The sequence below is a fragment of the Streptomyces sp. CB03234 genome (assembly GCF_001905885.1).
Taxonomy (GTDB): domain Bacteria; phylum Actinomycetota; class Actinomycetes; order Streptomycetales; family Streptomycetaceae; genus Streptomyces.
The window spans coordinates 56,946-279,955 of the sequence record NZ_LIYH01000003.1; the positions used below are offsets into that span (position 1 = coordinate 56,946).

General features: G+C 72.3%; 212 protein-coding genes, 1 tRNA gene and 6 pseudogenes (1 of these 219 only partly in view). 85 read left to right on the forward strand and 134 right to left on the reverse strand.

Features of this window, described 5'->3' with window-relative positions; all coding sequences use genetic code 11:
• Positions 1-12: 12 nt before the first annotated feature.
• The 3 genes from pqqC to pqqA are packed head-to-tail and all read right to left on the reverse strand — an operon-like array spanning position 13 to position 1,738.
• Positions 13-702, reverse strand: coding sequence for a pyrroloquinoline-quinone synthase PqqC (gene pqqC / locus AMK26_RS13415; RefSeq protein WP_073754849.1), 690 nt, complete (start codon positions 700-702; stop codon positions 13-15).
• A complete protein-coding gene (gene pqqB, locus AMK26_RS13420) occupies positions 699-1,595 on the reverse strand; it encodes a pyrroloquinoline quinone biosynthesis protein PqqB (protein WP_073754850.1) in 897 nt (298 codons plus the stop codon). Before pqqB ends, pqqC begins: the two co-directional genes overlap by 4 nt.
• An 11-nt stretch (positions 1,596-1,606) precedes the next feature.
• Entirely contained in the window at positions 1,607-1,738 is a 132-nt protein-coding gene (gene pqqA, locus AMK26_RS13425; protein ID WP_073754851.1) for a pyrroloquinoline quinone precursor peptide PqqA, read from the reverse strand.
• A 206-nt stretch (positions 1,739-1,944) separates the two neighbouring features.
• Here pqqA and AMK26_RS13430 point away from each other — a divergent pair, with 206 nt between their 5' ends.
• Positions 1,945-2,778 (forward strand): aldo/keto reductase, encoded by an 834-nt coding sequence (locus tag AMK26_RS13430; protein WP_073754852.1) that lies wholly within the window; start codon positions 1,945-1,947, stop codon positions 2,776-2,778.
• Positions 2,779-2,874: 96 nt separating this feature from the next.
• Here the strand turns inward: AMK26_RS13430 and AMK26_RS13435 are convergent, their stop codons facing one another.
• Positions 2,875-3,345, reverse strand: coding sequence for a hypothetical protein (locus AMK26_RS13435; RefSeq protein WP_073754853.1), 471 nt, complete (start codon positions 3,343-3,345; stop codon positions 2,875-2,877).
• 30 nt (positions 3,346-3,375) lie between these two features.
• Positions 3,376-3,933, reverse strand: coding sequence for a hypothetical protein (locus AMK26_RS13440; RefSeq protein WP_073754854.1), 558 nt, complete (start codon positions 3,931-3,933; stop codon positions 3,376-3,378).
• Between the two features lie 130 nt (positions 3,934-4,063).
• On the opposite strand from AMK26_RS13440, the gene AMK26_RS13445 reads away from it, so the two are divergent.
• Together AMK26_RS13445 and AMK26_RS13450 are read left to right on the forward strand one after the other, a co-directional pair.
• Positions 4,064-5,050, forward strand: a complete 987-nt coding sequence (locus tag AMK26_RS13445) for a permease (RefSeq protein ID WP_073754855.1) — start codon at positions 4,064-4,066, stop codon at positions 5,048-5,050.
• A complete protein-coding gene (locus AMK26_RS13450) occupies positions 5,047-5,811 on the forward strand; it encodes a TIGR03943 family putative permease subunit (protein ID WP_073754856.1) in 765 nt (254 codons plus the stop codon). Before AMK26_RS13445 ends, AMK26_RS13450 begins: the two co-directional genes overlap by 4 nt.
• A 49-nt stretch (positions 5,812-5,860) precedes the next feature.
• Here the strand turns inward: AMK26_RS13450 and AMK26_RS13455 are convergent, their stop codons facing one another.
• From AMK26_RS13455 to AMK26_RS13465, 3 genes and pseudogenes are all read right to left on the reverse strand, one after another.
• Entirely contained in the window at positions 5,861-6,742 is an 882-nt protein-coding gene (locus AMK26_RS13455; RefSeq protein WP_073754857.1) for a class I SAM-dependent methyltransferase, read from the reverse strand.
• Between the two features lie 26 nt (positions 6,743-6,768).
• Positions 6,769-7,368 (reverse strand): annotated as a pseudogene (locus AMK26_RS13460) (helix-turn-helix domain-containing protein); the annotation flags it as partial.
• 266 nt (positions 7,369-7,634) lie between these two features.
• On the reverse strand, positions 7,635-8,606 hold the full coding sequence (locus tag AMK26_RS13465; RefSeq protein ID WP_073754858.1) for a helix-turn-helix transcriptional regulator: 972 nt from the start codon (positions 8,604-8,606) through the stop codon (positions 7,635-7,637).
• Positions 8,607-8,645: 39 nt separating this feature from the next.
• On the opposite strand from AMK26_RS13465, the gene AMK26_RS13470 reads away from it, so the two are divergent.
• Both AMK26_RS13470 and AMK26_RS13475 read left to right on the forward strand, forming a co-directional pair.
• Positions 8,646-9,128: a hypothetical protein gene (locus AMK26_RS13470; protein ID WP_073754859.1), complete on the forward strand. Its 483-nt coding sequence runs from the start codon at positions 8,646-8,648 to the stop codon at positions 9,126-9,128.
• Positions 9,125-9,586, forward strand: a complete 462-nt coding sequence (locus tag AMK26_RS13475; RefSeq protein WP_241837886.1) for a hypothetical protein — start codon at positions 9,125-9,127, stop codon at positions 9,584-9,586. The genes AMK26_RS13470 and AMK26_RS13475 overlap by 4 nt, the downstream gene beginning before the upstream one ends.
• A 4-nt stretch (positions 9,587-9,590) precedes the next feature.
• Here the strand turns inward: AMK26_RS13475 and AMK26_RS13480 are convergent, their stop codons facing one another.
• Positions 9,591-9,896: a 4a-hydroxytetrahydrobiopterin dehydratase gene (locus tag AMK26_RS13480; protein ID WP_073754860.1), complete on the reverse strand. Its 306-nt coding sequence runs from the start codon at positions 9,894-9,896 to the stop codon at positions 9,591-9,593.
• A gap of 104 nt (positions 9,897-10,000) precedes the next feature.
• On the opposite strand from AMK26_RS13480, the gene AMK26_RS13485 reads away from it, so the two are divergent.
• Entirely contained in the window at positions 10,001-10,798 is a 798-nt protein-coding gene (locus AMK26_RS13485; RefSeq protein WP_073754861.1) for a helix-turn-helix domain-containing protein, read from the forward strand.
• Here the strand turns inward: AMK26_RS13485 and AMK26_RS13490 are convergent.
• Together AMK26_RS13490 and AMK26_RS13495 are read right to left on the reverse strand one after the other, a co-directional pair.
• Positions 10,795-11,214, reverse strand: coding sequence for a hypothetical protein (locus tag AMK26_RS13490; protein ID WP_073754862.1), 420 nt, complete (start codon positions 11,212-11,214; stop codon positions 10,795-10,797). The genes AMK26_RS13485 and AMK26_RS13490 overlap by 4 nt on opposite strands.
• 135 nt (positions 11,215-11,349) lie before the next feature.
• Positions 11,350-11,973, reverse strand: a complete 624-nt coding sequence (locus tag AMK26_RS13495; protein ID WP_073754863.1) for a histone deacetylase — start codon at positions 11,971-11,973, stop codon at positions 11,350-11,352.
• Positions 11,974-12,132: 159 nt separating this feature from the next.
• Here AMK26_RS13495 and tdh point away from each other — a divergent pair, with 159 nt between their 5' ends.
• From tdh to AMK26_RS13510, 3 genes are read left to right on the forward strand one after another with little or no spacing between them, the layout of a single operon-like run.
• Positions 12,133-13,161 (forward strand): L-threonine 3-dehydrogenase, encoded by a 1,029-nt coding sequence (gene tdh, locus AMK26_RS13500; RefSeq protein ID WP_073754864.1) that lies wholly within the window; start codon positions 12,133-12,135, stop codon positions 13,159-13,161.
• Between the two features lie 25 nt (positions 13,162-13,186).
• Entirely contained in the window at positions 13,187-14,368 is a 1,182-nt protein-coding gene (locus tag AMK26_RS13505) for a glycine C-acetyltransferase (protein ID WP_073754865.1), read from the forward strand.
• Positions 14,365-15,282, forward strand: coding sequence for a LysR family transcriptional regulator (locus AMK26_RS13510; protein ID WP_073754866.1), 918 nt, complete (start codon positions 14,365-14,367; stop codon positions 15,280-15,282). The genes AMK26_RS13505 and AMK26_RS13510 overlap by 4 nt, the downstream gene beginning before the upstream one ends.
• Positions 15,283-15,512: 230 nt before the next feature.
• Here the strand turns inward: AMK26_RS13510 and AMK26_RS38335 are convergent, their stop codons facing one another.
• The 7 genes from AMK26_RS38335 to AMK26_RS13540 all read right to left on the reverse strand — a co-directional run bounded on the left by AMK26_RS38335 (position 15,513) and on the right by AMK26_RS13540 (position 23,223).
• Positions 15,513-15,644: a hypothetical protein gene (locus AMK26_RS38335; RefSeq protein WP_274536115.1), complete on the reverse strand. Its 132-nt coding sequence runs from the start codon at positions 15,642-15,644 to the stop codon at positions 15,513-15,515.
• Between the two features lie 57 nt (positions 15,645-15,701).
• Complete coding sequence (locus tag AMK26_RS13515) at positions 15,702-16,031, reverse strand: hypothetical protein (protein ID WP_073754867.1); 330 nt, start codon at positions 16,029-16,031, stop codon at positions 15,702-15,704.
• Between the two features lie 59 nt (positions 16,032-16,090).
• Complete coding sequence (locus AMK26_RS13520; protein WP_073754868.1) at positions 16,091-17,893, reverse strand: vWA domain-containing protein; 1,803 nt, start codon at positions 17,891-17,893, stop codon at positions 16,091-16,093.
• The gene (locus tag AMK26_RS13525) at positions 17,890-18,951 is read right to left on the reverse strand and encodes an ATP-binding protein (RefSeq protein ID WP_073755484.1); all 1,062 of its coding nucleotides are present in this window, start codon (positions 18,949-18,951) and stop codon (positions 17,890-17,892) included. The genes AMK26_RS13520 and AMK26_RS13525 overlap by 4 nt, the downstream gene beginning before the upstream one ends.
• Before the next feature lie 340 nt (positions 18,952-19,291).
• A complete protein-coding gene (locus tag AMK26_RS13530) occupies positions 19,292-20,629 on the reverse strand; it encodes an amino acid permease (protein WP_073754869.1) in 1,338 nt (445 codons plus the stop codon).
• 66 nt (positions 20,630-20,695) lie between these two features.
• A complete protein-coding gene (locus AMK26_RS13535; protein WP_073754870.1) occupies positions 20,696-22,798 on the reverse strand; it encodes a phage holin family protein in 2,103 nt (700 codons plus the stop codon).
• Between the two features lie 20 nt (positions 22,799-22,818).
• Complete coding sequence (locus tag AMK26_RS13540) at positions 22,819-23,223, reverse strand: hypothetical protein (RefSeq protein ID WP_107418091.1); 405 nt, start codon at positions 23,221-23,223, stop codon at positions 22,819-22,821.
• Positions 23,224-23,318: 95 nt separating this feature from the next.
• Here AMK26_RS13540 and AMK26_RS13545 point away from each other — a divergent pair, with 95 nt between their 5' ends.
• On the forward strand, positions 23,319-24,101 hold the full coding sequence (locus AMK26_RS13545) for an MBL fold metallo-hydrolase (protein WP_073754872.1): 783 nt from the start codon (positions 23,319-23,321) through the stop codon (positions 24,099-24,101).
• Positions 24,098-24,706: a DedA family protein gene (locus AMK26_RS13550; RefSeq protein WP_073754873.1), complete on the forward strand. Its 609-nt coding sequence runs from the start codon at positions 24,098-24,100 to the stop codon at positions 24,704-24,706. The genes AMK26_RS13545 and AMK26_RS13550 overlap by 4 nt, the downstream gene beginning before the upstream one ends.
• A 368-nt stretch (positions 24,707-25,074) precedes the next feature.
• Here the strand turns inward: AMK26_RS13550 and AMK26_RS13555 are convergent, their stop codons facing one another.
• The 3 genes from AMK26_RS13555 to AMK26_RS13565 all read right to left on the reverse strand — a co-directional run bounded on the left by AMK26_RS13555 (position 25,075) and on the right by AMK26_RS13565 (position 28,195).
• Positions 25,075-26,109, reverse strand: a complete 1,035-nt coding sequence (locus AMK26_RS13555; RefSeq protein WP_073754874.1) for an MBL fold metallo-hydrolase — start codon at positions 26,107-26,109, stop codon at positions 25,075-25,077.
• Positions 26,110-26,122: 13 nt separating this feature from the next.
• The gene (locus AMK26_RS13560; protein WP_073754875.1) at positions 26,123-27,364 is read right to left on the reverse strand and encodes an aminotransferase class I/II-fold pyridoxal phosphate-dependent enzyme; all 1,242 of its coding nucleotides are present in this window, start codon (positions 27,362-27,364) and stop codon (positions 26,123-26,125) included.
• A 117-nt stretch (positions 27,365-27,481) separates the two neighbouring features.
• Entirely contained in the window at positions 27,482-28,195 is a 714-nt protein-coding gene (locus AMK26_RS13565) for an ANTAR domain-containing response regulator (RefSeq protein WP_073754876.1), read from the reverse strand.
• A 92-nt stretch (positions 28,196-28,287) separates the two neighbouring features.
• Between AMK26_RS13565 and AMK26_RS13570 the strand changes: the two genes are divergently transcribed.
• Positions 28,288-29,439, forward strand: a complete 1,152-nt coding sequence (locus AMK26_RS13570) for a PAS domain-containing protein (RefSeq protein WP_073754877.1) — start codon at positions 28,288-28,290, stop codon at positions 29,437-29,439.
• On the opposite strand, the gene AMK26_RS13575 is transcribed toward AMK26_RS13570, so the two are convergent.
• Complete coding sequence (locus tag AMK26_RS13575) at positions 29,417-30,211, reverse strand: RNA polymerase sigma factor SigF (RefSeq protein ID WP_073754878.1); 795 nt, start codon at positions 30,209-30,211, stop codon at positions 29,417-29,419. The two genes, AMK26_RS13570 and AMK26_RS13575, sit on opposite strands and share 23 nt — an antisense overlap.
• 292 nt (positions 30,212-30,503) lie before the next feature.
• Between AMK26_RS13575 and AMK26_RS13580 the strand changes: the two genes are divergently transcribed.
• The 4 genes from AMK26_RS13580 (at position 30,504) to AMK26_RS13595 (ending at position 34,184) form a co-directional block, all read left to right on the forward strand.
• Complete coding sequence (locus AMK26_RS13580; protein WP_073754879.1) at positions 30,504-32,294, forward strand: thiamine pyrophosphate-requiring protein; 1,791 nt, start codon at positions 30,504-30,506, stop codon at positions 32,292-32,294.
• Between the two features lie 428 nt (positions 32,295-32,722).
• A complete protein-coding gene (locus tag AMK26_RS13585; protein ID WP_073755485.1) occupies positions 32,723-33,097 on the forward strand; it encodes a DUF2795 domain-containing protein in 375 nt (124 codons plus the stop codon).
• Between the two features lie 96 nt (positions 33,098-33,193).
• A complete protein-coding gene (locus tag AMK26_RS13590) occupies positions 33,194-33,622 on the forward strand; it encodes a CBS domain-containing protein (protein WP_073754880.1) in 429 nt (142 codons plus the stop codon).
• A 19-nt stretch (positions 33,623-33,641) separates the two neighbouring features.
• A complete protein-coding gene (locus AMK26_RS13595; RefSeq protein ID WP_073754881.1) occupies positions 33,642-34,184 on the forward strand; it encodes a type 1 glutamine amidotransferase domain-containing protein in 543 nt (180 codons plus the stop codon).
• Between the two features lie 99 nt (positions 34,185-34,283).
• Here the strand turns inward: AMK26_RS13595 and AMK26_RS13600 are convergent, their stop codons facing one another.
• Positions 34,284-34,871: a TIGR03086 family metal-binding protein gene (locus AMK26_RS13600; RefSeq protein WP_073754882.1), complete on the reverse strand. Its 588-nt coding sequence runs from the start codon at positions 34,869-34,871 to the stop codon at positions 34,284-34,286.
• A 144-nt stretch (positions 34,872-35,015) separates the two neighbouring features.
• Between AMK26_RS13600 and AMK26_RS13605 the strand changes: the two genes are divergently transcribed.
• Both AMK26_RS13605 and AMK26_RS13610 read left to right on the forward strand, forming a co-directional pair.
• On the forward strand, positions 35,016-36,185 hold the full coding sequence (locus tag AMK26_RS13605; RefSeq protein WP_073754883.1) for a baeRF2 domain-containing protein: 1,170 nt from the start codon (positions 35,016-35,018) through the stop codon (positions 36,183-36,185).
• Positions 36,186-36,892: 707 nt separating this feature from the next.
• Positions 36,893-38,401 carry a bifunctional phosphatase PAP2/diacylglycerol kinase family protein gene (locus tag AMK26_RS13610; RefSeq protein ID WP_079277632.1) on the forward strand — a complete coding sequence of 503 codons (1,509 nt, stop codon included), beginning with the start codon at positions 36,893-36,895 and terminating at the stop codon, positions 38,399-38,401.
• Between the two features lie 10 nt (positions 38,402-38,411).
• Here AMK26_RS13610 and AMK26_RS13615 read toward each other — a convergent pair whose 3' ends face one another.
• The 10 genes from AMK26_RS13615 to ligD all read right to left on the reverse strand — a co-directional run bounded on the left by AMK26_RS13615 (position 38,412) and on the right by ligD (position 43,783).
• Positions 38,412-39,188, reverse strand: a complete 777-nt coding sequence (locus tag AMK26_RS13615; RefSeq protein WP_073754884.1) for a hypothetical protein — start codon at positions 39,186-39,188, stop codon at positions 38,412-38,414.
• 216 nt (positions 39,189-39,404) lie between these two features.
• Positions 39,405-39,680, reverse strand: a complete 276-nt coding sequence (locus AMK26_RS13620; protein ID WP_079277578.1) for a gas vesicle protein K — start codon at positions 39,678-39,680, stop codon at positions 39,405-39,407.
• Positions 39,677-39,904, reverse strand: a complete 228-nt coding sequence (locus AMK26_RS13625; RefSeq protein ID WP_073754886.1) for a gas vesicle protein — start codon at positions 39,902-39,904, stop codon at positions 39,677-39,679. Before AMK26_RS13625 ends, AMK26_RS13620 begins: the two co-directional genes overlap by 4 nt.
• A complete protein-coding gene (locus AMK26_RS13630; RefSeq protein ID WP_073754887.1) occupies positions 39,901-40,701 on the reverse strand; it encodes a GvpL/GvpF family gas vesicle protein in 801 nt (266 codons plus the stop codon). The genes AMK26_RS13625 and AMK26_RS13630 overlap by 4 nt, the downstream gene beginning before the upstream one ends.
• Positions 40,698-41,018 (reverse strand): gas vesicle protein, encoded by a 321-nt coding sequence (locus AMK26_RS13635; protein ID WP_073754888.1) that lies wholly within the window; start codon positions 41,016-41,018, stop codon positions 40,698-40,700. The genes AMK26_RS13630 and AMK26_RS13635 overlap by 4 nt, the downstream gene beginning before the upstream one ends.
• Positions 41,015-41,251, reverse strand: a complete 237-nt coding sequence (locus tag AMK26_RS13640; RefSeq protein WP_073754889.1) for a gas vesicle protein GvpG — start codon at positions 41,249-41,251, stop codon at positions 41,015-41,017. The genes AMK26_RS13635 and AMK26_RS13640 overlap by 4 nt, the downstream gene beginning before the upstream one ends.
• An 18-nt stretch (positions 41,252-41,269) precedes the next feature.
• On the reverse strand, positions 41,270-41,986 hold the full coding sequence (locus AMK26_RS13645; protein WP_073754890.1) for a GvpL/GvpF family gas vesicle protein: 717 nt from the start codon (positions 41,984-41,986) through the stop codon (positions 41,270-41,272).
• Complete coding sequence (locus AMK26_RS13650) at positions 41,983-42,399, reverse strand: gas vesicle structural protein GvpA (protein ID WP_073754891.1); 417 nt, start codon at positions 42,397-42,399, stop codon at positions 41,983-41,985. Before AMK26_RS13650 ends, AMK26_RS13645 begins: the two co-directional genes overlap by 4 nt.
• A gap of 18 nt (positions 42,400-42,417) precedes the next feature.
• A complete protein-coding gene (locus AMK26_RS13655; protein WP_073754892.1) occupies positions 42,418-42,804 on the reverse strand; it encodes a gas vesicle protein GvpO in 387 nt (128 codons plus the stop codon).
• A 67-nt stretch (positions 42,805-42,871) separates the two neighbouring features.
• Positions 42,872-43,783 carry a non-homologous end-joining DNA ligase gene (gene ligD / locus AMK26_RS13660; RefSeq protein WP_073754893.1) on the reverse strand — a complete coding sequence of 304 codons (912 nt, stop codon included), beginning with the start codon at positions 43,781-43,783 and terminating at the stop codon, positions 42,872-42,874.
• An 83-nt stretch (positions 43,784-43,866) separates the two neighbouring features.
• On the opposite strand from ligD, the gene AMK26_RS13665 reads away from it, so the two are divergent.
• On the forward strand, positions 43,867-44,409 hold the full coding sequence (locus AMK26_RS13665; protein ID WP_073755487.1) for a GNAT family N-acetyltransferase: 543 nt from the start codon (positions 43,867-43,869) through the stop codon (positions 44,407-44,409).
• Between the two features lie 163 nt (positions 44,410-44,572).
• On the opposite strand, the gene AMK26_RS13670 is transcribed toward AMK26_RS13665, so the two are convergent.
• From AMK26_RS13670 to AMK26_RS13685, 4 genes are all read right to left on the reverse strand, one after another.
• Positions 44,573-46,435, reverse strand: a complete 1,863-nt coding sequence (locus AMK26_RS13670) for a transketolase (protein ID WP_073754894.1) — start codon at positions 46,433-46,435, stop codon at positions 44,573-44,575.
• A gap of 1 nt (position 46,436) precedes the next feature.
• On the reverse strand, positions 46,437-47,741 hold the full coding sequence (locus AMK26_RS13675; RefSeq protein ID WP_079277633.1) for an NAD(P)/FAD-dependent oxidoreductase: 1,305 nt from the start codon (positions 47,739-47,741) through the stop codon (positions 46,437-46,439).
• A gap of 233 nt (positions 47,742-47,974) precedes the next feature.
• Positions 47,975-49,000 carry an SDR family oxidoreductase gene (locus tag AMK26_RS13680; RefSeq protein ID WP_073754895.1) on the reverse strand — a complete coding sequence of 342 codons (1,026 nt, stop codon included), beginning with the start codon at positions 48,998-49,000 and terminating at the stop codon, positions 47,975-47,977.
• A 177-nt stretch (positions 49,001-49,177) separates the two neighbouring features.
• On the reverse strand, positions 49,178-49,465 hold the full coding sequence (locus AMK26_RS13685; protein WP_079277579.1) for a winged helix-turn-helix transcriptional regulator: 288 nt from the start codon (positions 49,463-49,465) through the stop codon (positions 49,178-49,180).
• Positions 49,466-49,623: 158 nt separating this feature from the next.
• Here AMK26_RS13685 and AMK26_RS13690 point away from each other — a divergent pair, with 158 nt between their 5' ends.
• Positions 49,624-50,433, forward strand: a complete 810-nt coding sequence (locus AMK26_RS13690) for a methyltransferase domain-containing protein (RefSeq protein WP_073754897.1) — start codon at positions 49,624-49,626, stop codon at positions 50,431-50,433.
• A 42-nt stretch (positions 50,434-50,475) separates the two neighbouring features.
• The gene (locus tag AMK26_RS13695; protein ID WP_073754898.1) at positions 50,476-50,853 is read left to right on the forward strand and encodes a VOC family protein; all 378 of its coding nucleotides are present in this window, start codon (positions 50,476-50,478) and stop codon (positions 50,851-50,853) included.
• Here the strand turns inward: AMK26_RS13695 and AMK26_RS13700 are convergent.
• Entirely contained in the window at positions 50,826-52,883 is a 2,058-nt protein-coding gene (locus AMK26_RS13700; RefSeq protein WP_107420942.1) for a DUF5107 domain-containing protein, read from the reverse strand. The two genes, AMK26_RS13695 and AMK26_RS13700, sit on opposite strands and share 28 nt — an antisense overlap.
• Here AMK26_RS13700 and AMK26_RS37260 point away from each other — a divergent pair.
• Positions 52,873-53,097, forward strand: coding sequence for a hypothetical protein (locus AMK26_RS37260; protein WP_143608516.1), 225 nt, complete (start codon positions 52,873-52,875; stop codon positions 53,095-53,097). The two genes, AMK26_RS13700 and AMK26_RS37260, sit on opposite strands and share 11 nt — an antisense overlap.
• Here the strand turns inward: AMK26_RS37260 and AMK26_RS13705 are convergent.
• From AMK26_RS13705 to AMK26_RS13715, 3 genes are all read right to left on the reverse strand, one after another.
• Entirely contained in the window at positions 53,063-53,641 is a 579-nt protein-coding gene (locus AMK26_RS13705) for a GNAT family N-acetyltransferase (RefSeq protein WP_073754899.1), read from the reverse strand. The two genes, AMK26_RS37260 and AMK26_RS13705, sit on opposite strands and share 35 nt — an antisense overlap.
• Before the next feature lie 21 nt (positions 53,642-53,662).
• On the reverse strand, positions 53,663-54,016 hold the full coding sequence (locus tag AMK26_RS13710; protein WP_073754900.1) for a hypothetical protein: 354 nt from the start codon (positions 54,014-54,016) through the stop codon (positions 53,663-53,665).
• A gap of 107 nt (positions 54,017-54,123) precedes the next feature.
• The gene (locus tag AMK26_RS13715) at positions 54,124-55,584 is read right to left on the reverse strand and encodes an MFS transporter (protein ID WP_073754901.1); all 1,461 of its coding nucleotides are present in this window, start codon (positions 55,582-55,584) and stop codon (positions 54,124-54,126) included.
• A 235-nt stretch (positions 55,585-55,819) separates the two neighbouring features.
• Here AMK26_RS13715 and AMK26_RS13720 point away from each other — a divergent pair, with 235 nt between their 5' ends.
• Entirely contained in the window at positions 55,820-56,584 is a 765-nt protein-coding gene (locus AMK26_RS13720; protein WP_073755490.1) for a GntR family transcriptional regulator, read from the forward strand.
• Positions 56,585-56,639: 55 nt separating this feature from the next.
• On the forward strand, positions 56,640-57,761 hold the full coding sequence (locus tag AMK26_RS13725) for an adenosine deaminase (protein ID WP_073754902.1): 1,122 nt from the start codon (positions 56,640-56,642) through the stop codon (positions 57,759-57,761).
• Here AMK26_RS13725 and AMK26_RS13730 read toward each other — a convergent pair.
• The 5 genes from AMK26_RS13730 to AMK26_RS13750 all read right to left on the reverse strand — a co-directional run bounded on the left by AMK26_RS13730 (position 57,758) and on the right by AMK26_RS13750 (position 64,779).
• Entirely contained in the window at positions 57,758-59,563 is a 1,806-nt protein-coding gene (locus AMK26_RS13730) for an alpha/beta fold hydrolase (protein WP_073754903.1), read from the reverse strand. The genes AMK26_RS13725 and AMK26_RS13730 overlap by 4 nt on opposite strands.
• 125 nt (positions 59,564-59,688) lie before the next feature.
• Positions 59,689-60,618: a S66 peptidase family protein gene (locus AMK26_RS13735; protein WP_073754904.1), complete on the reverse strand. Its 930-nt coding sequence runs from the start codon at positions 60,616-60,618 to the stop codon at positions 59,689-59,691.
• Positions 60,615-62,597, reverse strand: a complete 1,983-nt coding sequence (locus AMK26_RS13740; protein WP_073754905.1) for a prolyl oligopeptidase family serine peptidase — start codon at positions 62,595-62,597, stop codon at positions 60,615-60,617. Before AMK26_RS13740 ends, AMK26_RS13735 begins: the two co-directional genes overlap by 4 nt.
• Positions 62,598-62,612: 15 nt before the next feature.
• Positions 62,613-63,953: a M20/M25/M40 family metallo-hydrolase gene (locus tag AMK26_RS13745; protein WP_073754906.1), complete on the reverse strand. Its 1,341-nt coding sequence runs from the start codon at positions 63,951-63,953 to the stop codon at positions 62,613-62,615.
• Positions 63,946-64,779: a M55 family metallopeptidase gene (locus AMK26_RS13750; RefSeq protein WP_073754907.1), complete on the reverse strand. Its 834-nt coding sequence runs from the start codon at positions 64,777-64,779 to the stop codon at positions 63,946-63,948. Before AMK26_RS13750 ends, AMK26_RS13745 begins: the two co-directional genes overlap by 8 nt.
• A 128-nt stretch (positions 64,780-64,907) precedes the next feature.
• On the opposite strand from AMK26_RS13750, the gene AMK26_RS13755 reads away from it, so the two are divergent.
• Positions 64,908-65,651 carry a 2OG-Fe dioxygenase family protein gene (locus AMK26_RS13755; protein WP_073754908.1) on the forward strand — a complete coding sequence of 248 codons (744 nt, stop codon included), beginning with the start codon at positions 64,908-64,910 and terminating at the stop codon, positions 65,649-65,651.
• 19 nt (positions 65,652-65,670) lie between these two features.
• On the opposite strand, the gene AMK26_RS13760 is transcribed toward AMK26_RS13755, so the two are convergent.
• Together AMK26_RS13760 and AMK26_RS13765 are read right to left on the reverse strand one after the other, a co-directional pair.
• Entirely contained in the window at positions 65,671-66,792 is a 1,122-nt protein-coding gene (locus AMK26_RS13760; RefSeq protein WP_073754909.1) for a carboxylate-amine ligase, read from the reverse strand.
• A 63-nt stretch (positions 66,793-66,855) separates the two neighbouring features.
• A complete protein-coding gene (locus AMK26_RS13765) occupies positions 66,856-67,392 on the reverse strand; it encodes a hypothetical protein (RefSeq protein WP_073754910.1) in 537 nt (178 codons plus the stop codon).
• A gap of 205 nt (positions 67,393-67,597) precedes the next feature.
• Between AMK26_RS13765 and AMK26_RS13770 the strand changes: the two genes are divergently transcribed.
• Positions 67,598-68,158, forward strand: coding sequence for a hemerythrin domain-containing protein (locus AMK26_RS13770; protein ID WP_073754911.1), 561 nt, complete (start codon positions 67,598-67,600; stop codon positions 68,156-68,158).
• A gap of 88 nt (positions 68,159-68,246) precedes the next feature.
• On the opposite strand, the gene AMK26_RS13775 is transcribed toward AMK26_RS13770, so the two are convergent.
• From AMK26_RS13775 to AMK26_RS13785, 3 genes are all read right to left on the reverse strand, one after another.
• The gene (locus tag AMK26_RS13775) at positions 68,247-69,728 is read right to left on the reverse strand and encodes a PP2C family protein-serine/threonine phosphatase (protein ID WP_079277580.1); all 1,482 of its coding nucleotides are present in this window, start codon (positions 69,726-69,728) and stop codon (positions 68,247-68,249) included.
• A gap of 103 nt (positions 69,729-69,831) precedes the next feature.
• The gene (locus tag AMK26_RS13780; RefSeq protein ID WP_073755491.1) at positions 69,832-72,282 is read right to left on the reverse strand and encodes an MFS transporter; all 2,451 of its coding nucleotides are present in this window, start codon (positions 72,280-72,282) and stop codon (positions 69,832-69,834) included.
• Between the two features lie 463 nt (positions 72,283-72,745).
• Positions 72,746-73,189 carry an SRPBCC family protein gene (locus tag AMK26_RS13785; protein ID WP_073754913.1) on the reverse strand — a complete coding sequence of 148 codons (444 nt, stop codon included), beginning with the start codon at positions 73,187-73,189 and terminating at the stop codon, positions 72,746-72,748.
• Between the two features lie 144 nt (positions 73,190-73,333).
• Between AMK26_RS13785 and AMK26_RS13790 the strand changes: the two genes are divergently transcribed.
• The 4 genes from AMK26_RS13790 to AMK26_RS13805 all read left to right on the forward strand — a co-directional run bounded on the left by AMK26_RS13790 (position 73,334) and on the right by AMK26_RS13805 (position 77,135).
• The gene (locus AMK26_RS13790) at positions 73,334-74,389 is read left to right on the forward strand and encodes an Rv2578c family radical SAM protein (RefSeq protein ID WP_073754914.1); all 1,056 of its coding nucleotides are present in this window, start codon (positions 73,334-73,336) and stop codon (positions 74,387-74,389) included.
• A gap of 109 nt (positions 74,390-74,498) precedes the next feature.
• On the forward strand, positions 74,499-76,094 hold the full coding sequence (locus tag AMK26_RS13795; RefSeq protein WP_073754915.1) for an alpha/beta hydrolase: 1,596 nt from the start codon (positions 74,499-74,501) through the stop codon (positions 76,092-76,094).
• Positions 76,095-76,194: 100 nt separating this feature from the next.
• Positions 76,195-76,608, forward strand: coding sequence for a RidA family protein (locus tag AMK26_RS13800; protein WP_073754916.1), 414 nt, complete (start codon positions 76,195-76,197; stop codon positions 76,606-76,608).
• Positions 76,605-77,135: a GNAT family N-acetyltransferase gene (locus AMK26_RS13805; RefSeq protein ID WP_073754917.1), complete on the forward strand. Its 531-nt coding sequence runs from the start codon at positions 76,605-76,607 to the stop codon at positions 77,133-77,135. The genes AMK26_RS13800 and AMK26_RS13805 overlap by 4 nt, the downstream gene beginning before the upstream one ends.
• Here the strand turns inward: AMK26_RS13805 and AMK26_RS13810 are convergent.
• Entirely contained in the window at positions 77,098-77,709 is a 612-nt protein-coding gene (locus tag AMK26_RS13810) for an adenylosuccinate lyase (protein WP_073755492.1), read from the reverse strand. The genes AMK26_RS13805 and AMK26_RS13810 overlap by 38 nt on opposite strands.
• Before the next feature lie 340 nt (positions 77,710-78,049).
• Here AMK26_RS13810 and AMK26_RS13815 point away from each other — a divergent pair, with 340 nt between their 5' ends.
• The 9 genes from AMK26_RS13815 to pssA all read left to right on the forward strand — a co-directional run bounded on the left by AMK26_RS13815 (position 78,050) and on the right by pssA (position 88,910).
• The gene (locus tag AMK26_RS13815) at positions 78,050-79,834 is read left to right on the forward strand and encodes a 3-hydroxyacyl-CoA dehydrogenase family protein (protein ID WP_073754918.1); all 1,785 of its coding nucleotides are present in this window, start codon (positions 78,050-78,052) and stop codon (positions 79,832-79,834) included.
• A 103-nt stretch (positions 79,835-79,937) separates the two neighbouring features.
• Positions 79,938-80,768 carry a TetR family transcriptional regulator gene (locus tag AMK26_RS13820; protein ID WP_198944062.1) on the forward strand — a complete coding sequence of 277 codons (831 nt, stop codon included), beginning with the start codon at positions 79,938-79,940 and terminating at the stop codon, positions 80,766-80,768.
• A 418-nt stretch (positions 80,769-81,186) separates the two neighbouring features.
• Complete coding sequence (ccrA, locus tag AMK26_RS13825; RefSeq protein WP_073754920.1) at positions 81,187-82,524, forward strand: crotonyl-CoA carboxylase/reductase; 1,338 nt, start codon at positions 81,187-81,189, stop codon at positions 82,522-82,524.
• Positions 82,525-82,538: 14 nt separating this feature from the next.
• On the forward strand, positions 82,539-84,551 hold the full coding sequence (locus AMK26_RS13830) for a protein meaA (RefSeq protein WP_073755493.1): 2,013 nt from the start codon (positions 82,539-82,541) through the stop codon (positions 84,549-84,551).
• The gene (locus tag AMK26_RS13835; RefSeq protein WP_073754921.1) at positions 84,548-85,513 is read left to right on the forward strand and encodes an HpcH/HpaI aldolase/citrate lyase family protein; all 966 of its coding nucleotides are present in this window, start codon (positions 84,548-84,550) and stop codon (positions 85,511-85,513) included. The genes AMK26_RS13830 and AMK26_RS13835 overlap by 4 nt, the downstream gene beginning before the upstream one ends.
• Positions 85,514-85,518: 5 nt before the next feature.
• On the forward strand, positions 85,519-86,031 hold the full coding sequence (locus AMK26_RS13840) for a MaoC family dehydratase (RefSeq protein ID WP_073754922.1): 513 nt from the start codon (positions 85,519-85,521) through the stop codon (positions 86,029-86,031).
• 2 nt (positions 86,032-86,033) lie between these two features.
• Entirely contained in the window at positions 86,034-87,239 is a 1,206-nt protein-coding gene (locus AMK26_RS13845) for an acyl-CoA dehydrogenase family protein (protein ID WP_073754923.1), read from the forward strand.
• A 167-nt stretch (positions 87,240-87,406) separates the two neighbouring features.
• A complete protein-coding gene (locus AMK26_RS13850) occupies positions 87,407-88,054 on the forward strand; it encodes a phosphatidylserine decarboxylase (RefSeq protein WP_073754924.1) in 648 nt (215 codons plus the stop codon).
• Positions 88,047-88,910, forward strand: a complete 864-nt coding sequence (gene pssA, locus AMK26_RS13855) for a CDP-diacylglycerol--serine O-phosphatidyltransferase (protein ID WP_073754925.1) — start codon at positions 88,047-88,049, stop codon at positions 88,908-88,910. Before AMK26_RS13850 ends, pssA begins: the two co-directional genes overlap by 8 nt.
• A 62-nt stretch (positions 88,911-88,972) precedes the next feature.
• Here pssA and AMK26_RS13860 read toward each other — a convergent pair whose 3' ends face one another.
• From AMK26_RS13860 to AMK26_RS13885, 6 genes are all read right to left on the reverse strand, one after another.
• Positions 88,973-89,518 carry a GNAT family N-acetyltransferase gene (locus tag AMK26_RS13860; RefSeq protein ID WP_073754926.1) on the reverse strand — a complete coding sequence of 182 codons (546 nt, stop codon included), beginning with the start codon at positions 89,516-89,518 and terminating at the stop codon, positions 88,973-88,975.
• A 76-nt stretch (positions 89,519-89,594) separates the two neighbouring features.
• Positions 89,595-90,866 (reverse strand): ABC transporter substrate-binding protein, encoded by a 1,272-nt coding sequence (locus tag AMK26_RS13865; protein WP_073754927.1) that lies wholly within the window; start codon positions 90,864-90,866, stop codon positions 89,595-89,597.
• Complete coding sequence (locus tag AMK26_RS13870; protein ID WP_073754928.1) at positions 90,863-91,933, reverse strand: branched-chain amino acid ABC transporter permease; 1,071 nt, start codon at positions 91,931-91,933, stop codon at positions 90,863-90,865. Before AMK26_RS13870 ends, AMK26_RS13865 begins: the two co-directional genes overlap by 4 nt.
• On the reverse strand, positions 91,926-92,816 hold the full coding sequence (locus tag AMK26_RS13875) for a branched-chain amino acid ABC transporter permease (protein WP_073754929.1): 891 nt from the start codon (positions 92,814-92,816) through the stop codon (positions 91,926-91,928). Before AMK26_RS13875 ends, AMK26_RS13870 begins: the two co-directional genes overlap by 8 nt.
• Positions 92,813-93,583 (reverse strand): ABC transporter ATP-binding protein, encoded by a 771-nt coding sequence (locus AMK26_RS13880; protein ID WP_073754930.1) that lies wholly within the window; start codon positions 93,581-93,583, stop codon positions 92,813-92,815. Before AMK26_RS13880 ends, AMK26_RS13875 begins: the two co-directional genes overlap by 4 nt.
• Positions 93,580-94,380 (reverse strand): ABC transporter ATP-binding protein, encoded by an 801-nt coding sequence (locus AMK26_RS13885; RefSeq protein WP_073755494.1) that lies wholly within the window; start codon positions 94,378-94,380, stop codon positions 93,580-93,582. The genes AMK26_RS13880 and AMK26_RS13885 overlap by 4 nt, the downstream gene beginning before the upstream one ends.
• Positions 94,381-94,562: 182 nt before the next feature.
• On the opposite strand from AMK26_RS13885, the gene AMK26_RS36150 reads away from it, so the two are divergent.
• Positions 94,563-95,759 carry a PucR family transcriptional regulator gene (locus AMK26_RS36150; protein WP_073754931.1) on the forward strand — a complete coding sequence of 399 codons (1,197 nt, stop codon included), beginning with the start codon at positions 94,563-94,565 and terminating at the stop codon, positions 95,757-95,759.
• 51 nt (positions 95,760-95,810) lie between these two features.
• On the opposite strand, the pseudogene AMK26_RS38535 reads toward AMK26_RS36150, so the two are convergent.
• Together AMK26_RS38535 and AMK26_RS13900 are read right to left on the reverse strand one after the other, a co-directional pair.
• Positions 95,811-95,954: pseudogene (locus AMK26_RS38535) on the reverse strand (endo-1,4-beta-xylanase); the annotation flags it as partial.
• Positions 95,955-96,112: 158 nt separating this feature from the next.
• Positions 96,113-97,135 (reverse strand): LacI family DNA-binding transcriptional regulator, encoded by a 1,023-nt coding sequence (locus tag AMK26_RS13900; protein ID WP_073754932.1) that lies wholly within the window; start codon positions 97,133-97,135, stop codon positions 96,113-96,115.
• A gap of 141 nt (positions 97,136-97,276) precedes the next feature.
• Here AMK26_RS13900 and AMK26_RS13905 point away from each other — a divergent pair, with 141 nt between their 5' ends.
• The 4 genes from AMK26_RS13905 to AMK26_RS13920 are packed head-to-tail and all read left to right on the forward strand — an operon-like array spanning position 97,277 to position 102,729.
• Positions 97,277-98,593 (forward strand): ABC transporter substrate-binding protein, encoded by a 1,317-nt coding sequence (locus AMK26_RS13905; RefSeq protein ID WP_073754933.1) that lies wholly within the window; start codon positions 97,277-97,279, stop codon positions 98,591-98,593.
• A 1-nt stretch (position 98,594) separates the two neighbouring features.
• The gene (locus AMK26_RS13910) at positions 98,595-99,506 is read left to right on the forward strand and encodes a carbohydrate ABC transporter permease (protein ID WP_073754934.1); all 912 of its coding nucleotides are present in this window, start codon (positions 98,595-98,597) and stop codon (positions 99,504-99,506) included.
• A complete protein-coding gene (locus AMK26_RS13915; RefSeq protein ID WP_073754935.1) occupies positions 99,503-100,354 on the forward strand; it encodes a carbohydrate ABC transporter permease in 852 nt (283 codons plus the stop codon). Before AMK26_RS13910 ends, AMK26_RS13915 begins: the two co-directional genes overlap by 4 nt.
• Positions 100,351-102,729, forward strand: coding sequence for a glycoside hydrolase family 3 N-terminal domain-containing protein (locus AMK26_RS13920; protein ID WP_073754936.1), 2,379 nt, complete (start codon positions 100,351-100,353; stop codon positions 102,727-102,729). The genes AMK26_RS13915 and AMK26_RS13920 overlap by 4 nt, the downstream gene beginning before the upstream one ends.
• Positions 102,730-102,802: 73 nt before the next feature.
• Here the strand turns inward: AMK26_RS13920 and AMK26_RS13925 are convergent, their stop codons facing one another.
• The 3 genes from AMK26_RS13925 to AMK26_RS36955 all read right to left on the reverse strand — a co-directional run bounded on the left by AMK26_RS13925 (position 102,803) and on the right by AMK26_RS36955 (position 105,969).
• Positions 102,803-103,957, reverse strand: a complete 1,155-nt coding sequence (locus AMK26_RS13925; protein WP_073754937.1) for a glycerate kinase — start codon at positions 103,955-103,957, stop codon at positions 102,803-102,805.
• A 100-nt stretch (positions 103,958-104,057) separates the two neighbouring features.
• Complete coding sequence (locus AMK26_RS13930; protein ID WP_073754938.1) at positions 104,058-105,653, reverse strand: TROVE domain-containing protein; 1,596 nt, start codon at positions 105,651-105,653, stop codon at positions 104,058-104,060.
• A 246-nt stretch (positions 105,654-105,899) separates the two neighbouring features.
• Positions 105,900-105,969: transfer RNA gene (locus tag AMK26_RS36955), tRNA-Asn, on the reverse strand.
• Between the two features lie 99 nt (positions 105,970-106,068).
• Here AMK26_RS36955 and AMK26_RS13935 point away from each other — a divergent pair.
• From AMK26_RS13935 to AMK26_RS13950, 4 genes and pseudogenes are all read left to right on the forward strand, one after another.
• The gene (locus AMK26_RS13935) at positions 106,069-106,359 is read left to right on the forward strand and encodes a hypothetical protein (RefSeq protein WP_073755495.1); all 291 of its coding nucleotides are present in this window, start codon (positions 106,069-106,071) and stop codon (positions 106,357-106,359) included.
• 48 nt (positions 106,360-106,407) lie between these two features.
• Positions 106,408-107,058, forward strand: a pseudogene (locus AMK26_RS13940) (ADP-ribosylglycohydrolase family protein); the annotation flags it as partial.
• Positions 107,059-107,062: 4 nt separating this feature from the next.
• The gene (locus AMK26_RS13945; RefSeq protein ID WP_073754939.1) at positions 107,063-107,566 is read left to right on the forward strand and encodes an NUDIX domain-containing protein; all 504 of its coding nucleotides are present in this window, start codon (positions 107,063-107,065) and stop codon (positions 107,564-107,566) included.
• Between the two features lie 43 nt (positions 107,567-107,609).
• On the forward strand, positions 107,610-108,329 hold the full coding sequence (locus AMK26_RS13950) for an SIR2 family NAD-dependent protein deacylase (RefSeq protein ID WP_073754940.1): 720 nt from the start codon (positions 107,610-107,612) through the stop codon (positions 108,327-108,329).
• A gap of 28 nt (positions 108,330-108,357) precedes the next feature.
• Here AMK26_RS13950 and AMK26_RS36960 read toward each other — a convergent pair whose 3' ends face one another.
• From AMK26_RS36960 to AMK26_RS13960, 3 genes are all read right to left on the reverse strand, one after another.
• Positions 108,358-108,525 (reverse strand): hypothetical protein, encoded by a 168-nt coding sequence (locus AMK26_RS36960; protein WP_158071113.1) that lies wholly within the window; start codon positions 108,523-108,525, stop codon positions 108,358-108,360.
• A 72-nt stretch (positions 108,526-108,597) separates the two neighbouring features.
• Positions 108,598-109,080: a methylated-DNA--[protein]-cysteine S-methyltransferase gene (locus tag AMK26_RS13955; RefSeq protein ID WP_073754941.1), complete on the reverse strand. Its 483-nt coding sequence runs from the start codon at positions 109,078-109,080 to the stop codon at positions 108,598-108,600.
• Between the two features lie 12 nt (positions 109,081-109,092).
• Positions 109,093-110,613 carry an AlkA N-terminal domain-containing protein gene (locus AMK26_RS13960; RefSeq protein WP_073754942.1) on the reverse strand — a complete coding sequence of 507 codons (1,521 nt, stop codon included), beginning with the start codon at positions 110,611-110,613 and terminating at the stop codon, positions 109,093-109,095.
• Positions 110,614-110,773: 160 nt separating this feature from the next.
• Here AMK26_RS13960 and AMK26_RS13965 point away from each other — a divergent pair, with 160 nt between their 5' ends.
• Positions 110,774-111,985 carry a cytochrome P450 gene (locus AMK26_RS13965; RefSeq protein WP_073754943.1) on the forward strand — a complete coding sequence of 404 codons (1,212 nt, stop codon included), beginning with the start codon at positions 110,774-110,776 and terminating at the stop codon, positions 111,983-111,985.
• On the opposite strand, the gene AMK26_RS13970 is transcribed toward AMK26_RS13965, so the two are convergent.
• From AMK26_RS13970 to AMK26_RS13985, 4 genes are all read right to left on the reverse strand, one after another.
• Positions 111,976-112,386 (reverse strand): hypothetical protein, encoded by a 411-nt coding sequence (locus AMK26_RS13970; RefSeq protein WP_073754944.1) that lies wholly within the window; start codon positions 112,384-112,386, stop codon positions 111,976-111,978. The genes AMK26_RS13965 and AMK26_RS13970 overlap by 10 nt on opposite strands.
• Positions 112,387-112,411: 25 nt before the next feature.
• Positions 112,412-112,684 carry a DUF4242 domain-containing protein gene (locus AMK26_RS13975; protein WP_073754945.1) on the reverse strand — a complete coding sequence of 91 codons (273 nt, stop codon included), beginning with the start codon at positions 112,682-112,684 and terminating at the stop codon, positions 112,412-112,414.
• A 131-nt stretch (positions 112,685-112,815) separates the two neighbouring features.
• Positions 112,816-115,407 (reverse strand): ATP-binding protein, encoded by a 2,592-nt coding sequence (locus AMK26_RS13980; protein ID WP_073755496.1) that lies wholly within the window; start codon positions 115,405-115,407, stop codon positions 112,816-112,818.
• Between the two features lie 103 nt (positions 115,408-115,510).
• Positions 115,511-117,028 carry a PucR family transcriptional regulator gene (locus tag AMK26_RS13985; RefSeq protein WP_073754946.1) on the reverse strand — a complete coding sequence of 506 codons (1,518 nt, stop codon included), beginning with the start codon at positions 117,026-117,028 and terminating at the stop codon, positions 115,511-115,513.
• A 215-nt stretch (positions 117,029-117,243) separates the two neighbouring features.
• Between AMK26_RS13985 and AMK26_RS13990 the strand changes: the two genes are divergently transcribed.
• Positions 117,244-118,785: a purine-cytosine permease family protein gene (locus tag AMK26_RS13990; RefSeq protein WP_079277583.1), complete on the forward strand. Its 1,542-nt coding sequence runs from the start codon at positions 117,244-117,246 to the stop codon at positions 118,783-118,785.
• 65 nt (positions 118,786-118,850) lie between these two features.
• Positions 118,851-119,666, forward strand: coding sequence for a lysyl oxidase family protein (locus AMK26_RS13995; protein WP_073754947.1), 816 nt, complete (start codon positions 118,851-118,853; stop codon positions 119,664-119,666).
• A gap of 294 nt (positions 119,667-119,960) precedes the next feature.
• On the opposite strand, the pseudogene AMK26_RS14000 reads toward AMK26_RS13995, so the two are convergent.
• The 5 genes and pseudogenes from AMK26_RS14000 to AMK26_RS14020 form a co-directional block, all read right to left on the reverse strand.
• Positions 119,961-120,452, reverse strand: a pseudogene (locus tag AMK26_RS14000) (O-acetyl-ADP-ribose deacetylase); the annotation flags it as partial.
• The gene (locus AMK26_RS14005) at positions 120,449-121,870 is read right to left on the reverse strand and encodes a phytoene desaturase family protein (RefSeq protein ID WP_073754948.1); all 1,422 of its coding nucleotides are present in this window, start codon (positions 121,868-121,870) and stop codon (positions 120,449-120,451) included. The gene AMK26_RS14005 and the pseudogene AMK26_RS14000, both read right to left, overlap by 4 nt.
• 121 nt (positions 121,871-121,991) lie before the next feature.
• On the reverse strand, positions 121,992-122,837 hold the full coding sequence (locus AMK26_RS14010) for an inositol monophosphatase family protein (RefSeq protein ID WP_073754949.1): 846 nt from the start codon (positions 122,835-122,837) through the stop codon (positions 121,992-121,994).
• 41 nt (positions 122,838-122,878) lie between these two features.
• Complete coding sequence (locus tag AMK26_RS14015; RefSeq protein WP_073754950.1) at positions 122,879-124,816, reverse strand: gamma-glutamyltransferase family protein; 1,938 nt, start codon at positions 124,814-124,816, stop codon at positions 122,879-122,881.
• 73 nt (positions 124,817-124,889) lie between these two features.
• On the reverse strand, positions 124,890-125,171 hold the full coding sequence (locus AMK26_RS14020; RefSeq protein ID WP_443333163.1) for a helix-turn-helix domain-containing protein: 282 nt from the start codon (positions 125,169-125,171) through the stop codon (positions 124,890-124,892).
• 790 nt (positions 125,172-125,961) lie between these two features.
• Between AMK26_RS14020 and AMK26_RS14025 the strand changes: the two genes are divergently transcribed.
• From AMK26_RS14025 to AMK26_RS14035, 3 genes are all read left to right on the forward strand, one after another.
• Entirely contained in the window at positions 125,962-126,165 is a 204-nt protein-coding gene (locus AMK26_RS14025; protein ID WP_073754952.1) for a cold-shock protein, read from the forward strand.
• A 244-nt stretch (positions 126,166-126,409) separates the two neighbouring features.
• On the forward strand, positions 126,410-127,912 hold the full coding sequence (locus AMK26_RS14030; RefSeq protein ID WP_073754953.1) for a DEAD/DEAH box helicase: 1,503 nt from the start codon (positions 126,410-126,412) through the stop codon (positions 127,910-127,912).
• Between the two features lie 255 nt (positions 127,913-128,167).
• A complete protein-coding gene (locus AMK26_RS14035; RefSeq protein WP_073754954.1) occupies positions 128,168-128,491 on the forward strand; it encodes an SCO5918 family protein in 324 nt (107 codons plus the stop codon).
• 11 nt (positions 128,492-128,502) lie between these two features.
• Here the strand turns inward: AMK26_RS14035 and AMK26_RS36965 are convergent, their stop codons facing one another.
• Together AMK26_RS36965 and AMK26_RS14045 are read right to left on the reverse strand one after the other, a co-directional pair.
• Positions 128,503-129,378 (reverse strand): SCO2400 family protein, encoded by an 876-nt coding sequence (locus AMK26_RS36965; RefSeq protein ID WP_073754955.1) that lies wholly within the window; start codon positions 129,376-129,378, stop codon positions 128,503-128,505.
• A 178-nt stretch (positions 129,379-129,556) separates the two neighbouring features.
• A complete protein-coding gene (locus AMK26_RS14045) occupies positions 129,557-129,901 on the reverse strand; it encodes a hypothetical protein (protein WP_073754956.1) in 345 nt (114 codons plus the stop codon).
• Between the two features lie 174 nt (positions 129,902-130,075).
• Between AMK26_RS14045 and AMK26_RS14050 the strand changes: the two genes are divergently transcribed.
• The 4 genes from AMK26_RS14050 (at position 130,076) to AMK26_RS14065 (ending at position 136,453) form a co-directional block, all read left to right on the forward strand.
• On the forward strand, positions 130,076-131,131 hold the full coding sequence (locus AMK26_RS14050) for a lipoate--protein ligase family protein (protein WP_073754957.1): 1,056 nt from the start codon (positions 130,076-130,078) through the stop codon (positions 131,129-131,131).
• A gap of 167 nt (positions 131,132-131,298) precedes the next feature.
• A complete protein-coding gene (locus AMK26_RS14055) occupies positions 131,299-133,638 on the forward strand; it encodes a glycoside hydrolase family 9 protein (RefSeq protein WP_241837887.1) in 2,340 nt (779 codons plus the stop codon).
• Positions 133,639-133,667: 29 nt separating this feature from the next.
• Positions 133,668-135,068 (forward strand): endo-1,4-beta-xylanase, encoded by a 1,401-nt coding sequence (locus AMK26_RS14060; protein ID WP_443333160.1) that lies wholly within the window; start codon positions 133,668-133,670, stop codon positions 135,066-135,068.
• 35 nt (positions 135,069-135,103) lie between these two features.
• Entirely contained in the window at positions 135,104-136,453 is a 1,350-nt protein-coding gene (locus AMK26_RS14065; RefSeq protein WP_073754959.1) for a cellulase family glycosylhydrolase, read from the forward strand.
• A gap of 129 nt (positions 136,454-136,582) precedes the next feature.
• On the opposite strand, the gene AMK26_RS14070 is transcribed toward AMK26_RS14065, so the two are convergent.
• The 9 genes from AMK26_RS14070 to AMK26_RS14110 form a co-directional block, all read right to left on the reverse strand.
• On the reverse strand, positions 136,583-137,965 hold the full coding sequence (locus AMK26_RS14070; protein WP_443333164.1) for an amidase: 1,383 nt from the start codon (positions 137,963-137,965) through the stop codon (positions 136,583-136,585).
• A 56-nt stretch (positions 137,966-138,021) separates the two neighbouring features.
• Complete coding sequence (locus tag AMK26_RS14075) at positions 138,022-139,515, reverse strand: NCS1 family nucleobase:cation symporter-1 (protein WP_107420946.1); 1,494 nt, start codon at positions 139,513-139,515, stop codon at positions 138,022-138,024.
• A gap of 37 nt (positions 139,516-139,552) precedes the next feature.
• Positions 139,553-140,554 (reverse strand): TIGR03842 family LLM class F420-dependent oxidoreductase, encoded by a 1,002-nt coding sequence (locus AMK26_RS14080; RefSeq protein ID WP_073754962.1) that lies wholly within the window; start codon positions 140,552-140,554, stop codon positions 139,553-139,555.
• A 12-nt stretch (positions 140,555-140,566) separates the two neighbouring features.
• A complete protein-coding gene (gene hydA / locus AMK26_RS14085) occupies positions 140,567-141,976 on the reverse strand; it encodes a dihydropyrimidinase (protein ID WP_073754963.1) in 1,410 nt (469 codons plus the stop codon).
• 21 nt (positions 141,977-141,997) lie between these two features.
• Positions 141,998-143,281 carry an aspartate aminotransferase family protein gene (locus AMK26_RS14090; protein WP_073754964.1) on the reverse strand — a complete coding sequence of 428 codons (1,284 nt, stop codon included), beginning with the start codon at positions 143,279-143,281 and terminating at the stop codon, positions 141,998-142,000.
• Positions 143,278-144,120: a nitrilase-related carbon-nitrogen hydrolase gene (locus AMK26_RS14095; protein WP_073754965.1), complete on the reverse strand. Its 843-nt coding sequence runs from the start codon at positions 144,118-144,120 to the stop codon at positions 143,278-143,280. Before AMK26_RS14095 ends, AMK26_RS14090 begins: the two co-directional genes overlap by 4 nt.
• Positions 144,121-144,293: 173 nt before the next feature.
• Positions 144,294-145,661, reverse strand: coding sequence for a hypothetical protein (locus AMK26_RS14100; protein WP_073754966.1), 1,368 nt, complete (start codon positions 145,659-145,661; stop codon positions 144,294-144,296).
• 73 nt (positions 145,662-145,734) lie between these two features.
• Positions 145,735-146,127 (reverse strand): PPOX class F420-dependent oxidoreductase, encoded by a 393-nt coding sequence (locus AMK26_RS14105; protein WP_073754967.1) that lies wholly within the window; start codon positions 146,125-146,127, stop codon positions 145,735-145,737.
• A 78-nt stretch (positions 146,128-146,205) separates the two neighbouring features.
• Positions 146,206-146,457 (reverse strand): helix-turn-helix domain-containing protein, encoded by a 252-nt coding sequence (locus AMK26_RS14110; protein WP_073754968.1) that lies wholly within the window; start codon positions 146,455-146,457, stop codon positions 146,206-146,208.
• A gap of 32 nt (positions 146,458-146,489) precedes the next feature.
• Between AMK26_RS14110 and map the strand changes: the two genes are divergently transcribed.
• The gene (gene map / locus AMK26_RS14115; RefSeq protein ID WP_073754969.1) at positions 146,490-147,257 is read left to right on the forward strand and encodes a type I methionyl aminopeptidase; all 768 of its coding nucleotides are present in this window, start codon (positions 146,490-146,492) and stop codon (positions 147,255-147,257) included.
• A gap of 18 nt (positions 147,258-147,275) precedes the next feature.
• Here the strand turns inward: map and AMK26_RS14120 are convergent, their stop codons facing one another.
• The gene (locus tag AMK26_RS14120; RefSeq protein WP_073754970.1) at positions 147,276-148,133 is read right to left on the reverse strand and encodes a GNAT family N-acetyltransferase; all 858 of its coding nucleotides are present in this window, start codon (positions 148,131-148,133) and stop codon (positions 147,276-147,278) included.
• Positions 148,134-148,743: 610 nt separating this feature from the next.
• Here AMK26_RS14120 and AMK26_RS14130 point away from each other — a divergent pair.
• From AMK26_RS14130 to AMK26_RS14140, 3 genes are read left to right on the forward strand one after another with little or no spacing between them, the layout of a single operon-like run.
• Entirely contained in the window at positions 148,744-150,054 is a 1,311-nt protein-coding gene (locus AMK26_RS14130; RefSeq protein WP_073755499.1) for a uracil-xanthine permease family protein, read from the forward strand.
• Positions 150,051-151,436, forward strand: coding sequence for an amidohydrolase family protein (locus AMK26_RS14135; protein WP_073754972.1), 1,386 nt, complete (start codon positions 150,051-150,053; stop codon positions 151,434-151,436). The genes AMK26_RS14130 and AMK26_RS14135 overlap by 4 nt, the downstream gene beginning before the upstream one ends.
• The gene (locus AMK26_RS14140) at positions 151,433-152,143 is read left to right on the forward strand and encodes a sulfite exporter TauE/SafE family protein (protein WP_073755500.1); all 711 of its coding nucleotides are present in this window, start codon (positions 151,433-151,435) and stop codon (positions 152,141-152,143) included. The genes AMK26_RS14135 and AMK26_RS14140 overlap by 4 nt, the downstream gene beginning before the upstream one ends.
• A 227-nt stretch (positions 152,144-152,370) precedes the next feature.
• Here AMK26_RS14140 and AMK26_RS14145 read toward each other — a convergent pair whose 3' ends face one another.
• Both AMK26_RS14145 and ggt read right to left on the reverse strand, forming a co-directional pair.
• Complete coding sequence (locus AMK26_RS14145; protein ID WP_073754973.1) at positions 152,371-153,411, reverse strand: LacI family DNA-binding transcriptional regulator; 1,041 nt, start codon at positions 153,409-153,411, stop codon at positions 152,371-152,373.
• Between the two features lie 100 nt (positions 153,412-153,511).
• On the reverse strand, positions 153,512-155,317 hold the full coding sequence (gene ggt / locus AMK26_RS14150) for a gamma-glutamyltransferase (protein WP_073754974.1): 1,806 nt from the start codon (positions 155,315-155,317) through the stop codon (positions 153,512-153,514).
• A gap of 105 nt (positions 155,318-155,422) precedes the next feature.
• Between ggt and AMK26_RS14155 the strand changes: the two genes are divergently transcribed.
• From AMK26_RS14155 to AMK26_RS14165, 3 genes are all read left to right on the forward strand, one after another.
• A complete protein-coding gene (locus tag AMK26_RS14155; protein WP_073754975.1) occupies positions 155,423-156,148 on the forward strand; it encodes a hypothetical protein in 726 nt (241 codons plus the stop codon).
• Between the two features lie 114 nt (positions 156,149-156,262).
• Positions 156,263-157,447, forward strand: a complete 1,185-nt coding sequence (locus tag AMK26_RS14160; protein ID WP_073754976.1) for a L,D-transpeptidase — start codon at positions 156,263-156,265, stop codon at positions 157,445-157,447.
• 103 nt (positions 157,448-157,550) lie between these two features.
• Positions 157,551-159,155 (forward strand): alpha/beta fold hydrolase, encoded by a 1,605-nt coding sequence (locus AMK26_RS14165; protein WP_198944063.1) that lies wholly within the window; start codon positions 157,551-157,553, stop codon positions 159,153-159,155.
• Between the two features lie 76 nt (positions 159,156-159,231).
• Here AMK26_RS14165 and AMK26_RS14170 read toward each other — a convergent pair whose 3' ends face one another.
• The 14 genes and pseudogenes from AMK26_RS14170 to AMK26_RS14230 form a co-directional block, all read right to left on the reverse strand.
• Complete coding sequence (locus tag AMK26_RS14170; protein WP_073754978.1) at positions 159,232-160,101, reverse strand: amino acid ABC transporter permease; 870 nt, start codon at positions 160,099-160,101, stop codon at positions 159,232-159,234.
• Positions 160,098-160,742, reverse strand: a complete 645-nt coding sequence (locus AMK26_RS14175; protein WP_073754979.1) for an amino acid ABC transporter permease — start codon at positions 160,740-160,742, stop codon at positions 160,098-160,100. Before AMK26_RS14175 ends, AMK26_RS14170 begins: the two co-directional genes overlap by 4 nt.
• A gap of 10 nt (positions 160,743-160,752) precedes the next feature.
• Entirely contained in the window at positions 160,753-161,685 is a 933-nt protein-coding gene (locus AMK26_RS14180; protein WP_073754980.1) for a glutamate ABC transporter substrate-binding protein, read from the reverse strand.
• Between the two features lie 18 nt (positions 161,686-161,703).
• A complete protein-coding gene (locus AMK26_RS14185; RefSeq protein WP_073754981.1) occupies positions 161,704-162,447 on the reverse strand; it encodes an amino acid ABC transporter ATP-binding protein in 744 nt (247 codons plus the stop codon).
• Positions 162,448-162,580: 133 nt separating this feature from the next.
• Positions 162,581-163,012 (reverse strand): DUF6278 family protein, encoded by a 432-nt coding sequence (locus tag AMK26_RS14190; protein ID WP_073754982.1) that lies wholly within the window; start codon positions 163,010-163,012, stop codon positions 162,581-162,583.
• A 56-nt stretch (positions 163,013-163,068) separates the two neighbouring features.
• Positions 163,069-163,848: an exodeoxyribonuclease III gene (locus AMK26_RS14195; protein ID WP_073754983.1), complete on the reverse strand. Its 780-nt coding sequence runs from the start codon at positions 163,846-163,848 to the stop codon at positions 163,069-163,071.
• Between the two features lie 57 nt (positions 163,849-163,905).
• Complete coding sequence (locus AMK26_RS14200; protein ID WP_073754984.1) at positions 163,906-164,538, reverse strand: MBL fold metallo-hydrolase; 633 nt, start codon at positions 164,536-164,538, stop codon at positions 163,906-163,908.
• A gap of 15 nt (positions 164,539-164,553) precedes the next feature.
• Entirely contained in the window at positions 164,554-165,930 is a 1,377-nt protein-coding gene (gene pcaDC, locus AMK26_RS14205; protein WP_073754985.1) for a bifunctional 3-oxoadipate enol-lactonase/4-carboxymuconolactone decarboxylase PcaDC, read from the reverse strand.
• A gap of 278 nt (positions 165,931-166,208) precedes the next feature.
• A complete protein-coding gene (locus AMK26_RS36970; RefSeq protein WP_158071115.1) occupies positions 166,209-166,478 on the reverse strand; it encodes a hypothetical protein in 270 nt (89 codons plus the stop codon).
• The gene (locus AMK26_RS36975) at positions 166,478-166,693 is read right to left on the reverse strand and encodes a hypothetical protein (protein WP_158071116.1); all 216 of its coding nucleotides are present in this window, start codon (positions 166,691-166,693) and stop codon (positions 166,478-166,480) included. Before AMK26_RS36975 ends, AMK26_RS36970 begins: the two co-directional genes overlap by 1 nt.
• A 513-nt stretch (positions 166,694-167,206) precedes the next feature.
• On the reverse strand, positions 167,207-167,611 hold the full coding sequence (locus tag AMK26_RS14220) for a transposase (protein WP_241837889.1): 405 nt from the start codon (positions 167,609-167,611) through the stop codon (positions 167,207-167,209).
• Between the two features lie 27 nt (positions 167,612-167,638).
• Positions 167,639-168,052 (reverse strand): annotated as a pseudogene (locus AMK26_RS38540) (hypothetical protein); the annotation flags it as partial.
• Positions 168,053-168,067: 15 nt separating this feature from the next.
• A complete protein-coding gene (locus AMK26_RS14225; protein ID WP_241837890.1) occupies positions 168,068-168,757 on the reverse strand; it encodes a DUF4142 domain-containing protein in 690 nt (229 codons plus the stop codon).
• A 108-nt stretch (positions 168,758-168,865) separates the two neighbouring features.
• Positions 168,866-169,363: a nitroreductase/quinone reductase family protein gene (locus tag AMK26_RS14230; protein WP_073754988.1), complete on the reverse strand. Its 498-nt coding sequence runs from the start codon at positions 169,361-169,363 to the stop codon at positions 168,866-168,868.
• Positions 169,364-169,528: 165 nt separating this feature from the next.
• Here AMK26_RS14230 and AMK26_RS14235 point away from each other — a divergent pair, with 165 nt between their 5' ends.
• Together AMK26_RS14235 and AMK26_RS14240 are read left to right on the forward strand one after the other, a co-directional pair.
• Positions 169,529-170,587 carry a PP2C family protein-serine/threonine phosphatase gene (locus AMK26_RS14235; protein ID WP_073755502.1) on the forward strand — a complete coding sequence of 353 codons (1,059 nt, stop codon included), beginning with the start codon at positions 169,529-169,531 and terminating at the stop codon, positions 170,585-170,587.
• Between the two features lie 71 nt (positions 170,588-170,658).
• Positions 170,659-171,192 (forward strand): MarR family winged helix-turn-helix transcriptional regulator, encoded by a 534-nt coding sequence (locus tag AMK26_RS14240; RefSeq protein ID WP_073754989.1) that lies wholly within the window; start codon positions 170,659-170,661, stop codon positions 171,190-171,192.
• A gap of 225 nt (positions 171,193-171,417) precedes the next feature.
• On the opposite strand, the gene AMK26_RS36655 is transcribed toward AMK26_RS14240, so the two are convergent.
• From AMK26_RS36655 to AMK26_RS14250, 3 genes and pseudogenes are all read right to left on the reverse strand, one after another.
• Positions 171,418-171,609 carry a hypothetical protein gene (locus tag AMK26_RS36655; RefSeq protein ID WP_143608520.1) on the reverse strand — a complete coding sequence of 64 codons (192 nt, stop codon included), beginning with the start codon at positions 171,607-171,609 and terminating at the stop codon, positions 171,418-171,420.
• 295 nt (positions 171,610-171,904) lie between these two features.
• Complete coding sequence (locus AMK26_RS14245) at positions 171,905-172,126, reverse strand: hypothetical protein (protein WP_143608523.1); 222 nt, start codon at positions 172,124-172,126, stop codon at positions 171,905-171,907.
• Positions 172,127-173,034: 908 nt separating this feature from the next.
• Positions 173,035-176,110, reverse strand: a pseudogene (locus AMK26_RS14250) (RHS repeat domain-containing protein); the annotation flags it as partial.
• Between the two features lie 472 nt (positions 176,111-176,582).
• On the opposite strand from AMK26_RS14250, the gene AMK26_RS14255 reads away from it, so the two are divergent.
• Positions 176,583-177,287 (forward strand): hypothetical protein, encoded by a 705-nt coding sequence (locus AMK26_RS14255; protein ID WP_241837891.1) that lies wholly within the window; start codon positions 176,583-176,585, stop codon positions 177,285-177,287.
• 90 nt (positions 177,288-177,377) lie between these two features.
• Here AMK26_RS14255 and AMK26_RS14260 read toward each other — a convergent pair whose 3' ends face one another.
• On the reverse strand, positions 177,378-177,683 hold the full coding sequence (locus AMK26_RS14260; protein ID WP_073754992.1) for a hypothetical protein: 306 nt from the start codon (positions 177,681-177,683) through the stop codon (positions 177,378-177,380).
• A gap of 193 nt (positions 177,684-177,876) precedes the next feature.
• Here AMK26_RS14260 and AMK26_RS14265 point away from each other — a divergent pair, with 193 nt between their 5' ends.
• The 6 genes from AMK26_RS14265 to AMK26_RS14285 all read left to right on the forward strand — a co-directional run bounded on the left by AMK26_RS14265 (position 177,877) and on the right by AMK26_RS14285 (position 183,040).
• Entirely contained in the window at positions 177,877-178,074 is a 198-nt protein-coding gene (locus AMK26_RS14265) for an XRE family transcriptional regulator (RefSeq protein ID WP_241837892.1), read from the forward strand.
• A gap of 407 nt (positions 178,075-178,481) precedes the next feature.
• On the forward strand, positions 178,482-178,592 hold the full coding sequence (locus AMK26_RS36170) for a keywimysin-related RiPP (protein WP_107420947.1): 111 nt from the start codon (positions 178,482-178,484) through the stop codon (positions 178,590-178,592).
• Positions 178,593-178,618: 26 nt separating this feature from the next.
• Positions 178,619-180,475 (forward strand): lasso peptide isopeptide bond-forming cyclase, encoded by a 1,857-nt coding sequence (locus tag AMK26_RS14270; RefSeq protein WP_073754994.1) that lies wholly within the window; start codon positions 178,619-178,621, stop codon positions 180,473-180,475.
• A gap of 29 nt (positions 180,476-180,504) precedes the next feature.
• Positions 180,505-180,759, forward strand: coding sequence for a lasso peptide biosynthesis PqqD family chaperone (locus AMK26_RS14275; RefSeq protein WP_073754995.1), 255 nt, complete (start codon positions 180,505-180,507; stop codon positions 180,757-180,759).
• The gene (locus AMK26_RS14280) at positions 180,756-181,199 is read left to right on the forward strand and encodes a lasso peptide biosynthesis B2 protein (protein ID WP_073754996.1); all 444 of its coding nucleotides are present in this window, start codon (positions 180,756-180,758) and stop codon (positions 181,197-181,199) included. The genes AMK26_RS14275 and AMK26_RS14280 overlap by 4 nt, the downstream gene beginning before the upstream one ends.
• On the forward strand, positions 181,196-183,040 hold the full coding sequence (locus AMK26_RS14285) for an ABC transporter ATP-binding protein (protein WP_073754997.1): 1,845 nt from the start codon (positions 181,196-181,198) through the stop codon (positions 183,038-183,040). The genes AMK26_RS14280 and AMK26_RS14285 overlap by 4 nt, the downstream gene beginning before the upstream one ends.
• A 34-nt stretch (positions 183,041-183,074) precedes the next feature.
• On the opposite strand, the gene AMK26_RS14290 is transcribed toward AMK26_RS14285, so the two are convergent.
• The 7 genes from AMK26_RS14290 to AMK26_RS14320 form a co-directional block, all read right to left on the reverse strand.
• The gene (locus AMK26_RS14290) at positions 183,075-183,638 is read right to left on the reverse strand and encodes a hypothetical protein (RefSeq protein WP_198944066.1); all 564 of its coding nucleotides are present in this window, start codon (positions 183,636-183,638) and stop codon (positions 183,075-183,077) included.
• A gap of 2 nt (positions 183,639-183,640) precedes the next feature.
• The gene (locus tag AMK26_RS14295; protein WP_073754998.1) at positions 183,641-184,801 is read right to left on the reverse strand and encodes an ROK family glucokinase; all 1,161 of its coding nucleotides are present in this window, start codon (positions 184,799-184,801) and stop codon (positions 183,641-183,643) included.
• A 113-nt stretch (positions 184,802-184,914) separates the two neighbouring features.
• Positions 184,915-185,733: an ATP-binding cassette domain-containing protein gene (locus AMK26_RS14300; protein WP_073754999.1), complete on the reverse strand. Its 819-nt coding sequence runs from the start codon at positions 185,731-185,733 to the stop codon at positions 184,915-184,917.
• Positions 185,730-186,785 (reverse strand): ABC transporter permease, encoded by a 1,056-nt coding sequence (locus AMK26_RS14305; protein ID WP_073755000.1) that lies wholly within the window; start codon positions 186,783-186,785, stop codon positions 185,730-185,732. The genes AMK26_RS14300 and AMK26_RS14305 overlap by 4 nt, the downstream gene beginning before the upstream one ends.
• A complete protein-coding gene (locus AMK26_RS14310; RefSeq protein WP_073755001.1) occupies positions 186,782-187,807 on the reverse strand; it encodes a sugar ABC transporter substrate-binding protein in 1,026 nt (341 codons plus the stop codon). Before AMK26_RS14310 ends, AMK26_RS14305 begins: the two co-directional genes overlap by 4 nt.
• Before the next feature lie 89 nt (positions 187,808-187,896).
• The gene (locus AMK26_RS14315; protein ID WP_073755002.1) at positions 187,897-188,901 is read right to left on the reverse strand and encodes a substrate-binding domain-containing protein; all 1,005 of its coding nucleotides are present in this window, start codon (positions 188,899-188,901) and stop codon (positions 187,897-187,899) included.
• Between the two features lie 121 nt (positions 188,902-189,022).
• Positions 189,023-189,742 carry a GntR family transcriptional regulator gene (locus AMK26_RS14320; protein ID WP_073755505.1) on the reverse strand — a complete coding sequence of 240 codons (720 nt, stop codon included), beginning with the start codon at positions 189,740-189,742 and terminating at the stop codon, positions 189,023-189,025.
• Positions 189,743-189,907: 165 nt separating this feature from the next.
• On the opposite strand from AMK26_RS14320, the gene AMK26_RS14325 reads away from it, so the two are divergent.
• Positions 189,908-190,915: a Gfo/Idh/MocA family protein gene (locus tag AMK26_RS14325; protein ID WP_073755003.1), complete on the forward strand. Its 1,008-nt coding sequence runs from the start codon at positions 189,908-189,910 to the stop codon at positions 190,913-190,915.
• Here AMK26_RS14325 and AMK26_RS14330 read toward each other — a convergent pair.
• The 4 genes from AMK26_RS14330 to AMK26_RS14345 are packed head-to-tail and all read right to left on the reverse strand — an operon-like array spanning position 190,904 to position 194,437.
• Positions 190,904-191,338 carry a PaaI family thioesterase gene (locus AMK26_RS14330; RefSeq protein WP_073755004.1) on the reverse strand — a complete coding sequence of 145 codons (435 nt, stop codon included), beginning with the start codon at positions 191,336-191,338 and terminating at the stop codon, positions 190,904-190,906. The two genes, AMK26_RS14325 and AMK26_RS14330, sit on opposite strands and share 12 nt — an antisense overlap.
• A 4-nt stretch (positions 191,339-191,342) precedes the next feature.
• A complete protein-coding gene (locus tag AMK26_RS14335) occupies positions 191,343-192,521 on the reverse strand; it encodes a cytochrome P450 family protein (protein WP_073755005.1) in 1,179 nt (392 codons plus the stop codon).
• A 9-nt stretch (positions 192,522-192,530) separates the two neighbouring features.
• Complete coding sequence (locus tag AMK26_RS14340; protein WP_073755006.1) at positions 192,531-193,205, reverse strand: response regulator; 675 nt, start codon at positions 193,203-193,205, stop codon at positions 192,531-192,533.
• On the reverse strand, positions 193,202-194,437 hold the full coding sequence (locus AMK26_RS14345) for a sensor histidine kinase (protein WP_073755506.1): 1,236 nt from the start codon (positions 194,435-194,437) through the stop codon (positions 193,202-193,204). The genes AMK26_RS14340 and AMK26_RS14345 overlap by 4 nt, the downstream gene beginning before the upstream one ends.
• Positions 194,438-194,584: 147 nt before the next feature.
• Here AMK26_RS14345 and AMK26_RS14350 point away from each other — a divergent pair, with 147 nt between their 5' ends.
• On the forward strand, positions 194,585-194,803 hold the full coding sequence (locus AMK26_RS14350) for a hypothetical protein (RefSeq protein ID WP_073755007.1): 219 nt from the start codon (positions 194,585-194,587) through the stop codon (positions 194,801-194,803).
• Positions 194,804-194,925: 122 nt separating this feature from the next.
• Positions 194,926-195,582: a lytic polysaccharide monooxygenase auxiliary activity family 9 protein gene (locus tag AMK26_RS14355; RefSeq protein WP_241837893.1), complete on the forward strand. Its 657-nt coding sequence runs from the start codon at positions 194,926-194,928 to the stop codon at positions 195,580-195,582.
• Between the two features lie 964 nt (positions 195,583-196,546).
• Here the strand turns inward: AMK26_RS14355 and AMK26_RS14365 are convergent.
• From AMK26_RS14365 to AMK26_RS14375, 3 genes are all read right to left on the reverse strand, one after another.
• Positions 196,547-197,449, reverse strand: a complete 903-nt coding sequence (locus AMK26_RS14365) for a S41 family peptidase (protein ID WP_073755010.1) — start codon at positions 197,447-197,449, stop codon at positions 196,547-196,549.
• Between the two features lie 165 nt (positions 197,450-197,614).
• Entirely contained in the window at positions 197,615-198,334 is a 720-nt protein-coding gene (locus tag AMK26_RS14370; protein WP_073755011.1) for a B3/B4 domain-containing protein, read from the reverse strand.
• Between the two features lie 35 nt (positions 198,335-198,369).
• On the reverse strand, positions 198,370-198,987 hold the full coding sequence (locus tag AMK26_RS14375; protein ID WP_073755012.1) for a LysE family translocator: 618 nt from the start codon (positions 198,985-198,987) through the stop codon (positions 198,370-198,372).
• A gap of 28 nt (positions 198,988-199,015) precedes the next feature.
• On the opposite strand from AMK26_RS14375, the gene pdxR reads away from it, so the two are divergent.
• Positions 199,016-200,662: a MocR-like pyridoxine biosynthesis transcription factor PdxR gene (gene pdxR, locus AMK26_RS14380; protein ID WP_073755507.1), complete on the forward strand. Its 1,647-nt coding sequence runs from the start codon at positions 199,016-199,018 to the stop codon at positions 200,660-200,662.
• Here pdxR and AMK26_RS14385 read toward each other — a convergent pair.
• The 3 genes from AMK26_RS14385 to allB all read right to left on the reverse strand — a co-directional run bounded on the left by AMK26_RS14385 (position 200,611) and on the right by allB (position 203,883).
• A complete protein-coding gene (locus tag AMK26_RS14385) occupies positions 200,611-201,231 on the reverse strand; it encodes a dihydrofolate reductase family protein (RefSeq protein WP_073755013.1) in 621 nt (206 codons plus the stop codon). The two genes, pdxR and AMK26_RS14385, sit on opposite strands and share 52 nt — an antisense overlap.
• A gap of 175 nt (positions 201,232-201,406) precedes the next feature.
• Positions 201,407-202,519 carry an allantoicase gene (gene alc, locus AMK26_RS14390; RefSeq protein WP_073755014.1) on the reverse strand — a complete coding sequence of 371 codons (1,113 nt, stop codon included), beginning with the start codon at positions 202,517-202,519 and terminating at the stop codon, positions 201,407-201,409.
• 5 nt (positions 202,520-202,524) lie between these two features.
• Positions 202,525-203,883, reverse strand: coding sequence for an allantoinase AllB (gene allB, locus AMK26_RS14395; RefSeq protein ID WP_241837937.1), 1,359 nt, complete (start codon positions 203,881-203,883; stop codon positions 202,525-202,527).
• 334 nt (positions 203,884-204,217) lie between these two features.
• On the opposite strand from allB, the gene AMK26_RS14400 reads away from it, so the two are divergent.
• Entirely contained in the window at positions 204,218-205,027 is an 810-nt protein-coding gene (locus AMK26_RS14400) for an IclR family transcriptional regulator (protein WP_073755015.1), read from the forward strand.
• A gap of 545 nt (positions 205,028-205,572) precedes the next feature.
• Here AMK26_RS14400 and AMK26_RS14405 read toward each other — a convergent pair.
• Both AMK26_RS14405 and AMK26_RS14410 read right to left on the reverse strand, forming a co-directional pair.
• Positions 205,573-206,244 carry an ABC transporter ATP-binding protein gene (locus tag AMK26_RS14405; RefSeq protein WP_073755016.1) on the reverse strand — a complete coding sequence of 224 codons (672 nt, stop codon included), beginning with the start codon at positions 206,242-206,244 and terminating at the stop codon, positions 205,573-205,575.
• Positions 206,241-207,308: an ABC transporter permease gene (locus tag AMK26_RS14410; RefSeq protein WP_073755017.1), complete on the reverse strand. Its 1,068-nt coding sequence runs from the start codon at positions 207,306-207,308 to the stop codon at positions 206,241-206,243. Before AMK26_RS14410 ends, AMK26_RS14405 begins: the two co-directional genes overlap by 4 nt.
• Before the next feature lie 112 nt (positions 207,309-207,420).
• Here AMK26_RS14410 and AMK26_RS14415 point away from each other — a divergent pair, with 112 nt between their 5' ends.
• Positions 207,421-208,587: a sensor histidine kinase gene (locus AMK26_RS14415; RefSeq protein ID WP_073755018.1), complete on the forward strand. Its 1,167-nt coding sequence runs from the start codon at positions 207,421-207,423 to the stop codon at positions 208,585-208,587.
• Complete coding sequence (locus AMK26_RS14420; RefSeq protein ID WP_073755019.1) at positions 208,584-209,204, forward strand: response regulator; 621 nt, start codon at positions 208,584-208,586, stop codon at positions 209,202-209,204. Before AMK26_RS14415 ends, AMK26_RS14420 begins: the two co-directional genes overlap by 4 nt.
• Here AMK26_RS14420 and AMK26_RS14425 read toward each other — a convergent pair.
• Positions 209,201-209,518: a DUF5955 family protein gene (locus tag AMK26_RS14425; RefSeq protein WP_073755020.1), complete on the reverse strand. Its 318-nt coding sequence runs from the start codon at positions 209,516-209,518 to the stop codon at positions 209,201-209,203. The genes AMK26_RS14420 and AMK26_RS14425 overlap by 4 nt on opposite strands.
• Positions 209,519-209,610: 92 nt before the next feature.
• Positions 209,611-211,542: a serine/threonine-protein kinase gene (locus AMK26_RS14430; protein ID WP_073755021.1), complete on the reverse strand. Its 1,932-nt coding sequence runs from the start codon at positions 211,540-211,542 to the stop codon at positions 209,611-209,613.
• Positions 211,543-211,693: 151 nt separating this feature from the next.
• On the opposite strand from AMK26_RS14430, the gene AMK26_RS14435 reads away from it, so the two are divergent.
• Together AMK26_RS14435 and aceB are read left to right on the forward strand one after the other, a co-directional pair.
• Positions 211,694-212,305 (forward strand): nucleotidyltransferase family protein, encoded by a 612-nt coding sequence (locus AMK26_RS14435; RefSeq protein WP_073755022.1) that lies wholly within the window; start codon positions 211,694-211,696, stop codon positions 212,303-212,305.
• A 229-nt stretch (positions 212,306-212,534) separates the two neighbouring features.
• Positions 212,535-214,157, forward strand: a complete 1,623-nt coding sequence (gene aceB, locus AMK26_RS14440) for a malate synthase A (protein WP_073755023.1) — start codon at positions 212,535-212,537, stop codon at positions 214,155-214,157.
• Between the two features lie 44 nt (positions 214,158-214,201).
• Here aceB and AMK26_RS14445 read toward each other — a convergent pair whose 3' ends face one another.
• The 4 genes from AMK26_RS14445 to AMK26_RS38345 form a co-directional block, all read right to left on the reverse strand.
• Entirely contained in the window at positions 214,202-214,711 is a 510-nt protein-coding gene (locus tag AMK26_RS14445; protein WP_107420948.1) for a hypothetical protein, read from the reverse strand.
• An 82-nt stretch (positions 214,712-214,793) separates the two neighbouring features.
• Positions 214,794-215,324, reverse strand: coding sequence for a hypothetical protein (locus AMK26_RS14450; protein ID WP_241837894.1), 531 nt, complete (start codon positions 215,322-215,324; stop codon positions 214,794-214,796).
• A 263-nt stretch (positions 215,325-215,587) separates the two neighbouring features.
• On the reverse strand, positions 215,588-216,559 hold the full coding sequence (locus AMK26_RS14455; RefSeq protein ID WP_073755025.1) for a fibronectin type III domain-containing protein: 972 nt from the start codon (positions 216,557-216,559) through the stop codon (positions 215,588-215,590).
• 82 nt (positions 216,560-216,641) lie between these two features.
• Complete coding sequence (locus tag AMK26_RS38345) at positions 216,642-218,831, reverse strand: hypothetical protein (protein ID WP_274536116.1); 2,190 nt, start codon at positions 218,829-218,831, stop codon at positions 216,642-216,644.
• A gap of 746 nt (positions 218,832-219,577) precedes the next feature.
• On the opposite strand from AMK26_RS38345, the gene AMK26_RS14470 reads away from it, so the two are divergent.
• On the forward strand, positions 219,578-219,757 hold the full coding sequence (locus tag AMK26_RS14470) for a hypothetical protein (RefSeq protein WP_241837895.1): 180 nt from the start codon (positions 219,578-219,580) through the stop codon (positions 219,755-219,757).
• A gap of 66 nt (positions 219,758-219,823) precedes the next feature.
• Positions 219,824-220,402, forward strand: a complete 579-nt coding sequence (locus AMK26_RS14475) for a TIGR03086 family metal-binding protein (protein ID WP_073755511.1) — start codon at positions 219,824-219,826, stop codon at positions 220,400-220,402.
• 240 nt (positions 220,403-220,642) lie between these two features.
• Here AMK26_RS14475 and AMK26_RS14480 read toward each other — a convergent pair whose 3' ends face one another.
• Positions 220,643-222,106 carry a nucleobase:cation symporter-2 family protein gene (locus AMK26_RS14480; RefSeq protein ID WP_073755026.1) on the reverse strand — a complete coding sequence of 488 codons (1,464 nt, stop codon included), beginning with the start codon at positions 222,104-222,106 and terminating at the stop codon, positions 220,643-220,645.
• 277 nt (positions 222,107-222,383) lie between these two features.
• Positions 222,384-223,010, reverse strand: partial view of an 8-oxoguanine deaminase gene (locus tag AMK26_RS14485; protein WP_073755027.1) — the end only. 774 nt of this gene lie beyond the right edge of the window; only the last 627 of its 1,401 coding nucleotides appear in the window; its start codon lies beyond the right edge, outside the window — the gene reads right to left on this strand; it ends in the stop codon at positions 222,384-222,386.

Here is a 223,010-nt window from a genome sequence, read left to right on the forward strand (position 1 = left end):
CGCTGTCGGCGCTCATGACCTGCCTCCGGCCTCGACGGCGTCGAGCAGCGACCACAGCACGTCGCACTTGAAGGCGAGCGCGGCCACGGCCCGCTCCTGCTCCTCGCGGGTGCGCGCCCAGTCCAGGACCAGGGTGAGCGCCTCGGCGCTGTCGCGGCCGCCCTGCCCGATCCGGTCGCGGAAGTAGGCCAGCCCGTCCGCGTCGATCCACGGGTAGTGGGTCTCGAACGCCTCGATGCGGGTGCGCATGAGGGTGGGCGCGGACAGTTCGGTGAGGGAGGCGGCGACGGCTTCGAGGCGGGGGCGCAGCCGGCAGAAGTTGACATAGCCGTCGACGGCGAGCCGTACGCCGGGCAGCACCCCGTCGCCCGACGTGAGGCGGGCGCGGTCGATGCCGGCGGCCTCGCCGAGCCGCAGCCACCGCTCGATGCCTCCCTGGCCGTCCTTCTCGCCGTCGTGGTCCTGGATGCGCCGCAGCCAGGCGCGGCGCAGCGCGGGCGTGTCCAGCTTGGCGAGGACGAGGGCGTCCTTGACGGGGATGTGGCGCTGGTAGTGGAACCGGTTGAGGATCCAGCGGCGCAGTTCGGCGGGGGTGAGGGTGCCGTCGTGCATGCGGACGTTGAAGGGGTGACGGTCGTGGTAGCGGTCGGTGGCGACGGCGCGCAGCCGCGCCGTGAACTCCTCCCGGCTCCAGGTGCTCACAGCTCGATCACCATCCGGTCGGCGGCGACGTGCAGGCCCCGTGCGGCGAGCAGCGCGTGCTGCGGGGCGTGGGGATCGGCGAGGGGGTTGGTGTTGTTGAGGTGGGTGTAGAGGCAGCGGGCGGGCAGGGCGGCGAGCCGGTGGGCGGTGCCGCCCGGTCCGTCGATGGGCAGGTGCCCCATGGCGGTGGCGGACCTGGTGGAGAACCCGCTGCGTACGGGTTCGTCGTCGTCCCAGAACGTGCCGTCGACGATGACGCAGTCGGCGTCCTCGGCGGCGTACTGGAACTCCTCGGTCCAGGCGGCGAGCGCGGGTGCGTAGAGGAGGGTCCCGCCGGTGGTCGTGTCGCGCAGCCGGAGGGCGACGACCCAGGTGGGGTCGTCGGGGCCGTTGTCCGTGGCGTACCGGGGCCGTTTGGCGGAGACGGGCACGGCGTCGATCTCGATCGTCCCGCCCGCGGTGAGCGGCTGCGGCTTGGTGCTGAGCTCTCGCCATTCGATACGGGTGTAGGGGGCGAGGGTGTCTCCGAGGCGGAGGTGGTCGAGGAGCGCGGTGCGTACGGGTGGGGTGGCGAGGATCTCGAAGCCGTCGGCCTCGCGGAGGCGGGCGATGCCGAGCGTGTGGTCGAGTTCCGCGTCGGTGAGGACCACGCCGGCGAGGGGCGTGTCCCGGGGGCCGGGCCCCGGCCACAGCTCGCGGGCGGCCTCGATCTGTTCGCCGAGGTCAGGGGTGGCGTTGACGACGTACCAGCAGCCCTCGTCGGCGCGGAGGGCGAGCGAGGCGTGACGGCGGCGCCGCTCCGGGTGGGCGCGTGCCCCGGCGCAGCCGGGACACGCGCAGTTCCACTGGGGCAGCCCGCCGCCCGCCGCGGTGCCGAGCACCTGCAGCAGCATGGCGGCGGGGTCTACCGGTCGGCGAGGAAGTAGGCGGTGACTTCGAGGGCGGTCTCGACGACCGTGTACTCGGGGGTCTGCCAGAGGACCGACGCGGCGGCCCTCTCCTCGGCGTTCTCGTGGGATGCGAACGATTCCTGCATGGCCGGACCTGCTTTCCTGAGAGGTGGGGGTTCAGGAGTGCCGAACGCGGCTATTCAACCGTTCAGATGGGCGCATCGCGTTCAGCGACGTGCAATAGAGTCGCGCGTTTGATGGGACGCGGTCAATGCCGCGTCCCGGGAACACGTTCCAGGATGTGATCGTTGTCCCTGGGAGTACCAACCGACGACGTTAGGATCGACCGCTCGTGAGCAAGGTCCCTTCCCTCACCCTCCACAACGGCGTCTCGATGCCGCAGCTCGGCTTCGGTGTCTGGCAGGTGCCCGACGACGAGGCGGCGAAGGCGGTGGGCACGGCCCTGGAGGCCGGATACCGCAGCATCGACACCGCAGCGATCTACGAGAACGAGAAGGGCACCGGCGAGGCCATCGCCGCCTCCGGTATCGCCCGTGACGAGCTCTTCGTCACCACCAAGCTCTGGAACAGCGAGCAGGGCCACGACTCGACGCTGCGCGCGTTCGACGCCTCGCTGGCCAAGCTCGGCCTCGACTACGTCGACCTCTACCTGATCCACTGGCCGCTGCCCTCGAAGGACCTGTACGTCGACACGTACAAGGCGCTGGAGAAGATCTACGCGGACGGCCGCGCCAGGGCGATCGGCGTCTCCAACTTCCTGCCCGAGCACCTGGAGCGCCTCCTCGGCGAGACCTCCGTCGTACCCGCGCTCAACCAGATCGAGCTCCACCCGCAGCTCCAGCAGGCCGAGTCCCGGGCGTTCCACGCCCGCCACGGCATCCTGACCGAGGCCTGGTCGCCGCTCGGCCAGGGCAAGGGCCTGCTGGAGGTGCCGACGATCGTCGCGGTGGCCCGGAAGCACGGCCGTACCCCCGCCCAGGTGGTGCTCCGCTGGCACCTCCAGCTCGGCACCGTCGTGATCCCCAAGTCCGTGACCCCCTCCCGGATCCGGGAGAACATCGACGTCTTCGACTTCGAGCTGGACGCCGACGACCTGGCGGCCCTCGCCGCCCTCGACGAAGGCAAGCGCCTGGGCCCGGACCCGGCCACGTTCGACTACAGCTGAGCCTCACGTACGGCTGAGCCCCACGGCTCACGGGAACGGCGCGGGCCGCGTGTGGTGCGGCCGCGCCGTCCGCGCCGTGCGGGGCGTGCGTACGGGTCAGGTGGTCAGCAGGCGGTTGAAGAACGACCGGTACTGGCGGAGCGCCTTGCGGAGGTCCTCGGTGTCCACGTCCTCGCCGCGGTTCCACTGACCCTCCAGGTCCTTCTTGTGGTCGGCGAAGGTCGAGGCCAGTTGCCGCATGACGTCCGCGACGAGGGCGTCGGCCTTGTGCACGGCCTCGCGGGGGTCGTCGACGAACTGGGTCTGGACGTCCTGCCAGCGGGTCCGGAAGTCCTCCTCGTCCTCCTCGGCCAGGAGCCGCGGTGTCTCGTCCTCGTCGTGTTCCGCCGGGACGGCCACCTCCGGGGCCGTGGGCGGGGCCGATCCGGCCGGCTCCGCGGTGCTCTCCATCGGGAAGGCGGGGGCGTCCGGCCGCTCCCCGGTGGCTTCGCCCGCGCCGCCCGGCTGGGCGATGTCCTCGGTGGACAGGCCGCTCTCGCCGGGTCCTGGTATGTCCTCGCGTTGCATGTCTCCTCCTCCGCCGTGGTCGGCGCCGGGTCAGGCCGGGGCGCGGTGGGACTGGCCCCCGTCGGACAGCAGCTCGTCGAAGAGGGCGCGGTAGTGCACCATGGCTCCGCGCAGCTGCTCGGTCGTGGCCTGGTGCTTCATGCTCAGCCTGTTGACCTCGTGCGCGGCACGGTAGTGCTCGATCGTGCGGCCGTGCTCGACCGACAGGTCCTTCAGCCGCTGGTCGAGGTCCTCGGTCGGGTAGCCGCGTTCCCGCATCAGGGAGGTCACCAGGAGGTCCGCGTCCTGCACGGCGTCCTCCGGGCGGTCCACGAATTCTCCCTGCACGTCGGCCCAGTCCCGGGTGTAGCGGTCCCGCGCCTCACCCGGCAGCGGCCTGATGTCCAGCTCGTCGTGGCGTTTCTCGCGTGCGCTCAGATCGCGCTCGGCGGCGAGCCGGCTTCCGGTGTCCTCGACCGTCCTTTCGTACTCCGGTCCGAACCGCTCACGCAGGCGCCGGCTGCGGAAGCCGAGAAAGGCGACCACGGCCAGAGCGGCCAGGATCACCGCGACGGGAATGATGATCGCCAGGAGCGTCCCTGTCGACATGGGACCGACCCCCTCACATCGTGTCCGATATGCCCCATTCAGGGTATCGCTGACCCCTGACCAGGGGAACGGCCGGGGGCGAGTAGGGTGAAATGATTGTCATTCGCCGCTGCGGATAAGGTGTGGCTCCATGAACCCAGCCGCACCCGCGCGGGAGCGCGCGCCCGGCGCGATACCGCCGTCCGTCGCCGTCACCGGAGCCGTATCGCTGCTGCTGATCGCCGCGCTCGCCCTGCCCGTGCTGAACCACCCGGGCTTCCGGGCGTGGCAGACCATATGTGTGGCGCTCACCGTGCAGGCGCTGCCGTTCCTGCTGTTCGGCACCGTTGTCTCCGGGGCCGTCAACGCCTTCGTACCGGCACGGGTGTTCAGCCGGGCGCTGCCCCGCAACCCCGCGCTGGCCGTGCCCGTCGCCGGTGCCGCCGGTGTGGTCCTGCCGGGCTGCGAGTGCGCCTCCGTGCCGGTCGCGGGGAGCCTGATCCGGCGCGGGGTCACCCCGGCCGCCGCGTTCGCGTTCCTGCTGTCCGCGCCGGCGGTCAACCCCGTCGTGCTGGTCTCGACCGCCGTCGCGTTTCCCGGACAGCCCGGGATGGTCGCCGCCCGGCTCGTCGCATCGCTCGCGACGGCGGCCACCATGGGCTGGCTGTGGCTGAAGTGGGGCCGGGCGGAATGGCTGAAGATGCCCGCGCGCCACACCGGCCACCGGGCCGGGCACAGCCGCTGGGAGGAGTTCCGGGTCGGGTTCCAGCACGACTTCCTGCACGCGGGCGGCTTCCTCGTCGTCGGCGCGATGGCGGCGGCCACCTTCAACGTGCTCGTCCCCCGCTCCGTACTGGACGTCTTCGCCGACTCCCCCTGGCTGTCCGTGCTGTTCCTCGCCGCGCTCGCCATCGTGCTCGCCGTCTGCTCGGAGGCCGACGCATTCGTCGCCGCGTCGCTCACCGGCTTCTCCCCCACCGCGCGGCTGACGTTCATGGTGGTGGGGCCGATGGTCGACGTGAAGCTGATCGCCCTTCAGGCCGGGACGTTCGGGCGGGCCTTCGCGGTGCGCTTCTCGGCGGCGACCGCGGTGGTGGCCGTGGCGTGTGCGTGCCTGACCGCCTGGTGGCTGCTGTGAGACGGCACATCCAGGCGGCCCTGCTGCTGCTCACCGGCTCCGCCGTCCTGCACATCTCGCTGCTGAGCCAGGTCTATCTGCGGTACGTGAAGGAGGGCTTGCGGCCCTTCCTGATCGCGTCCGCCGTGCTGCTGCTCGCGCTGGGCCTCATCAGTGCCGTACGGGACGGGCTGCCGTTCGCGCCACGGCGCCCGGACGACGAGCCCCTGGACGACGGACACGGACACGGCCACGGGGACGGCGGGCCGCGCGTCGCCTGGGTCCTCTTCCTGCCCGTGCTCGCCCTGCTGCTGTACGCCCCGCCCGCGCTCGGCTCGTACACCGCGGCGCGCGAGACCGACAACCTGATCGCCCCGGTGTCGGAGTTCCGTCCGCTCCCGGACGCCGACCCGGCCCCGCTCGCCCTGTCCGGGTTCATCGCGCGCGTCCAGCAGGACCGCGACCGGAGCCTGGCCGGGCGTACGGTCCTGATGACCGGGTTCGTCACGCCCGCGAACCCGCGCGCCAAGGACGGCACCTGGTACCTGACCCGGCTCGTGGTCAGCTGCTGCGCGGCCGACTCCCAGTCGCTGCGCATCCGCGTGTACGGCAGGCCCGCGCCCTCCGCCGACACCTGGGTGACCGTGACGGGCACGTGGCACCCCGGCGGCGGCGGTGAGCTCGGGACGGCGACGGCCGCGGTGGCGCTCGACGCCCGGACGGTGGAGCGGGTGCCCGAGCCGGTCAGCCCGTACCAGGACACCCCGCCGCCGCCGCCCTGATGACGGGTCGGCCCGTCCCGGACACCACGCCCCCGCTGCCCTGAGGGGCTCAGCCCCGGCGGGCCGTGTGCACCGTGCGGGCCGTCAGCAGGAACACGTCCGGCCGGTGGTGCAGGCTCTGCGGGTCGGCCGGGTCCAGCAGCCGGTCGAGCGTGGCCACGTCCTCGGGCGCGAGGCGCTCGCCCAGCCCGTCGCGGTAGCGGGCGAAGACGGTCACGATCTGCTGCCGTACGGCGTCGGTGACGGGGGCCGGCATGTCGTGGAGGAAGGTGCGGGTGCCGCTCGGCACGAGGCCCGCGCCGGACAGCAGGGCCCGCCAGTCGTCCACGTCCTCCTTGGCGCCGGGCAGCCCCGCCCGCATCTCGGCGAACCAGTCGGCGTGCACCGCGTCGATGCGGGCCTCCAGGCCCGGCCGGCCGATGCCGAAGTTGTGCGGCAGGCGCCGCGTGGGCAGCCCGCCCTCGACGACCGCCAGCAGGCCACCGGGGCGCAAGCGGCCCGCCAGCTCCGCGACGGCGCCGCGCTGGTCGCCCAGGTGGTGCAGGGAGTCGGCCGCCCAGATCAGGTCGGCGCGGCCCAGCCCGGCGATGCCGCCCGGCAGGTCGGCATGGTGCGTGGTGACCCGGTCGCCGAGGGACGCGGCACGGGCGCGCTCCCGGGTGCGCTCCAGGAGCTCGGGCGTGGCGTCGACGGCGACGACCTCGGCGTACGGGAACGCTTCGGCGAGCAGGCAGGACAGCACGCCCGGCCCGCTGCCGATGTCGAGGATCCGGCGCACTCCGGCCGCCGGTGCCAGCTCGCCGAGCCAGGCCGCGGCCTGCCGGTACAGCGGGCCCTGGAGCTCCGCGCCCTGTTCCAGCAGCGGCAGCATCTCGTTCCAGTCCATGTGGGTGTCATCGTGGTCGTGGTGACCGTGGTGGTGTCGGCTCATGCGGACAGGGTGGCGGCGCGGTGCCGTCATGGCGAGCTTTGTTGCTGCTTCGGCAACAGGTGGCGTCGCCTCGCGCGGTGCTCCCGCGGGCCGACTCCCCGGACCCGCTTGAACGCCGCGCTTAGCGCGAACGAGCCGCTGTAGCCCACCTGCCGGGCCACCGACTCGACCGTGGCGTCCGTGGTGCGCAGCAGGTCGGCGGCGAGGGCGAGCCGCCAGCCCGTCAGGTACGTCATCGGCGGCTCCCCCACCAGGTCGGTGAAGCGGCGCGCCAGCCCGGCCCGCGACACGCCGGCCTCGGCGGCGAGCGAGGCGACCGTCCAGGGACGCGCCGGGTCGTTCTGCATCAACCGCAGCGCGGCGCCGACCACCGGGTCGCCCATGGCCCGGTACCAGCCCGGTGCCGCCGCCTCGGGGCGGGAGAACCAGGCGCGCAGGGCGGCGATCAGCAGCAGGTCCAGGATCCGGTCGAGGACGACGCTCTGGCCCGGCTCGTCCCGGCCGATCTCCTCCTCCCTCACCGGCATGACGGGGCAGTTCCCCTGCTCGGCGGTCAGGTGCAGCAGCGGCGGCAGGGCGTCCAGGAGGCGGCGGCCGACCTCGCTGTCCATCCGGTACGTACCCACACGGCCGGCCGCCGCCCTCCGGGACGGACAGCGGCTCCGTGCGCGGCACCGCGTCGAGGCCGGCCGGCGAGAGCAGCGGGCCGGCTGGGGCGGCCGGAAACCGGCCCGGCACCAGGATCGTCCGCGCTGCCCGGCGCGCTGGGGCGACCTCCTCCGGGCCGGCGCGCGGACCGCTGCGGAGGTGCCCGGCGCACCGTCCCGGAACGCGGCGGCGGCCGAGGCGTTCCGGGCGGACCCGCCGGCAGCCCGCCATGGGAAACGACGTCCTACGCGCCGGCCGCGTACCGTTCCGCCACTGCCCGGGCCGTCTCGGCGAGGCGGGTGCGCAGTTCGTCCGGTGCGAGGACCTCCACGTCCGTGCCGAGCGCCAGGAACTGGTCGTGGGCGTGGTCCGGCGACTCGACGGGGAGCACGGCGCGCGTCCACCCGTCCGGCTCGTCGGTGCCGGTCGTGGCGGCGGCCCGGGCGGCGGCGCCCGTCAGGCGGGCCACACCCCGGGGCGAGAGGCGGACGAGGGCCTCGCCCCGGTGCAGGCGGGCGTGGAAGTCGCGCTGGTGCGCCTGCCAGTACGCGGACAGATCGAAGTCGTCCGGTACGTCGAACTCCTCGCCCGTGACCGTGAGTTCCAGGATCTGGTCCACCCGGTACGTACGCGGCCCGGAGCCGCCTGGCCGTGCCGCCACGACGTACCAGCGGCCCGCCTTGAGCACCAGGCCGTACGGTTCCAGGCGGCGGCCGACGTCGGTCGGCTCCGTCCAGCGGCGGTAGCGGACGGCGAGGACCCTGCCGCGCCAGACCGCCTCCGCGACGGCCGGCAGGAACGGTACGGCGTCGTCCTCCGCGTACCACCCGGGCGCGTCCAGGTGGAACCTGCGGCTCATCCGGTCGGCCTGCGCCCGTAGTCCGGGCGGCAGGGCGGCGCGCAGCTTGAGCCGGGCGCCCGCGAGGGCGGGGCCGAGCCCGAGGTCGGCCGCCGGGCCGGGGAGCGCGGTCAGGAACAGCGCCTCGGCCTCACCGGCGGACAGGCCGGTCAGCCGGGTGCGGAAGCCGGCGAGCAGTTCGTAGCCGCCGCGGTGCCCGGCGTCCCCGTACAGCGGGACGCCCGCGGTGTGCAGTGCCTCGACGTCCCGGTAGACGGTGCGGACGGAGACCTCCAGCTCGGCGGCGAGCTGGGCGGCGGTCATGCGGCCCCGGGTCTGGAGGAGGAGCAGGATCGACAGCAGCCGGCTGGACTTCACTGACACAGGGTGTCAGTGAACCGCTCGTACCGTCCAGCCATGCCTTTCGCAGAGAAGTACCTCTTCGTCCCGCCGCCGGTCGAGGCCGGCGGCCGCCGCGTCAAGCGCTACCACGTCACCGCCGACCCGTCCGGCATCGCACCGGACGTGGAGAAGGCCGCGTACGCGCTGCTGCCCGGCCTGCTCCCGGAGCCGGACGGGACTCCCCCGGCGTCGTTCAGCGTCCTGCACCGCGGCGGGGACGACGGCGCGTACCTCAACACCTACACCTGGGTGTGGGACAACGTCCTGCACTGCGCCATCGCCGTGGCGGGGCAGCCGTCGCTGGGCTGCCCGGACCGGGATCCCACGCATTTCGTACGCCTGGACAAGCCGTGGATCGGCTGCGTCTGGGAGCTTCCGCCGCTCGCGCACGAACGGGACGCGTGGGTACGGCACATGCTCGCGCCGGACCGCCCCGACCTCGACGCGTACATGGCCGACTCGCTCCCCGAGGGCACGACGGGCGGCACGCGCGCGTGAACGGCTTCGACTTCCTCGAAGGCCGCTGGAACGTCCACAACCGCATGCTCGCCGACTTCCTCGACCCAGGCAGCGGGTGGGAGGAGTTCGACGGCCACACCACCGGACATCTCCACTGGAGCGGCGCCGCCCACGTCGACGAGGTCGTCTTCCCCTCGAAGGGGTTTTGCGGCCTGACCGTGCGGCTGTACGAGCCGGAGACCGGTGAGTGGACGCTCAACTGGGCCGACAGCCGCACGGGCCGCCTCGAACCGCCCGTACGAGGCCGCTTCGACGCGGACGGTACGGGGCGGTTCCACGGCGACGACCACTACGCGGGGCGGGCCGTCCGGGTCCGCTTCCTGTGGTCGGGCATCACGGCCACCACGGCGCGGTGGGAGCAGGCCTTCTCGGTGGACGGTGAGGAGACCGAGGAGACCTGGGTGACGAACCGGGTGATGACCTTCACGCGCGCGTAGACCGTCAGTTCGCGCCGTGGACGGGCGCGATCTCCTCGACGCGGGCGGCGAGGGAGAAGTCCTTCTCCGTGATCGCGCCGCCCGCGTCGTGGGTGTTCACGGTGAGGTTGACCGTGTTGTAGCCGAGGGTGAGGTCGGAGTGGTGGTTCAGCTCCTCCTGGATCCGGGCGACGTGGACGACCATCGCGGTGGCGGCGAAGTGCGTGCCCAGGCGGTAGGTGCGGGCGATCCGGTCGCCCTCCTGGGACCAGCCGGGCAGTTCGCGCAGCCGGTCCTCGATCTCCTTCTGCGACAGCGGCTCAGTGGGCATGTCCCGTGCTCCCTCCGGGTCGGTACGGGCGATGACGACGTGACCGTGACGATACGGTCCGACGGCACCGGTCCGTGGTCAACACGTGGGTTACCGTCTGCGGTATGACAACTGTCGTGTCCGGTACCGGAGTAGGGCCGCTGCTGCGCGGCTGGCGTGAGCGCCGGCGGCTGAGCCAGCTGGAGCTGGCGCTGCGCGCCGACTCGTCGGCCCGTCACATCTCGTTCATCGAGACGGGCCGGTCCCGTCCGAGCGAGGATATGGTCCTGCGCCTGGCCGAGCACCTGGACGTGCCGGTGCGGGAGCGCAACGCCCTGCTGCTGGCGGCGGGTTACGCCCCCCGGTACGCCGAGACGTCGCTGGACGACCCGTCTCTGGGCACGCTGCGGGCGGGTATCGAGCAGTTGCTGGCCGGGTACGACCCGTATCCGGCGCTCGTCGTCGACGGCTCGTACACGGTGGTGGCCGCGAACCGGGGCATCTCGTTGCTGCTGGACGGGCTGCCCGAGCACCTGCTGACGCCGCCGCTGAACGCCATGCGCGTCACCCTGCACCCGGAGGGCCTGGCGCCCAGGATCCGCAACCTGCGCGAGTGGCGCGGGCACCTGCTGGCCCAGATGCAGCGGCAGATCGCGCTGGCCCGCTCCGAGCCGCTGCGGCGGCTGTACGAGGAGGTCGCGGCGTATCCGCTGCCGGAGACGGCCGGCGACCGGGACGACCGCGAGGAGCCGGCCCCGTACTTCGCACTGCCGATGCGGATCGAGCACGACGGTCAGGTGCTGTCCTTCGTGTCGTCGATCTCGACGTTCAACACACCGATGGACGTGACGGTCGCCGAGCTGGCCATCGAGACGTTCCTCCCGGCCGACCCGGCGACGGTCACGTACCTCCAGTCGCTCTAGCGGGTCACCGTGGCACGCAGGGCGGACCACTGGAGGGCGGCGAAACCGGCCACCGTCGCCGCCTGCACCGGGATCCACAGGGCGCCCGCGGTGCTGGGCGACAGCCAGGCGACGAGCGCGACGACGCTCAGGGCCGCCCAGGCGACATTGGCGTCGACGACCAGCTTGACGGCCGTGGCGGTCGGCCGCGGCCGGGAGGCGAGGTGGCCGACGCCGGCGGCGAACGCGGTGAGGAACAGGCCGAGTTCCAGCAGGAGCGTCGCGTCGACCCCGAGGAGCCGCCCGAGCGGCGCCGAGGCGAGGACGTACGCCAGCCCGTTGGCCCCGGTCACCACGGCGTCGAGGGCGAGGAAGCGGCGCAGCATGGTCTGCGGCTCGGTGGTGCGGGAGATGCCGGCGAGCAGGGCCTGGGACATGGCGGATCAGCCTCCATCGAGGTCGTACGGGCTGGGTCCCGGATCCCGGTGGGAGTGCGCCCCTCGGGATCCGGTACCGCAACCATGCCGGGCGGGCCGGGGGCGGGTCGATTACCGCCGGGGTAATGCGGCAGGTCAGGGCGCGATCAGGTGCCGGATCCGCCGCTCGGTCCAGTGGCCCGCCGCGCCCGGGCAGGAGGCCAGGTAGGCGGCGACGGTGTCCGCGTCCCACGCGCCCGCCGCGAGGAGGCCGGCGGCGAGGTGGCGGAGGTAGTCGGCGGAGGGGCTGTTCCACGCGACGTCGTGCATGCGCCACGGAGCGGTGAAGGTCAGCATGGGCAGCCCGTCGAGGGTCGCGGGGCGGACGAGGGTCTCGTAGCGGCCGTCGCCCAGGACCGCCCGGCCGTCGCGCAGCACCTCGGTCAGGTCGAGGTCGGTGTCCGGGCCGGGCTCGCGGTACATCTCCTGGGCGGCGATGTCCGAGAACTGCCCGGCCGTGATCCGGTACGCCCGGGCCAGGACGCGGCCCTCGGCGTGCGGGTCGTAGAACGCCCGGCCGCCGGTCCACACCGGGGACTCGGTGGCGAAGTACACGGCGCCTGGCAGCTCCACCGGGACGGACGCGGCCGGCAGGCGCCGGTCGCGGCAGCCGGGGTAGGCGCGGGCCGCGCCCGGGGGCGTACCGCCGACGATGTAGTACGCCAGGCGGTCGGTGTGCGTGTTGGAGCCGTAGGACGTGTACCAGACCTCCGTCGTCATGCGTCGAACGTAGCGGGCGTGGCGCGTGAAGCTGCGCTGTTGACCCGCTTAAGAAAACCTCGATGGACGCGGCGGGCGCGGGTGGGCAGATTGGTGCGCGTTCACGATCTCCACCCGAGCACGATCTCCACCCGAGACTTCCCGCCTGGAGCCGCACCCATGAAGGCACTCGTCAAGCACAAGGCCGAGCCCGGCCTCTGGCTCATGGACGTCCCGGAGCCCGTGACCGGGCCCGGCGACGTGCTGATCCGGGTGCTGCGCACCGGCATCTGCGGTACGGATCTGCACATCCGCTCCTGGGACGGCTGGGCGCGGCAGACGGTGTCGACGCCGCTGGTACTGGGGCACGAGTTCGTCGGCGAGGTGGCGCACGTCGGCGCCGACGTCACGGACATCGCGGTCGGCGACCTGGTCAGCGGCGAGGGCCACCTGGTGTGCGGCAAGTGCCGCAACTGTCTCGCGGGCCGCCGCCATCTGTGCCGGGCCACGGTCGGGCTCGGGGTCGGGCGGGACGGGGCGTTCGCGGAGTACGTGGCGCTGCCCGCGTCCAACGTGTGGGTGCACCGGACGAAGGTGGACCTGGACGTCGCCGCGATCTTCGACCCGTTCGGCAACGCCGTGCACACCGCGCTGTCCTTCCCGCTCGTCGGCGAGGACGTCCTGATCACGGGCGCGGGCCCGATCGGGATCATGGCGGCGGCGGTCGCGCGGCACGCCGGCGCCCGCAATGTGGTGATCACCGATGTGAGCGAGTCCCGGCTGGAGCTGGCCCGCAAGGTCGGCGCGACGCTCGCGGTCAATGTCGCCGAGACCGGCATCGCGGCGGCGCAGCGGCAGCTGGGGCTGCGGGAGGGCTTCGACATCGGCCTGGAGATGTCCGGCCGGCCGGAGGCCATGCGGGACATGGTCGCGAACATGACGCACGGCGGCCGGATCGCGATGCTGGGTCTGCCCGCCGAGGAGTTCGCCGTCGACTGGTCGAAGATCGTCACCTCGATGATCACGGTCAAGGGCATCTACGGCCGGGAGATGTTCGAGACGTGGTACGCGATGACCGTGCTGCTGGAGGGCGGCCTCGACCTCAGCCCGGTGATCACCGGCAGCTACGGCTACCAGGACTTCGACGCCGCGTTCGACGAGGCGGCCACCGCCCGCAGCGGCAAGATCATCCTCGACTGGACCGCCTGATCCCCTCCCCTAGGAGCTTTCGCTTATGTACGCGTCCGTCCGCGACGAGCTGCGCACCACCCTCGACGAGATCCGTGACGCCGGTCTCTACAAGCCGGAGCGGGTCATCGGCACCCCGCAGAGCGCGACCGTGTCCGTCCCCTCCGGCGAGGTGCTGAACTTCTGCGCCAACAACTACCTGGGCCTCGCCGACCACCCCGAGGTCGTCGCCGCCGCCAAGGAGGCGCTGGACCGCTGGGGCTACGGCATGGCGTCCGTACGCTTCATCTGCGGGACGCAGGACGTCCACAAGGAGCTGGAGCGGCGGCTGTCGGCGTTCCTGGGGCAGGAGGACACGATCCTGTACTCCTCCTGCTTCGACGCCAACGGCGGTGTCTTCGAGACGCTCCTCGGCCCCGAGGACGCGGTGATCTCCGACGCCCTCAACCACGCCTCCATCATCGACGGCATCCGGCTGTCCAAGGCGCGCCGCCACCGGTACGCCAACCGGGACATGGCCGACCTGGAGAAGCAGCTCAAGGACACGCAGGACGCCCGGCGCCGCCTGATCGTCACCGACGGCGTGTTCTCGATGGACGGGTACGTGGCGCCGCTGCCCGAGATCTGCGACCTCGCCGACCGGTACGACGCGATGGTGATGGTCGACGACTCCCACGCGGTCGGGTTCGTCGGCCCGGGCGGGCGCGGCACCCCCGAGCTGCACGGTGTGATGGACCGGGTCGACATCATCACCGGCACGCTCGGCAAGGCGCTGGGCGGCGCGTCCGGCGGGTATGTGGCGGCGCGCGCGGAGATCGTCGAGCTGCTGCGCCAGCGTTCGCGCCCGTACCTCTTCTCCAACTCCCTCGCGCCGGTGATCGCCGCCGCGTCGCTGAAGGTCCTGGACCTGCTGGAGACCGCCGGTGAGCTGCGGGAGCGGCTGGACGCCAACACGAAGCTGTTCCGTACGAGGATGACGGAGGCGGGCTTCGAGATCCTGCCCGGCGACCACCCGATCGCCCCGGTGATGATCGGCGACGCGGCCGAGGCCGGCCGGATGGCGGAGCTGCTGCTGGAGCGGGGCGTGTACGTGATCGGCTTCTCGTACCCGGTCGTCCCGATGGGCCAGGCCCGGATCCGGGTGCAGCTGTCGGCGGCGCACTCGACGGCGGACGTGGAGCGGGCGGTGGCGGCGTTCACCGACGCGCGCGCGACAATGGCGGGGTGATCGACCCCCGGCGGCTGCGCATCCTGCGGGCCGCGGCGGACCACCGTACGGTGACCGCCGCGGCCGCGGCCCTGTACCTGACCCCGTCCGCCGTCTCGCAGCAGCTCGCCGCGCTGGAGCAGGAGACGGGGCACGTGCTGCTGACCCGCAGCGGCAAGGGCGTACGGCTCACCGCGGCCGGCGAGATCCTGCTGGAGCACGCCAACGAGGTGCTGGCGCAGCTGGAGCGGGCGGAGGCGGAGCTCGCGGCGTACGCGGGCGGTGCGGCCGGCGAGGTGACGGTCGCCGCGTTCGCGACCGGCATCGCGGAAGTGCTCGCCCCCGCGATCGGACGGCTGGCTTCCGCCCACCCCGGCATCCGGGTGCGGGTGCGGGACGCGGAGGGCGACGAGTCGCTGCCGCTGGTCCTGGACGGCGAGGCGGACGTGGCGGTCGCCGTGGAGTACCGGGGCGCGCCACGGGAGGGCGACCGGCGCCTCGCCCGCGTGCCGCTGTACGCGGAGCCGTTCGACGCGGTGCTGCACGCGGGACATCCGCTGGGGCAGGAACCGGAGGTGGCGCTGGCGTCGCTGGCGGAGGCCGACTGGATCGCCCCGTACCCCGGCAACCCGTGCCACGACATGGTCCTCCTCGCCTGCGAGCTGGCCGGCTTCGACCCGCGGCTGGTGCACTCCTCGGACGACTTCCGCGCGGTGGTCGCCCTGGCGGGCGCGGGCGCGGGCGTCGCGCTGGTGCCGCGCTCCGCCCTGCGGGGCATCGAACTGAAGGACGTGGTGGTCCGCCCGGTGGCGGGGCCGGCGGCGTTCCGGCGCGTGTTCGCGGCGGTGCGGCGGGGTGCGGAGGACCACCCGCTGATCCGGCCGGTGCTGGACGCGCTGGCGGGGGCGGCGCGGGGGGTGTCGAGCGGGGGCTGACGCCCCCACGCCCCGTTGGGCACGGTCCCCGGGCGCCCGGCGCCCCCGGGCCCCGGCCGAGCGCGGCAGCTTCGCGCCGGGCGCTTGCCCGTCCGCCGCGACGAGCGGCTGCCTTATCCCTCGCCCCCGCCGCGACCTGCGGCTGCTGCGTACGGCGGAGGCACGGCCGCGTCGGCGGACGGGCGCCCGGTGTGGCGGGGTCCGTCCCGGGACGGGTTGGCGGGGCGGGGTCAGTGGTCGTCCTCCTCGGGGGTCTGGGGGGTCGGGTCCGGGGTGGTGGGGGGTGCCGGGTCGGGGTCGGCGGAGCGGGTGGCTTCGGCGCGGATCAGGGCGTTCAGGGCCGCGAAGGGGTCGATGGGCATGGTGGGGCTCCCGGTTCGGTGGGTGGTCGGCCTGCGGTGGGCTGTGGGGCGTACCGCTCAGCACCGCAGGACCACGCACCGGAGGGGGCGGACGGGCGGGTGGCCGGCCGGGGGCGGGGTCGCGGGGCGGGAGGACGCCGGCGGGCCGGCCGGGTGGTGGGCCGGGGGGTGGACGGCGCGCCGGTGGCGGCGGTCCGCGCGGTGCGGGGCGGCCGCCTCCGCCTCCGTCAGGTCCGGGTCGGGCGCGGCCGAGGCGGCCGGGCGGGGCTCGGCGCCCATGGCCGGTCCGGTCCCGGCCGCGACGCCCAGCAGGGCGGCCAGCACCAGGAGGGCGACCAGCACGGCCCGGCGTACGGCGGCGACGGCGAACCCGGTCATGCTGGTCATGGGCGTTCCTTTGCCCGTGACCGGACACGGTGTGCCCGTTCAGCGCGAGAACCGCCCGTTCAGCGGAGGCGGAAGACCGGGCCCCGCGCCGTGAAGGGCAGCGATCCGCCCTCCGGGATCACGTAGGCGTGCTCGCGGCGGACGCGGAGCGTGTCGCAGTACCCGTCGGTGATGATCAGCAGCGGTGCCGTGGGCGGGAAGTCCTCGGCGCGCTGGAGGAGGTCGACACCCGGCTGGAGGACCGTGCCGCCACGGCCCCGGACCCGTACCCGCCCGGCGATTTCCGTGGCGGGCAGGTAGCCCACGTCGTGGGGTGCCGCGTCGCAGAAGACGACGCGCGCCGCCGGTACGTCCCGGGCCTCGGCGTACGAGGCGATCGCGCCGAGCGCCTTGCCGAGCAGGCGCCGGTCCATGGAGCCGGACGTGTCGAGGACGACGCCGAACGTGCACCGCGCGACCTCCTCGGGCGGGAAGTACCGCCCGGCGCGCGGGATGTCCGGCGTGGACGCCTGGCGGCGGGCCGGCCGCGCATAGCTGCGCACCGGCTCGGGGCGGGGCACGAACTCGTCGAACCAGCGCGCCAGTCGCGCGTCCCACGGCACCGGCGGGTGCGCCAGCGCCCGGATCTCCTCGACGAGTCCGGCCGGCAGCAGCCCGCGCTCCCCGCTGACGTGCAGGTCGAAACCCTGGACCAGGCCGCGCCGGTAGAACTCGTCCAGGTCGACGTAGTCCTGGGGGCGCCCGCCGAGCGGTTCGCCCAGGATGTCGCCGGTGCCCTTGCCGCGAAGGGTCGCCAGGCGCCGCATCCGGCGGGCGTCGGTGACGATCCGGTCGTACACCTCCTCCGCGGACAGGCCCTTGATGTCAGGGTCGTACAGCAGCCCCTCGGGCATGGTGCCGACGCCCATCTCGACGAGCCAGCCGTTGATGACGTAGTCGGCGGCGACGTTGAAGAGGTACGGGTCCCGGGCGCCGCGCCGGTCGCCGTGGCGCAGTGCGGCGTGGAGCATCTCGTGGGCGAGGACGAACCGCCACTCCTCGTCCTCGTACTGCCGCAGCGGGTTGAGGTAGATCTCGCCGAGCGTGGCGTCGACGGCGGCGATCGCGATGCCGTGGGCGCGGGCGAGTTCGGCGTCGGCGACCAGCTTCATGCCGGAGGCGATGCCGCCGAGCAGCGGGTAGGAGGAGATGAACCAGCTCAGCGCCCGGTCCCAGGGCTGCTTCGGCCGGATCTCACCGGTGAGCGCGTCGCGCCGGCCGCCCGCGACGTCCATCGCGGCGGACACGGTACGGGTCAGGGCGTGCCCGAAGGTGAGCTGCCAGTCCGGGGCGGTGCGCCAGGCGGGCCACGCCACGAGGATCTGGTCCGCCGCGTCGCCCGCCGTGCCGCCGTGTTCGTACGGGGCGGGGACGCCGTCACGCCGCCAGCGGGCGGCGAGCTGCTCCTCGTCGCCGTCGGGGTACGAGGCGGGGAGGTGCTCGGGGGGGTAGCCGACGGGGAACGTGAGCAGGAAGCGGTTGACGACGGCGCAGCGGGCGGCGAGGTCGTAGTGGTCGGGCTGCGGACGGCGTTCGTCCTGGTGGGCGGGGGCGTGGCCGAAGCCCAGGTGGAGCAGGCAGTGGGCCAGGGCCCAGGCCCACTGGGCGGGTTCGGCGCGGCGGTCGGGGTGGACGTGGACCGTGCCGTTGGAGTCGACGACGGCGAGGCCGTGGCGCGGGGCCTTCTCACAGTCGCGGCTGCGGCAGATGTCCGCCTCCAGCGCGGCGAGCGCGGGGTTGCGCTTGACGATGGCGAGCCCGGCGAGGAAGGCCTCGGCGGCCGGGTCGTTGCGCTTCTTCTTGGCGGGCCGCGCAGGGGTCATCGGCGGGCCTCGACGAGGCGCGGCATGTCCCGGGCGGCCTCGACGAGGAACCAGGCGGGCAGCACGGGCTGTCCGTCGGCGTCGTCGGCGATGACGGTCTGGGCGACCTCGACGGAGATCTCGGCGAGCTGGACGAGCAGCGACTTGGCGCGGTGGGCGGCCTGCCGGAGAGCGGGTGAGATCTCGCTCTTCACCGGCGGGAGTTCCTTGATGAGGCGGCCGCGGAAGGCGTCGGCGAGGTAGTAGAGCAGGTCGCGGTCCTCGATGCGGTTCGGCCAGGACGCGTCGCCCTTGATGATGGCGTCGATGCCGTACGCGTGCCGCACGATCTTGGCGTACCCGCAGAAGGAGACGGCGTGCGCGGGCGTGAGGGTGCCGTGCGCGACGATCTTCAGCGTCTCCTCGTCGAGCGTCGGCCCGAAGGAGTGCAGCGCGTCGGAGAGCATGTGCCAGGAGCGGGGCGTGGAGAACGGCTCCTCGGTCTTGGGCGGTTGCGACCAGAGGTGGTCGGGCCGGTCGGTGAGGTAGTCGGTGACCCAGGGGTGGATGCCGTTCTCGCCCGCCCACACCAGCCAGTCGGCGGCGGAGGCTCGCAGGTGGACGTGCGTGAGGCGGTTGACGAGCGCGGAGGCGATGGGGCGGGCCAGCGCGTTGTCGGTGGCGCGGTTGCCGGCGCCGATGACGATGGAGCCGGGGGGCAGTTCGTAGTTCCCGATGCGCCGGTCGAGGATGAGCGAGTAGAACGCCTTCTGTACGTCGGGGGTGGCGGCGTTCAGCTCGTCGAGGAACAGGCAGTACGGCTCGTCACGCGCGATGGCCTCCGGCGGGCAGAACACGGACTTGCCGTCCCGGATCTGCGGGACGCCGATGAGGTCCTCGGGCGCCAGCTGGGTGCCCAGCAGGCTGACGCACTCCAGGCCGAGGGACTCGGCGAAGTTCCGTACGAGGGACGACTTGCCGATGCCGGGCGCGCCCCAGAGGAAGACGGGGCGTACGGTCGCGAGGCCGAGCAGCAGCTCGGGGATCCGGGCGGGCGTGACGGTGACGGCGGCCTGCAGTGTGAACTCCGGGGGATGCGAGGAGGTCCGGTGCGCCCGGACTGTCGATGCCCGAACGGATGTCGGGCTCGCCCAGTCTGAGCGCACATCACCATCCGGCGCAGCCCATTTTCCGCGGAGGCGGTTGTTGTCGGCGCCTGGCGCGGGGGCGGCGCGGAGGCCGGCGAACCCGTTGTGGGCAGTCGTTCCGCGGGACGTTGGGGGTCCCCCTGCTCGACGGGGCGGTGCCTGTTCTCGGTGCCCCCGGGGCGGCGCCCTCTCCCCGGTGCGCCACGGGGCGGCGCCCCGGCGGCGGCCGCCACGGCCCCGCCCCGCTGGTGCTCCGGGTGCGGGCCGTGCGCTACGCGCGCTGCTTGCGCGCCGACATCCAGGCGTAGACCAGTACGCCCGCGAAGAGGAACAGCACGCCCTGGTAGACCGCCGCGTAACCGGAGCCGGCGACCAGCCACATGGAGAAGGCGAAGGCGATCAGGGAGAGGACCGCGTCGCGGACGAGGCGGGGGCGGTGGACGCGCGAGGACCGGCCGGAGGCGAGGAAGTAGATCTGCGCGGCCGTCGACAGCAGGTAGGGCACCGTGGCGGTGAAGGTGGTGACGAGGACGAGGATCTCGAAGACGCCCTCGGAGCCGGCCGTGTAGTTGTAGACGGTCAGCAGGGAGGCGAGGACGACGGTGACGAGGACGCCGTACGTGGGGACGCCGCCCCGCTTGTGGGTGAACATCTGCGGGAAGAGGCCGTCCTTGGCCGCCGCGTACGGGGTCTGGGCACTCAGCAGCGTCCAGCCGTTGAGGGCGCCGACCATGGAGACGAGGGCCATGCAAGCGACGGCGGTGCCGCCCCAGGAGCCCCCGAACATGGTGTTGACGGCGGCGGAGAAGGGCGCGCTGGACTCGACGAGCCGGTCATGGGCGACGAGCCCGAAGACGGAGAGGGTGCCCAGCAGGTAGATGACGGCGGCGCCGAGCGTGCCGAGGATGGTGGCGCGGCCGACGTTGCGCTGCGGGTCGCGCACCTCGCCGGCGCTGACGGCGGCGGACTCCACGCCCAGGTAGCTGAAGAGCAGGATGGCGGCGGACGCGGAGACCGCGCCGACGGCGCCGGAGTCGCTCGCCTGGAAGGGGCCGAGGTTGGCGGAGTCGAAGAAGAACAGGCCGCCGACGGCCACCAGGAGGAGGGGGACGAACTTGAGGACCGTGGCGACGAGTTGGACGGCGCCGACGTAGCGCGTACCGGCGAGGTTCGCGAGGGCGGGCAGCCACTGGAGGGCCAGCGCCGCCGCGATCGTCGCGGCCTTGGACTCGTGGACGGGGACGAGGACGTCGAGGTAGCCGACGGCGGCGACGGCCAGCGCCGCGTTGGAGACCCAGGTGGTGATCCAGTACGACCAGGCGGCGAGGAATCCGGCGAAGTCGCCGAAGGCCTCGCGGGCGTAGACGTAGGGGCCGCCGGTGAGGGGGTGCCGCTGAGCGAGGCGGCCGAAGACGAGCGCGAGGGCGAGGGCGCCTACGGTGAGGACGGCGAAGGCGACGAGGCTGATGGTGCCGTAGGGGGCGACGGAGGCGGGGAGGAGGAAGATCCCGCCGCCGATGATGTTGCCCATGACCAGGGCGGTCGCGATGGGCAGTCCGAAGCTGCGGGCGTGCTTCGAGCGCTCGTCGGGGGTGGGGTCGGTGATCATGGGGGGTGGTGCGCCTTTCGCCGTACAAACCCGAACATGTTCGGGTACGGCGAACGCTGCACCAAATCAGCCGTGTTTGTCCGGCGAGACGCGGTCGGCAACCGGAAATGCTTCTTCCGGTCGGGGACGGGACGGGGATTCCTCAAGGGGCACCTGTGGGCCCTCGGTCTCGCGCAGCCAGCGCCGCAGCACCCGGTGGACCGCCTCCGCGCCGATCAGCCGGCTGCCGTCCGCGACCGGCGCGGACAGGGTGCGCGGGGAGAGCAGGAACGCCTCCGACTGCTCGCCGCCCAGCCCGCCGTGGGAACCGATCTGCTCCTCGAAGGCGTGCACGGTGCCGGTTTCCGGGTCGTACATGGAGTTCACCATGATGTCCGCGACGTGCGGGAAGGAGTCGGTGCGCCGGACGGCGTCGGCGGTGCCCGGGCCGTAGGGGGCGAGCGGGCCGTCGTCGGTGAGGTCGTCGACGGGGACTTCGAGCCCGTCCGGGCCGAGCACCACCGAGCCGTGTTCCTCGCTGCGTACGAGCAGGAAGCCGATGCCCGGGTGGTTCGCGAGGGTGCGCAGCAGGGCGGGGTGGCGGCGTTCGATCTCCTCGCGGGACATGCGGTGGGGCACGTCCGGGAAGGAGATCAGGCCCAGGTTGCCGGAGGCCAGCACGATCGGGCCGGAGGCGCGGCCCGGCCGCTCCTCGCGGCCCTCCTCCACCGGCAGGTGCACCGCGCTGCGCAGCGCGCCGCGTGCCTCGGCGCCGCTCGGGGTGTGGTGCGCGCGGCGCGGTACGGGCAGCCCGCAGCCGGCCCGGACCAGGTCGCGCAGGGTGAGGCCGTACGCGGACTCGAAGGTCTCGCCCGGGCTCTGGCCGTGATCGGAGAGCAGCACGATCCGGTAGGGACGCGGGGCGTGGTCGGCGACCTTGGCGATCAGGGCGATGGACCGGTCGAGCCGTTCCAGGACCTTCGCCGCGTCGCGGCTGCGGGGACCGGAGTGGTGCGCCACTTCGTCGTACGCGACGAGGTCGGCGTACACGGCGGTGCGGCCGGCGAGCATGTCGCCCATGACGGCGGCGACGACCACGTCCCGCTCGACGACGGTCGCGAAGGCCCGGATGAAGGGGTACAGCCCGCCGCGGCCGACCCGTGGGGTCTCCTGCCGGAGGCGGGACCGGGTGGACTGGCCGATCTCCCGGCCGACCTCGGCGACGAACGAGATGGCGGTACGGACGGCGTTGGCGGGGTCCCGGAAGTACGCGACGTACCCGGCCCGGGAGCGGTTGCGGCGGCCCCGGCGCGCGGAGACCGACAGCACGAGGGCGAGCTGGTCGGCGCCGCCGCTGAAGAGGTTGCCGCGGCTCGCGCCGTCCAGGGTGAGCAGCCCGCCGTCGCCGGTGCGCGCGATGGCGCGGCGCTGGAGCTCGACGGCGCTGGCGGGCCGGTTGCTGACCATGAGCCGGCCGGCGTCCTTCTCGTACCAGCGGAAGGCGGGTACGTCGTGGTTGGTGCCGTGCAGGATGGCGAGCTGGCTGGCGCCGGTCTGGCTGGACCAGTCGGTGCGCCAGGGGGTGAGGCGGTGGGTGGAGCCCAGCCAGGCCGCGACGGTCGGCATGATCCCGTCGGCGACGGCGTCGCGCAGCACTTGGTGCCCGACGCCGTCGAGCTGGAGGAACACCGTGCCGGGCGGGCTGCCGGGGCCGGGCGCCGGGGGCCTGGAGTGCCGCCGGCCGGCGAGCCGGTACAGGCGGCGCCGGTAGGCGTTGTCGTCGCGTACGGCCAGGGCGGTGGACGTGGCGGACGCGACGGCCGACATGACGGCGGCGACCACGACGGCGTTCTCCGGGTCGGCCTCGCCGCGCCCGTCGGGGATGAGCCAGAGGGCGACCAGCAGCAGCGAGCCGTTGAGGAAGAAGGCGAGGAGCCCGAGGACGAGGGCGGGCACGAGCAGCAGGGCGCGGACGACCAGCGGCCACACCAGCGCGCTCAGCAGGCCGAACGCCCCCGCGCCCCAGGCGGCGGTGACGGCGGTGCGGGTGATGCTGTCGCCGTCGTCGGACTGGAGCTGGAAGTCGGGCAGGAGGCCCGCGAGCGCCAGCATGGTGACGGTCGACACCGCCCACACCACGACGATCCGCAGCAGGGCACCGCCCGCCGTACGCCATCGCGCTGTGACCACGCCGCTCGCTCCTGCCCGGCTCAGCAGCCGTCGTAGCCCGCCGTCGGCATGGAGAGCCGGCGGTGCACATGGGCCTTCATCGCCGCGTCGTACGCCGGTTCGTCGAGCTCGGCCGTCTCCAGCCGTACGCCCCGGCGCTCGCACTCCGCCGTGAAGTCCCGCGCGGACGTCAGCGCCCGGTCCAGGACCCGTTCGTTGGGCGCGACGAACAGGTCGACCGCGCCCGCCTCGACGTCGGCCCACAGCATCCGGTGGTCGGGCCGCATCCCGTAGAACAGCAGTTGCCGGCTGACGACATAGCCCTTGTCGGCCGCCCACCGCTCGCACATGGCGTGCTGGCTGCGCGTGTCGACCAGGAAGGGGTCGCTGTCGAGCTCCTCGAGCGGCGTCAGACTGGCGATCGCCGCCACGCGTACGTCGTCCATGCCGCCGACCCTACTCCGATCGCCTCCGGGCGAGGAGGCGCGCATTTACGCTCGTAAGAGCTCGGAGGAGCGACGCGGGAGCGAGGAGGGCGGGCGTGCCGGTGGAGGTCACGTGGTGGGGTCATGCCACCTGTACGGTCCAGGACTCGGGAGTGCGGGTGCTCACCGATCCACTGTTCGTGCGCCGGCTGGCCCATCTGCGGCGGCGGCGCGGTGAACTGCCGCCGGCGGCGGCCGCGCGGGCGGAGGCGGTGCTGATCTCGCACCTGCACTCCGACCACCTGCACCTGCCGTCGCTGGCGCGGCTCGCGCCCGGTACACGGCTGATCGTGCCGCGCGGCGCCACGCGCGCGGTGCCTGGGCTGCGGAGGGTGGGCGCGGCGGGCGGACTGCGGATCACCGAGGTGGCGGTCGGCGACGAGGTGAAGGTGGACGAGCTGGTCGTACGGGCGGTGCCGGCGCGCCACGACGGGCGGCGGCTGCCGGTGGGGCCGCACCTCTCCCCCGCGCTCGGGTACGTGATCAGCGGTGCGGCGCGCACGTACTTCGCCGGGGACACCGGGCTGTTCGACGGGATGGCGGCGGCCGTCGGGGAGGTGGACGTGGCGCTGCTGCCGGTCGGCGGATGGGGGCCGTTCCTGGGGCACGGGCACCTGGACGCGTCCCGGGCGGCCGAGGCGCTGGCCGCGCTGGCGCCGCGCGCGGCGGTGCCGGTGCACTACGGCACGTACTGGCCGATCGGGCTGGACGCGGTGCGGCCGCACGAGTTCCACGCGCCGGGTGAGGAGTTCGTACGGCACGCGGCGCGGCTGGCGCCGGGGGTGGCCGTGCACCGGCTGGGGCACGGCGAGAGCGTGCGGCCGGAGGTGTCCGGGTGATCGGGGCGGTGGCCCAGTTGCCGCCCGAGTCGACCCAGCAGGCGGTCGGCTATCCGGCGCTGTTCCTGTTGGTGGCGCTGGGGGCGCTGGTGCCGGTGATCCCCACGGGGGCGATCGTCAGCTCGGCGGCGGTGGTGGCGTTCCATCAGACGTCGCCGGTCGCGCTGCTGGTGGTGTTCGCGCTGGCGGCGGGCGCGGCGTTCACGGGTGACGTGGCGCTGTACTGGCTGGGGCGGCGGGGCGTGCGGTCGAAGAACGGTTCGCGGTGGCTGGAGGCTTTGCGGGGGCGGGCGGCGCCGGACCGGCTGGAGCAGGCGCAGGCCAAGCTGCGGGAGCACCGGGTGTCGGTGCTGGTGCTGTCCCGGCTGGTCCCGGCGGGCCGGATCCCGGTGATGCTGGCGTGCCTGCTGGCCGGGATGCCGCTGCGCCGCTTCGTACGCGGCAACCTCCCGGCGTGCCTGGCGTGGGCGGTGACGTACCAGCTGATCGGCATCCTGGGCGGCTCGCTCTTCGCCCGCCCCTGGGAGGGCGTCCTGGCGGCGGTGGCCCTGACGGTGCTGATCAGCGCGGTGCCATCGGTGTGGCGGCGCGTGCGCCACACCTGAGCGGCGGCCCTCAGGCGGTCACCCCCGGGGCGGTGCGGCGGTCACCGCCGGGGCGGTCAGGCCCTGGGCGGTGCGGCGGTCACCGCATGGGCGGTCAGCCCCGGACGGTGCCGGGGTCACCCCCGGGCGGTGGGGGGTCACCACCGGGGCGGTGGAGGGGCACCCCCGGGCGGTGGGGGCTCAGCCCCGGGGCGGTGTCGGGGTCACCGCCGGGGCGGTGGGGGCTCAGCCGCGGTGCCTGGGGCGAGTGAGGTGAAGGGGCGCGCGGGCGTCGAAAGGGAGAACGCGCGGAGGCCGCGAGGAACGAGCGGCCGAGCACGATCGACCGTCGACGCACGCTTCAGCGCCCCGGAGCCGAACCGAGCCTCCTAAAGAAGGCGCGAGGCGCCGACGGGGAGGTCCCAGAGGTGGTCGCGGGGCAGGCCGGCTTTTTCCCAGGCGGCGCGGACGCGGGTGAGGGGTTCCATGACCGGTTCGGAGGAGAGGACGAAGGTGGCCCAGTGCATGGGGGCCATGATCCGGGCGCCGAGGTCCTGGTGGGCCTGGACGGCCTCTTCCGGGTCGGTGTGGACGTCGCGCAGCCACCAGCGGGGGGCGTAGGCGCCGATGGGCAGGAGGGCGACGTCGATGCCGGGGTGGCGGCGGCCGATCTCCTTGAACCAGTGGCCGTAGCCGGTGTCGCCCGCGAAGTAGACGCGGTGCCCGTGGCGGTCGGCGAGCACCCAGCCGCCCCACAGGGAGCGGCAGGTGTCGGTGAGGGTGCGCTTGGACCAGTGGTGGGAGGGGACGAAGTCGAAGCGGACGCCACGCAGTTCGGCGGTCTCCCACCAGTCGAGTTCGGTGACGTGGGTGAAGCGGCGGCGGCGGAACCAGCGGCCGAGGCCGGCGGGGACGAAGACGGGGGTGTCGCGGGGCAGTCTTCTTACGGTGGGGGCGTCCAGGTGGTCGTAGTGGTTGTGGCTGATGACGACGGCGTCGACGGGCGGCAGGTCCTCCCATCGCACGCCGACGGGGGTGATGCGGGCGGGCGTGCCGAGGATGCGGCGGGACCAGACGGGGTCGGTGAGGACGGTGAGCCCGCCGATGCGGATGATCCAGCTGGCGTGCCCGGCCCAGGTGACGGCGACGGCGCCGGGCTCCACGTCGGGCAGGGGCTCGGGCTGGAACGGCAGGTGCGGGATGTCCCGGAGGCCTTCGGCGGTGGGCCGCACCGCTCCCTCGCGCGCGAGCCTGGCCATGGCCCGTACGCCGGGGAGGGGCGCGGTCAGCCGGTCGGCGAAGGATCTCGGCCAGGTGCGGAGCTGGCCGAGGGGGCGTGGGCCGCCGGCCGGGGTGTGCTCGGGGCGCCCGGTGGGGGCCCGGTCCGCGGAGGGGTGGTCGGTGGGTGCCGTCTGTTCCGTCATCTGCCAGCTCCGTTCACCGTGGTTCCTGAAGTTCGTGAAAAGCAGAACCGAACCTGTCCAACGCCCTGGCCACGTGCGGTGATTCCAGCGGATCCGCCGCTGTGGAGGTCTCCGCCGTGAGGGACTCCGTGCGCTCCTCGGGGGTTGCGCCGAGCAGGGGCCAGGTCGCCAGGCGCACCCGCAGCGCGCCGAGTTCGTCGCCGAACCGGTGGCCGCCGGGGACGAGCACGCCGAGGCGGTCGGTCAGGTATTCCTCCAGTTCCATGGAGTCGGTCACGCCGCGCTCGGCGAGGCGGCCGCGCAGCGGCCCGAGGTCGGCGTACAGGTGCCGTCCCGCCCTGGGTGGCAGGGCGAGCGCCCCGGCGGTCAGCACCGCGTGGTGCGCGGCGGCCGCCACGCGCGCGTGCAGCGCGGCGGTGGCCCGCGCCCGGGTGGTGACCGCCTCGGGTTCGCCGAGCGCGTGGGCGGCGGCCGCGGCGACGGGGGCGGCGACCTGGGCGCCGAGCGCGGTGAGCCGGTCCAGGGTGCGGGCGCGGCGGGCGGGGCCGGGCCCGGTGTGCGGGAAACGGGCGATGGCGGCGGGCCAGGCGGCGGGGGTGAGGGAGCCGGCCAGGTCGCACAGGACGGTGACGTCGTCGGGGCACATCTCGGCGGGGCTGACGAGCACGGTGTCGTGCGGGTCGTGCAGGGTGTCGCGCCATGTCTCGTCGCTGATGATGTGCAGGCCCTCGGCGACGGCCGCCTCGCACGCCTCGCGCACCACCTCGGGCGGGGCGACGGTGGCGGTGGGGTCGTCGGCGACGGAGAGCAGCAGGACCGCCGGGTGGCCGCCTTCGGCGCGGACGCGCCGTACGGTTTCCAGCAGGGCGTACGGGTCGGGTACGCCGCCGCACTCGGCGGGCGTCGGCACGTGGTAGGCGGGCCGGCCCAGGAGCCGGGCCTGGGGGGTCCACCAGGCGGGGCAGGGCCGGGGCATGAGGACGTCGCCGCCGTGGGCGGCCATGAGCGCCGACAGCAGCGGCTGGGCGCCGGGCGCGGCGGCCAGGTCCTCGGGGTGGCAGCGCAGGCCGCGCCGCCACCAGTAGCCGCAGGCCGCGTCGCGCAGCACGGCGCCGCCGCCGGGCGGTTCGGGTTCGGTGCGGTGGGCGGCGGCCGCGAGGACGGCGGCCAGCTCGGGCAGGACGGGCAGGCCGGGTTCCGGCGCGGGGGGCCCGTAGCGGACGGGTCCGCGCCCTCGGGTGTCCGGCTGCCGCATGCCCTCACCTCCGCCGCTGGAGCTCCGCCGCTGGTGGTCCGGGGACATGTGCCCAGCCCCACAGCCCTTTATACGGAGGTTCTTCACAAATCGCCGCTCCGGGATTCCGCCGCACCGTCATCCACGGGGTGCCAGGCGGGCCAGTTCCTTCTCCAGGCCGCGCCCCCGGGTGCGTACGACGCCCGCCGCGACGTCGGCGAGCTTGCGGTTGGTGAGCTGCGAGACGTGCCGCAGCACGCCGTACGCCTCGTCGGCGTCGCAGCCGAGGACGTGCATCACGATGCCGCCGGCCTGGTCGATCACCGGCCGGGAGCGCAGCGCCGTGGCGAGCTGACCGACCTCGGTGAGGGCGGCGCGGTACCGCCGGTCGCGGGCCAGGCCGGCCGTGATCTCCTCGCCGAGGAGCGCGACGCAGCCGTGTGCGGCGTGCTCCAGGGAGCCGGGCCGGAAGCCGTACAGGTTGAGGGTGATGTCCATGCCGGCCCGGTGGTAGGGGAGCGTGACGCTGGCGCGTACGCCGGAGCCGAGGGCCATCGCCCGGTAGTCGGGCCAGCGTTCGTCCGTCAGCAGGTCCTCCGCGTCGACCGGTTCGCCGCTGTCGAGGGCGGCCCTGATGGGGCCGTCGCCGGAGTCGAGCTGGACCGAGACGAGGGCCGCGAGATCGGGGTGCGTGGCGCTGGTGCGGCGTTCGCCGTCACCGTCGGCGTCGCTGAGCGTCGCGACGGCTCCGCAGCAGGCGGGGACGGAGCGTACGCACTGCTCGGTCAGTTGGTGCAGCTTGCGTGCGGTGGATGCCGGTTCCGGGCCTTCGTACTCCTGCTCGGGGAACATGGCGTACCACTCCTCTCTCGCTCCGGCTGCCCCGTGCCCGCAGCTCGAAACGGCCGTTCCCGTCGGCTCCGTGGTCCGGTTACGGTGCTTCCATGACGCAGACGGACGAGTTCGGCGAGGATCTCGCGGATTTTGTACGACGGGTCGCCGAACTGCGCTCCGCACGCGCTCTTCCGCCCGCCGAGCAGCAGGGCGTCCTGGACGCGGCGCTCTTCGAACTCCAGCATGCGGCAGAGTCGCTCTGGCCGCGCTACGAGCGGCTCGCCGCCAGGGCCCCGGACGGCACGTCGGCCGACCGGCAGGAGCGGCAGCTGCTGAAGACGCTGTTCCAGCGGTTGCCGCTGCCGGTCGCGCTGGTCGACCGCGACACGGTGGTACGCCGGATGAACTTCGCCGCGACGGGTCTGACCGGGGTCCGCGCCGGTTACGCCACGGGCCGCCCGCTGGCCGGGCTGCTGGTCTCCGGCGACCGGGCCCCCTTCCGTACGCAGGCGGCAGCCACGGCGCGCGGCGAGGGCGCCCGCAGCGTGACCGTACGGCTCCAGCAGCGGCCGCACGAGCCGGTGCGGGCCTCCCTGGTCGCGCTGCCGCTGCCGGGTGAGCCGCAGCCCACGGTGCTCGTGGTGCTCCAGCCGGGTGTGTCGGGCACGGCGGCGCCGGCGGCCGCCGGGGCGGTGGGGCGCCGGCTGCTGCCGCCCGACCTGGCGGAGGCCACGCAGCGCGCCGGGATGATGGACCTGGTGGACGCGATGGCGGTCGCCCTGCTGACCTCCCCGCCGGGGGACGCGGAGGCGGCGCTGCGGGCGGCCGCGCGGGTGCTGCACGGCCGGTTCGCGGACTGGGTGGTGGCGGACACGTCCGGGGCGGGGCGGCCGCTGCGGCGGGCGGTGGCGCTGGGGCCGCCGGACGAGGCGTACGCGCCGCTGGTGAAGGCGGTCGCGGAGCAGGACCCGGAGGCCTGCCCGCTGGTGGTGGAGGTGGCCCGGGGCGGGTCGGCCTCCTTGCAGGTGCGGCCCGAGGACGTCCTCGCGCTGGGCGAGGACGCCTCGGGCGCGTCGGTGCTGGTGCGGGCCGAGGTCAGCTCGCTGCTGTGCCTGCCGCTGCCTGGGGAGGACGGCGGCGTGCTGGGCGTGCTGACGCTGCTGCGTACGGGCGCGAGACGGGCGTTCTCGATGGCGGAGGGGCAGGCCGCCGATGTGATGTCCCGCCACATCGCGCTCGCTATGCGGCGACGTCCCGCATGATGTCCTCCCGCATCTGCGTGCAGCAGCGGCTGATCAGCCGGGACACGTGCATCTGGGAGATGCCGAGGTCCTCGGCGATCCGGCTCTGCGTCATGTCGCGGAAGAACCGCATGTAGAGGATCTTCTGCTCGCGTTCGGGCAGGTTGCGCAGGCGCGGCTTGACCGATTCGCGGTCGATGACGACGTCGAGGGCCGGGTCGGGGCCGCCGAGCGCGTCGACGAGGGTGTATCCGTCCTCGGTTCCGGGAAGCTCCGCGTCCAGGGAGAGGGCGGTGAAGCTGTCGAGGGCCTCCAGCCCGGCGACGGCTTCCTCCTCGGTCATGCCGGCCTTCTTGGCGATCTCGGACACGGTGGGAGCGCGGCCTCCGACCGAGTGCGAGAGTTCCTGGTATGCGGTGCGGACGCGGCCGCGCAGGTCCTGGACACGGCGCGGGACGTGGAGCGTCCACATGTGGTCACGGAAGTGGCGCTTGATCTCGCCGGTGATGGTGGGTACGGCGAAGCTCTCGAAGGCCGCGCCACGTTCGGGGTCGTACCGGTCCACGGCCTTGACCAGGCCGAGGGCGGCGACCTGCTTGAGGTCCTCCAGGGACTCGCCGCGGTTGCGGAACCGGCCGGCGAGCCGGTCCGCCATGGGCAGCCAGGCGCGGACGATGTCCTGTCGGACGGCTTCCCGTTCCTCGCCCTCGGGCAGGGTGGCCAGGCGCTGGAACGCCTCGGCGGTGTCGGGGGCGTCGTCGTGCGGATGCTTCGTGTGAGCGAGGGTAAGCATGATGCTTTTCAGCTCCCTGAACGGTGCTGACGGTTGGCTGTCACCCCGAGGAGAGCTCCTTTCTCCGGGCAGGGGACACGCCCGGAACGGATCGCCGCTCCTACGGACGTGCCTCCGGTCCGAAGCACGAGATGCGCATGCCCGGGGCCGACCCCGGCAAACTCCTGATTCCATGCTGGCCGCGTTCGGGCGTTTCCGCTCTTCGAGGCCCGGTACCCGGGCCCGTACTGCCGGAACACCAGAAAGTTACCGGCGAGTACGAACCCGACCGGAGAGGCCAGGAGGACCGCTGATGAGCAAGGATGTCGCCGACGTGATTCTCGCGCGGCTGCGCGATTGGGATGTCGAGTGCGTGTTCGGCTATCCGGGTGACGGGATCAACGGCCTGATCGCCGCCTGGGGCCGCGCCGAGAACCAGCCCCGCTTCATCCAGGCCCGGCACGAGGAGATGGCCGCCTTCGAGGCGGTCGGGTACGCCAAGTTCGGGCACCGGCTCGGGGTGTGCGTGGCGACCTCGGGGCCGGGCGCGATCCACCTGCTGAACGGGCTGTACGACGCCAAGCTCGACCACGTGCCGGTGGTGGCGATCGTGGGCCAGACGCACCGCAGCGCGATGGGCGGCTCGTACCAGCAGGAGGTCGACCTCCACTCGCTGTTCAAGGACGTCGCCTCCGACTTCATCGCGACGGTGAACGTCCCCGAGCAGCTGCCGAACGTCCTGGACCGGGCGATCCGCACGGCGTACGCGCGCCGCTGCCCGACCGTGGTGATCGTGCCGGGCGATGTGCAGGAGCTCGAATACAGCCCGCCCACCCACGAGTTCAAGATGGTGCCCTCCAGCCTGGACCGCAGCGCCTGGACGGCGGTGCCCGCCGACGACGCCCTGGAGCGGGCCGCCGAGGTCCTCAACTCCGGCGAGAAACCGGCCATCCTCATCGGCCAGGGCGCGGCCGCCGCCCGCGCGGAGGTGGAGGAGGTCGCCGAGCTGCTGGGCGCGGGCGTCGCCAAGGCGCTGCTCGGCAAGGACGCCCTCTCCGACGAACTGCCCTACGTCACCGGGTCGATCGGACTGCTCGGCACCCGCCCCTCCTGGGAGCTGATGCAGGGCTGCGACACGCTGCTGACGATCGGCTCCAGCTTCCCCTACAGCCAGTTCCTGCCGGAGTTCGGACAGGCGCGGGCGGTGCAGATCGACCTCGACCCGCACATGGCGGGGATGCGCTACCCGTACGAGGTGAACCTCATCGGCGACGCGCGCGCCACACTGCGCCGGCTGATCCCGCTGCTGCGACGGAACAAGAAGCGCGGCTGGCAGGAGAAGGTCGAGAAGTCCGTACGGCGCTGGGACGAGGTCATGGAGCGGCGGGCGAGCGTGTCGGCCGACCCCGTCAACCCCGAGTACGTGGCGCGGGCGCTGTCACCGCTGCTGCCGGAGCGGACGCTGCTGACCTCCGACTCCGGGTCGGTCGCGAACTGGTACGCCCGGCACATCACGATGCGCGGCGACATGCGCGGCTCGCTGTCGGGGACACTCGCCACGATGGGGTGCGGGGTGCCGTACGCGATCGGCGCGAAGTTCGCGCACCCGGACCGGCCGGTGGTGGCGCTGGTGGGCGACGGGGCGATGCAGATGAACGGGCTGGCCGAGCTGATCACCGCCGCCAAGTACCGGCACCAGTGGGACGATCCACGGCTGGTGATCGGCGTATGGAACAACCGGGACCTCAACCAGGTGACCTGGGAGCTGCGCGCCATGGGCAACGCGCCGTCGTTCCTGCCGTCCCAGGAGCTGCCGGACGTGCCCTACGCGCTGTTCGCCGAGTCGATCGGGCTGACCGGCCTGCGGGTCGAGAAGCCCGACGAGGTGGAGAGCGCCTGGCGGATGGCGCTGGCCGCGGACGGCCCGGCGGTCGTCGAGTTCGTCACCGACCCGTCCGTACCGCCGATCCCGCCGCATGCGACCTGGCAGCAGCTCGAGTCGACCGTCGCGGCCCTCGCGAAGGGCGACGCCGAGCGTGGCGCGGTCGTGAAGCAGGGGCTGAAGGCGAAGGTGCAGGAGTTCCTGCCGGGCGGGAAGTCGTGAGGGCGCCGGCCCCCTCCGCGCCGGCCTCCTCCCCCGGTACCGGCAGCTCCCCCGGTTCCGGCAGCATGAGTTCCTCGTAACGCCCCATCGCCACGACGACGCCGAGCATCGCGGGCGGCAGCAGCAGGGGAACCAGTACGGATAGCAGTCCCATAGACCCGGTCCTTCCGTCTGAGGGCCGGGTCTCCCCCGTAACGGAAGACAAACCCCCGGTGACGGAAACGTTCCTGCCCCTGGTCCGGCCGGGTACGGGAAAGCCTCGGGCGCGGACCGCCGTCCGCGCCCGAGGCCTTCTTCTTCCCTGTCACCCATTGGCCGCTCAGCCGCAGCGGCGAGTCCCCCGCTGCCCGGGCCCCCAAACCCGGGTTTGCCCGCGCCGGGCCGGGTACCCGCCGGGCGACCGCACACGGAAGAGCGTGGAGGGCGCCATGCAGCGAGGCAGCGACCGGCTCAGCCGCCGCCAGGACGATGAGATGAAGCACCAGCTCAAGGGGCTGCTCAGGTCCGGGCACCCGACGAGGACCGAGGAGTGGCACGACCCGGAGCCGGTTGCCGAGGACGACCCGGAACTGGCACCGCCCCGGGTCCACACCGACCCGTTCGAGGCGCTGCGCCTGGAACTGGGCAGGCATCTGGCCCGTACGCCGTTCCCGGCGCACCGCGGCGACCTCCTGCGGATCCTGCGGGAGCGGCACGCACCCGATCCGCTCATGGAGCGGGTGGCGGGGCTGCCCGGCGACCGCACGTACCGCAGCGTCCAGGAGGTGGCCGTGGCCCTGGAGCGGCCACCGCACCACGCCTGAACCGGGCATGAAGGATCCCGGCACGGGTACCCCGGGCGGCGTCACGTGAAGGGACGTGAAGGGAAGACGAGGCGGGAATCAGGGAGGCGGACAACCATGGCACAGCTCGTGAGGGACGTCATGACGCCGGGTGTGGCGGCGGTGCGCCCCGACGCGTCGCTCGTCGAGGCGGCGCAGCTGATGCGAGCCCAGGACATCGGCGATGTGCTGGTGGCGGACGGCGACCGGCTCGTGGGCGTGGTCACCGACCGCGACATCGCGCTCCGCGCGGTCGCCGACGGCGCCGACCCCCTCACCGTCGACGCCGTGTCGGTGTGCACGCCCGATCCCGTCTGTGTCTCCCCCGACGACGAGGTCTCGGCCGCCGTCGACCTGATGCGGCGCCACGCCGTCCGCCGGCTGCCCGTCGTGGAGGACGGCCGCCCGCTCGGCATGGTCAGCATCGGGGACCTGGCCGTGTCGCAGGACCCGCACTCCGCGCTCGCCGACATCAGCCGGGCCGAGCCGAACACCGAACCCGGATGACAGCCAGAAAGGAACCACTGTGCAGATCGCGTTTCTCGTGGCGCCCGAAGGCGTCGAACAGGTGGAACTCACCGACCCCTGGCAGGCCGTGAAGGACGCCGGTGACACGCCCGTGCTCGTCTCGACGAAGCCGGGCGAGATCCAGGCGTTCAACCACCTCGACAAGGCGGACACCTTCCCCGTGGACCGGACCGTCGCCGACACCTCCGCCGCGGACTTCGGCGGCCTGGTGCTGCCCGGCGGTGTCGCCAACCCGGACTTCCTGCGGATGGACGACAAGGCCGTCGCGTTCGTCCGGGACTTCTTCGAGGCGGGCAAGCCGGTCGCGGCCATCTGTCATGGGCCGTGGACGCTGGTGGAGGCCGATGTGGTGCGCGGCCGGACGCTCACGTCCTGGCCGAGCCTGAGGACCGACATCCGCAACGCCGGCGGTGAGTGGGTGGACGAGCAGGTGAAGGTGTGCGGGGCGCGGCCCAGCACGCTGATCACCAGCCGCAAGCCGGATGACCTCAAGGCGTTCTGCGAGACGTTCACGGCGGAGTTCGCCAAGGCCTCGGGCTGACGGCCTCGGGGGCCTCAGGCTGACGGCCTACGGCTGACTCGTACGCCAAGGCCGGCTCCTCGTCCCGCGCGGCGGACGAGGAGCCTCGTCATGCGTGCGTCACGCCTCGCGTCCGACCATGGCGAGCAGTTTCGTCTGCTCGTCCGCGTGCGGCGGCGGCTTCAGCCGCGTGGCGAACAGACCGCTGCCGGCGAGGTCGTCCGCGTACGGGGACACCTCCTGCACGGCGAATTCCACCAGGTCCGGCGGCAGCCGCTCGTCCGCGCCGATCGCCCGGGACAGGTCCCAGGCGTGGATGACGAGGTCCGCGATCATCTGCGAGCAGTACGCGGTGGCCTGCGTCGGTCCGGAGGAGAGGTGGACCGTACGGTCCAGCGCGCCCTTCTCCAGGAACGCGTCGCGGGCGTCGGCCGCCGCCCGGTCCCAGACGGCGACCGGGTCGTCGCCCAGGACGTCGCCGTCGAAGGCGTCACCGACCTGCGCGACGGTGCGCCGCTCCCGTACCAGCGGCACCACCCACAGCTGCTCGGCGGTGAGGTGGTTGACGAGGTCGCGTACCGACCATTCGGTGCAGGGCGTCGGGGCGTCCCACTGGTCGGCGCGCACGGCGTGCACCCGCGCGCCGAACAGGTCGAGCGCCTCACCGTGCCGGGTGAGGAGCGTGCCGGGCACATGGGGGTTCGGCATCGGGGGTCACCTCCGTGGATCCACTGATGTCACCCGGTCCACTCTTCCCGGCTCCGGTGGCGGGCGCCAGGCGAGTGACCTGTGTGGCCGATGGTCTGCCGGGTACCCGTTCGGGACGCACATTCCGGCCTCCGGGAGGGAGCCATGCAACTCGCCTTTCTCACCACTCTCTTCGACCGCCCCGGGCCGTGGGCCAGTGTCTACCTGGACACCTCCGGGTTCGACGAGTCCGCCAGGGAGCGACGTGAGCTGCAGGCCAGGGAGGTCTGCCGTGAGCTCCGCGCCCAGGGATGCGACCCGGCGACCGAGCGGGCCGTGCACGACGCGCTGACCGACTGGCCCCGGCCTCCGGGTGAGGCGGGGCGTGCGGTGTTCGCGGCGCACGGCGAGGTCGTCCTCGACCCGCCGCTGACACGGCGCCCCGTCGCCCCCGCCGACGTGACATGGGCGGCGCTGCCCCGGCTGAGCCCGCTGCTGGACCTGGCGGCGCAGGAACCCGTCTGCCTGGTCGCCTACATCGACCGCACCGGCGCCGACCTGGAGCTGCGCAGCCCCTTGGGCGGCCGTCCGGCCGGTCATGTGCAGGGCAGGGACTGGCCCATCCACCGCACCGGCTCGGCGGACTGGTCCGAGCGTCACTTCCAGCTCAGTGTGGACAACACCTGGGAGGAGAACGCGGAGCGCATCGCGGAGGCCCTCGCCGAGTGCGAGGAGGAGACGGGCGCGGATCTGATCGTGCTCACCGGCGACGTCCGTGAACGGCACTCCGTGCACGAGCGGCTGCCCGCCGAGGTCCGCCCACTCGCCGTGGAGAGCGAGCACGGGAGCCGGGCGCCGGGCGCGGACAAGAGCGTGCGGCTGCTGGACGAGGACGTGGAAGCGGCCCGCCAGGAGCACCTGCGGCGGCTGGCCGAGGAGGAGCTGGACCGGTTCCGGTCCGCCCGTTCGACCGGCGGCGCCGCCGGGCAGGCCGCGGCCGAGGGCGTACCCGCGCTGGTCGAGGCGGCCCGCGAGCACCGCATCGCCGAGCTGCTCATCCGGCCCGAGGGGCCCGACGCGCACCGTCAGGTGTGGGTGGGCGCCGAACCCGACCAGATCGCGGTGCGCCGCAGCGACACGCACTACCTGGGCGAACGGGAACCCCTGCCCGCCCGCGCCGACGACGCCCTGCTGCGCTCGGCGATCATGACCGGCGCGGAGGTACTGCGCGTACGCCCCGAGATCGACGACGACGTCCCGGTCGGCGGCCTCGGCGCGCTGCTGCGCTGGCCGTACGCGGAAAAGGAACGCGAACGGGAAGCCGCCCCGGCCTGACGCGCCCGGTCGCCCAGTGCGGCCCGGTCGCCCCCGGCCTGACGCGCCCCGTCGCCCAGTACGGCCCGGTCGCCCCCTCGGCCTGACGCGCCCGCGCACCCAGTACGGCCCGCGGCCCGCCGGCGACGCTGGCCAGGCCGCCGGGCCTGCTCGCCGCCGACCGGCGCGGGGCCGGTGCCCGCACCACGTGCGGCCGGGCCGCCCGGCCACCTGCCGCGCGCGGCCGCACTGCGGCCCGCCCCGAACCCGGCGCACGGCCGGTCGGCCCACGGCCAGCTGGCCCGGACCACAGCGCCCTGGTCGTCGGTAGCCGGTCAAGGGCCGATCGGCCCGTCGGCCCCCGGGCGGCCCCGGACCACAGCGCCCGGCGTCGGTGACTGGCCGACGGCCGATCGGCTCGCCGGCCCACGGGCGGCCCCGGACCACGGCGCCCGGCGTCGCCGGTGGCCGGTCCACGGGCGGTCGGGGCGCCGGGCCCGGCGCCGGCCCGGCGCCGGGGCGCGCGGCGGCGCACTGTGGGTGCGCCGTCGGCGCGCCCGGCGTACGGCGACGCCGTAAGACGCCCCGGCCGCGCGGCGGGCGCGCGAAGCCGTGCCGGTGCGGCCGGGCGGCCGGAGGTACGCGGCCCGCCGCCGTGCAAGAGCGCGGGGGCGGCGGCGCACGGGCGGGTACGCGTGGGCGAGGCGTGGGCCGGGTACGCGCGGGGCATGGTCGATTCCTACGGCGTGCAGCCGGCCGAGACCGTCCGTGGCCGGGTGACCGCCCGCCTCAGCGCCTGGGACCGGGAGGTCTTCCACCGGGTCGCCACCCGGCACTGGCCGGGTGGCGACCGAGTGCTGCCCCGGCTGAGTCACGGGGCGAACCACGGGCTGCTGTGGTTCGGCGCGGCGGCCGGTATGGCCGTCCTCGGGCGGGGCGCCCGGTCGCGGCGGGCGGCCGTGCGCGGTGTGGCGTCGCTGGCGCTGGCGTCCGCGGCCATCAACACGGTCGGCAAGCGGTCCGTACGCCGCGCCCGGCCGGTTCGGGACGCCGTACCGCTGGTGCGGCAGCTGAAGAAGCAGCCGTTCACCACGTCGTTCCCGTCCGGGCACTCCGCGTCCGCCGCGGCCTTCGCGACGGGCGTCCTGCTGGAGTCCAGGGGCTGGGGCGCGGCCGTGGCGCCGGTCGCCGCCGCCGTGGCGCTGTCCCGCGTCTACACGGGCGTGCACTATCCGAGCGACGTGCTCGTCGGCGCCGCGCTGGGCGTCGGCGCCGCCTTCGCCGTACGCGGGATCGTGCCGACCCGGTCGCAACTGCCCGCCCCGGGCCGCCCGCACGCCGACGCGCCCGCGCTGCCCGGCGGGGCCGATCTGGTGGTCGTCGCCAACCGGGCCTCCGGCTCCGGGGACACGGCCGCGCTGGTGCGGGACGCGCTGCCGCGCGCCGAGGTGCTGGAGTGCGACCCGGACGACGTGCCGGACGCGCTGGAGAAGGCCGCCGCGTCCGGGCGGTGCCGGGCGCTGGGCGTCCTGGGCGGCGACGGCACCGTCAACCGGGCCGCCGCGGTGGCCACCCGGTACGGCCTGCCGCTCGCGGTGTTCCCCGGCGGCACCCTCAACCACTTCGCGTACGACCTCGGCATCGAGTCCGTCCACGACACCTGCCGCGCGCTGGCCGCGGGCGACGCGGTCCGGGTGGACCTGGGGCGGTTCGCCCCGGGGCCGGACGGCGCGCCGTACGGGTACTTCCTCAACACCTTCAGTCTGGGCGTCTACCCCGAACTGGTACGGCTCCGGGAGCGCTGGTCGCCCCGGATCGGCGGCTGGCCCGCCGGCGTACTGGCCGCGTGGCACGTGCTGCGCGGCGAGCATCCGCTGGTGGCGCAGGTGCACGGCCGGCGGCGCCCGCTGTGGCTGCTGTTCGCCGGGAACTGCGTCTACCGCCGCATGGGCCCCACGCCGGGCCGCCGCTACGACCTCGCCGACGGCCTGCTGGACGTGCGGGTGGTGCACGCCGGCCGGCTGCCGGGGCTGCGGCTGCTGGCGGCCGCGCTCGCGGGGCCCCTCAGCCGGTCGCCGGTGCACGCGGCCGAGCAGCTGCGGCGGGTGCGGGTGTCGGGCCTGGCGCCGGGGACGCCGCTGGCGTACGACGGTGAAGTCGTCGAGGCGCCGCCGGAGTTGGCGGTGGACAAGGACGCCGAGGCGCTGACGGTCTACCGTCCGCGGATGCTGGCGTGAGCCGCCGTCGTCACCGGCCGAGCGTCCCCGCGTCCCCCATGACGATCACCGGGTTCTTCGCCGGGTCCAGCGCGAGCAGCAACTGCCGCATGTCGTCCCGCTGGAGGGAGATGCAGGCACGGGTGGGCCCGCCGTGGTCGACGTGGATCCAGACGCCACCGCCCTTGCCGAGGCCGAGAGGGCGGACCTTGTTCAGGGGTGAGGTGCCGGGGACGCGGTTGTAGTCGATGGCCACGACGTGGTCGAAGGACCCCTCCAGCGGTTCGCCCAGGAAGCCCGTGCCGGACAGGTTGAACTCCTCGCTCTGGTCGTAGGGCAGCCGCGTGCCCGGGTCGGGCAGGGCGCCTCCGGCGTCGCCCAGGGCGAACACCCCGATGGGCGTCCGCAGGTCTCCGGCGCGGTGGTGGGCCGTCCAGCCGCGCAGCGCGTTGTGCGCGGGCCACGGCTGGCTGACCGCCTTCCAGCCGGTCGCCGCGTCGCGCTCGTACAGGACGGCGGTCGACTGGTCGGAGTGCGGCCCGTCGCCCTTGACGACGAGCGCCTGGCTGCTGGTGGCGGGGATGTGCGAGCGGGTGGCGGGCCCGAGGCCGGGGATCTCGGCGGGTCGCGCCGGCACGGGGGCGCCGGGCGCCGGGGAGGCCGCGGATGGCGCCGTCCTGCCGCCCTCCGCGACGGCGGGGCCGTGGGCCGCCCGGGGGGCGGCGCAGCCCGCCAGGAGGAGTCCGGCGCACACCGCACCGGTGAGCACGCGGCGTCCTGCGCTGGTGACGACGTTGACGACGGGCATGTCGGAGCCTTTCCCTGCATCGCCGGCGGCCGTGCGGCGTGGACTGCGACCACGCGTCCGATGATCTGCTGATCCAGTCGCCCACGCGCGCCGGTGAGGGGGCGACGCGCACGAATTTCCCCCGGTCCACCTAGCGCCGGCCCGCCCGCCCGCGCGTCCGGCCCGGGGCGCTCGGAGAGGGCCGGGTACGGAGGTGCGGCTCAGGGTTCCCGAGAGTCACAGAAGGGGGCCGAGTGGCCCCAGATCGAGGTTGAGGTCCTCCGGCTCGAGTCCGAACCGCGTCCGCAGGAGTTCCATGCGGTCCTCCAGCAGCATCAGCGTCAGCCCGATCCGCTCCTCCTGCTCCTCGGTGAGGTCCCCGCCCTCCACGCGCCGCAGCGCCTGCCGCTCCATGAGCTGGCGCAGCAGCTCCACGACCGTCAGGACGAGCCGTGCGAGGTCGCGTTCCACGGTGTCGGGGTCGAGTTCCACCTTGCGGCGCTGCGTGGTCACGGGCGCACCTCGCGGAGCGGTTCCCAGGGCGAGGGGACGTCCTCGCCGACCGAGCTGATGAGGGCCTTGAGGTCGACGCGTACGAGGTCGACGTCGGCGATGCTGAGGGTGAGGTCGCCCGTGAGCACCACGCCGCCCGCCAGCAGCCGGTCCAGCAGGTCGACCAGCGCGATACGCCGCTCGGCCAGGGGCTCCGGAGCCGCCCGTGTCACGGGGGCGGTCATCGGCCGGCCTCCTGGGTCTCGTGGACGTCCTCCTCCGCGATGCCGGCGAAGGAGTACGGGGCCCACGGCCCGGTGAGCTCCACGCGCACGCCGGGCTCGGAGGCCCCGTCGACCAGCTCGACGAACTGCTGGCTGCGCGCGCGGTCCACCAGGTAGGCGGCGTTGAGGACGTTGACCCCGGGGACGCCGGAGAGCCGGGCGTCCTGGGGGCGGTGGACGGTACCGGCCTCCGCGCAGCGGGACAGCTCGGTGTGCAGCCGGCGGCACAGGGCGTCGGCGCGCTGCCAGTCGCCGTCGCGGCTGCGGCGGGCGTGCAGCCGGCGGCGCAGGTAGTCCCGGCCGCTCGCCTCGCGCGCGTGGGCCGCCGGTTCCTCCTCTTGCTGCTGCGCGGCGCCTGGCTCCGCGTACACCTTGACGCCCCATTCGACCCGGCCGTCCAGCCGTTCCAGGGCCCGTACGAACCGGTCGTGGCCGTCCTCCAGGAGGCGCCGCACGCCGCTGTCGTCCCGGCAGACCGTCGCGAGGCGCAGCGGGAGCGGGCAGGTCACGGTGGACAGGGCGGAGATCACCGCGTCGTGGGCGCGCGCGGCGTCGGCCAGCCAGTCGAGGTCCTCCAGGCGGGCGCGCAGCGGCGCCTCGTCGAAGTCGCCGGCCGGGACGGCGCCGGTGACGGCGACCAGGTCGCCGTGGCGCAGCAGCCGGGGCGGTTCGCCGCCGATGCCGTGGGCGCCCTCCGGCAGGACGCCGTCGAAGGGGCGGGTGACGGCGTAGACGTACTGCAGCCGGTCGGTGCTCATACGGTGCGTCCCTCCAGTTCGGCGATCCGGCGCTGCAGGTCGGCGTTCTCGCGGGCGAGTTCGCTGCCACGGGCGCGGGAGGAGAGGGCCGGGTCGCTCTCCCACCAGTCGATGCCCATCTCCTTGGCGCGGTCGACGGACGCGACGACGAGGCGCAGCTTGATGGTCAGCAGCTCGATGTCCAGCAGGTTGATCTTGATGTCGCCGGCGATGACAACGCCCTTGTCGAGGACGCGTTCCAGGATGTCGGCGAGGTTGGCGCTGCTGCCGTCCGACGCGTACGGGCTGGGCAGGCCGCTGGGGCGTGGGGTGGTCATGACTGTCTCGGACCCTTCTCCAGGCGGTCGAGGAGCTCGTCCTCCCGGCGGTCGAATTCCTCTTCGTCGATCTCGCCCGCCTCCAGCAGCTCGTTGAGGCGGGCGAGTTCGCGCTGTACGGCGGCGGGGTCGTAGTACTGCCGCTCGGCCTCCGCCACCACCTGGCGCAGCACCCAGGCGGTGCCGCGCAGGGGCGCCGCCGGCAGGAGCAGCAGTTCTCCCAGCAGGCCCATGCTCGGGTCCCTTTCCTCTCACTCCACGAAGCTGTAGGGCGGCAGCGGGCCATTCACCTGCAGCACGAGGTGGTGGTTGGCCTGCTGGAGCTTGTCGATCGCGGCGACGAAGCCGTCGGCGCGGTCGCGCTCCACCAGGAACGAGATGTTCGCCAGCCAGGCGCCGCTCTCCGGGCCGGGCCTGACGTCGGTGGCTTCGGCCTGCAGCGCCTCCTGGATGAGGACCGCGTCGCTCGCCTCACGCTGCTGGACGGCGGCCGCGACGCGTTCGCCGAGGGCGAGCTTCTGTTCGTAGGTGCCGCCGCCGGCCGCGCGGTTGGCCTCGCTGAGCCCGCGCAGCTCGGGGTTGTCGGCGAGCACCCGGTGCAGGACGGCTTCCTCGTCGTGGCTGGCCTTGACGTTGTACTCGACCTTGTCGTCGAGGGCCCGCAGCCGTTCCAGGTAGTGCTCCTCGCGCTCGTCGAGGACGGCGAGGACCGCGTCGTCGTCGGGCGAGATGCCGCCGAACCGCATGGGCAGCACCGCGCCGCCCGCGCCCGCCTCGGCGAGCACGTTCTGGTGGGCCATCAGGTCGCGCCGCTTGGGCCTGAGGTCCTCGGGCGCGTCGCTGACGAGCGCGGCGAGCGCCCCCTGGACGAGGATCCGGACGGGCTGTGGCGGGTCGCCGATCCCGCCCATCTTCTCGGGGAGGGACGGGTGCGAGCTGCGGGCGATGCCGTAGACGTACGTGCTCACTCCTGCTCCTCCTTCTTGCGGGACGTCGAGCGGCTCGACGACCCACTGGACGAACCGCTGGACGAGCCCTTCAGGGCGTCGGAAATGGTCTCGGCGGCTCCGGAGAGCGCCCCCTTGGACTTGCCTCGGGCGCCGGACTCGGTCATCTCACCGACCAGGTCGGGCAGTCCGGGGTCCTTGCGGGGGCCCGCCTCCAGGTCGAGGCGGTTGCAGGCCTCGGCGAAGCGGAGGTAGGTGTCGACGCTGGCGACGACGACCCGTACGTCGATCTTCAGGATCTCGATGCCGACCAGGGACACGCGGACGAACGCGTCGATGACGAGTCCGCGGTCCAGGACGAGTTCGAGGACGTCGTACAGGCCGCTGGTGCCGCGGGCGCCGCCGCCGCCTTGCTGTGCCGGGACAACGGTCATGGTGGGGTGCCTCCCTCCCTAGGAACGGTCCGACCGCCCGCGCTCGTAGCGGCGGACGCGCCGGTAGCCGCTGAGTTCGCCGTGTGCGTCGAGCTCGACCTCGTACGAGGCGAGCAGGCTCATCGTGTCGGGGACGCGCGCCAGTTCGAGGACCTCGACGTTCAGGGTCCAGCCGTCCTCGGTGCGTTCGAACGACGACACCGACTCGGCTTCCATGCCGGTCAGTTCGGCGAGCTGGGCGCATGCGCCCCGCAACACCCGCATGGGGCTCGGCGGTTGTTCCTGGGGCTGTTGGTGTGCCCGGGCGCTGGTCGCCCGGGCGCTGGTGTCCTTCTGGCTGTCGTTCTGGCTGTCGTTCTGGCTGTCGTTCTGGGTGTTCTGTGTGTCTTCCGGTGTGTTCGCCATGAATGCCTCGCTCTTCGGGTTGCCGTGACTCGGATCCGCAAACCCTTGGCCCGGGCTCGGTGTGCTGTCAGCGCAGTGCGTCCAGGCGCCGGCGCGCCGGACCGAGGGCGCGGGCGCGGAGCGCGGAGCCGTCCCAGGGGGCGCTGCGAGCCTGTTCGAGTACGGTGGCGACGGTCCAGCGGCGGGCGTGCGTGGCCGGGTCGTCGAGCTGGTCCCAGCGCAGGGGCGTGGCGACGGGGGCGCCCGGCCTGGCGCGTACCGAGTAGGGCGCGACGGCGGTCTGCGCGTAGCCGTTGCGCTGGACGTCCAGGTAGAGACGGTCGCCGCGGGCCTGTTTGCGCGGGGCGGTGGTGAGTTCACCGGGGTGGGCCGCGGCGAGGGTGTCGGCGACGTCCCGGGCGAAGGCGCGTACGTCGTCGAACTCGCTGTGCCCGTCGAGCGGGACGATGACGTGCAGGCCCTTGGAGCCGGTGGTCATGAGCGCGGAGGGCAGCTTGAGCGCGTCGAGCAACTCGCCGAGGAGGTGCGCCGCGCGGCGTACGGCGCCGAAGTCGTCCTCGGAAGGGTCGAGGTCGAACACCATGCGGTCGGGCCGGTGCAGCCGGTCGGCCCTGGACTGCCAGCGGTGCAGGGTGACGCAGGCCTGGTCGGCGAGGTGGACGAGGGTGGCGGTGTCGTCGCACACGGTGTGGGTGACGGTGCCGCCCTCCTTGGGGACCTCGGCGCGGTGGATCCAGTCGGGATAGCTGTCGGGGGTGTCCTTCTGCATGAAGCGGGGGCCGTCGATGCCGTCGGGGTGCCGTTCGAGCATCAGGGGCCTGCCGCGCAGGTGCGGCAGCATGAAGGGCGCGACGGAGCGGTAGTAGCCGGCGAGGTCGGCCTTGGTGATCCCGTCGTCCGGGAAGAGCACCTTGTCGGGGCGGTGGATGTCGACGGTCCGGCGGCCGGCTCGTACGGCGCGGGTGCTGCTCGTACTCATCGTGTGCGCGTACCCGGGCGGCCGTCCGTCACACGCCGGAATCACGTTGCGGGACGGTGGCGCGTGAACGCACGATCCTGCCCATGACGGTCTTCCTGGAAACACCCCGGCTGGTGCTGCGCACGGTCACGGAGCACGATCTGGACGACGTGGTGGCGCTCGACAACGACCCCGCGGTCATGCGGTACATCAACGGCGGCCGGCCCGCGTCCCGCGAAGAGGTGCGGGCCGGGTCGCTGCGGCGGCTGATGAGGCGGGGCTTCTGGGCCGCCGAGGCGCGCGCCACGGGCGAGTGGCTCGGCTGGTTCTCGCTGGAGCCGCTGGACGGCGAAGGGGAAGGGGTGGTGGAGCTCGGCTACCGGCTGCGGCGGGCGGCATGGGGCCGCGGGTACGCGACCGAGGGCTCCCGGGCGCTGATCGACAAGGGCTTCCGGGAACTGGGCGTACGGCGGGTGACCGCCAACACGATGACGGTCAACGCGGGGTCGCGGCGGGTGATGGAGAAGTGCGGACTGACGTATGTCCGGACGTTCTTCGAGGAGTGGCCGGACGTGGTCGAAGGGTCCGAGCAGGGTGATGTGGAGTACGCCGTGACCCGGGAGGAATGGCTCCTCGGCCATGGCTGAGCGGGTGTGCCGTCCACTCGGGTGGGTGACTTCGGTGCGCATCACCGCGCGTCGCGCCGGGCGCCGGTCGGCTGGGCGTCTTCGGCGGCTTCGCCCACCCGGGCCTGAAGGGCTCGGGTGCCTTGGGGCTCCAGGACCTTCTGGCACCGGCTGGCGTGACGGTTCACGGCGCCGCGATGCGTTCCACCGCCAGCTGTACGGCCGCCACGATCGACTCCGCGTCGATGCCCGCCTTGTGCAGCTGCTCCTCCGGGGTCGCGGACGCCGGCATGTTCCGTACCGCGAGGCGCGCCATGCGGGGCGCGGGACGGCCGTCGGAGAAGGCCTCCGCGACCGCGTCACCGAGGCCGCCCTCCGGGTGGTGGTCCTCCACGGTGAGGAGGCACCCGGTGGTGCCCGCCGCGTCGTTGAGCGTGTCCGTGTCCACCGGCTTGACCGAGTACAGGTCGATCACCCGCACCGGGATGCCGTAGTCGTCGAGCAGGTCGGCTGCCTTGAGTGCCTCGTGGACCGTGACCCCGGCGGCGACGATCGTCGCCCGGTCGTCGTCGCCGTGGGTGCGCAGCACCTTGGAGCCGCCCACCGGGAACGTCTCGTCCGGCCCGTACAGCACCGGCATGTCGCCGCGCGAGGTGCGCAGATAGCGGACGCCCTTGAGGTCGGCCATGGTCGCCACCAGCTTCGCGGTCTGGTTGGCGTCGCACGGGTACAGCACGGTGCTGTCGTGCACCGAGCGGAACATGGCCAGGTCCTCCAGGCCCATCTGGGAGGGGCCGTCCTGGCCGATGGCGACGCCCGCGTGGGAGCCGATCAGGTTGATCCCGGCGCGGCTGACGGCGGCCATGCGGACGAAGTCGTACGCGCGCGTGAGGAAGGCCGCGAAGGTCGAGGCGTACGGCACGTAGCCGCGTGTCTGGAGCCCGACGGCGGCGGCGACGAGCTGCTGTTCGGCGATGTAGCACTCGAAGTACCGGTCGGGGTGGGCCTTGGCGAAGAATTCGGTACGGGTGGAGTCGCTGACCTCCGCGTCCAGGGCGACGACGTCGGCGCGTGCCGAGCCGAGCGCCTCCAGGGCGTGCCCGTAGGCGGTGCGGGTGGCGACCGAGTCACCGATGTCGAAGCGCGGCAGCTCGGGCTCGGGCGGCTCGCTCTCGCCGTTGGCGGTGATTTTCCGCCCGGACGTCCTGGGTGGCCGCTGGACGTCGACGTGGAGGGAGCGGGGGCCGCCCAGCTCCTGGATGGCGGCCTCGGCGTCCTTGACGGGCTTGCCGTGGAAGCCCTCCAGGTCCTCGACGGCGGCGACTCCCCGGCCCTTGCGGGTGGCGGCGAGGATCGCGGTCGGTTGCCGGATCGTGGAGCGGGCCTCGGCGAACGCCCGGTCGACGGCCTGCACGTCGTGGCCGTCGACCTCGATGGTGTGCCAGCCGAAGGCGTGCAGCCGCCGCTCGTACGCGGCCAGGTGGTGCTCGTGCCGGGTCGGGCCGCGCTGCCCGAGCCGGTTGACGTCGACGATCAGGGTGAGGTTGTCGAGGTGGTTGTACGCGGCGTGCTCGACGGCCTCCCACACCGAGCCCTCCGCCATCTCGCTGTCGCCGGACAGGACGTAGACGCGGTACGGGATCTCGTCGAGGCGCTTGCCCGCGAGCGCGATCCCGACACCGACGGGCAGGCCCTGCCCGAGGGAGCCGGTGGCGACGTCGACCCACGGCAGCCGGGGCGTGGGGTGCCCTTCGAGGCGGCTGCCCAGCTTGCGGAAGGTGAGCAGCTCGTCGTCACCGACCGCCCCGGCCGCCTTGTACATGGCGTACAGCAGCGGTGAGGCGTGCCCCTTGGAGAGGACGAACCGGTCGTTGCCGGGGTGCTCGGGGTGGTCGAAGTCGAACCGCAGGTGGTGGGCGAGGAGGACGGCCGCGATGTCGGCCGCCGACATGGACGAGGTGGGGTGCCCGGAGCCGGCGGCGTCGGCGGCGCGTACCGCGTCTACGCGCAACTGCTGCCCGAGGGTGGCCAGTTCTTCGTAGTGCATGTCACTCCTTGCCGGGTCGGCCCGGGATGCGGGCCAGTTCGGGGGAGGCGGTGTCGAGTGGGACCTGCCAGGAGCGCAGCAGGCCCAGCTGGACGGCCTGGCGGGGCAGGGCCGCGTCCAGGATCCAGTCGGCGGCGACCCGTACCCGGTTGCCGGGCATGGCGGCCAGGTGGTAGCCGCGGGTCACGGCGCCGGCGACCGGGCCGGACAGCTTGACGCCCATGGGGTTGGCGGCCGCCTTGACGCCGCCGAGGTCCACGGCGAAGCCCAGGTCGTTGTGCTTGTACGCGGCGGCCTCACCGTACCCGAGCGACGCGGCGACGTTGCGGGCGGCGACCTTGCCCTGCCGGGCCGCGTGCTGCGCCGTCATGGGGGTGAACTCGCCGGGCCGGGTCAGGTCCGGTACGGCGGCGGCGTCGCCGCACGCGAAGACGTCCGGCCGGCCGGGGACGCCGAGCTGCGGGGTGACGACGAGACGGCCGCGCTCGACGGGCAGGCCCAGCTCGGAGACGAGCGGGTCGGGGCGTACGCCGACGCACCAGATCAGCGACCTGGTCTCCACGAACTCGCCGTCGTCCAGCAGCACCCCGTCCGACCGGGACTCCTTGACCGACGTCTTCGTCCGCACGTCGACGCCCCGGCTGCGCAGCACCTCGTCGGCGGTGCGGGAGAGCTTCTCGTCGAGGCCGGGCAGGACGCGGTCGGCGACGTCGAGGAGCATCCAGCGGGGCTTGACGCCCGCGGGCCAGGCGGGCTGCTTGCGGACGAGGGCGTCGGTGAACATCTTGCCGTGCGCGGCCAGCTCCGTACCGGTGTAACCGGCGCCGACGACCACGAAGGTGCAGCGGGAGGTGCATTCGGCGGGGTTCCCGGCGGCCGAGGCCAGCTCTATCTGGCGGGTGACGTGGTCGCGCAGGTAGAGCGCCTCGGGCAGGCCGCGGAAGCCGGTGGCGTGCTCGGCGACGCCCGGGATGGGCAGCAGTTTGCTGACGCTGCCGACGGCCAGGACGAGCCGGTCGTAGGTGAGGGTGCCCTCGGTGCCTTCGGGGTCGGTGAAGTGGACCGCGCGCCCGTCGAGGTCGACGTGGTCGGCCTGGCCGAGCACCAGCCGTACGTGGCGGAGAGTGCCGGGCAGGGACACGGTGACCCTGCGCGGTTCCAGGACACCGGCGGCGACCTGCGGCAGCAGCGGCAGGTAGAGGAAGTAGTCGGTCGGGTTGAGCAGCACGATCTCGGCGCGGCCGCGCAGGCTGCGGGAGAGATGGCGGGCGGTCTGGTATCCGGCGAAACCGGCCCCGACGATCACGACGCGCGGCAGGGCGCGGGCGCGGGAGCCGTCTGGGTGGCCGGGCCGGCCGGAGGGGCCGGGAAGCGGGCCGGTGGGGCTGACGGACGGGGTCACAGGGCCTCCAGCGTCGTGTCTGCGTGCACGGCAGTCCGCCCACGGCCGTCTGCGTGCACGGCCGCGTGATACGGACGGACCTTCCCGGTGCCCCGGACCCTGCCTCCCAAACGCGGCATTACGGTCGCGGGACGCCCTCAGCGGCGCCGGCGCAGCACCGTCACGGCGGCCGCGGCGCCCGCCAGCGCCCCGGCGGCCAGGGCGGCCGGGTGGCGCAGCAGGACGGTGTCGGCGTACAGGTCGTGGGACGAGTCGTCGAAGCGGCCGTGGGCGCCGAAGTCGCGGCCGAGGGCGCCGTCGACGGGCGCCCAGAGGTTGCTGGGCGCCGGTTCGTCGGAGGCCTGGGTGCCGGTGTCCTGCTGGGCGGCGTACATGGTGCGGGCGAGGTAGCGGTCGAGCAACCCGGGCGCGAGCGCGTTGGCGATCAGGGTGGCGACCGTGGAGGCGCCCACCCGGTACTCGCGGCGGCCCGGGTGGCGGGCGGCGTGGACGACGGCCCGGGCGGCGACCTCGGGCTGGTAGACGGGGGCGACGGGCCGGGCCCGGCCGGGCATGCGGGAGAGCACCCAGTCGAACTGCGGGGTGTTGACGGCCGGCAGCTGGACCATGGTGGTGCGCACCCTGCTCCCGGCGTGCAGCAACTCGCAGCGGACGGACTCGTTCCAGCCCTGGATGGCGTGTTTGGCGCCGCAGTACGCGGACTGGAGCGGGATGCCCCGGTAGGCCAGGGCGGAGCCGACCTGGACGACGGTTCCCCGGTCGCGGGGGACCATGCGGCGCAGGGCGGCCCGGGTGCCGTTGACGTACCCCAGGTAGGTGACCTCGGTGACGCGGCGGAACTCGTCGGCGCCGATCTCGGTGAACGGCGCGAACACGCCGGTGAAGGCGTTGTTGACCCAGACGTCGATGGGGCCGAGTTCGGTCTCGACGCGCTCGGCGGCGTCTTCCACGGCCTGCGCGTCGGAGACGTCGACCGGCACGGCGAGGGCTTCACCGCCCGCGTCGCGCACCTCGGCGGCCACGCCCGCCAGCCCCTTCTCGCCACGCCCGAGCAGGGCGATGCGGTCGCCGCACGCGGCGAAGGCGCGGGCGGACGCCCTGCCGACGCCTCCTCCGGCTCCGGTGATGACGACGGTGCGCGGTCGCGGCGGGTTGGCGTCCATGGGGCGTCGGGTACCCGGGCGACTGGGGGACATTCCGTGTCCCGGGAGACACCGCCACCGGGGCGTCGGACGCGCCGCCGCGGCCGGCGGCCCTGCTGCTCGTCGAGCGGGAGGCGCCCCCTGCCGGCGGCAACGCGTCCTCCCCCGGCGCTGCGCCGCGTCCGACGGGCCGGGTGGTCAGCCGACGGCGTCCCGGTGCGGGCGCTCGATGACCTCCGCACCGGTCAACTGGGCCAACCGGTCCGACAGAACCTTGTCCGAGAGGGCGGGCAGTGCGGCGGACAGCTCGGAGTAGGTGGCTTGACCACGGCGCAGGAACTCGCGGAGCACCAGCGGCGCCCATCGGCCGCCCAGCACGGCGAGGGTGATGTCGACGGGACATCGCGGCTCGCCGTCCGGCGGTACGAGGGCGCCGTCCGGGCAGCCCACCAGCGGGCTGTCCCGATCACTCGTCCGTGTGTCCAACCGCTCGCCCGTCTCGCCGCCCCCGTAGCGGCTGGGACATCCGCCGACAGGACGGCACCCTCCGCACCTTGACCACTATGCGAGAAGGGGATCTCACGATACGACACGCGGGCGTACCGTGGCCGTACTGCACCCCGGCAACCAGAGGGAGTACGGCCATGGCCGACGCTGTCTACACGCATGGGCACCACGAGTCGGTGCTGCGCTCACACCGTTGGCGGACGGCCGCCAACTCCGCGGCGTATCTGCTCGGCGAGTTGCGACCGGGGCTGGACGTGCTGGACGTGGGCTGCGGCCCCGGCACCATCACGGCGGACCTGGCCGCGCTCGTCGCGCCGGACGGGCACGTGACGGCGGTCGACGCGGCCGGTGACGTACTGGAGCAGGCCCGGGCCACCGTCCGTGAACGCGGCCTGGACAACGCCCGGTTCGCGGTCGCCGACGTCCACGCGCTCGACTTCCCCGACGACTCCTTCGACGTCGTCCACGCCCACCAGGTGCTCCAGCACGTGGGCGAACCGGTGCGGGCGCTGCGCGAGATGCGCCGGGTGTGCCGGCCCGGCGGGGTCGTCGCGGCGCGTGACAGCGACTACGCGGCGTTCACCTGGTTCCCCGAGGTCCCGGCGCTGGACGCGTGGCAGGAGCTGTACCAGCGGGTGGCGCGCGCCAACGGCGGCGAGCCGAACGCGGGCCGCCGACTGCTGTCCTGGGCACGGGCGACCGGGTTCACCGACGTCACCGCCACCGCCGCCACCTGGTGTTACGCCGCACCCGACGAGCGTGCCTGGTGGAGCGGGCTGTGGGCGGACCGTACGACCGCCTCGGTGTACGCGAAGCTCGCGGTGGACGGCGGACACGCGACCGAGGAGGAACTGGCGGCGATCGCCGAGGGCTGGCGGGAGTGGGGACGGCAGGACGACGGCTGGTTCCTGGTGCCGCACGGCGAGGTGCTCTGCCGGGTCCGCTAGGCCCGATGGATCTGCGCGGCGCCGCCAACTACCCTCGCCCGTATGGAGATCCTCGGCACCACGCTGCGCATCTGCGTCGACGACCTGGAGACCTCGGTGGTCTTCTACGAACGGCTCACCGGCAGCCGCGCGCTCCGCTTCGAGCGCGGCGGCGTGTCGGTGGCGGCCGTCGGCTGCTTCCTGCTGATGAGCGGGCCGGAGTCGGAGCTGGAGGTGCTGCGCAAGGTGGCGGCGACGATCGCGGTCGAGGACGTGGACACCGCGCACGCCACGCTCACCGAGGTCGGGGCGAAGGTCGTGGCGGGCCCGGTGCCGACCCCGGTGGGCCGCAACCTGATCGCCGTCCACCCGGACGGGTCGGTCTTCGAGTACGTCGACCGGAAGCCGGCTCGTCAGGCCGACCCCATCCGGAAGTCGTAGCGGTACGGCAGCGGTTCGTCGGTGGCGGCCGACCAGAGGTCGCCCAGCGTCTCCGCGCCCTCCCGCAGGTCCGGCACGTCGAAACCCGCCTCGAACACGGCCCGCGCGCCCGCCCGGTCGCCCTCGGCGAGCAGCACCCGCGCCTCCGCCAACCGGAACGCGCCGCGCTGCCGCACCTCCGGGGGCAGCCGGTCCAGCACGGCGCGGGCGGCGCCGGGGCGGCCGGCCTCCAGCAGGGCGTCCAGCGCCTCGCGGGCGAGCGCGACCAGCACGGGCGCGCCGTCCGCGCACACCGCGCCGTCCGCGCACTCCGCGCCGTCCGCGCACTCCGCGCCGCCCCCGTACTCCGCACCGCCCGCGCCGCCCGCGCCGCCCGAGGCGTCCGCGGCGCCCGAGGCGCACAGGTCGTCGAACGCCTCCGCGTACCGGTCGGCGGCCCGTTCGGGGTGGCCGCCCTCGCGGTCGGCGACGGCCAGGCAGCGCAGCAGCGGCCAGCGGGCCCAGGCGCCGCCCAGGCCGCGTTCCCAGCTGCGTACGGCCTGCGCGCGGTCGCCCGCGTGCCACTGGGCGACGCCCAGGTGGTACTCGGTGTACGGGTCCGCCGGCGCCGTTTCCAGCATGTCCCGCCAGTGCGGCGCGACGAGCGACGGGCCCGGCGGCGCGCCCCGGGGCGGCGCGGGCAGCATCCCCGTACGCAGCAACTCGCGCCACGGTTCCTGCTGTTCACCGAGCGTCGACTCCGCGAACGGCGTACCGGGGAGCGTGAACCGGCCGCGCAGCACCTCCAGCGCGCCCCACCCCGAGCCGGTCGCGAGCGGCGTGCCGGGCTCGGTGTCGGCGCACGGGCGCCACGCCCGGTACGCGGCGTCGACGTCCGCCCGGGGCAGCCGCTCCTCCAGCCGTGCCGCGACCTCCGCGCGCGCCGCGCCCCAGTCCGCGCCGTGCACGGCGCGCGGGTCGGCGCCCAGCGGCCCGTACGCCTCCAGCCAGCTCAGCTCCCCGCCCGCGTCCAGCTTCAGGTGCTCCAGTTGCGTACGGGCGAGTCCGGCCTGGATCTCGGCGTAACCGGGCGTGCCGGACGCGGTCAGCCACTCCTGCCAGCGCCGCCCGCCCCGCCCGTGCCCCCACACGAACAGCTTGCGCCCGCGCAGCAGGTCGGTGGAGGTGTGGACGAACCCGTCCCCGTCCGCGTCGAGCGCGGCGATCCACTTGCGGGAGCCGTCCGGCACCTCGTGGAACCAGTCGCCCGAGTGCGCGCTGACCAGCGGATACGTACGGTCCTCGCCGTCCTGGTACGGCACCGGGACGCGGCGCAGGGTGTGGGCGTGGTCGTGGTGCCAGGCCTCGTCGGCCGGTACCAGGACGCGCCGGTCCTCGGGGACGGCCATGTTGGTCCACCAGTAGACGGGGGCGGGCCGCTCGTGCGGGTTGCGGATCCGTACGCCCGCGTAGAGGAAGTCCGAGTCGTCGGGCAGCCACAGGTCGACCTGGAAGGGCAGGTCGCGCAGCCGTTCCCACTCCCACAGCCGGACCATGTCGCCGCCGTCGGGCGCGGGGACGACGGCGGCGTGCAGCGGGGCGCAGGTGAGGGGGGTGTGGCCGGTGGCGCCGATGTTCCATTCGATGCCGCCGGAGAACCAGGCGCCGTTGAGGGCGAAGGCGGCGGGCTGGACGACGGGGTTGCGGTGGAGGAGTTCACGCCCGGTCGGTTTGTGGTGCAGCGAGTGGACCCGGCCGCCCAGGCCGGGCAGCACGGTGGCGCGCAGCCGGTCGTTCTCGATGACGATCGCGTCGAAGGCGGTCGGGGTGCGGTCGCGCCCGTACCCGTCGAGGATCCGGGTGGGGAGCGGGGTGAGCAGCGGCGCGTAGGTGGTCTGGCGGGCCATGTCGGGTGGCATGGCCCGCCGGGTGGCGGCGTCGACGGTGCGTTTGGGCGGGTCGAGGAGGCGGAGGGCGGGGAGCGGGTTCTCCGGACCCAACGGGGCGGCCGGGAGAGTCAGTACGGCTCGGCGCACGGTCATGACGACCATGGAACACGGTGGACGCCGTACCGGCCAGGGTGTGTCGGTCGCCGGTCATCGCCTCGACCACGAGGTCGGTGAGGTCGTCCCGGCCGCGTCCGGCGGCGATCGCCGGTTCCTCGCCGGCGGCCGCGCCGATCCGGTTCTCGCGCAGGGCGCCGGCCGGCTGCGGTTCGTCCTCGGCGTCTTCAGGGCGGGTCGACCATCACTTTCTCGGACGTGATCGCCCAGCGTTCGTGGTCGCGCCAGGCGCCGTCGACGAGGAGGAACGCCGGGGAGAAGCCCTCCAGCCGGAACCCGGCGCGGCGCACGAGCGCGATCGAGGAGTGGTTGAGCGGCTGGACGTTGGCCTCCAGCCGGTGCAGGCCGAGGGGGCCGAAGGCGTGGCGGAGGACGAGGCCGAGCCCTTCGCTCATCAGGCCCCGGCCGGCGGCGTGGGCGAACGCGCCGTACCCCAGGGTGCCGTTGAGGAACCCGTCGCGGACGATGTTGCTGATGGTGAGGTAGCCCGCGATCGCACCGCCCGCCTCCCGCTCGCAGATCAGCAGGGGTTCGGCGGCCGGGCTATCGATGCGGGCGCGGGCGTAACGGGCGTACGCCTCGGCGGTGTCGGGCGGGAAGAGCCACGGCCGGTGCAGGTCCCGGCTCTCACGGGCCCGCGAGACGAACTCGTCGGCGTCCTCGTACGTGAAGTGCCGGATCCCGACACGCGGGCCCTGGGCCAGGTACGGGGGGTGGTGCGGGGCGCTGGCGCCTTTCGCGGACATCCGGTCAGGGTAGCGAGGGCGTCAGCGGTCGTTCTTCGGACGGTCCGGCACACTCTTGCGTGGGCACTTCTCGCCCTTCTTCATCACATCGAGGGAGAGGGTGCGGCCGCCGAGGTCCGTGCCGGGCGCCGGATGCTGGGAGCAGACCTTCCAGTTGGACGGCCACAGCACCGTACGGTCGTAGCCGCTGGCGTCCCGCACCTCGACCTTGGTGCGGTAGTCCATGGTCGTGAAGACGGTCATGAGCCCCTTGCCGGTGAAGTCCGGCAGCGGCGGGCCGGCGGCGGTCGCCGCGGCCGCCGTCCCGGCCGTCGTCCCGGCCGTCGCCGTCAGCGCGAGGACGAGCCCCGCGGTCACCGTGGCCGCACGCTTCACTGTCGCCTCCTGAGGTGGACGAACGCCTGCCGCCCCGTGCGACCAGGATGTGCAGATCCTGGGCGCGCAGGGGCGGTGGGGCGGGCCGTACGGGTGAGGCTCCCGGGTCAGTGGTGGCTGACGACCAGCTGGGGCTCGTCGGTGCCGGCGGTGTCGGCCGGGTCGGGGCGCTGGATGAGCAGCGCGGTGACGACGCCGATGCCGAGCAGGGCGAGCGCGGCGTACATGGCGTGCTGGTAGCCGGCCTCGGTGACGCCCTGGGCGTCGCTGCCCGCGCTGATCATGGCGGAGGCGAGGGCGATGCCGAGGGAGGCGCCGATGCCGAAGCAGGCACCGTTGAGGCCGGAGAGGGAGCCGGGCTTGTCCTTGGGGGCGGTGGTGACGGCGAGGCCGTTGAGGCCGGTGAGCATGAAGCCGCCGTACGTGACACCGAGCGCGGCGAGCGCGGTGACCAGGATCCACTCGCTGTGCAGGAACAGCGTGGCGAAGACGAAGATCGCGAAGTTGGCGACGGCGCCGGCGACCACGACCGTACGCCAGCCGATCTTCGGGCCGAGGCGGCCGGTCAGGGGGGCGGAGACCACGCCGATCAGCTGGATCGGGGCGAGGAAGAGGATCGCGGCGGTGACGGCGGACAGGCCGAGGCCCACGCGGGCGTCCTGGGAGAAGAGCGGGATGGTCAGCGCGATCGCGCCGAAGGCGCCACCGAGGGTGCAGACGGTGGTGAGCAGCAGCGGCCAGGCGCGGCGGGAGGCGAGGACGTCGAGGTCGATGACCGGGTTGGGGGCGCTCTTCTGCGAGACGACGAAGAAGACGAGGGAGGCGAGGCCGCCGAGGAGGAAGCCGAGGGTGAGCGCGGAGGTCCAGCCCCAGGCGCCGCCCTGGGCGAGGCCGACGAGGATGCCGGTGAGGCCGAGGGCGAGGGCGGAGATGCCGCGGGCGTCGAACCGGGCGTCGGCGTCGGTGGTGGGCGGGACGTCGGGGACGTACCGGCGTACGCCGATGAGGCCCGCGACGGCGATCAGGGTCGAGCAGACGAAGATGCCGCGGAAGCCGATGGTGTCGGCGATCTGGCCGCCCGCGATGGCGTCGACGCCGGCGAGGCCGCCGTTGACGGCGGTGATGATGCCGGCCGCCTTGCCGAAGCCGGCCGGGGTGAGCAGCTGGTTCAGGGTGAGGAAGGCGAGCGTGAACATCGCGGCGGAAATGCCCTGCAGGACGCGGCCGGCGATGAAGATCTCGATGTTCGGCGCGAAGACGCACAGCAGGTTGCCGATGATCAGGACGAACGCGCAGACGATCATCATCGGCTTGCGGCCGCGCTGGTCGCTGAGGCGGGCGAGCGTGACCTGGCCGATGGCGGCCATCAGGAAGAAGAGGGTCTGCGACAGTCCGGCGGCGGCCGTGGTGGTGCCGAGGCGCTCGATGACGTCGGGCAGTGCGGGGCTGAGCATGGTCGCGTTGATCTGGTAGCCGAGGACGGCCAGGACCATCGCCAGCAGCATCGGGCCGCGGCCCGCGAGGTCGGATTCGGCTCCGGAACGCGTCCGGCCGAGCGAGATGGACATGTCGGCCCCTTTGCCTTGGATGTCATGTCGAGAGCGGTGAAACAGCTCGCCTCTTGCCCTTGTCAGACAAGTGCTGCTGAGACAGATTGGGATCTACGCGCGTAAACGTCAATACCTTCGGGCCAACTTTTCGCATTCACCCAGCTCAGCACGGCTGAATCGAGACCGAACCGCCATTGCCGACCCCACCCACCGGGGCATAACTTGCAGACAAGTGAGCCGAGGAGGGGCAGTGGTGGTCAGCAGCGCGGAGCAGCGGAGACCGGTGGTGGTGCTGTACGAGCGGATCGTGGACGCCATCCACGCCGGCACCTACCCGCCCGGCTCCACCCTCCCCTCCGAGCCGAAGCTCGCCGCCGAGCTGGGCGTGAGCCGCCCCGCCCTGCGCGAGGCCCTGCTCCTGCTCCAGGAGGACGGCCTGCTCTCGGTACGCCGCGGGGTCGGCCGGACCGTCGCCGACCGCCCGCCCCGGCGCGGCTTCGAGCACATCCAGCCGCTGGAGGAGCTGATCGGCGCGGGCGCCCCCGTCCGCGTACGGGCGCTGCTGCGGGCCGTCGAGGAGCCCACCGACTTCACCACCCAGCACCTGCTCGCGGCGGCCCGCGCCCGGTTGCGCTTCTGGGAGTCGCTGCTGGTCGGGGACGGTACGGCGGCGGCGCTGAGCCAGGAGTGGGCGGCCGCCGAGGACGTCCTGGCGGGCGCCCACCCGGGTTTCGCGCGGGCGTTGGAGGCCGTCGCGGCCGGGCCGGACGCCGCCGCCGCCCGTACGTCGATGCTCGCGGTACTCGTCTCGTCGTCGCGGGGCGTGCCGCTGAGCGCGCACAGCAGCGTGACGGCGACGCTGGTAGGGCAGCGGCGCGGTGAGCAGCTGGGCCGGCCGGCCGACACCCCGGCCGTCCTGATCACCCAGGTCGTGCGTGCCGGGGACACCCCCGTCCTGGCGGCCAAGCACATGCTGCCGACGGGCGCGGCGGCCCTCCCGGTGCTCCAGTCCAACTGAGCCTGTCGGCTGCGTCACGGCACCGGGCCGGGAGCGTGCCGTACACTCCGGCTCCATGCACTTGTCTGACAACCTCCCCACCGCCGCTCCCGCCACCGCCGAGGCCACCCCCGAGGCCGCCGCCGAGGCCGCCGCCGACTGGATCAGCCGCGCCCCCAAGGCGGTCCTCCACGACCACCTGGACGGCGGCCTGCGCCCCGCCACGATCATCGAGCTGGCCCGCGAGTGCGGCTACACCGGCCTGCCGACCGAGGACCCGGCCGCGCTCGGCGTGTGGTTCCGCGACGCCGCCGACTCCGGTTCGCTGGAGCGCTACCTGGAGACGTTCGCCCACACCTGTGCGGTGATGCAGACCCGCGAGGCGCTCTTCCGCGTCGCGGCCGAGTGCGCCGAGGACCTGGCGGCGGACGGTGTCGTCTACGCCGAGGTGCGCTACGCCCCCGAGCAGCACCTGGCGGGCGGCCTGACCCTGGACGAGGTCGTCGAGGCGGTGAACGACGGCTTCCGCGAGGGCGAGCGCCGCGCGGGCGGCCGGATCACCGTCGGCACGCTGCTGACCGGTATGCGCCACACGGACCGTTCGCTGGAGATAGCCGAGCTGACCGTCGCCCACCGCGAGCGCGGCGTGGCCGGGTTCGACATCGCGGGCGGCGAGATCGGCAACCCGCCCTCCCGCCACCTGCCGGCCTTCCAGCACCTCAAGCGGCACAACTGCCACTTCACCATCCACGCGGGCGAGGCCGTCGGCGCCGAGTCCATCCACGAGGCCGTCCAGGTCTGCGGTGCCGAGCGGATCGGGCACGGCGTACGCATCACCGACGACATCGCCGAAGACGGCACGCTCGGCCACCTGGCCGCGTACGTCCGCGACAACCGCATCGCGCTGGAGGTCTGCCCGACCTCCAACCTCCAGACGGGCGCCGCGAAGGACTACGCGACGCACCCGATCGACCAGCTGCGCCGCCTCGGCTTCCGCATCACGCTGAACACCGACAACCGGCTCGTCTCCGGCACCACCATGAGCCGGGAGTTCCAGCACATGGCGGACGCCTTCGGCTACGGCCCCGAGGTCTTCGAGGAGTTCACGGTCGCCGCCGTCGAGGCCGCGTTCCTGCCGCTGCCGGAGCGCCGCCGCATCATCGACGAGGTGATCCGCCCGGGTTACGCGGCCCTCTAGCGCAACGTCCCGCCGACGACGGGAAGGTGGAGCACCCCGGTGTCCTGCGGGGCGCTGGTGACGGTCACCGGCTTGATGCCGCGGTTGCCCAGGTACGCGGAGTCGCTCGCGGCGATCACGAACTGGAGCCGGTGCCCCGCCTCGTACCGGTGCACGATGCCGGGCAGGTCCACGGTGAACGGCCGGGTCACATCCGGCACGCGCACGGGTGCGACCAGCCGCTCGACCAGCGTCTTCGTGCCGTCCGGGGCGATGTCGTACACCTTGGCGAAGAGCACCAGTTTGTCGGCGGCGTCCCCGGAGTGCTGCACCCGCTCGGTCTTCGGCGAGATGACGCGGAGAGTGGCCCTGGGGGCGCCGACGACGTCGACGGGGCCCTTCAGGGGCCCGCTGGTCCAGCCGAGGTAGGTGCCCTGGGTGTCGTACGGCTTCGGGTCGGCGATCCCGATCAAGCCGGCGAGCGAGGACTCCGAATGGCTGGTCGGGACCAGCCAGTTGCGGTACTCCCGGGCGCCGCGCGCCACCTTGGCGCGGTTGTCGACGAGCTTGCCGTCGCCGGACAGGTAGAGCTTCTGCGACAGCGGCGGCACGGCGGCGGCGGTGCCGTACCCCGGCTGCCAGTCGCGGTAGTAGGCGAACGCGGGCCCGGTGTCCGTACCCGTCCTCTTGTGCAGGTGGCGGTCCAACCAGGCGAGGATGCGCCTGCCGACGTAGCTGGTCTCAAGGTTGCCCTCGCCGAGGTTGAGCTCGCCGCTCGCCGGGTCGGTGAGCCCGCCGCTGTGGCCCCACGACTGCCAGATCATCTTGGTCTCGGTGCCCTGCTCCCTGAGCTGCTCGTAACTGGCCTGTGCCTCATTGAGGTTGAACAGGCTGTCCGCCTGCCCCTGGATGAGGAGCGTCGGCGCCTTGACCTTGCCGAGGTACGAGACCGGGGAGACGCTGCGCGCGAAGTCGAGCATCTCCTGCGTCTTCCCGGCCGGGTAGCGGCCGGAGTTGAGCAGCCGGACGGTCTCACAGGCACGGGTGACGAAGTGCAGGCAGCCGAGGCCGTTGATCCGGGAAGGGTCGAGGGACGGCACGAGCAGCGGCTGCCCCTCCCCCATCAGGTAGAAACCGTTGGACCACTGCCACTTGAACGCACCGGGGACGGTGCGCGAGGCGTTGTTGGGGTCCAGCGAGTACGCCAGGTCGTGCCAGGTGATCATCGGTACGAGGGCGTCGACGCGCTGGTCGACGGCGGCCGTGGCCAGCTGGACGACGCCGCCGTACGAGCCGCCGATCATGCCGACGCGGGGGTCGCCGTGGCCGTCGGTGGTGACGAAGTCGGCCCTGGTTCCGTCGTCGGCGGCGCGCGTGCCGCCGAGGAAGTCGATGAGCCGGGACGCCGCTTGGCCGTCGATGCGCGGATCGTCGAGCGAGATCAGACAGCCGGACTTGCCGAACCCGAGTCCCGAGTAGACGAGGGCGGCATAGCCGCGCTGGGCGAACGCCTTGCCGATGGCGTCGGTGGACCCGTCGGACTTGCTGCCGCCGAACCCGTTGGTGGCCAGCACGGCGGGCACCCGGTGCGCTGCGTCCGCCCCGGCGGGCCGGTAGAGGTCGGCGTCCACGGTGCAGTCGCGCCCGCCTGCGTCGACGGTGAACGTCAGTGCCGTGACGGTGAACTGCCCCGGCGCCTGGGCGGCCGCCGCCGGCGGTACGGTCACGGCGAGCGGCGCGACGAGCGCGGCACCGGCCGCGAGGACGAGGGACGTACGGAGCCGGGGCAGGGGCAGCGGGCGCGACAACACGAAGACCTCCACGACGAGGAGACTTACCGACCGGTAAGTACCGGGTCGCGCTCATCGTGTGACACGTGTCAGATCCACGTCAACGCTCGTACAGTGCTTTCTTGACGCGAATTCAACAAAATTCCGCACGCGCGCTCTCAGCGCAGTGCGGGCTCGTCCAGGGTGAGCGTGCCCGCGTCCGCGTCCAGGACCGCCGGGACACCGAGGGGCACCGTCAGGTTGGTGGGGCTGTGGCCGAAGCCCAGTTGTTCGACGACCGGTACGCCGAGGGGCGCCAGCCGGTCCAGGAGCGTGGCGCGGACCTCGGGGTAGGGCCCGCACTCCTCCCAGGAGCCGAGCGCGATGCCCGCGACGCCGTCCAGCCATCCGGCGCGGAGGAGCTGGGTGAGGATGCGGTCCAGGCGGTACGCCTCCTCGCCGATGTCCTCCAGCAGGAGCAGGCCGCCCCTCGTGGAACGGCGGCCGTGCGGGGTGCCGAGGTCGGCGGCGAGGAGAGCCAGGCAGCCGCCCAGGGTGACGCCCCGGGCCCGGCCGGGAACCATCGGCCCGGCACCTTCCAGGCCCAGGGTACGGACCGTCTCGGGTTCGAACAGCGTGGCCCGCAGCGACTCCTGGGTGGCGGCGTCCTTGAGGAACGTGACCACCCCCGCCATCGGGCCGTGCAGCGTGGCCAGCCCCATCCGTACCGCGAACGCCTCGTGCAGCGCCGTCACATCGCTGTAGCCGACGAACACCTTGGGCCCGGCGGCCCGGATCGCCGTCCAGTCGACCAGGTCGACCATGCGCTGCGCGCCGAACCCGCCGCGCGCGCAGATCACCGCCGAGACGGACGGGTCGCACCACGCCTCCGTCAGGTCACGGGCACGGTCCCCGTCCGCTCCCGCGAGGTACGGCAGCTCGGGGTGGACGTCCAGGACGTGCGGCAGCACCACGGGGTCGAGCCCCCAGCCGCGCAGGATGTCCAGCCCGGCCTGAAGGCGGTCCTCGGGCACGGGGCCGCTGGGCGACACGACCGCGACCCGGTCACCGGGTCGCAGACGTGCGGCGCGTTCCAGCGGCGCCGTCACTTCCGCAGCTCCAGCAGCGGCACGTCGAGCCGGGCGATCCCGAAGACCTGGACGTACAGCGCCAGTTCGGACTCCAGAGCCCGGACCACGGTGTCGGCCCGCCGGAAGCCGTGCCCCTCCCCCTCGAAGGCGATGTACGCGTGCGGTATGCCGCGCCCCGCCATCGCCGCCAGGAACCGTTCGCACTGCGCGGGCGGGCAGATGACGTCGTCGAGCCCCTGGAGCAGCAGGAACGGCGAGGTGATCCGCTCGACCTGGGCCAGTGGCGCCCGCTCCCGGTAGCGGCCGGGGACGTCCTCGGGCGGCCCGATCAGCGACTCCAGGTAGCGGGACTCGAAGTCGTGCGTCTCCTCCGCCCACCCGGTCAGGTCCAGGACCGGGTAGAGCAGCGTGCCGCAGGCGTACACGTCGGTGAGGGCCAGGGACGCGGCGGCGGTCCAGCCGCCCGCGCTGCCGCCCCGGATCGCGAGGCGGGCCGGATCGGCGGTGCCCTCGGCGGCGAGCGCCTCCGCGACGGCGGCGCAGTCCTCGACGTCGACGACGCCCCACTGCTCCCGCAGCCGCTCGCGGTAGGACCTCCCGTACCCGGTGGAGCCGCCGTAGTTGACCTCGGCGACGCCGATGCCACGCGAGGTGAAGTACGCGATGGCCAGGTCCAGGACGAGCGGGGCGTTTCCGGTGGGCCCGCCGTGCGCCCACACCACATAGGGCGGCAGTTCGTCGTCGGGGGCGATCCGGTCGGGGTTGTGCGGCGGGTAGATGTGGGCGTGGATCTCGCGGTTGTCCGGCCCGGTGAAGGTGCGGATCTGCGGTTCGGGGTAGTACGCCGGGTCGACCGGGTCGTCATGGGCGGAGCCGACGACCCGGGTGCGGCCGGTGCTGGTGTCCAGCTCGACGACCTCGTAGCCGCTGCGCGGGCTGGCCGCCACGCCGATGACGCGCGACCCGTGGCCTGTGAGCGTGGGGGCCCATTCGGTCCACGGGCCCGGGGCGTCGACCACCTCGCCGGTCTCCGGGTCGAGTATGCCGAGGCTGGTGGCCCCCCTGCCGTGGATGACGGCGATCGTCCCGTCGTCCAGCGGCTGGAACCACTTCATCCCGATCTTCCACAGCGGGCCGCCGAACTCCTCCGCCCGCCCCGTGCACAGAGCGGCCGCCTCCGCGCCGGGCCTCATCCGCCGCAACTCCCACCAGCCGCCCGCGTCGGAGACGAACAGCAGCGAGCCGTCCGGTGCCCAGTCGACCTGGCAGACCGACTCCTCCGGGCCCCCGGCGACAGCCCGCACCCCGGTGAACGGTCCGCCGTCCGTGACGTCACCGGTCATCACCGTCGTGCCGTCCCACGGCATCCGGGGGTGGTCCCAGGCGAGCCACGCGGCCCGCCGGCCGTCCGGGGAGAGCCGTGGCCCGGTGACGAACCGGTGCCGGTCGCCGGTCAGCTCCCGCACCGCGGCCCGGTCCTCGGCCGCCGACCCGTCGAGCGGGACGGCGGCGACGACGCGCCGCACGTCGCCCGGCCCCTCGCCGGTGAACTCCTCCAGGACGCACCACACTTCGCCCCGGTCCAGGCGGATGACCGGGTCCACCCAGCGCATGCCGCCGCCCACGCCGGACACCGGGGTGAGCGGCGCCGGTTCGCCGTCGCCGTCCGGCTCGTACGCGTACAGCCGCTGGTCGGGGAAGTGGCTGAAGACGACGAGCGGCCCGCCGCCCTCCTCCCCTACCGCCCCGGCCCAGGACTGTCCGCCGTACTCGACGACTCTGCTGCGTACGTTCCAGGGGGCGGGCAGCACCGGTTCCTCGGAGCCGTCCGGCCGCCGGCGCACCAGGGCACGTCTGCCGCCCTCGGCGGGCCTCGGCTCGGTCCACCACACCTCGTCGCCGACGACACCGACGAACTCGGGACGCCCGTCGTGCGCGGCGGCGAGACGCGCGTCGATCGGTGACGGCCAGGTTCCGTAAGCCCCCGTGGGTACCATGTCCGGGCTTCCCCCCTACGCGGTCTGCAGATAGTGGTCGAGGACGCGGATGCCGAAGTGCAGCGCCTCGACCGGGACGCGCTCGTCGACGCCGTGGAAGAGTGCCTGGTAGTCGAAGCCGATGGGCAGCCGCAGCGGCGAGAAGCCGTAGCCGGTGATGCCGAGCCGGGCGAAGTGCTTGGCGTCGGTGCCGCCGGACATGCAGAACGGCACGACGTGCGCGTCCGGCTCGAAGTGCTCCAGCGCGGCGCGCAGCTTGGCGTACGTCGGTGAGTCGACGGGCGCCTGGAGCGGGATCTCCTGGTGCTGGAACTCCCAGTCGACGTCCGGCCCCGTCAGCATGTCCATGGTCTCGGCGAACTCCAGGTCCCCGCCCGGCAGTACGCGTCCGTCGACATGGGCGGTGGCGACGCCCGGGATCACATTGACCTTGTAACCGGCGTGCAGCATGGTCGGGTTGGCGCTGTTGCGGATGGTCGGCTCGACCAGGGCCGCGGCGCGGCCGAGCTTCGACAGCAGGGCGTCGGCGTCGAAGTCCTCCGCGTCCAGGTCGGGCTGGAGGCCGTGGAGCGCGGCCAGTTCGGTGAGGGCGGCGCGCACGGTCGGAGTGAGCCGCACCGGCCACTCGTGCCGGCCGATCCGTGAGATGGCCTCGGCCAAGCGGCTGACCGCGTTCTCCCGGTTGACCTTCGAGCCGTGGCCCGCCCGGCCCTCGGCGGTCAGCTTGAGCCAGGCGGTGCCGCGCTCCCCCGCGCCGATGGGGTAGATCTCCAGGTCGGGTCCGGCGTGGAAGGTGTAGGCGCCGGACTCCCCGATGCCTTCCGTGCACCCCTCGAAGAGGTCCCGGTGGTGGCGTGCCAGATAGGCGGCGCCGTCGGCGGCGCTCGCCTCCTCGTCGGCGGTGTACGCGATGACGATGTCGCGCCGTGGCCGAATGCCGTGGCGGGCCCACTCGCGCACGACCGCCAGGATCATCGCGTCCATGTTCTTCATGTCGACGGCGCCCCGGCCCCACACCAGCCCGTCGCGCACCTCCCCGGAGAAGGGGTGCACGTCCCAGTCGTCCGGGTCGGCCGGGACGACGTCCAGGTGGCCGTGGACGAGCAGCGCGTCGGCGGACGGGTCGGTGCCCTCGATGCGCGCGACGACATTGGTGCGGCCGGGTGTGCGTTCCAGCAGTGCCGGTTCCAGGCCGGCGTCGGCGAGCCGTTCGGCCACGTACTCGGCGGCGGGCCGCTCCCGGCAGTCGCCGCTGCCGTGGTTGGTGGTGTCGATGCGGATGAGCTCGGAGGTGAAGGTCACCACCTCGTCGAGCGCCTGCGAGTCCGTGTCGAACGGTGTCGTCACGTCAGCCATACTGCTCCTCCACTGCGGCCGAGACGATCGTGGTGACCGCCTTGAAGGCGCGAATGGCCTCGTACATCGTCTCGCTGGTGTACGCGACACGCCGCTCCCCGCTGACCGCCACGCCCGGGACGACGGTGGCGGCGGCCGCGAGATGCTCCGCGTCGAACTCCAGCTCCACGGTGAACGGCCCGCCGCGCACCGGTTCGTACCGTACGGCGAGAGCGGTCGCGTCCTTGGCTGCGGCGCGGATGTCGGCGGCCGTCCGGGTGGGGGTGCGGCACACCGCCGCGTACCGAGAGACGTGGTCCTTGACGGCGACCTTGCGGGCCTCCGGGGCGTACGCGAGGGCGTCCTCGCAGGTCAGGTCGTCGCCGGTGACGAGGATGACGGGGACTCCGTACTCGGCGACGACATGGGCGTTGAGCATGCCCTCGCTCGCCCGTACACCATTGAGCCAGACGCCGGTGATGGAGTTGGCGAGGTAGGTGTGGGCGAGTACGCCTTCGCTGCCCGCGCCCGTGTGGTACCCGACGAACGCGATGCCGTCCACGTCGCCGTGCTGGACGCCTTCCACCATGGAGAGGGACTTGTGCCGGCCGGTGAGCATCTCGGCGCGTTCGTCGAGCCGTTCCAGCAGCAGATTGCGCATGGTCCAGTGCGCTTCGTTGATGAGGACCTCGTCGGCGCCGCCGTCGAAGAAGCCCAGCACCGCCGCGTTCACATCGGAGGTGAACATCGACCGGCACCGCTCCCACTGGGGAGTGCCGGGCAGCACGTCGGCAGGCCAGGTCACACCGGTGGCGCCTTCCATGTCGGCGCTGACAAGGATCTTCATGCCTCGAAACCGTACGCGGTCCCGCCGCGCCTGCCCAGGCCTGTGGATAACTGTCGGCCGGGGCCGACGATCGCACGATCCCGGTCGTACGCCGTGCGGACCGCGGGCCGCCGACCGACCATGGACCCATGGATCACGTGGCCAATGACAGGACCGCGGCGCACACCGCCCCGGTCACCACCGCCCACGAGGCTCTGATGTCCAAGGGCGCGTACGTGATGGCACCGGCGGCCGTCTCGGAGTGCCTCGGGACGGACCAGCACGACTGGGCCGCCTTCGCCGCCCACTGGGAGGACCTGGCGCCGGACTCGTACGCGGCCGAACGGGGAACGCGGCGGCTGCGCCGCTACGGGCACTTCTCCCTCTCCCGCACCGGGGAACTGACCCTGCGGCCGCACGGCACCTTCGTACAGCCGGAGAACAGCAATCCGCTCTACGTCGACGTGGACCGGCACTTCGAACCCCTGACCGACGCCTTCGTGGCCGATCCGCTCCTCACGCCGCTGCTGAGGATGCTCGGCGACGTGGCGGCCTGCCTGGACGACGCGGCCGAGTGGAGCGTGAAGGTCCACCCGTTCCGGGTCGTCGCCTCGGCGGACAGCCAGGGCGCGCCCACCCCGGAGGGCCGGCACCGCGACGGGGTCGCGCTGGTGACGTCGCTGCTCATCGGCAGGGACAACGCCGACGGCGGGGAGAGCACGGTGTACGCCACGGACGGCACGGAACTGCTGACCACCACGCTCAGCGAACCCGGGACGCTGCTCCTGGGCGACGACCGCTCCACCTTGCACGGCGTGTCGCCGATCCGCCCCGTCGACCCCACCAGGCCCGCCCACCGGGACGTCCTGGTGACCACGCTCACGGCGCGCTGACGTCACGGCACGCCCGCCCTCACGGCGCCCCGGCGCGGTCGGTGGCGCGCACCAGGGCGTCCACCACCCCCGCCGGGCCCGCCTCACCGCGGGCCCAGGCGCGTTGCCGTTCGGCGCCGGTCCCCCGGGCCGCGAGCCGCCGCAGGAACGCCGACACCTCACCCATGTCCCCGTACGCCTCCAGCACGGGCCGCACATGCCGCACCAGCCGCTCCGCCTGCTCCGGCGCGGGCGCGACCCGCCCGGTCAGGGCGTCCACGCCGCCGCCGGGCCAGCCGTCCCGGGCGGCGCGCCAGTACGCGGCGCGCAGCAGCTCGCTGTTGACGCGCGGGCCCGGGTCGCCGCGTACGACCCGGTCCGCCGCCGTCACCACGAGCGCCCTGATCAGCGCCGTCAGGGCCACCGTGTCGTCGATCTCCGCGAGGACGTCCATGGAGCGGATCTCCAGCGTCGGCAGGCGCGGGTTCGGCCGGATGTCCCAGAACGGCATGCCGGGCTCCAGCATCGCCTCCGACTCGGCCATGGCGGTGGCGAGCCGCTCGTGGTCGTCGAGCGATTCGGCGTACGGCGGCGGTCCCAGGCACGGGAAACGGCCCCTGATGACCGAGCGCCAGCTGGCGTAGCCCGTGTCGTGCCCCTCGTGGAACGGGGAGTTCGCGCTCATCGCCACGAGCAGGGGCAGCCAGGGCCTCAGGTGGTTGCCCACCAGGACGGCGAGCTCCCGGTCGGGCAGGTGCACATGGACGTGGAAGGCGCTGATGGCGAAGTCGTCGAGCATGGCGCGGTACTGGTCGGCCCCGGCCCTATAGCGCGGGTGGTCGCCGATGTCCGCCCTCCGGGACACGCCCAGGACCGGCGTACCGGACGCGCACAGGCGCAGGCCCTCCGCCCGGGCGGCCGCCACGGCTGCCGCCCGTACCCGGTGCAGTTCCTTGCGGAGCTCCTCGGTGCCCGGGCACGGCGGGGTCTTGCCCTCGATCTGGTACGCGGTGAACTCACCGGAGACGAGGTCGCCGACCATCGCGGAGGCCCGGTCCACCACCCGGGCACCGGCGGGTTCCACACCGCGCGTTCCGGGGTGGACGAGGAAGTACTCCTCCTCCACTCCGAGCGTGGGCGCGTCGTTCTCCCAACCGTTCACCGCTTCAGCATCACGCGTCCGGGCGCCCCTGTCGCGGGGAACGCGGGGGAACGTACGGCCGGGTCAGCCGGTCAGGGACGCGGACGCCGGTCCGGTCGCGAGCCGGTCGAGGAGCTGTTCCCGGTGCAGGTCCGCTATGGGCGCGAGGAGGTCCGGGTGGCGCAGGAGCGCGGCGGCCCGGCGGTCGTGCTCGTCCGGGTCGACCAGCCGCCGGAATTCGACCGGCGCGCCGCCCAGGTGCGCGGACCCGGCGAGGGCCTCCATGGCGGCCGCGGCCAGCCCGGGCGTACTGAGCAGGGACGCCGCCCAGCTCGCGACGACCTCGTCGACCCACGTACACCACGCTTCCTCGCCCCGGTTCCCGGCGGAGTCCGCGCCGGTGACCCAGTCGAGCCGCGCCGAGCCGCCCGGCCCCGCGACGGCGACCAGCGCGGCGTCCATCGCGGTCGGGTAGCGCAGCCACGCCGCGACCGTGACGGCCTGCCGCGCCTGCGTCTCGGCCAGGGCTCGGTCCAGTGCGCCGCCGCCCGTCGGATAGGCGCGCGTCAGCCACTGCGCGGTCGCCGCTATGAGCGGGGAGAGCGAGAAATCTGCGGGCACGGCTGATCCATCCGAATTCACGGGGGTGAGGTGGACCGAAACCGTACCGCCGGAATTCCGCGGACGAAATGACGCAGCTCACGCGCGGCAGGTGTGGGGCAGCGGGGCAGGAACGACACGCTGAGCGCACGGCAATACGCGGGGTGGGGCCACGGCGGCGTTTCATTGGGGAAATCCGGAAATACCCACGCGAAGGAGCGACGGCATGGCACACGGCGGAGATGTTGTCACCGAATTGACCAATGACCACGAGGAGGTGGAGGAGCTCTTCAGCACCATCGAGGAACTGCCGTCGGGCGACAGCCGGCGCAAGCAGTACGCCGACCAGGTCACCATGGAACTGGTCCGGCACTCGGTCGCGGAGGAGGCCTACCTCTACCCGGCGGTACGCAAGCACGTGCCGGGCGGGGACGCGCTCGCCGAGAAGGAGCTGGCCGACCACGCGGCCGCCGAGCGCATCATGAAGGAGCTGGAGGGGTGCGACGCGGGCGATCCGCAGTTCGACGTGCTGATGAACCGGCTCATGACGGAGATCCGGTCGCACATCACGGACGAGGAGAACAACCTCTTCCCGCGTCTGCGTGACGCGTGCTCCCCCGAGGCGCTCGACGAGCTCGGCGACAAGGTCCGTCAGGCGAAGCGGACGGCCCCGACCCGCCCCCACCCCTCCGCCCCGGACAAGCCCCCGGCCAACAAGCTCCTCGCCCCCGGTGTCGGCATGGTCGACCGCCTCCGCGACGCGATGACGGGCCGCGGCAAGTCCTGACCTCCGCCCTCCGGTCCTCCCGGTCCTCCTGCTCAGGCGCCCCGGCCCGCCACCGGCCACATCGACGGCGGGCCGGGTTCCGTCACACTCACGGTCGGCGCGCGCGTCCCACCTCGCGCGGCTCCGGGACCGGCTCCCACCGGGCGACGTCCTCGGCGGCGACACCGCCCAGGCGGGCCATCAGCAGGGCGACGTCGTCCCTGCGGCCGCCCCGGGCGCCCAGTGCCCGGATGACGGCGTCGCAGGCGTCGTCCATGGAGGCCGCCGGGTGCGCGGCCGACTCGCACAGCGCGGCAAGGCCCACGCCGATGTCCTCGCCCCGCACCTCGACCAGCCCGTCGGTGCACATCACGAGCCGGTCGCCGGGCGCGACCGGTACCCGTACGGTCTGGAACGGCACTCCTCCGACGCCGATCGGGACGCCCGTCGGCAGGTCGAGCAGGTCGCCGCGCCCGTCCTCGGCCCGGACGATCACCGGCGGCACATGGCCGGCGTTCGCCATCAGCAGCTCACCGGCGACGGGGTCGTAGATCACGTACAGACAGGTCGCCAGGTGGTGCTCGCCGAGCCGCTGAGCCAGGTCGTCGAGGGTACGCAGCAGCTGGGCGGGTGACAGGTCGAGCCGGGCCATGGTCTGTACGGCCGCCCGCAACTGGCCCATGATGGCGGCCGCGTCCAAGCCGTGTCCCATGACGTCGCCGACGACGAGAGCGGTGCGGGAGCCGGGGAGCGCGACGGAGTCGTACCAGTGGCCACGGGCCCGCCCCAGCGGGGTGCCCGGCAGGTAGCGCGTGACGGTGTCGCAGCCCGCCATGCGCGGAGGGAGCCGGGGCAGGAACGAGCTCTGGAGCAGCTCGGCGACGCTTCCCGCCCGGTGGGCCTTTCCGTCTCCACGCGCGCGTGGGGAGCGTTCCGCGCGGCGGGGCACGCCCCAGTCGGGGGTGATCGGTACGCGGTCGTGGTGGCTGAACTCGAGGACGGGATAGCCCAGTTCCAGGACCTGGGAGACGATCCGGGCGGACTGCCGGACGCTCATGGCCGACAGGATCCCGGGGAGTCGCCGGGCCAGCTCGTCCGAGCCGGGGTAGTCGGTGTGCAGGGCGAAGCCGGGCGCGATGCGCTCGAAGCGCTCCGGACCGGCTGCGTCGCCACCGAACCGCGCGGCGTCCGCCGCCAGGACGAGGAGCCGTTCGGGGCCGGGGCCGACCAGCGGATAGGCCCACCACAGGACGTCGGTGCGTTCCTGTCCCGGTTCGGAGAGCCGGGCCCGGCCGGCCGCCGGGTAGGAGGCGAACCCGCCCCGGGAGGCGTCCAGGGAGGTATCCAGGGCATGGCCCGGGCTGTCGTCCGCGTACGGACGGTTCTCCTCCAGCGCGCCGGAGACGGGGAGCAAGTCGGCGGCGGGCCGGCCCAGCGCGGCCTGCTCGGCGTGGCCGAACAGCCTCCGCGCGCCGGTCGACCAGTGGGACACCAGGCCGTCGCCGTCCACGACGACCACGGCAAGCGGAATCCGGCCCGCCGTGCCGGCCGGGCCTGTTGCGGGCCTCGGCTGCGGAACGCCACTGTCCATGGCTGGAAGGCTCCTTCCCGGCGCGCCGCGGACCCGCGGCGGTGCCCCCACGGTACGGCCCGTGCGCCGTTGTGCGCCGGTCATCCAGGGAACTGACCCATCGTCAATCCTCGTGCCCCAGACGGAGATTCCGCTCGGTGCGTCCGCCGCCCGCCACCTGCAGCACGGTGGCCACCGGCGGGTATCCGGCCGCGATCACGGTGTACTCGCCGGATGAGAGGTCCACGAAACGGAATGTGCCGTCGGGGCCCGTGGTGAGCGTGTCGACGACGTTGCCCGCCGCGTCGAGCAGCGTCACGCGCGCGTCCTCCACGGGCCGCCCGCCGGGCGCCCGTACCGTCCCGCGCAGCATCGCCCCGCCGGCCAGTTCGACGTCCTGCCGGGTCTCGCGGGCCGCCTGGACGGTGACCGGCAGGGCGGCGGGCCGGAAGGCGGGGGCGCTCGCGGCCAGGGTGTACTCCCCCGCCACGAGCGCGGTGAGGACGTAGCCCCCGTCACGCCCGGTGCGGGCGCTCGCGACGACCTCGCCGCGTACGTCGGTGAGGGCGACCGCGGCATCGCGTACGGGCGTGCCGTCGGCGGTGTGGACGGTCCCGGCGAGCCGGCCCGCCCCGCCGAGGACCACGTCGATCTCGACGGGCCGGTCGCCGACGGTGACGGGGACGGCCTGGGGCTGGTGACCGCCGGCCGCGGCGATCATCACGTACGAACCGGCGCCCGGCACGCTGAGCGCGTACCGCCCGTCCTCACCGCTCGCGCCGCGTCCGACCTGCTGTCCGCGCACGTCGATGAGGGTGAGGGCGGCGCGCGGCACGCACGTTCCGTCGGGGTGCTGGACGGTGCCGCAGACCGGGACTCCGGAGCGGACGGCTCCCGGCGCGGTGCGGGGCGGGGGCACGGCGGCGGTGGGGGCGTTGTGGGTCACCAGCGGTTTCTCCTTGAGGAAGAAGGCGATGAGCAGGCCGAGGCCGAGGACCGGCACCAGGTGGAGGAAGGTCCTGGGCATCGCCTCGGCGTACGCCTCGGTGTACGCGTCGCGCAGGGCGGGTGGCATGGCCGCGACGAGGCGCGGGGTGACCGACCAGGGCCCGGGCAGCTCCGCGGCGGCGGCGCCGTCGGGCAGGCGCGCGGCGACGGCGCGGTCGAGGCGGTGGGCGAAGAGGGCGCCGAGGCCGGCGGCGCCGACACAGCCGCCGATCCAGCGGACGTGGATGTGGGCGCTCGTGGCGGTGCCGAGGGCGGCCGGTGGCGCGGCGTTCTGGACGGCGAGGACGAGGGCGGGCAGGACGAGTCCGATACCGACGCCGAGCACGGCCTGCCAGACGCTGTGGGTCAGGCGTGGCGTGTCGGGCTCCAGCCGGGACAGCAGCCACATGCCGACGACACAGACGGCGCCGCCGAGCACCGGGTGGACCGTGTAGCGGCCGGTACGGCCCATGAGGTGCCCGGAGAGGAGGCAGGCGACGACGAGGCCGCCCGCCATGGGCAGCATCAGCAGACCGGCTTCGGTGGCGTCGGCACCGCCGGCCAGCTGGAAGAAGGGCGGCAGGCAGGCGGCGACGGCGAAGAGCGCGACGCCGGTGGCGATGCCGACGAGGCCGCCTGCCGCGAAGGTGGGGTCGCGGAACAGCCGGAGCGGGACGATCGGTTCGGGCGCGTAGTTCTCCACGACGACGAACAGCAGGATGGTTCCGGCCGCGCCGCAGGCGAGCCCCAGGACGACGCGGGAGTTCCAGGCGTACTCCGTACCGCCCCAACTGGTCAGCAGTACCAGGAAGGTGGAGGCGGCGGCGAGCAGGAGCGCGCCGAGGACGTCGGGGCGGCCCCGGGCGGCGGGCTTCAGGCGGGTGAGCGCCGCGCCGACGAGGAGCAGGGCGACCAGCCCGAGGGGTACGGCGGCCCAGAAGCACCAGCGCCAGGAGACGTGTTCGGGGAGGAGGCCGCCGAGCAGCGGGCCGGCCAGCGACGCGAGGGCGAGGGCGGCGCCGATGAGGCCGAGGAAACGGCCGCGCCGCCGGTCGGGGACGAGGTCGGCGGTGATGGCCTGGGCGCCGGCCAGCAGGCCTCCGGCGCCGACACCCTGGAGGGCGCGGAAGGCGATGAGCTGGTCCATGGTGCGCGACCAGCCGGCCAGCGCCGAACCGACGACGAACACGACGAGGGTGAACTGGAAGACGCCTTTGCGCCCGTAGAGGTCGCCGAGCTTGCCGTACACGGGCAGGGTGACGACGGCCCCGAGGAGGTAGGCGGTGACCACCCAGGCCGCCCGGCCGGGCCCGGTGTCCGGCCCCTGGAGGGCGCCGCTGATCGCGGGGAGGGCGGTGGCCGCGACCAGCTGCTCCAGCACGGCGAGCAGCGCAGTGAGTACGAGCCCGAAGAACACCACGCGCACCCGGGCGGGACTGAGCGTGGCGGGTTCGCCATCCGTCCCGTCGGCGGCCTCCGGGACGTCCGGCGTGGAGGCTTCGGGCGTGGGGCCGGCCGGACCGGGGGTGCCCGGATCGGGGGCTGCCGGCGCGGCCGCCTGCTGTGCGACGCCTTGGGCGGCCGGCAAGAAGGCCGCCGCGGCACCCCCCTCCCAGGGAACGGTCTCGGGTCCCCGCCCCGGCACGGCTTGCGCTCCCGACCCTGGACCCGCCTGCGATCCCGGCCCCTGGCCGCTCTGCCCGCTCCGGTCGCTCTGGCCGCCGAGGCCCGGCGGCGGGCCGGCCGACGGGCCTTGCCAGGCCGCCGGGCCGGATCGGCCGCGGGCAGGCGGTGTGTGGTCGTCGTTCGCCAGCGTGCTCCCACCCACGAAGCTGCTCCCCTCAGTCGCGCCTACGCGGCGCGCCATTCTTCGCATTGCGTGCCGAGGGGGAGCAAGCGGGCATTACGGGGTCACCAGCACGGCCGGGCGCCCGGCATGCGGCGCACCCCGGCGCTCATCAGGCGGTTTCCGGCGGCCCCCCGCCCCCCTGGCCGGGCACGCGCGGCGGGGAGCCGACGGGAAGACCACCCGAACCGGTGACCGTTCCGTGCTACTTCTCGACCTCGGCGGCGAGCTTGTCGAGCACCTGGTCGTAGATGCGGCCCAGACCCTTGGGGGCGAAGGTCTTCTCGAAGAACCCGCCGATGCCGCCCGCGCCCTTCCACACGGTCGTGACGACGGCCTTCGACCTGCCCTCGCCGGCCGGGGTGACGGTCCAGGTGGTGACCATGGAGGAGTTGCGGTCCTTCTCGACGAGCTGCCCGTCGGTCGGCTCGGTGACCTCCAGCAGGCAGTCCCGGACGCGCTTGCTGGTGGCCTGGAGCTTCCAGTGGACGAGGGTGCCCTCGCCGTCGCCGCCCTCACGCACCTCGTACTCGCTGAAGTGCCCGGGCAGCAGCTTCTGACGGGTCTCCTTGTAGTCGGCCAGCGCGTCGAACACCGTCTCCGCGTCCGCCGCGATGACCCGCTCCGTCGTGGCCTCGACCTGCGCCATGCCATGTCCTCCAGCACTCGTTCCTAAGGGGAGGCACAAGCCAACCACCTGCGCGGTGGCCGCCCAAATCCGGGAAGGCCCGACAGAGGCGATCATGGGAACAAGTGTTCTATTGTGTGGGCCTGTGCTACCGAGGAGGCGTCCATGCGCTGGGACAACCTGAGCGAGAACCCGACCGGGGACACCGTGCTGTTCGGTACGGACGCCGTGACCACGCGTACGTTCGACACCCCGGAGTTCCGGGGCATCACGTTCCACGAGGTGCGGGCCCGTTCGATCGTGAACCGGGTGCCCGGCGCCTCCCGCATGCCGTTCGAGTGGACCGTCAACCCGTACCGGGGCTGCACGCACGCGTGCGTGTACTGCTTCGCCCGCAAGACCCACAGCTACCTGGACCTCGACACGGGCCTGGGCTTCGACTCCCAGATCGTGGTGAAGATCAACGCCCCGGACCTGCTGCGCAGGCAGCTCGCCTCACCGCGCTGGCAGGGCGCGCACATCGCCATGGGCACGAACGTGGACTGCTACCAGCGCGCCGAGGGCCGCTACCAGCTGATGCCCGGCATCATCTCCGCGTTGCGCGACCACGCGAACCCGTTCTCCATCCTCACCAAGGGGACGCTGATCCTCCGCGACCTGGACCTGCTGCTCCAGGCGGCCGAGGTGACCGACGTCGGCATCTCCGTCTCCGTCGGCTTCACCGACCGCGAGCTGTGGCGGACCGTCGAGCCCGGCACCCCGGCCCCGGAGCGCCGCCTCGACGTCGTACGGACGCTGACGGACCACGGCATCGGCTGCGGGGTGCTGATGGCGCCGGTGATCCCCTTCCTCGGCGACCACCCCGACGAGTTGCGGGCCACCGTCCGCGCGATCGCGGCCTCCGGGGCGACGTCGGTGACCCCGCTCGTGCTGCATCTGCGGCCCGGGGCGCGCGAGTGGTTCATGGCGTGGCTGAACCGGCACCATCCGCACCTGGTGCGGCGCTACGAGCGGTTGTACGCGGACGGCGCCTACGCCCCGAAGTGGTACCAGCGCCGGATCACCCGTCAGGTGCACGAGCTGGCGGACGAGTTCGGCATAGGCCCCGCGCGGCGCGGCGCGCCCCGGCGGATCGCCACCCCACCGCCCGTACCGCCGGAGCGGCAGCCGTCGGAGCGGCAGCCGTCGGAGCCGGGTCCCACGCAGCTCACCCTCCTCTGATCGGGTCAAGTCTGATCGCGGCATGCCCGCCCGGGCCGGAATGCGGGGACGATCCGCCGAGGGCCGCAAGTCCCTCACAACCCCTCGTTCCGCTCGCTCGGGAGGCCGTATGCAGAGACGTGCAGGAGTGCTGATCGCCACCGGGGCGCTGATGGCGGGCGCGGTCACCGCCGTACCGTCGGCGGCGGAACCCGCCCTCCGCGAGCCGGCAGGCCCTCTCGTATGGAAGGGGTGCGCCACCAAGCAGTACCCCAGGCTCCAGTGCGCGACGGTACGGGTGCCGCTGGACCACGCCGATCCGGACGGCAAGCACATCACGCTCGCGCTGTCGCGGGTCGCGCACACCGCGAAGACCTTCCAGGGCCCGCTGCTCGTCAATCCGGGCGGCCCGGGCGCCAGTGGGCGTTCGATGGCCGGATTCGTGGCGGCGTCCCTGCCGGCGAAGGTGGCGGCGCAGTACGACGTCATCGGCTTCGACCCGCGGGGCGTGGGCGCGAGCCGGCCGGCGCTCGACTGCAAGCCGGGCTACTTCACGCCCGTACGGCATGACTCCGTGCCGCGCGACCAGCGCGACGAACGGGTGAACCTGGCCCGCGCGGCGTCGTTCGCCAAGGCGTGCGGCGACAAGTACGGCGACCTGCTGAGGCACATGGGCACGGTGGACGCGGCCCGCGACCTCGATGTCGTCCGGCAGGCGCTCGGCGCGGAGAAGATCAACTACTTCGGGTACTCGTACGGGACGTACCTCGGCGCCGTCTACGCCAAGCTGTTCCCGCAGCGGGTGCGGCGGGCGGTCCTGGACTCGGTGGTCGACCCGCACAGGGTCTGGTACCGCCTCAACCTGGCGCAGGACGTGGCGTTCGACGCCCGCCACAAGGCGTTCATGGGGTGGGTGGCCAAGCACCACAGGACCTACCGGCTGGGCACCGATCCGGCGAAGGTCGAGGCGCGCTGGTACGCGATGCGGGAGGCGCTGCGGAAGAAGCCGGCGGGCCGGCAGGTGGGCCCGGCCGAGCTGGAGGACACGTTCCTGCCGGGCGGGTACTTCAACGGATTCTGGCCCACGCTCGCCGAGGCCTTCTCGGCGTACGTGAACGACAACGACCCGGACCCGCTCGTCGCGGCCCACAGGGCCCTGGCGACCTCCGACGCCGACGACGACAACAGCTACTCCGTCTACACGGCCGTGCAGTGCCGTGACGCCCCCTGGCCGAAGGACTGGGGCGTCTGGCACCGGGACAACTGGGACGTGTACGGCAAGGCTCCCTTCAACACCTGGAACAACGCCTGGTACAACGCGCCCTGCGCCTTCTGGCCGGCCCCGTCCATGACGGCGCCGGACCTGGCGAACGCCGCCCTGCCGCCGGTGCTGCTGTTCCAGGCGACGGAGGACGCGGCCACGCCGTACGAGGGCGGTGTCGCCGTCCACGAAGAGCTGCGCGGCTCCAGCCTGGTCGTCGAGCGGGGCGGCGGGAACCACGCGATCACGCTGGCCGGCAACGCCTGCCTGGACCGGCACCTGGTGCGCTACCTGGAGAAGGGCGTGGTGCCGCGGGGCGGCGGCGCGGGGGCGGCGGACGCGGTCTGCGCGGCGGTGCCCGATCCGCAGCCGACGAAGCCGGTACGGGGGACGGGGCCCGCGGGCCGGTCCGGCGGCCCGGCGCTGCACGGGGCGCTGGGTCACGGGCTGCCCGCTGCGAGGTGACGGGCAGGAGGTGACGGGCTGATGGGCCGACGGGCCGACGGGCCGACGGGCCGACGGGCCGACGGGCTGATTGTCAGTGGCGTGCGCGAGGATGAGGCGCATGAGCAACCACCTCACCCACGTGCACGCCCCCGCGGGGGTCGCCCCCGGCTCCGGTTACAGCCATGTCGTCTGGGGCAGCGGCCGGTTCATCGCGATATCCGGCCAGTGCGCCTTCGACGCGGACGGCCGGGTGGTGGGCGAGGGTGACGCGGGCGCCCAGGCCCGCCAGGTCTTCGAGAACCTGCGGCGGTGCCTGGCCGCGGCGGGCGCCGGTTTCGACGACGTGGTGAAGCTGACGTATTTCGTCACGGACGTGGCCCACCTGCCCGCGGTGCGGGCCGCCCGGGACGAGGTGATCGACACGGCGCGTCCGCCGGCGAGCTCGGCGGTCCAGGTGTCGGCGCTGTTCCGGCCCGAACTGCTCGTGGAGATCGAGGCGTTCGCGGTCCTTCCGGAGGGGCCCCGGCCATGACCGGCGGCGCCGTCCGGGTGCGGGACATGGTGGTGGACGACTGCGAGGCCGTCGCCGAGGTCCGGGTGCGCGGCTGGCAGACGGCGTACGAGGGGCTGATACCGACGTGGTACCTGGCGGCGATGACCGTCGAGGCGGACGCCGGAACCCGCCGCACGCACTTCGCCCAGGACAGCACCCGCACCGTCAACCTGGTGGCGGAGCGCGCCGGTTCGGTGGTCGGCTGGGCGTGCTACGGCGCGTCCCGGGACGGTCGGGCCCCGACCGGTGAGGCCGAGCTGTACGCGCTGTACGCACGGCCGGACCAGCTCTCGACGGGCGTGGGGCGCGCCCTCCTGGACGGGGCGACGGCCCGCGCGGCCGGCGAAGGGTACGCGGCGATGCGGTTGTGGGTGCTGAAGGACAACGCCCGCGCACGGCGCTTCTACGAGAAGGCCGGCTTCGCGCCCGACGGGGCGGAGGATCCCTGGCACGTGGCGGGCACGACGGTCACGGAGCTCCGTTACGCCCGCCGCCTGCCGGCCTGAGCCCCAGGCGCCTCAGGGCTGCCGCGGCGGCCGCGGCGAGGCGGGGGTGGGCGCGGGCGGCTTCGAGGACCGGGCGGGCGCGGGCGTCACCGAGGACTCCGAGCCCTTCCGCGCAGGCGACACCCACCCGCCAGTGCGGGTCGCCGACCGGCAGGCGGCGCTCCAGGACGGTGATGAGCGCCGGTACGGACTCCGGGGCGCGCAGCTGGGCGAGCAGCCGGACCGGCAGCAGGGCGTAGGCGACGCGCAGCTCGTTGGTGGCGAGCGCGGCCGCCGCCTTCGGGGTGCGCGGGTCGCCCAGCCGGGCGAGGGCGTACGCGGCGGAGACGCAGCGCTCCGGGTCGCGGTGGTTGAGGAGCAGGACCAGGGCCTCGAAGGCGCGCCGGTCACCGGCGAGGCCCAGCCGGAACGCGGCGATCTCCCGGGCCCACAGCGGCTGCCCCGGCCGGGTGAGGACGGCGGCGAGCTCGTCCGGGTCCCGGACGGTGATCAGCTGTTCGTACGCCGCCGATCCGCCGGCCTCGTCGCGCAGCCGGTGCGCGAGCGACCTGAACTCCTCGTCCGTACCGTCCATGGCCATCAGTATCCCGTCCTGCCGCGATCCAGATCACATGTTCCGGTCACTTCCCAGGACTGGCGCGCTCGTTACTCGCCGGTTAATCTCAAGTGAGCGGGCTACACCCGCACCCTCACGGCGGCCTGGTGACGCAGCCGCCGCGAGTGCCTTGTCGGTTCGGCACCTTGTACGACGTGTACGACGCGGCTCCGGGACAGAGTCCGTCGGTTCTCCTCACCGCGACAGCACGGCTGCGCAGCGCGCCTGCGCACGATCCGCCCGCATCCGCGTACGCCACCTCCCGGTCGTACCCCGCGCGCGCCCCTCATCAGTCGTCACTCATCCCTGGAGTCCCGTGATGGACACCCCTCTCTCCACCATTGCCGTCGTCGGTCTCGGCACCATGGGCGCCGGTATCGCCGAGGTCCTGGCCCGGGCCGGCCGCGAGGTCATCGGCATCGACATCAGCGAGGCCGCCGCCACCCGGGCGACCGCCACCCTGGAGGCCGCCACCGCCCGTTCCGTGGCGCGTGAGCGGATCACCGAGGAGGAGCGGCGCGACATCCTGGCCCGTTTCCGTACCTTCTCCGACCTCCAGGCGGCGGCGAACGCCGACCTCGTCATCGAGGTCGTGCCCGAGTCGTACGAGGCCAAGCAGCAGGTGTTCCGGGCGCTGGACTCCGTCGTGCGCCCCGACGCGATCATCGCCACCGGCACGAACGCCCTGTCCGTGACCCGGCTCGCCGCGGACTCCGCGCACCCCGAGCGCGTGCTCGGCCTGCACTTCTTCAACCCGGCCCCGGCGATGAAGCTGGTCGAGGTGGTCTCCTCGGTGCTCACCGCCCCGCAGGCCGTCGCCGCCGTCACCGACCTCGCCCACCAGCTCGGCAAGGAGCCCGTCGCGGTCGGCGACCGGCCCGGTTTCGTCGCGGACGGCCTGCTCTTCGGCTACCTGAACCAGGCCGCCGCGATGTACGAGGCCAAGTACGCCTCGCGCGAGGACATCGACGCCGCGATGAAGCTGGGCTGCGGCCTGCCGATGGGCCCGCTGGCCCTGCTCGACCTGATCGGCATCGACACCGCCCGTACCGTCCTGGACGCCATGTACGCCGAGTCCCGCGACCGGCTGCACGCCCCCGCGCCGATCCTGAAGCAGCTCAGCGAGGCGGGCCTGACCGGCCGCAAGTCGGGGCGCGGCTTCTACACCTACGAGGCGGCGGGCAGCGGTGTCGTGGTGCGGGACGCGCTGACCCCGCTGGAGACGGCCGGCACGGGCGCGCCGGCCCGCGAGGTCCGCTCCGTCGGCGTGGCCGGCTCCGGCACCATGGCGAGCGGTATCGCGGAGGTCTTCGCGAAGGCGGGGTACGACGTGGTCCTCGCCGCCCGTTCCCCGGAGAAGGCCGAGGCGGCCAAGGCCCGGATCACGAAGTCCCTGGCCCGCTCCGTCGACAAGGGCCGGATGACCGCCGAGGCGCGCGACGAGACGCTGGCGCGCATCACGCCCGCCGGTTCCCTCGACGCCTTCGCCGAGGTGGACCTGGCGGTGGAGGCGGTCGCCGAGGACCTGGAGATCAAGCAGCAGCTGTTCGCGACCCTGGACAAGGTCTGCAAGCCGGGCGCGGTGCTGGCCACCACGACCTCCTCGCTCCCCGTCGTCGCCTGCGCCCGCGCCACCTCGCGCCCGCAGGACGTGATCGGGATGCACTTCTTCAACCCGGCCCCGGCCATGAAGCTCGTCGAGGTGGTCCGTACGGTCCTGACCGGTGACGACGTCCACGCCACCGTCCGCGAGGTCACCGCGAAGATCCGCAAGCACCCGGTGGACTGCGGCGACCGGGCCGGTTTCATCGTGAACGCGCTGCTCTTCCCGTACCTGAACAACGCGATCAAGATGGTCGAGCAGCACTACGCCTCGCTCGACGACATCGACGCCGCGATGAAGCTCGGCGGCGGCTACCCGATGGGCCCCTTCGAGCTGCTCGACGTGGTCGGACTGGACGTCTCGCTCGCCATCGAGCAGGTCCTGCACCGCGAGTTCCGCGACCCGGGCCTGGCCCCGGCGCCCCTCCTGGAGCACCTGGTGGCGGCGGGCTGCCTCGGCCGCAAGACGGGGCGCGGCTTCCGCGAATATGCCCGGCGCTGAGCCGTACGGGGAGTGGGGCGGGCTGCTCGACGGTGCGGGCGGCCCGGCCTCCCGGTCGGCCCCGCAGGCGCGGTCTCCTGCACAAATGCAGTACGTTCAGGTCATGTCCCAGCCCGCTGACTCCGCCCGCCGGCCCTCCCGCGCCACCGCCACGCCCGACGCCCCCGAGAGTGCCGCGGGCAGCCGCGCCGCCGCCCAGCGGCTCAAAATGCGCCGTGAACTGGCGGCCGCGGCCATGGAACTGTTCGCGACCAAGGGGTACGAAGCGACGACGGTCGACGAGATCGCCGCCGCGGCCGGGGTCGCCCGGCGCACTTTCTTCCGCCACTTCCGTTCCAAGGAAGAGGCGATCTTCCCCGACCACGACGACACCCTGGTGCGGGCGGAGGCGGTCCTGAACGCCGCCCCCGCGCACGAGCACCCGCTCGACACGGTCTGCCGTGGCATCAAGGAAGTCATGAAGATGTACGCGGCGTCTCCCGCCGTGTCGGTCGAGCGCTACCGCCTCACCCGTGAGGTGCCCACCCTCCGGGAGCGCGAGATCGCCTCGGTGGCCCGCTACGAGCGGCTGTTCACCCGCTATCTTCTGGGCCATTTCGACGAGCGCGACCACCACGACGGCAACGACGACCCGCTGCTGGCCGAGGTGGCCGCCTCGGCGGTCGTCACGGCGCACAACCACGTACTGCGCCGCTGGCTGCGGGCGGGCGGCCAGGGGGACGTGGAGGCCCAGCTGGACCACGCCTTCGCCATCGTCCGGGACACCTTCGGCACGGGCATAGGCGCGGGGCGCGCCGCCGGCGCGACGACCCCCACCAAGCCCCCTGCCGCGACGGCGAGCACCACCGGCGACGTGCTGGTGACAGTGGCCCGCACGGACGCGCCGCTGGACGAGATCATGCGCACCATCGAGCGGACCCTCAAGGCCCGCTGAGGAACGCCCGCTGAGGCACCACGGCCACGCCCGCCCTGCTTGACGGCTCTCCGTCGGGCTCGGCGGGCGCTTCGCTGTCCGGAGCACAGCAGGTCGATCGATCATCGCTCATCTGTGAACGACAGATTGCATCTGAGAGAAATTGTTGGCACTCAGTGCCTTGCGGCCTGGCACACGGTGTCATACGTTGATGTTGTCCGGGCGGCCGGCGTGCAGAGACATCTCGTACGCCGGCTGTCCCCGCAAGGCCATCGCGCCTCGCGCGCCCGGACGCCTGCGTCACAGGCAACTTCGCGCACCACCCCGCGCCGCCAAGCACCACCCGGCCGAACCGACGGCACACCTCCACAGCAGCAGCACTTCCCCGACGTTCCCCTCAACGTCTTCCCTCAAGACGTTCTTCGCCGGAGGCAACACCGTGAAGGAAATCCTGGACGCGATTCAGTCGTCGGACACCACGTCCGCGGACTTCGCCGCTCTGCCCCTCCCCGAGTCCTACCGCGCGGTGACCGTGCACAAGGACGAGACCGAGATGTTCGCCGGTCTCACCACCCGCGAGAAGGACCCGCGCAAGTCACTGCACATCGACAACGTGCCGCTGCCCGAGCTGGGCCCGGGCGAGGCACTGGTGGCCGTGATGGCCTCCTCGGTCAACTACAACTCCGTGTGGACGTCGATCTTCGAGCCCGTCTCGACCTTCAGCTTCCTGGAGCGGTACGGCAAGCTCTCCGAGCTGACCAAGCGCCACGACCTGCCGTACCACATCATCGGCTCCGACCTGGCGGGCGTCGTCCTGCGCACCGGCCCGGGCGTGAACGCCTGGCGCCCCGGTGACGAGGTCGTCGCGCACTGCCTGTCCGTCGAGCTGGAGTCGTCCGACGGCCACAACGACACCATGCTCGACCCCGAGCAGCGCATCTGGGGCTTCGAGACCAACTTCGGCGGCCTGGCGGAGATCGCGCTCGTCAAGTCCAACCAGCTGATGCCCAAGCCCGACCACCTCAGCTGGGAGGAGGCGGCGGCACCCGGCCTGGTGAACTCCACCGCGTACCGCCAGCTCGTCTCGCGCAACGGCGCCGGCATGAAGCAGGGCGACAACGTGCTCATCTGGGGCGCGAGCGGCGGCCTCGGCTCGTACGCCACCCAGTTCGCCCTCGCCGGCGGCGCCAACCCGATCTGTGTCGTCTCCAGCGAGCAGAAGGCGGACATCTGCCGCGCTATGGGCGCCGAGGCGATCATCGACCGCAACGCCGAGGGCTACAAGTTCTGGAAGGACGAGCGCACCCAGGACCCCAAGGAGTGGAAGCGCTTCGGCAAGCGCATCCGCGAGTTCACCGGCGGCGAGGACATCGACATCGTCTTCGAGCACCCCGGCCGTGAGACCTTCGGCGCGTCCGTGTACGTCACCCGCAAGGGCGGCACCATCACCACCTGCGCCTCGACCTCGGGCTACATGCACGAGTACGACAACCGCTACCTGTGGATGTCGCTGAAGCGGATCATCGGCTCGCACTTCGCGAACTACCGCGAGGCGTGGGAGGCCAACCGCCTGATCGCCAAGGGCAAGATCCACCCGACGCTGTCGAAGACGTACGCGCTGGAGGAGACCGGCCAGGCCGCGTACGACGTGCACCGCAACCTCCACCAGGGCAAGGTCGGCGTCCTGTGCCTGGCCCCCGAGGAGGGCATGGGCGTGAAGAACCAGGAGATGCGGGACAAGCACATCGACGCCATCAACCGCTTCAGGAACGTCTGATGACGGAACGTCGGATGCCGGAACGGAAGAAGGACCGGCCCTGGCTCATGCGGACGTACGCCGGTCACTCGACCGCCGAGGCGTCCAACGAGCTGTACCGGCGCAACCTCGCCAAGGGCCAGACCGGCCTGTCGGTCGCCTTCGACCTGCCCACGCAGACCGGCTACGACCCCGACCACATCCTCGCCCGCGGCGAGGTGGGCCGGGTCGGGGTCCCGGTCTCGCACCTCGGTGACATGCGCCGGCTGTTCCAGGACATCCCCCTGGAGCAGATGAACACCTCCATGACCATCAACGCCACCGCCATGTGGCTGCTGGCGCTGTACCAGGTGGTCGCGGAGGAGCAGGGCGCGGACATCACCAAGCTCCAGGGGACGACGCAGAACGACATCGTCAAGGAGTACCTGTCGCGCGGGACGCACGTCTTCCCGCCCGGTCCGTCGCTGCGGCTGACCACCGACATGATCACCTACACGGTGAACCACATCCCCAAGTGGAACCCGATCAACATCTGCAGCTACCACCTCCAGGAGGCGGGCGCCACGCCCGTCCAGGAGATCTCGTACGCCATGTCGACGGCGATCGCGGTCCTGGACGCGGTGTTCGCCTCCGGCCAGGTGCCGGAGGAGCGCAAGGGTGATGTGGTCGCGCGTATCTCCTTCTTCGTGAACGCGGGCGTCCGCTTCATCGAGGAGATGTGCAAGATGCGCGCCTTCGGCCGCATCTGGGACAAGATCACCCGTGAGCGGTACGGGATCGAGGACCCCAAGCACCGCCGGTTCCGCTACGGCGTGCAGGTCAACTCGCTCGGCCTGACCGAGGCGCAGCCGGAGAACAACGTCCAGCGCATCGTCCTGGAGATGCTCGCCGTGACGCTGTCGAAGGACGCACGCGCGCGTGCCGTCCAGCTCCCGGCGTGGAACGAGGCGCTGGGCCTCCCCCGCCCCTGGGACCAGCAGTGGAGCCTCCGCATCCAGCAGGTGCTGGCGCACGAGAGCGACCTGCTGGAGTACGAGGACATCTTCGCCGGCTCGCACGTCATCGAGGCCAAGGTGGACGCCCTGGTCGAGGAGTGCCTGACCGAGATCGACCGGATCCAGGAGATGGGCGGCGCGATGGCCGCCGTCGAGTCCGGCTACCTCAAGTCGCAGCTGGTGTCCTCGCACGCCGAGCGGCGGGCGCGGATCGAGTCCGGCGAGGAGAAGATCGTCGGCGTCAACATCTACGAGACGACCGAGCCCAACCCGCTCACCGCGGACCTGGACACCGCGATCATGACGGTGGACCCGGCCAACGAGGCGCGGGTGGTGGCGAAGCTCCACGAGTGGCGCGACAACCGTGACGAGGGCCGGGCCCAGGAGGCGCTGGCCCGCCTGAAGGCGACCGCGGCCGGGGACGCGAACCTGTTCGAGGCCACCCTGGAGTGCGCCCGCGCGGGCGTCACCACCGGCGAGTGGTCGTGGGCGCTGCGGGACGTCTTCGGCGAGTTCCGCGCGCCGACGGGTGTCTCATCCGCGCCGGTCGCGGTCGCCGCCGAGGAGGGCACCCCGCTCGCCGCCGTACGCGAGAAGGTGGCGCGGACGGCCGACGAGCTGGGCGCCGGGCGGCTGCGGCTGCTGGTGGGCAAGCCGGGCCTGGACGGGCACTCCAACGGCGCCGAGCAGATCGCGGTACGCGCGCGTGACGCCGGTTTCGAGGTGGTCTACCAGGGCATCCGGCTGACCCCCGAGCAGATCGTGAACGCCGCGCTCGCGGAGGACGTCCACTGCGTGGGGCTGTCGATCCTGTCCGGGTCGCACGCCGAGCTGGTGCCGGACGTGCTGGCCCGGCTGCGCGAGGCGGGTGCCACCGACATTCCGGTCATCGTCGGCGGGATCATCCCGAGCGCCGACGCCGCCGAACTGAAGCGGGCGGGTGTGGCCGCCGTCTTCACACCGAAGGACTTCGGTATCACGGAGATCATCGGCCGTATCGTCGACGAGATCCGTACCGCGAACAAGCTCGACCCTCTGGAGGTCCCCGCATGACCACCCCCGTGAACCGGCTCCGCCCGCGCCGCTCCTGCCTGGCGGTCCCCGGCTCCAACCCGCGCTTCCTGGAGAAGGCCCAGGGCCTCCCCGCCGACCAGGTCTTCCTGGACCTGGAGGACGCGTGCGCGCCGCTGGCCAAGCCGGAGGCGCGGCACACCATCGTCAAGTTCCTCAACGAGGGCGACTGGACGGGCAAGACCAGGGTCGTGCGGGTCAACGACTGGACCACGGAGTGGACGTACCGCGACGTCGTCACCGTCGTCGAGGGCGCGGGCCCGAACCTGGACTGCATCATGCTGCCGAAGGTGCAGAACGCCGAGCAGGTCGTGGCGCTGGACCTCCTGCTGACCCAGATCGAGAAGACGATGGGCTTCGAGGTCGGCCGGATCGGTATCGAGGCCCAGATCGAGAACGCCCAGGGTCTCAACAACGTCAACGCGATCGCCCAGGCCTCGCCGCGCATCGAGACCATCATCTTCGGCCCGGCCGACTTCATGGCGTCCATCAACATGAAGTCGCTGGTCGTCGGCGAGCAGCCGCCCGGCTACCCGGCCGACGCGTACCACTACATCCTGATGAAGATCCTGATGGCGGCCCGCGCCAACGACCTCCAGGCGATCGACGGTCCGTACCTCCAGATCAAGAACGTGGACGGCTTCCGCGCGGTGGCCGGCCGCGCCGCGGCCCTCGGCTTCGACGGCAAGTGGGTGCTGCACCCGGGCCAGGTCGACGCCGCCAACGAGGTGTTCTCGCCCTCCCAGGAGGACTTCGACCACGCCGAGCTGATCCTGGACGCGTACGAGTACTACACGTCCGAGGCGGGCGGCAAGAAGGGCTCGGCGATGCTCGGCGACGAGATGATCGACGAGGCCAGCCGCAAGATGGCGCTCGTCATCTCCGGCAAGGGCCGCGCCGCCGGCATGACCCGTACCTCGAAGTTCGAAGCCCCGGAGGCCTGAGCACCATGCAGTTCGGACGCACCTATGAGGAGTTCGAGGTCGGCGCGGTCTACAAGCACTGGCCCGGGAAGACGGTCACCGAGTACGACGACCACCTCTTCTGCCTGCTCACCATGAACCACCACCCCCTCCACATGGACACCAACTATGCGGAGAAGACGACGGACTTCGGGAAGAACGTCGTCGTGGGCAACTACATCTACTCCCTCCTGCTGGGCATGTCCGTGCCGGACGTCTCCGGCAAGGCGATCGCCAACCTGGAGATCGAGTCGCTGCGGCACGTGGCGCCGACCTTCCACGGCGACACCATCTACGGCGAGACCACCGTCCTCGACAAGACCCCGTCCAGGTCCAAGAGCGACCGCGGAATCGTGTACGTCGAGACCAAGGGCTACAAGCAGGACGGCACGCTCGTGTGTGTGTTCCGCCGCAAGGTGATGGTCCCGACCGAGACGTACATCAAGGAGCGCGGCGGCGAGCAGCCCGGCCGCCCCGAACTGAAGCAGCAGGAGAAGTAGTCATGGCCCGACTCGCGCAGACCCACGGTCTGACGGACGTCCAGCAGGAGATCCTGTCCACGGTCCGGGAATTCGTCGACAAGGAGATCATTCCGGTCGCGACCGAGCTGGAGCACCGCGACGAGTACCCGCAGGACATCGTCGACGGGCTGAAGGAGCTGGGCGTCTTCGGTCTGATGATCCCGGAGGAGTACGGGGGTCTGGGCGAGTCCCTCCTCACGTACGCGCTGTGCGTGGAGGAGATCGCGCGCGGCTGGATGTCCGTGTCGGGCATCATCAACACCCACTTCATCGTCGCGTACATGCTCAAGCAGCACGGCACGCAGGAGCAGAAGGACACCTTCCTGCCCCGGATGGCGGCCGGCGAGGTGCGGGGCGCGTTCTCGATGTCGGAGCCGGCCCTCGGTTCGGATGTGTCCGCGATCACATCCAAGGCGGTCAAGGACGGCGACGAGTACGTCCTGAACGGTCAGAAGATGTGGCTGACGAACGGTGGTACGTCAACACTCGTCGCCGTTCTCGTCCGAAGTGACGAAGGACACCCGGAGGGCACCGCCCCCCACAAGTCGATGACGACCTTCCTGGTGGAGAAGGAGCCCGGCTTCGGAGAGGTCCGGCCCGGCCTGACCATCCCCGGGAAGATCGACAAGATGGGCTACAAGGGCGTCGACACCACCGAACTCATCATGGACGGACTGCGCATTCCGGCCAATCGGGTGCTCGGCGGGGTCACCGGCCGAGGGTTTTACCAAATGATGGACGGCGTCGAGGTCGGCCGCGTGAATGTAGCGGCACGTGGTTGCGGCGTGGCGCAGCGTGCGTTTGAGCTGGGCGTCTCGTATGCCCAGCAACGTCACACTTTCGGTAAGCCGATCGCCCAGCACCAGGCCATCCAGTTCAAACTGGCCGAGATGGCTACCAAGGTGGAGGCCGCCCATGCCATGATGGTCAACGCAGCACGCAAAAAGGACTCCGGGGAGCGAAACGACCTGGAAGCAGGGATGGCGAAGTACCTCGCCTCCGAATACTGCAAGGAGGTCGTCGAGGACGCCTTCCGTATCCATGGCGGCTACGGGTTCTCGAAGGAGTACGAAATCGAGCGTCTCTACCGAGAGGCGCCGATGCTGCTCATCGGCGAAGGTACCGCCGAGATCCAGAAAATGATCATTGGGCGTCGGTTGCTCGAGGAGTACCGATTCCAGGGGTGATTGTCGCTTTTGAGCCGGTTTGGCCGCGAAGAAGATCACACCCTGTCATCGTCTTCCGGCCGCCGACTCGGCTTCTGGCTTGCCCAGTTGCGGCCCGCAACCGATAGCATCGCCGAAAAGCCGCCGTCCCCCGCATCCGCGCGGCATCACCGCTACGAAGGTCATCCATGCCCCACAGCCAAACCTCTGCACCTCGCGGCCGCGTCCGCATCGCACGCGGAGCATCGCCGTGGCTTCTGCCGACCGTCGCCACCGCTGCACTCAGTCTTGCCCGCTCGCGCCGTTCCAAGCGTGCCGCGGCCATCGCTGTGCCCACCACCGCCCTGGCGGCGGGCATGCTGTGGTTCTTCCGCGACCCCGAGCGCGAGATCGCGCAGGGCAGGGTCATCTCGCCCGCAGACGGGGTGGTGCAGAGCATCATGCCGTGGAAGGACGGACGGACCCGGGTCGCCATCTTCATGAGCCCGCTGAACGTCCACGTCAACCGCGCCCCGCTGGCGGGCACGGTGACGTCCGTCGAGCACGTCCCTGGTGGGTTCGTGCCGGCGTTCAACAAGGAGAGCGAGAACAACGAGCGCGTTGTCTGGCACTTCGACACCGAGCTCGGCGACATCGAGATGGTGCAGATCGCGGGTGCGGTCGCCCGTCGCATCGTGCCGTACATCCCCCAGGGGACCAAGGTCGAGCAGGGCGAGCGCATCGGTCTGATCCGCTTCGGATCGCGCGTTGACATCTACCTTCCGGAAGGTGTCGACGTCGCTGTCGAGGTCGGTCAGACCACGACCGCGGGGGTGACTCGAATTGACCGTGATTGATCCTGACACACGGGCCGACTGGGTCGCCGACGCCGAGGCGGACGTCGCCGAGGAAGCCGAGGAGATGCCGCTGTCGCTGCGCCTGTCAATAGCGGACACGCTGACGCTGGGCAACGCCACCTGCGGCTTCATGGCGGTGTACTTCACCACCACCGGCATCCTGATCCCGCACCTCACGGGCAGCGACGAGACCGGCATGGCGCGGCACTCCGCCGCGACCGCCGTGATCCTCATGCTCTGCGCGGCGGTCTTCGACCTCTTCGACGGGCTCGTGGCGCGCAAGCTGCGCAGCTCGCCGATGGGCGCGGAGCTCGACAACCTGTCGGACCTGATCAGCTTCGGTCTGGCCCCGGCGTACTTCGTGCTGGTGTACGGGATGGTCGCGGACGACGCGCACCAGCGGGTCTCCGCGGTGGCGGCCATCGTGGTGCTGCTGGCGGTGGTGCTACGGCTCGCCAGATTCAGCTGCGTGACCATGAAGGACGGCATGTTCCAGGGCATGCCGTCCCCGTTCGGCGCGCTGACGGTCGTCTCGATCGTGCTGCTGGAGCTGCCGTTCATCCCGACGCTGCTGGCGATCATCGGTACGGCGTGGCTGATGGTGAGCCGCGTCGAGTACCCGAAGCCGCGGGGCGTCCTCGCGGTGGCGATGCTCAGCTGGATCGTCGGGGCGATGGGCCTGCTGGCGGCGTGGGCGTTCGACGCCCCGGGCGGCCAGCTGCTGCTCCAGACCGGCTGCGCGCTGCAGGTGGTGCTGGGCGCGGTGATCCCCCTGTTCGCGACGGCCCGGCGGGTGAACACCTTCCGCGACAACCGCCGCGAGAGCCGCGAGGCGCGGGCGGCGCAGTTGCCGTAGCGGTACGTACGGATACGGGTGAGGGCCCGGAGCGGTGAATCCGCTCCGGGCCCTCACCCATGTCAGGGACCGGTCGCTCGGGCGCCGGCCAGCTCCTTGTAGTAGTACGTCGTGGGGTGCGGGCTGCCGGCCGGGGTGAGGGCGTAGCCGGGGACCGAGCCTGCCCGGGTCCAGCCCGCCGAGCGGTAGAGGGACTCGGCCGGGCTGCCGGTCTCGGTGTCCAGGACGAGGAGGGTCAGGCCCTCGTCGAGGGCCGCGCGTTCGGCCGTGGCCAGGAGGCGGCGGCCCAGGCCACGTCCACGGGCGGTGCGGTGGACGAGGAGCTTGGCGATGTCGGCGCGGTGGGGCTGGTTCGGCATGGTGGCCCGGATGAGGGTGATCACGCCGGAGAGGGCGCCGTCGTCGCCGTACGAGGCCCAGACATGCCGTACGCCCCGCTCGGCCTCCTCGGCGACCCCCTGCCACCAGGAGGCCGCCTCGGCGTGGCCGAGCGGGGCGAGAAAGCCCACGGAGGCGCCGCTGTCGACGGCGTCCACCAGCAGGGCGGCGAGCCCGTCGGGCGCGTGGGCTCGGATCTGCGGCGCGGTGAGGCGCTTGATGTCGCTCATGATCAGAGCGTGGCACGGGGGCGCTCCGGCGCGGTGACGGGCCCCCCGTCGCTCCGCCCGTCGGTGTTGCCGTCGGTCAGCCGCCCGGTGTGAAGGCCTTCGCCGCGTCGGAGACCTCAGGCCCGCGCACCACCCGCGCGCCGCCCGTGACGGACTTGTCGGGCTGGTAGATCACGCTCTGCCGCGACGACGGCGCCTTCGGGTCGGAGAAGTCGTGGGTCATACCGAAGCCCCCGTCCAGGGCGTTCAGCGTCCGCAGCGCCTTGCCGACGCCCTCGCGGGTGAGGTCCTTGTCCGCGCACGCCTTTTTCATGGCCTCGCCGAAGACCTCGGCGGCCGACCAGCCGGCGACGACGCCGTTGTCGAGGGCGTCCTTCGGGTAGGCGGCGCGGTAGTCCGCGACGAGCTTCTTCGCGGCCGGGGCGTCGGCGCCGATGGGCAGGCTCGGCGTGGCCACGTAGTACATCTTCTCCAGCGCCGGTCCGGCCTGGGTGGCCAGCAGCTGCGGGGAGTACGCGGAGTTGTTGCCGATGACCGGCACGGTGAGCTTCACCGCGGCCGCCACGCCGACGAGCGAGGCCGCCTGGCGCGGGCCCGCGCTCAGCACGATCGCCTTCACCCCGGCCTGCTTGAGCGCGGCGACCTGCGCCGACATGTCGTTGTCGGTCGGCTTGATCTTCTGCTCGACGACCGTGACACCGGCCTTCTCGGCCGCGTACTTCGAGCCCGTCAGCGCGTTCTCGCCGTAGTCGCCCTCGAAGTAGACGTGGCCGAGCTTGTCGCCCTTCCTCAGGCCCTTCTCCTTCAGCAGGAAGTCGACGGCGTTGATGGTCTCGATGTCGTACGTGGTGCCGATGACCCGGATGTACGGGCTGCCGAGCAGCGACGCCGACCAGGCCTGCGGCATCACCAGGCCCTTGTCCTGGCCGTCGACCCGCTGCTTGACGGCGGCGACGAACGGCGAGCCGATGAACTGGGGGAAGCCCAGCACCTTCGGCTCCAGTTCGGTGTACCCGGCGAGCGCCTTCTGCGGGTCGTAGCCGTGGTCACGGACCGTCAGCTCCACGGTGCGGCCGCAGACGCCGCCTTTCGCGTTGAGCTGCTTGACGTACAGCTGCTGGGCCTGGGTGACGCTCTTGCCGAGGGTGGCGTACACGCCGGTCATGTCGGTCAGGACGCCCAGTCGGATCGCCTTGGCGTCGACGCCCTGGCCGGTCTTCACCCCGTCGGCGCCGGCCGCACCGTCCTGGTCGGTCTTCGCCTTGGAGCTGCAGCCCGCGGCCCCGACCGTCAGCGTGACGAGCGCGGTGAGGGCGGCGGCGAGCCGCCGGTGCCTGGATATGGTCATCGTTCCTCCGCTGAGGTGCGTGCGATACGTCGGGGACGCCGGGCGGCCAGGCGGACCAGGCCTCCGGGCAGGAAGAGCACCACCGCCACGACGGCGGCGCCGTACAGGTAGCGCGACGCCTCGCCCGGGGCGATACCGCCCGTGCCGGGGGCGGAGACGAGGGGCAGCGCGTCGCTGTACCGGTTGAGGATCTGCGGCAGCAGGGAGACGAAGACGCCCCCGACCACCGCGCCCGCCACCGAGCCCAGACCGCCGATGACGATCATGGCGAGGTACTCGAGGGAGAGCAGCATGCCGAAGTACTCCGGCACGGTCCGCTGGAACACCAGCGCGAGCAGCACGCCGGCGAGACCGGCGTACATCGAGGAGAGCACGAAGGCGGCCGCGCGGTAGCGGGCCACCGGGATGCCCAGCACCCCGGCCGCGATCCGGTGGTCCCGGATGGCGTTCAGGGCGCGGCCGGGCCGGCCGCGCAGCACGCCCCGCGCGAAGAGGGCGGAGGCGACGAGCAGGGCGAGGCCCAGGTACCAGAGCTTCTCTGCGGCGCCGAACGGCACGGCTGCGATCAGCAGCTCGCTCTCGTCGAAGGTGACGCCGAGGAGGGAGAGCGGCGGGACGGCGCGGCCGTTGAAGCCGCCGGTGAGGTCGTGGGCGTTGAACAGCACGTGCTGGCCGATGAAGATCAGCGCGAGGGTGGCGATGCCGAGGTACGCGCCGCGCAGCCGCCCCGCGATGGGGCTGAACAGGCCGCCCGCCGCGCCTGCCAGCGCCACCGCGCCGACGGCGGCGAGCCAGCCGGGCAGGCCGAGGCCGGTCAGCCCGTCGCTGCCGTCCCCGGCGAGCGCGCAGTAGCCGTACGCGCCGACGGCGAGGAAGAAGGCGTGGCCCATGGAGAGCTGTCCGGTGGAGCCGGTCAGCAGGTTGATGCCGATGGCGCCGATGGCGGCGGCCATGGCGAACAGCCCGGCCTGGAGCCAGAACCGTTCCAGGTAGAAGGGCAGGGCGAGGAGGAGGACCACGCCGAGCCCGTACGCGTACGTACGGGGGCGGGTGAACGTCTCAGACACGGGCCAGCTCCTTCGTACCGAAGAGCCCCGCGGGCCGGATCAGCAGGACCGCGACCATGACCAGGTAGGGCGCCAGGTCGCCGATGCCCCGGCCGAGGAAGGCGAGGTCGCTCTGGTAGCCGGTGGCGAGGGACTCGGTGATGCCGACGAGGAGTCCGCCGACGAGCGCGCCGGTCGTGGAGTCCAGCCCGCCGAGGATGGCGGCCGGGAAGGCCTTGAGGGCGGCGACGGAGGTGGAGCGTTCCAGTCCGGGCGTCGGGAAGACCGTCAGGAAGAGGGCCGCGACGGCCGCGAGGCCCCCGGCGACGGCCCACGCGCCGAGCGAGACCCGCCCGAGCCGTACCCCCATCAGGGCGGCCGTGGACGGGCTCTCGGCGGCGGCGCGCATGGCGACGCCCCAGGCGGTGAACCGGAAGACGAGCAGGAACACGGTGATGAGGAGCGCGGCGGCGAGGAACGCGGCGATGCGCGTCTGGGCGATGGTGATCGTGCCGATGGTCACCACCGCGTCGCCCCAGGGGTCGCCGAGGGTGAGCACGTCCGTACCGATGCGTCGGGTCAGCTCGGTGATGAGCAAAATGTCCACGCCGATCGTGACGATGGCGAGGACGCTGTGGTCCGAGCCACGGTGACGGCGCATCACCAGGAACTCGACCGCCGCGCCGACGAGCGCGGCGCCCGCGATCCCGGCGGCCAGGGCGGGCCAGAAGCCGATGTCGTCGTGGAGGACGGCGGTGACGTACCCGCCCGCGAGGAGGAGGGAGGCGTGGGCGAAGTTGACGACCTCGGTGGCGCGGAAGATGATCACGAAGCCGAGGGCGATGAGGGCGTAGACGGAGCCAAGGGATATGCCATTGAGGAGGAGTTCGGCGAAGGTGGTCACTCGGCTGCCTCCTCTCCGAGATAGGCGCGGACGACCGCGGGGTCGTTCTGTACGTCGGTGGGGGCGCCGTCCGCGATACGGCGGCCGAAGTCGAGGACGGTGACGGAGTCGGCGAGCCGCATCACCACGCCCATGTCGTGTTCGACGAGGACGATGGAGATGCCGAGGCTGTCGCGGACGCCCGCGATGACGGCGGCGGTGCGGCGGCGCTCGTCGGCGGTCATGCCGGCGACGGGTTCGTCGAGGAGGAGCAGGGTCGGCTCCATGCACAGGGCGCGGGCCAGTTCGGCCAGCTTCTGCTGCCCGTACGGGAGGGAGGCGGCCGGGTGGTCCAGCTTGTCGGCGAGGCCCACGAAGTCGGCGATCTCGCGGACGCGGGCGCGGTGGCGGGCCTCCTCGCGGGTGGCGGACGGCAGGCGCAGCCCGGTGGCGAGGAAGCCGGCGCGGGTGAGGCGGTGGCGGCCGAGCATCAGGGCGTCGGCGAGGGTGGCGTGGGGCGGCAGGGCGAGGTTCTGGAAGATGCGGGCGACGCCGAGGGCGGCGATGCGGTGCGGGGGCAGGCCGGTCAGCTCGTGGTCGCCGAAGCGGACGCTGCCGGAGGTGGCGCGGTAGACGCCGGACAGGACGTTGAAGGTGGTGGACTTGCCGGCGCCGTTGGGGCCGATGACGGCGTGGACGGTGCCGGGGTTCACGGTGAAGCTGACGCCGTCGAGGGCGGTGAGTCCGGCGAAGCGTACGGTCAGGTCGCGCACGTCGAGGGTGGTCATGCCTGTGCCTCCCAGCGGGCCAGCTGCGGGACCTCGGCCGGGGAGGCGTCCTCGGCGGCCTGTTCGTCGACGACGCCCAGGTAGCGGCGGCGTACCTCGTCGGAGGCGGCGAGCTCGGCGGCGGGGCCTTCGATGGTGACCTCGCCGACTTCCAGGACGTACGCGTGCGTGGCGAGGCGCAGCGCGAGGGCGGCGTTCTGCTCGACGAGGAGGACGGAGGTGCCCTGGGCGTGGATCTCGCGGATGGTGTCGGCGATCCGGGCGGCCATCAGCGGGGCGAGGCCCAGGGACGGCTCGTCGAGCAGGAGGAGGCGCGGGGATGCCATCAGGGCGCGGGCGACGGCGAGCATCTGCTGTTCGCCGCCGGAGAGGAGGCCGGCGCGCTGGCGGGCGCGTTCGGCGAGGACGGGGAACAGCTCGTGGACGCGCTTCAGCGCGGCGGCCTTTCCGGTACGGGCGGCGGTGAGGGCGCCCGCACGGAGGTTGTCCTCGACGGTCATGCGGGCGAAGACCTGGCGGCCCTCGGGTACGTGGCAGAGCCCGGCCGCGACGACCCGGTCGGGCGGCAGGGTGTGCAGCGGGCGGCCGGCGAAGGTGACGGTGCCGGCGGTGGCGGCGCCGCCGTGGAAGGAGAGTGTGCGCGACAGGGCGCGCAGCAGGGTGGACTTGCCGGCGCCGTTGCCGCCGAGGACGGCTACGACCGCGCCGTCCGGTACGTCCAGCGATACGTCGCGCAGTGCCCGTACCTTGCCGTACCCGGCTGTCAGACCCCGCACCCGCAGGGCGGCAGCGCTCATGGATTTCCCCTCGTCGGTGTGTTCGATCGCGCTCACCCCAGCACCGGGGCGGGAATCCCGTCCACGCTCGTGGCCGGAATCGCTGCCGTTGCCCAGCGGGCGCGGAGGCCGGTTGTGCACGCGCACAACAGTGCGCGTCAGGGGCATGCCGGATGGGGTGCGGAGGTGGCATCCTCCCGGCCATGGGAGTCCGCAGACCGCGTACAGGCGATGACTGGAAACTGCTCGCGCAGGCGTGTACGGCGCTGCTGGAGCGGCTGCCCGAGCTGGTGGACGAGCACGTGCGGGAACTGCACGAGTACTCCCCCGCGTACGGCCGGGTCATCGGCTACGACCAGCACTGGCAGGAGGCGCGGGAGGCGATGCGGATCGGCATCGAGACGATCACGGCGCCGCCCGCGTCACCGCGCCGCGACCTGGAGCACGCGGAGTGGCTGGGGCGGCGGCGTGCGGAGCAGGGCCTGCCGCTGGAGCTGGTCGTGCGCGCCTACCGGATGGCGGGGCACCTGGTGTGGGACGCGCTGCTGGAGGACGCGGGCGCGGACGCGCGGCGGCTGGCCGCGCTGCTGCAGGCCGCGACGATGGTGTGGTCGGCGGTGGACGCGCAGGCCGACACGGCGTCGGAGGCGTACCGGGTGACGGAGCTGGAGCTGCGGCGTCGTACCGACGAGCAGTTGCAGGCGCTGCTGGACGCGCTGCTGGACGGCGGCCGGTCGCCGGAGGTCTCGGCGCGGGCGGCGGCGGGCCTGGACCTGCCGGAGCGCGGGCGGTACGCGGTGGTGGTGCTGCGCAGCGAGCGGCGGGACGTGGCGCACCGGCGGCTGGCGGGGGCGGGGCTGCGGTTCATCTGGCGGATGCGGACCGACTGCGAGATCGGTGTGGTGTCGCTGGACGAGGGTACGGGGCTCGACGCGCTGGCGGAGCTCATGGAGGGGCGGTGCCGGGGCCCGGGCGGCATCAGCCCCGTGGTGGTGGGCCTGACGGAGCTGGGCGCGGCGCGGCGGCTGGCGGAGCTGGCGCTGCGTACGTGTCCGGCGGACGCCCCGGCGATCGTGCGCCTGGACCGCCGGATGCCGGGCGCGCTGGTGGTCGGCCAGCCGGAGCTGGGCTCGCTGCTGGTCTCGGAGGTTCTGGGCGCCCTGCTGGACCTGGACCCGGCCGACCGGGCGGTGCTCCTGGAGACCCTGGACGTCTGGCTGGACTGCGAGGGCTCGGCGGGGCGGGCGGCGAGCCGCCTGTACTGCCACCGGAACACGGTCTTCAACCGCTTGCGCCGGCTGGAGCAGCTCACCTCCCGCTCGCTGTCCCGGCCACGGGACCTGACGGAGATGACCCTCGCGCTGGACGCCTTCCGCCTGACGGCGGGTCAGGGGGCGTGACCCCTGACCGAAGCTCGTGGAAGCCCCGACGGCCAGGCTGCCGTTGCCGTTGCCGTTCGGCCTCATCGTCCTGACGTTTCCGCTGCTGTCCCAGCCGGGTGTGCCGTTCCAGGTCGCGGAGATCTCCTGCGGAGGCGTCACGGTGACGGTGACGGTCCACGTGCTGATCGGGGCGCTGCCCGCCGTCACGGTCACCGTGCCGTTGAAGCGGTCGCTCCACTCCGCCGACCGTTCTCAACCTTTCGAAACTTTCGGAAACTTCTTCGAGTGCCGGCGAGACCATAGGGTCGACCCCATGGGTGGTCAACCGCTCGCGCGGAGCGCGAGCGGGAGCGGTTCGGGGGTGTGGTCCGTCAGTGGCCCGGCGGGGGCGCGGTGCTCTGGCGTACCACCAGCTTGGTGGCCAGCTCCATGCGCAGCGCGGGCCTGCCCGGGTCCTGGGGGCGCAGCAGCATGCGGGCCGCCTCCTCGGCCATCTGCCGCAGCGGCTGGTGGACGGTCGTCAGCGCCGGGCTCGACCACTGGGCGAGCGGGACGTCGTCGTACCCCACCACGGAAAGGTCACGGGGGACGCTCAGTCCCTTCAGGCGCGCCGCCTCCAGGACGCCGAGGGCCTGCAGGTCGCTGCCGGCGAAGACGGCGGTGGGCCGGTCCGGGCCGTCGAGCAGGTCCATGGCGTGCGAGAAGCCTCCCTGGACGTGGAAGTCGCCGAACCGTACGAACCGGGGGTCGGGGTCCAGGCCCGCCATGGCCATGGCGGAGCGGTAGCCGTCGAGCCGGGCCAGGGAGCACATCATGTCCTCGGGACCGGTGATGATCGCGATGCGCTCGTGCCCGGAGTCGATGAGGTGGCGGGTGGCCGCCATGCCGCCGGCCCAGTTGGCCGAGCCGACGGAGGGCACGTCCGGCTCGGGGTCGCCCGCCGGGTCGATGATGACGAACGGGATGGCGCGGGAGCGGAGTTGCCTCTTCACCCGGTCCGGCAGGGTGGAGAAGACGAGGACGACCCCGAGCGGGCGGCGCCGCAGCACCCCGTCGACCCAGTCGGGGCCGGGGGCGTGACGGGTTCCGCTCTCGGTCAGCACCACACTGGCGTGGTTCTCCTTCGCGACGTTCTCGACGCCGCGGATGAGCTCCATCGCCCAGACGCTCTCCAGCTCGTGGAAGACCAGCTCGATCAGGGGCGCCTGGGGCGTGCCGTGCGCACGGCGTCGGTAGCCGTGGGCCTCCAGCAGCCCCTCGACCTTGGCCCGGGTCGGCCGGGAGACGTCGGAACGGCCGTTGAGGACTTTCGAAACTGTCGAGAGGGAGACACCGGCCTGCGTGGCCACCTCCGCGAGGGTCACCCGGCCGTCCGCCACGTCGTCTTCACGCATGCACGAAGGATAGGTCACGACCCTGGTAACGGTTTGATCGCGCCGCCGCATGCCCGTTGACCCTTCGTCAGCGCTCCCCATACTGTCCGGAGCTGCGGCAATTTCGGCACATAGATCGAAACTTTCGAAGAATGGACGACGATGAAGATACGTGCGCGGTATCCCCGCATGCTCGCCTGCGGCGCGGCCCTCGCCCTGACGCTGGGCCTCGCGGCCTGCGGTGGCGGTGGCGCCGGCGGGAGCGGACGGGCCTCGTCGGGCGAGGACGAGATCCACGTCCTCGTCTACGGAGACGCCACCAACAAGGTCGAGCAGCAGCTCGTCGACACCTTCAACCGGACCTCGAAGGTCAAGGTCGTCCTGGACACCATCCCGGGCGCCGACTACCAGCAGAAGCTCCAGACCGTCATCAACACCCCGCAGGCCCCGGACGTCTTCTTCAACTGGGGCGGCGGCAGCATCCAGCCGTACGTCGAGGCGGGCCTGCTGATGCCGCTGGACGGCTTCATCAAGAAGGACCCGGGCCTGAAGTCCCACTTCCTGCCGTCGGTCTTCAACACCGCCGTCATCGACGGCACGCCCTACGGCGTACCGATGCGCGGCACCCAGCCGGTGCTGCTGTTCCACAACAAGAAGGTGCTGGCCGACGCGGGCGTGACACCGCCGAGGACCTGGGAGGAGCTGCTCGCCGCCGTCGAGGCCCTCAAGGCGGAGGGCGTCACGCCCATCGCGCTCGGCGGTGGCGACAAGTGGCCCACGCTGATGTGGTTCCAGTACCTGTACGACCGCGTCGCCGGCCCCGAGCTGTTCCAGAAGGCGCTCGACGGCGACAAGAGCGCCTGGGAGAGCGCGGACAGCCGCAAGGCCCTGGGCATGATCAAGGAGCTGATCGACGCGGGAGCCTTCGGCACCAACGCCGACTCGGTGAAGTTCACCGACGGCGGCTCGCCCGCGCTCCTGGCCAGCGGCAAGGCCGGCTTCGAGCTGATGGGGTCGTGGGCGTACGCCACCCAGCAGGAGGCCGACGCCGAGTTCGCCGCCAAGGACCTCGGCTACACCGCCTTCCCGACGGTCGCGGGCGGCAAGGGCGACCCCGCCAACCTCGTCGGCAACACCAACAACTTCTACTCGGTGCTGAAGAAGACCCGACACCCCGACACCGTGGCCGAGTTCCTGAAGCTCATGTACTCCGACCGGTTCGTCCAGCAGCAGCTGGCCATCGGGAACCTGCCCACGACCACGAACACCGAGAAGTTCCTGGACACGGCGGCGAACCCGGCGTACTCCCGCTTCCAGTTCGACCTGGTCAAGAAGGCCCCCGCCTTCCAGCTCTCCTGGGACCAGTCCTACCCGCCGGCCGCCATCACGCCCATCCACCAGGCGGTGCAGCGGTTCTTCAACGGACAGACCGATACGGATGGCTTCATCGAGGCCATGCAGGCCCTCCCCACCGCCTGACATGACGACACAGACGACACGGGCCCGTTCCGCCGGCGCGACTCACGTCGGCCGCCCGGGATTCGCCTGGGCGATCCCCGCCACGGTGTTCTTCGCCCTCTTCGCGATCGCCCCGCTGATCATGGTCGCCGTGCTGTCGTTCATGAGCTGGAACGGCCTCGGCTCACCCGCCTTCGTGGGCCTGGACAACTGGACCCGGGTCTTCGACGACCCCGTCATGATCGAGAGCATCTGGCTGAGCCTGCTGCTCACCGTGCTCGGCGTGGCCCTCCAGACACCGCTGAGCATCCTGCTCGGCGTCTGGGCCGCCGGCCGGCAGCGCAACCGCGCGGTGCTCTCCGCCATCTACTTCGTCCCGCTCCTGCTGTCCTCCACCGCGGTGTCCGTGCTGTGGCGGGGACTGCTCGACCCCAACTTCGGGGTGCCCTCCGAGATCACCTGGCTGTTCGGTGACGGCAACCTCTTCGGCGAGCAGGCGACCGCCATCGGGGTGCTGGCCTTCGTCAGCACCTGGCAGTTCACCCCGTTCCACACCCTGCTCTACCAGGGCGCCGCCAGGGCCATCCCCCCGGTGCTCCACCAGGCCGCGGAGATCGACGGCGCCGGGCGGTACCGGCGGTTCTTCCACATCACCCTGCCGCAGCTGCGCAACGCCGTCATCACCTCGACGATCCTGATGGTCGTCGGCGGGCTCACCACCTTCGAGACCGTCCTCATCCTCACCCAGGGCGGGCCTGGGACGGACACCACCATCACCGCGTTCTACATGTACCAAAAGGCCTTCAAGGGCTTCGACTTCGGAGCCGGCGCCGCCATCGCCCTGGTGCTGGTCGCCGCGGCGACGGTCGTCTCGCTGATCGTGGTGCGCGTCTCCGGCTACGACAAGATGCGCAGCGCCATGGAGGGGCTGTGAGGAGACGACCGTCCGGGGCGAGGTCCGCGACCGGGCGCCGCCCCCACTACCTCGCCGGCGCCGGCTCGCTCGTCTGGCTGTTCCTGGTCGGCCTGCCGCTGTACGTGATGCTCGCCGCGAGCGTCCGGTCCCGGTCGGACTACGCCCGGCGCGGCCCGCTCGCCTTCCCGGAGAGCGTCACCTCCGACAACTACACCGGGGCCTTCACCAGCGGGTTCGGGCAGTACTTCGTCAACACCGTGATCGTCACGGTGTGCGTCGTCGCCCTGGTGCTGGTGCTCGTACCGCCGCTGGCCTTCGCGATCGTACGCAGCCGCTCCCGGCTCCTGTCGGGGGTCTTCCGGCTCTTCCTGCTGGGCCTGGCCATTCCGGCACAGGCCGTGATCGTCCCGATGTTCTACCTGATCAGCCAGGCGGGCCTGTACGACAACCTCATCGGCGTCGTCCTGCCCACCGCCGCCTTCTGCCTGCCGGTCTCCACGCTGATCCTCAGCGGCACCATGCGGGACATCTCACCCGAGCTGTACGAGGCCATGGCCATGGACGGCGCCCCGCCGCGGCAGATCTTCTTCCGGCTCGTCCTGCCCCTGTCCAGGGGCGGACTGTCGACGATCACGGTGTTCTCCGCACTCCAGGCGTGGAACGGCTTCCTGTTCCCCCTCGTCCTGACCCAGTCCGAATCCACCAAACTGATCACCCTGGGTCTCTACAACTTCCAAACCGAGCACGGGATCGACATCCCCGGGCTGCTGGCAGCCGTGGTGCTGTCCACGATGCCCGTCCTGCTCGTCTACCTGTTCGCCCGCCGCGCCCTGGTCCAGGGCCTCATGGGCGTCGGAGGAAAGTGACCGCCAACGTGTCAGCAGTCGAGACAACCCCCGTCACCCCCATCTGGAACGACCCCGCGTACGACATCGGCACCCGCGTCCGGGCCCTGATCGCCGCCATGACCACCGAGGAGAAGGTCGCCCAGCTCGTGGGCGTCTGGGTGGGCGCGTCGGACGAGGGCGGTGAAGTGGCCCCCCACCAGCACGACATGGAGGACGCCGTCGACCTCGACGCCCTCCTGCCGCACGGACTGGGGCAGTTGACGCGCCCGTTCGGCACCGCCCCCGTCGACCCCGCGCTCGGCGCGCTGTCCCTGCTGCGTACGCAGGCCCGTATCGTCGCCGCCAACCGCTTCGGCATCCCCGCCCTGGCCCACGAGGAGTGCCTGGCCGGCTTCGCCACCTGGAAGGCGACCGCCTACCCCGTACCGCTGTCCTGGGGAGCGACCTTCGACCCCGCGCTGGTACGCCGCATGGCGGCGGCCATCGGGCGGGACATGCGGTCCGTCGGCGTGCACCAGGGCCTCGCCCCCGTCCTGGACGTGGTGCGCGACGCCCGCTGGGGCCGCGTCGAGGAGACCATCGGCGAGGACCCGTACCTCGTCGGCACCGTCGCCACCGCGTACGTCCAGGGCCTGGAGTCCGCCGGGATCGTCGCGACCCTCAAGCACTTCGCCGGGTACTCCGCCTCCCGCGCCGGGCGCAACCTCGCACCCGTCTCCATGGGCGCGCGCGAACGCGCCGACGTCATCCTCCCGCCGTTCGAGATGGCCCTGCGCGAAGGCGGTGCCCGGTCCGTCATGGCCGCCTACACCGACACCGACGGAGTGCCCGCGACGGCCGACGACGAGCTGCTGACGGGCCTGCTCCGCGACACCTGGGGGTTCGACGGCACGGTCGTCTCCGACTACTTCGGCATCGCCTTCCTCCGGACGCTGCACGGCGTGGCGGGCGACTGGGCCGAGGCCGCCGGGGCCGCGCTGCGGGCGGGGGTCGACGTCGAACTGCCCACGCTGAAGACCTTCGGGGAACCGCTGCTGGAGGCCCTGTCCACCGGACGGGTCCCCGAAGCCCTCGTCGACCGGGCCGTACACCGCGTCCTCGCGCAGAAGGCTCACCTCGGGCTGCTCGACGCGGACTTCAGTCCCGTGCCCGCGGCGCTGGCCGGGGCGGAAGACCTCGACGACCCGGCGGCGCTGCGCGGCACGGTCGATCTGGACACGGACGCCAACCGCGCGCTGGCGCGGCAGGCCGCCGAGCAGGCGATCGTGCTCCTCAGCAACGACGGCACCCTGCCGCTCGCGCGGCCGCGCACCCTCGCCCTCGTGGGCCCGAACGCCGACGAGCCGACGGCCGTCCTCGGCTGCTACTCCTTCCCCGTCCACGTCGGCGGCCACCACCCGGGGGTCCCGGCCGGGATCGCCCTGCCGACGCTGCGGGAGGCCCTGGAGCGGGAGTTCCCCGGCACCCGGATCGTCACCGCGCGCGGCGCGGACGTCGACGGGGACGACACCTCCGGCTTCGCCGAGGCGCTACGGCTGGCCCGGAGCGCCGATGTCGTGGTCGCCGCGCTGGGCGACCGGGCCGGTCTCTTCGGCCGCGGCACCAGCGGCGAGGGGTGCGACGCCGAGTCCCTCGCGCTCCCCGGCGTACAGCGGGCGCTGCTGGACGCGCTGCTGGACACCGGTACGCCGGTGGTGGCGGCCCTGCTGGCGGGACGGCCCTACGCGCTCGGCCGGGCCGTGGACGAGGCGGCGGCGATCGTGCAGGCCTTCTTCCCCGGGGCGGAGGGCACCGGGGCCCTGGCGGGCGTGCTGAGCGGGCGGACGAACCCCTCGGGCCGGCTGCCGGTCGGCGTGCCGCGCGGCGCCGGCGCGCAGCCCGCCACCTATCTGGCGGCGCCCCTGGCCCAGGCGGGCGAGGTGTCCAGCGTCGACCCGACCGCCGCCTTCGCGTTCGGACACGGCCTGTCGTACACGTCCTTCTCCTGGAGCGATCTCGCCGTGGAGACCGAGGAGAGCGGTACGGACGGGGCCTTCCGGCTCGCGTTCTCGGTGCGCAACACCGGGGAACGGGAGGGCACCGAGGTGGTGCAGGTGTACCTGCACGACCCGGTGGCCTCGGTGGTCCAGCCGGTGCAGCGCCTCATCGGCTACCGGCGGGTGGCGCTGCGGCCGGGTGCGTCGTGCCGGCTGACGGTCACCGTCCCGGCGGACGTCGCCTCGTTCACCGGCCGCGACGGGCGGCGCGTCGTGGAGCCCGGCCGGCTGGAGCTGCGCCTGGCCGCGTCCAGCGCCGATACGCGCCTCACCGCGAGCGTGCTGCTGACCGGCCGGGCCCGGTACGTGGACCACACGCGGCGGTTCCACGTGGAGTGGGCGGAGGACGCCGGGTGACCGCCGGCGGAAAAGGCGCGCCGCCCGGCCCTTGGTGGGCGGGGCGGCGCGTCCCAGGACGTCGTCCCGGGCGTTACGACAGGAAGTCGCGGGCGATGTTCGCCGCCTGGCGCTCCAGCAGCGGGCCCGCCTCGGCCATGCACTTCGCCGGGTCCGGCTCCAGCTCCGTCAGGGCGTAGGCGCGGCGGATGCCCGCCTTGCCCAGCGCCTCGGGCTGCAGGGCCAGGCGGCCGCAGACCGCGACCACCTCGATGCCCGCCGCACGGGCCGCTGCCGCGACACCGGCGGGGGCCTTGCCGTGCAGGGTCTGCTCGTCGAGGGAGCCCTCGCCGGTGATGACCAGCGTGGCGCGGGACAGGGCCGGGGCGAAGCCCAGGACGTCCAGCATGACCTCGATGCCGGGGCGGAAGCTCGCGCCGAGGGCGACCAGCGCCCCGTACCCGATGCCGCCCGCCGCACCGGCGCCCGGCGAGGCGGCCAGCTCGGTGGCCTTGGGGCCGATCGCGTCGGCGAGGACGGAGGCGAAGTGGCCCAGGGCGGCGTCCAGCTCCGCGACGTCCTCCGCAGAGGCGCCCTTCTGCGGCCCGTACACCGCCGGTGCGCCCTTCGGGCCGGTCAGCGGGTTGTCGACGTCGCTGGCGAGGACCAGGTCCACCTCCTGGAAGCGGGCGTCGAGGCCCGACAGGTCGGCGGTGGCGAGGTCCTTCAGGCCCCCGCCGCCCGGGCCGACGGGCTCGCCGTCCTTGTCCAGGAACCGGGCGCCCAGCGCGGCCAGCATCCCGGCGCCGCCGTCCGTGGTCGCGCTGCCGCCCACGCCGAAGACGATGGTGCGCGCGCCCGCGTCCAGCGCGGCGCGCAACAGCTCGCCGGAGCCGTACGTGGTGGACGTCAGCGGCGCGAAGACGCCGTCGGGAAGCAGCTGGAGGCCCGACGCCTCCGCCATCTCCACCACGGCCGTCCCGTCGCGCAGCGCGTACGCGGCGGTCACCGGCGCGCCGAGCGGGCCGGTCACCCGTACCTCACGCCGTTCGAACCCGGCCGCCACCGCGGCGGCGACCGTGCCGTCGCCACCGTCGGCCACGGGCAGGGTCTCCACCTCGAGCCCGGGGACGACATGCCGGAGCCCGGCCGTCACCCGCTCCGCGACCTGTACGGCCGTGAGCGAACCTTTGAACTTGTCAGCCGCGACGAGCACGCGCGCGGCCTCAGTTACTGCTCCGTCCGTCACCCTTGCATCCCTTGCTATCGAACAGGCAGTCGCGCCGACGCCGACCCTATCCGGAGGGTGAGACACTGTGCCACCCCTGTCCGGCGTACGGACCCCCTGGTCAGGCCGCGGACCACGGCCAGTCCGCCGCCCGCCCGGCCTCCAGCAGCGGCACCATCCGGAACGCCGCGTCCGTCAGGCCGCCGAAGGTGTGCCGGTTGCCCGTGCCCGAAGGGGCGTGGCCCGGGCGGTAGCCGGCGAGGTTCCAGGTGTAGACCGGCACGTGCGCCGGGACCTGCGCCGTCGGGTCGCCGTAGTGGCTGTAGGCCGCCTGCTCGTCGGTCACGATCAGCACCCGGTCGTGGCCGCGGTAGTGCGCGCGTACCGCCTCGGTGGTGTCGGTGCCGCCCAGGCTGTGGAAGCGGCCCAGGACCGTGAGGACGGACTCGCCCGCGCGGTACGGCACGGGCGCACTGGTCGTACCGAACTCCACCAGGTCGGCGCCGGCGGCGCGCATCGCCACCGCCGTACCGAAGACGGCCGCCGCGTCGGCGCGGTTCAGCTGGGAGCGCTGCGACAGGGGCGCCCACATGGAGCCGGAGCGGTCGACCAGGACCAGGGTGCGGCCGGGCAGCTCCGGTACGTTCGCCAGCGAGTGGCCGAGCGCCCGCTCCAGCGGGTACGACCAGCGCAGCGAGGGCGCGTGCTGGTACGCGGCCAGATAGCGGAACGGGAACTGGCGGGACGCGGCGACCGTCTCCGGGTCGGAGAGCTTCGCGGCGACCCCGTCCGCGACCTCGTCGCTCACGCCCGCCTCGTCGAAGTTCCGCAGGTTGCGCAGGAGGGCCATCACGCCCATGGACGGGATGACCGCCTCCCAGGCGGCCGCGTCCAGCGGGCCCTGGAGCCAGCCGGCCAGGGCCTCCCAGGTCATGCCCGCCTCGGCCAGCCGCGCGGCCCCGTCCGGCCCGGTGACCAGGGCGCGCCGCTCGGCGACCGGCAGCTCCATCAGCGCCCGGTGGGCGGTGAGCATCCGGCTGGAGGCGGGCGGGAGCGCGGTCTCGGGGTGGTGGCGGCGGTCCAGGGCGTACTGGAACAGCTCGCCCTGCCAGGGCTGCTTGACCGGGTCGGGCGCGGCGTGCACCAGGTTGAGGATGTCGCCGAAGCGGTAGCCCTTGCCGGCCGTGTCGTACTTCAGCAGCGACCGGGCGGTGTAGAGGCGCCGGACGGCGTCCGCGATGCCCCGCTTGACGGGCTTGGGCACATTGCGCCCGTACTGGGAGGTCCAGTAGCCGAGCAGCTCGCCGGGCTCGTCCGCCCGCAGCAGCACGGAGGCGACGACCTGCCGGTTGGCGGGACCGTCGGTGACTCCGGCGTCGAGGCGGGCCCTGACGTACTCGGCGGCGCCGACGAGCGAGGCGGTCCGCATGTTGCCCTCGGTGCGCAGCCAGCGCAGCAGGCCGGCGGTCCACTCGGGGTCCTCGACGGCGAGCGTGCGGACGAGCGTGGCGAACCGGTCGTCGCGGTCGCCGCCGGACTCGTAGAAGGTCGACTGCGTGACGAAATTGGCGACGGCGAGCAGGAACAGCTCGGAGCGCGGGTCGCGCAGCACACCGGCGCCGCCCTGGTGGGTGGTGGTGCGCCCGGTCGACCGTACGGGCGAGACCACGCGGCCGGTGGCCGTCGCGGCGGACCGGCGGGTGTTGAAACGTGCCATGTGAATCCCCCCGAATTCGGTTCTTCGGTGGGAACGCGCGGCGGAAGGGGTGCCCGGGTCGGGTGCCCGGGTCGACGTCCCACTGCGCCGCGCCTCCCGAGATCAAGGTGGCCGCGGCGTGATTTCGTTGGAGTGAAGTAGCCGCGGCCCGCGCACCGGGAGGTGCGTGACGTACAGATGTCCAGAGTTCAAGGCCGGCGGAACCGACAAAGGTGCTCTGCCGACTGAGCTACACCGACCCGAAGTCGATGACGGGACTCGAACCCGCGACCGCCCCATTAACAGTGGAAGTAGGTCCTGCCTTCGCACCTGGACGTCGATGACTCTAGGGAGGCAACTGTCCGGGCGCCACGGATTATTCGACCGCCTCGTCGCCCGAGTCGCGTGTGTGGGCCATTCGTGTGACGCTGCCATCATGACGTGGGCATCGTGGACGACGACCGATGTGTACACGGGTCGTGGCGGGGTTCGGACCGACGAGCTCGGAATCGTCACGGGGAATGTCACCGTGCACACCACCTGGGCGGGCGGCGAGGCACAGATCGCCGTCCAGTACAGCGGGGCGACCGACTGGTTCACCATGACGGGCAGCCCCGTGCCGTGCCGTTCGGAGAGGGACAGCAGGGACCTGCACGAGGCCGTGGTGGAGGCCGTACGGGCGGGTGGCGGGGCCGTCGTACCGTCCCCCTCGCTGCCCTCTCCATGACCCTGCGGGAGGCACCGGCCGCACCCGTGGGCCCGGACCCGCACGACCGGGAGCGGCCTGAAGCCCCCGGTGACCGCCACCTACGACAATCCGTACCAGGAGTGGATCGGCGCGCTCGTCCGCGCCGACGTGTTCGGCTGGACCTCCCCCGGCGACCCGGTCCGCGCCGCATCCCTGGCCCGCCGCGACGCGGTCCTGTCCCACACGGGCAACGGCGTGTACGCCGCGATGTGGGCGGCCGCGCTGGTCGCGGCCGCGTTCACGGCGCCCGGCCCGCGCGCCGCCGTCGGCACCGCGCTGGAGCGCGTCCCGGCGAGCAGCCGCCTCGCGCGCGTGGTCCGGCACATGGTGGCGCTGCACGACGCGGGCGTGACCTGGTCCGACGCCCTGACGGAGGCGGAGCGCGAGACGGCCGGGCTGCACTGGATCCACGCCGTCCCGAACGCCGCCGTCATCACGGCGGGGCTGCTGTACGGGGACGGCGACTTCACCCGCACCATCGCGCTGACGGTGCGCGGCGGCCTCGACACCGACTCCAACGGCGCCACCGCCGGGTCGGTCGCGGGCGTGCTGTGCGGGGCGTCCGGCATCCCGCGCCACTGGACCGACCCGCTCCAGGGCCGGGTGCGCAGCGCGGTGTTCGGCTTCGACGGCGTACGGATCGGTGACCTCGCCGAGCGGACGCTCGCACTAAGCTGACGCGGTGACCACGAACGATTACGCCGCGTACATCGCCGGGCTCCCCCGCGTCCTGGCCGGCGCCGCAGCGCTCTTCCGTGACGGCGAGGGCCGGGTCCTGCTGGTCGAGCCCAACTACCGGGAGGGCTGGGTGCTGCCCGGCGGCACCATCGAGTCGGACACCGGGGAGACCCCGAGGCAGGCCGCCCGGCGGGAGACGCTGGAGGAGATCGGCCTGGACGTGCAGCTAGGCCCGCTGCTCGCGGTCGACTGGGTGCACGGGACGGGGCGTCCGCCGATCGTGGCGTACGTGTACGACGGGGGCGTGCTCAGCGGCGAGCAGTTCCGGGCGATCCGGCTCCAGGAGTCGGAGCTGATCTCGTGGAAACTGGTGGAGCCCGAGGACCTGCCCACCCATCTGCTCGGCTCGCTGGCCTTCCGCGTGACGTCCGCGCTGGACGCGCTGACCGCCGGTGATGGCGCACGGGAGCTGGAGAACGGCCGCCCGGTGAGCCGTCCGGCGCCGTGAATTGGTTCGCGGGCGCGGGGCGACGCTGCGTAGCCTCGGCCGCATGACTCTCGTCGCGATCCTCAGCGGTGCCGGTATCTCCACGGACTCCGGCATCAGTGACTACCGCGGGCCGAACGGCTTGTGGCGGCGCGATCCGGAGGCCGAGAAGCTGGTCACGTACGACTACTACATGGCCGACCCGGAGATCCGGCGCCGGTCGTGGCGGATGCGGCGCGACAGCGCGGCGCTGCGGGCCGAGCCGAACGCGGCGCACCGGGCGATCGCCGAGCTGGAGCGGACGCCCGGCTTCGCGGTGCGGGTGATCACCCAGAACGTGGACGGGCTGCACCAGCTCGCCGGGATGCCGCCGCGCAAGGTCCTCGAACTGCACGGCACCGCGCGGGCAGTGGTGTGCACCGGGTGCCGTACGCGCTCGTCGATGGAGGAGGCGCTGGCCCGCGTCGAGGCGGGCGAGGCCGACCCGGCGTGCGAGGCGTGCGGCGGGATCCTGAAGTCGGCGACCGTGATGTTCGGGGAGCGGCTGGATCCGGTGGTGCTGGGTGAGGCGATGGGGATCGCCAAGGCCGCCGAGGTGTTCCTCGCGGTCGGCTCGACGCTCCAGGTGCAGCCCGCCGCCTCGCTCGCCGGGATCGCGGCGGAGCACGGGGCGCGGCTGGTCATCGTGAACGCCGAGCCCACGCCGTACGACGAACTGGCCGACGAGATCGTGCGGGAGCCCATCGGCACGGCTCTGCCGGCGCTGCTGAAGCGGCTCGCATGATGCCGTGCGTACGCCGGCCGCCGGTGCTTCACCGGACGCCGGCCGGCCGGTGCCCCGGCACTCCCCGGGCCTGCAGGCGGACGCCGCGCGTGACCTCGGCGGTGCCGCCCGGGCGGATCAGCGGGCCCGACAGGCCGTGCTGGATGGTGGCCGTGATCGTGGCGGGACCGGCGTCACGGCGCCCACTGCGCGGCATGGCCCTCCCTCGTGCGCCCTTCCCCGTTCCGCGCATCACCATGGTGCTTGCTCCCCCGGAAGCGCAAGGCCGCTAGAACAGGGCCCCGCTCTCGAAGGCGAGCAGGCGCTGCTTGCGGTCGAGGCCACCGCCGTAGCCGGTGAGGCCGCCGCTCGCGCCGATGACGCGGTGGCACGGGACGATGATCCCCACCGGGTTCTTGCCGTTGGCGAGGCCGACGGCGCGGGAGGCACCAGGTCTGCCGAGGGCCTCGGCCAGTTCGCCGTACGAACGGGTCTCGCCGTACGGGATCTTCCGCAGCCGCTCCCAGACGCCGCGCTGGAACGGCGTACCGGCGAGGTCGAGCGGCAGGTCGAACTCGGTGAGTTCGCGCGCGTAGTAGGCGTCGAGCTGGCGGATCACCTCGCCGAAGGGGCGGGGGTCCGGATCGCCGAAGGACTCCTCCGGCGGGCGGTGGCGCTGGTCGGTCATGTAGAGGCCGCTGAGGACGCCGTCGGTGGCGACGAGGGTGAGCGGGCCGTACGGGCTGTCGGTGACGGTGTGCTGACGACGCATCGGTCGGCTTCCTTACGCGGGCAGGTGGTTGATGGGGTGGCTGTCGGTCGCCCACAGGTACTGGACGGCGTACGCGCGCCAGGGCCGCCAGGCGGCGGCGCGGGCCGTGAGCGCGGCGGGGGTGGAGGGCAGGCCGAGGCCCGCGGCGGCGCGCCGGACGCCCAGGTCGGTGGGGAGGAACGCGTCGGGGTCGCCCAGGGCGCGCATGGCGATCACCTCCACCGTCCAGGGGCCGAACCCGGGCAGCCGCCCGAGGTGGACGCGGGCCTCGTCCCAGTCGCTGTCCGGGCCGAGCCGGAGCGAGCCGTCGGCGAGGGCGCCGACGAGGGTGGTGAGCGTGGTGCGGCGGCTGCCCGGCAGGGCGAGCGCCTCGGGGTCGAGCGCGGCGAGCGCCTCGGGCGCCGGGAACAGGTGGGTGAGCCCGCCCTCGGGGTCGTCGACGAGTGTGCCGTGCGCGGCGACCAGCCGGGCCGCGTGGGTGCGGGCTGCGGCGGTGGAGACCTGCTGGCCGAGGACCGCGCGTACCGCGAACTCGGCGGCGTCGACGGTACGCGGGACCCGCCGGCCCGGCGCCTTGTCGACCAGCGGCGCGAGGAGGGGATCCGTACGGAGCTGGTCGTCGACCGCGACCGGGTCGGCGTCCAGGTCGAGCATCCAGCGGCAGCGGCTGATGGCGAGGGTGAGGTCGCGCAGGTCGGTGAGGGAGAGCCGGCAGGCGATGTGGTCGGGGTGCGGCGCGAGGGCGACGATGCCGTGGCCGTGCGGGAGGGTAAGGGTGCGCCGGTAGGCGCCGTCGCGCCACTCCTCCACGCCGGGGACGGCGGTGGCGGCCAGGTGGCCGAAGAGGTTGTCGGGGTTGAGGGGCGCGCGGTACGGCAGCCGTAGCGTGATGACACCCGGGGTCCGGGGCGTCCCCGCGACAGCCCGGGCGGCAGGGGTGCTGGCTGCAGGGGTGCTGGCTGCGCGGGTGCTGGTGGCGCGGGCGCGCAGCTCGCTCGGGGCGAGGGCGAAGACCTCGCGGACGGTGTCGTTGAAGGTGCGTACCGAGGAGAACCCGGCGGCGAACGCGACGTCCGCCATGGGCAGTCGGGTCGTCTCGATGAGGACGCGCGCGGTCTGGGCGCGCTGCGCGCGGGCCAGGGCGAGCGGTCCGGCACCGAGCTCGGCGAGCAGCTGGCGCTCGATCTGCCGGGTCGAGTAGCCGAGGCGGGCGGCCAGGCCCGGTACGCCCTCGCGGTCGACGATGCCGTCGCGGATGAGGCGCATGGCGCGGGCGACGGCGTCGGCGCGGGCGTTCCACTCGGGCGAGCCGGGGCTGGTGTCGGGCCGGCACCGTTTGCAGGCGCGGTATCCGGCCTGCTGGCAGGCGGCGGCGCTCGGGTAGAACACCATGTTCTCGGGCTTCGGCGGCACGACCGGGCAGCTGGGCCGGCAGTAGATGCGGGTGGTCAGGACGGCGGTGAAGAACCAGCCGTCGAAGCGGGCGTCCTTCGACTGGACGGCCCTCACGCAGCGCTCGGTGTCGGTGTGCATGGCTCCAGCATGGAAGACGGCCGACCGGTGGTGCTGGCGAGAATGCGACATCAGCCTGGCGCTGCCAGCGATCCGCCGATTCCCGCACGGACCACTGTCACGACATGAGATCATCTCGTCACGCCACGTCGCGCACGCTGACCACGCAGGGGGACGGACGATGACCGAGCGGATCCTGCTCGACCCTCACACCCGGGACCACCGGGCACAGTCGGAGACGCTGCGCCGGTGGGGTCCGGTGGCTCCGGCCGAGTGGCCGGGCGGGGTGCACTGCTGGGCGGTCGTGGGCCACGCCGAACTGGAGACCGTACTGACCGACCCGCGGTTCGCCCGCTCGCCCGCTCGCTGGCGGGCCCTGCGGGACGGGGAGATCCCGCCGGACTGGCCGATGCTGGCGCACCTCACACGGCAGTGGATGCTGACCGCCGACGGCGCCGATCACCGGCGGCTGCGGCAGGCGGTGTCGGCGGCGTTCACGCCTCGCCGCGTCGAGGGGCTCACGCCAGCGATCACACGGACCGTCGACGCCCTGCTGGACGATCTGGCGGCAGCGGTGGCGGACGGTCCGGTCGACCTCCGCTCGGCCTACGCGCTGCCGCTTCCGCTGCGTACGCTCTGCGCCCTGTTCGGCATCCCGTCCGAGGACCGGCCGGCCGTCGTCGCGCTCGTGGGCCGGGCGTTTTCGCGGTCGGCGCTCACCCCGGAGGAGTCCGCCCGGCTGACCCGCGAGATCAACGCGTACCTGGCGGATCTGGTGAAGAGCCGGTCCGCGGCGCCCGGCGACGACCTGGTGACCGACCTGCTGCGCGGGGACGCCGCCGGCCGCCTGTCGGAAGCGGAACTGCTCGACACGCTGTGGCTGTTCCTGGGCGCCGGGTTCGAGACCACGGCCGGGGCCCTGGTCAACACGGCCCACGCCCTGCTCGCGCACCCCGAGGAGCTCCGCCGCGCCCTCAGCGGGGAGGTGGGCTGGGACACGGTCGTGGAGGAGGGCCTCCGCTACGACTCGAGCGTCTACGCCCTGCCCTTCGCGTTCCCCACGGAGGACGTGGAGCTGGGCGGCCGGTCACTGCGTGAGGGTGAGGCCCTGCTGCTGTGCTTCGCGGCCGCCAACCGGGACCCTCGGCGGGGCTCCGGCCGCTTCGAGCCCCGCCGCGACGGTGAGCGTGCCCGGCACCTCGGATTCGGGCACGGGCCGCACTTCTGCGTCGGCGCCCCGCTCGCCCGCCTCCAACTGCGCATCGCCCTGGCGGCGTTGTTCGAGCGGTTCCCCGACCTCCGCCTCGCCGCCCCGCCCGCCCCACCGGTGCCCTCGCTCATCGCCAGCACGCCCAGCGCGCTGTACGTCACCGGTCAGTCGGCTCACCGGTAGCTCATGCAGAGGCTGTCCACCGGGCAGAACATGACATACGCGGCGTTGTGGCCGGACGACACCCTCACGGGGTTCGGGTCGGGACCGTAGTTGATGTACGACCCGGGGTCGGGTGTGACGGTCAGGGTGACCGATGTCCCGACCGGGAAGCTCGCGGAGCAGGAGCCGGTCGGGTCCTGTTGCGGTGTGGACCCGTACGGATCGGCCGCCGCCTGGTGGCAGTTGATCCCGGCCGGGGTGCTGGTGACGGTTCCACCGCCCCATCCGTCGCTGACCCACACATACAGCCGGCCCTGCTGCGTCTGGGCCTGGACGGGAGCGGCGGTGCCCAGCGTGGCCGTCGTGACGAGCACGGCGGCGTCCGGGGCCGTACGCCCGGCGTGGGTGGGGTTGGTGCTCATGAGTGGCTCCCTGCCCTGTCCATGATCACGCTGCGGTGGGGTACGCGTGCGGGTCCAGGACGGTGATCAGATGGATCACCTCCACGGGCAGTCCCGCCCGGCGGGCCGCCTTGCGGACCGCTTCCGGACTCGACGCCTCGCACAGGCAGTAGACCCGGTGGTCGTCCTCGGTCACGTAACTGTGCAACCAGACCACTTCGGTACCGCTGTTGGCCTCGACGATGGCCTGCACCGGCCTGCCGGCCAGGAAGTCGGCGATTCCCTCGCGGAAGTAGTGTTCGACCAGATAGCGGGGCATCGGACATCCCATCGTCGATCACGTGGAATTCGCGTGTGGAATCACGCTAAAGCCGAGCCGGGGCGGGGACATCGGGCAGCGCACCCCAGCTTTCACCGGCCGGACCCCAGATACGCGCCGCCACGGCCCGATCACTCATCGGCAGCCGGCTGGGAGTCCAGCTTGCGCAGCGCCTCGGCTCGGCTGTGAACTCCGAGTTTGCGCAGGATCGCGGTGACGTGATGGCCGGCGGTCTTGGGAGTGATGAACAGCCGGGCGGCGATGTCCGGCCCGGACAGCCCCTCCCTCAGCAGATCGACGATCTCCTGCTCGCGCGCGGTCAAGCCGTACTGATGGGCCCGCGTGGCCGCGCGGGGACCGCGGGTTCCCAGCCGGACCCCCAGCTCCTTCAGCCGGGTACGCCCACGGACGACGGCGGCCCGGGCACCGAGGGCGTCGAAGCCGGCCACCGCCTCGGCCACCGCTTCCGGGTCACCCGCGAGTCGAGCCAGCGCCGCGTCGTACGGGCAGCCCAGCCGCTGCCATGCCGTGGCGGCGGCGGCCCAGTCCCCGGCCAGCTCCAGCGCGAAGGGCCCCGCAGCCGAATCGGCGGGTGGCCGGCCTCCGGCCAGCCGGACCCAGCGGGCGCAGGCGCCGGCCGCCCAGGGATCGTGATCCTGGCCGGCCGGGGGCAGCCCGCGCGTCGCCTCCGCGATCGCCGCCGCGTCGTCTCCCGCCAGCCAGGCCGCTTCCGCCCGGGCCTCCCACACCGGCCCCATCCGGACCAGGTCGCTCGGCTCGCCGAGGGTCGCGGCCTCGTCGAGCAGCGGGCGGACCTCGGGATCTCCGCGCCGGGCACGGACGAGGGCGAGCGCGAGCAGGGGGAAGATCCGGCTCACGGGCGGCAGCGACCTGAGGGGCAGTACCGCCGCGGCCTCCTCCGCCGCCTCGTCCCATGCCCCCTGGTGGACCTGGCCCATCGCCCGGGCGCCACGGAGGTAGTCGAGGAACATGTCGAGGTCGTAGTCGCGGCAGAAGGCGACCGCCCGCCGGTCGTAGTCCCGCGCCCGGCCGAAGTCGCGGTGGACCATGGCGACCGCCGAGATGACCGGGCCGAACATCCCGGCGTGCTCGACCAGGCGCTGCGCCGCGGCCTGCTGCCAGACGTCCTCCAGCTCCTCCCACCCACGGTCCTCACGCAGCACCGTGGCGATCGCGGCGTGGAACCGCGCGCGCAGCACCAGACCCGCGTCGCCGATGTGCCGGCCCGCCTCGACGGCCCGCTCCGCGTGGGCGGCCGTCGTCGCCACGTCGCAGTCGAAGCTCGCCTGCTCGGCCACGTTGAGGTGCGCCCGCCCGAGCTCCAGCGTCGGGCCGCCCCGCTCCAGCAGCCGGACCGCCTCGATCCCGCGCTCCCGCGCCTCCCGGTTCCGGCCGAGCAGCCAGAGCATGTACGAGGACCAGCGGAGGTCGTCCCCCTCGTGCGGTACGTCGTTCATGGCGTGCCGGAGGCGCCCCGCCGCCTCCCACGACTCGATCGCGTCCGGGACGAGACCCGTCATGTACGACGCGAAGGCGTGCCCCTCCAGCAGCGTCGCCCGCTGCGCCTCCGGGGCGGCACCGGCGTGGCGCAGCGCCCGGGCGAACTGGGCCGCCGCCTCACGGTGGGCCGCCAGCCCCGACGCGTGCGCCGCTGCGGCGGGCGCGTACGCCAGGACCGCCTCCGCGTCACCCGCCTCGGCCGCGTGGTAGGCCAGGCGGGAGGGGTTCGGCGCCGGACCGGTGGTGGAGGACCGCAGCGCGCCCAGCACCAGCGCGTGGAGCCGTCGGCGACGGATACCGGGGATGGAGTCCAGGACCGCGCCCCTGACCAGTTCGTGCCGGAACGCCAGCCGCGTCCCCGCTGCCTCCAGCACGCCCACCGCGAGCACCTCGTCGACCGCGGTCTCCGCGTCCGCCACGATGTCGCCGAGCAGGTCGATCGGGGCGCTGGGCCCGGCCACGGCCGCGGCCTCCACCACATCGCGGGCGTGCGTGCGCAGCCGACCGAGCCGGCCGATCACGGCCTCGCGGACCGTCGCGGGGATGCCGGGTTCCGGGGCGGCCAGCACCTCGGTGACGAAGAACGGGTTGCCGCCGGTGATCGCGTGCAGCGCGGCCGGATCGTGCGGCCCCCCGGCCGCCATCCGGGCGACCGCGGAGCGGCTCAGCGGCTCCAGGTCGTACCGGGCCAGCGCCGGACAGCCGGTCAGGTCGCCGAGTACGACGGCCAGCGGGTGCAGCGGGCCCACCTCGTCGTCGCGGTAGGTCACCAGCAGCATCGCCCGTGTCGTCTCGATCCGCCGGGACACGAACCGGAGCAGGTCGAAGGTGGCGCCGTCGGCCCAGTGGACGTCCTCGCAGACCAGAAGCGTGGCGTCCGGGCCCTGGCGCAGGGTGTGCAGCAGGGACCGGAAGACGGCCGGGCTCCCGGCACCGGCCGCGAGCGCCTCCTCCACCTCAGGGCCCAGATCCGCGGCCACGTCGACCAGCGGTCCCAACGGGCGGGGAGTGCTGAGCGGGTCGCAATGGCCGACGAGCACCCGCACGCGTCCCCGCGCCCGTTTTGCGAGGGCGCGCACCACCGCGGTCTTGCCGATGCCCGCCTCGCCACGGAGCAGGACCACCCGGCCCCGGCCGCGCACCGCCTCGCCGATGTGCTCCTCCAGCGCCTCCAGGACGCCGGCCCGCTCCAACAGCTCCATGGTCACGGCGTATCACGACAGCCGGTGCCGGTCGAGTCGTCGACCGGTGCTCGGACCACGAGGCCGGCCGGGGGGGGCGACCCCGCGGGTGGCGGGGGTCGGTTCACGGCAGCCGGCCGGACGTACGGGCCGCCCGCAGGGCGAGCCATACCTCGGTGGTGTCCGCCGTCGAGGAGAGGTTCCTGCCGGTCATCGCGGCGAAGCGGCGCAGCCGGTAGAGCAGGGTATTGGGGTGGATGTGCAGGGCCCGGGCCGCGTCCTCGGTGGACCGGTCGCGCTCCAGCCAGGTGAGGGCGGAGACGACCAGTGCGCTGCCGTGCTCGGTGTCGTACCGCAGCGCCGCACCCAGCACGTGTTCCACCAGCCCGTGCAGGACGGCGGGGTCCTCGTGCAGCCACCGGTCCGTCGTGTCGTCGCTACAGGAGACCAGCGGTCTGTCCGATGCCCGTGCCCGGGTGAGTGCGAGACAGGCTTCGCGTCGGGGCACCCCGAGCGAGCTGCCGGGGGCGAAGGGGCGTGAGACTCCGGCTCTCGTACGCGGCACGGCCGCCAGGTCACCGAGCGCCGGTGGGGAGTCGGGGATGAGCACGTACAGCCCCTCATGGCGGCGCAGCATCAGGTACGGCACGGCTGCTTCGTCGAGGGTCTGTACCACCACGGCGTCGTCCAGTGGAGCGTCCTCCTCGCCGTCGAGTACGGCCAGGAGGACGCGCTCCTCCGGGCCGAAGCCCAGCCGGGTCAGGTGCCGGCGTGCGGTGTCCGGGTCCAGGACGTCCTCCATGAGTTCCGCGAGGGTCTCCGCCCCCTGGCGGCGCAGTGTTTCGCGTTCGTGGCGGACCATGGAGAGCTGGAGTGCCGCGACGGTCGCGATGTGCTGGACGACGCCGAGTCCCGCCGGCCGTATGCGTGTCACCGGTCCGTCGCCCCGGCGCTCCAGGGCCAGGAGGTATCCGGCGGGACCGCCCGGCGCCGGTACCGGCAGGACGTAGCCGCCGGGGACGGTCGGGGCCGGGTCGGGTGAGCTCGGCAGGAGTGCCCCGTGCCGCGAGTCGGGTACGGGGACGCCGGCCAGCAGGGGGCCTCCCTGGCGTGTGCAGAGGTAGAGGGAGTAGCCGGACAACTGCTCGAGCCGGCGGAAGAGTTCCGCGGCGGTGAGGCCCTCCGCGGCGAGCCAGCGCAGCGCTCCGAAGACCTGCACCTGGGCGCTCAGCCGCTGCCGGGCGTCGGCCTGCGCGGCGGCCGCGACCTCCTGCGCCACCGCGATGAACGGTACTTGCAAGGGCAACTCCAGTACGGGCAGGGCTCTTTCCTCTGCGGCCGCCAGGAAGGCCCGGCGCAGCGGCGGTACGTGCAAGTGGGCGGAGAGCGCGAGCGCGGCCACGCCCGCGGAGTGGAGCCGCTCGACGTACGCGCACTGCCGGACGGAGCTCCGCGGTATCGCGATCCCCGTCGTCATGATGAGCTCCGCGCCGAGGAGCCACGGGGTCGGGTCCTCCAGCTCGCTCACGTGCGCCCAGGCCACCGGCCGGTCGAGCCCCGACTCGCCGGCGAGGACACGCAACTGGAGGGCCGGCGAACGTACCAGGTCGCGGACCAGGAGGGGAGCTGCCGTCGCGCTCATCGAGCACATGCTGCATGGCGGCGACCCATAACGGAAGAGGGGCGGGTTCGAACGTTGCACAAGTGCGAGATGCACGGGGAATGGTGGCGGCGCACAAAGAAGGGCGCTGCTCTTTGAGCGCCGCACAATTGCCGCCCGCCCGGCGCCGACCGCACACTCTGGCTTCCGGTTCCGGGCGATGAGCGCCTCGGAGCGACCGAATACCGGGAGGGTCCATGGCGGTGAAGCCTCCGCAGCGCCCCCTCGCCGAGCACAGCGGCGCGGATCCCATCGATGCCATCGATTCCATCGAGGCCATCGAAAGCCTGTCCATCCAGCACGTTCCCTTCGCCGAACGGCACGGAAAGCTGTGGAAGCAGGGCCCCTTCTGGTTCCAGGGGAACTTCCAGCCCTTCACGCTGTCGCTCGGTTTCATCGGCCCCGGCCTGGGGCTGTCCGTCGGGTGGACCGTACTGGCCAGTGCGCTGGGGCTGTTGGTGGGCACGTTCTTCATGGCCTTCCACGCCAGCCAGGGCCCTCAGCTGGGGCTTCCGCAGATGATCCAGTCGCGGGGCCAGTTCGGCCACCGGGGAGTGATCGTGCCCCTGGCGGCGACGCTCTTCACCTTCGTCGGCTTCAACGTCGTCGACACGATCATCATCGGCAACGGCCTCCAGTCGGTCTTCGGCTGGGACGCGACCCTCCTCGGCATCGGCGTCACCGTCATCGCCGTGGTGCTGGCCGTGTACGGGCACGACTGGCTGCACCGGGCGTTCCAGGTGCTGTTCTGGTGCTCGGCGCCCTGCTGGCTGCTGCTCTCGGTGGGCATCCTCACCGGCCGGGTGGCCGGCCCGGCGGACGCCGCCGCGGACGGCGGTGGTTTCACGCTGGTCGCCTTCATGGTGCAGTTCACCGCTGCGGCGGGCTACAACATCTCGTACGCCCCCTACGTCTCGGACTACTCGCGCTATCTGCCGCGCGACACCCCGACGCCCCGCATCATCGCCTCGGTGTTCGGCGGCGCGGCCGGTTCGCCGATGTGGCTCATCCCCATCGGCGCGTGGATGGCCGCCACCCTCGGCGTGACGGACCCGCTGGCCGGCATCCGCGCCGCGGGCGACCAGGTGGTGGGCGGCCTCGGCGCCGTCCTGACGCTGCTGTCGGTGCTGGCGCTGGTCGCCACCATGGGGCTCAACGCCTACAGCGGCATGCTCACCGTGCTCACCGGGGTCGACTCGATCCGCCCGCTCCGGCCGGGACGGCGTGCCCGGGTGCTCACCATCAGCGGCCTCGGCGTCGTCTGGTGCGCCGTGGGCCTCAGCGTCTCGGCCGACTTCTCCACGGCACTGGGCAACGCCCTGCTGCTCATGCTGTACCTGCTGATCCCGTGGACCGCGGTGAACCTCGTCGACTACTTCTTCGTCCGGCGCGGCCACTACGCCATCACCCACCTGTTCCGGCCCGACGGCATCTACGGCACCTGGGCGTGGCGCGGCCTGCTCGCCTACGGCGTGGGCCTGGTCCTGATGGTGCCCTTCATGGTGGTGGGCCCCTTCACCGGGCCCGTGGCGGAGGCGCTCGGCCGGGTCGACGTGGCGTTCGTGGTGGGGCTCGCCGTATCGGGCCTCTTGTACTACGCCCTGACCCGTCGGCTGGACCTGACCGCCGAGGAGCCCGCCGTGGCCGCCAGCGAACGCGAACTGGCCGAGCAGGAGCCGGGAGTCGCCGCCGACGGCTCACGTACCCCCGCGCCGCACACAGTCGAGGTGGACGGATGAACACCACGACGCGGCCCGAGGACGACCTCCCCCACCCCACCATCCATCCACAAGGAGGGGCACCCATGAGACGCACCACACGACCCGTACGCCCGGCCCGGACCTGGATCGTCGCAGCGGTGATGGCGATCGGCACGCTCCTGGCCACCGGCCCCGGCACGGCGACGGCCATCGACGGCCCCACCGACCTGCCGCCGGCCCTGGAACCGCTCCGGGAGGAACTCGCCGACAACGACCTCGTCCGGGAGCCGGACACCGGCATCACGTGGCTCCGCTTCACCGGCGCCCCCGCCAACCTCGGCTCCGGCGCCCTGCACGTCGTCGGACGCCGCACCAAGGAGGAGGCGGCTACGGCCACCCCCGGCAACAACGTGATACCGGCGTACCAGCGGATCTCCCGCTCCGACGGCTCCTCGTACGAGGTGCCCGTCGGCCTGATGACCTACCACGACGAACACAAGCACTTCCACATGGACGGCATCTCCCGCTACCGGCTGATCAACGCCGCCGGACAGGTCGTACGGGAGTCGCCCAAGGTCGCCTTCTGCCTGGTCGACCTGAAGATCGCGGACTCGACGCTCCCCGGCTTCAACGTCAACCCCACGTACAACTCCTGCTCGCACAACGCCAACGCCACCAGCCTGACGATGGGCATCTCCGTCGGATGGGCCGACGTCTACGCCAAGGAACTCGCCGGGCAGTCCTTCGACGTCAGCGAACTGATGAACCTCCCGCCGCAGCAGTACACGCTGGAGATGACGACGAACCCGCTGGGCCTCCTGCACGAGACCAACCGCACCAACCCGAAGAGCACATCGGTGACCGTGACGATCGGTCAGGGAGTGCCCGTCGGCGTCGGCGGCCCCCGTCCGGGCGTCTGACCGAAGGGGCCGACGGCACCGCACCGCCCATCCCGTCCGGCGGGGTGGCAGGAGAGCCTTCCTGCTGCCCCGCGCTCCGGCGGGAGGCCGGGTCGGGCTCAATGACGGTGGCCGTCCTCATGCCCCGGCGCGTCGTCGCTGGTTCTTGGGAGGAACTGCGGGCTCGGGAGACGTACCACCGGCCCCTTCCTCGGAGGGCGGCTCCTCTTCGGCGGTACCGCTGCCGTGGTCGCTGTCGCGCCCGGTTTCCACGCCGCTGTGGCTGTGCCCGCCGGTGGGCATGTGCACGTGCTCGGCGAACGCCTCGTACGCACGCTCGTCGAAGAGGACGAACCGGGTTTCCTCGACCGCCGTTTCCGTGGACCGCACGGTCTGCACGGCGATGCGGGCGGCGTCGTCCATGGGCCAGCGGTAGACGCCCGTGGAGATGGCGGGGAAGGCGACCGTGCGGGCGCCCAGTTCGTCGGCGAGGCGGAGGGACTCGCGGTAGCAGGAGGCGAGGAGGGCGGAACGGTCCTCCTCCGCGGAGAAGACGGGTCCCACTGTGTGGATCACCCAACGGGCGCTCAGGCGGCCGGCGGTGGTGGCGACGGCTCTGCCGGTGGGCAGGCCGCGGCCGTAGTGGGAGGCGCGCAGCGCGCGGCACTCGGCGAGGATGTCGGGGCCGCCGCGCCGGTGGATGGCGCCGTCGACGCCTCCGCCGCCGAGGAGGGAGGAGTTGGCGGCGTTGACGATGGCGTCGACGTGCTGGTCGGTGATGTCTCCGCGTACGAGGGTGATGTTCACCGCCGGGCCTTTCGCAGGTGGCGCCAGACCGCCTTGGCCGCGTTGTGCCCGGACATGCCGTGGACGCCCGGGCCGGGCGGCGTCGCGGAGGAGCAGAGGAAGACGGCCGGGTGCGGGGTGTTGTAGGGGAAGAGGGAGAGCCGGGGGCGCAGCAGCAGTTGGAGGCCGGAGGCGGCGCCGCAGGCGATGTCGCCGCCGATGTAGTTGGCGTTGCGCGCGGCGAGTTGGGGCGGGCCGGCGGTGGCGCGGGCGAGGACGAGGTCGCGGAAGCCGGGGGCGAACCGCTCGATCTGCCGCTCGATCGCCTCGGTGAGGTCGCCCTCCCAGGCGTGCGGGACGTGGCCGTAGGCCCAGAAGACGTGCTTGCCCTCGGGGGCGCGGGACGGGTCGACGAGGCTGGGCTGGGCGGTGATCAGGAACGGGGTGCGGGGGGCCGTGCCGCCGGACGCCTGGTTCAGCGCGGTGCCGATCTCTCGGCTGCTGGGGCCGACTTGGACCGTGCCGGCGCGCCGGGGCTCGGCGGCGGTCCAGGGGACGGGGCCGTCCAGCGCGTAATCGATCTTGTAGACGGAGGCGCCGTAGCGGTAGCGGTCGTAGAACCGGCCGAAGCCGGCGATACGGGCCAGCGCGGTCGGTGAGGTGTCGAAGACGTACGCGCGCGCCGGGGGCAGGTCGTCCAGGCGCTTGACCTCGTACCCGGTGTGGACGATGCCGCCGAGGTCCTTCACGTACGCGGCCAGGGCGTCGGAGACCGACTGGGAGCCGCCGCGCGGGAGCGGCCAGCCGCCGGCGTGCGCGGCGAGCGCGAAGACGAGCCCGATCGCGCCGGTGGCGAGGCCGCCGAGCGGGGCGATGACATGGGCGACGAGCCCGGCGAACAGGGCGCGGGCCCGGTCGTCGCGGAAGCGGCGCGTCAGCCAGGTGGAGGGCGGCAGGCCGTCGATGCCGAACCGGGCGAGGGTGACCGGGTCGCGCGGGAGGGCGGTCAGCGGCAGGGACATGAAGTCGCGGGCGAGGGTGTCCCACTTGCCGAGGTACGGCGCGACGAGGCGGCGGTACGTGCCGGCGTCCCGGGGCCCGAAGGAGGCGGCGGTCTCGGAGACGGACCGGGACAGCACGGCGGCCGTGCCGTCGTCGAAGGGGTGCGCCATGGGCAGCTCGGGGTGCAGCCACTGCAGCCCGTACCGGTCCAGCGGCATGGCCTTGAAGGCGGGTGAGCCGACGCCCAGCGGGTGTACGGCGGAGCACGGGTCGTGCCGGAAGCCGGGCAGCGTGAGCTCCTCGGTCCTGGCTCCGCCGCCGACCGTGTCGAGAGCCTCGAACACGGCGACGGAGAACCCGCGGCGGGCCAGTTCGGCGGCGGCGGTCAGTCCGTTGGGCCCCGCCCCCACGACGACGGCATCGAGCATCGACGGCACGTTGGGACTCCTTCGTCAGCCGATGGCCAAGGTATCTCAGGATATTGGGCCGGTGGGCGGCCCCTGGCGGCGGGAGGTCACCGGCGTGCGGGCCTGGCCGCGCCGCGCGTCCGGAAACCGCCTACCGGGCGGCCAGCAGCGTGCGTATGCGCTCCGCCGTGGCCCGGTCACGGGCAGCGGTGAAGGGCAGTGCGTTGGCACCCGTGACACGGAACGGGGCGCCCGTCAGGGTGGCGTGGACGCCGCCCGCCTCCTCGACCAGGAGCAGACCGGCCGCGTGGTCCCAGGCGTACTCCCAGGAGAAGGCGACCGCGTCCAGGTCGCCCCGGGCCACGCCCAGGTACTCCAGGCCGGCCGAGCCGCACGGGCGGGCGTGGACGCCCTCGGTGTCGAGGCCGAGGAGCGCCGCCTTCTGCTCCGGGGTGGTGTAGTCGGGGTGGGACATGGCGACCTCCAGCACCGCGCCCGGTACGGGCGCCCCGGACCGGATCTCCGCGCCGTTCAGCCGCGCGCCGCGTCCGCGCACCGCCACGGCCATCTCGTCCAGCGCCGGAGCGTACGTCCACGAGGCCAGGACCTCGCCGCGCACCGCCAGCGCGACGAGCGTGCAGAACCCGGGGCTGCCGTGTGCGAAGTGCCAGGTGCCGTCGACGGGGTCGACGATCCACACCGGCGCGTCGCCCTTCAGCGCCTCGTACACCGCCGGGTCGGCGTGCACGGCCTCCTCGCCGACCACCACCGAGCCGGGCAGCAGCTCGGTGAGCGAGGCGGTGAGGTGGGCCTCGGCGGCCCGGTCGGCGACCGTCACCAGATCGTGCGGCCCGCTCTTCTCGACGACCTCGTGCGCGGCGAGCTGCCGCCAGCGCGGCACGATCTCGGCGGCGGCCGCCGTGCGCACCGCCTCCTCGACCGCGCAGGACGCCGCGGGGGACAAGGACCCGGAACCGTCGAGAAGCTCATCGATCATGTGTCCAGCTAAGCACGGCCCACTGACATCGCGTGGGCGGGTCAGCGCCCGACCGCGTACCCCTGCATCCCTCGCGGGTTCGCCGCCGCCGACAGGATCCCGGTGCGCGGATCCCGGGCCACCGCGCACAGCCGCCCTTCCGACCAGGGGCCGCCGACCGTGACGTCGTGTCCGCGGCGGCGCAGGTCCTCGACGACGGCCGGGTCCGTCCGGGACTCGACGGTGAGCCCGCCCGGCCGCATGCCGCGCGGGTGGAAGGAGCCGGGGAAGCCGTCGTTGTGCCAGTTCGGCGCGTCGATCGCGGCCTGGAGGTCCAGTCCGCCGTGCGTGACGGCGAGGAAGAAGTGCAGCGCCCACTGGTCCTGCTGGTCGCCGCCCGGCGTCCCGAACGCCATGACGGCGACCCCCTCGCGCAACGCCAGGGACGGCGTGAGCGTGGTGCGGGGGCGGCGGCCGGGCGTCAGGGAGTTCGGCAGGCCGGGGTCCAGCCACGCCATCTGGAGCCGGGTGCCGAGCGGGAAGCCCAGTTCGGGCACGACCGGGTTGGACTGGAGCCAGCCGCCGCTGGGCGTGGCCGCGACCATGTTGCCCCACCGGTCGACGACGTCGAGGTGACAGGTGTCGCCCCGGGTGGCGCCGTCGCGCCGGACGGCCGGCTCTCCGGCCGGCGGGACGTCGAGGGCGACCGTCGGCCCGCCCGCCGGCGGGACGTCGAGGGCGACCGCGGGCCCGTCGGCCGGCGGGACGTCGAGGGCGACCGCGGGCCCGTCGGCCGGCGGGGCCTGGCCGGCGACGGTCGGCTCGCCGGCCCCGGCCGCCACCGGAACGGCCGGGGCGCCGAAGCCGGGCCGGCCCTCGGCGACGGCGACGGCGTGGGCGCTCAGGCGCGGCGTACGGCCGCCGGGGCTGCCGGGGCGCAGCTCGTAGGAGGCCTTCTTTCCGACCAGTGCGCGCCGTTCGGCGTTGTACGGGGCGGAGAGCAGGGTGTCGAGCGGGACGTCGGCGGCGTCCCCGTACCAGGCCTCGCGGTCCGCCATGGCCAGCTTGCAGCCCTCGACGAGCAGGTGGACGTAGTCGGCGGAGCCGTACGGGGGCAGGCGGCCGGGCAGCAGGGCGAGTTGCTGGAGGAACACGGGGCCCTGGCTCCAGCCGCCCGCCTTGCACACGGTCCAGCCGTTCCAGTCGTACGTGACCGGGTCCTCGTACGTCGCGGACCAGCCCGCCAGGTCGGCGGCGGTCAGGGTGCCGGTGTGGTGGGCGCCGCTGGTGTCCATGGTGGGGCGCCCCGCCTGGCGTACGAGCGCCTCGGCGATGAAGCCCTGCCGCCAGATCCGCCGGGCCTCCTCGATCTGGCCGGTCCGGTCGTCACCGGCCGCGACGGTCGCCTCGTCGATGAGGCGGCGCCAGGTACGGGCGAGGGCGGGGTTGCGGAACAGCCGCCCGGGGGCGGGGGGCCGGCCGCCCGGGAGGTAGACGTCGGCGGAGGAGGTCCACTCGTTCTCGAAGAGCGCGCGTACGGTCTCCACCGTGGCGCCGACCCGCTCCACGGGCGCGTGCCCGGCCTCCGCGTACTCGATGGCGTACCGCAGGACCTGGGCGAGGGACCTGGTGCCGTGGTCGCGCAGCAGGAGCATCCACGCGTCGAACGCGCCGGGCACGGCGGCGGCCAGCGGCCCTGTGCCGGGCACCAGGCCGAGGCCGAGGGAGCGGTAGTGCTCGATGGTCGCGCCGGCCGGGGCGGGGCCCTGGCCGCACAGCACCCGCACCTCGCCGCCGGCGGGCGCGAGGATGACCGGCACCTCTCCGGCGGGGCCGTTGAGGTGCGGCTCCACGACGTGCAGGACGAACCCGGCGGCGACGGCGGCGTCGAAGGCGTTGCCGCCGTCCTCCAGGACGGCCATGGCCGACTGGGAGGCCAGCCAGTGGGTGGAGGACACCATCCCGAAGGTGCCCTGGAGGGTCGGTCGGGTGGTGAACATACGGCCTGTCACCTCACTGTGCGGCCTCGGGGAATGGGACGTCCGTGATCGGCGGGCGGGCCGTCGACCGCGTTCAGGAGGCGGCCGACGGGTTCGAGCCCGCGCGCGAGCGGCGCAGTTCCTCGTTGAGGCGCTGGGCTTCTTCGAGCTGGTCCTCAAGGATGATGATGCGGCAGGCGGCGTCGACCGGGGTGCCCTGGTCGACGAGTTCGCGGGCACGGACAGCGATGCGCAGCTGGTAGCGGGAGTAGCGGCGGTGGCCGCCCTCGGACCGCAGCGGGGTGATGAGCCGGGCGTCGCCCAGGGCGCGGAGGAACGCGGGCGTGGTGCCGGTCAGTTCCGCGGCGCGGCCCATGGTGTAGGCGGGGTAGTCGTCGTCATCGAGCTTGTCGGCGGCGTTCTGTGGGGTCTCTCGGGTCACTGGCACCTCTTCGTGGGGACGCAATCGAGGGGCCCTGGTGCCGTACGACACCAGGGCCCCGAGGGGTTTCAACACCATCTACCGGCGCTGGGCGCCGTTCTGCGGTTCCGCGTGTCCGCCCCGGAGGGCGACCGATGCGGGGATCGTCGATGCGTGACCGGGGACCACCTTCCAATCCGGGGCCTGCGAGTCCCGGGCGGCTGCGTCCTCGCCCGGGCGATCCTGATGGCGTCTGCTCCTCTCTCGAGCTTCTGGCTACGAGGTGAACCCTAGCCCCGGCATCCACCAATGTCTACAGCGGCGGGTGCAGATTTCCCTCTTCCTTGACGGCAGGATCGAAGAGGCGGGGCTCATGGACCCCGCCGGACCGCGGGCTGACCCCGGGCCGGCCCGGGAGCTGGACCCGGGTCCAGCTCCGGGTCGGGCCCTCGTCCGGCCTGGAGGTGACACCCGGCCGATGGTGAATATCTACCCCGGCAACTGCAGAATTTCTGGACCGTTTTTCGAATGCGGGAAAGCATCCGTGCACGGCTGCCCGTTCCGTGCTACTGTCGATTTCAGTTGCAGTTGTGGTTCCCAAAGACTTCAAGTGCCCTCACCGGTCCAAGTACCGACGAGAGCACTTTTGTATTTCCGGTGATATTTTCCGGACGGGGCGATCATCGCGGCGACTCGGGGTTCGCACAGTGCGAACCCCTGGGCACTGCCCCGAAGGAGATATGACATGGCTACTGGCACCGTGAAGTGGTTCAACGCGGAAAAGGGTTTCGGCTTCATCGAGCAGGACGGTGGCGGCCCCGACGTCTTCGCCCACTACTCGAACATCGCCTCGTCCGGCTTCCGTGAGCTGCAGGAAGGCCAGAAGGTGTCCTTCGACATCGCGCAGGGCCAGAAGGGCCCGACGGCCGAGAACATCGTCTCCGTCTGACGCGACGCGTACCACCACGTAGCTGGGGCCCGCACCTTGGGTGCGGGCCCCAGCTCGTTGCTTTTTCCCGAGCGCCCCACCCGCCCTGTGGTCACAGGCCCGCGGCCCGCCGCTCACCCCGCACCGGCACGCTGAATTCGGCCTGGCCGGTCCGTCTCATTTCTTCGGCTCGATCTTGCGATTCTCCCCGCGGCTGCGCCGCTGGAAATTTCCTCGATACGTGCCGCATCGAGGAAGGTTCCGCATGAACCGCATGTCCCGTTCGAACGACCGTTACTCCCGCAACCGCACGGGTGGACCCGCCGCCACGGGCGGAAAGTCCTTCCGCTCCGGCTCCCCGGACCGCTCCGGCGCGCCGAACCGGTCGGGCGGCCCCGGCCGTTTCCGCGGCCACAGTCGTCCCGCCGCGCCGCAGGGCGAGTTCGCCCTGCCGGTCACCCTCACCCCGGCGCTCCCGCCCGTCGAGACGTTCGCCGGCCTCGACATGCCGGCGCCCCTGCTCGCGGCGCTCACCGCCGAAGGCATGACCGTACCGTTCCCGATCCAGGCGGCGACCCTGCCGAACACGCTGGCCGGCCGGGACGTCCTGGGCCGCGGCCGCACCGGCTCCGGCAAGACGCTGGCGTTCGGCCTCGCTCTGCTGGCCCGCACGGCCGGGAAGCGCGCCGAGCCCAAGCAGCCGCTGGCCCTCGTCCTCGTACCCACCCGGGAACTGGCCCAGCAGGTCACCGACGCGCTCACTCCGTACGCCCGCTCGCTGCGCCTGCGGCTCACCACCGTGGTCGGCGGCATGTCGATCGGCCGCCAGGCGGGCTCCCTGCGCTCCGGGGCCGAGGTCGTCGTCGCGACACCCGGCCGGCTCAAGGACCTGATCGACCGTGGCGCCTGCCGGCTGGACCAGGTCGACATCACCGTCCTGGACGAGGCCGACCAGATGGCCGACATGGGCTTCATGCCCCAGGTCACCGCACTGCTCGACCAGGTACGCACCGGAGGCCAGCGGATGCTGTTCTCCGCCACCCTGGACCGCAACGTCGACCTGCTCGTCCGCCGCTACCTCCACGACCCGGTGGTCCACTCCGTGGACCCCTCGGCGGGGGCCGTCACCACGATGGAGCACCACCTGCTCCATGTGCACGGCGCCGACAAGCACGCCACCGTCACGGAGATCGCCGCGCGCGACGGCCGGGTGATCATGTTCCTCGACACCAAGCACGCCGTGGACCGGCTCACCAAGGACCTCCTGGCCATCGGGGTACGCGCGTCCGCCCTGCACGGCGGAAAGTCGCAGCCCCAACGCACCCGTACGCTGGCCCAGTTCAAGACCGGGCACGTCACGGTGCTGGTGGCGACCAACGTCGCGGCACGCGGCATCCACGTCGACAACCTCGACCTCGTCGTGAACGTCGACCCGCCGACCGACCACAAGGACTACCTGCACCGCGGTGGCCGCACCGCCCGCGCGGGCGAGTCCGGCAGCGTGGTCACCCTGGTGCTGCCCAACCAGCGCCGCACCATGAGCCGCTTGATGGCCGATGCGGGGATCACCCCGCAGGCCACCCAGGTCCGCTCCGGCGAGGCGGAACTGAGCCGCATCACCGGGGCCCAGACCCCTCCCGGCGTCCCCGTCACCATCACGGCGCCGGTCGTGGAGCGGGCCAAGGGCGGCGGCGCTTCTGCCGCCGGCCGCCGCAGCCGCCCGGGCCGGGCGCGCCGCCGTCCGGTGCGCAACGGCACGGCCGCGTAACCGGTCGCCTTCAGGCACGGCCGCGTAACGGGTCGCCATTACGCGCGGCCGCGTAGCCTGCGCCTTTACGCGGCCGCGTAAGGGGGCGCCATTACGCGGCCGCGTAACCGGCTCCCTTATGCGCGGCCGCGTAATCCGCGCCCTTGCAAGCCCTTATGGGCTCTCAGGCGCACGTGCACGTATCTGCTGTTCCCTCCGAACCAGTCACGGGCCGGCTCAGCTCCGCGCCCCTCTCCCTCAACTTGCCGAGGCACCATGCGCTGCGTCATCGCCCGTTTCCCCTTCGACCTCGTCAAGCACGAGGTGCAGGAATCGATGAAGGGCATCAAGCCCGAGCCCATCACGGGCGAGTCCGTGATCATCGGCCGCCGCCACTATCCGGTGAAGCAGGTCGGTGAGGTCATCACGAGGCAGGACCGCCGTGACTTCACCGCCGCCGAAGTGACCCGGGCACTCACCCGCCTCGGCTTCACGTGCAACAAGGCGCCGGCCCTCGCCGCCGCCGACACCGTCGCCGCCCTCACACCGCTCCAGGCGGCATCGGCGATGCTCGGCACACCGGCCGCCCACCAGGTGTGACGGAGGGGCGCTCACCCCAGGCACGCACCGAGCAGGCACACCTGCGTCGGTGATGCCGGTTCGTCCGCCGAGGAGCCCGGCAGAAGGTTCGCCAGTGAGGTGCCGGTGGGCGCCGTGGTGGTGTCTTCGCCGGGAGCGGGCGGTATGGGTGCCTCCGGGGCCGGGGTCGGGGCCGGGGTCGGTTCGGCGGCGGCCGGGGGCGCGGCGTCGGCGTTGCCGGTGTCCGTCCTCTTGGCCGGCTCGGCCGCGGCGGTGGCGTGGGGCGCCTGGCCAGCGGGCGCCGGAGGGTGGACCGTGGCGGCGTCCGGCCGGTGACCGGTGGCCGGCGAGGCAGGCGTCGCGGCGGCCGTGTTCTGCTGCCGGGTACTGGGATGCTGGGCGGCAGGGGTGTCCGTGGTGTCCGGCTGCGTGGACGACGAGTCGCCGGTCGCCGTCCGGGACGTGGACGTGGACGTCGGCGTGGCCACCGGCTCCGGTGGCGGAGCCGCGTGGGTGTGGCTGGTGGAAGGCCTGGCGCTCGGCAGCGCGGCCATGGTGAGGCCGCCGCCGACGAGGGCGACGGCCGTCGCGGCCACGGCCCGGCGCCGGTGTTTCTTCCACCGCGCCAGCTGCCTGCGTCGCGCGGCGCGGCCCTGGCCCTTGGGCGAGGCGCCGCTCTCGAAGTCGCTGGAGGAGCTGGGTACGGACACGTCCGACGCGCCCGGCCCGTCCGACGCGCCGGACCTGTCCGCCGTCGCGTCGTCGGATGCCTGCAGCGTCGCGGCGTGGGACGCCACCCCGCTGTGGAGGCGCGGGGCGGCAGGGGCTATGTCGGGGGCGTAGGCGCCGCAACCCGGACACACGAATGCCCCGTTGAGATTCCGGCGGCATGCGGAGCAATAGTCCATCGGCGGTCTTTCTGTGTTCACGTTCGCACGCGGTGGGAGCGGCCAGTAACGCTAATGACGCCTGCCGGAGGTGACGCGCAGTCCTTGTGACGCTCCTGCGAAGATTCGACGCCATGAGGCCCGTGCACGTGAAACACGGGCCTCACCGGCGTACCGGGAGCACCCGACCGGAATTCGGTCAGATGCGACGTACCCGTGCGGCGATCCCGTGCCCGAGCAGCAGGTAAATCACCGCGGGCAGGCCGTAATTGAGGAGGACGCGCAGGCCTTCGGTCTCCATGGTGAAGATGTCCTGGGACCAGCCGGCCAGCCAGTCCGCCACACTCCGCACAAAACCGACGAAGACGTTTCCCTGGTTGGCGTCGAGCAAATACAGCAGGATCCATAGCGCCAGAAAACCTGCCGCGATGTCCGCAATCGTATGGATGGCCAAGGCCGCCCGATTCACTCCGGCGCCGTCCCTATGGGGCGCATAGGTGTTCCGGTTCGGGTCATAGGGGTTGTAGGGGTCATTCACGGGCATGCCCTCTTGGGGCTGGGGACGGGGATTGTTCATGCCCCCCTGCTTGCCTCCTCCGCATGCGCGAAACGCTTTTCAAACCTCCGATTCGATATCGATTTCCAGCCCTGCGCAATCCAGGCATAGCCTGATATGACGGTTGTCCGGAGGCGGAGAACGGGAGACGGGGAGTAAGACGTGCACGGTGAATACAAGGTGCCCGGCGGCAAGCTCGTGGTCGTCGACCTCGACGCGGAGGACGGCGTCCTGCGCCGGGTGAGGGTCGGCGGGGACTTCTTCCTGGAGCCCGACGAGGCGCTGCTCGCCATCGATGGCGCCCTGGAGGGCGCACCGGCCGATACCGACGCGTCGGGGCTGGCCGCCCGGATCGACGCGGCGCTGCCGCCGGGGACGCAGATGTTCGGGCTCACCACCGAGGGGATCGGGGTCGCGGTACGGCGCGCCCTGGCGCACGCCACCGACTGGACCGACTACGACTGGCAGCTCGTCCACGACGGGCCCCAGCCGCCCGCCCTGCACATGGCGCTCGACGAGGTCCTCACCGCCGAGGTCGCCGCCGGGCGCCGTCCGCCGACGCTGCGCGTGTGGGAATGGGGCGCGCCGGCCGTGGTGATCGGCAGCTTCCAGTCGCTGCGCAACGAGGTGGACACGGAGGCCGCCGAGCGGCACGGCATCGCCGTCGTACGCCGGATCAGTGGCGGCGGGGCCATGTTCATCGAGCCGGGCAACACCATCACGTACTCACTGTCCGTGCCCGACGCCCTGGTGCAGGGGCTGTCCTTCACGGACAGCTACGCCTACCTCGACGACTGGGTGCTGGGCGCGTTCGGCGACATGGGCATCAAGGCCTGGTACCAGCCGCTCAACGACATCGCCACCGAGGCGGGCAAGATCGCCGGGGCGGCGCAGAAGCGCGTGGTGGGCGGCGAGGGAGCCGTACTGCACCATGTGACCATGGCGTACGACATCGACGCCGACAAGATGACGGACGTGCTGCGCATCGGCCGGGAGAAGCTCTCCGACAAGGGCACGAGGAGCGCGAAGAAGCGCGTCGACCCGCTGCGCCGCCAGACGGGGCTGCCCCGCGCGACGGTCATCGAGAAGATGATCGGCTCGTTCCGTGAGCGGTACGGGCTGTCCGAGGGCACGGTCACGGACCACGAGATGGCACGCGCGCGTGAGCTGGCGCGGACCAAGTTCGGCTCCCCACAGTGGACGGCACGGGTGCCCTAGACGCCGGCCGCCCTGGTCGCCGGGTTCGCACCCGTCCGTGCACCAGTTCCTACGGGGACTATTGACATGCCCACACTCTCCTGGCTTTATGAGCACCGCGCATGGGAGCGCTCCCACCTCTGTACGTGTACCCCCTTCCTCCCCCTCGACGGAAAGGCAACACCACAGTGGACGGTCCGTTGCGCCCGGCCCGCACACCGGCGCTCGCCGGGGCGCTCGCCGCCGGTCTCCTCCTCCCCCTGCTCCCCCTCTTCACCTCCGCGTCCCCGGCCGCCGCCGCGCCCGCGTTCAACTACGGCGAGGCCCTCCAGAAGTCGGTCCTGTTCTACGAGGCCCAGCAGTCCGGCACGCTCCCGGACACCAACCGCGTGAACTGGCGCGGCGATTCCGCCCTCGACGACGGCAAGGACGTCGGGCTCGACCTGACCGGCGGCTGGTACGACGCGGGCGACCACGTCAAGTTCGGGCTGCCGATGGCCTTCTCGGCCACCATGCTCGCCTGGGGCGGCGTGGAGCAGAAGGCCGCGTACACGTCCGCCGGACAGCTCGGACACCTCAAGGACAACCTCCGCTTCGTCAACGACTACTTCGTCAAGGCGCACCCCGCCCCCCATGTGCTGTACGGGCAGGTCGGCAACGGCGCCAAGGACCACGCCTGGTGGGGCCCGGCCGAGGTGATGCCGATGGAACGGCCGGCCTACAAGATCGACGCGTCCTGCCCCGGATCGGACCGGGCGGGCCAGACGGCCGCCGCCATGGCGTCGTCGTCCATGGTGTTCGCCGACAGCGACCCCGCGTACGCGGGCAAGCTCCTCACGCACGCCAAGCAGCTGTACGCCTTCGCCGACACCTACCGGGGCAAGTACAGCGACTGCATCACCGACGCGCGGTCGTACTACAACTCCTGGAGCGGCTACCACGACGAGCTGGTCTGGGGAGCGATCTGGCTCCACAAGGCGACCGGTGACCCCGCCTACCTCGCCAAGGCCGAGTCGTACTACGACAGCCTGTCGACGGAGCCCCAGACGACCACCCGCTCCTACCGGTGGACCCTGTCCTGGGACGACAGCTCCTACGGCGCGTACGTGCTGCTGGCGCAGCTCACCGGGAAGCAGAGGTACGTCGACGACGCGAACCGCTGGCTCGACTGGTGGACCGTCGGCGTCAACGGCAACCGGGTCCGGTACTCGCCCGGTGGTCAGGCCGTCCTCGACAGCTGGGGATCGCTGCGGTACGCCGCCAACACGTCGTTCGCGGCCCTGTCGTACTCCGACTGGCTGACCGGTGACCCGGTCCGCAAGGCCCGCTACCACGACTTCGCCGTCCGCCAGATCAACTACGCGCTGGGCGACAACCCGCGCAAATCGAGCTACGTCGTCGGCTTCGGCGCCAACCCGCCCACCAAGCCGCACCACAGGACCGGCCACGGCTCGTGGACCGACCAGATCAACAACCCCGTCGAGAGCCGTCACGTCCTGTACGGAGCGCTGGTCGGCGGCCCGAGCGCGCCGGACGACTCATACACCGACGACCGCTCCAACTACGTGAACAACGAGGTCGCCACCGACTACAACGCGGCCTTCACGGGGGCGCTGGCGCGTCTGTACGCCGAGTACGGCGGCAGTCCGCTCGCCGACTTCCCGAAACCCGAGCGGCCCGACGGCGCGGAGATGTCCGTCCAGGCGTCGGTGAACGCCTCGGGCCCGGGCTTCACCGAGATCAAGGCCTACCTGATCAACAAGTCGGCGTGGCCGGCGCGGGCGTTGACCAGCAGTTCGCTGCGCTACTACTTCACGCTGGAGCCCGGCGTCACGCCCGCGCAGATCAGCCACACCACGAACTACAACCAGTGCGGCAAGGTGACGGGCCCGACGCAGTACAGGGACAACGTCTACTACGTGACCGTCGACTGCTCCGACGCGACGATCGCGCCGGCGGGCCAGTCCGCGTACCGCAAGGAGGTGCAGTTCCGGATCACCTCCGCGGGGGCGTGGGACCCGGCGAACGACTGGTCGTTCCGGTCGGTCCCGACGACTCCGGGGAGCACGCCGGCCGACGCGCCGAACATCGTCCTGATGGAGGGTGCGGACAGGCAGTGGGGCGCGACGCCCGACGGGACGACGCCCGGCCCAGGCCCCGGTCCGGACCCGAGTCCCACCCCGACCCCGACCCCGACGCCGACCCCGACACCCACGCCGACTCCCACGCCTTCGGCGGGCTGCACCGCCCAGCAGAGGGTCAGCAACTCCTGGTCGGGCGGGTTCCAGGCCGAGATCACCGTGCGGAACACCGGCGCCGCGCCGCTGACCGGCTGGGCGGTGAGCTGGGACCTCGGCGGCCGGACCGTCACCAGCCTCTGGAACGGATCCCTCACGGTGGACGGCGCCAGGGCCACCGTACGCAACACGGCCTGGAACGGCGGTGTCGCACCGGCGGGCACCGTGTCGTTCGGTTTCACCGCCACCGGCAGCCCGGAGGCGCCCACGCTGCTGTGCACCAGCTCCTGACGCGATCCCCGAGAGGAAAGGACCACCCCGTGCGCCACCTCCTGTCCCGCAAGGCCGCGACAGCACGAGCACGGCTCAGGCGTGCCGCCTCCGCCGCCGCCCTGTGCGTCTGCACCGCCCTGGGCGCGCTCGCGCTGCCCTCGACCGCCCACGCGGCCGACACCCCGCTGCGGGACCTCGCCGCCGCCAAGGGCATCCACATCGGCAACGCGGTGGCCGGGTACAAGCTGAGCGGGAACGCCCAGTACGCGGCCATCGCCGGTGCGCAGTTCAGCTCCCTCACCCCCGAGAACGCCATGAAGTGGAGCTCCGTCGAGCCGACCCGGGGCTCCTACGACTGGGCGGAGGCCGACCAGATCGTCGCCTTCGCGCAGGAGCACGGCCAGCAGGTGCGCGGCCACACCCTGGTGTGGCACAGCCAGAACCCGGGCTGGCTGACCAACGGCGGCTTCAGCGCCGCCGAGCTGCGCGCCATCCTCGAACGGCACATCGCCACCGAGGCGGGCCGGTACCGGGGGAAGATCGCCGCCTGGGACGTCGTCAACGAGATGTTCAACGAGGACGGCACGTACCGGCCCTCCCTCTGGTACAACGCCATGGGCCCCGGGTACGTGGCCGACGCGCTCCGGTGGGCCCGGCAGGCCGACCCCGGCGCGAAGCTGTACCTCAACGACTACAACGTCGAAGGCCTCAACGCGAAGAGCGACGCCCTCTACAACCTGGTCAGGTCGCTCAAGGCGCAGGGCGCGCCCATCGACGGCGTCGGCCTTCAGGCGCACTTCATCCTCGGCCAGGTACCGTCCACCCTCCAGGCCAACATCCAGCGGTTCGCCGATCTCGGTGTCGACGTGGCGATCACCGAGCTGGACGTACGGATGCAGCTCCCTGCCACCGACGCCAAGCTGACCCAGCAGGCCGCCGACTACAGCGCCGTCGTCAAGGCCTGCCTCGCCGTCAGCCGCTGCGTGGGCATCACCGGCTGGGACATCTCCGACGCCGACTCCTGGGTGCCGGACGTCTTCCCCGGGTACGGCGCCGCCACGATGTACGACGCCAACTACCGGCCCAAGCCCGCCTACTACGCCGTGGCCACGGCCCTCGGCGGCGGCGGGACGACGCCTCCGCCGGGTGGCGGCGCCTGCACCGCCACCTATGCGGTCGCCAACCAGTGGGGCGGCGGCTTCACCGCGAACGTCACGATCACGTGCCCGCCGGGTGCGTCCCTGACGAACTGGCAGGCGGCCTGGGACTTCGGCGCGGGCCAGCGGCTCACCCACGTGTGGAACGCCACCTGCCGGCAGGAGGGCACGCGCGTCACCTGCTCCCCCGCCCCCTGGAACGGTTCCGTTCCCCCCGGCGGGTCGGTCTCCTTCGGCTTCAACGGCACCTGGAGCGGCAGCAATCCCATTCCCGCCGTCACCGTGGGCTGACCCCCACACCGACCCCCCACACACAGGAGTTCCGTATGAGATTACGAACCGCCCTGGCGGCCGCCGTCCTGGGGCTGACCGGCGTGCTCGGGGCATCGCTCGCCCCGGCCCAGGCCGCGACAGCCACGGCAACGGACACCGCAGCCGCCCCCGGCTTCCGCGTCAGCGACAGCGGACGTCTCCTCGAGTCCAACGGCAACGACTTCGTCATGCGGGGCGTCAACCACGCCCACACCTGGTTCCCGACCAGGACCGGTTCCCTGGCGGACATCAAGGCCCTGGGCGCCAACACCGTACGGGTGGTGCTCAGCACCGGTGACCGGTGGGCCCGCAACGACCCGGCCGACGTCGCGGCCGTCGTCGCGCAGTGCAAGCAGCACCGGCTGATCTGCGTGCTGGAGGCCCACGACACGACCGGGTACGGCGAACAGAGCGGCGCCGTGTCCCTGTCCCGCGCGGCCGACTACTGGATCGGCGTCAAGAGCGCGCTGGAGGGCCAGGAGCGGTACGTCATCGTCAACATCGGCAACGAGCCGTACGGCAACACCGGCGCGAGCGGCTGGACCGCCGACACCAAGGCCGCCATCCAGAAGCTGCGCGCCGCCGGGTTCGCCCACACGCTGATGGTGGACGCGCCGAACTGGGGCCAGGACTGGTCGTTCACCATGCGGGACAACGCCGCCTCCGTCTTCGCGGCGGACCCGGAGCGCAACACCGTCTTCTCCGTCCACATGTACGGGGTCTTCGACACGGCCGCCGAGATCACCGCCTACCTCAACCACTTCGTCGCCGCCCGGCTCCCCCTCGTGGTGGGCGAGTTCGGGCACAACCACTCGGACGGCGACCCCGACGAGGACACCATCCTCGCCGCCACCCAGGCCCTCGGCCTGGGCTACCTCGGCTGGTCGTGGAGCGGCAACGGCGGCGGGGTCGAGTACCTCGACATGGCCGCCGGCTTCGACGCCACCGCGCTGACCCCCTGGGGCCGGCGGATCTTCCACGGCCCGAACGGCATCGCGCACACCTCCAAGGAGGCGACGGTCTACGCGGGCACGGGCGGCACCGCGCCGTGCGCGGTCACCTACCGTGTCACCGGCCAGTGGACGGGCGGCTTCCAGGGCGAGCTGACCGTACGCAACAGGGGCTCCGCCCCTGTCAACGGCTGGACCCTGGTGTGGCAGTTCCCGGACGGCCAGACCATCACCCAGATGTGGGGCGGCACCCCCACGCGCAACGGCCCGGCGGTCACGGTGACACCGGCCTCGTACACCTCCGTCATCCCGGCGAACGGCGCGGTGAGCCTCGGGTTCCTGGGCACCTGGAACGGCTCCAACGAGCCCCCGGCGGCCTTCACCCTGAACGGAGCCGCCTGCTCACCGGCCTGAGGCGGGGCGCGGAGCCCTCAGAACTCGGTGGTGTCCAGCTCGATCCCGAACGGTTCCGGCAGCCGTACCGGTGTCCCGGAGGGGTGCGGGCCGTCGCGTGCCGGCGCCTCCGTCGGTCTCCCCCGCGCATCACCCCTTCCGGTGATCACCCGGCGGCGGTATCCGCTCGTACCACTTCTGGTCGGCCTCCAGCTGGGCGGCGAGGGAGATGAGCCGCTCCTCGCTGCCCGCCGGGCCGAGGAGTTGGGCGCCGACCGGGAGGCCGTCCGACGTGAAGCCGGCGGGGATGTTGACGCCGGGCCAGCCCAGGACGTTCCAGGGCCAGGCGTAGGGACAGGCGGCGGCCATGGTGAGGTCGGTGCGCCAGGCGGGGAGGGGATCGAAGGCGCCTATGCGGGGCGGGGGCGCCGCCGTGGTGGGGGTGAGGAGGACGTCGTACGTGGCGAAGAGGGCGCCGATCCGGCGGTGCTGGTGGGCCTCGCGGGCGCGGGCCGCGCGCAGGGCCCGGCCGGCCAGGCGGCGGCCGGTGCGGGTGGCGCTGCGGGTGCGCGGGTCCAGGAGGGAGGGGTCGGGGTGCCGGTCGGCGTAGGCGGCGATGCCGGCGGTGGCGCGGGGCAGGAAGCTCAAGCCGATGAGGCCGTAGCGCGGGCGGGCCTCCTCGACGGTGTGGCCCAGGCGGGCGAGGGCCTCGGCGAGGGCGGTGACGGCGCGGCGTACGCCGGGGTGGAGCGGGTTGTGCGTGGCGGTGAAGGCGGAGCGCCACGCCAGGGCGATACGGAGAGGGCCGGGTTCGCGGCGGGCGGCGGCGGAGGCGTCGACGGGGGCGGGGTGGTACCGCTCGGCGGGGTGGGCCCCGGAAGCGGCGTCGAGGAGGAGGGCCGCGTCGGCGACCGTACGGGCGAGGGGGCCGTTGACGGTCAGGCCCTCGAAGCAGTCGGTGTACGGGTGGACGGAGACCCGGCCGCGCTGCGGTTTGATGCCCACCAGGTGGGTCCAGGCGGCGGGGATGCGGATGGAGCCCGCGCCGTCCGAGCCCAGGGCGGCGGGGACGAGCCCGGCGGCGACGGCGGCCGCCGAACCGCCCGACGAGCCGCCGGGCGTGTGGTCGGTGTTCCACGGGTTGCGGGTGGCGCCGAAGGCGGGGCCCTCGGTGAACGGCCACTGGCCCAGCTCGCAGGAGTTGGTCTTGCCGACGATGACGGCTCCGGCGGCGCGAAGGCGGCGTACCGCCTCCCCGTCCTCCCGCGCCGGCGGTATGTCGCCGTCGCAGCCGAAGCGGGTGGGCAGCCCGGCCACGTCGGTGTCGTCCTTGACGGCGACGGGGACGCCGAGCAAGGGCGCCCGTTCCCCTGCCGCGAGGCGGCGGTCGGCGTCCTCGGCCTCGGCGAGTGCGGCGGCCGCACGGACGCAGCGGAAGGCGTTCACCGTGCCCTGGGTGGCCTCGATCCGGTCGAGCGAGGCCTGCACCAGGGACACGGACGGGACCTGACCGGCCGTCAGGGCGTCGCGCATGGACGTGATTCCGTCGAAGGACATGAACGGCAGGCTACTGGAGAGTAAGTACGGTGTCAGGGAGTCCGGCGCGCCATCAGCGCCACGTACAGCACCAGCGATGCCGCCAGCCCCACCGCCCACCCGTAGTCCGCGAGCGGCTTCAGCAGCGGGATCAGCCCGTCCTCCGGGAACGGCCCCTTCCCCGGCGCCGAGTGCGACCCGCCCACCGCGAGTACGCCCCCGACGACGAACGCCGCGACCGCCGCCGGGTTCCACCCGCGTACGTACCAGTAGCGGCCGCCCGGCCGGTACAGGTCGGGGAGGTCCAGGACGGTGCGCCGGACGATCCAGTAGTCGGCGATGAGGATGCCCGCCACCGTACCGAGCATGCCGCCCACCAGCCCCAGCCAGGTGAAGATGTACAGCTCGGGGGTCTCGGTCAGCTTCCACGGCATGATCACCACCCCGACCACGCCCGTGATCAGCGCCCCGGTACGGAAGTTGATCAGTTTCGGGGCGAGGTTGGCGAGGTCGTACGCGGGTGAGACGACGTTCGCCGCGATGTTCACCGAGATCGTCGCGACGAGCACGGTCACGAGGGCGAACAGCAGCCCGAAGACGTTGTCCGTCCGGGCGGCGAGCGCGACCGGGTCCCAGACCGCCGCCCCGTACACCGCCTGGGAGCCGGACGTCACGAAGACGGACAGCAGGGCGAACAGCGTCATGGTGGTGGGCAGGCCCAGCGTCTGGCCCCAGATCTGGGCGCGCTGCCCGGCGCCGAAGCGGGTGAAGTCGGGGATGTTCAGCGACAGGGTCGCCCAGAAGGCGATCATGCCCATGAGGGAGGGGAAGAAGACCGGCCAGAAGTCCGCGCCCCACCCGAGCGCCGACGGCTGGTCCAGCAGCGGCCCGAGCCCGCCCGCCTTGGCCGTGATCCACGCCAGCAGCACCAGCGCGCCGACGATGACGAAGGGCGCCGCCCAGTTCTCGAACCGCCGCAGCGCCTCCATGCCCCGGTAGATGATGGCCAGTTCGAGCGCCCAGAAGAGCCCGAAGCACAGCCACAGCGTCCACGGCTGGCCACCGACCCGCGCCACCTGGGTCCACTCGCCGCCGAAGACCTTGCCGAGCAGGACGAAAATGCCCTGCCCGCCGATCCACGTCTGGATCCCGAACCACGCGCACGCCACCCCGGCCCGGATCAGCGCCGGCAGATTGGCGCCGCGCAGCCCGAACGACGCCCGCGCCAGGACCGGGAAGGGGATGCCGTACTTGGGGCCGGCGTGCCCGGTCAGCAGCATCGGTACGAGGACGATGACGTTGGCCAGCGCGATCGTGAAGACGGCCTGCTTCCAGTCCATCCCGAGCGCGACGAGCCCCGAGGCGAGCATCCAGGACGGGATGTTGTGGGCCATGCCGATCCAGAGGGCCGCGAAGTTGTAGGTGGTCCAGCGGCGCCGTTCCACCGGGACGGGCAGGAGGTCCTCGTTGACGAACCGGGAGTCGGCGGGGATGTCGGTGGGCGTGAGGTCGACGCGCCCCCCGGATATCGGAACGGTGTCGGTCATGGCGGCGCAACCCTTCGTTCCCGGACCGGTCAGGCGGTCAGGCGTTCAGCGCGGGGATGATCTCGGAGCCGTACGCGTCGATCGTCGCTTCCTTCGCGTCATGCATGTCGTACACCGCGAACTGGTCGACGCCCAGGGCCTTGAGCGCCTTGAGCTTCGCGATGTGGGCGGCCGGCGGGCCCAGCAGGCAGAAGCGGTCGACGATCTCGTCGGGGACGAAGTCGGTGGAGGGGTTCCCGGCGCGGCCGTGGTGGCTGTAGTCGTAGCCCTGACGGGCCTTGATGTACGAGGTGAGCGCCTCGGGCACCAGCCCGGAGTGCTCGCCGTACCGGCTCACCAGGTCCGCCACGTGGTTGCCGACCATGCCGCCGAACCAGCGGCACTGGTCACGCGCGTGCGCCAGGTCGTCGCCGACGTACGCGGGCGCGGCGACGCAGATGGTGACCGAGGCCGGGTCGCGGCCCGCCTCCTCGGCCGCCTTCCGCACCGCCTTGATCATCCACTCGGTCAGGAACGGGTCGGCGAGCTGGAGGATGAATCCGTCCGCCTTCTGTCCCGCGAGGGCGAGGGCCTTGGGCCCGTACGCCGCCATCCACACGGGCAGTTTCCCGTTCCGTACCCAGGGGATGCGCAGCGGCTGCCCGTCGACGACCGCTTCCCGGCCCTCCGCGAGGTCGCGGATGACGTCGATCGCCTCGCCGAGCCGGGCGAGGGTGTTGGGCTTGCGGCCGGCGACGCGCATCGCGGAGTCGCCGCGCCCGATGCCGCACACGGTGCGGTTGCCGTACATGTCGTTGAGGGTGGCGAAGGTGGAGGCGGTGACCTCCCACGTCCTGGTGCCCGGGTTGGTGACCATCGGGCCGACGATCAGTTTCTTGGTGTGCTCCAGGACGCGGCTGTAGATGACGAACGGTTCCTGCCACAGCACGGCGGAGTCGAAGGTCCAGCCGTAACGGAAGCCGTTGCGTTCCGCGCGCCGCATCAGGCCGACCACGGCGGAGCCGGGCGGGTCGGTCTGCAGGACGAGTCCAAAGTCCACTGTCCCGGCCTCCTAGTTCAGGTACTGGCAGGTGGAGCGGGGGGTGTAGACGCCGTGCCCGGCGCGGCCGGTGTAGGTGCGCCGGTCGATGACGACCCGGCCGCGCGACAGGACGGTCTCGACCTGCCCGGTGACGGTCTTCCCCTCGTACGCCGAGTAGTCGACGTTCATGTGGTGGGTGGCGGCGGAGATGGTCTGCTCGGTGTGCGGGTCGTAGACGACGACGTCGGCGTCGGCGCCGGGCGCGATGGTGCCCTTCTTCGGGTACAGGCCGAACATCCTGGCGGGCGCCGCGCAGGCGATCTCGATCCAGCGGCGGCGGCTGATGTGCCCGTCGAGGACGGCCTGGTGGAGGAGGTCCATCCGGTTCTCGACGCCGGGCAGCCCGTTGGGGATCTTGGAGAAGTCGCCCCGTCCGAGCTCCTTCTGGCCCGTGAAGCAGAAGGGGCAGTGGTCGGTGGAGACGACCTGGAGGTCGTTGGTGCGCAGGCCCCGCCACAGCGCCGCCTGGTGCTCGCGGGGCCTGAGCGGCGTACTGCACACGTACTTGGCGCCCTCGAATCCGGGCTCGGCGAGGTTGTCGGTGGACAGGAAGAGGTACTGGGGGCAGGTCTCGCCGAAGACGTCGAGGCCCTTGTCGCGGGCGGCGGCGAGTTCGGCGACGGCCTCCTCGGCGGAGACGTGCACCACGTACAGCGGGGCCCCGCCGGCGACCCGGGCAAGCTGGATGGCGCGGTGGGTGGCCTCGGCCTCCAGGAGCACCTTGCGGACCTCGCCGTGGTAGCGGGGGTCGGTCTCGCCACGGGCGAGGGCCTGTTCGACGAGGACGTCGATCGCGATGCCGTTCTCGGCGTGCATCATGATCAGCCCGCCGTTGACGGTGGCGCGCTGCATGGCGCGCAGGATCTGCCCGTCGTCGCTGTAGAAGACGCCGGGGTAGGCCATGAAGAGCTTGAAGGACGTGACGCCCTCCTCCACCAGCAGGTCCATCTCCTTGAGCGAGGACTCGTCGACGTCGGAGAGGATCATGTGGAAGGCGTAGTCGATGGCGCACTTGCCGTCGGCCTTGGCGTGCCAGGCGTCGAGGCCGTCGCGCAGGGCGTGGCCCCTGGTCTGGACGGCGAAGTCGACGATGGTGGTGGTGCCGCCCCACGCGGCCGCGCGGGTACCGGTCTCGAAGTCGTCGGAGGCGAAGGTCCCGCCGAAGGGCAGCTCCATGTGGGTGTGGGCGTCGACGCCGCCCGGGATGACGTACTTGCCCGTCGCGTCGATGGTCCGCTCGGCGGTCCACGACTCGGAGACGGTGGAGCCGTGGGCGGCGAGCGCGACGATGCGGCCGTCCTCTATCAGGACGTCGGCGTGGGTCTCGTCGGTGGCGGTGATGACGAGGCCGCCTCGGATGAGGGTGCGGGTGGTGCTCATGGCGTGGTTCGCCCCCTTGGGTCAGATGGAGCGCAGGGCCCGTTCGAGGATCGCGGCGCCCTCCTCGGCCTCGGCGACGGTCAGGGAGAGGGGCGGGGCGATACGCAGGACGCTGGTGTCGTGGCCGCCGCCCTTGCCGATGAGCAGCCCGCCCTCGCGGGCCGCTTCGAGGACGGCGGCGGCGGCTTGCGGGTGGGCCTCGTCCGAGCCGGGTTTCACCAGTTCGATGCCGATCATCAGGCCTCGGCCGCGCACTTCGCGTACAAGCGCGTTGCTCGCCGCGATGGCGCGCAGCCGTGCGATGAGCAGCCCGCCGACGCGCCGGGCGTTGCCCTGGAGGTCGTGTTCGAGGAGGTAGGAGAGGTTCGCGAGGCCGGCGGCCATGGTGATGGGTGAGCCGCCGAAGGTGGAGATGGAGTTGGCGTCCAGGCAGTTCATGACCTCGGCGCGGGCGACGACACCGCCGATGGACATGCCGTTGCCGATGCCCTTGGCGAAGGTGAGGATGTCGGGCGGGCCGCTCGCGGCGTGCGCCTGCCAGCCCCAGAAGTGCTCGCCGGTACGGCCCCACCCGGTCTGCACCTCGTCGGCGATCCACAGGATGCCCCGAGGGGCGAGGACCTCGCGGAACGCGGCGTACAGCCCGTCGGGCGGGGAGGTGAAGCCCCCGACGCCCTGGATCGGCTCGGCGATCAGCGCGGCGACGTCGGCGGTGTGCCCGAGCAGGTCTTCGAGGTCGGCGACGCACGCCTCGATGAACCGCGCGTCGGTCAGGTGCGCGTACGGTCCGCGGGTGCGGACGCCGCCGTGCACGTACAGCGTCTGGAGCGGCGAGAGGGTGGTCGGCGACCAGGAGCGGTTGCCGGTGACGGACACGGCGGAGAAGGACCGGCCGTGGTAGCTGTTGCGCATCGCGAGGATCTGGTTGGTGCGGCGGTACGCGGTGGCCAGCAGCAGGGCGGTGTCGTTCGCCTCCGTACCGGAGGTGGTGAAGAAGACGCGGGCGTCGGGGATGCCGGAGAGGTGCGCGACGCGCTCGGCGAGCTCCACCATGGGGCGGTTGAGGTAGAGGGTGGAGGAGTGGATGATCCGCCCGGCCTGTTCGGTGACGGCCTTGGTGACCTCGGGGAGGGCGTGGGCGGTCATGGTGGTGAGGATGCCGCCGAAGAAGTCGAGGTAGCGCTTGCCGGTCGCGTCCCAGACGTACCGTCCCTCGCCGTGGGTGATCTCGATGGGGTCCTGGTAGTAGAGCGAGACCCAGTCGGGGATGACGGCCCTGTGGCGGGCGTGGAGGTCGGTGTTCACGGTTGCACCAGCCCGTCGTACGCGTCGGGACGCCGGTCGCGGTAGAACGCCCACGTCTGCCGTACGTCGTCGATGAGACGGAAGTCGAGGTCGCGGACGAGCAGTTCCTCCTCCTTGTCGGAGGCGACGTCGCCGACGAACTGGCCGCGCGGGTCGACGAAGTAGCTGGTGCCGTAGAAGTCGTTGTCCCCGTACTCCTCCTGTCCGACGCGATTGATGGCGGCGACGTAGTAGAGGTTGGCGACGGCGGCCGCGGGCTGCTCCAGCTGCCAGAGGTGGGAGGACAGGCCGCGGTGGGTGGCGGAGGGGTTGTAGACCAGCTGGGCGCCGTTCAGGCCGAGTTGGCGCCAGCCCTCGGGGAAGTGGCGGTCGTAGCAGATGTAGACGCCGACGCGGCCGACGGCGGTGTCGAAGACCGGCCAGCCGAGATTGCCGGGCCTGAAGTAGTACTTCTCCCAGAAGCCCCTGACCTGGGGGATGTGGTGCTTGCGGTATTTGCCGAGGTAGGAGCCGTCGGCGTCGATCACGGCGGCGGTGTTGTAGTAGAAGCCGGGGCCGTCGACCTCGAAGACCGGCACGACGATCACCATGCCGGTCTCACGGGCCAGCTCCCGCATGCGCCGCACGGTCGGGCCGTCGGGGACGGGCTCGGCCCAGCGGTAGTGCTCCGGCTCCTGGACCTGGCAGAAGTAGGGGGCGTTGAACACCTCTTGGAAGCCGATGACCTTGGCGCCCTGCCGGGCCGCCTCCCGGGCGTGCTCCTCATGCTTGGCGATCATGGATTCGGTGTCGCCGGTCCAGGTCGCCTGGACGAGGGCGGCGCGCACGATGTGGGACATGAGCTGCTCCTTCGGCACGGCGTCAGAGAGCCTCTACGCACGTAGACGGGGTGCGTAGGAAGCGAACGTAAGCCTCGTCACATCCCTGGGCAAGACCGCCGCCATCAACCGCCGGAGTCGATCATGTTTCGTACCCGAGTGGTCCACATCGGCCAGGATGCGCAGCTTGTTGTTCAGGCTCCGGACAGGCCCGCGACGCGGAGGGCGTGCACCAGATCGCGCTCGTGCGACGGGGACGTGGCGGCGAGGGCGCGGGCGGCGGACAGCAGGTGCGGCACGAGGCGGTACGGCGCGTACGCGGCGAGGCGGGCGGCGTCCTCGGCCGTACGCGACCGGACGAACGCGTCGACCAGCGCCTGGGCCTCCTCGGGCCGGCCGGCCTCGTCCAGCGCCAGCACGGCGGCGGCCGTCTCGGCGGTCGGCCGGGCCACGCCCTGGCGCAGCAGCTGCCGGGCGTCCTGGTCCCGCCCGGCGGCCGTGAGCGCCCCGGAGAGGTCCACGAGCCGCTCGGGCGGGAGGGAGGCGGCCTCCCACAGGAGGGTGGCCCAGTCGGGGGCCAGGCCGGCCCGGTGGAGCTCGGCGGCGAGCAGGGGCAGCCGGGCGGCGGGCCAGGCGGCGGCCTCGCAGAGCAGGACGTGCGCCTCGCCGCCCCGGCCCTCGGCGCGGAGGCGCAGCAGGGCGGTGACGGTGTCGTGGGCGGCGCGGCGGGCGGCGTCATCCGGGTTCTCGTAGGGCTGTTGCGGTTTCGGCTGTTGTCGTTCTCGTTCGGGCCCGCCGTGTCCGGGGCCTTGGCCGGGGGCCTGTCCGGGGCCTTGGCCGGGGCCGCCTTGGCCGGGGCCGCCGCCGAAGCGGGCCCCGCGCGGGGCGGCGGCGGTGGGGGGCAGGTGCGGTACGGGATCGGGCTCGGGGGCGGCGTCCGGGAGGGCGTCCTCGTCCACGTCCTCGAGCCAGGCGTACCGGGCGCCCCGGGGGCGTTTCCTGGGCTTGGCGCCGGCGGCGGTACGGCTCCGCTCGCGGGGCGCGGGAGCCGGCGTTTCGGGGAGCGCCGCCAGGCGGGCGCCCAGCTCCTCGATCCGGGCCGTCGCCCTGGCATGGTCGTCGCGCACCCAGGCGAGGTCGTGGGCGAGCCGTTCCGCGTCCGGTGAGCCCTCCGGGACCGTCCCCAGCAGGGCAACCAGCTCCTCCCCGCGCCGCACCGCGCCCGCCTGCTCCCGCACCATCAGGGCGAGCCGCTCACGCAGCGCCTCCCGGCCGCCCGGGCGCCGGTCGTGCGCGGCGGCCGCGGCGGCGTGCAGGTGCCGTACCCGTACCGCCTCCGACTCCGGCAGGGTGCCGCCCCGCACGGCGGCGAGGTCCTGGAGCAGCGACTCGACCACGTCCCAGGGCGGTACCTCCGCGCCGTCGAGGCAAGCCCGCATCCCGTCGGGGTCACGCTGCCGGAAGACGCCGTACCAGCCGCCGCCCTCGTCGAGCACCGCGACCAGGCGCCCGAGGTGGCGCGCGAACGCCTCGACCTCCTCCGGGAGGTGATGCACCGTCATGTATGCCCCTGCCCACAGCCGACTGGAATCCTCCGGTCCGGAGGCATTCGACCTCAGCCGTGTTACGGGCGGGCTACGGGAGCTTTTCGGGCGTGAGTTTCACGGCGATGCCGATGTGGGGCCGCTTGCCGCGCCGCACCAGCGCCGCCGGAAGGTCGGCCAGCCAGAACTGCCAGCCGTATTTGCGCGCCAGCAGCTTGCGTACGCCCTTGAGGTCGTCCAGCAGCCGTGCCGTGCCCTCGGCGCGGGCGGCGCCGTCCGCCACGCGGCCGCGCATGTCGCACGCGGTGACGACGACCCGGCTGTCGCGGCGCAGCCGCTTGACCTTCCAGGAGTCGACGCGGGTCCAGACGTACAGTTCGTCGCCGTCCACCGCGTACCAGACCGGTGTGGCGACCCCCGTACCGTCCTTGCGGAAGGTGGTCAGGCTGACATAGCGGCCGTGCCGCAACCCTTCAGGTATCACGGCCGCGACCCTACTCCCCGAACGTCCTCGTACGCCGCCCTGGCCTCGGCGATACGTGACGCACGCGGTGTGCATCGGTCAGGAAGGCACCAGCGCGCACCGGGCGACGAGGTCGTCCATCGACAGGTCCAGCACCCCCGCCAGCGCCGCGACCGTGAAGAAGGCGGGGGTCGGGGCGCGACCCGTCTCGATCTTGCGGAGGGTCTCCGCCGAGAGCCCGGCGGCCGCCGCGATCTCGACCATGCTGCGCGGACCGCGCGCCTCGCACAGCAACCGACCGAGGCGCTCGCCGCGTTCGCGCTCTTCGGGGGTGAGGGGGGTTCGGACCATGAGCCCATACTAATACCGGTATAATAATTGGCATGGTGGAGATCAAGACCGACGCCTTCCTGGAGGCCATGCGCGCCTCGGGCCGCGTCGTCGCCGAGACCCTGGCGGCAGTACGAGGGGCGGCGGCCCCCGGAGTCACGCTCGGCGCGCTCGACGCCGCCGCGCGCGAGGTGCTGCGCGAGGCGGGCGCGGGCTCGCCCTTCCTCGGATACCGCCCACAGTGGGCGCCGGTGCCGTTCCCGGCGGTGATCTGTACGTCCGTCAACGACGCGATCGTGCACGGCGTACCGGACGGTTACCGGCTGCGCGACGGCGACCTCGTCAGCGTCGACTGCGGTGCCGTCCTGGACGGCTGGGTGGGCGACGCGGCGATCAGCTTCACGGTCGGGCAGGCACGCCCGGCGGACACACGGCTGATCGACACGGCGTACGAGGCGCTGGACGCGGGTATCGCGGCGGCGGTCGTCGGCAACCGCATCGGTGACATCTCGCACGCGATCGGCCGCGTGTGCCGCGCCGCCGGGTACGGCATCCCGGACGGGTTCGGCGGCCACGGGGTGGGGCGCCGGATGCACGAGGACCCGGGCGTGCCGAACGAGGGCCGGCCGGGTCGCGGGATGCCGCTGCGCCACGGCATGGTGCTGGCCATCGAGCCGATGCTGATCGCCGGCGGCGGCGACGACCACCGCACGGACCGCGACGGCTGGACGGTCCGCACCCTGGACGGCAGCCGCGCGGCGCACACGGAACACACGGTCGCGATCACGGACGAAGGGCCGCGTGTACTGACGGCGCTGTAGCCCCGGCGGGTCCCAGGGTCAGTAGAGGATGGACGGCAGGTACGCCCCGGCCGGCTCGCTGTAGAGGCCGATGGTCATCAGGCTCATGAGCTGCTGCACCTTGAGCCCGTTGCCGAGACACCACTGCAACAGGGCGCTGTTGCGCGCCGGTACGAGGATGCCGGGACCGCCGAAGGCGGGCGCGGCGGCGATGAGCGCCCGGACGTCCTCCGTGGTCTCGCCGACCGCGTGGGCGAAGAAGGACAGGTCCGTGGCGTATCCGGTGATCCGTCCGCCGTGCTCGGTCACGCGGGCGGTGCCCGCCTTGAGCGCGTCGACCAGCTCTCCGCCACGGTCGGCCCCGTGGACCCTCCGGCACAGGTCGTTGCAGGCCGCCAGGTCCGCGTCCGTGGCCGCACGCACCTCGTACCCCGGCACCGCCCCGCCGATGGGCGGGCCCTGCAGGCAGGCCACCGTCTCGCGGAACTCGAACCCGAGCCCGGCGTAGAGCGCGAACGACCGGCAGTGGTAGCCGCTCTGCAGCAGCCGGATGCCGGGCGCCTGGCGCTCGGCCGCCCGCTGCATCACATCGAGCATGAGCCGGCGCCCGATTCCGCCGTTCTGTACGGCGGGGTCGACGGTGATCGGCCCGACGCCGGCGACGGGTGACCGCTCGTCGAGGCAGTTGCTGCCCACGATCCGGCCGTCGAGTTCGGCCACCACGGTGTAGAAGCCGGGGTGGCCGAACACCATCCGGAACATCTCCGTGGCCGGTTCGACACCCGGTATGTCCGACCGGAACCCGTGCCCGCGGGCGATGCCGTCGAAGGCCTCGAAGCAGATCCTGCCGCACTCCTGGGCGTCCTGCGCTCTTCCGGGACGCAGTACGAGATCCACGATCGCCTCTCCTTCCGAACGGACGGCCCACCCGGGGCCAGAGCCTCCCTTTCCATCAAACGTGCCCGCCATGTCTGCGGCAATCCGGCCGCGAAGCGGTGGGAACCCGAGTCGTGCGCAACCCTTGACGCGCCCACCCGGCCCTCACATACTGGCGGCCAAATCGATTTGGCCACCACGATTCGTCCCCGTCTCGGGCGAGTCGCGGCCCAAACCCGAGCGAGCCGAACGGAGCTCGAACGTGTCCAGTCCCCATCCCACGCCCCGCGTCCCGTCCCCACCGCAGTCCGCCCCCGACCACACCGAGCCGGGCGCCCCGCCGACCCCCGACGCCCAGCTCACGTCCACGTCCACGTCCGAAGCCGGGTCCACGCCCACGCCCACGCCCACGTCCGAAGCCGGGTCCACGCCCACGCCCACGCCGTCGCCCGACTCGCCGCCCGAGTCCTTGACCGCGCCGGGCTCCGGACCGGCGCGCGGCACAACAGGCCCGGCGCTCCACCCCGGCGCCCCGGCCGACCCCGGCACCGACCCCCAGCAGGCCGAGCAGGCCGAGGAGGCCAAGGCGGCTCACGGCCCCGGCGGCCCGCCTCCCCAGGCTCCCCATCCCGTGGACGAGTCGCGGCCGCTCGGCCGGATCCTGCTCTTCGGGCTCCAGCACGTGCTGGTCATGGCCGCGACGCCCATCTCGGCGATCTTCCTGATGAGCGCCACGCTCCAGCTCGACCCCCGCCTGACGGTCGATCTGCTCTCGGCCGCGTTCATCCTGTCCGGGATCGGGTCCCTGATCCAGTCGCTCGGGCCGTGGAAGTTCGGGCCCAAGCTGCCGTTCGTGATGCTGCCCGGGGGCGCGCCGCTCATCCTGTTCCTGGCCATCGCCGAGCAGCACGGTCTGCCGACCGCCACCGGAGCGGTGATCATCACCGCCGCGTTCTACTTCGTCGTGCTGCCCGTCTTCTCCCGGCTGCTGGCGTTCTTCCCCGCCCTGGTCATCGGCACGATGATCGTGATCGTCGGCGTGAACCTGGTGAAGGTCGGGGCCGTGCTCGTCACCGGCCGGCCCGGCACGCCCGGGTTCGCCGACCCCACCAACCTGCTCCTCGGCATGGCGACGATCGGCTTCACCGTCGCGTTCTACTGGCTGTTCACGGGCGTGCTGCGCCAACTCGCCGTCATGCTCGGCCTGATCGCCGGTACGGTCCTCGCCTTCCTCCTCGGCGGCGTCGACTTCTCCACGGCCACCGAGGGCGGACTGCTGAACCTCCCCCAGGCCCTGCCCTTCGGTTCGCCGGAGTTCAGCCTGCTCGCCGCGCTGCCCCTGATGCTGTACAGCCTCGCCTCCATGGCGGAGGCCACCGGCCAGACGGTGATCAACGCGGAGGCGGTGGGCAAGGACATCGACAAGCGCGAGGACGTACCGAAGACCATCCGGGGCGACGCGCTCACCTCCCTCTTCGGCGGCTTCTTCGGCCTGCCGCTGATGGTCACCAGCGGCGAGAACATCGGCATCGTCCGCGTCACCGGCGTACGCAGCCGGTACGTCACCGCCGCCGCCGGAGTCGTCCTGATCGTCATCGGCTTCCTGGCCCCGATCACCCGGGCGATCAGCGTCATCCCGTCGGCCGTCGTCGGCGGCACGGCCATGGTGGTCTTCGCCGTCATCACGGTGCTCGGCGTGCAGATGCTCGGCCGGGCGGGGCAACTGGACCGCCACACCAACACCTTCATCTGCGCCGTAGCCCTCGCCCTGGGCCTGCTGCCCATCCTCATCCCCGGCGTCTACGGCGGCTTCCCGCCCAACGCCCGGATCCTCCTGGAGAGCGGCGTGGCCGTCGGCGCCACCACCGCTGCCGTCCTGAACGTCCTGTTCCACCACATCAAGCTGCCCCGGCCCCGTACCCGTACCGAAAGTGACCGATGAACGACCTGACCCCCGACCGCCTTCATCCCGACGGCGACGGACTCCTCCTCGCCCCCGACGCGGTGCTGACGCCCGACGGGATGAGGGACCACTACGCGGCCGTCGTCGCCGGTGACACCTTCCGCGCGGTCGGACCGGCCGAACGGCTGGCGCGGGAGCATCCGCACCTCACGCCCGTCCGGCTGCCCGGGCACGTCCTGATGCCCGGCTTCGTCGACGCCCACCACCACCTCACGCAGAGCTTCGGCGCCGCGCTGGCCTTCGGGGAGCCGTCGGAGATCTTCCGCCGGGTATGGGTGCCGCTCGAAGGGGCCCTGGACGAGGAAGCGGTGTACGTGGCGGCGAAACTGGCCGCCCTCGAATCGCTGCGCGGCGGGTTCACCACGGTCGCCGAGGCGGGCACCCGCGCACCCGTGGACGTGGAGCTGGTGGCCGCCGCCGCGCGGGACGCCGGCATCCGCTGCGTACTCGGCCTGGTCTGCAACGACGCGGACGGGGACACCGACACGGTGCTCGCGGCCGCCGAGAAGCACCTGACCCGGTACGGCGCCGAGGAGCTGATCCACCCGTCCCTCGCCGTGTCCGTCCCGGAGGCCGCGACCGCCGACACCCTGCGCCGCACCGCGCGTATGGCCGCCGAGGCGGGCGCGGTCGTCCAGATCCACGTCAACGAGCACCTGGCCGGCGTGGAACGCTCCCTGGTCCAGCACGGGCTGCGGCCGCTGGAGTACCTGTACGAAATCGGCGCCCTGGGGCCGCAGTTGCTGGCCGCGCACGCCACCCTGGTCACGCCCCGGGAGGTCACCCTGCTCGCCGACAGCGGGGCGGCCGTCAGCTACAACCCCGTGGCCAGCGCCTGGAAGGGCAACGCCGTCGCTCCCGCGACGACGCTGGCGGAGCGCGGGGTGCGGTTCGGGCTGGGCACGGACGGGACGCGGGGCGACGCGTTCCGGCTGGCCGACGCCGCCGAGTCCGCGCAGCGCCTCGCGTACGGGCTGGCCACCGGCGACTCGTCGTGCGGCGCCGGCTGGACGTGGCTGGACCGGGCCGCCCGGGGCGGCGCGGACGCGGTCGGGCTCGGCGCCCGTACGGGCCGGGTCGCCGAGGGCGCCGCCGCGGACTTCCTGCTCGTCGACGTGTCGGCGCCGGAGACGGCGCTGTCCTGGGACCTGCCCTGGGAGCTGGTACGGCGCGGCAACCGTGACCAGATCAGCGCCGTGTTCGTGGCCGGCCGGCTGCGCCTGTGGCGCGGGTGGCCGACCGGCTGGGACGGCCGGGCGCTGGTGCGGCGGGCGGCCGAGCTGGCCCAGGAGGTGATGCTGCGGGCGCCGGTGACCCGCGTCCACCCGAGGTCCACCGATGCGTGGGCGGCCTGCTCGTGAGTACGGAGACGATCGTCGTCCTCGCCGTCACGGTCGCCGTCGCGGCGTTCGTGCAGGGCGCGAGCGGTCTGGGCTTCGCCCTGATCGTCGCGCCCGTGGCGGGGCTGCTGGACCCGCAGTTGGTGCCCGTGTTCGTGCTGGCGTCGATGATCCCGCTCAACCTGTACGTCGCGTGGCGCGAGCGTGCCGCGCTGGACCTGCGGGGCGCGGGCTGGATCACGGCGGCGCGGCTCGCGGCCACCCCGGGCGGGCTGGTGCTGCTGTGGGTGATCCCCGATCGGCGGCTCGGCCTGTTCGTGGGCGTGGCGACCGTGCTGGCCGCGGTGGTGAGCCTGGCCGCGCCCGCGTTCACGCCGGGGCGGGCCGCGTATCTGGGCGCGGGGCTGGTCACCGGGCTCACGGAGACGGCGACCGGCGTGGGGGGCCCGCCGCTGGCGCTGGTGTACCAGCACCGGCCGCCCGCGGAACTGCGCGCCACGGTCGCCGTCTGCTTCCTCGTCGGCGAAGTGGCCTCGCTGGCCCTGTTGTTCGCCACGGGTCAGGGCAGCGCGGCCCAGCTGGGGTGGGCGGCCGCGCTGCTGCCTGCCCTGGCCGCGGGGGCGCTGCTGAGCCGGCTGGTGCACCAGCGGCTCGACGCGCGGCGGATGCGGCTGTTCGTGCTGCTCTTCGCGCTCGTCTCGGGGGCGGGGCTGATGCTGGGCCTGTGACGACGCGGGCGACCGCGCCCTGGCCCCTGCGGGCGGCCGCGCCCTGCCGGCCCTGCGGCGCCTGCCGGTGGGTGGTGGGGCGTGGCCCCTCCGGGCTCACCTCCTCGAGGCCGGCGGCCTTGGGTACATCGCAACGGGAGCCCAAGTGTCGCCGCCGACCTCTGCGGGGGCGACCCTGCACGGCCCACCCCGGTCGTACGCCGGGTGCGGGCCGGTCCGGGGCGGGCTCACGCCGGTGCCGTGGCCCGCAGTGACGAGGCCCGGGGCACGACGCACGGATCTGGCGCGGTGGTCAGGGGCGCGGTCGGCTCGCCGCGCAGCCGGCCGAGCAGCAGCTCGACGGCGTCGGCGGCGGCCCGGTCCAGGTGCAGGTCGACGGCGGTGAGCGGTGGCTCGCAGGTGCGGGCGCGCAGCCCGTCGTACCGGGTGACGACCATGATGTCGTCCGGGATCCGGCGGCCGCTGTCCCGGATCGCCCGGACGGCGCCGACCGCGAACGCGTCCACCAGCGCGCAGACGGCGTCGGTGTCCGGGTGGTCGGCGAGCAGGGCGGCGCAGGTGTCGTACCCGGCCTGCTCGCCGCCCTGTTCGGGTGCCGTGGCGACGACCGGCGCCCAGCCGTGCTCGGCGGCGGCGCGCTCGTACGCGACGCGGGCGTCGACGGCGGAGTGCCGGGACCCGGCGCCGATGAGCAGCGCCGGGCGCTGGGCGCCCTGCTCGCGCAGGTGGGCGAGCAGCAGGTCGACGACGAGTCCGCCGCGCAGGTCGACGTACGGGGCGTCGTCCCCTTCCGCCATGGGGCGCCCGAGCGCCACGTACGGCAGTCCGCGCTCGTGGAGCTGCGCCACGGCGGCGTCGTCCCGGTCGGGCTCGACGACGATGGCGCCGTCGATGTCCACCGAGTACAGCGCCGAACCGGACTGCACGGGCGGTACGAGCACGAGCGCGTACCCGTGCAGCAGGGCCCGCTCGGCGGCCGCGGCGGCGACCTCCATGTAGAACCCGAGCCGCGACGGCCCGCCGGCCACCGCGAACGGCATGGAGGAGGCCAGCGCGATGGCCTTGGCCTCGCCGCGCCGCAGCCGCTGCGCCCGCAGGTTGGGCCGATAGCCGAGCTCGGCGGCGACCTTCTTGATGCGCTCCCGCGTCCGGGGGTCGACCTTGCCGATCCCGTTCAAGGCGTGCGAGACGGTCGTCCGCGACACCGACGCGGCCCGCGCCACGTCGGCGATCGTGGGCGGCCGGGCTCCGGCACCGGAAGTGGCCATCTGCGTGGACGCTCCTCGCTCGCTGCTCGTGCTGCTGCTGACAGCCCCATCTTCGCCGACCGGCCCCGGCGGCCGGAAGGCGCGTCCCTGGTGCGAGGGGCTACGGCGTTCCGGCCGGGTGGACCACCATCGCCGAGCCGCCGCCCCGGCGGGTCTTCTCGGCGGCGGCGAGCCAGCGGCCGTCCGGGAGGCGTTGGACGCCGGTCGCGGCGCCGATTTCGGGGTTCTGGCGGAACGCGTGGCCCAGGGCTTCCAGCTCGGTGCGCAACGGGCTGTCGTAGAGCGCCGGTTCGAGTTCCGTGGTCGGCTGGTTGCGCTGGCTGGCGCGGGGGGCGGCGATCGCCTCGACGAGCGGGAGGCCGCGGTCCAGGACGCCGGTCAGGGTCTGGAGGACCGTCGTGATGATGGTGGCGCCGCCCGGGGAGCCCACGGCCAGGACGGGGCGGGCGTGGTGGTCCAGGACGATGGTGGGCGACATGGAGGAGCGGGGGCGTTTGCCGGGGCCCGGGAGGTTCGGGTCGTGGACCGCCGGGTCAGCCGGGGCGAAGGAGAAGTCGGTCAGCTCGTTGTTGAGCAGGAAGCCCCGGTCCGGCACGGTGATGCCGCTGCCGCCCGTCGACTCGATGGTCAGCGTGTACGCGACGACGTTGCCCCACGTGTCGGAGGCCGTCAGGTGCGTGGTGTTCTCACCCTCGTACGTCGTCGGCGCGGCCTTGCCGCCCGCCGCGCACGGCTGCGGATGGCGTGGGTCGCCGGGGGCGAGCGGGCTGGTGAGGACGGCGTCGTCGCGGATCAGGCAGGCGCGCGAGTCGGCGAAGCGCTGCGACAGCAGGCCCTTGACCGGGACGTCCTCGAAGGCCGGATCGCCGACCCACCGGCCCCGGTCGGCGAACGCGATCCGGCTCGCCTCGATGAACCGGTGCAGGTACTGCGCCTTGGACAGGGACGACAGGTCGGTGCCCTCCAGGATGTTGAGCGCCTCGCCCACGGTCGTGCCGCCCGACGAGGAGGGCGCCATGCCGTAGACGTCCAGGCCGCGGTACGACACCTTCGTGGGCTTGCGCCGCTCCGTCTCGTACCCCGCCAGGTCACGCTCCGTCAGGTCGCCGGGGCGGACGGTGCGGGTGGCGCCTTCCCGGACCGGCGGGTCCTGCACCGTGCGGACGATGTCGCGGGCCAGCTCGCCCTTGTACAGGGCCGCCACACCGTGGCGGCCCAGCTTCTCGTACGTACGCGCGAGGTCCGGGTTCTTGAAGACCGACCCGACGACGGGCAGGTGCCCGCCCGGCAGGAACAGCTCCGCCGAGTCGGGGAAGTCCCGGAATCGGGCCTCGTTGGCGGCGGTCTGCGACCGGAACGTGGCGTCGACCACGAACCCGTCCCGCGCCAGCCGCTCGGCCGGCTTGAGCAGGTCCCGCAGCGACTTGCTGCCCCATGCGTCGAGGGCGGTGTCCCAGGTGGCGGGGGTCCCGGGGGTGCCGACGCTCAGTCCGCTGGTCATGGCCTCCGCGAAGGGCAGGGGCTTGCCGTCCTCGCCGAGGAAGAGCGACGCGTCCGCGGAGAGGGGGGCCGTCTCGCGGCCGTCGACGGTGTGCACCTTGCGCGTCCTGGCGTCGTAGTACACGAAGTAGCCACCGCCGCCGATGCCCGCCGAGTACGGCTCGGTGACGCCGAGCGCCGCGGCCGTGGCGACCGCCGCGTCCACGGCGTTTCCGCCGCGCCGCAGTACCTCGATACCGGCGGCCGAGGCGTCGGGGTCCACGCTCGCGACGGCGCCGCCGTAGCCGACCGCGACCGGTTCCTTGACGGGTGTCGTCCGTTCCGTGGGTGGCGCCGCGGCCCCGGCCGAGAGGACCGTGGCGGCGACAGCGGCGAGCGAGACGTTACGTACGTGGGACCGACGCATCCGTGCCTCCAGTCAACGACCGTCCGCGCAGCCTAACTTCGCCGGCAGCCCCTCGCCAGGACCATCTCGAACAACGTTGTGCTCCCCCCGCTACCATGCGCGCCCATGTATGAAGACCTGCTCAACATCGCGCTCGGCGTGGTCGCCACCGGGGTCAGCGCGTCGCTCGGCTGGATCGCCCGCACCGCGCTGTGGCGCCGCAAGCTCCGCCGCAAGCAGGCCTTCTTCGGGTTGCCGGGGAACGCGGAGTGCCTGCTCGTCGTCAACCGCGACTCGGGCAGCGACGGCGCCGTCCGCCGCTTCGACGTGTTCGCGCTGCTCGAACTGGCCGCCCTCATCAAGGACTGCGGCGCCCACGCCCGCATCGTGCCGCACGACGTGGCGCAGCAGGGCTTCGGCGAACGTACCGAGTTCTGCCTCGGCGGGCCGTACTCGAACAGGCGTATGGCCGCGCACCTGGCCACCCTCCTTCCCGGCGTGAAGGTCGACGTGGGGGTGGAGCCGCGTCCGGAACGCGGCGCCTTCACGATCGGCTCCGAGGTCCATCCGCTGGACGCGGGCACGTCCGAGTACGTCATCCTCGCCCGGCTCACCGCCGGTGAGGGCGCCCGGCCCGTCTTCCTCTTCTGCGGTCAGCGCGCGATAACCAACCAGGCGGCCACCCGCTACCTGGTCCGGCACCACGAGAAGCTGGCGCGGACGTACGGACCCGACGGTTCCTTCGTGCTGCTGCTGAAGGTGGTCAATTCGCAGGCGTACGGTCCCGACGTCGTCGAATTGGTCGCGGATGTGACGCGTACGGCCCGGACGGCCGCGCCCGAAGCCGGTTAGAGCGCGTCACATCCGGGCACGGCCGGAAATTTCCGGCACTCGTCAGGCAACCCACGGCCTCCGATCGCCCTCTCCCCCAGGGACGTAAGGCCCCATCCCATCGGAGGTTTCCAGGTGACCCGCACACGCCCGCGCAGCCCCTTCCGCACCGCCGCCCTGGCCGGCACCGCGGTCCTCGCCGCGGCCGCCCTGACCGCGTGTTCGGGCGGTTCGGGCACCGCGAAGGCCGACGGGAAGGACGCCGAGCCGGACACGCGGATCTCGGTGAACCTCTCAGGGAAGCAGGCCGAGGCCGGCGAGCCGGTCCGGGTGACCCTCGCGGAGGGCAGGCTCCAGCAGGTCACCGTGACCGACTCCAGGGGCACCACGCTGGAGGGCGCCGTCTCCGCCGACGGCAGGACGTGGACCTCCGCCCGCAAGGCCGCCCCTGGCACCGCTTACACCGTCGAGGCGCGCGACACGGAGGGCGGGACCGCCAAGGCGGGCTTCGCCACGGCCGCACCGGACAAGGTGAACAAGCTGACGCTGGCGCCCGGCAAGAACACCACGGTCGGCATCGCCCACCCCCTGTCGATCGTGTTCGACCACCCGGTGAAGAACAGGGCCGAGGTGGAGAAGCACTTGAAGGTGACGACCTCGAACAACACGGTCGGCTCCTGGGGCTGGATGGAGGACTGGTCGGGCAAGGACCGGGTCGACTGGCGGCCCAGGGAGTACTGGAAGCCGGGCACCAAGGTCACCCTGCGGGCCGAGCTGAACGGCATCGACTCGGGGAGCGACGGCGGCTGGTTCGTCCGCGACTACACGACCAACGTGACCATAGGGAAGAACCAGCTGGTCAAGGTCGATCTCGACAACCACCGGCTGAAGCTGGTACGGGACGGCCAGGAGGTCAAGGACGTCCCGGTATCGGGGGGCACACCGGGCGGCGACAAGGCGTCGTGGCGGGGGAAGACCGTGCTGATGTCGAAGGAGGGCACGATCAACATGCGCTCCGAGACTGTCGGCCTGGGCGACGCGTACGACAAGATGGTCGACTACTCGATGCGGCTGACCTGGTCCGGGATGTACGCGCACGCGGCGCCCTGGAACGCCGCCTACATGGGCAGCGCCAACCGGAGCTCCGGCTGCATCGGCATGGACACCCCGGACGCCCGGTGGGTGTACGACCAGGTGCAGGTGGGCGACCCGTTCGAGGTGGAGGGCGCCGACGCCAAGGGCACGCAGGCGCCGAACAACGGGTACGGCGAGTGGAACCTGCCCTGGGCGGACTGGCAGGCGAAGAGCGCCCTGCGTTGACACGACGTCCAATAATCGTTACCAGCGCGTAACTTACCGACGGGTTACCTCCAGTAAGCCACCCGTGTTTTCCTTCGGTTCACCTTTCAAGCGTTGACCAACGATGGGGGAACGAACCGTGGGAAAGCGGCACACAGCCCTGCGTACGACGACGACCGGCGCCGTCTCGGCCGCCCTGCTGGCCGGGACGGCCCTGGGGGTCGCCCCCGGCGCCGCCGCCACCGGCACGACCGCCACCGACACGGCCGCCGGCATACGGTTCGTCGACATCGCCGGCGACGGCGGCACCGTACTGAAGGCCAACGTCATCACCCCGGCGGACTCCGACGGAACCCGCCGCTACCCGGTCATCGTGCTGCCCACCAGCTGGTCGATGCCGCAGATCGAGTACCTCGCCCAGGCGCGGAAGCTCGCCGACGCCGGTTACGTGGTGGTCAGCTACAACTCCCGCGGCTTCTGGCAGTCCGGCGGGAACATCGAGGTCGCCGGCCCGCCGGACATCGCCGACGCCTCCAAGGTCATCGACTGGGCGCTGGCCCACACCCCCGCCGACCCGGAGCGGATCGGCATGGCGGGCGTCAGCTACGGCGCGGGCATCAGCCTGCTCGCCGCCGGACACGACAAGCGCGTCAAGGCCGTGGTGGCCATGAGCGGCTGGGCCGACCTCATCGACTCCATCTACAGCGGCCGTACGCAGCACCTCCAGGCCGCCGCGATGCTCGGCGGCACCGGCTACCTCACCGGCCGCCCCAGCCCCGAACTCCAGCAGACCCTCAAGGACTTCCTCGCCTCCAACCTCGACAAGGAGGAGGAGATGATCGCGTGGGGCGCCAAGCGCTCCCCCGCCTTCGCACTGGAGAAGATCAACGCCAACGGCGCCGCGATCATGCTCGGCAACGCCTGGGGCGACACCATCTTCCCGCCCAACCAGTACGCCTCCTTCTACGAGAAACTCACCGGCCCCAAGCGCCTGGAGTTCCGGCCCGGCGACCACGCCACCGCGGAGGCGACCGGCCTGCTCGGCCTGCCCAACGACACCTGGACCAACGCCCACCGCTGGTTCGACCACCACCTCAAGGGCGTCGACAACGGCATCGACCGCGAGCAGCCGGTCCAGCTGAAGTCCCGCTCGACCGGCGGCTACGAGGGCTACCCCGACTGGAAGTCGGTCGGCGCGAACGAGCGCAAGATCGCCCTCGCCGACACGGAGACGGTGTACGCGAACGTCGACTCGGGCGCCAACGGCGGCATCATCATGCTCTCCAACGCCCTGGACCAGTTCCTCAAACTGCCGCCCATGGCCTCCATCCCGCTGCTCCCCAGGTCCTTCGCGGCCGTCTGGCAGTCCGAGCGGTACGACACCGCCCAGCGCGTCCGGGGGACGGCGAAGCTGCACACCACGGTCACCAGCACGGAGTCGAGCGGCACCCTCGTCGCGTACCTCTACGACGTGGGCCCGCTCGGCGTGGGCAAGCTGGTCAGCAACGCGCCGTACACCTTCCACGGCAAGACGCCGGGCCGGCCGTTCGCCGTGGACCTGGAGCTGTTCTCCACCGCCTACGACGTCCCGGCCGGCCACCGGCTCGCCCTGGTCGTCGACACCGTCGACCCGCTGTACATCGAGCACAACCCGTCCGGCGCGCGGCTGACCTTCTCCTCGCCGTCGTCCGACCCGTCATACGTGTCGGTCCCGCTGCGCGAGAAGTGATCTCCGGCCGCTGCCGGGCGGGGCTGGCCCATCGGGTCCGTCGGCACCCCGACTCGCCGCCGCGTTCCCTCCGCGTCTATCCCGGTGCGGAGGGACCCCCCGGCAGCAGCGTCCCTTGTTCGGCCGGTGCGACATCCACGGCCTCGGTCTTGGGACTGCGCCGCTGTCTCCTGGCCACCCAGGTGGCGAACCAGGAGAGCAGCATGCACATCCCGATGTAGATCGGTGAGATCACCAGCACCACGGGGATGAACGGCAGATCGTAGTCGAGGTTCGACGCGATCAGCTTGCCCGCGTGGAGGAACTCCTCGTAGGTGATGAGGAAGCCCAGTGACGTGTCCTTCAGGGCGACCACCAGCTGGCTGATGATCGCCGGGAGCATGGCGCGGACCCCCTGGGGGACCAGGACGTACGTCATGACCTGCGTCTTGCGCATGCCCAGCGAGTACGCCGCCTCCCGCTGCCCGCGCTCGACCGAGTTGACGCCCGCCCGGAACACCTCGGCGAGCACCGAGCCGTTGTAGAGCGTCAGTCCGGCGACCAGGGCGGGCAGCGGGTGCACCTTCAGCGCCACGAAGATGAAGAAGATCATCACCAGGACGGGCATGGCGCGGAAGAACTCGACGACCAGGGTCGCCGCCCACCGGAAGACCCGGTGCTCGGACAGGCGTCCGGTGGCGAGGACGGCGCCGAGCGCGAGCGAGAGGACCGCGGCGCAGGCGAACGCCTTGAGGGTGTTGCCGAGCCCGCGCAGCAGCAGTTCCTGGATGCCCTCGTAGGCGAAGGGGTTCCACTTGGCGTAGGTGAACTGGTCGGTGTCGAACAGGAGGTGGAGGACCCAGCCGACCAGCGCCACGATGAGGACGGTCGACAGGATGCCGTACGTGAGGTGCCGTTGCCGGGTCCGGGGGCCCGGGATGTCGTACAGAGCGGTTGCGCTTGTCATCGGGCGACTCCCCAGCGCTTCTCCATGATGTTGAAGACGGCGCTGATGGTGAGGGTGATGATCAGGTAGCCCAGGGCGATCCAGATGAAGGTCCAGATGATGCTGTAGCCCAGCTCGTTGAGGGTCTTGTAGGTGCCCAGCAGCTCGGTGACGCTGAACGCCCCGGCGATGGCGGAGTTCTTGGCGAGGGCGATGAGCGTGGAGCCGACCGGCGGGATGACGCCGCGGAACGCCTGGGGCAGGACGACGGCGCCGAGGGTCTGGCTGAAGGTCATGCCGAGGCTGCGGGCCGCCTCGCCCTGCCCCTTGGGGACGGTGTTGATGCCGGAGCGCAGTGCCTCGCAGACGAACGCGGAGGTGTAGCAGCCGAGCGCGAGCACCGCGAAGAGCGTGAAGGGCAGGACGAGGCCGAAGCGCGGCAGGCCGAGCAGGACGGCGAAGAAGAGCAGGGTGAGCGGGGTGTTGCGCAGCACGGTCACCCATACGGTGCCGAAGGCGCGCAGCGAGCCGACGGGGGCGACGCGGAACGACGCCATGAGGAAGCCGAGGGCTAGGGCGAGGAGGGAAGAGTAGACGGTGAGCTCGACGGTGCCGAGGAAGCCCTTGCCGTAGAGCGACCAGTTGTCTGTCAGTACGTTCATGGCCGGCTCCTCAGCTCGCCGGGTAGCGGACGATGGCGGGCGGCTCCGGGGCGGGTACGCCGGACAGGCCGAGGGTCGCGTCGTACGCCTTCTTCCAGTTGCCGTTCTTCTCGTTGGCCTCGATGGCGTCGTCGATGGCGAAGCGCAGCGCGTTGTCGGGGCGGGGGACGCCGATTCCGTACGGCTCCCTGGAGAAGGGCGTACCGACGACCTGGAGTTCCTCGGGGACCTTGGCCGCGTACCCGAGCAGGATGGTGTCGTCGGTGGTGACGGCGTCGACCTGGTAGGTGAGCAGGTTGTCCACGCAGATGGAGTAGGTGTCGTACGCGACGAGGTCGGCCCGCGGGTACTCGGCCTCGATCCGCTGGAAGGGTGTGGAGCCGGCGGCCGAGCAGACCCGCTTGCCGGCCAGGTCCTGGGGGCCCTTGATGTCCTCCTCGTCGGCGCGGACGAGGAGGGACTGACCGGCCAGGTAGTAGGGGCCGGCGAAGCCGACGAGCTTCTTGCGGTTGTCGTTGATGGTGTAGGTGCCGACGTAGTAGTCGATCTGGCCGTTCTGCAGGGCGGTCTCACGGTTGGCGGAGGCGATGGTGCGGAAGACGATGGCCGCCGGGTCGAAGCCGAGGTGGGCGGCGGTCATCCTGGCGATCTCGATGTCGAAGCCGGAGTAGCGGCCGCCGGCGGGGTCCTTCTCACCGAGGTACGGCTGGTCCTCCTTGGCGCCGACGATCAGATGGCCGCGCCGCTCGGCGCGGTTCCAGGTCGGTGAGTCCGGCAGCCGGAAGCCGGTCGCCACCCGGTACCTGGGGAGTTTCTCGGGTTGTGGGCCCTTGACGGGCGGGCTGCCGTCCTTGCCGCAGGCGCCGGCGGTGAGGGTGATGGCCAGGGCCAGGGCGAAGGCGGCCAGAGCGCGTCTCGTCCGCGTACCGTCTGTACGGTTCATCGTTCCGGGCACCCCCTGTCAGTGCTTGAGGATCTTGGAGAGGAAGTCCTTGGCGCGCTCGCTGCGCGGGTTGGTGAAGAAGTCCTCGGGGGTGCGGTCCTCGATGACGCGGCCGTCGGACATGAAGACGACGCGGTTGGCGGCCGAGCGGGCGAAGCCCATCTCATGGGTGACGACGGCCATGGTCATGCCGTCCCGGGCGAGCTGCTGCATGACCTCCAGCACCTCGTTGATCATCTCGGGGTCCAGGGCCGAGGTGGGCTCGTCGAAGAGGAGGGCCTTGGGGTCCATGGCGAGGGCGCGGGCGATGGCCACGCGCTGCTGCTGGCCGCCGGAGAGCTGGGCGGGGTACTTCTCGGCCTGGTCGGCGAGGCCGACGCGGTCCAGCAGCTCACGGGAGCGCCGGTCGGCGTCCTCCCTCTTGCGCCCCCGGACCTTGACGGGGGCCAGGGAGACGTTCTCCAGCACGGTCTTGTGGGCGAAGAGGTTGAACGACTGGAAGACCATGCCGACATCGGCACGCAGCCTGGCCAGGGCCTTCCCCTCCTCGGGAAGATCCTGCCCGTCGATGAGGATCCGCCCGGACTCGATGGCCTCCAGCCGGTTGACCGCCCGGCAGAGCGTCGACTTGCCCGATCCGGAGGGGCCGATGACGACCACGACCTCTCCGCGGCCGACGGTGAGGGTGATGTCCTGAAGGACGTGCAAGCTCCCGTAGTACTTGTTGACGCCACGCAGCTCGATCAACGGATCGACGGCCATACGCTGCCCTGCCCCATTCTCAGCTGTGTCGAGGTCAGCGCAAACTATCCAGCCCAAAAAGGGACTTCACACCCTCGACACGCATAAAGGCGGCATAAGCCGTATAACCACCCCAACCGGTACGCCCATGCCGCTAACCCTCGGCGGCCTCCGCGTACACCTGGGAAAGCTCCGGAGAACCGCTGATCGCCCAGTCCAGACCGGCCTCGACGACATGGATCTCCCGGCCGGAGACCAGCCGCACGACGGGGTGGCCGCCCGGCGTCAGGTGCCAGTGCGCACCCGGCACCGTCCGTACGATGACCGTACCGAGGTACAGGCCGGCGTCGTTGCCCAGCCAGGGCAGTTCCTCGGGGTCGTCGCGCCAGCGCGGCAGGAGCTGGTCGATGGCCTCCAAGGACCGGGGGGTGTCGTCCAGTTGGACCCCGAACTCCTGCACCCGGGAGCGCAGCAGGTCACACTCGGCGAGCATGTCGGCCACGCCCTCCGGGTCGCGCTCCACCGCGGAGGCGGCGTGCCCCCCGCCGTGCCGTTTACGCCAGGCGTCCAGGAAAGGGATGTTCATACCGCCCAGCGTCGCACTGAACCCGCCGGGCGCACTACAGGGCGCGCGCTACAGCGCTACACCTCGAGGTCGACGACGACCGGGGCGTGGTCGGAGGCGCCCTTGCCCTTGCGCTCCTCGCGGTCGACGTAAGCGTCCTTGACCGCGTCGGCGAACGGCTTGTTGCCGTACACCAGGTCGATGCGCATGCCCCGGTTCTTGGGGAAGCACAGCTGGCGGTAGTCCCAGTACGTGAACGGGTGGTCGTACTTCAGCGGGCGCGGCACCACGTCGGTGAGCCCGGTGTCCCGCAGCCCCGCGAGCGCGGCCCGCTCGGGCTCCGTGACGTGCGTGGAGCCCTCGAAGATGGCCCGGTCGAAGACGTCGTCGTCGGTCGGCGCGATATTGAAGTCGCCGAGCACCGCGAAGGGTCGGGGGCCCGCCGCGTCCTCGGCGACCGCGCCCTTGAGCGCCTCCAGCCAGCGCAGCTTGTAGGCGTAGTGCTCGTGGGCCACCTCACGGCCGTTCGGCACGTACACCGACCAGACGCGGGCCGGGCCACAGGTCGCGGAGATGGCCCGCGGCTCGGCCACGCCCTCGTACTCGGGCCCGCCCGGCAGGCCGTGGACGACGTCCTCCAGGCCTACCCGGGAGACCAGGGCCACGCCGTTCCACCGGCCGGTGGCGTGCACCGACGACTCGTAGCCGAGCTCGCGCAGCTCATCGGTGGGGAACTGGTCGGCGGTGCACTTGGTCTCCTGGACGCACAGCACGTCCGTGCCGCTGCTCTCCAGCCAGGCCAGCAGCCGGGGCAGGCGGGCGGTGATCGAATTGACGTTCCAGGTGGCGATGCGCATGGCCCACAGCCTAACGGGGGCCTCTGACAGCCGGCCCCGTTGTCCGAGGGCCGGCCGTCAGAGCTCCGTGGCGTCCCCGGGCGCCAGCCGGCCGTGGTCCGTGCCGCCCAGGCCGCCGATCTGACGGTCGTAGATCGGCCGGGCGAGGTCGGTGAGCAGTGCGTCGTGGATGTCGATGGCGCGCCGCGGCTTCACCTCGCGTACGTAGTCGATGACCTCGGAGATCTTGCTCCAGGGGGCCATCACCGGGAGCATCAGCGTCTCGACGGGGTGGTCGGGGACGGTGAGCGCGTCGCCGGGGTGGAAGACGGACCCGTCGACCAGGAAGCCGATGTTGGTGATCCGGGGGATGTCCGGGTGGATCACGGCGTGCAGCTCGCCGTGCACCTGGACCTCGAACCCGGCCGCGGTGAAGGTGTCGCCGTGGCCCACCGTGTGGACCCGGCCGGGGAAGGCCGCCGAGATCCGCTCCGCGACGCTGCGCAGCGTCCAGATCGCGGCGGCCGGGTTGGCCTCCAGGGCTGCCCTGAGCCGGCCCTCGTCGAAGTGGTCGGGGTGCTCGTGGGTGACCAGGACGGCGTCGGCGCCGAGCGCCGCGTCCTGCTCGCTGAACCCTCCGGGATCGACGACGAGCGTCCGCCCGTCCTTCTCCAGCCGCACGCACGCGTGGGACTTCTTGGTCAGCTTCATCAGGGCATCCTCTCCCTACACCTCGGGGGTGGTCTCCTCCAGGATCACCTGCTGGGCGACCTTGAACGCCGCGTTCGCGGCCGGGACGCCGCAATAGATCGCCGTCTGGAGGAGCACCTCCTTGATCTCGGCGGGCGACAGGCCGTTGCGGAGGGCGGCGCGGGTGTGGAAGGCCAGCTCGTCCAGGTGACCGCCGGCGACCAGCGCGGTCAGGGTGACGGCGCTGCGCATCCGGCGGTCCAGGCCGTCGCGGGTCCACACCTCGCCCCAGGCGTAGCGGGTGATCAGCTCCTGGAAGTCGCCGGTGAAGTCGTCGGCGCCGGCCATGGCCCGGTCGACATGGGCGTCGCCCAAGACCTCCCGCCGTACCTTCATCCCCGCGTCGTACGGGTCGGGCCGCCCGTCCGGGACGGGTGCGGTCGAGGCGGACGCGACCGCGCCGGGCGGTACGGCACCGGGCGGTACGGGCGCGGCGGCGTCGGCGGGCGGGACGGCGACCGGTGGTGCGGGGTGCGCGGCGGCCGGGGCGGCCGGGGCGGCCGGGGCGGCGAGGGCCGGGATCACGGGCGGCGCCGCGAGGGCCGTCATGCCCGTCGTCGAATCGGCCACAGCCTGCCACGACGTGGAGAAGTGCCGTACCAGCAGGTCGGTGACCGCCGCGGGCTGCTCCACGGGCGCGAGGTGCGACGCGCCGGGCACCACGGCGAGACGGGCGTCGGGGATGCCGGCCACCAGGTGGCGGGCCTCGGCGGGACCGGTGACGCGGTCCTCGGAGCCCACCAGGACGAGGGTGGGGACGCCCACACGGCCCAGGTCGGCACGTACGTCGAAGGCGGCGAGCGCCTCGCACGCGCCGACGTAGCAGCCGGCGTCGGTCGTGCGGACCATCTGCACGGCCCACTCGACGATGGCGGGCTGGGCGGCGGCGAAACCGGGCGTGAACCAGCGCTCGGGCGCGGTGCGGGCCATCGGGTCGAGGCCGTTGGTGCGGACGATCACGCCACGCTGGCGGAACTCGTCGGCGGTGCCGAAGCGGGGCGACGACGCGATCAGGGCGAGCGAGGCGAGCCGGTGCGGGGCGCGCAGTGCCAGGTCGGTGCCGATGGCGCCGCCGATGGAGCAGCCGGCGTACCCGAAGCGCTGAACGCCGAGTTCGTCGAGGGTGGCCAGCAGCCGGTCGGTGAGCTCGGCGACGGAGGTCGCGGGGTGCGCGGGGGCGCCGCCGTGGCCGGGCAGGTCGAAACGGATGACCCGCCACTGCCGGACGAGCTCGGGTATCTGCCGGTCCCACATGTGCCACGTGGTACCCAGCGAGGGACCCAAGATCAGGACTGGGGCGTCTTCTGGCCCGTCAAAGCGGTATTGAAGCGTATCGATCTTGGTCTCGCTCACGGGTTCACACCTTTGTCTGTCACGATCTGTCACACGCCCCCCTGCGAGACCTCCCCATGCCTCCGCTGCTGGAAGCAGGTCCGCCACGTCCGGCTTCACGTACCACTTCTTCGTCGTCTTCACGCTGGTGTGCCCGGCCCACATGGCAAGCAGGTGATCTGGCACCCCGTTGTTCGCCAGGTAGGTCAAGCACGACGCCCGAGCATCGTACAGACGGACCCTACGAAGGCCGTTTCCGTCCATGATCTTGTAGGCCCGCACCCGGAGCTGCCGACCGTTCAGCGCCGCGCCGAGTTCATCCACGAGCACGTATCCGCCGCTCTCGTACCCTTCTCCTGCCTCGCCTGCGTAGCCCGGAACGCCCTCAGCGCCTCACGCACGAGTGCCGGAAGCGGCAGCACGCGTTCGCCCGCCATGCTCTTGGTGTCCTTCTCCACCACGGTGCGGTTACCCATCAGGGTCCGCGTGTTGGCGACGCTGAGCGTGGCTGCCCCCAGGTCGATGTCCGACCACTGTATGCCGCAGACCTCCGCCGGACGGAGCCCCATCAGGGACAGCAACAGCGGCGCGTACAGGCGGTCCCCTTCATCGCAGTGATGAAAGCACCCACCTCCGTGGCATTCCACGGCATGACGACCGCCTTCGTCTTCCGCTCCGCCTTGCGTGCCTTCAGCGGAATGTGCACTTCGCTCGCCACATTCACGGTCAACAGGCGGCGCGTGACGGCCCGGTTCAGGGCGTCCTTCAACCTGGCCAGGCTCATGTGCGCCCATCGCATCCAATCGTCGTGGGCTCCAAATCCTCGGCCTTCATCGCAAGCCACTGGTCAAGCCACTCATTCACGGTGACCTTGTTGGGCGGAACGAAGGTGCCTTCGTGGCGTTTGCTGGTGATACGCGCATATTCCGTCTTCGCTTCCGGGCAGCTTCTTGACCGGTTCCGGCACGTTAGTCTTCCAATTCTTCGAAGCGGTCGAAGTGGCCACAGACGCGGGAGCTGCTGCTGGTTCTAGTGCTGATAATGAAAGCCAAGAACGGGTGATGAAGCCCGCATCTCGACTCTTCCATTGGGTTGCAACTCCTCCGAAAGGCAGACATGAAGCCGCGTTGACTTCTGTCAATGGACACAACTGATCGAGCTCCCTTCGGCTCCACCGCCAAGCGCAGCCGAATGGAACTCACTCAACGGTCGCGACGATCGCCGGTTTGGCTAACCGGCGATCGTCGGCTATGTTGCGCGCCGCATCGGGTTGGCCCGACAGCGTCTTCGGCCAGCCTCAGCCAGGGAGCCAACCCGTTAGCGTGGAGTTCCCCTGGTTGCCAACGCCTGGCCGGTCGGCGAGCCAGGCCGCGATGCTGGATGCCTCCCGGTCGGGCAGCAGGTCGATGGAGCGGCGGGTCTCGATGTCGACGAGGACGGTTCCGTAGTGGCGGCCCTTGGGGGTGGCGTACTCGTCGACGCCGACCACACGCGGGGCGGCCACCTCTGGCTCGGGAGGAGCATCGACCAGCCGGAGCACCGTGCTGCGACTGACGGACATCCCGAGGACGCGGGCGATGCGGGCTCCGGTCCGGCCCGCGAGGGCCAGACCGATCGCGGCCAGGGACAAGCGCAGCCGCTCGGTTCGCTGACTGTGTCGGCGCGTCAGTCCGGGTATCTGCTCGACGAAGGTACGACGCACGCACCCCGAGTTCCCGCAGGCAAACCGACGGACCCTCAGCTGAAGAACAACACTGCGTCCACCGCTCGGGACATCAGCGGGAAACCGCAGGTAAGAACCATGAATCCGGTTCGACCAGACCCCGCAGGCCGGGCACACGGCGCCGTTCGCGATGCATCGCGCGTCAACGCGTACGATCGCGACGGGCAGCGTGCCGCAGCCGTGCCGCCGCGGTGGTGCGTTTCTCCCTACTGACGTCGGACAGTGGCCGACTTGACTGAGTGTTGGCCGTTGGCGAGGAAGGCTTCGGTGATGGGCCGGGGGTGCCGTGTCGAGCTGCGTCACCGTGCCAGCGCCGAGCTCCCGGGCAGGAGCCGGCCATACGCCGGAGCCCTCCTCGCCGAAGAGGATTGCACAATGCAAAGGAGGAGTCCAGGGTGCGGTTTCGGCGCGCCTCACCACCTGTCCCCGAATTGCCTAGGCCGAGGTCACGGCCGCCTCGACCTCCTGGAAGGTTTCGACGTCGACGAGTCCTGTGTCCTCCAGGACCTCCATGTGGTCCAGGACAGTCTGGTTGGCCTGGCGAGCGTGCCGACGGATGAGGTCGTTCTGTGTCGCGGCTCGTACTTCTCCGATGGTGGCGAAGATCTTGCCGTGTGAGGCGCGGAGCAGGTTGGCGAAGAGGCGGTCGAACTCGGCTCCGCGGGCGTTCTCCAGTTGCCGGACGAAACCCTGCTGCTCCTCGGTGGCCTGGTCTGGCAGGGCGACGCCGAGGATCCTGGCATCTTCGCGGACAAGTTGGTCCAGCTTGCTGTGCCCGTCGATCAAGTGGAGGCCGGCGCGCTTGACCGACTCGCTCGAGGCGTGCGTCTGAGCCAGCCGTCCCGCGGGAATTTCCCATAGTCCCGCCTGCCGGACCTTGACGAGGAAGGTGCGGTCCACGTCGGTCACAGCCTGGGGTCCGCTGGGTGTGCCTTGGGTTCCGGTGGTGTCGGAGTGGCTGCTGCCGTGGTGCGCCATTCCTGCGGCCGCCGGGCTGGCCGAGGCTTCGCCACCGCCGCTTCGTACGGAGATCAACAGTGTGGTGACGGCGGCACAGATCGCTACGACGATCGCCACCGTTCGCATTGCGGTCAGGGGCCGGATTGCCTTTCGGCTCGGGCGCATGATGCCTCCTTCTCTGACTTGGAGAGCTGTTCGTTCATATCGCCCGGAAGCTGTTGTCGCGGCTGGCACGGCGCGCAGCAGGAGGTACGGATGCCTGCGCCGAGATGTTCAATGGCCTTCTCGCCCAGGGCCGCACAGGCGCACGAAGAGCACGGACGCGTCCGTCCCACGCATTTCCTCCATGGAATCGTCGAGCAACCCCATGAAGACGCAGAGGCGTTTGGTCAGTCGGGGGCGTGCCATGGCGTAACGGGCCATGATCCGGTCGCCTTCAGCGGTCGGTACGAAATGCGCCGTGACGGCGTGGTAGCGACTGCCGAACTGGATGGTGACTTTGGGCGTCATGCGCAGATCGCGGTACCACTCGGCGGTGGGGTCGACGCGGGATGCCATCGTCCACGCAGGGACCTGAGGGTCGTGCGCAACGACTTCCAGCACGGCCTTCCGCGTCACCCCGCTCGTGCGGTGTGCATACATGAGCAGCAGGTGCCTGCCGAAGAGCGATCCCAGGCCGATCCGATACAGGTGTAGGGGCGCCCTGTGGAGCCGATTGCGCCATCCGGCCAGAGGCTTGGAACGGTGCGGCTCGGTACGCGGTGGTGTCATAGCTCGTGCCTTTATGTGCTGGTCGACTGCGGTTCGGTAACAGGCAGTGGAAGGATGCTTCGGCCCGGAAAGTTTTGCATAGGCTAAAGTTCTGGGTCGTCTGCGACGAAGTGCCAGGCGGCTGGGGAAGTGACGGGCACAGCAGTTCAGATCGGGGGTGCGGTCTTGGCCGAAGCGGCGCTGCGGCGTTCTTCCCTGCTGCCGGTGATGCCGTACATGGTCATGGCGCTGGTCGCGGTCATCGACGTCACCGCTGGACCCGCGGTCGGTTTCCTGCCACTGGTGTCCTTGGGGCCGGCCTTCGCGGGACTGGTCGGCGGGTGGAGACGAACGGCAGTCATCGGTGGTCTCGCGCTGTTCCTCTGCCTCGGACTCGCGTGGTACGACGGGCTACTCCCCGGACGCCGGGGCTTCACCGCGCTTGCCTCGGTGGCCGGAGTGACGGGAGCCGGTCTGCTTGCCGCGATCATGCGGCAGCGGCGGGAAGCCGAGTTTGCCGGTGTACGGGCGATCGCGGAGGTGGCCCAGCGGGTACTGCTGCGGCCCGTGCCATGCAGGGCTGGCCGTCTGCGCGTGGCGGTGTCGTACAACTCGGCGCTTGCGGGTGCCCGCATCGGGGGGGACCTGTACGAGGTCGTAGCCTCCCCCTCGGGCGTCCGGGTGATCGTCGGAGACGTTCAGGGAAAGGGCCTGGAGGCGGTCGAGACGGCGGCCGTGGTGCTGGGTGTCTTCAGAGAGGCCGCCCACGACGAACCGGATCTGCGAAGCATTGGCCTCCGGCTCGAGCGGGCCGCCGATCGGGAGCTGTACGGCGAGAAGTTCGTGACCGCCGCGCTGGCCGAAGTGGGCGATGACGGACGCGTCACCTTGCTGAACTACGGACATCCGTCACCCGTGGTGGTACGCCTGGACGGAACGGTGCGCCTCGCCGAACCGCCCCGCAACGCGCTGCCCCTCGGTCTCGGCGTACTGGGCACGCAGCGACCGGAGCCGTACGAAACGGACCTCGCCACCGGTGACCAGATGCTGTTCTACACCGACGGCGTCACGGAAGCCAGGGACCGCAGGGATCGCTTCTACCCGCTGACGGAGCGGGCTCTACTGCTCATGGCACCGGACCCGGAGACGGCGCTTGAGAGGTTGCGCACCGACTTGGTTGCGCACGTCCAGGGACCTTTGCAGGACGACGCTGCCATGCTGTTGTTGAGGTACCAGGAGGGCTGATACCGAAGTCGGGCCGTCCCGCCGCGGGGGCGGACGCAGCGTCACGACAGAGACACGGTAGAAATGGGGGCATGGCCGAGCGAACGCAGCCCCCGCAGGGCATTGACGACGTCGATGCGGTGACCCGTGCGGTCCTGACCGCATCACGCCTGCTGGTTGCGGTCTCAGCGCGCTCTCTGGCCGCCGTCGAAGACCGGGTGACGCTGGCCCAGTTCCGTCTGCTGGTCGTCCTGTCCACACACGGCTCGGCCAAGCTGGTGGTACTCGCCGACCGGCTTGGAGTCAATCCATCGACCGCGATGCGCATGATCGACCGGCTGATCGCGGCGGGACTCGCGGACCGACAGATCAACCCCGCCAACCGTCGCGAAACCGTCTTGCAGCTTACTGACGAGGGCCGTCGGCTCGTTGAGCACGTCACATCCAAACGCCGGCAGGAGATCGCCACGATCGTGGAGCGCCTGGCACCCGAACAACGCTCCGCATTGATCGACGCGCTCACCGCGTTCACCGAGGCAGGCGGCGAGCCGCCCGTGGAGGCGGGTGAAAGGGGGCCGCTTCATCCGCTCGGCTGGGCGGATATTCCCACAGGCCGGGACGAGTGAGCGGCTACTCCGGCCCACTTCCTCTGTATTACTCGAAGCACCCTCCCACGCGGAAGACCTCTTACCACGTCCAGCCTTCTTGGCTGCCCGAACCTTCCGGCCCACCGCATGGGCGCCGAAGGAAAGTAGCTCCGGCGCCCATGCGAATCCCGTGAGCGGCTGGCTATCGCGTGGAGAATGAGCCTGCGACCCAGCCGGAGCCTCCCTTTGCGGATGGCGTCCAAGTCAGGGGAACGATGCACTCACCCATCCCATCCCCAGCAGGGTCACGAATACGTCGACCAGGCGGATGGTGGTTACCGTTGCATTCCGTGGGTCCATGAAAGACGCGTAGCAGTTGTAGCTTTTGGCGGCTACAATCCCGACGATCAAGCCCAAGATCTTCTTGCCCTCAGGGTCGTTTGCGGCGTAAGCCACGTCCCTATCCGCTCCAGATCATCATCCATCAGAACCCAGCGCCCCGGTCGTGGGCAACGGAAGCCGGTCCCGCCAACTGGTCCGACAGCCGCCGAACCGCCCGCATTCGGATGTCGTGCTGCCCCCGACTACAACCGAGCCAGCCCGAACATCAGCACCAGCAGGCCGATCACGATCCACAGAAATCCGGCCATTCTTAGCAGGCGAACTCTCCTCGGACGCGCCGCAACAGCGATCCCGGCAACGAGGCATACCGACCCGAATACCACATGAAACCCCGTGACGACGGCCGCCATCATGAGAAGATGAGAAACACTACGCCGAATGAGGTGGCCAATACCCCGATCACCACGAAAAAGTAGCTCACCACACGGAACACCAAAGCGGTGTTTGCCTCACCCGGGGCGAGGTTGATGCGCGACTCCAGCATCCGGTCGGCAAAACCGCGATGATTTTTTACCATCGCCAAGGAAAACATCAGGCAACCGATGCCGATGAGCAGAGGGATGACCCTCATCTCGCACGTCCCTTTCGTCATTAACCACATTGACGCGCCGGCTTCGGCCCGCACACTTCGGTGGGCGGGTCGAAGCCGATGCTCAAGACTCAACTACATCCCAGGTTCCAGGAACATCCCCAGGTGTAGTTGATACCTGACTCGACGCCGCCCTCCATGCCGACCCCTCCTCCGGTCTGAAGACCCCAGACGGGCTCACCCTTGTCGTTCCTCACCCAGGATCCGTCGAGGTTGAACGAGCTCTCGTGGTTCACGACCGCTCCGACAATGTAGTGGCCCGAGACTTCCTTGTCCCAGCCCCATCCTCGGAGCTGGTTCAGCTTGTCCGCGTTGCTCGTCAGGACAGTGGCATCGCCAGAAAAGCCCGCTCCCACTCCGGACAGCGCAGGCGACAGACTCGCACCGAAGTCCCACTCGTCGTGAGAGTTTTTACCGGCAAGGAAGCACACTTCCAGTGTCCCCATCACCACAGCACCGCCGGAGCCGCTCAGACAGACTCCCATGGTGTTGGTCTCCGTGCCGACACCAACCACATCAAGAACTTGGTCGAACCAGCCCTTCTTCGGTTCCGGCTTCGGGGGCGGGCCAGGGTTCGGAGGCGCTTGCGGCAGCCAGCCGGCCGGGGCGGGCGTGGCCGGCACGGTGATGTTGCGGCGGCCACCGGTTCCGCCGCTGGTGTGGAGACCGGTGGGCTTGCCGTTGCTGTCGACGAGCGGAGGGCGCTTACCGCAGCGGCACGCGCGGTTGCCGTCGTTGCTGCTCGGCTGCGGCTTACGCGTCGACGGCAGGTGGACCGGGATGCCGCCGCGGCATTCGATCAGCCCCTGCATGCACTCCGGCACCGCAAGCCCGGTGGCGTCGGTGAACGTCGTCGGGTTGTTGTTGGCGTAGGCGTACCCGTTCAGGCAGACGATTTCCTGGGGCAGTCCGCCGAGTGCCGGCTGCGTGCTGTTCTGCAGGGTGCCGTCGAGGCGGTAGCTCGTGGCGAGGTCGATGGTCGCCGGGGCCCCGGCGGCGACGAGCGGCTCGTCGGCCGGCAACTGAGCCGCGTACCGGTGGGGCGGGAGAGGTTGTCATAGGCGGTGACCGACTTGGTGTACGCCCGTCCCGCCTTGCCTCCGACGTAGCGGGTGCTGGAGGCAGGCAGCCCCTTGAGAACCGTGTCGTAGGTGGAGGAGGTCAGTTGCTTGGCGTCGGTCTTCTCACCGGACCAGGTGCCGATGCCGCGCCCGAGTTCGTCGTACTCACTCAAAATGCTCCTGCCGCGTGAGTCCGTGGCTTTGATCACCCGGTCCAGGACGTCGTAGCCGAGGGTGGTCCGGCCCTTGTCCGGGTCGTGGGAGGTCATGAACCGACCGAACAGGTCATAGGCGCTGGTCCAGGTTGTGCCGTCGGGGCCGGTGGTCGACTTCTTCTTGCCGTCGAGGTCGTAGGCGAACGCGGTAGTGGTGTAGCCGTTGCCGAGGCTGCCGCCGAACTGGGTGTCCGCCGGGCTCGCGCCCGCATAGCTCCGGGTCTCGGTCGTGCGGCCGCGGGCATCGGTGATCGTCCGGCTGGCCGTGCCGCCCTGGAGAGCAGTGGTCGCGGTGGAGTCACCGGTGTAGGACGTCGTTGTCGACCACTTCTTCACGCCGTACACGTAGAGCGTGCTGGTGGTGGCGCGCTCCGCCCCGTCGTAAGCGGTCTCGGTCTGCTTCGGCGCCCCGCCGTATTCGGCGCGGGTGTAGGTGCCGTTGGGGAGAGTCGTGTTGTCGTAGATGTCCTCGTACGTCTCGTAGGCCAAGCCACGGGAGTCGTACCGCGTGTCGGTCAGCAGTCGTCCGCCCAGCGGAGTGGGCGACTGGGTCTGGACGGCTCGCAGCAGTGCGTCGTAGATGGCGTAGGTGGTGTTGTAGGTCTGCCCGTCCGCCTTCAGGGTCCCGGTCGAGACCCAGGACGCTTTGGCGTTGGAAAGGAAGTACCGGTACTGGTAGTTGGGGCTGTCACCGGCGGCCTTGTTGCGATTGGGCAGCCAGACATCTGTCCGGCGGCCAAGAGCGTCATAGGCGGTTTCGGTCTTCTTCAGGTTGGCGTCGTACACCCGGTTCGGCTGGCCGCGCCGTGGGTCGATGAAGCTGGTAGTCCTGTGGCCCTTGGCGTTTGTGACGATCGTTTTCGTCAGCGGTCCCGCCGTGGTTGGCGTGTAGGCAGTCGAGGTGACCTTGCCCGCGGCGTCGGTGACGGTCAGCGGGCGGCCGAGTGCGTCGTGAGTTGTCGTTGCGACGGTCTGCCAGCTGGGTGTGGTGGCGCTGTAGCCCTTGGCCCGGCCGGTCCACGTCGCCAGCCCCTTGGTCGGCTTCATGGTCGTCGACCAGGCGACACCGTCGTATGCGGTGGCGGTGTCAGACAGGACATCGCCACGGCGTGTGGTGTCTGCCGGCAGGTCGAGGGACGTGTCGGCGACATCGCACTTCTTGCCGACCGTGCGTGTACGGGAGATGAGGTTCGTCAGCCCCGCCGCGTCATCGCGCGCGTACCAGGTACGGGTGCAGGTCTCATCCCCGGTCTTGGCATCATCGCCGAGATCGTCGACACGGTAGGGGTGTCCGTAGTTGTCGTATGCGGTCTGGACTGTGCGGGACCGCCAGCTGCCGGATGCTGTGAGGTAGGTGTGGCTGGTGTTCTTGGCTACCCGAACGTAGCGGGCCACGGCGTCGGGCGCATCGGGCTGGCTCTGGCGTGCGGTCTCCTTCGACCACGGCTCGTTGGACTCCGCGGAGATGGCTGTGGAGCCGTTGTAGGTCACTCGCTGGCGCAGTTGGCCGGCGTACTGGTCGCTGTCCTTAAGGGTGGCGAGGCCCAGAGCGGGGGTGGTCAGGGGAGCGATGCTGACCGTTTTTGTCGTGCCGTCCTTGTTCTTGTCGCCGTCCATGCCCTGCATGTAGAGGGAGACGGTCTTGGAGCGGGTGGCGTCCTTGGCACCGTTGTAGACGGTGACCTGCCGGTAGCCACGCCACTCGGACCAGGTGCGTTCATCCTTGGGCGAGAACGGACTGTCGCTGTGGCTCCATGCCGCACCGCTGTAGACGTACTTTTGCTCGAGCACATCGTTCCGTCCCGCTGGGTCCGAGGTCGTCACGGCCAGCACCCGGTACTTGTGGAACCAGTCGATGGAGGCTTCGCTCGCGCCGTTGATGTTCCAGTACTGAGGGAAGCAGTTGCGGGTGTTGGTGTCCTCGGCGGTGCCCGTCACCTCGCTGCGCACGCATTCCGGGGCGGAGAGGGTGACCGTGGTGATGGCCCCTGTCTCGGAGGTGATCGTGGAGACGCGGGGTCGGGTCAGAGGGAGGATGTCGTCAGTGCCGTCGACCCGGTTCTGCCGCATCTGGTACGTGAACTGGATCGGGTCCATCGCGATGGCGGAGCCGGCCTTGCCGGTCCGCTTGATGGACTTGAGCGTCAGGACGTGGTCAGAGGTGTCTCCGATGTCCCCGCCATCCAGGTACTGCTGAGTCAAGGCCCAGGAGTCCACCGGGTCGTAGGCGCTGCTGGTGGCGTTCCAGGAGAAGGTGTTGATGCCGGTGAGACGCTTGCGGGAGAAGAACGAGGGGCCGGTGCCCAGGCACGTCTCGTCTCCGCTGGAGCAGATGGCGTCGAAGGGGACATCCGGCCACTTGTCGGCGGTCTCCTTGGTCAGCGACGTGCAGTCCGCGGCGGTACAGCGCTCGGCATGGGAGAAGTCACCTTCGCGTCGGCGTCATCGACGAAGAGGGCGTCCTTGCGAAGCCCGTACTTGATCTCGGTCAGGTAGCCACCTCGTACGTAGGGAGCGTTGGCAGTGGTGGCCTTGTTCTTCTTGTAGTGGTTGATCTCCTTGGTGTACCAGTAGGTGGCGGCGTTGCCGGAGGTGTCCTCGACGTAGTCGAGGTTCCAGCGCCATGCCTGGGTCAGCGACCGGCCGGAGAAGCTGGTGCCCTCGGAGTAGCCGGGGTCGCCGGAGTCGTCACGCCATGGGTGATGAACCAGGAGCCGTCGCGGCCGCCGAGGAGCAGCCGGAGCTGACGGAGGCGCAGCAGGCGCAGAGCAGCCGAAGGCGCGGCTTGTGGCCGAGTTTGAAGCGGGGCTGCCGTTCTGGCGGCAGGCGGCCGAGGCAACCGACGCCACGCCCTTCCTCGGACACCTTCGCTCGGTGGAGAACCACTCCGGAAACGCGCACACCCGGCGGATCCGCGCTCTCCTGAACCTTCCCGCTGCCCCGTCCGCGCCAGGCGGGGCAGCGGCAGCGCCGGTGCGAAACACGGCGCTCCACTGATCGCGTACCCAGGAGATCTCACGCCACAGAACGCCCCGACCCCTCTTGTCTGCAGCGATGGGTAAATCGATCATCGGTTGGGCGTGAAACGTGTACTGGCCCGGCGGCGACTCCAGAACGACAGGCGGTGCGGGTCGGCTCGGACGTGGCTTGCATAATGCAAGCATGAGCAGCGGCAGACACAGAGCCCACCGGGCACCCGGGAAACCGATCCGTTCGGTGTTGTGGGGGCCGGCTGCCTACGACGGCCGGCCGCCCGGCTGGCTGGTCGTGGAGGGTCTGACCGTGGGAGTCGTCGGCGCGGCCGCCATTGCCACACCGGGGATCATCGGGGTCCTGGCCGATTCCGTGGCCTTGCGCACAGGAGAGGCGGGCGTCGTCGTCGCTGCCGGACTGGCGGTCTACCTAGCTGTCACCGGGGCAGGACGGGCACTGGTCGGAGTGGCGGCCGTACTTGGTGTCTTCTGGGGCCTGCTCACCCCGCGGGCCGTGACCGAAGCCGTACTGCTGTGGGACGGGGAGGTGCGCAGCGTCGTTGTGACATCCGTCGCCCCCATTGGCGATGCAACGACGGGCAGGCGCTATTGCTCGGTGCGGCACATGGACGGCACACCGGTCTCCGTGAGGATATGGAGGGGGTGCGAGAGGACGACGGGCCCGGGAGACCACATCAGCCTGGTGTCCGACCCCAAAGGGCGGGTTCCCCCGAGGGGAGTGCCTGCCTCTGGTTCTCTGGCTCAGCCGTTGACGGAGACGGCCGGCACCGGTCTGCTACTGGTCACTGTCAGCGCGGTGGCGGCTGTCCGCTCCTACCGGCTCGCCCCCGACAGTCACCCGATGCCTGCGCCCGACGCCCCCCAGCCCGCCTGACCCGCTACGCGGTCATGTCCGCGCGACCGGACGGTGCCACAGGACCGAGTGCAGCGCTTGCTGAGTCCCACAGCGGCCGGTCATTGCCCGTTACCGGCAGCGTGGCACCACCGCAGGTGCCCGGCAGGCTCCTGTTATGGATGCGGAAGGCCCCTGTAAAGTCCGCTGCGGTGTGCCGGGAAGCCTGGTCGGCGAAGTGTTGCCCTTGCGGCCCAGGTGATCCCGTACGTCGAAGTCGGTGATCGCGCATGCCTTCTCGTTCGGCAGGGCCTCGTCGTACATGCCTCCGACCGCGCGCAGGCCGGGCTGCCGCTCCCGCCAGACCGCCGTGATCTCGTCGGCGCCGGTGCCCACGGGGGTCAGCACGCCCCAGCCGGTGATCGCGAGCGTGCTCATCCCACCCACAGAGATCCGGCACGGGAGACCGCGGATACGCCGGATCCAGCCGTATTCGTCGGGGCCTTCCCCGTATCTGGAAGGGGAAGCGGGTACGGGACCACGCCGATGCACCGAACGGCGGGCGGCTGGGCCGGCGGATCAGGGGCAGACGAAGGAAATGGCCGAACTTTCACAGTCGTTGCAACAGACCATGCGACGTAGGCGCCTGAACGCGCAGGCTCTCGCCGACCGCACCGGCATTCGCACCCCGCGGATCCGCGTCTTCGCCGAGGAAGGCGCCCACGGCCCCGTACGGCCCACCCGGCTGGAACTCGCCGAACTCGCGGACGCTCTGGCACTCCCCCTGTCCGCCGTCCTGGAAGCCGCCCGCACACCGGCTGCGGCCTGACCCGATCCGGCCAGGAGACGAAGGAGAGGAAGCGCGGGCGCATGGGTCGAGTGCGCCCCGGCGGCTCCGTCCGGTGACCGTCCCGGCCTCCCCGCGGCAGGACCACCACAGGTTGCGTCACGGAGGTGGAAACGTTTTTCCAGCCCGCCCGCACGCCGGCCTGGAGTCGTGCGCCCTTCTCCGGCACCCCCTGACTGGCCGTGAGATGACATGATCACTTGTTTATTGCATATTGTCTGATTTTCTAAGGCGCCCTTGTCATACTGCCCGGTTCTGCACCTAGCTAGATGCCGTGCCCGCTTCCCGCCCCGGGTTCCCATGAGCCTTGGGCAGGCCGGCAGTGAACCGGCGCCTCCGTGCGCCGGCGGCCAGGGGGTGGGCATGAAACCTGAACCTGAGGAGAGGTCATGAAGAAGGCTTACGAAGCGCCGACGCTCGTCCGTCTCGGTACGTTCCGCAAGAAGACCGGGCTGCTCAACAGCTCCGGCAACGACCGGCTCGTCCTGAGCAAGAACTGACGACCGACGGTTTCTGACCTGACGTCATGACTGAACTGCACGCAAGTGCGGGGACGGGCCCCGGCGACGCGCACTTCGCGGTCTTCACCGACCGCGAGGACGCGGCCGCCGTGGCCCGCTCCTTCGCCCTCCCCGGTACGCGAACCCTCCAACACGCCTCCGGCCGCCCCTGGTTGGTCGGACAGTGGGACGACCAGGAGCTCGTATCCGCGCACACCCGTCGTGCGGCCCTGGCCGTCATCGGCTGCTGCCCGGTCGATGCCGCCGAACTGGAGCGCCACGCGGGACGGCTGCGCGATCTGGCGGAACTGGACGCGCTGGCCCGGTCCCTGCCCGGGAGCTTCCACCTCGTCGCCACCCTCGACGGCCGGCTGAGGGTGCAGGGCACAGCGTCGGGGCTCCGGCTGGTCTTCCACGCCGCCGTGGACGGCGTACAGGTGGCCGCCACCCGCGCCGACGTACTCGCCGACGCGCTCGGCACCGCTCCCGACGAGCAGCGGCTCGCGGTACGGCTGCTGTGGCCGGTGCCCTATCCGTTGTTCGAGGCGTCGCTGTGGCGTGACGTCACGGCTGTTGCCCCGCATGACGCGCTGGTCATCGGGGCGGACGGGCACAGCGCACGTCACTCGCGGTGGTGGACACCGCCGGAGCCGGTCCGCACGCTCGCCGACGGCGCCCCGCTGGTCCGCGAAGCCCTCACCGAGGCGGTCGGCGCCCGCACCCGCCACGGCGGTGTGGTCAGCTGCGACCTGTCCGGAGGGCTGGACTCCACCTCCATCTGCTTCCTGGCGGACCGCTCCCCCGCCCGCGTGGTGGCCAGCACCTGGCCGGGGCGCGATCCGGCCGACACCGATCTGTACTGGGCCGAGCAGGCGGCGAAGCACCTGCCGGACGTCGAGCATGTCGTGTGGGACGCCGATGCCTCGCCGCTGGTCTACGACGATCTGCTCGCCATCGACGACCTGCTGGACGAGCCCACCATCGGCGTCATGGACCGTTCGCGGGTGCTGCACCACCTGCCCGGCATGGCGGAGCGGGGCAGCCGGCTGCACCTGACGGGCATCGGGGGCGACCACGTCGCGTGGTGCTCGGAGGCGTACTACCACCGGCTGCTGCGTACGCGTCCGCTGTTCGCGCTGCGGCAGTTGCGGGGTTTCCGGGCGCTGTGGCAGTGGCCGCTCGGCGGCACCGTCCGTGCGCTGGCCGACTCACGGCCGTACGGGAAGTGGCTCGCCGATCGCAGTGGCAGGCTGCGCGACCCCGTCCCCGCCACGGTCACCACCAGCCTCGGATGGGGCATGCCGCCCCGTCTCTTCGACTGGGTGACGCCCGACGCGGAACGGCTGGCGCGGCGAGCCCTGCGCGAGGCGGCCGCGACGGCCACACCGCTGCACCCGGACCGCGGCCTGCACACCGACCTGGAACAGATCCGTTCCTGCACCCGCATCATCCGCCAGTGGGACCGGATGGCGGCCCGCGCCGGCGTACCGATGGCCTCGCCGTTCCTCGACGACCGCGTCATCGAGGCGTCCCTCGCCGTACGGCCGAGCGAGCGCGTGTCGCCCTGGCAGTACAAGCCCCTCCTGACCGCCGCCATGCGCGGGATCGTGCCCGAGGTCTGCCTGCGGCGCACCAACAAGGCCGCGGCCTCCATGGACGCCGCCGACGGACTGCGCCGGCACCGCGCCGACCTGCTGGCCATGTGGGAGGACTCACGGCTGGAGCAGCTCGGCCTGGTCGACGGGGAGGCCCTGCGCGGCCTCGCCCAGCGGCCCTCCACCCCCGCTCTGCGCGACGCCGTCCTCTACTCCACGATCGCCACCGAAGTATGGCTGCGTGGTCTGTCCCGCACTCCCACCCGCACCCGCACCCGCACCCGTTAGGCCCGCCTCGGAGAAAGGCAGCACACACCATGGCATTGCGGTTCCGCCCCGATGTCTCCACCGCGGAGACCCAGTACGGCACGGTCCTCCTGGACGAGCGCAGCGGGAACTACTGGGAACTCAATCCCACCGGCACCCTGGTGGTGAAGACCCTCCTCGGGGGCGGCGACGAGACATCGGCCGTCGAGGCGCTGCTCGCGGAGTTCGACATCGACCGGGTCCGCGCGGAGCAGGACGTCACGGCTCTCGTACAGGAGCTGCGGACGTCGGGGCTGGCCTCATGACGACGCCCAGCGCGCTGGAACGGCCCATCGGCGTTCCGTTCACCCGGCGTCTGGCCGCCCGCCTCGTACTGCTTCCCGCCGTCGCGCTGTCGCTGCTGTCCCCGCGCCGGATCCGCGCCGTGCTCGGTGTCGTACGCCGCGGAGCCGCGCCCGCCACGGCCGCGCAGGCGCAGAACGCCCGGGACGCGATGTGCGCGGTCAGCCTGCTGTGCGCCGGGCCGAAGGGCTGTCTGCCCCGTTCGCTGGGCGCGGCCCTGCTGTGCCGGCTGACGGGCAGTTGGCCCACGTGGTGCACAGGGGCGAGCGTGGTGCCCCCCTTCAACGCGCATGCCTGGATCGAGGCGGAGGGCCGGCCCATCGGCGAAGGCGTGCCCGACGACTACTTCAGGCGGCTGCTGGCGGTGGGGCCCGTGACGGCGAACCGGCCGCCCAGCCCATGACGGGTCCCCGGGCGGAGGTGCCGGACCGCTCGACACGGGCCGCGGTGGCCACCATGTACCGGCTGACCACCGGGCACCGGACCTCCATCGTCGTGGCCACCGTGCTCACCCTCGTGGGCTCCGCACTGGGGCTGGCCCAGCCGCTCGTCGCCAAGCAGATCGTGGACATGAGCGGCCACGGACGGGTGTTCTGGCCCCTGCTGCTCCTCCTGGCCGTGCTGTTCGTCACCGAAGCGGCCACCGGCGCCATCGGCCGCTTCGTCCTGGAACGCATGGGTGAAGGGGTCGTACGACAACTCCGCCACGGGCTGGTGGGACGGCTGCTCAGGCTGGAGATGAGGGAGTACGACCGGCACCGCAGCGGCGATCTGATCTCCCGCGTGACCGCCGACACCACCCTGCTCAGGGAGGTGGTGTCCCAGGCCCTCGTCGACCTGGTGACCGGGGCGCTCGTCGCGGCCGGTGCGGTCGCCCTGATGCTGTGGATCGACCCGCTGCTGCTTGTCCTGGTCACCCTGACCGTGGCGACCGCGGCGGCGGTCGTGGCGTCGCTGCTGAAGGGCATCCGGGCCGCCTCGGAACACATGCAGAACTCCGTCGGCGCGATCGCCGCCGACCTCGAACGCGCGCTGGGCGCACTGCCGATGGTGCGGGTGCACCGCGCCGAGGAACGTGAGGCGCGGCGCATCGGCGAGCGCATCGAGTCCGCTCACGACGCGGGCGTACGGACCGCGAGACTGGCCTCCGTGATGAGCCCGGCGGTCGAGCTCGCCGTCCAGGGCTCCTTCCTGCTCGTCCTGGTCATCGGGGGCCTGCGTGTCACCGGCCACGCCAACTCCCTCGGCGATCTCGTGGCCTTCCTGCTCTATGCCTCCTACCTCGTTCTGCCTCTGTCGTCGGTCTTCCGCGCGGTCGGCCTGATCCAGCGCGGGATGGGTGCCTACCAGCGCATCGAGCACGCGCTGTCACTGCCCGCGGAGCCCTCACTGCCCCGCAGGCCGGCCGTACGGGCGCGTACGCGCGAACCGGCTCGGCAGGCCGCCGCGGACGAGGAGCCCGCCCTCGCCCTGCGGGACCTCACCTTCGGCTACGACCCGGACCGGCCGGTCCTGCGCGGCGTCACCCTCACCGTCCCGCACCGGCGCCAGACGGCCCTGGTGGGCCGGTCGGGAGCCGGAAAAAGCACGATCTTCGCCCTGGTGGCCAGGTTCTACGAGCCGGATTCGGGAGCCCTGCTCTTCGACGGACGGCCCGCCTGCGAACTGACCCGTGCCGAGTGCCGCGCACGCATCGCCGTCGTCGACCAGAACACCCATGTCGTCCACGGCACCCTGCGCGACAACATCACCTACGCCGTACCGGACGCCCCGGAGGCCGAAGTACGGCGCGTCGTCGAACTCGCCCAGCTCGACGATGTCGTACGCCGGCTGCGCGGCGGCCTGTCCGGTCTGCTCGGCGAGCGCGGCAGCACCCTCTCGGGAGGTGAGCGCCAGCGCGTCGCCCTGGCCCGCGCCCTGCTCGGCCGCCCCCAACTCCTCCTGCTCGACGAGCCCACGTCCCACCTCGACGCCATCAACGAAACCGCGCTCACCAAGGTGATGAAGGACATCGCGGGGGAATGCGCCCTGCTGGTGATCGCGCACCGCCTCTCCACCGTCCAGCACGCCGACCAGATCGTCGTACTCGACAACGGCCGAACCACCGCCTGCGGACGCCACGAGGAACTGCTCACCTGCAGCCCCACCTACCGCGAACTGGCGGCCGGGCAGATGCTCCGCCCGGCCGCGGCCCCACCACCCCCTGCGGCGACCGCCCGGACGCGGCCGCACGGAAAGCGGTGAACGGGCGCGACGGCGCGAGGATGAGCCCTGGCGGTCAGGGGGTCGCGGTCGAGACGACGTAGACGCGCGGGGCGGCCGGGTCGGTGAGGTCGACGGTGATGTCCTGGGTGGGGCGCGGGTCCTTCTGGCGGTGCGTGGTGGCGGACCAGTCGCGGCCGGCGGGGAACGTCCAGCCGACGGTGCGGGCGTCGCGGTCGCTGATGGTGATGTCCTTGGCGTCGAGCGCGGCGCGGCTCGTCCCGACGTCGTTCAGGAAGTCGTCCAGTCCGGTGCCGTCGGTGGTGAACTCGACGTACAGCCTGCTCGACTTCCAGTTGCTCGTCTCGAAGTAGGCGACCTCGGTGGAGCCGGCCGGGATGGGGACCTCGAAGACGCGGCGCTTCATCTTGGACGGCCAGCTGTCCCGGAGGCCGGTGACGGAGGACTCGGCCTCCTTGTCGCGGCCGCTGGCCCGGCTCTGCTGGGCGGAGATCACCAGATAGCCGGCCGGGATGCCGATGAGCAGCACGATGACGACGGCGGTCAGGATCCGGCGGCGGATCATGCGCCGCCGCTCCTCGGGGGACGCGGGCCGGTGCAGCACGGACGTCACTGACATGACTACGGTTCCTGGGTGGTGGTGGTCGTACGGCCGTTGCGGATGGCCTGGGCGTACCGCTCGTACTTCTCGTAGCGCTCCAGGCGGCGGCGGTTGGCGCGGCGGAAGCGGCGCGCGACGAGCCGGGCGAGGTCGGCGGCGCCGACCATGCCGGCCTCGGGGCCGAGCTGGGCCTTGGCGATCCGGGCCTCGGGGCGGTAGCCGCGGCCGGTGAGGTGGCGGCGGAAGGCGTCCCGGGCGGGGCCGATCAGCAGGTCGTCGGCGGCGCTGACGCCACCGCCGATGACGAAGCAGGACGGGTCGAGGGCGGCGGCCAGGTTGGCGATGCCGACGCCGAGCCACTGGCCGATGTCCTGGAACAGCTCGATGCACATCGCGTCGCCCTCGCGGGCCAGCTCGGTGATCAGCGGGCCGGTGATGTCGGGGACGGAGCCCTTGACGCGCTCGATGATGTTGTACGCGACCGGCGAGTCGGCCGCCGCGAGTTCACGGGCCTCCCGGACGAGGGCGTTGCCGGAGCTGTACTGCTCCCAGCAGCCGCGGTTGCCGCACGGGCAGCGGTGGCCGCCGGGCACCACCTGCATGTGGCCGAACTCGCCGGCGACGCCGTACCTGCCGCGCTTGACCTGGCCGCCCTCCAGGATCGCGCCGCCGATGCCGGTACCGAGCGTGATCATGACGAGGTGGTCCTCGCCGCGGCCGGCGCCGAAGCGCCACTCCGCCCAGGCTGCGGTGTTGGCGTCGTTGTCGACCATGACGGGGACGGCGAGCCGCGCCTGGAGCGAGTCGCGCAGCGGCTCGTTGCGCCAGGCCAGGTGGGGGGCGAACAGGACGCGGCTGCGGTCGGCGTCGACCCAGCCGGCGGCGCCGATGCCGACGGCGTGCACGTCGTGCCGGTCGGACAGGTCCAGGACCAGCTCGGTGATGGTGTCCTCGACGACCTTGGCGCTCTTGGACTTGTCGGGTGTCTCGGTCTTGATCTGCTCCAGGATCCGGCCGTCGGCGTCGACGACGCCCGCCATCACCTTCGTACCGCCGATGTCGATGCCGACGGTCGGCACCCGGGGCGCGGTCAGGTGCGAGCGGCGCTCGCGGGCGGAGACGGTCCGCAGGACGGTGGCGCGGGCGGAGCCCCGGTGGGCGAGATCGCGGTACGTGCTCACGAGTCCTGTCGTCCCTGGTGGGTGGGGCCGGCGGCGGGCGCCTCCGGCGGCGGACGGCGCCCGCCGCCCTCGATTCTGCCAGGTACGCGGCCGGGGGCGGCGGTACGCCGTGGTCAGGGCGCCGGGGGGACCTCGTGGCCGCCGACGCGGGCGGGTGACGGGGCTCGTTCCAGCTCGTGGCGGAGGTCTTCGAGCTCGCTGCCGCCCGCCATCTGGCGGGTGAGTTCGTCGAGCGTGACGGAGTCCTTGGTGTGGCTCGCCGCCATCACGCCCCGCTTCAGCAGCACGAACCGGTCACCGACCAGATACGCGTGGTGCGGGTTGTGCGTGATCAACACCACGCCGAGTCCGGCGTCGCGGGCGGCCGCCACGTACTTGAGGACGACCCCGGACTGCTTGACGCCGAGCGCCGCCGTCGGCTCGTCGAGGACGAGGACCTTGGCGCCGAAGTACACCGCGCGGGCGATGGCCACGCACTGGCGCTCGCCACCCGACAGGGTGCCGATCGGCTGGTCGACGTCCCGCAGGTCGATGCCCATGCGCAGCAGCTCGGCGCGGGTCGTCTCGCGCATGAGGTCGACGTCGAGGCGCTTGAAGGGGCCGGCGCCCTTGGTGGGCTCGGAGCCGAGGAAGAAGTTCCGCCAGACCGGCATGAGGGGGACGACGGCCAGGTCCTGGTAGACGGTGGCGATGCCCCGGTCCAGGGCCTCGCGCGGGGAAGAGAGGGAGGTCTCCTCGCCCTCGATGCGGAAGGTGCCGCCGTCGTGGGCGTGCAGGCCTGCGATGATCTTGATGAGGGTGGACTTGCCGGCGCCGTTGTCGCCCAGGACGCAGGTGATCTCGCCCGCGTGCACTTCGAGGGAGACCCCTTCGAGGGCGCGGATGTTGCCGTAGTACTTGCTGACGTCGGCCAGCTCGACGAGTGCGGTCACTTGGTCGCCTCCGCGCGCTTGCGGACCCAGGCGTTGAGCAGGGTCGCGAGAAGGAGCATCGCTCCGAGGAAGAACTTGAACCAGTCAGGGTTCCACTCGGCGTACACGATGCCCTTGCTGGTCATGCCGAAGATGAACGCGCCGACCGCCGAGCCGATGGCGGAGCCGTATCCGCCGGTGATCAGGCAGCCGCCGATCACGGCCGCGATGATGTAGATCAGCTCGTTGCCGACGCCCTCGCCGGACTGGACGACGTCGAACGAGAACAGCAGGTGCTGTCCGGACACCCAGGCGCAGAAGGCCACGCCCAGGTAGAGGCCGATCTTCGTCGTACGGACCGGGACGCCGACGGCGCGGGCGGCGTCGGCGCCGCCGCCCACCGCGAAGATCCAGTTGCCGAAGCGGGTGCGCAGCAGGATCCAGGTGGCCAGCGCCACCAGGCCGAACCACCACAGGATGGTGACCTTGATGTCGATGCCGCCGAGGGAGAACTGGGAGGCGAACAGCGCCCGGGCGGAGCCGAAGCCCTCCATGTCCGCGATGGTCCTGGTCGACACGGTGCCGCTGATCAGCTTGGTCAGGCCGAGGTTCAGGCCGGTCAGCATCAGGAACGTACCGAGCGTGATGATGAAGCTCGGCAGTTTGGTCCGGGTGAGCATGACGCCGTTGAAGACGCCGATGGCGAGGGTGACCAGGAGGGAGACGAGGACGCCGACCCAGATGTTCGCGGTCATCTGGTAGCTGAACATCGAGGAGACCAGCGCGGAGCTGGTCACCAGCACACCGGCCGACAGGTCGAACTCGCCGCCGATCATCAGCAGCGCGACGGGGACGGCCATGATGCCGATCGTCGAGGCGGCGTAGAGGACCGTGCCGAAGCTGGACGCCCTCAGGAAGCTGTCGGCGACGATCGAGAAGAAGAGGAAGACGGCGACGGCTCCGACGACGGAGCCGAGCTCGGGGCGGCCGAGGAGCCCCCGCAGCGGCGAGGTGCGCAGCAGGCGCTCGTCGACGGGTGAACCGTCCTTCACGGGTGGTGCGGTCGTGGTCATCGGGTTCCTCGCTCCGTGAATTCCGCCAGCTTGGCGGCGTCCTTCTCGGTGATGATCTGCGGCCCGGTGAGCACAGGCCTGCCGCCGCCGAGCACGTCGGCGTTGTAGCGGTGCAGCCACAGCAGGTCGACGGCCTCGTACCCCTGGAGGTAGGGCTGCTGGTCGACGGCGAAGCCGAGCTGCCTGCTCTTCAGGCCGGCGGCCACCTTGGCGTTGAGGTCGAAGGTGTCGATCTCGGCGTCGGACCCGGCGGTCCTCTTCGCCTGGACGGCGGCGTCGGCGAACGGCGCGCCGAGGGTGACGACGGCGTCGATGGACCGGTCGGTCTGGAGTTTCGCCTCGATGGAGGCCTGTACGTCGGGCATGTTGGTGCCGTCGACGTACAGGTTCTGCACGTCGCCGTCGAAGGTCTTCTTCACCCCGGCGCAACGCTGCTCGTGGCCGACGTTGCCCTGCTCGTGCAGGACGCACAGGGCCTTCTTGCGGCCGCGCTCGTCGAGCTCGTCGCCGACCGCCTCGCCCGCGATGTTCTCGTCCTGCCCGATGTGGGTGAGGGCACCGTAGGCCTTGGACTGCTCCGAGCCGGAGTTGACGGTGATCACCGGGATGCCGGCCTTGACGGCCCTGGCGACGGACGCCTTCATGGCGTCGGGCTTGGCGAGGGTGACGATCAGGCCGTCGACCTTCTTGTCGATGTAGGAGTCGACGAGCTGGGCCTGCTGCTGGCCCTCGTCGCTGTGGGCGTAGAGGAAGGTGATGTTGTCCTTGACGGCGGCCTGCTTGGCGCCGTTCTGGACGATGTCCCAGAAGGTGTCGCCGTCGCCGGAGTGGGTGACCATGGCGATGGTCCACCTGGGGGTGTTCACGGCTGCCCGGCCCTCGGCGGCGGCCGCCTTGCGGGCGTCCTCGGCGCGCTTGCCGCCCGTGGCGCTGCATCCCGCGGCCGCTCCCGCGAGGGACACTCCGAGCACCGTCGCCAGTACCGCGCGGAGCGCGCGTACCCCTGTCCGAACCCTTGCCACGACGCCGTGCCCTTCTTGCCGCTCTGCTCGCTGTGCCTGCTCTGCTCGCTGTACCGGCCAAGTATCGGTCATGGTGATGTGCCCGGATTTCATCGGGTACCGCGGGCGGTCAGTTCCTCCAGCACCGGTACGTCCTTCTCGGTGACGAGGGCCGGGCCGGTGAGAACCGGCTTGCCGCCGCCGATGATGTTGAGGTTGTCCTTGTGGAGCCAGAGCGAGTCGACGGCGAGGTAGCCCTGGAGGTAGGGCTGCTGGTCGACGGCGAAGCCGATCTGCTGGGCCTTGAGCTGGGCGACGACGGCCGCGTTGAGGTCGAAGGTGTTGATCTCGGCGCCGGAGCCGGCGCTCTGCCTGGCCTTGACGGAGGCGGCGGCGAACGGGGCGCCGAGGGTGACGACGGCGTCGATGTCCTTGGCGCTCTGGAGCTTGGCCTCGATGGAGGAGGTCGCGGCGGGCATGTTGGTGCCCTCGACGTTGAGGTTCTCCACGATGCCCTTGAAGGTCTTCCTGACGCCGGCGCAGCGCTCTTCGAGGGACACGTTTCCCTGCTCGTGGATGACGCAGAGGGCCTTCTTCCTGCCGCGTGCGGTGAGCTCGTCGCCGACGGCCTCGCCCGCCACGGCCTCGTCCTGGCCGATGTGGCCGAGCGCGCCGAAGGCCTTGGAGTGCTGCCCGCCGGAGTTGATGGTGACGACGGGGATGCCGGCGGCGACGGCCTTGGCGACGGATGCCTTGACCGCTTCGGGCTTGGCGAGGGTGACGATCAGGCCGTCGACCTTCTTCGTGACGTAGGAGTCGATGAGCGCGGCCTGTTCCTTGCCCTCCTTGTTGGCGGCGTAGAGGAACTCGACGTTGTCCTTGGCGGCGGCGGCCTTGGCGCCGCTCTGGACGATGTCCCAGAAGGTGTCGCCCTCGCCGGAGTGGGTGACCATCGCGACGGTCATGCGTGGGGTGGCGGCGGGTTTGCCGCCGCCGGAGGTGTGGGTGGCCTTGTTCTCGGAGTCCTTGCCGCCCGAGCTGCTGCATCCGGCGGCGGTGACGGTGAGTGCGACTGCGGTCAGCAGGGCTGCCGCTGCCGTGCGGGTGGTACGCATCGTGGGTCCGCCTTGTCTTCCCCGGCGCCGCCCGATTGCGGCTGGGTGAGTTTCTACGGGGGCGGGGCGGACCCGTCAATACTTTGTCCGAACATTCTTACGCGATGACGTACGGACGGGCTTACGGCCGCACCAGGAGCTGGAACTCGAACGCGTACCGCGACGCCCGGTAGATGTGCGAGCCGAACTCCACCGCCCGGCCGGTGTCGTCGAAGGTGGTCCGCTCCATCGTCAGCAGCGGCGCGCCCTTCTCCTCGGTGAGCAGCTCCGCCTCCAGGCTCGTCGCGGCCCGCGCCCCGACCTTCTGGCGGGCGCTGTGCAGCGTGATGCCCGCGCCGCGCATCATCCGGTACAGGCCGGTCCCCTCCAGCAGCTCGGTGTCGAGGTCGAGCAGGCCGAGCGGCAGGTGGTTGCGCAGCCGCGCCATCGGCTCGTCGTGCGCGAAGCGCAGCCGCTCCACGTACCGGACGTCGGTGCCCTCGGGTACGCCGAGGGCGGCGGCGACCTCGGCGGTGGCGGGGTCGATCCGGTTGGTCAGGACGATGGTGGCGGGGCGCTGGCCGGCCGCCTCCAGGTCGTCGTACAGGCTGCTGAGTTCCAGCGGGCGCTTGACCTGGCTGTGCACGACCTGGGTTCCGACGCCCCGGCGGCGCACCAGCAGGCCCTTCTCGACGAGGGCCTGGATGGCCTGGCGGACGGTCGGCCGGGACAGGCCGAGCCGGCCCGCCAGGTCGATCTCGTTGCCGAGGAGGCTGCCGGGGGTGAGTGTCCCGCGCTCGATGGCCGCCTCCAGCTGCTGGGAGAGCTGGAAGTAGAGCGGGACCGGGCTGGTGCGGTCCACGCTCAGCGGCAGTCGCACGACGGGACCGGTCTCTTCTCTGGCTGCTCGGGTCTGCTTGGGCACGGCCCGAGCCTATCCACAGGAAATGATGACGGGAAGTTGTGAAGTCATGTTGTCAGGACAAAAGCTTGACACGATGACGATAACGGCACCACCTTGGGGGCCATGCGCATCGGACTCATCGGAACGGGACGTATCGGGGCCTTCCACGCGGGCGTGCTCAGCCGCCACCGGGAAGTGGGAGCCCTCGTGGTCGCCGACGCCGACCCCGGCCGGGCGGCCCAGGTCGCCGACCTCACCGGCGCCACGGCCGCGCCGACCGTCGACGACGTCTTCGCCCGGGGCGTGGACGCGGTGGTCATCGCCTCGGCGACCGCCGCCCACGCCGAACTCATCGGCCGCGCCGCCCGCGCCGGCCTGCCCACCTTCTGCGAGAAACCCATCGCCCTCGACCTGCCCGGCACACTCGGCGCGCTCCGCGAGGTCGAGGCGGCCGGCACCCAGCTCCAGCTCGGCTTCATGCGCCGCTTCGACGCCGGCTACCGGGCCGCCCGCGACGCCGTCCACTCCGGGCGCATCGGCCGGCTGCACACCGTACGGGCCATCACCTCCGACCCGGCGCCGCCGCCCGCCGCGTACCTCCCGCTCTCCGGCGGCCTCTACCGCGACTGCCTGGTCCACGACTTCGACATCCTCCGATGGGTCACCGGCCGCGAGGTCACCGAGGTGTACGCGACCGGCTCGGACGGCGGCCCGGCCATGTTCCGCGAGGCCGGCGACGTCGACACGGCGGCCGCGCTCCTCACCCTCGACGACGGCACCCTCGCCACGGCGACGGCCACCCGCTGCAACGGCGCCGGCTACGACGTACGGATGGAGCTGGCGGGCGAGCGCGACCAGATCGCGGTGGGCCTCGACGACCGCACGCCCCTCACCTCCACCGAACCGCTCGGCCCGCCCGCCGCCGACAAGCCCTGGCCGGGCTTCCTGGAGCGGTTCGCGCCCGCCTACGAAGCCGAGCTGGACGCCTTCGTCCACCTCGCGCGCGGCGAGCTGGCCAACCCCTGCGACGGCCACGAGGCCCTCCAGGCGCTGCGCGTCGCCGAGGCGTGCGAGCTGTCGCGCCGCGAGCGGCGCCCGGTGCGGCTGGAGGAGGTGCCGTCAGCCCTCTGACGGCGAGGACGACGACAGGACCGTGCCCTGGGCCACCGCGCACAGGGTCTCGGCCCCGTCTCCGTCCTGGTCCCGCGTCAGCAGGTCGCAGCGCACCACCGCCTGCCGCCGGCCCGCGTGGACCACGGAGGCACGGGCCAGGAGCGTGCGGCCGGTGGCGGGGCGGACGTACTGGATGGAGAACCCGGCCGTCAGCACGGCGGGTCCCAGGGCGCTGCCCGCCGCGAAGGTGATGGCGTTGTCGGCGGCGTACGACAGGACGCCGCCGTGCAGGAAGCCGTTCTGCTGGCGCAGGTCCTCCCGGACGTCCACCTCCAGTACGGCAGCCCCGTCCCCGAAGGCGGTGATGCGGGCGCCGATGAGCCGGCTGAAGGGCTGGCTGTCGAGGATCTTCTGAGCGAACGACGGGTCGGGGTCGGTCATCGCGTCACCACCTGACGGGAAGGCGGCGCACGCCGCGCACGAGGAGGCCGGGCAGCCAGTCGAGGGGACCGGCCGAGGGGTCGAGGGAGAGGGAGGGGAAGCGCTCCAGCAGGGCGCGGATCGCGACGCGGGCCTCCAGGCGGGCCAGCGGGGCGCCCAGGCAGTAGTGGATGCCGTGGCCGAAGGCCAGGTGGCCGCCGGTGTCGCGGCGGATGTCGAAGCGGTCCGGGTCCGGGAACCTGGCCGGGTCCCGGTCGCCCGCGCCGATGCCGACGAGGACGGTGGCCCCCGGGGGGATCACCGTGTCCCCGACCGGCACGGGCTCGCGGGCGAACCGTACCGTGCCGGTCTCCACGGGGCCGTCGTAGCGCAGCATCTCCTCCACCGCGCCGTCGAGGAGCCCGAAGTCGGCGCGGAGGGCGGCGAGCTGGTCCGGGTGGGTGAGGAGGGCGCGGACGCCGTTGGAGATGAGGTTGACCGTCGTCTCGTGCCCGGCGATCAGCAACAGGTAGGCCAGGGCGCGCAGTTCGGCGGCCGACAGCCGGTCGTCGTCGTCCGCGCGGGTGCGCAGCAGTGCGGAGAGCAGGTCGTCGGCGGGGCCGGCGCACCGCTTGTCCTCGATGAGCTCGTCCAGGTAGGCGCGCAGCCCGTGCACGGCGGCGCTCTCGGCGTCCGCGCCCGTCGGCGCGACGATCTCGGTGGACCAGGCGCGGAAGGCGTCCCGGTCGGCGGCGGGTACGCCGAGCAGTTCGCAGATCACCGTGATGGGCAGCGGGAAGGCCAGCGCGCCGACGAGGTCGGCGTGGCCGTGCGGCGCCATGGCGTCGACCAGCTCGTCCGTGATGCGCTGGACGCGCGGCCGCAGGGCCTCCACGCGCCGCCCGGTGAACTCGCGGGCGACCAGTTTGCGCAGCCGGGTGTGGTCGGGCGGGTCGAGGACCAGCAGGTTCGGGCCGATGACCTCTTCGTCGAGCATCCGGAACCCGGCTGTGGAGGGCGACTTGGACAATCTGGGGTCGGCGAGCGCGGCCCGTGCCTCGGTGTGGCCCACGATCAGCCAGGCCTCGTCGCCGGGCGCCGTGCGCACGTGATGGACGGGCCCGCTCTCGCGGAGTTTCGCGTAGTACGGGTAGGGGTCGGCGGTGAAGCCCGCGCCGTACTCGCTCAGATCAACCGTGGTCATCGCCCCACCTTAAGCGCCGTCCTCCCCGTCCAGCAGTCCCGCGTCGTGCACCAACAGGGCGATCTGGACACGGTTGTTGAGCCCGAGTCTGGCGAGTATCCGCGACACATGGGTCTTGACCGTCGGCACGCTCATGTAGAGGGTGGCGGCGATCTCGGCGTTGGAGTGGCCCCGGCCGACGGCGAGGGCCACGTCCCGCTCACGCTCGGCCAGTTGCGCGAGCCGGGTGGCGGCGGCCGTCTGCCGGGTGTTCTCGACGGCGTGCCCCGCCACATGGGCCATCAACTGGCGGGTGACGGCCGGGGAGAGGACCGGGTCGCCGGCCGCCACCCTCCGTACGGACTCCACGATGTCGGCGGGCGGGGTGTCCTTCAGTACGAACCCGGCGGCGCCGGCCCTGAGGGCGCGCAGCACCTGCTCGTCGGCGTGGAACGTGGTGAGGACGACGACCTCGGGAGCGCCGGGGCGGGCGCGGAGCTGTTCGGTGGCGGTGAGGCCGTCCACGTACGGCATGCGGATGTCCATGAGGACGACGTCGGGCGCGACACGGCCCACGAGGGCGGGGACGTCGGCGCCGTCGGCGGCTTCGCCGACGATCTCGATGTCGTCGGCGCCGCCGAGCATGAAGGTGAGTCCCGCACGGACGAGGGGGTCGTCGTCGACGATGAGCAGCCGGATGGTCATGAGGGCCACGGTAGCCAGGCGTGGAGGGCGAACCCGCCGCCGGGCGCCGGTCCGTGGGTGAGGCGGCCGCCGGCGAGGGTGGCGCGTTCGGTCAGCCCGATGAGCCCCTGACCGGATCCGGGTACGTGCGGCACGGGGCCGGTGGGGGCGGGGTTGCGGACGTCGACGGTGAGTCCGTCGCCGGGGTGGCCGCGGACGGTGACGGTGACCTCGGTGCCGGGTGCGTGCTTGCGGGCGTTGGTCAGGCCCTCCTGGGCGATGCGGTAGACGGTGCGGCCGGTGGCGGCGGGGACGCCTGCCGGGTCGTCGATGCCGTTGTCGAGGGTGACCTCCATGCCGGCCTGGCGGGACTCGGCGATCAGCGCGTCGAGGGTGGCGAGGGTGGGCTGCGGGCGGTCGCCGTCCTCGCGGTCGCCGGGGGCGCGCAGGACGCCGATGATCTCGCGCAGGTCCTGAAGTGCCTCGTGGGCGCTGTCGCGGATGACCCCGGCGGCGCGGGCGACCTCGGGCGGCGGCGCGTCGGGCCGGAATTCGAGGGCGCCGGCGTGGACGCTGAGCAGGGTGAGCCGGTGGGCGAGGATGTCGTGCATCTCGCGGGCGATGGCCTCGCGGGCGGCGCGCTGGGCCTGTTGGGCACGGAGTTCCGCCTCGGCCTCGGCGCGTCCGGCCCGTTCGCGCAGGGCGACGACGAGCTGGCGACGGGAGCGGACGAGCATGCCCCAGCCGGTGACCAGGAGGACCAGGACGACGCCGATGGCGACCGCCGCGAGGGGGTGCAGGGTCGGGTCGGGGCGTACGAACACCTGGACGACGCCGCACACGAGTGCCAGGCCGCCGACGTGGGCGAGGCGCCGGAACGGCACCCGTACGGCGACACCGAAGAGCGCGACCAGGAGGGCGCCGCCCGCGGTGGGTGCCACCGTGCTGAGTACGGACAGGGCGACGGCCGGCCCCACGGGCCAGCGGCGGCGCAGCCAGAGCGCGCAGCAGGCGGCGGCGCCGAGCAGTTGGTCGGCGAGGACGGCGGCCTCGGAGTTGTCGTACTGGCTGCTGGCCTCGGCGGCGAGGAGGCCGACGAAGGCGGCGAAGACGAAGGCGGTCGTGTCGACGATCCAGTCGCGTACGGTACGGCGGCGGCGCACGTCTCGGCCTTCGGGGCCGCCCGGTTCGGCCGGTTCGACCGGTTCGGCCAGGTCCGAGGGCAGCAGCCAGGGGTACTCCGCACGCGTCATGTCGACGAAGCTATGCGGGTGGGCGGGCGTGGCGGGGCCCATGGGCACCGGTCCGCTACCAAAGTCGCCGAGGAGCATACTTCCGGACCCGGCCGCCATCCGAAGGTCCGACGCGATGGCCCGGCGGCCGGGCCGACGATTCCGGGTATGAAGAAGATCCTCGAAGTCATCGGCACGCTGGTGCTGGTCGTCGGCGTGTGCGGGGTGCTGCGCGAACTGACGGGGTGGTTCCGTTTCATGGGCTTCACCCGGTACCTGACGGAGAACGTGGGCTTCCTGCATGGGCGGGAGCTGTTCGCCAACATCGTGATCGCGGTGGTCGGCTTCGCGGTCCTGATGATCGCGGACGGGTTGCGCAAGGCGTAGGGCCGTTTCGGTTTTCTCGCGGGGCCTTTCGGGTAGAGCCCTGCTGGGAGCGCTCCCATCAACCGGCAGATCCCCACATCCCCGGAAGACGGAGCCGCACAATGAATCGCCATGATCGCGCCATGTCGTCGCGTTCACGTTGGGTGCCGCACCTCCTCACCCTCCTCTTCGCCACGCTGCTCGGCCTGCTGCCCTGGACCGGCACCGCGTCCGCCCACGGTTCGGTCGTCGACCCGGCGTCCCGCAACTACGGCTGCTGGTTACGCTGGGGCAGCGACCACCTCAACCCCGCCATGCAGCAGCAGGACCCGATGTGCTGGCAGGCCTGGCGGGCCGACCCCAACGCCATGTGGAACTGGAACGGCCTCTACCGCAACGGCGTCGGCGGCAACCACCAGGCCGCCATCCCCAACGGCCAGCTGTGCAGCGGCGGCCGCACCGAGGGCGGCCGCTACAACGCCCTGGACGCCGTGGGCCCCTGGAAGACGACGAACGTCACCGGCAACTTCACCGTCAAGCTGTTCGACCAGGCCAGCCACGGCGCCGACTACTTCCTCGTCTACGTCACCCGCCAGGGCTTCAACCCGGCCACCCAGGCGCTGAGCTGGAGCGACCTGCAACTGGTCAAGCAGACCGGCCGCTACGCCCCGAGCCAGAACTACGTGATCGACAACATCAGCGCCCCGGGCCGCACCGGCCACCACGTCGTGTACACGATCTGGAAGGCCTCACACATGGACCAGACGTACTACCTGTGCAGTGACGTGAACTTCGGCTAGGAGGTGGCCGGCCGGTCCGGACCTGACGCCGCCGGGGCCCGTCAAAAAAGGGCCCCGGCCGGCGAACTGTACGGCCACGGCGCACTGGATCAGCCCGCGTCCCAAATGATCGCGTCGAACGTGTTTCGGTAGGCGCTGCCAATACCGTCGGAGCCGATCTCAGTGAGCTTGAGCCGGGCAATGTTCCCGGCGTTGGTACGTATGCACAGCACCGTGTTCTTGGTGAGTTGCTGTTCGTCGGTCCCTTCCGCGTTGACCGTGTTCGAGCACTCCTCGTATCCGGGGAGAGCGGTCGCACCTCCCGACCAGAGAGATCACAGTGCCGTTCCCACCGTTGATCCGATTCCCCGGCGTCATGTACACATCACCTTCGGCGCCATAGCCAACAGCGACAGGCTGTCCGGCATCCAGGTCCTTGGGCTCGGTGTCGAGCAGCAGTGAGCCCTGCCAGAGTTCGCTTCCCGCGGGCGAAGAGCTGCGCCCCGGGCCGGGCGTCCCGGTCTGCTTCGACGGTGAGGCGGAGGCGGGTACGGATTCGGGCGCCACGACGGAAGCCGATGAAGTCGGCACGATGGGCGGGGCACCATCGGCCTTGTCCCCACCGGAGGAGGCGAGAACAGCCGCCACGGCCGTGATCAGGGCGCCGAGGACGGTCGACCCGGCGGTGATCCAGGCTGCCTGTTGATGTCTGCTCAACCAGTCTCCGCCCGCCCCACCGCCCTGCCCGCCATCCGGCGTTGGCGGGTCTGCCGGCGGTGGAGGCGGCGATACCGGCGGTTGCGCACCGTCCACATGGTTGCCGCCCTGGCCGGGTGTGTGTGCATCAGGTCGGTCGTCGGCCACCATGCTCAGTGCCCCCACTGCTGCCGCCGGTCCATATGCGTTACGCAAGGCTAACAGCCCGTACGGCCCTCGCATCCAACCGCCAGATCCGCCAACCCGGCGAACCCATGCGGTCACAGCACTAGCGGGGCTGTGCCTCCGTCCGCCGCAACACGTTCTTGAGCGCCTCTTCGAGCGCCTGGTCCGCCGGAACCGGAACGTCCGGAACGACTCCCACACCCTCCCAGTTGGTACCCGTGACGGTGTTGATGGTCCGTGCTGTCGGTACCGTCACCATGATGTGCTCGGTGACCGCGTGGCGGGTCGTCGGGTGGGCACCGCCCCGCGTCGTTGCGCCGACGACAACGGCCCGGCCGTGCGCCTGCAGGGTGTACGCCACGTCCTCGCCCGCGGAGAACGTGACCTCGCTCGTGAGCACGTAGACCGGGCGGTCCACGTAGCGCGGTGCGGGAAGGTGCGCGGTGGTCCAGAACTGACGGGTCGTTTCGGTGCACCGGTCGTAGATGTCGTTCAGGTGCACCTGGTCGTCACGGAAGAAGTAGCTGCACCACATGGCCGCCCCCTCCGGGGACCCGCCGAGGCACGCCCGCAGGTCCAGCACGAGCGCGGAGCTGTGCGCGACCAACCGCATGGCGGAGCCGATCGCGCACGCGCCCTCGACGGCACTGGCGACGCGCCGGAGCTCGATGAGGCCGACGTTCCCCTCCAGCCGCTCGACGCGGCGGATCCCCTGCCCCTCCGCCCGGAGCAGCGCGAGAAACGCGGCCTGCCCCCCGTCGTCGTCCGCGGGCTCCAACGACCGCGGCTCGTGCGTCCAGAGCAACCGCAGGTGCTTGTCCGGGCACACCTCCTGGAGATGTGCCGTCACCGTCTCGCAGAGAGCGGGGCCGTCCAGGCCCTCGAACGCGCCGGCCGCGAGACGGTCCCGGACCGCAGCCTCGATGGCAGCGGTCTTCTCGGGGAAGACATAGCCCGCGCTGATTCGCTCCAGGGCCTCTTCGACTATGTGTTGGTTGGAAGGCATGACGGAGCAGGCTAAGGGCCAACCACCCCCGAGGAACAGCGGTTTATCCAGAGCCGCGGGAGTCGGACACGATCTGGAAGAGACGCCCTGGTTGCATCGATCACGATCGCCGTCCGGCCCGCGAGACCGTCCTGCCCGGTCGTAGGCCCCCCTGGCTCCGGGGCTTCAGGGGTTCAGGGCTCCCGCGCCACGGAATGCGAAGCGCGGCGAGCCGGCGGTCAGGAGCGCGGTCCTCGGGCTCACGGACCACAGTGCGGTCAGCTCCGTGGCGAGCGTGGCGGCGAGCCGCTCCACATCCGTGGCGGCCGAGCCGTGCATCGCCTCCGCGACGATCAGCACACCGGCCGTCTCCGGCCGTACGGTGGAGGCGCCGCTCTGCCGGTTGGTCCAGCGACGGGAGTGCGCCTGGCCCGCCCCGTCCGCGAAGACCACCTCGCCGGGTGCCGGGTTCTCCTCCTCGCCGGCGAACGTCACGTATGTCTCGTGCCCGTCGGCGTACCGCACCTGAAGCGGCGGCGTGATCGCCGCCAGGTGGAAGACGCCGACCGGGATCGCGTACGCGGCGGACACGGCGTTGCAGAGGTCGATCAGGGGGTGGATCGAGGGCAGGGAACCCTCCTTGCGCAGCCGTCGCAGCAACGACTCCGAGGCGCAGCGGTATCGGGTCGGCTTGAGCCCCATCCGCGAGAACGCGCTCCGCCACGCCCGGATCTCGGCGAGCTGCCCCTCCGAGCCCGCGGTGGCGAGCCGCCCCGCCGCGACTTCGAGGTACGCGGCCACCTGGCGGTCCACCGCGATGTCGGCGGTGATGCCGTCGGCCTCGATCACGGTGGCGGCGAGCTCCGGGAAGTCCCGCCAGATGTCGTCCGAGTGCTGGAAGTACATGGGCCATCGCTTTCATACGGGTACGGGTGGGCGTGTCAGAGGAAGGCCAGCCGCGCGCCCATGGCGGCGAACGCGCCCGCGAAGACCCGGCGCAGCGAGGACAGCACGCGGGGGCGGGTCAGGACGCGGTGGCGCAGGGCGGCGGCGAACCTGCCGTAGGCGAGGAAGACCAGGAGCGTGAGGGCCATGAACACGGCGCTCAACTCGGCCATGCGCGGCAGTGCGTCGGGGGCACCGGCGCTCACGAACTGGGGGAGGAAGGCGAAGAAGAAGACGGTGAGCTTGGGGTTGAGCAGGTTGACGAGGACACCGGACGCGATCACCCGCGCCGTGGACGGCGGTGCGGCGGCGGCCTTGTCGTCCTGCCGGGCGGTGAACGTGTCCTTGTCCCTCAGGGTGGCCCACGCCATGAAGAGGAGGTAGGCGACACCCGCGTACTTCAGGACCTGGAAGGCCGGAGCGCTGGTGTGCAGCAGGGCCGCGAGGCCGGTGACGGCCGCCGCCATGTGCGGCAGCGTACCGAGCGTGCACCCGATCGCCGCGACGGCACTCGCCCGCGCGCCGCGGGAGAGGCCGGCGGCGATCGTGTAGAGCGCGCCCGTGCCGGGGGTGGCGACGACGACCAGGGACGTCAGCAGGAACTCGGTGTTCATGTGTCAACTCTCGGACCACAATGGCCGGGTGAACAGGTCCAATGGTGACGCCGGCAACCGGTCCATAGCGGCGGGGGCGGACTTCCTCCAGCTGAACATCGCCGAGGCCCCGGCGGGCAGGATGTCGGAGTGGCTCGCCGACCGGCTGCGGCACGCCATCGCGGACGGCAGCCTGCCGGTGGGCAGTCGGCTGCCTGCCACCCGGGTGCTCGCCGGTGAACTGCGCGTCTCGCGCGGGGTGGTGACAGAGGCGTACCAGCGGCTGACGGAGGACGGACACGTGGTGGGTCGCCGTCGTGGTGGCACGATCGTGGTGGCGGCCCCGCTCACCACGCCGCAGGCCTCCGCGCGGCCCGCCGGCCCCGGGGTCGTGAAGCGTGGCTCCTCGCCGGGTCCCCTCCTCCGCGAGCCGGAGCGGAGACGGGTCGCGGGAGGACCGGGAGCCGCGGAAGACCCCGAGCCCGAGGCGCTGTTCACCGCGCGCCCCGGCCCGGACGTCTTCGACGCCCTGCGGGCGGCGCCTGCACGGATCGACCTGTCACCGGGCGTGCCCGACCTCGCCGCGTTCCCCCGCACGGCGTGGCTGCGCACCGAACGCGCCGTGCTGAACGACCTGTTCGCCCGCGATCTCGGGTACGGGGATCCACGCGGAGCGCCGGAGCTGCGGCGTGCCGTGGCCGACTGGCTGGCGCGCAACCGCGGGTTCAGGCCCGACCCGGACGAGGTGCTCGTCACCTCCGGCACCGCGCAGGCGCTCGGGCTGCTCGGCCAGGTCCTCCACGGCGACGGCGTGCGCGCCATGGCGGTGGAGGACCCGTGCTCGCTGGGCGCCCGCCAGCACCTGCACCAGCACCGCCTGACCACCCCGCCGGTCCCCGTGGACGGCGACGGCGTCCGCGTCGACGCGCTGCGCGCGACGGGCGCCCCGGCAGTGCTGCTGACTCCGGCCCACCAGTTCCCCACGGGCGTGGTGCTCAGCGGGGCCCGGCGCCGTGAGCTGATGCGGTGGGCGGTCGGCGAGGGCGGTCTGGTCGTCGAGGACGACTACGACGCCGAGCACCGGTACGACCGGCCGCCGGTCCCCGCGCTGCGCTCGGTGCTGGCGGAGCACGTCTGCTACGCCGGCAGCGTGTCGAAGCTCCTGGCACCGGCGCTGCGGATCGGCTGGATGATCGCGCCGCGCGCCTACCGGGGCGACCTCGTGGACGCGAAGCGCTACGCCGACCTGGGCAACGCCACCCTGCCGCAGCTGGTGCTGGCCCGGCTGATGGACTCGGGTGCGATGGAACGGCACCTGCGGCTGCTGCGCCGCCGGCACCGGCAGCGCCGGGACGCGATGATCGCCGCGATCCGGACGCACCTGCCGGGTGCCGTCGTGGGCGGTGCCGCGGCCGGCCTGCATCTGACGGTCATGTTCGGCAGCCGCTTCGACGACACCGCCCTTGCCGCGGCGGCACTGGCCCGCGGCGTGAAGACACAGCCACTGTCCTGGCACCGCCAGTCGCCCGGCCCGCCCGGGCTGGTCCTCGGCTACGCGGCGGGCACTCCCACCGGCATCGCCGAGGGTGTCGCGCTGCTGGGCGCCGCCCTGCGAGGGCAGACCGCTTGCGGCGGCCGCCGGGCTCACTCGCCGAGTGCGAAGGTGCCGAACCGGGCGGGTCCGGTGGGCCGGTAGGTCTGGATGGTGATGCCGGTGGACGTGGTGCGGTGGCCGGTGAGTCCGAAGGCGGTCGGGGCGCCCCCGTCGGGGAAGAGGCGGCGGCCCTTGCCGAGGAAGACCGGGAAGACGAGGAGGTTGAGCTCGTCGAGCAGGCCGAGCGCGATGAGGCTCTGGGCGAGCCGGGCGCTGCCGTGGACCTGGATCTCGCGGCCGGGCCGCTGCTTGAGGCGCTCGACCTCCTCGGTGAGGTCGCCGCTGATGACGGTGGAGTTGTTCCAGTCGGCCTTGTCGAGGGTCCGGGAGACCACGTACTTGGGCAGGCTGTTGAGGCGGCTCGCGATCAGGTCGTTCTCGTCGGTGACCTTCGGCCAGTACGAGGCGAAGATCTCGTACGTCCGCCGGCCGAGCAGGAAGGCGTCCACCCGCCCGAAGACGTCGTCCATGAACCGGCCGAAGTCCTCGTCCGCGAACGGGACGCTCCAGCCGCCGTACTCGAAGCCGTCGGTGCGGTCCTCGTCGGGGCCGCCGGGGGCCTGCATCACTCCGTCGAGCGTCATGAAGGTGGTGAGGGTGAGCTTGGCCATGGCCGGTGCCTTTCGTTTCCGTTCCGTCGGTTCCTCATCGTGCGTCACAGGGGCAGACCCCGCCTGCGCGCGGAACTCATCGGTCACGACGGAACGGAAAAGCGCGGGGGCGCACCGGTGCTGTCCTTCCGGTGCGCCCCTCGCATACGGGCAGGTGTCGTGCTGCCCGAGTCGGTCAGCTCAGCTCGTCGTGGCGGGCCGCCAGGCGCTTGGCGCCCTCGTCCGTGAGCGAGCCGAACAGGCGGAGGCGGGAGATGCCGCCGTCCGGGTAGATGTCGATGCGGACGTGGGTGCCCACGACCGGCTCCGGCAGGACGAACCGGTGGTTGGTGTCCGGCTGGAGGCGGGTGCGCGGCAGGAACTCCGTCCAGTCGCCGCCCTCTCCGTCCCGTACGGACAGAGCGGCCCAGCCGGCACTGTTGCCCTTCAGGTACGCGGTGTCGATCTCGACCGCGCGGATCGCGGACTGCTCGACGAGCTGGTAGCGGATCCAGTCGTTGCCCTTGTCGCGGCGGCGGCGGGTCTCCCAGCCGTCGTCCATCTTGCGGGAGCGGCCGGGCTGGATGGTGTTGGTGGCCGGCGAGTAGAACCGGTCGGAGGCGTCCTCGACGCGGCCGCCGTTCTCCAGCGCGACGACGTCGAAGGTGCCCAGCACGCCGAGCCACGCCGGGTCGGGGGCGACCTCGCCGTAGACGCGCAGGCGGGCGATGCCGCCGTCGGGGTGCTGCTTGACGCGCAGGTGCGTGAAGCGCCGCTCCACGTCGACGGAGAAACCATTCGCCGCGTGGCCGCCGATGGCGGTGCGCGGGACGAGCGTCGTCCACTCGACGTCGTCGGCCAGCAGCTGCTCGGGCGACGGGGAGCCGGCCACGGAGGTCGCCTCGATGGAGACGGCCTGCGGGTAGTTGCCGCGGAAGTGGGCGGTGTCGACGACGATGCCGCGGATGACACCGGGCGCGCCGAGGCGTACCAGCGCCCAGTCGTGGTCGGCGTCCGTCGGGTGGGGCTCGGTGGCGGAGACACCGCGGCGGCGGCGCGTCTCCCAGCCGTCCATGATCTTGCCCTTGTGGCCGAAGTGCTCGGGGTCGAACTCGGCGGGCTCCGGCTTGAGCATGTTCTCGCGCTCGGCGAAGAACTCGTCGTTGGCGGCGATGACGCCCGCGCCGAGGCGGCGGTCGGCCAGGTCGACGAGGCCGGTGAAGGGGAAGTCGGCGGTGCGGTAGTCGGCGTACGGGTCACCGCCGCCGTACGGGCTGGCGTCGCCGGTGAAGGACGGTATGACGGTCACGGGTGTCACTTGTTCCTTTCGAGCAGCCGGCCGGTCGGCTCGGCCACGGTGCCGTTGTCGGCGATGCGTACGCCGCGCAGCCAGGTGGACTTGACGACGCCGTGCAGGGTCTTGCCCGCGTACGCCGTGACCTGGTTGCGGTGGTGGAGCTCGGCCGGGTCGACGGTGAAGGTCTCGTCGGGCGCCAGGACCGCGAAGTCGGCGTCCCGGCCGGGCTCGATGGCGCCCTTGCGGTCCAGCCCCGCGAGGCCGGCCGGGGCGGTGGACATCCAGCGGACGACGTCCTCCAGGGTGCGGCCGCGGCGGCGGGCCTCGGTCCAGATGGCGGGCAGGCCCAGCTGGAGGGAGGAGATGCCGCCCCAGGCGGTGGAGAAGTCGGGGGTCTTGAGGTCGGCGGTGGAGGGCGAGTGGTCGGAGACGATGCAGTCGATCGTCCCGTCGGCGAGGCCCTCCCACAGGGCGTCCTGGTTGGACGCCTCACGGATGGGCGGGCAGCACTTGAACTCGGTCGCGCCGTCCGGGACCTCCTCGGCCGTGAGGGTGAGAAAGTGCGGGCAGGTCTCGACGGTCACCCGGACGCCCTCGCGGCGGGCGGCGGCGATCATCGGCAGCGCGTCGCTGGAGGAGAGGTGGAGCACGTGCACGCGCGCGTTGAGCCGCCTCGCCTGGTTGATGAGGTTCTCGATGGCGGTGTTCTCGGCGTCGCGCGGCCGGGAGGCGAGGAAGTCGGCGTACTTCGGGGAGCTCTTCTGCGGGGCCGCCTCGAGGTGGTGCGGGTCCTCGGCGTGCACGATCATCAGGCCGCCGAAGCCGGCGATCTCGGCGAGCGAGGCGGCGAGCTGCTCCTGGTCCAGCTGCGGGAACTCCTCCACGCCGGAGGGCGACAGGAAGCACTTGAAGCCGAAGACGCCGGCGTCGTGCAGCGGGCGGAGGTCCTTGACGTTGTCCGGCAGGGCGCCGCCCCAGAAGCCGACGTCGATGTGCGCCTTGGGCCGCGCCACCTCCTGCTTGGTCCGCAGGTGGTCGACCGTCGTGGTCGGCGGCAGGGAGTTGAGCGGCATGTCGATGAGGGTGGTGATGCCACCGGCGGCGGCCGCGCGGGTGGCGGTCCAGAAACCCTCCCAATGGGTGCGGCCGGGGTCGTTCACATGCACATGGGTGTCGACCAGGCCGGGGAGGACGACGTGGTCACCGACATCCTCCAGCCGGGCGCCCGCGGGCACCTCGGCGTCGTGGGGCAGCACCGCCGCGATCCGGCCCCCGGCGACGGCGACGGAGGCGGGGCGGGTGCCCTCGGGGGTGATGACGCGCGTCGAGCGCAGCACCAGAGTCACGTCCGTGCCTTGTTCCACGTTCCCGTTCAGGTCCACGTTCCCGTCCACATCGCCTTCCAGATCAGCATTCTTCAACGAACTGTTGAAGAAGTGTTCACTCCGGACCCCACCTCGTCAAGGGTCACTCGGTTCGCCGCCCGGTGGCGGACAGGCCGCTTGGATGTTTCCATGAAGTGGAAAGAGAATTTCACGTAGGAGAACGTAGCTCCCCACATGAGGAGCACGGGCAGACCTCCGCGGAACCCCGCGGACACCCGGACAAACAGCGCCTGACCGGCGAAGACGCCCCACTGCGGGCGATGTGCCCGGCGGGAGGGCCCGGTAGGCTGCTGACTTGCCCATCCGCCTCGAAAGGACCGTTGACGTGCCGACGTCCAGCGCCAGCACCACCGACGCCGCCAAGCCCGCCGCCGCGAGCGGCGGTGTCCAGTCCCTGGAGCGTGCCTTCGACCTTCTGGAGCGGATGGCCGACGCCGGGGGCGAGGTCGGGCTGAGCGAGCTCTCCTCCAGCAGCGGACTGCCGCTGCCCACCATCCACCGCCTGATGCGCACGCTGGTCGCCTGCGGGTACGTACGCCAGCAGCCCAACCGCCGGTACGCTCTCGGCCCCCGGCTCATCCGCCTCGGCGAGTCCGCCGCCCGCCTCCTCGGCACCTGGGCGCGCCCCTACCTGGCCCGGCTGGTCGAGGAGACCGGCGAGACCGCGAACATGGCGCTGCTCGACGGTGACGAGATCGTGTACGTCGCGCAGGTGCCGTCCAAGCACTCGATGCGGATGTTCACCGAGGTCGGCCGGCGCGTGCTGCCGCACTCCACCGGCGTGGGCAAGGCCCTCCTCGCGAACACCCCGCCGGAGGAGGTACGGGCGCTGCTGGCCCGCACCGGCATGCCCGCCGCGACCGAGAAGACGATCACCACGCCCGAGGGCTTCCTGGACGCCCTGTCGCAGGTGCGCACGGCCGGGTACGCCGTCGACGACAGCGAGCAGGAGATCGGCGTCCGCTGCATCGCGGTCTCGGTGCCCGACTCCCCCACCGCCGCCGCCATCTCCATCTCGGGCCCGGCGGGCCGGGTCACGGAGGCGGCGACGGAACGGATCGTCCCGATCCTCCAGGGCATCGCCAAGGAACTCTCCACGGCCCTGGCGAACCCCGCCAACAACGGCCAGGCCTGACCGGAGCGGCACCCCGGTGGCCCGGGGCCCGGCGCCCTGGGAGATCCGGCGCGCCCCGGGACCGGCGCCCCGGGGTCCAGCGCCCCCAACGCCCGGCGCCCCGGGTGGCGGCCGCCGGGGGCAATGCCCCGCACCCCCCTACGGCCGCGACCGGCCACACGCCGGCGAGCGGCGCGTGAGCCCTTGCCGCGCCCCGAACGGCGGCGCTCACGCTCGGGAGCGGCTGGGGGGCAGGACCCCACTCTTCCCTGCGTCCGTGATCGACCGCGGGGCCGGACGACAGCCCCACGCTCCGGGCCCACCGGAGGCAAGGCCCCGCACCCCTACGGCCCGCGATCGGCCACAGGCTCGCGAGCGGCGCGTGGGCCGGAGGCCGAGCCCGGTCGCTTGCCGCCGGCAGCGGGGCCCGGTCCGTTCCGGAACAAGGTCGAGCCGTAGGGCCCTGACGGACGGACACCGGTCCGACGAGCCCCGGCCGCGGGCGGCACGCCGCCGGTCGTGCGGGGCACCGCCTCCCGCGTCCGACCGGCTGAGCGGGGGCCATTTCACGGCCGGCCGGGCGACAGCCTGCCGTCCTGGACCGTGACCGTCCTGTCCATCCGGTCCACATGGGCCCGGTCATGGGTGACCAGGACCGTGGCCGTCCCACGCTCGCGGGTCAGGGTGACGAGCAGGTCGAGGACCGCCGCCCCGCGCTCGTGGTCCAGCGCGCTGGTCGGCTCGTCGACCAGCAGCACGGCCGGGTCGTTCATCAGCGCCCGCGCGATGGCCACGCGCTGGCGCTGACCGCCCGAGAGCTGGTGCGGCCCCCGCCCGGCGAGGTCCGCGAGGCCGACCGCGTCGAGGAGTTCCAGGGCCCGCCGCTCCCGGCGCCCGGCGCCCGACAGGTGCGCCATCACCTGGAGTTGCTCGGCGGCGGTCAGGGACGGCAGCAGGTTCGGCTGCTGGAAGACGATCCCGACGTGGGCGCGCCGCAGCGCCGCCCTCCCGGCCCGGTCCAGCGTGCCGGTGTCCGTACCGGCCACCACCACCCGCCCCCGGTCGGGCGTCACGAGCGTCGCCGCGACCGCGAGCAGGCTGGACTTGCCGGAGCCGGACGGGCCGACGACCGCCGTGAGGGTGCCCGCCGGCACGTCCAGGGACACCGCGTCCAGCGCGGTCAGCCGGCCGTCCCCGTCGGGGTAGGTCAGGGTCACATCGTCGAGGTGCAGGGTCATCGGGCGCTCCCGAGCGCGGTGAGAGGGTCGACGGCGGTGATCCGCCGGATGGACAGGGCCGCGCCGAGCATCCCGAGCGCGGCCATCACTGCGGCCGGGCCGAGGACGGTGAGCGGCTCCAGTACGAAGGGCACGTCACCCCCGCCGACCACCGCGCCGATGCCCGCCGCGAGCCCCGTCCCGAGCAGCGTCCCGGCGACCAGCACGACCACCGCCTGCCCGAGCGCGTCCTTCAACAGATAGAAGGTCGAGGCGCCGAGCGCCTTCAGCACCGCCACGTCGCCACTGCGCTGGATCGTCCACACCGTGAAGAACGCCCCGATGACGAGCGCCGAGATCACGAACAGGAAGCCGCGCATCAGCTGCAGCGAACCGTTCTCGGCCCGGTAGGAGCCGATGGCGGTGAGCGCCTCGTCGACGGTCGTACTGCGCGTACCGGCCGCCTCGTCGCCCGCCGCGAGCCCCGCGCCCTCGCCCCTCAGCGCGATGACGGTGGCCCCGCCGCGGCCGCCGAGCACCTGCCAGTCGGCCAGCGACGTCCACACCACCGGCGTATGACTGTACGAGGCGTCCCCGGCGACCGCCGCGACCGTGACCTCACGCGGCCCGATCCGCACCCGGTCGCCCGCCCGGACCGCCAGCTCCTCGGCCGCAGGCTCCGAGAGCACGACCCGCCCGGGGCCCAGCTCGCCGCTCCCGGGCGCGACCCCGGCGCCCGGCCGCGTACCGAAGGCGGAGACGGCCGCCGTACGGTCCCCGGCCGCCGCGTCGAGCGTGCGGATGCCGACCGGCTCGGCGGCGGTGACGCCCGGCTGCCGCTGCCACGTCCGCCACGCGCGGTCGGTCACGGCCGAGTCGGTGAACGACACCGGGCGGCCGGGGGGCGGGGCGGCGAAGGCGAGCCGGTCGGCGGGCAGCCCGGTGATCGCCGAGACGTTCTCCCGCGCGAGCCCGGCCGTCAGCCCGGACAGCAGTCCGACGAGCAGGGTGATCAGCACGATCACCGTACCCATCAGCGTGAATCGCCCCTTGGCGAAGCGTAGGTCTCTCCATGCCACGAACATGTCCGCCAGCCTGCCGACGGTCCGCCCGCGCGGGCATCGAGCGCCGGATGGGCCGGTCATCAACCTTTTGGTTGAGGGCTGCCGCGGCGGGCCCGCCTACGCTGGACGGGTCATGGATCCCCGTTCGCTCACCCCCGCCCTGCGCGTCCTGCGCGTCTGTCTGCATCTGCTGGTGGCCGCGCTGCTGGCGCTCGCCGCGCTCCGCGCCGCGACCCCGGCCGCCGTCACCGCGGCGGCCGTGACGGGCGCGGTGTACGCGGTGGGGTCGGCCCTCCGCCCCGTACGCGAGTCCCGGCCGGCAGCCGCCGGGTGGCTGGCCGCCCTGTCCGCGGCCTGGCTGGTCCTGCTGGCCCTGACGCCCGACGGGCTGTGGGTCGCCTTCCCGCTGTACTTCCTGCACCTGCACCTGCTGCCCGTGCGCTGGTCCCTGCCGGCCGTGGCCGCCACGGCGGGCGCGGCGATCATGTCGTACGTACGCCATGGCGCCCCGCTCAACCCCGGCGCGGTCATCGGGCCGCTGCTGGGCGCGGCCGTCGCGGTGGCGACCGTCCTCGGCTACCAGGCGCTGTACCGGGAGAGCGAGCGGCACCGGAGGCTGGTGGAGGAGCTGACCTCGACGCGGGCGGAGCTGGCAGCCGCCGAGCGGCACGCGGGCACCCTGGCCGAGCGGGAGCGGCTCGCCCGCGAGATCCACGACACCCTCGCGCAGGGCCTGTCGTCGATCCAGTTGCTGCTGCGGGCGGCCGAGCGCGCCCTGCCGGACGGCTCACCGGTCGCGGCCGGGCACATCGAGCGGGCGCGGCGGACGGCCCAGGACAACCTGGCGGAGGCGCGGCGTTTCGTCCGGGCGCTGGCGCCGGCCGAGCTGGAGCACGGCTCGCTGGCGGCGGCGCTGGAGCGGCTGTGCGAGGCGGGCGGGCCCGGCCCACGCGTGCGGTTCTCGGTGAGCGGTACGCCGGTCCCGCTCCCGACGCCGTACGAGGTGGCGCTGCTGCGGATCGCCCAGTCCGCGCTGGCCAACACGGTGCGGCACGCGGGCGCCGGGCGCGCGGAGATCACGCTCACCTTCATGGACGCCTCGGTCACGCTGGACGTGGTGGACGACGGCAAGGGCTTCGACCCGCGCTCCTGGACGCCTTCTCCGGGCGGCGGTTTCGGGCTGCCGGCGATGCGGTCGCGGGCCGAGTCGCTGGGCGGGACGTTCACCGTCGAGTCGTCGCCCGGCCAGGGCACGGCCGTCGCGGTCACTCTTCCGCTGCCGGCCGGGGAGCGCGTATGACCATCCGTCTGCTGCTCGCCGACGACCACCCCGTCGTCCGCGCGGGGCTGCGTGCCGTCCTGGACACCGAACCGGACTTCGAGGTGGTCGCCGAGGCCGCCACGGCGGAACGGGCGGTGGAGCTCGCGCACGGCGTGGACGTCGTCCTGATGGACCTGCAGTTCGGCGCCGGGATGCACGGCTCGGAGGCGACGGCGGCGATCACCGCCCGCCCCGGTGGCCCGCGGGTGCTGGTGCTGACCACGTACGACACGGAAGCCGACATCCTGGCGGCCGTGGAGGCGGGCGCGAGCGGCTACCTGCTCAAGGACGCGCCGCCGGAGGAGCTGGCGGCGGCGGTCCGCACGGCCGCGGCCGGCCGGTCCGCGCTCGCCCCTGCCGTGGCGCACCGTCTGATGGACCGGATGCGGACCCCGGCGGAGGCGCTGACCAAGCGGGAGCTGGAGGTGCTGCAACTCGTCGGCGAGGGCCTGTCCAACCAGCAGATCAGCAAGCGGCTGTTCCTCAGCCAGGCGACGGTCAAGTCCCATCTGGTGCACGTCTTCGCCAAGCTGGGCGTGGACTCGCGGACGGCGGCGGTGGCGGCCGCCACCGCACGCCGCCTGATCCGCCGCTAGGAACTGCGCTGCGGTTCGCCGAACAGCTCCACCGCGTGGCGTACGTCGGTGAGCGCGGCGCCCAGGGCGCTCACCGAGCCGATCGCGCCCGCGATGAGCAGCAGCGACCGGCGCAGCCGCCGCACCTCGGGGACCCCGGTGAGGGTCATCGCGGCAAGCGCGGCCAGCTCGTCCTCGGCGATGCCCCGGTCGACGAAGTCGGCCGGGTGGCCGGCGAGTTCGCGGCGGAGGCGGGAGACGGCGGCGCGCAGCTCCGTCACCCTGGGGTCCTCGCCGCTGCCGGTCACACGCCTCTGCCCCATGCTTCGCAACAAAAGCTCTCCCGCCCCTTGCTCGCACTACGTTGTGCGCCCGTCCCTGTACTTAACGCCATCCCGGGGCCGGCGCGCCACTCCCCTGACGAAACTCAGGAGGTCGCTTCCGGGGCGATCGCGCCGCGCCACACGGTCACGTCGAGGGTGACGTAGTGACTGGGGTCGGATTCGGGCGACTTCCCCTGGTACGTCACGAGGCCGACGTGCCCCCCGTTGGTCAGGACGCACAGCTGGGACCCCTTGGACAGGGAGTCGAGGTCGACCCGGTCGGCATAGCGGGTCTCGGTCCGGCAGGTCTCCAGGTCTCCCTTCTGGCCCGCGCGCAGGAGGATGAGCCGCCCGTCCTCCACGTAGATCTTCTCCAGGCTCCAGTCGTAGGCGACGTCCACGTCGGCGTCGTCGCCGAGCGGCTTGACCGGGTCGTCGCCGAGCGTCAGGTGGTAGCCGTCGGTGAGGTCGATGCCCTGGTAGGTGGCGGGCGTCGGGTCGGCGACCGGCTGTGGGGGCTGCTGGGAGGAGGACGACGTGTCGGGTGAGGGGGCGGTCCCGTCCGTGGCGCCGTCCACCGGGTCCCGGCCCTGGGGCGTGGCGTCGCTCTTGGCCTGGTCGGCGCCGCGCGCCTGGCCACCGTCCTTGTCGTCGCGCGACATCAGGAGGTACACCCCGCCGCCGGCGAGCCCGGCGACGAGGAGCGTGGCGACGAGGGCGAGCACGAGGTTGCGCTTCGTCTTCTTGCGGGGCGCGGCGGGAGCGGCGGCGGTGACCGGGGCGGGCCCGGCGTACGGGGGCGGGGTCTGGTGCGGGCTCTGGTGGGCGGGCGGGTAGCCGTACGCGGGCGGCTGGACGTGGGGGTGGGCGTGGGGGTGGGGGTTCGTCTGGGCGGGCGGCGGGCCGAAGCCGGGCGGCGGGGTCGCCGGTGCCGCGTGGGCGGTCGGGGTCTGCGCGGCCGGGGGGTGGGGGTGGGGCTGCGCGGCCGGCGGCTGTGGCTGTGGCTGTGGCTGTGGCTGTGGCTGTGGCTGGAACGGCGGGGGCGTCGCGGGGGCGGCGGGCGCGGCGGGGGCCGCCGGGGGCTGGGCGGGCGGCGGGGGCGTGGTGGCCGCCGCCGGGGCGGGCGCGGCCGCGCGGGTGGTGATGTCCGCGGCCACCGCGCCGGGCAGCCACTCCTCCGGGCGGCGCAGCGCGGTCTGGTCGCTGGCGGCCTGGCACAGGGTCAGGATGTCGGTGACGGACGGGCGGGCGGCCGGGTCCTTCGCCAGGCAGCGGGTCACCAACTCGCGCAGCCGCTCCGGGAGTCCGTCCAGCCGCGGCTCCTCGTGGACGATCCGGTACAGCACGCCGTGGGAGGTGCCCTCGCCGAAGGCGGGGCTGCCGATGGCGGCGTACGCCGTGACCTGGCCGAGCGCGAAGATGTCGGTGGCCGCGGTGACCGTGCGGCCCGCCGCCTGCTCGGGCGACATGAAGGACGGGGTGCCGATGGTGACGCCGCTGCCGGTGAGTGAGGTCGCGTCGGCGGCGCGGGCGATGCCGAAGTCGATGACGCGCGGCCCGTCCGCCGCGAGCAGGACGTTCGCGGGCTTGAGGTCGCGGTGCACGATGCCCGCGCCGTGGATGACCTGGAGGGCTTCGGCGATACCGGCCACCAGCAGCAGGACCGTGTCGACGGGCAGCCTGCCGTGGGCCTGGACGGCGTCGGCCAGCGAGGGGCCGGGTACGTACGCGGTGGCCAGCCAGGGCTGACGGGCGTCCGTGTCGGCGTCGATGACGGGCGCGGTGTAGAGGCCCTGGACGCGCTGGGCGGACTGCACCTCCTGCGCGAACCGGCGCCGGAACTCGGCGTCTTCGGCGAAGTCGGGCCGGATCACCTTGATGGCGACGGGCCGCCCGCCCGGGGTGTACGACAGGTACACCTTGCCCATGCCGCCGGCGCCGAGCCGGGCGGCGAGCCGGTACCCGGCCACCGATCGCGGATCGTCGTCCTCAAGCGGCTGGAAGACCGTTCCCCGACTCGCCGGACCACCACTCATCAACCCATGTCCCCCGTAACGGACTTCGCACTGTCCTGCTGCTCACTGCTGATCGCTTCGATCCCGGACCGCACCCTATCCAAGGCGGAGCGTCCTCTTCACCCGCGTGACCCGTGCGCGCGGGGGCGCGCGCATGCGGTATGCACTCCACATGGGACATACGGCAACAGACGGACCGCGGATCGCCGGACTTCTTCTCGCGGCGGGCGGCGGACGGCGCCTCGGTGGCCGCCCCAAGGCCCTCCTGGAGCACCGCGGCCGTCCCCTGGTCGAGCACGCGGCGGGGGTCCTGCGGGCGGGCGGCTGCGAGGTGGTGCACGTGGTGCTGGGCGCCGCCGCCGGCTCCGTACGGGAACGGGCCTCGCTGCCCGGCTGCGTCCTGGTCGACAACCCGGACTGGGAGGAGGGCATGGGCTCGTCGCTGCGCGCGGGGCTCGCGTCGCTCACCGCCACCGGTGACGCGGACGCGGCGGTCGTCTCCCTGGTGGACCAGCCGGGGATCGGTGCGGAGGCGGTACGCCGGGTGGCGGCCGCGTACCGCTCGCGTGACGCGCTGGCGGCCGCCGCGTACGGCGGGAAGCGCGGCCACCCGGTGCTGCTCGGGGCGGACCGGTGGGCGGACGTCGGGGTGAGTGCGGAGGGGGACCGGGGGGCACGCGCCTACCTGAGGGAGCACGAGGCGTCGATCGTCCTCGTCGAGTGCGGGGACGTGGCGGAGCCGTACGACATCGACACCGCGGAGGACCTGGCGCACCTTGAGTGAACGAGATGGCACCCAGAGCCATGTTCTGTCGACCAAGAGAATCTCGACATCAACAAACCATTGAACTTCCACTATGAGGAAACTAGTATCCACTGCTCAGAAGCACCCGATCGTCAGAAGGCGCCCGTGACCGTATCTCGGCTCCCACGGCACTCAGTGCCGCGCGCGTATGCCCGGCGGCCGCAGCACGGCGCCGTGCCCCAGTCCCCGCTGAAGGAAGTGACAGCTCATGTCCGCACCAGCGCCGTCCCCGCTGGCCATCGTCGAAGCCGAGCCCCTGCCCCGGCAGGACGAGGTCCTCACCGATGCGGCCCTGGCCTTCGTGGCCGAGCTGCACCGGCGCTTCACGCCCCGGCGTGACGAGCTCCTCACCCGCCGCGCGGAGCGCCGCGCCGAGATCGCCCGCACCAGCACCCTCGACTTCCTCCCGGAGACCGCACAGCTCCGGGAGGACGACAGCTGGAAGGTCGCGCCGGCCCCGGCCGCGCTGAACGACCGACGCGTCGAGATCACCGGTCCGACCGATCGCAAGATGACCATCAACGCCCTCAACTCGGGCGCCAAGGTCTGGCTCGCAGACTTCGAAGACGCGTCCGCCCCCACCTGGGAGAACGTCGTCCTCGGCCAGCTCAACCTGATCGACGCGTACGAGCGGAAGATCGACTTCACCGACCCGCGCACGGGCAAGTCGTACGCCCTCAAGCCCGCCGCCGAGCTGGCGACGGTCGTCATGCGCCCGCGCGGCTGGCACCTGGAGGAGCGCCACCTGCGCTTCGACGGCCGTCCGGTCCCGGGTGCGCTGGTCGACTTCGGGCTGTACTTCTTCCACAACGCGCAGCGGCTCATCGACCTCGGCAAGGGCCCGTACTTCTACCTCCCGAAGACGGAGTCGCACCTGGAGGCCCGCCTCTGGAACGACATCTTCGTCTTCGCCCAGGACTACGTCGGCATCCCGCAGGGCACCGTCCGCGCGACCGTCCTGATCGAGACGATCACGGCCGCGTACGAGATGGAGGAGATCCTCTACGAGCTGCGCGACCACGCGGCGGGCCTGAACGCCGGCCGCTGGGACTACCTCTTCTCGATCGTGAAGAACTTCCGGGACGGCGGCGCGAAGTTCGTCCTCCCGGACCGCAACGCGGTGACGATGACGGCGCCGTTCATGCGCGCGTACACCGAGCTCCTCGTGCGCACCTGCCACAAGCGCGGCGCGCACGCGATCGGCGGCATGGCGGCGTTCATCCCGTCCCGCAAGGACCCCGAGGTCAACAAGGTCGCCTTCGAGAAGGTCAAGGCCGACAAGGACCGCGAGGCGAACGACGGCTTCGACGGCTCCTGGGTCGCCCACCCCGACCTGGTCCCGATCGCGATGGCCTCCTTCGACGCCGTCCTGGGCGACAAGCCCAACCAGAAGGACCGTCTCCGCGAGGACGTCTCGGTGGCCCCCGGCGACCTGATCGCCATCGACTCGCTCGACGCGAAGCCGACGTACGAGGGCCTCCGCAACGCCGTCCAGGTCGGCATCCGCTACATCGAGGCCTGGCTGCGCGGCCTCGGCGCCGTCGCCATCTTCAACCTGATGGAGGACGCGGCGACCGCCGAGATCTCGCGCTCGCAGATCTGGCAGTGGATCAACGCGGGCGTCGTCTTCGAGAACGGCGAGCAGGCCACGCCCGAGCTGGCCCGCAAGGTCGCGGCCGAGGAACTGGCCGCCATCCGCGCCGAGATCGGCGACGAGGCGTTCGCCGCGGGCAGGTGGCAGCAGGCCCACGACCTGCTCCTGAAGGTCTCGCTCGACGAGGACTACGCGGACTTCCTCACCCTCCCCGCGTACGAGCAGCTCGTCGGCTGACCCCCGCCGCCGAGAACCACTCCGCCCCCTGGCGACGCACAGCGTCAGGGGGCGGAGTCCTGCCCGCCCCCGCTCGCGGCCGCCTTGCGCTTCTCGGCGTACGTGACGGCGTGTCCCGACAGCGCCACCAGCAGGGTGGCCAGCAGGGCGGGGACCCAGGGATCACGCACGTACAGCCCGGGGGTGAAGGACTCGACGAACAGGACCGCCAGGAACGTCGTCGCGGCGGAGAGCAGCTCCTCACCGGCGTTCCTGGCGCGGCCGGGAGCGGCCAGGAGACGCAGTCCGGCGCGCAGCGGGTGGATGAACAGGGCGGAGAGCAGACCACAGGGCAGGCAGAGCAGCGCCCCCCACAGCAGTGCGGCTCTGCTCTCCAGCTCCACCAGGGGACGGGCCAGGACGGCGACGACCAGAACACCCAGCAGCACGGCCAGGAGCACCGCTGCCACCACGCCGAGCCCCAGTCCCGTCAGGCCGGCAGCGCTGAGCGCCTTCTGGCGAGGGGACAGGGAGGCCCAGTCGGAGGTGTCTTCCGGGCGCTTGTTCGGTTCCACCGGGGGCTCCTTCCCTTGCGGGTGGTGGTGCGAGGGGGCGGCACCCCAGGAAAGGGGTGCCGCCCGATGACGACGGGTCGGGTCAGAGGGCGACCAGCATGATCGCCCGTGCGATGTCATGGGCCACGTCCGTGGGAATTCCGGCCTTCACCATCGCCACGGTGAGCGCGGTCTCGCTCCATCCTTCGACGTCCTCGATCGCATCGGCGATCTTGTTGCCGTTGCGGGAGATGAAGGCACCGCTCTTCTTGCTCACCTTGCCGATGATTTTCCCGGCCCACACACCTCCGTGGCGCAGACCGGCGACGATGAGTTTGCGGACGATCGTCCCCATTCCCAGAGCCCGCTTGGTCCGCTGGTGGGCGTCGGGATTCTCCAACCGCTGCGCATACCGCTCGAATTCACCGATCAGTGCGGGATCGGCACCGTCGGCCTTCATCCGGGCGATGAGGTCGCGCACGTCGGCGGCGGTCGGCCGCAGCGACTCCGCCGGAACCTCGCTGTGCGCCCGGTACCGTTCCGCCTCGGCCGCCTGGGCCAAGGGCGCGGCGGCCCCGAAGGCGACAGCGGCGAGCGCGGCGGCGGCCGCCATGCGGATGCAATTGTTCTTCACTTGCTGTTTCCCCTTGTTCAGGGGGAAGAGGGCATACGAGCATGCCGACAGGCATCGCGTCTCAACCGCCCGAATCCCAGCGGCCCGCATATCAACGGCGCCCGGATTTCTTCTTCCCCCGGTTGTGTCCCACCCGCCCGGTTGGTCAGGCCCGGGCGGACGGAATCGACGTTAACCCAGGCGCGGTTCATGATCCAAAGCGAGAAGCAGTGAACAAGATCACCCATAGGTGTTGACTACAGCTATCCCGGCGGAAAGGGGAATCAGGGCACCACCACCGTTCGCTGCGCCGAGAAGTCGCCCCACGTGCCGTCCGGCAGTTTGGCGCGGAGCTTGACCGTGTAGCGGGTGCCGGGCCCGTCGGTGACGGTGAAGGTGTACCGCAGCTGGCCGGGCGGGGGCTGGCTGCCCCAGACGATGGTGGTGGCGAACGTCCCGTTGAGGAACAGCTGGTGCTCCCTGACCGGGGCGCCGGTGTCCGGCGGGGTCCAGGTCAGCACGACACTGCCCTTGCGGGCCGTCGCCGTGAGGCCGGTGGGGGCGGTGCTGGGGCCGGAGCCGGGGGCCGGGGCGGTCGTGAGGTCGACCGGCGGGCTGTCGGGCGAGGAGTTGTCCGCGGCGTCGCGGGCTCGGACGGTGAAGGTGTAGACGGTGCCCGGGCGCAGGTTGGCGATACGGGCGGTGGTGGCGGTGCCGGGGACGCTGTGGACACGGGAGTCGGCCTGGTAGACGTCGTAGGCGGTGACACCGACGGAGTCGGTGGCGCGCTCCCAGGTGAGGGTGACTTCCCGACTGCCCCCGACCGTGCCCCGAAGAGCCGTCGGGCGGGTGGGGGGCGTGCCGTCGTCCGGTCTGGACGGGGGCGTCGTGACGGGTACGGCGGCGCCGGGCTCGGACAGATTGCCGGCCGCGTCCCGGGCGCGGACGGTGAAGCTGTACGCGGTCGAGGGCGTCAGGCGCTCGATGTCGACCATGTTCCTGGAAGCGGGCACCACCGCGACCTTCCGGCCCTTGTGGTTCACCTCGTATCCGGTGACCGCCTTGTTGTCCGACGAGCGTTCCCACATGACGTGCACGGAGGTGGCACTGCCGGCCTGGGCGGTGACTCCGGTGGGGGTGGAGGGGCGTTCGGTGTCCTTGGCCTTGGCCTTGTCCGTGTCCGTACCGCCCACGCATGCGGCGAGCAGGAGGGTGGCGGAAACGGTCAACGCGGCGACGGTGAGGGGGCGTTGCACGGTCGGCCTCCACGTACGACAGGGGATTGGTCCAGACCTGTATGCCATACGGGGAGGTAGTCATCAAGGGCCGGGGGCGCGGTCAACGACTGTGCTCGTCGCGGCCCTTGGATCCGGGCAGTCGCCGGCGCGATGGCTTGGCGGTGCGCATCGCCAGGGCCGCCACCTTGGGGTCCGGGTGGTGGTCGGCGAGTGCCTCGAGGACCCTGGCCGCGGTGGGCCGGTCGGCCTGGGTCAGGGCCTGGACGAGGGCGGGGACGCCGCCGGGCCAGGTGGAGGCGGCGGTGTCGAAGGCGTCGGGCAGCGTCCACGTGAGGGCGGTCGTGTCCAGCGCCTCTTGACCCTGCTCGGACGCGGCCTCCACGTACGTGCGCAGGTCGTGGTGCCGGCGGTCCTCCAGCGTTTCCAGGGCCAGCACCGCCCTGGCGCTCGGCGGAACGCGGTCGGCGTCCGCGGGGGTGGCCTCGCCCCGGCCCTCCAGGAGCCGGTGGGCGTGGGCGCCGGTGGCCGGGTGGGTGAGGGCGGCGCGGAGGGCCTCGGCGGGGACGGCGGCGAGGTCGAGGCGGGCGAACACGGTGACGGTCGCGACCTCGTCGAAGTCCGCGCTCTTGGCCGCTTCCACGGCGTCGAGCAGCTCGCTCCAGGCGGTGACGCCCCGTCCGGCCGTCCACCGCGTCAGGGTGTCGACGGCCGTCCGCGTCGGCCAGTCCTGGACGGCGAGGACCAGTTCGGCGGCCTCCCACTCGGAGACGGCCTCGTCGTCGGGTGTCGCGACATGGCCGGCGGCCAGGACGTGGCGCAGCACGGCGCACCCGAGCGGGGTGAGGCCGTACACGTCACCGGCCCGGAAGACGCAGCCCGTCTCGGCCAGCCGGTCGACGACGTCCGCCAGGGCCCGGGCGTGGGCGTCGAGTCCGGCGCGGTCCTCCTCGCTCAGGTCGCTCGCGGAGGGGATGCCCAGGAGCGCGGGGAGCCGGTCCGTGGGCGGCGTCTCGTACGGGCGGTACGACCTGTCCTCCGGGACCGGCACCGGGGCGTCCTCCAGTTCCGGATCGACCGGCAGGCCGCCGTGCTCGGCCGCCTTGCGTACGACGGAGTCGGCGGTGCCGCCCCGCTCGTACAGCGCGTAGAGCAGGTGCGCGGCGTCCTGGGCGTACTCGGAGTCGGTGCTGGAGCCGATGTCGTCGACGACGGCGGCCAGGACGTCCGCGGCGAGCTCGGTCATCTCCTCCGGGGTCCCGTCGGTCCAGACGGTGGCCGCCGGGCCGGTGAAGCAGCGCTCGGCGATCTCGCGCGGGGCGTCGGCGGAGCCCGCCGCGAGGGCGGAGGGCAGCGGGGCGGCGTGCAGCAGTGCCCTGATCTCGTCGGGGGCCGGCAGTGCGGGCGGCGGCGGGAGGGGGCGGCCCGGGTCGCCGTAGTAGTCGAGGTGTTCGCCCAGCAGCCGGTCCGCGAGGGCGAAGTGGGGGATCGACTCGGGGCTGGGCGCCAGGGCGGCGTGCGGGCCGTCCGGTTCGGCGAGCGCGTCGCTGAGGCCGGCGGCCGTCCAGCGGTCGCTGAGCGCGGCGCCGATCCGCTCCAGCTCGGCGGGGAGCGCCTCGTCGGGACGGTCGGCGTCCAGCGGTGCCCCGGCCAGCAGCGGGCCGGCCGGGGAGGGCTCCTCGACGTCGCGGGCGAACGCGGCCAGCAGCACCTCGCCCAGCTGGACGCGGACCGCGAAGGTGCGGGCGGCGACGTCGGAGCGGTGCAGGGGTGCGGGCAGCGCGGGGCGCTCGGCCCGCGGTGTGTTCTCGTGGGCGGCGAGCCATGCCCGTACCGCGTCGGGGTCGTCGGCGTCGACGCCGTCGGCGCGCAGCAGGGAGGCGTACCAGCGCGGCCAGGTCAGGTTCCACGGATCGGCCATGGCCCGGCGGAACTCCGGCACCGCCTCGTCGATCGCGGCGAGCAGCCGGGCGTGGCGCTTGGCGTTCAGCCGGCCGGACGCCCGGGCGCGGTCGGCGAGCGCGGTGAGGACCTCGGGGACGGCGTCGACCTCCTGCGGGGTGCCCCACAGCAGGACGGGCAGGTCCTCGTGCAGCACGGGGCTCAGCAGCCGCGCGGTCGGCTCGGGCACACCGGTCCTACGGTCGGCCCCGCGCAGGGCGAGCAGCGTCAGGACGGCGTCCGCGGTACGCGCGGGGAGGGGGGCTTCGCCGCGGGCCTCGCGTTCCTCGTCCGCCCGACCCAGGAAGTCGTCGAGTCCGGTGTTCAGCGCAGGTGTACGGATCACGGTCACTCGGGGAGCGTATGGGCCCCGCGCGGGTCGGCGCCGCTCGCGCACGGGGCGGATAGCCCAATCAGGCGATGCCGGTCCGGACGCCGTTGTCAGTGGCGTGCGCTTCACTGGATCCATCACTCTCCGTGACGATTGATGGGGGAATCATGGCGGAGCGTTTGACGTATCTGACGTTCACCGGGCTGCGGCGGCGCGGGTGGACGGACGCGATGGTGCGGCAGCTGCTGGGCGAGCCGGACGTGCAGGGGCGCGACCCGCGGCGGTGGTCGGTCGCCCCGGTACGGCTGTACCTGCTGGCGCGGGTGGAGGCGGTGGAGCGGACACCCGAGTTCGCGGCCTGCTCGGCCGCGGCGGGGCGGAGCGCGGCGGCTGCGCGGGCGGGCGCGGAGCGGCGCCGTCAGGCGGTGCTCGCCACGATCCGGGCGGAGCCGATCCGGGTGCCGGTGCTGCCACAGGCGGAGCTGGAACGGCGTGCGGTGCGGCACCGACGGCTGCTGGGTGGAGGACCTGCGCCGGCCCCGGGGCCGGGGGCTCCAGGGTCGGGGGCGCCGGGGTCGGGGGCGCCGGGGTCGGGGGCACCAGCGCCGGGGGTTCCAGGGTCGGGGGCTCCGGGGGCGGGGGCTCCAGGGGCGGGGGCTCCAGGGGCGGGGGCTCCAGGCCCGGGGGCTCCAAGGGCGGGGGGCGGTGCGGCGGGGGTTCCAGGGGCGCGGGGCGGTGCGGCGGGGGCCGGGCCCGCGGGGGCGTTGGTGCGCTGGCAGGTGGACTATCTGTGCCATGTGCTGCGCCGGTACGACGCGCTGCTGGACGGGCTGTTCGCGGCGACCGGGCGGGCGGAGGCCGAGCGGCTGCTGCGGAGGCGGGTGTACGAGGCGATCGCGCGGGCGTATCCACGGCTGGCGGCCGAGTGCGCGCGGAGGACGCGGTGAGGGGGACGATGAGTTTCCGGGCCGGTGGCGGTCTGCCCACACATGGACGCACACACGGAGACAGTCATGCTCGATCTGGGACCCGCGACCCGCCGGGTGGCGAAGCTGCTGGACGGGGTCGCCGACGACCGGCTCGATGCCCCGACGCCATGCCCCGAATACGCCGTACGGGAGCTGCTGGCCCATCTGGTGGGACTCGCGGTCGCCTTCCGGGACGCCGGGAGGAAGGACTTCGGGCCCACCACGGACACGGATCCCCAGGCAGGCCTGCCGGTGCTCGGTGACGACTGGCGCACCGCGCTCCCCCGCCGGCTCGACGAGCTGGCCGACGCCTGGCGGGCCCAGGGGGCCTGGGAGGGCACCACCAGGGCGGGTGGTGTCACCCTGCCGGGCGAGGTGGCGGGCATGGTCGCGCTGAACGAGGTGCTGATCCACGGCTGGGACCTGGCGCGGGCGACCGGCCAGGAGTACGCGCCGGACCAGGCGTCCCTGGAGGCTTCGTACGCCCTGCTGGCCCCCACCGCGGACGACCCGGACCAGCGGGGCCCGTTCGGCCCGCCGGTCCCGGTGCCGGACGACGCGCCCCTGCTCGACCGGGTGATCGGCCTCAGCGGCCGCTGCCCCGACTGGCGCCCGGGGAGGTGAGGGTGCGCGTACCCCGGGAGGGGCATGCCCGCGGCCCATGACGCGCCGTGCTCGCCCCCGCTGGTACCTCTGTGCCCTGGGCGGTACGCGATGCCCGACACCGGCGTGGCCGGGCGCGGTTCCGGTGCGTCCGGGGCATCGGACGCGACGGGCGGCGTGATGCCCCCACGGCAGCGGGGCGTGTACGGCACCCGCCGGTGCCGTACACGCCCCCTGTCGACACTGGGTCGGATCGGTTCGTCAGTGCACCGGCGCCGTCTTGGTGGCTCGGGTTTCGGAGATCTCCTCGCCCGGTTCCATCGGGGCGGTGACCTCGTCGGCGTCGCGGCCGCCGTTGCCCAGGTGGTTGAAGACCAGGTTCAGCAGGACGGCGGCGACACAACCGGTGGAGATGCCGGAGTCCAGGATGATCTTCGCCGTCTCCGGGAAGGCGTGGTAGAACTCCGGCGCCGTGATCGGGATGATGCCGACGGCCAGCGAGACGGCCACGATCAGGACGTTGTTGTCCTTCTCCAGGCCGGCCTTGACCAGGGTCTGGATGCCGCTGGCCGCGACCGAGCCGAAGAGGACGACGCCCGCGCCGCCCAGTACCGGGCGCGGTACGACGGAGATCAGCGAGGCGGCCACCGGGGAGAGGCCCATCAGGACCAGGAAGCCGCCGCCGCAGGCGACCACGAACCGGCTGCGGATCTTGGTCATGGCGACGAGACCGATGTTCTGGGCGAAGGCGCTGCACATGAAGCCGTTGAACAGCGGGCTGATCGCCGAGCCGAGGGTGTCGGCACGCAGGCCTGCCGCGATGGTCTTCTCGTCGGCCGGCCGCTCGACGATCTCACCGAGCGCCAGCATGTCGGCGGTCGACTCGGTCATCGACACGAGCATCACCACGCACATGGAGATGATCGCGGCGAGGGCGAACTGCGGGGCGCCGAAGTGGAACGGCGTCGGGAAGCCGACGATGTCCGCCTCGGTGACCGGGCTGAAGTCGGTGACGCCGAAGGGTATGGCGATCAGCGTGCCCAGCACCAGGCCGATCAGTACGGCGATCTGCTTGACGAACCCCCGGGTGAACCGCCGTAGCACCAGGACCAGGACGAGTGTGATCCCGGCCAGGGTGAGATAGGTGGTCGAACCGTAGTCCTTGGCCGCCGGGTTGGGGCCTTGGGCCCAGCCGAAGGCGACCGGCAGCAGGGAGACACCGATCAGGGTGATGACGGTGCCGGTGACGACCGGCGGGAAGAACCGGACGAGCTTGCTGAAGTACGGAGCGGCGATGAAACCCAGCAGTCCGGCGACGATGATCGCGCCGAAGATGACCGGGAGGGCGTCCGCCTTGTCCTCGGTGGTGTCGATGATGGCGAGCATCGGGGCGACACCGGCGAAGGTGACGCCGTTGACGAACGGCAGCCTGGCGCCGATCTTCCAGATGCCGAGGGTCTGCAGGAAGGTGGCGAGGCCCGCGGTGAACAGGCTCGCGCCGGTGAGGAAGGTCAGTTCGGTCCCGGAGAGCCCTACGGCGGCTCCGACGATCAGGGGCGGGGCCACCACGCCCGCGTACATCGCGGCCACGTGCTGGAGGCCGCTGGTGAACATCTTGAAGGGCGGGAGCCTCTCGTCGACCGGATGTTTCCGGTCCGCCGGGGCGGCTCCTGCGTCGGTGGCGGTGGCGTCTTCGTCGTTGCGAAACCTGGGCTTGGCGGCCACGTGGGTTCCTCCGGTCGGTTACACGTGCTCGGGGACGTGGGTTTCAGGGAGGTGTTGCAGGTACTGCGCCCAACGCGTGTCGCTGTGGGGGACCGGACACGCTTCACTTCACCGTTCCGGGGGGTGCTGTACCTCATTGCGGTACGGCACCCCCCGGTCCGGCTGCCATGGACCCCGCTCGGGTCCACGGCGACCGGTCGAGGGCCGTCCCCCTCGACCGGACTTCGTGGATCGCCCACCCGCGTCGGACGCGGGCGGCGATGTGCGCCCCAGGGGGTCAGCCCTGGGCGGCGATACGGGCGAGGCGCTGGGCCTCGTCCCGGGTGGATCGTGCGATGGCGTCCTCGTCGACGGTCAGCAGGCGGCTGTTCTCCACGATCTGCTTGCCGTTGACGAACGAGGCCGTGACCGGCGCGGCCGCGCCGAAGACGAGAGCGGTCACCGGGTCGGCGATGGAGGCGTGGGCGAGCGTGTCCAGCTTCCACAGCACCAGGTCGGCGAGCTTGCCGACCTCCAGGGACCCGATCTGCGAGGCCCGGCCCAGGACCTGGGCGCCCCCGTACGTACCGAGGCGCAGCGCCTGGCGGGCGTTGAGGGCGGCCTCGCGGTGCACCGGGTTGAGGCGGTTGATGAGCAGCGCGTTGCGCAGCTCGGTGTGGAGCTCGCCGGACTCGTTGGAGGCGGTGCCGTCGACGCCGAGGCCGACCGGCACGCCGGCCTTGAGCATGTCGGGTACGCGGGCGATGCCGGCGGCGAGGCGGGCGTTGGAGGAGGGGCAGTGGGCGACACCGGTCTTCGTCCGGGCGAAGGCGGCGATGTCGGAGTCGTTCATGTGGACGCAGTGCGCCATCCACACGTCCTCGCCGAGCCAGCCGGTCGACTCGAAGTAGTCGGTCGGGCCCAT

Excerpts from the sequence above, each read along its gene's own strand:
- AMK26_RS14340 (WP_073755006.1), bottom strand. The coding sequence starts at position 193,205 with ATGACCATCCGGCTGCTCATCGTCGACGACGACCCCCTCGTCCGTGCG.
- AMK26_RS36170 (WP_107420947.1), top strand. The coding sequence starts at position 178,482 with ATGAAGAAGGCTTACGAAGCGCCGACGCTCGTCCGTCTCGGTACGTTC.
- AMK26_RS14265 (WP_241837892.1), top strand. The coding sequence starts at position 177,877 with ATGCGACGTAGGCGCCTGAACGCGCAGGCTCTCGCCGACCGCACCGGC.
- AMK26_RS13680 (WP_073754895.1), bottom strand. The coding sequence starts at position 49,000 with ATGGACGCCAACCCGCCGCGACCGCGCACCGTCGTCATCACCGGAGCC.
- AMK26_RS36960 (WP_158071113.1), bottom strand. The coding sequence starts at position 108,525 with ATGCCGCGCAGTGGGCGCCGTGACGCCGGTCCCGCCACGATCACGGCC.
- AMK26_RS14075 (WP_107420946.1), bottom strand. The coding sequence starts at position 139,515 with ATGACCGACACCGTTCCGATATCCGGGGGGCGCGTCGACCTCACGCCC.
- AMK26_RS13490 (WP_073754862.1), bottom strand. The coding sequence starts at position 11,214 with ATGTCCCAGGCCCTGCTCGCCGGCATCTCCCGCACCACCGAGCCGCAG.
- AMK26_RS13585 (WP_073755485.1), top strand. The coding sequence starts at position 32,723 with ATGCAGCGAGGCAGCGACCGGCTCAGCCGCCGCCAGGACGATGAGATG.
- tdh (WP_073754864.1), top strand. The coding sequence starts at position 12,133 with ATGAAGGCACTCGTCAAGCACAAGGCCGAGCCCGGCCTCTGGCTCATG.
- AMK26_RS13695 (WP_073754898.1), top strand. The coding sequence starts at position 50,476 with ATGGAGATCCTCGGCACCACGCTGCGCATCTGCGTCGACGACCTGGAG.
- AMK26_RS14255 (WP_241837891.1), top strand. The coding sequence starts at position 176,583 with ATGAGCAGCGGCAGACACAGAGCCCACCGGGCACCCGGGAAACCGATC.
- AMK26_RS14025 (WP_073754952.1), top strand. The coding sequence starts at position 125,962 with ATGGCTACTGGCACCGTGAAGTGGTTCAACGCGGAAAAGGGTTTCGGC.
- AMK26_RS13785 (WP_073754913.1), bottom strand. The coding sequence starts at position 73,189 with ATGGCGCAGGTCGAGGCCACGACGGAGCGGGTCATCGCGGCGGACGCG.
- AMK26_RS14290 (WP_198944066.1), bottom strand. The coding sequence starts at position 183,638 with ATGTCAGTGACGTCCGTGCTGCACCGGCCCGCGTCCCCCGAGGAGCGG.
- AMK26_RS13960 (WP_073754942.1), bottom strand. The coding sequence starts at position 110,613 with ATGCACACCGACACCGAGCGCTGCGTGAGGGCCGTCCAGTCGAAGGAC.
- AMK26_RS13495 (WP_073754863.1), bottom strand. The coding sequence starts at position 11,973 with ATGACGACGGAGGTCTGGTACACGTCCTACGGCTCCAACACGCACACC.
- AMK26_RS14410 (WP_073755017.1), bottom strand. The coding sequence starts at position 207,308 with ATGTTCGTGGCATGGAGAGACCTACGCTTCGCCAAGGGGCGATTCACG.
- AMK26_RS14245 (WP_143608523.1), bottom strand. The coding sequence starts at position 172,126 with ATGAGGGTCATCCCTCTGCTCATCGGCATCGGTTGCCTGATGTTTTCC.
- AMK26_RS13990 (WP_079277583.1), top strand. The coding sequence starts at position 117,244 with ATGGCGGTGAAGCCTCCGCAGCGCCCCCTCGCCGAGCACAGCGGCGCG.
- AMK26_RS13850 (WP_073754924.1), top strand. The coding sequence starts at position 87,407 with ATGCCCCACAGCCAAACCTCTGCACCTCGCGGCCGCGTCCGCATCGCA.
- AMK26_RS14260 (WP_073754992.1), bottom strand. The coding sequence starts at position 177,683 with ATGAGCACGCTCGCGATCACCGGCTGGGGCGTGCTGACCCCCGTGGGC.
- AMK26_RS14270 (WP_073754994.1), top strand. The coding sequence starts at position 178,619 with ATGACTGAACTGCACGCAAGTGCGGGGACGGGCCCCGGCGACGCGCAC.
- AMK26_RS14200 (WP_073754984.1), bottom strand. The coding sequence starts at position 164,538 with ATGAAGCTGACCAAGAAGTCCCACGCGTGCGTGCGGCTGGAGAAGGAC.
- AMK26_RS13910 (WP_073754934.1), top strand. The coding sequence starts at position 98,595 with ATGACGACACAGACGACACGGGCCCGTTCCGCCGGCGCGACTCACGTC.
- AMK26_RS13715 (WP_073754901.1), bottom strand. The coding sequence starts at position 55,584 with ATGTCCATCTCGCTCGGCCGGACGCGTTCCGGAGCCGAATCCGACCTC.
- AMK26_RS13935 (WP_073755495.1), top strand. The coding sequence starts at position 106,069 with ATGACGTGGGCATCGTGGACGACGACCGATGTGTACACGGGTCGTGGC.
- AMK26_RS14350 (WP_073755007.1), top strand. The coding sequence starts at position 194,585 with ATGAAGAAGATCCTCGAAGTCATCGGCACGCTGGTGCTGGTCGTCGGC.
- AMK26_RS13665 (WP_073755487.1), top strand. The coding sequence starts at position 43,867 with ATGACGGTCTTCCTGGAAACACCCCGGCTGGTGCTGCGCACGGTCACG.
- AMK26_RS13985 (WP_073754946.1), bottom strand. The coding sequence starts at position 117,028 with ATGAGCGCGACGGCAGCTCCCCTCCTGGTCCGCGACCTGGTACGTTCG.
- AMK26_RS13800 (WP_073754916.1), top strand. The coding sequence starts at position 76,195 with ATGAGCAACCACCTCACCCACGTGCACGCCCCCGCGGGGGTCGCCCCC.
- AMK26_RS13505 (WP_073754865.1), top strand. The coding sequence starts at position 13,187 with ATGTACGCGTCCGTCCGCGACGAGCTGCGCACCACCCTCGACGAGATC.
- AMK26_RS14365 (WP_073755010.1), bottom strand. The coding sequence starts at position 197,449 with ATGCCTTCCAACCAACACATAGTCGAAGAGGCCCTGGAGCGAATCAGC.
- AMK26_RS14305 (WP_073755000.1), bottom strand. The coding sequence starts at position 186,785 with ATGACCACGACCGCACCACCCGTGAAGGACGGTTCACCCGTCGACGAG.
- AMK26_RS13520 (WP_073754868.1), bottom strand. The coding sequence starts at position 17,893 with ATGACCCCTGCGCGGCCCGCCAAGAAGAAGCGCAACGACCCGGCCGCC.
- AMK26_RS13975 (WP_073754945.1), bottom strand. The coding sequence starts at position 112,684 with ATGCCCCGCTATCTGGTCGAACACTACTTCCGCGAGGGAATCGCCGAC.
- AMK26_RS13805 (WP_073754917.1), top strand. The coding sequence starts at position 76,605 with ATGACCGGCGGCGCCGTCCGGGTGCGGGACATGGTGGTGGACGACTGC.
- AMK26_RS13555 (WP_073754874.1), bottom strand. The coding sequence starts at position 26,109 with ATGACGGAACAGACGGCACCCACCGACCACCCCTCCGCGGACCGGGCC.
- AMK26_RS13700 (WP_107420942.1), bottom strand. The coding sequence starts at position 52,883 with ATGGTCGTCATGACCGTGCGCCGAGCCGTACTGACTCTCCCGGCCGCC.
- AMK26_RS14195 (WP_073754983.1), bottom strand. The coding sequence starts at position 163,848 with ATGCGCATCGCCACCTGGAACGTCAATTCGATCACCGCCCGCCTGCCC.
- AMK26_RS13670 (WP_073754894.1), bottom strand. The coding sequence starts at position 46,435 with ATGCACTACGAAGAACTGGCCACCCTCGGGCAGCAGTTGCGCGTAGAC.
- AMK26_RS13590 (WP_073754880.1), top strand. The coding sequence starts at position 33,194 with ATGGCACAGCTCGTGAGGGACGTCATGACGCCGGGTGTGGCGGCGGTG.
- AMK26_RS14430 (WP_073755021.1), bottom strand. The coding sequence starts at position 211,542 with ATGAGTGGTGGTCCGGCGAGTCGGGGAACGGTCTTCCAGCCGCTTGAG.
- AMK26_RS13575 (WP_073754878.1), bottom strand. The coding sequence starts at position 30,211 with ATGCTTACCCTCGCTCACACGAAGCATCCGCACGACGACGCCCCCGAC.
- map (WP_073754969.1), top strand. The coding sequence starts at position 146,490 with ATGGTGGAGATCAAGACCGACGCCTTCCTGGAGGCCATGCGCGCCTCG.
- AMK26_RS14165 (WP_198944063.1), top strand. The coding sequence starts at position 157,551 with ATGGGGGAACGAACCGTGGGAAAGCGGCACACAGCCCTGCGTACGACG.
- AMK26_RS13835 (WP_073754921.1), top strand. The coding sequence starts at position 84,548 with ATGACCACCCCCGTGAACCGGCTCCGCCCGCGCCGCTCCTGCCTGGCG.
- AMK26_RS13650 (WP_073754891.1), bottom strand. The coding sequence starts at position 42,399 with ATGACCGTTGTCCCGGCACAGCAAGGCGGCGGCGGCGCCCGCGGCACC.
- AMK26_RS13530 (WP_073754869.1), bottom strand. The coding sequence starts at position 20,629 with ATGATCACCGACCCCACCCCCGACGAGCGCTCGAAGCACGCCCGCAGC.
- AMK26_RS13615 (WP_073754884.1), bottom strand. The coding sequence starts at position 39,188 with ATGCCCGTCGTCAACGTCGTCACCAGCGCAGGACGCCGCGTGCTCACC.
- AMK26_RS13600 (WP_073754882.1), bottom strand. The coding sequence starts at position 34,871 with ATGCCGAACCCCCATGTGCCCGGCACGCTCCTCACCCGGCACGGTGAG.
- pqqA (WP_073754851.1), bottom strand. The coding sequence starts at position 1,738 with ATGCAGGAATCGTTCGCATCCCACGAGAACGCCGAGGAGAGGGCCGCC.
- AMK26_RS13905 (WP_073754933.1), top strand. The coding sequence starts at position 97,277 with ATGAAGATACGTGCGCGGTATCCCCGCATGCTCGCCTGCGGCGCGGCC.
- AMK26_RS14335 (WP_073755005.1), bottom strand. The coding sequence starts at position 192,521 with ATGACCACGGTTGATCTGAGCGAGTACGGCGCGGGCTTCACCGCCGAC.
- AMK26_RS13815 (WP_073754918.1), top strand. The coding sequence starts at position 78,050 with ATGGACACCCCTCTCTCCACCATTGCCGTCGTCGGTCTCGGCACCATG.
- AMK26_RS14070 (WP_443333164.1), bottom strand. The coding sequence starts at position 137,965 with ATGCGCGACGCCCTGACGGCCGGTCAGGTCCCGTCCGTGTCCCTGGTG.
- AMK26_RS14010 (WP_073754949.1), bottom strand. The coding sequence starts at position 122,837 with ATGATCGATGAGCTTCTCGACGGTTCCGGGTCCTTGTCCCCCGCGGCG.
- AMK26_RS13455 (WP_073754857.1), bottom strand. The coding sequence starts at position 6,742 with ATGAGCCGACACCACCACGGTCACCACGACCACGATGACACCCACATG.
- AMK26_RS13605 (WP_073754883.1), top strand. The coding sequence starts at position 35,016 with ATGCAACTCGCCTTTCTCACCACTCTCTTCGACCGCCCCGGGCCGTGG.
- AMK26_RS13840 (WP_073754922.1), top strand. The coding sequence starts at position 85,519 with ATGCAGTTCGGACGCACCTATGAGGAGTTCGAGGTCGGCGCGGTCTAC.
- AMK26_RS13900 (WP_073754932.1), bottom strand. The coding sequence starts at position 97,135 with ATGCGTGAAGACGACGTGGCGGACGGCCGGGTGACCCTCGCGGAGGTG.
- AMK26_RS14280 (WP_073754996.1), top strand. The coding sequence starts at position 180,756 with ATGACGACGCCCAGCGCGCTGGAACGGCCCATCGGCGTTCCGTTCACC.
- AMK26_RS14155 (WP_073754975.1), top strand. The coding sequence starts at position 155,423 with ATGTATGAAGACCTGCTCAACATCGCGCTCGGCGTGGTCGCCACCGGG.
- AMK26_RS13755 (WP_073754908.1), top strand. The coding sequence starts at position 64,908 with ATGGATCACGTGGCCAATGACAGGACCGCGGCGCACACCGCCCCGGTC.
- AMK26_RS36965 (WP_073754955.1), bottom strand. The coding sequence starts at position 129,378 with ATGGACTATTGCTCCGCATGCCGCCGGAATCTCAACGGGGCATTCGTG.
- AMK26_RS13810 (WP_073755492.1), bottom strand. The coding sequence starts at position 77,709 with ATGGACGGTACGGACGAGGAGTTCAGGTCGCTCGCGCACCGGCTGCGC.
- AMK26_RS13860 (WP_073754926.1), bottom strand. The coding sequence starts at position 89,518 with ATGAGCGACATCAAGCGCCTCACCGCGCCGCAGATCCGAGCCCACGCG.
- AMK26_RS13820 (WP_198944062.1), top strand. The coding sequence starts at position 79,938 with ATGTCCCAGCCCGCTGACTCCGCCCGCCGGCCCTCCCGCGCCACCGCC.
- AMK26_RS13830 (WP_073755493.1), top strand. The coding sequence starts at position 82,539 with ATGCCGGAACGGAAGAAGGACCGGCCCTGGCTCATGCGGACGTACGCC.
- AMK26_RS13845 (WP_073754923.1), top strand. The coding sequence starts at position 86,034 with ATGGCCCGACTCGCGCAGACCCACGGTCTGACGGACGTCCAGCAGGAG.
- AMK26_RS13690 (WP_073754897.1), top strand. The coding sequence starts at position 49,624 with ATGGCCGACGCTGTCTACACGCATGGGCACCACGAGTCGGTGCTGCGC.
- AMK26_RS13515 (WP_073754867.1), bottom strand. The coding sequence starts at position 16,031 with ATGACCAGCATGACCGGGTTCGCCGTCGCCGCCGTACGCCGGGCCGTG.
- AMK26_RS13795 (WP_073754915.1), top strand. The coding sequence starts at position 74,499 with ATGCAGAGACGTGCAGGAGTGCTGATCGCCACCGGGGCGCTGATGGCG.
- AMK26_RS14035 (WP_073754954.1), top strand. The coding sequence starts at position 128,168 with ATGCGCTGCGTCATCGCCCGTTTCCCCTTCGACCTCGTCAAGCACGAG.
- AMK26_RS14180 (WP_073754980.1), bottom strand. The coding sequence starts at position 161,685 with ATGAACCGTACAGACGGTACGCGGACGAGACGCGCTCTGGCCGCCTTC.
- AMK26_RS13865 (WP_073754927.1), bottom strand. The coding sequence starts at position 90,866 with ATGACCATATCCAGGCACCGGCGGCTCGCCGCCGCCCTCACCGCGCTC.
- AMK26_RS14145 (WP_073754973.1), bottom strand. The coding sequence starts at position 153,411 with ATGGCCACTTCCGGTGCCGGAGCCCGGCCGCCCACGATCGCCGACGTG.
- AMK26_RS14285 (WP_073754997.1), top strand. The coding sequence starts at position 181,196 with ATGACGGGTCCCCGGGCGGAGGTGCCGGACCGCTCGACACGGGCCGCG.
- AMK26_RS14100 (WP_073754966.1), bottom strand. The coding sequence starts at position 145,661 with ATGACGGTGCATCACCTCCCGGAGGAGGTCGAGGCGTTCGCGCGCCAC.
- AMK26_RS36975 (WP_158071116.1), bottom strand. The coding sequence starts at position 166,693 with ATGAGCCTGGCCAGGTTGAAGGACGCCCTGAACCGGGCCGTCACGCGC.
- AMK26_RS14355 (WP_241837893.1), top strand. The coding sequence starts at position 194,926 with ATGTCGTCGCGTTCACGTTGGGTGCCGCACCTCCTCACCCTCCTCTTC.
- AMK26_RS13435 (WP_073754853.1), bottom strand. The coding sequence starts at position 3,345 with ATGCAACGCGAGGACATACCAGGACCCGGCGAGAGCGGCCTGTCCACC.
- AMK26_RS14435 (WP_073755022.1), top strand. The coding sequence starts at position 211,694 with ATGGGACATACGGCAACAGACGGACCGCGGATCGCCGGACTTCTTCTC.
- AMK26_RS13565 (WP_073754876.1), bottom strand. The coding sequence starts at position 28,195 with ATGTTCCCCGAGCAGGAGTACGAAGGCCCGGAACCGGCATCCACCGCA.
- AMK26_RS14275 (WP_073754995.1), top strand. The coding sequence starts at position 180,505 with ATGGCATTGCGGTTCCGCCCCGATGTCTCCACCGCGGAGACCCAGTAC.
- AMK26_RS13625 (WP_073754886.1), bottom strand. The coding sequence starts at position 39,904 with ATGACCGCCCCCGTGACACGGGCGGCTCCGGAGCCCCTGGCCGAGCGG.
- AMK26_RS14065 (WP_073754959.1), top strand. The coding sequence starts at position 135,104 with ATGAGATTACGAACCGCCCTGGCGGCCGCCGTCCTGGGGCTGACCGGC.
- aceB (WP_073755023.1), top strand. The coding sequence starts at position 212,535 with ATGTCCGCACCAGCGCCGTCCCCGCTGGCCATCGTCGAAGCCGAGCCC.
- AMK26_RS13775 (WP_079277580.1), bottom strand. The coding sequence starts at position 69,728 with ATGGACAGTGGCGTTCCGCAGCCGAGGCCCGCAACAGGCCCGGCCGGC.
- ggt (WP_073754974.1), bottom strand. The coding sequence starts at position 155,317 with ATGCGTCGGTCCCACGTACGTAACGTCTCGCTCGCCGCTGTCGCCGCC.
- AMK26_RS13635 (WP_073754888.1), bottom strand. The coding sequence starts at position 41,018 with ATGACCACCCCACGCCCCAGCGGCCTGCCCAGCCCGTACGCGTCGGAC.
- AMK26_RS13770 (WP_073754911.1), top strand. The coding sequence starts at position 67,598 with ATGGCACACGGCGGAGATGTTGTCACCGAATTGACCAATGACCACGAG.
- AMK26_RS14405 (WP_073755016.1), bottom strand. The coding sequence starts at position 206,244 with ATGACCCTGCACCTCGACGATGTGACCCTGACCTACCCCGACGGGGAC.
- AMK26_RS14225 (WP_241837890.1), bottom strand. The coding sequence starts at position 168,757 with ATGCGCCCGAGCCGAAAGGCAATCCGGCCCCTGACCGCAATGCGAACG.
- AMK26_RS13705 (WP_073754899.1), bottom strand. The coding sequence starts at position 53,641 with ATGTCCGCGAAAGGCGCCAGCGCCCCGCACCACCCCCCGTACCTGGCC.
- AMK26_RS13630 (WP_073754887.1), bottom strand. The coding sequence starts at position 40,701 with ATGAGCACCGACCGGCTGCAGTACGTCTACGCCGTCACCCGCCCCTTC.
- AMK26_RS13570 (WP_073754877.1), top strand. The coding sequence starts at position 28,288 with ATGACGCAGACGGACGAGTTCGGCGAGGATCTCGCGGATTTTGTACGA.
- AMK26_RS14110 (WP_073754968.1), bottom strand. The coding sequence starts at position 146,457 with ATGGTCCGAACCCCCCTCACCCCCGAAGAGCGCGAACGCGGCGAGCGC.
- AMK26_RS36970 (WP_158071115.1), bottom strand. The coding sequence starts at position 166,478 with ATGGGGCTCCGTCCGGCGGAGGTCTGCGGCATACAGTGGTCGGACATC.
- AMK26_RS13440 (WP_073754854.1), bottom strand. The coding sequence starts at position 3,933 with ATGTCGACAGGGACGCTCCTGGCGATCATCATTCCCGTCGCGGTGATC.
- AMK26_RS13725 (WP_073754902.1), top strand. The coding sequence starts at position 56,640 with ATGCACTTGTCTGACAACCTCCCCACCGCCGCTCCCGCCACCGCCGAG.
- AMK26_RS14045 (WP_073754956.1), bottom strand. The coding sequence starts at position 129,901 with ATGCCCGTGAATGACCCCTACAACCCCTATGACCCGAACCGGAACACC.
- AMK26_RS14240 (WP_073754989.1), top strand. The coding sequence starts at position 170,659 with ATGGCCGAGCGAACGCAGCCCCCGCAGGGCATTGACGACGTCGATGCG.
- AMK26_RS13470 (WP_073754859.1), top strand. The coding sequence starts at position 8,646 with ATGCCTTTCGCAGAGAAGTACCTCTTCGTCCCGCCGCCGGTCGAGGCC.
- pqqB (WP_073754850.1), bottom strand. The coding sequence starts at position 1,595 with ATGCTGCTGCAGGTGCTCGGCACCGCGGCGGGCGGCGGGCTGCCCCAG.
- AMK26_RS13790 (WP_073754914.1), top strand. The coding sequence starts at position 73,334 with ATGCGCTGGGACAACCTGAGCGAGAACCCGACCGGGGACACCGTGCTG.
- AMK26_RS38335 (WP_274536115.1), bottom strand. The coding sequence starts at position 15,644 with ATGCCCATCGACCCCTTCGCGGCCCTGAACGCCCTGATCCGCGCCGAA.
- AMK26_RS14420 (WP_073755019.1), top strand. The coding sequence starts at position 208,584 with ATGACCATCCGTCTGCTGCTCGCCGACGACCACCCCGTCGTCCGCGCG.
- AMK26_RS14370 (WP_073755011.1), bottom strand. The coding sequence starts at position 198,334 with ATGTACTTCCAGCACTCGGACGACATCTGGCGGGACTTCCCGGAGCTC.
- ligD (WP_073754893.1), bottom strand. The coding sequence starts at position 43,783 with ATGAGTACGAGCAGCACCCGCGCCGTACGAGCCGGCCGCCGGACCGTC.
- AMK26_RS14170 (WP_073754978.1), bottom strand. The coding sequence starts at position 160,101 with ATGACAAGCGCAACCGCTCTGTACGACATCCCGGGCCCCCGGACCCGG.
- AMK26_RS13965 (WP_073754943.1), top strand. The coding sequence starts at position 110,774 with ATGACCGAGCGGATCCTGCTCGACCCTCACACCCGGGACCACCGGGCA.
- AMK26_RS13485 (WP_073754861.1), top strand. The coding sequence starts at position 10,001 with ATGACAACTGTCGTGTCCGGTACCGGAGTAGGGCCGCTGCTGCGCGGC.
- AMK26_RS13995 (WP_073754947.1), top strand. The coding sequence starts at position 118,851 with ATGAGACGCACCACACGACCCGTACGCCCGGCCCGGACCTGGATCGTC.
- AMK26_RS13930 (WP_073754938.1), bottom strand. The coding sequence starts at position 105,653 with ATGGCACGTTTCAACACCCGCCGGTCCGCCGCGACGGCCACCGGCCGC.
- AMK26_RS13740 (WP_073754905.1), bottom strand. The coding sequence starts at position 62,597 with ATGGTACCCACGGGGGCTTACGGAACCTGGCCGTCACCGATCGACGCG.
- AMK26_RS13955 (WP_073754941.1), bottom strand. The coding sequence starts at position 109,080 with ATGCGTCGTCAGCACACCGTCACCGACAGCCCGTACGGCCCGCTCACC.
- AMK26_RS14325 (WP_073755003.1), top strand. The coding sequence starts at position 189,908 with ATGCGCATCGGACTCATCGGAACGGGACGTATCGGGGCCTTCCACGCG.
- AMK26_RS14095 (WP_073754965.1), bottom strand. The coding sequence starts at position 144,120 with ATGTCCCACATCGTGCGCGCCGCCCTCGTCCAGGCGACCTGGACCGGC.
- AMK26_RS14175 (WP_073754979.1), bottom strand. The coding sequence starts at position 160,742 with ATGAACGTACTGACAGACAACTGGTCGCTCTACGGCAAGGGCTTCCTC.
- AMK26_RS14190 (WP_073754982.1), bottom strand. The coding sequence starts at position 163,012 with ATGAACATCCCTTTCCTGGACGCCTGGCGTAAACGGCACGGCGGGGGG.
- AMK26_RS13980 (WP_073755496.1), bottom strand. The coding sequence starts at position 115,407 with ATGGAGCTGTTGGAGCGGGCCGGCGTCCTGGAGGCGCTGGAGGAGCAC.
- AMK26_RS14020 (WP_443333163.1), bottom strand. The coding sequence starts at position 125,171 with ATGGGCCGCGCCGCGGAACTGACCGGCACCACGCCCGCGTTCCTCCGC.
- AMK26_RS14385 (WP_073755013.1), bottom strand. The coding sequence starts at position 201,231 with ATGGCCAAGCTCACCCTCACCACCTTCATGACGCTCGACGGAGTGATG.
- AMK26_RS13480 (WP_073754860.1), bottom strand. The coding sequence starts at position 9,896 with ATGCCCACTGAGCCGCTGTCGCAGAAGGAGATCGAGGACCGGCTGCGC.
- AMK26_RS14475 (WP_073755511.1), top strand. The coding sequence starts at position 219,824 with ATGCTCGATCTGGGACCCGCGACCCGCCGGGTGGCGAAGCTGCTGGAC.
- AMK26_RS14330 (WP_073755004.1), bottom strand. The coding sequence starts at position 191,338 with ATGACCGACCCCGACCCGTCGTTCGCTCAGAAGATCCTCGACAGCCAG.
- AMK26_RS13580 (WP_073754879.1), top strand. The coding sequence starts at position 30,504 with ATGAGCAAGGATGTCGCCGACGTGATTCTCGCGCGGCTGCGCGATTGG.
- AMK26_RS14030 (WP_073754953.1), top strand. The coding sequence starts at position 126,410 with ATGAACCGCATGTCCCGTTCGAACGACCGTTACTCCCGCAACCGCACG.
- AMK26_RS13970 (WP_073754944.1), bottom strand. The coding sequence starts at position 112,386 with ATGAGCACCAACCCCACCCACGCCGGGCGTACGGCCCCGGACGCCGCC.
- AMK26_RS14015 (WP_073754950.1), bottom strand. The coding sequence starts at position 124,816 with ATGTTCACCACCCGACCGACCCTCCAGGGCACCTTCGGGATGGTGTCC.
- AMK26_RS13540 (WP_107418091.1), bottom strand. The coding sequence starts at position 23,223 with ATGGACGACGTACGCGTGGCGGCGATCGCCAGTCTGACGCCGCTCGAG.
- AMK26_RS13610 (WP_079277632.1), top strand. The coding sequence starts at position 36,893 with ATGGTCGATTCCTACGGCGTGCAGCCGGCCGAGACCGTCCGTGGCCGG.
- AMK26_RS37260 (WP_143608516.1), top strand. The coding sequence starts at position 52,873 with ATGACGACCATGGAACACGGTGGACGCCGTACCGGCCAGGGTGTGTCG.
- AMK26_RS13640 (WP_073754889.1), bottom strand. The coding sequence starts at position 41,251 with ATGGGCCTGCTGGGAGAACTGCTGCTCCTGCCGGCGGCGCCCCTGCGC.
- AMK26_RS13950 (WP_073754940.1), top strand. The coding sequence starts at position 107,610 with ATGACTCTCGTCGCGATCCTCAGCGGTGCCGGTATCTCCACGGACTCC.
- AMK26_RS14185 (WP_073754981.1), bottom strand. The coding sequence starts at position 162,447 with ATGGCCGTCGATCCGTTGATCGAGCTGCGTGGCGTCAACAAGTACTAC.
- AMK26_RS14315 (WP_073755002.1), bottom strand. The coding sequence starts at position 188,901 with ATGCGTACCACCCGCACGGCAGCGGCAGCCCTGCTGACCGCAGTCGCA.
- AMK26_RS13885 (WP_073755494.1), bottom strand. The coding sequence starts at position 94,380 with ATGAGCGCTGCCGCCCTGCGGGTGCGGGGTCTGACAGCCGGGTACGGC.
- AMK26_RS14135 (WP_073754972.1), top strand. The coding sequence starts at position 150,051 with ATGAACGACCTGACCCCCGACCGCCTTCATCCCGACGGCGACGGACTC.
- AMK26_RS13750 (WP_073754907.1), bottom strand. The coding sequence starts at position 64,779 with ATGAAGATCCTTGTCAGCGCCGACATGGAAGGCGCCACCGGTGTGACC.
- AMK26_RS13560 (WP_073754875.1), bottom strand. The coding sequence starts at position 27,364 with ATGCGGCAGCCGGACACCCGAGGGCGCGGACCCGTCCGCTACGGGCCC.
- hydA (WP_073754963.1), bottom strand. The coding sequence starts at position 141,976 with ATGAGCACCACCCGCACCCTCATCCGAGGCGGCCTCGTCATCACCGCC.
- AMK26_RS14415 (WP_073755018.1), top strand. The coding sequence starts at position 207,421 with ATGGATCCCCGTTCGCTCACCCCCGCCCTGCGCGTCCTGCGCGTCTGT.
- AMK26_RS13445 (WP_073754855.1), top strand. The coding sequence starts at position 4,064 with ATGAACCCAGCCGCACCCGCGCGGGAGCGCGCGCCCGGCGCGATACCG.
- AMK26_RS13880 (WP_073754930.1), bottom strand. The coding sequence starts at position 93,583 with ATGACCACCCTCGACGTGCGCGACCTGACCGTACGCTTCGCCGGACTC.
- AMK26_RS14375 (WP_073755012.1), bottom strand. The coding sequence starts at position 198,987 with ATGAACACCGAGTTCCTGCTGACGTCCCTGGTCGTCGTCGCCACCCCC.
- AMK26_RS36150 (WP_073754931.1), top strand. The coding sequence starts at position 94,563 with ATGGGAGTCCGCAGACCGCGTACAGGCGATGACTGGAAACTGCTCGCG.
- AMK26_RS13655 (WP_073754892.1), bottom strand. The coding sequence starts at position 42,804 with ATGGCGAACACACCGGAAGACACACAGAACACCCAGAACGACAGCCAG.
- AMK26_RS14230 (WP_073754988.1), bottom strand. The coding sequence starts at position 169,363 with ATGACACCACCGCGTACCGAGCCGCACCGTTCCAAGCCTCTGGCCGGA.
- AMK26_RS14345 (WP_073755506.1), bottom strand. The coding sequence starts at position 194,437 with ATGACGCGTGCGGAGTACCCCTGGCTGCTGCCCTCGGACCTGGCCGAA.
- AMK26_RS13745 (WP_073754906.1), bottom strand. The coding sequence starts at position 63,953 with ATGGCTGACGTGACGACACCGTTCGACACGGACTCGCAGGCGCTCGAC.